The 168413-nt window shown below is 44.4% G+C and carries 163 protein-coding genes, 37 pseudogenes and 2 other annotated features; of the genes and pseudogenes, 34 read left to right on the top strand and 166 right to left on the bottom strand.

Going from position 1 to position 168413, the window contains the following annotated elements:
• The first annotated feature begins 468 nt into the window (after positions 1 to 468).
• The gene (locus JCM10519_RS15175) at positions 469 to 1590 is read left to right on the top strand and encodes an IS30 family transposase (RefSeq protein ID WP_347844351.1); all 1122 of its coding nucleotides are present in this window, start codon (positions 469 to 471) and stop codon (positions 1588 to 1590) included.
• 338 nt (positions 1591 to 1928) lie between these two features.
• On the opposite strand, the gene JCM10519_RS15180 is transcribed toward JCM10519_RS15175, so the two are convergent.
• The 4 genes from JCM10519_RS15180 to JCM10519_RS15195 form a co-directional block, all read right to left on the bottom strand.
• Positions 1929 to 2396 (bottom strand): ParA family protein, encoded by a 468-nt coding sequence (locus tag JCM10519_RS15180; protein WP_347844352.1) that lies wholly within the window; start codon positions 2394 to 2396, stop codon positions 1929 to 1931.
• 28 nt (positions 2397 to 2424) lie between these two features.
• Positions 2425 to 2685, bottom strand: coding sequence for a hypothetical protein (locus JCM10519_RS15185; RefSeq protein ID WP_054740192.1), 261 nt, complete (start codon positions 2683 to 2685; stop codon positions 2425 to 2427).
• A gap of 716 nt (positions 2686 to 3401) precedes the next feature.
• Entirely contained in the window at positions 3402 to 3800 is a 399-nt protein-coding gene (locus tag JCM10519_RS15190; protein WP_347844353.1) for a hypothetical protein, read from the bottom strand.
• 81 nt (positions 3801 to 3881) lie between these two features.
• A complete protein-coding gene (locus JCM10519_RS15195) occupies positions 3882 to 4175 on the bottom strand; it encodes a phage holin family protein (protein WP_054740196.1) in 294 nt (97 codons plus the stop codon).
• A gap of 468 nt (positions 4176 to 4643) precedes the next feature.
• Here JCM10519_RS15195 and JCM10519_RS30445 point away from each other — a divergent pair, with 468 nt between their 5' ends.
• Complete coding sequence (locus JCM10519_RS30445) at positions 4644 to 5159, top strand: hypothetical protein (RefSeq protein ID WP_347844354.1); 516 nt, start codon at positions 4644 to 4646, stop codon at positions 5157 to 5159.
• A 422-nt stretch (positions 5160 to 5581) separates the two neighbouring features.
• Here JCM10519_RS30445 and JCM10519_RS15205 read toward each other — a convergent pair whose 3' ends face one another.
• From JCM10519_RS15205 to JCM10519_RS15230, 7 genes are all read right to left on the bottom strand, one after another.
• On the bottom strand, positions 5582 to 6505 hold the full coding sequence (locus tag JCM10519_RS15205) for a phage tail tip lysozyme (protein ID WP_054740198.1): 924 nt from the start codon (positions 6503 to 6505) through the stop codon (positions 5582 to 5584).
• Between the two features lie 454 nt (positions 6506 to 6959).
• Positions 6960 to 7229: an accessory gene regulator B family protein gene (locus tag JCM10519_RS15210; protein ID WP_054740200.1), complete on the bottom strand. Its 270-nt coding sequence runs from the start codon at positions 7227 to 7229 to the stop codon at positions 6960 to 6962.
• Positions 7220 to 7444, bottom strand: a complete 225-nt coding sequence (locus tag JCM10519_RS15215; protein ID WP_054740202.1) for an accessory gene regulator B family protein — start codon at positions 7442 to 7444, stop codon at positions 7220 to 7222. The genes JCM10519_RS15210 and JCM10519_RS15215 overlap by 10 nt, the downstream gene beginning before the upstream one ends.
• A gap of 11 nt (positions 7445 to 7455) precedes the next feature.
• Complete coding sequence (locus tag JCM10519_RS30450) at positions 7456 to 7596, bottom strand: cyclic lactone autoinducer peptide (protein ID WP_347844355.1); 141 nt, start codon at positions 7594 to 7596, stop codon at positions 7456 to 7458.
• Between the two features lie 118 nt (positions 7597 to 7714).
• A complete protein-coding gene (locus JCM10519_RS15220; protein WP_347844356.1) occupies positions 7715 to 8704 on the bottom strand; it encodes a GHKL domain-containing protein in 990 nt (329 codons plus the stop codon).
• Positions 8705 to 9351: 647 nt separating this feature from the next.
• The gene (locus JCM10519_RS15225) at positions 9352 to 9756 is read right to left on the bottom strand and encodes a response regulator (protein WP_054740215.1); all 405 of its coding nucleotides are present in this window, start codon (positions 9754 to 9756) and stop codon (positions 9352 to 9354) included.
• 442 nt (positions 9757 to 10198) lie between these two features.
• Entirely contained in the window at positions 10199 to 11359 is a 1161-nt protein-coding gene (locus tag JCM10519_RS15230; RefSeq protein ID WP_054740217.1) for an MFS transporter, read from the bottom strand.
• 189 nt (positions 11360 to 11548) lie between these two features.
• Between JCM10519_RS15230 and JCM10519_RS15235 the strand changes: the two genes are divergently transcribed.
• Both JCM10519_RS15235 and JCM10519_RS15240 read left to right on the top strand, forming a co-directional pair.
• Positions 11549 to 12004, top strand: a complete 456-nt coding sequence (locus JCM10519_RS15235) for an AraC family ligand binding domain-containing protein (RefSeq protein WP_054740219.1) — start codon at positions 11549 to 11551, stop codon at positions 12002 to 12004.
• Positions 12005 to 12152: 148 nt separating this feature from the next.
• Positions 12153 to 12368 carry a helix-turn-helix domain-containing protein gene (locus tag JCM10519_RS15240; protein ID WP_054740221.1) on the top strand — a complete coding sequence of 72 codons (216 nt, stop codon included), beginning with the start codon at positions 12153 to 12155 and terminating at the stop codon, positions 12366 to 12368.
• A gap of 89 nt (positions 12369 to 12457) precedes the next feature.
• Here JCM10519_RS15240 and JCM10519_RS15245 read toward each other — a convergent pair.
• Both JCM10519_RS15245 and JCM10519_RS15250 read right to left on the bottom strand, forming a co-directional pair.
• Positions 12458 to 13052: pseudogene (locus JCM10519_RS15245) on the bottom strand (ATP-dependent Clp protease proteolytic subunit).
• Between the two features lie 71 nt (positions 13053 to 13123).
• A complete protein-coding gene (locus JCM10519_RS15250) occupies positions 13124 to 13462 on the bottom strand; it encodes a helix-turn-helix domain-containing protein (RefSeq protein ID WP_054740223.1) in 339 nt (112 codons plus the stop codon).
• A 208-nt stretch (positions 13463 to 13670) separates the two neighbouring features.
• Between JCM10519_RS15250 and JCM10519_RS15255 the strand changes: the two are divergent.
• From JCM10519_RS15255 to JCM10519_RS15265, 3 genes and pseudogenes are all read left to right on the top strand, one after another.
• A pseudogene (locus JCM10519_RS15255) lies at positions 13671 to 13874 on the top strand (GNAT family N-acetyltransferase); the annotation flags it as partial.
• A 51-nt stretch (positions 13875 to 13925) separates the two neighbouring features.
• Positions 13926 to 14838: pseudogene (locus tag JCM10519_RS15260) on the top strand (AraC family transcriptional regulator).
• 134 nt (positions 14839 to 14972) lie between these two features.
• Positions 14973 to 15212, top strand: a complete 240-nt coding sequence (locus JCM10519_RS15265; protein WP_054740225.1) for a hypothetical protein — start codon at positions 14973 to 14975, stop codon at positions 15210 to 15212.
• A gap of 67 nt (positions 15213 to 15279) precedes the next feature.
• On the opposite strand, the gene JCM10519_RS30455 is transcribed toward JCM10519_RS15265, so the two are convergent.
• Together JCM10519_RS30455 and JCM10519_RS15270 are read right to left on the bottom strand one after the other, a co-directional pair.
• A complete protein-coding gene (locus JCM10519_RS30455; protein WP_347844357.1) occupies positions 15280 to 15768 on the bottom strand; it encodes an alanine:cation symporter family protein in 489 nt (162 codons plus the stop codon).
• Positions 15752 to 16666 carry an amino acid carrier protein gene (locus JCM10519_RS15270; protein WP_347844358.1) on the bottom strand — a complete coding sequence of 305 codons (915 nt, stop codon included), beginning with the start codon at positions 16664 to 16666 and terminating at the stop codon, positions 15752 to 15754. Before JCM10519_RS15270 ends, JCM10519_RS30455 begins: the two co-directional genes overlap by 17 nt.
• Before the next feature lie 294 nt (positions 16667 to 16960).
• Here JCM10519_RS15270 and JCM10519_RS15275 point away from each other — a divergent pair, with 294 nt between their 5' ends.
• A complete protein-coding gene (locus tag JCM10519_RS15275; protein ID WP_054740227.1) occupies positions 16961 to 17941 on the top strand; it encodes a zinc dependent phospholipase C family protein in 981 nt (326 codons plus the stop codon).
• 90 nt (positions 17942 to 18031) lie between these two features.
• Here JCM10519_RS15275 and JCM10519_RS15280 read toward each other — a convergent pair whose 3' ends face one another.
• Positions 18032 to 18616 (bottom strand): hypothetical protein, encoded by a 585-nt coding sequence (locus tag JCM10519_RS15280; RefSeq protein ID WP_054740228.1) that lies wholly within the window; start codon positions 18614 to 18616, stop codon positions 18032 to 18034.
• A 412-nt stretch (positions 18617 to 19028) separates the two neighbouring features.
• Here JCM10519_RS15280 and JCM10519_RS30460 point away from each other — a divergent pair.
• The 3 genes and pseudogenes from JCM10519_RS30460 to JCM10519_RS30470 form a co-directional block, all read left to right on the top strand.
• Positions 19029 to 19294 (top strand): annotated as a pseudogene (locus JCM10519_RS30460) (BCCT family transporter); the annotation flags it as partial.
• Between the two features lie 152 nt (positions 19295 to 19446).
• Positions 19447 to 19995 (top strand): BCCT family transporter, encoded by a 549-nt coding sequence (locus tag JCM10519_RS30465; RefSeq protein WP_347844359.1) that lies wholly within the window; start codon positions 19447 to 19449, stop codon positions 19993 to 19995.
• Positions 19934 to 20485: a BCCT family transporter gene (locus JCM10519_RS30470; RefSeq protein WP_347844360.1), complete on the top strand. Its 552-nt coding sequence runs from the start codon at positions 19934 to 19936 to the stop codon at positions 20483 to 20485. The genes JCM10519_RS30465 and JCM10519_RS30470 overlap by 62 nt, the downstream gene beginning before the upstream one ends.
• 103 nt (positions 20486 to 20588) lie before the next feature.
• Here the strand turns inward: JCM10519_RS30470 and JCM10519_RS15290 are convergent, their stop codons facing one another.
• The 6 genes and pseudogenes from JCM10519_RS15290 to JCM10519_RS30480 all read right to left on the bottom strand — a co-directional run bounded on the left by JCM10519_RS15290 (position 20589) and on the right by JCM10519_RS30480 (position 25477).
• Positions 20589 to 21500 (bottom strand): LicD family protein, encoded by a 912-nt coding sequence (locus tag JCM10519_RS15290; protein WP_347844361.1) that lies wholly within the window; start codon positions 21498 to 21500, stop codon positions 20589 to 20591.
• A 29-nt stretch (positions 21501 to 21529) separates the two neighbouring features.
• The gene (gene rfbH, locus JCM10519_RS15295) at positions 21530 to 22870 is read right to left on the bottom strand and encodes a lipopolysaccharide biosynthesis protein RfbH (protein ID WP_054740380.1); all 1341 of its coding nucleotides are present in this window, start codon (positions 22868 to 22870) and stop codon (positions 21530 to 21532) included.
• A gap of 50 nt (positions 22871 to 22920) precedes the next feature.
• Positions 22921 to 23962 (bottom strand): annotated as a pseudogene (rfbG, locus tag JCM10519_RS15300) (CDP-glucose 4,6-dehydratase).
• Between the two features lie 38 nt (positions 23963 to 24000).
• Positions 24001 to 24777, bottom strand: a pseudogene (gene rfbF / locus JCM10519_RS15305) (glucose-1-phosphate cytidylyltransferase).
• A 23-nt stretch (positions 24778 to 24800) separates the two neighbouring features.
• Positions 24801 to 25145, bottom strand: a complete 345-nt coding sequence (locus JCM10519_RS30475) for a hypothetical protein (RefSeq protein WP_347844362.1) — start codon at positions 25143 to 25145, stop codon at positions 24801 to 24803.
• Positions 25142 to 25477, bottom strand: a complete 336-nt coding sequence (locus JCM10519_RS30480) for a hypothetical protein (RefSeq protein WP_347844363.1) — start codon at positions 25475 to 25477, stop codon at positions 25142 to 25144. Before JCM10519_RS30480 ends, JCM10519_RS30475 begins: the two co-directional genes overlap by 4 nt.
• Positions 25478 to 25708: 231 nt before the next feature.
• Here JCM10519_RS30480 and JCM10519_RS15315 point away from each other — a divergent pair, with 231 nt between their 5' ends.
• Genes JCM10519_RS15315 through JCM10519_RS30490 form a run of 3 tightly spaced genes read left to right on the top strand, consistent with a single transcriptional unit; the run spans position 25709 to position 26835 of the window.
• A complete protein-coding gene (locus tag JCM10519_RS15315; RefSeq protein ID WP_054740230.1) occupies positions 25709 to 25909 on the top strand; it encodes a hypothetical protein in 201 nt (66 codons plus the stop codon).
• Positions 25910 to 25960: 51 nt separating this feature from the next.
• Positions 25961 to 26413, top strand: coding sequence for an HAD family hydrolase (locus tag JCM10519_RS30485; RefSeq protein WP_347844364.1), 453 nt, complete (start codon positions 25961 to 25963; stop codon positions 26411 to 26413).
• Complete coding sequence (locus JCM10519_RS30490; RefSeq protein WP_347844433.1) at positions 26386 to 26835, top strand: HAD hydrolase family protein; 450 nt, start codon at positions 26386 to 26388, stop codon at positions 26833 to 26835. The genes JCM10519_RS30485 and JCM10519_RS30490 overlap by 28 nt, the downstream gene beginning before the upstream one ends.
• 68 nt (positions 26836 to 26903) lie before the next feature.
• Here JCM10519_RS30490 and JCM10519_RS30495 read toward each other — a convergent pair whose 3' ends face one another.
• The 16 genes and pseudogenes from JCM10519_RS30495 to JCM10519_RS30535 all read right to left on the bottom strand — a co-directional run bounded on the left by JCM10519_RS30495 (position 26904) and on the right by JCM10519_RS30535 (position 36676).
• Positions 26904 to 27185 (bottom strand): DUF871 domain-containing protein, encoded by a 282-nt coding sequence (locus tag JCM10519_RS30495; RefSeq protein ID WP_347844365.1) that lies wholly within the window; start codon positions 27183 to 27185, stop codon positions 26904 to 26906.
• Positions 27182 to 28000, bottom strand: coding sequence for a MupG family TIM beta-alpha barrel fold protein (locus JCM10519_RS15325; RefSeq protein ID WP_347844366.1), 819 nt, complete (start codon positions 27998 to 28000; stop codon positions 27182 to 27184). Before JCM10519_RS15325 ends, JCM10519_RS30495 begins: the two co-directional genes overlap by 4 nt.
• A 62-nt stretch (positions 28001 to 28062) precedes the next feature.
• On the bottom strand, positions 28063 to 28737 hold the full coding sequence (locus JCM10519_RS15330; RefSeq protein ID WP_054740232.1) for a GntR family transcriptional regulator: 675 nt from the start codon (positions 28735 to 28737) through the stop codon (positions 28063 to 28065).
• A gap of 46 nt (positions 28738 to 28783) precedes the next feature.
• Positions 28784 to 29212 carry a DUF3284 domain-containing protein gene (locus JCM10519_RS15335; protein ID WP_347844367.1) on the bottom strand — a complete coding sequence of 143 codons (429 nt, stop codon included), beginning with the start codon at positions 29210 to 29212 and terminating at the stop codon, positions 28784 to 28786.
• A 37-nt stretch (positions 29213 to 29249) separates the two neighbouring features.
• The gene (locus tag JCM10519_RS15340; RefSeq protein ID WP_347844368.1) at positions 29250 to 30548 is read right to left on the bottom strand and encodes a glycoside hydrolase family 1 protein; all 1299 of its coding nucleotides are present in this window, start codon (positions 30546 to 30548) and stop codon (positions 29250 to 29252) included.
• Entirely contained in the window at positions 30499 to 30615 is a 117-nt protein-coding gene (locus JCM10519_RS30500; protein WP_347844369.1) for a family 1 glycosylhydrolase, read from the bottom strand. Before JCM10519_RS30500 ends, JCM10519_RS15340 begins: the two co-directional genes overlap by 50 nt.
• A gap of 13 nt (positions 30616 to 30628) precedes the next feature.
• Positions 30629 to 30775, bottom strand: coding sequence for an LPXTG cell wall anchor domain-containing protein (locus tag JCM10519_RS30505; RefSeq protein ID WP_347844370.1), 147 nt, complete (start codon positions 30773 to 30775; stop codon positions 30629 to 30631).
• A gap of 106 nt (positions 30776 to 30881) precedes the next feature.
• Positions 30882 to 31667 (bottom strand): PTS transporter subunit EIIC, encoded by a 786-nt coding sequence (locus tag JCM10519_RS30510; protein WP_347844434.1) that lies wholly within the window; start codon positions 31665 to 31667, stop codon positions 30882 to 30884.
• Positions 31668 to 31740: 73 nt separating this feature from the next.
• Positions 31741 to 32295 (bottom strand): annotated as a pseudogene (locus JCM10519_RS30515) (PTS sugar transporter subunit IIC); the annotation flags it as partial.
• A 38-nt stretch (positions 32296 to 32333) separates the two neighbouring features.
• Positions 32334 to 32638: pseudogene (locus JCM10519_RS15350) on the bottom strand (PTS sugar transporter subunit IIB).
• Positions 32639 to 32845: 207 nt separating this feature from the next.
• Positions 32846 to 34181 (bottom strand): annotated as a pseudogene (locus JCM10519_RS15355) (6-phospho-beta-glucosidase).
• Between the two features lie 90 nt (positions 34182 to 34271).
• Positions 34272 to 34604, bottom strand: a complete 333-nt coding sequence (locus tag JCM10519_RS15360) for a PTS lactose/cellobiose transporter subunit IIA (protein ID WP_054740234.1) — start codon at positions 34602 to 34604, stop codon at positions 34272 to 34274.
• Positions 34605 to 34698: 94 nt separating this feature from the next.
• The gene (locus JCM10519_RS30520; protein ID WP_347844371.1) at positions 34699 to 35328 is read right to left on the bottom strand and encodes a M20/M25/M40 family metallo-hydrolase; all 630 of its coding nucleotides are present in this window, start codon (positions 35326 to 35328) and stop codon (positions 34699 to 34701) included.
• Positions 35309 to 35743: a hypothetical protein gene (locus JCM10519_RS30525; RefSeq protein ID WP_347844372.1), complete on the bottom strand. Its 435-nt coding sequence runs from the start codon at positions 35741 to 35743 to the stop codon at positions 35309 to 35311. Before JCM10519_RS30525 ends, JCM10519_RS30520 begins: the two co-directional genes overlap by 20 nt.
• A 43-nt stretch (positions 35744 to 35786) precedes the next feature.
• Positions 35787 to 35966 carry a helix-turn-helix transcriptional regulator gene (locus JCM10519_RS30530; protein ID WP_347844373.1) on the bottom strand — a complete coding sequence of 60 codons (180 nt, stop codon included), beginning with the start codon at positions 35964 to 35966 and terminating at the stop codon, positions 35787 to 35789.
• Between the two features lie 191 nt (positions 35967 to 36157).
• Positions 36158 to 36676 (bottom strand): cupin domain-containing protein, encoded by a 519-nt coding sequence (locus JCM10519_RS30535; protein ID WP_347844374.1) that lies wholly within the window; start codon positions 36674 to 36676, stop codon positions 36158 to 36160.
• 170 nt (positions 36677 to 36846) lie between these two features.
• Here JCM10519_RS30535 and JCM10519_RS15375 point away from each other — a divergent pair, with 170 nt between their 5' ends.
• Positions 36847 to 37632 carry a histidinol-phosphatase HisJ family protein gene (locus JCM10519_RS15375; protein WP_054740382.1) on the top strand — a complete coding sequence of 262 codons (786 nt, stop codon included), beginning with the start codon at positions 36847 to 36849 and terminating at the stop codon, positions 37630 to 37632.
• 55 nt (positions 37633 to 37687) lie between these two features.
• On the opposite strand, the pseudogene JCM10519_RS15380 reads toward JCM10519_RS15375, so the two are convergent.
• Positions 37688 to 39805 (bottom strand): annotated as a pseudogene (locus JCM10519_RS15380) (glutamine synthetase III).
• A gap of 181 nt (positions 39806 to 39986) precedes the next feature.
• Positions 39987 to 40850 (bottom strand): class II fructose-1,6-bisphosphate aldolase, encoded by an 864-nt coding sequence (gene fba, locus JCM10519_RS15385; RefSeq protein ID WP_054740236.1) that lies wholly within the window; start codon positions 40848 to 40850, stop codon positions 39987 to 39989.
• Between the two features lie 179 nt (positions 40851 to 41029).
• Between fba and JCM10519_RS15390 the strand changes: the two genes are divergently transcribed.
• Complete coding sequence (locus JCM10519_RS15390) at positions 41030 to 42439, top strand: MATE family efflux transporter (protein WP_347844375.1); 1410 nt, start codon at positions 41030 to 41032, stop codon at positions 42437 to 42439.
• Here JCM10519_RS15390 and thrC read toward each other — a convergent pair.
• Positions 42436 to 43922, bottom strand: a pseudogene (thrC, locus tag JCM10519_RS15395) (threonine synthase). The gene JCM10519_RS15390 and the pseudogene thrC sit on opposite strands and share 4 nt — an antisense overlap.
• A 303-nt stretch (positions 43923 to 44225) precedes the next feature.
• Here thrC and JCM10519_RS15400 point away from each other — a divergent pair.
• Positions 44226 to 45028, top strand: a pseudogene (locus tag JCM10519_RS15400) (DNA/RNA nuclease SfsA).
• A gap of 143 nt (positions 45029 to 45171) precedes the next feature.
• Here JCM10519_RS15400 and JCM10519_RS15405 read toward each other — a convergent pair.
• The 24 genes and pseudogenes from JCM10519_RS15405 to JCM10519_RS15485 all read right to left on the bottom strand — a co-directional run bounded on the left by JCM10519_RS15405 (position 45172) and on the right by JCM10519_RS15485 (position 65453).
• Positions 45172 to 46083, bottom strand: coding sequence for a TPM domain-containing protein (locus JCM10519_RS15405; RefSeq protein WP_054740237.1), 912 nt, complete (start codon positions 46081 to 46083; stop codon positions 45172 to 45174).
• Positions 46080 to 46322 carry a hypothetical protein gene (locus JCM10519_RS30540; protein ID WP_347844376.1) on the bottom strand — a complete coding sequence of 81 codons (243 nt, stop codon included), beginning with the start codon at positions 46320 to 46322 and terminating at the stop codon, positions 46080 to 46082. Before JCM10519_RS30540 ends, JCM10519_RS15405 begins: the two co-directional genes overlap by 4 nt.
• A 4-nt stretch (positions 46323 to 46326) precedes the next feature.
• Entirely contained in the window at positions 46327 to 46557 is a 231-nt protein-coding gene (locus JCM10519_RS30545) for a hypothetical protein (protein ID WP_347844377.1), read from the bottom strand.
• Positions 46558 to 46613: 56 nt separating this feature from the next.
• On the bottom strand, positions 46614 to 47042 hold the full coding sequence (locus JCM10519_RS30550; RefSeq protein WP_347844378.1) for a hypothetical protein: 429 nt from the start codon (positions 47040 to 47042) through the stop codon (positions 46614 to 46616).
• Between the two features lie 75 nt (positions 47043 to 47117).
• A complete protein-coding gene (locus tag JCM10519_RS15415) occupies positions 47118 to 48023 on the bottom strand; it encodes an SPFH domain-containing protein (protein ID WP_347844435.1) in 906 nt (301 codons plus the stop codon).
• 19 nt (positions 48024 to 48042) lie between these two features.
• Positions 48043 to 48333, bottom strand: coding sequence for a hypothetical protein (locus tag JCM10519_RS30555; protein ID WP_347844379.1), 291 nt, complete (start codon positions 48331 to 48333; stop codon positions 48043 to 48045).
• 190 nt (positions 48334 to 48523) lie between these two features.
• The gene (locus JCM10519_RS15420) at positions 48524 to 49348 is read right to left on the bottom strand and encodes a deoxyribonuclease IV (protein ID WP_054740238.1); all 825 of its coding nucleotides are present in this window, start codon (positions 49346 to 49348) and stop codon (positions 48524 to 48526) included.
• A 12-nt stretch (positions 49349 to 49360) separates the two neighbouring features.
• On the bottom strand, positions 49361 to 50275 hold the full coding sequence (locus tag JCM10519_RS15425) for an ABC transporter permease subunit (RefSeq protein ID WP_054740240.1): 915 nt from the start codon (positions 50273 to 50275) through the stop codon (positions 49361 to 49363).
• Positions 50253 to 51217: pseudogene (locus JCM10519_RS15430) on the bottom strand (ABC transporter ATP-binding protein). Before JCM10519_RS15430 ends, JCM10519_RS15425 begins: the two are co-directional and overlap by 23 nt.
• Positions 51204 to 52313, bottom strand: a complete 1110-nt coding sequence (locus tag JCM10519_RS30560) for a hypothetical protein (protein WP_347844380.1) — start codon at positions 52311 to 52313, stop codon at positions 51204 to 51206. Before JCM10519_RS30560 ends, JCM10519_RS15430 begins: the two are co-directional and overlap by 14 nt.
• On the bottom strand, positions 52273 to 53646 hold the full coding sequence (locus JCM10519_RS30565) for a hypothetical protein (RefSeq protein ID WP_347844381.1): 1374 nt from the start codon (positions 53644 to 53646) through the stop codon (positions 52273 to 52275). Before JCM10519_RS30565 ends, JCM10519_RS30560 begins: the two co-directional genes overlap by 41 nt.
• 66 nt (positions 53647 to 53712) lie before the next feature.
• A complete protein-coding gene (locus JCM10519_RS15440; protein WP_054740242.1) occupies positions 53713 to 54849 on the bottom strand; it encodes an ATP-binding protein in 1137 nt (378 codons plus the stop codon).
• Positions 54839 to 55545 (bottom strand): annotated as a pseudogene (locus JCM10519_RS15445) (response regulator transcription factor). The gene JCM10519_RS15440 and the pseudogene JCM10519_RS15445 overlap by 11 nt, the downstream one beginning before the upstream one ends.
• 269 nt (positions 55546 to 55814) lie before the next feature.
• Positions 55815 to 57956: pseudogene (locus JCM10519_RS15450) on the bottom strand (RNA degradosome polyphosphate kinase).
• Positions 57956 to 58594, bottom strand: a complete 639-nt coding sequence (locus JCM10519_RS30570) for a hypothetical protein (RefSeq protein WP_347844382.1) — start codon at positions 58592 to 58594, stop codon at positions 57956 to 57958. The pseudogene JCM10519_RS15450 and the gene JCM10519_RS30570 overlap by 1 nt, the downstream one beginning before the upstream one ends.
• A 119-nt stretch (positions 58595 to 58713) precedes the next feature.
• Positions 58714 to 59268, bottom strand: coding sequence for a hypothetical protein (locus JCM10519_RS30575; RefSeq protein ID WP_347844436.1), 555 nt, complete (start codon positions 59266 to 59268; stop codon positions 58714 to 58716).
• Positions 59189 to 59521 carry a hypothetical protein gene (locus JCM10519_RS30580; protein WP_347844383.1) on the bottom strand — a complete coding sequence of 111 codons (333 nt, stop codon included), beginning with the start codon at positions 59519 to 59521 and terminating at the stop codon, positions 59189 to 59191. Before JCM10519_RS30580 ends, JCM10519_RS30575 begins: the two co-directional genes overlap by 80 nt.
• Positions 59522 to 59580: 59 nt before the next feature.
• Positions 59581 to 60872: pseudogene (locus JCM10519_RS15460) on the bottom strand (ATP-binding protein).
• A gap of 262 nt (positions 60873 to 61134) precedes the next feature.
• Positions 61135 to 62270, bottom strand: a pseudogene (gene pheA, locus JCM10519_RS15465) (prephenate dehydratase).
• A 37-nt stretch (positions 62271 to 62307) separates the two neighbouring features.
• Positions 62308 to 62760: a lysophospholipid acyltransferase family protein gene (locus JCM10519_RS30585; RefSeq protein ID WP_347844384.1), complete on the bottom strand. Its 453-nt coding sequence runs from the start codon at positions 62758 to 62760 to the stop codon at positions 62308 to 62310.
• Positions 62717 to 63070 carry a 1-acyl-sn-glycerol-3-phosphate acyltransferase gene (locus tag JCM10519_RS30590; RefSeq protein ID WP_347844385.1) on the bottom strand — a complete coding sequence of 118 codons (354 nt, stop codon included), beginning with the start codon at positions 63068 to 63070 and terminating at the stop codon, positions 62717 to 62719. The genes JCM10519_RS30585 and JCM10519_RS30590 overlap by 44 nt, the downstream gene beginning before the upstream one ends.
• A gap of 54 nt (positions 63071 to 63124) precedes the next feature.
• Positions 63125 to 63586 carry a hypothetical protein gene (locus tag JCM10519_RS15475; RefSeq protein ID WP_347844386.1) on the bottom strand — a complete coding sequence of 154 codons (462 nt, stop codon included), beginning with the start codon at positions 63584 to 63586 and terminating at the stop codon, positions 63125 to 63127.
• 53 nt (positions 63587 to 63639) lie between these two features.
• Positions 63640 to 65149: pseudogene (cls, locus tag JCM10519_RS15480) on the bottom strand (cardiolipin synthase).
• A gap of 124 nt (positions 65150 to 65273) precedes the next feature.
• Entirely contained in the window at positions 65274 to 65453 is a 180-nt protein-coding gene (locus JCM10519_RS15485) for a DUF4250 family protein (RefSeq protein ID WP_054740247.1), read from the bottom strand.
• A gap of 524 nt (positions 65454 to 65977) precedes the next feature.
• Between JCM10519_RS15485 and JCM10519_RS15495 the strand changes: the two genes are divergently transcribed.
• The 6 genes and pseudogenes from JCM10519_RS15495 to JCM10519_RS15510 all read left to right on the top strand — a co-directional run bounded on the left by JCM10519_RS15495 (position 65978) and on the right by JCM10519_RS15510 (position 70149).
• Positions 65978 to 66619, top strand: coding sequence for a PhnD/SsuA/transferrin family substrate-binding protein (locus JCM10519_RS15495; protein ID WP_054740251.1), 642 nt, complete (start codon positions 65978 to 65980; stop codon positions 66617 to 66619).
• Positions 66620 to 66686: 67 nt separating this feature from the next.
• Positions 66687 to 66854, top strand: a complete 168-nt coding sequence (locus JCM10519_RS30595; protein ID WP_347844387.1) for a hypothetical protein — start codon at positions 66687 to 66689, stop codon at positions 66852 to 66854.
• A gap of 33 nt (positions 66855 to 66887) precedes the next feature.
• The gene (locus JCM10519_RS15500) at positions 66888 to 67499 is read left to right on the top strand and encodes an ABC transporter permease subunit (protein WP_347844388.1); all 612 of its coding nucleotides are present in this window, start codon (positions 66888 to 66890) and stop codon (positions 67497 to 67499) included.
• Entirely contained in the window at positions 67496 to 67633 is a 138-nt protein-coding gene (locus tag JCM10519_RS30600; RefSeq protein ID WP_347844389.1) for a hypothetical protein, read from the top strand. Before JCM10519_RS15500 ends, JCM10519_RS30600 begins: the two co-directional genes overlap by 4 nt.
• Complete coding sequence (modD, locus tag JCM10519_RS30605; protein WP_347844390.1) at positions 67626 to 69068, top strand: ModD protein; 1443 nt, start codon at positions 67626 to 67628, stop codon at positions 69066 to 69068. The genes JCM10519_RS30600 and modD overlap by 8 nt, the downstream gene beginning before the upstream one ends.
• 76 nt (positions 69069 to 69144) lie before the next feature.
• Positions 69145 to 70149 (top strand): annotated as a pseudogene (locus JCM10519_RS15510) (asparaginase).
• Between the two features lie 76 nt (positions 70150 to 70225).
• Here JCM10519_RS15510 and JCM10519_RS30610 read toward each other — a convergent pair.
• From JCM10519_RS30610 to JCM10519_RS15530, 8 genes and pseudogenes are all read right to left on the bottom strand, one after another.
• Entirely contained in the window at positions 70226 to 71596 is a 1371-nt protein-coding gene (locus JCM10519_RS30610; protein WP_347844437.1) for an AAA family ATPase, read from the bottom strand.
• Positions 71530 to 72093 (bottom strand): annotated as a pseudogene (locus JCM10519_RS30615) (AAA family ATPase). Before JCM10519_RS30615 ends, JCM10519_RS30610 begins: the two are co-directional and overlap by 67 nt.
• Before the next feature lie 26 nt (positions 72094 to 72119).
• A complete protein-coding gene (locus tag JCM10519_RS30620; RefSeq protein ID WP_347844391.1) occupies positions 72120 to 72812 on the bottom strand; it encodes a Clp protease N-terminal domain-containing protein in 693 nt (230 codons plus the stop codon).
• 344 nt (positions 72813 to 73156) lie between these two features.
• Positions 73157 to 74218 (bottom strand): MATE family efflux transporter, encoded by a 1062-nt coding sequence (locus tag JCM10519_RS15520; RefSeq protein WP_347844438.1) that lies wholly within the window; start codon positions 74216 to 74218, stop codon positions 73157 to 73159.
• Complete coding sequence (locus tag JCM10519_RS30625) at positions 74124 to 74477, bottom strand: hypothetical protein (protein WP_347844392.1); 354 nt, start codon at positions 74475 to 74477, stop codon at positions 74124 to 74126. The genes JCM10519_RS15520 and JCM10519_RS30625 overlap by 95 nt, the downstream gene beginning before the upstream one ends.
• A 14-nt stretch (positions 74478 to 74491) precedes the next feature.
• Positions 74492 to 75085, bottom strand: coding sequence for a hypothetical protein (locus JCM10519_RS30630; RefSeq protein WP_347844393.1), 594 nt, complete (start codon positions 75083 to 75085; stop codon positions 74492 to 74494).
• A complete protein-coding gene (locus tag JCM10519_RS30635) occupies positions 74997 to 75473 on the bottom strand; it encodes a Gfo/Idh/MocA family oxidoreductase (protein WP_347844394.1) in 477 nt (158 codons plus the stop codon). The genes JCM10519_RS30630 and JCM10519_RS30635 overlap by 89 nt, the downstream gene beginning before the upstream one ends.
• A 31-nt stretch (positions 75474 to 75504) precedes the next feature.
• Complete coding sequence (locus tag JCM10519_RS15530) at positions 75505 to 76464, bottom strand: LysR family transcriptional regulator (protein ID WP_347844395.1); 960 nt, start codon at positions 76462 to 76464, stop codon at positions 75505 to 75507.
• A gap of 169 nt (positions 76465 to 76633) precedes the next feature.
• Here JCM10519_RS15530 and JCM10519_RS15535 point away from each other — a divergent pair.
• Positions 76634 to 77907 (top strand): annotated as a pseudogene (locus JCM10519_RS15535) (L-serine ammonia-lyase, iron-sulfur-dependent, subunit alpha).
• 177 nt (positions 77908 to 78084) lie between these two features.
• On the opposite strand, the gene JCM10519_RS15540 reads toward JCM10519_RS15535, so the two are convergent.
• The 61 genes and pseudogenes from JCM10519_RS15540 to JCM10519_RS30680 all read right to left on the bottom strand — a co-directional run bounded on the left by JCM10519_RS15540 (position 78085) and on the right by JCM10519_RS30680 (position 133362).
• Positions 78085 to 78333 (bottom strand): hypothetical protein, encoded by a 249-nt coding sequence (locus JCM10519_RS15540; protein WP_054740255.1) that lies wholly within the window; start codon positions 78331 to 78333, stop codon positions 78085 to 78087.
• 775 nt (positions 78334 to 79108) lie between these two features.
• Positions 79109 to 80185 carry a peptide chain release factor 1 gene (prfA, locus tag JCM10519_RS15545; RefSeq protein WP_054740257.1) on the bottom strand — a complete coding sequence of 359 codons (1077 nt, stop codon included), beginning with the start codon at positions 80183 to 80185 and terminating at the stop codon, positions 79109 to 79111.
• Between the two features lie 48 nt (positions 80186 to 80233).
• Complete coding sequence (locus JCM10519_RS30640; protein WP_347844396.1) at positions 80234 to 80455, bottom strand: hypothetical protein; 222 nt, start codon at positions 80453 to 80455, stop codon at positions 80234 to 80236.
• Between the two features lie 38 nt (positions 80456 to 80493).
• On the bottom strand, positions 80494 to 81099 hold the full coding sequence (locus JCM10519_RS15550) for a HemK/PrmC family methyltransferase (protein WP_347844397.1): 606 nt from the start codon (positions 81097 to 81099) through the stop codon (positions 80494 to 80496).
• A pseudogene (locus JCM10519_RS15555) lies at positions 81096 to 82041 on the bottom strand (DUF1385 domain-containing protein). The gene JCM10519_RS15550 and the pseudogene JCM10519_RS15555 overlap by 4 nt, the downstream one beginning before the upstream one ends.
• 253 nt (positions 82042 to 82294) lie before the next feature.
• A complete protein-coding gene (gene rpmE, locus JCM10519_RS15560; RefSeq protein ID WP_013271164.1) occupies positions 82295 to 82504 on the bottom strand; it encodes a 50S ribosomal protein L31 in 210 nt (69 codons plus the stop codon).
• Between the two features lie 135 nt (positions 82505 to 82639).
• A pseudogene (gene rho / locus JCM10519_RS15565) lies at positions 82640 to 84265 on the bottom strand (transcription termination factor Rho).
• Positions 84266 to 84414: 149 nt separating this feature from the next.
• Positions 84415 to 85748: pseudogene (locus JCM10519_RS15570) on the bottom strand (replication-associated recombination protein A).
• Between the two features lie 149 nt (positions 85749 to 85897).
• Positions 85898 to 86870 (bottom strand): annotated as a pseudogene (locus JCM10519_RS15575) (Gfo/Idh/MocA family oxidoreductase).
• A 250-nt stretch (positions 86871 to 87120) separates the two neighbouring features.
• Positions 87121 to 87594 carry a YhcH/YjgK/YiaL family protein gene (locus JCM10519_RS15580; protein ID WP_054740259.1) on the bottom strand — a complete coding sequence of 158 codons (474 nt, stop codon included), beginning with the start codon at positions 87592 to 87594 and terminating at the stop codon, positions 87121 to 87123.
• Positions 87595 to 87867: 273 nt separating this feature from the next.
• On the bottom strand, positions 87868 to 88878 hold the full coding sequence (locus JCM10519_RS15585; protein ID WP_054740261.1) for a substrate-binding domain-containing protein: 1011 nt from the start codon (positions 88876 to 88878) through the stop codon (positions 87868 to 87870).
• Positions 88879 to 88939: 61 nt separating this feature from the next.
• Positions 88940 to 89413, bottom strand: a complete 474-nt coding sequence (locus JCM10519_RS15590) for a hypothetical protein (protein ID WP_347844398.1) — start codon at positions 89411 to 89413, stop codon at positions 88940 to 88942.
• Positions 89392 to 89790 (bottom strand): hypothetical protein, encoded by a 399-nt coding sequence (locus JCM10519_RS15595; protein WP_054740265.1) that lies wholly within the window; start codon positions 89788 to 89790, stop codon positions 89392 to 89394. The genes JCM10519_RS15590 and JCM10519_RS15595 overlap by 22 nt, the downstream gene beginning before the upstream one ends.
• On the bottom strand, positions 89777 to 90121 hold the full coding sequence (locus JCM10519_RS15600) for a hypothetical protein (protein ID WP_054740267.1): 345 nt from the start codon (positions 90119 to 90121) through the stop codon (positions 89777 to 89779). Before JCM10519_RS15600 ends, JCM10519_RS15595 begins: the two co-directional genes overlap by 14 nt.
• Entirely contained in the window at positions 90111 to 91103 is a 993-nt protein-coding gene (locus JCM10519_RS15605; RefSeq protein ID WP_347844399.1) for a SpaA isopeptide-forming pilin-related protein, read from the bottom strand. Before JCM10519_RS15605 ends, JCM10519_RS15600 begins: the two co-directional genes overlap by 11 nt.
• Positions 91066 to 91452: a SpaA isopeptide-forming pilin-related protein gene (locus JCM10519_RS15610; RefSeq protein ID WP_347844400.1), complete on the bottom strand. Its 387-nt coding sequence runs from the start codon at positions 91450 to 91452 to the stop codon at positions 91066 to 91068. Before JCM10519_RS15610 ends, JCM10519_RS15605 begins: the two co-directional genes overlap by 38 nt.
• A 323-nt stretch (positions 91453 to 91775) precedes the next feature.
• Complete coding sequence (locus tag JCM10519_RS15615; RefSeq protein WP_347844401.1) at positions 91776 to 92036, bottom strand: hypothetical protein; 261 nt, start codon at positions 92034 to 92036, stop codon at positions 91776 to 91778.
• 121 nt (positions 92037 to 92157) lie between these two features.
• Complete coding sequence (locus tag JCM10519_RS15620) at positions 92158 to 94602, bottom strand: SpaA isopeptide-forming pilin-related protein (RefSeq protein WP_054740276.1); 2445 nt, start codon at positions 94600 to 94602, stop codon at positions 92158 to 92160.
• 25 nt (positions 94603 to 94627) lie between these two features.
• The gene (locus JCM10519_RS15625; RefSeq protein WP_347844402.1) at positions 94628 to 95071 is read right to left on the bottom strand and encodes a hypothetical protein; all 444 of its coding nucleotides are present in this window, start codon (positions 95069 to 95071) and stop codon (positions 94628 to 94630) included.
• A gap of 137 nt (positions 95072 to 95208) precedes the next feature.
• Positions 95209 to 96306 (bottom strand): hypothetical protein, encoded by a 1098-nt coding sequence (locus JCM10519_RS15630; RefSeq protein WP_054740280.1) that lies wholly within the window; start codon positions 96304 to 96306, stop codon positions 95209 to 95211.
• The gene (locus JCM10519_RS15635) at positions 96263 to 96544 is read right to left on the bottom strand and encodes a hypothetical protein (RefSeq protein WP_054740282.1); all 282 of its coding nucleotides are present in this window, start codon (positions 96542 to 96544) and stop codon (positions 96263 to 96265) included. The genes JCM10519_RS15630 and JCM10519_RS15635 overlap by 44 nt, the downstream gene beginning before the upstream one ends.
• Complete coding sequence (locus tag JCM10519_RS15640) at positions 96516 to 97712, bottom strand: hypothetical protein (RefSeq protein ID WP_054740284.1); 1197 nt, start codon at positions 97710 to 97712, stop codon at positions 96516 to 96518. The genes JCM10519_RS15635 and JCM10519_RS15640 overlap by 29 nt, the downstream gene beginning before the upstream one ends.
• 106 nt (positions 97713 to 97818) lie before the next feature.
• On the bottom strand, positions 97819 to 99147 hold the full coding sequence (locus JCM10519_RS15645; protein ID WP_054740286.1) for a hypothetical protein: 1329 nt from the start codon (positions 99145 to 99147) through the stop codon (positions 97819 to 97821).
• The gene (locus tag JCM10519_RS15650) at positions 99131 to 99487 is read right to left on the bottom strand and encodes a hypothetical protein (protein WP_054740292.1); all 357 of its coding nucleotides are present in this window, start codon (positions 99485 to 99487) and stop codon (positions 99131 to 99133) included. Before JCM10519_RS15650 ends, JCM10519_RS15645 begins: the two co-directional genes overlap by 17 nt.
• Positions 99457 to 101922, bottom strand: a complete 2466-nt coding sequence (locus JCM10519_RS15655; protein WP_054740295.1) for a hypothetical protein — start codon at positions 101920 to 101922, stop codon at positions 99457 to 99459. Before JCM10519_RS15655 ends, JCM10519_RS15650 begins: the two co-directional genes overlap by 31 nt.
• 44 nt (positions 101923 to 101966) lie before the next feature.
• Positions 101967 to 102503 (bottom strand): hypothetical protein, encoded by a 537-nt coding sequence (locus tag JCM10519_RS15660; protein WP_054740297.1) that lies wholly within the window; start codon positions 102501 to 102503, stop codon positions 101967 to 101969.
• A gap of 23 nt (positions 102504 to 102526) precedes the next feature.
• Positions 102527 to 104230 carry a hypothetical protein gene (locus JCM10519_RS15665; protein WP_054740299.1) on the bottom strand — a complete coding sequence of 568 codons (1704 nt, stop codon included), beginning with the start codon at positions 104228 to 104230 and terminating at the stop codon, positions 102527 to 102529.
• A gap of 161 nt (positions 104231 to 104391) precedes the next feature.
• On the bottom strand, positions 104392 to 104676 hold the full coding sequence (locus tag JCM10519_RS15670) for a hypothetical protein (protein ID WP_054740301.1): 285 nt from the start codon (positions 104674 to 104676) through the stop codon (positions 104392 to 104394).
• 38 nt (positions 104677 to 104714) lie between these two features.
• Entirely contained in the window at positions 104715 to 104954 is a 240-nt protein-coding gene (locus JCM10519_RS30645; protein ID WP_347844403.1) for a hypothetical protein, read from the bottom strand.
• An 82-nt stretch (positions 104955 to 105036) separates the two neighbouring features.
• Positions 105037 to 105270, bottom strand: a complete 234-nt coding sequence (locus tag JCM10519_RS15675; RefSeq protein WP_347844404.1) for a hypothetical protein — start codon at positions 105268 to 105270, stop codon at positions 105037 to 105039.
• Between the two features lie 226 nt (positions 105271 to 105496).
• On the bottom strand, positions 105497 to 106111 hold the full coding sequence (locus JCM10519_RS15680; protein ID WP_054740305.1) for a hypothetical protein: 615 nt from the start codon (positions 106109 to 106111) through the stop codon (positions 105497 to 105499).
• Between the two features lie 523 nt (positions 106112 to 106634).
• Entirely contained in the window at positions 106635 to 108914 is a 2280-nt protein-coding gene (locus JCM10519_RS15685; protein ID WP_347844405.1) for a hypothetical protein, read from the bottom strand.
• Positions 108814 to 110397 carry a hypothetical protein gene (locus tag JCM10519_RS15690; RefSeq protein WP_347844406.1) on the bottom strand — a complete coding sequence of 528 codons (1584 nt, stop codon included), beginning with the start codon at positions 110395 to 110397 and terminating at the stop codon, positions 108814 to 108816. The genes JCM10519_RS15685 and JCM10519_RS15690 overlap by 101 nt, the downstream gene beginning before the upstream one ends.
• Positions 110288 to 110848, bottom strand: coding sequence for a hypothetical protein (locus JCM10519_RS15695; RefSeq protein WP_054740312.1), 561 nt, complete (start codon positions 110846 to 110848; stop codon positions 110288 to 110290). Before JCM10519_RS15695 ends, JCM10519_RS15690 begins: the two co-directional genes overlap by 110 nt.
• Positions 110849 to 111283: 435 nt before the next feature.
• The gene (locus tag JCM10519_RS15700; RefSeq protein ID WP_054740314.1) at positions 111284 to 112648 is read right to left on the bottom strand and encodes a DUF6273 domain-containing protein; all 1365 of its coding nucleotides are present in this window, start codon (positions 112646 to 112648) and stop codon (positions 111284 to 111286) included.
• The gene (locus JCM10519_RS15705) at positions 112645 to 112956 is read right to left on the bottom strand and encodes a hypothetical protein (RefSeq protein WP_347844407.1); all 312 of its coding nucleotides are present in this window, start codon (positions 112954 to 112956) and stop codon (positions 112645 to 112647) included. The genes JCM10519_RS15700 and JCM10519_RS15705 overlap by 4 nt, the downstream gene beginning before the upstream one ends.
• A gap of 70 nt (positions 112957 to 113026) precedes the next feature.
• Positions 113027 to 113191, bottom strand: coding sequence for a hypothetical protein (locus tag JCM10519_RS30650; protein ID WP_347844408.1), 165 nt, complete (start codon positions 113189 to 113191; stop codon positions 113027 to 113029).
• Positions 113188 to 113385 carry a hypothetical protein gene (locus JCM10519_RS15710; protein WP_054740317.1) on the bottom strand — a complete coding sequence of 66 codons (198 nt, stop codon included), beginning with the start codon at positions 113383 to 113385 and terminating at the stop codon, positions 113188 to 113190. Before JCM10519_RS15710 ends, JCM10519_RS30650 begins: the two co-directional genes overlap by 4 nt.
• Positions 113351 to 113554, bottom strand: a complete 204-nt coding sequence (locus JCM10519_RS30655; protein ID WP_347844409.1) for a hypothetical protein — start codon at positions 113552 to 113554, stop codon at positions 113351 to 113353. Before JCM10519_RS30655 ends, JCM10519_RS15710 begins: the two co-directional genes overlap by 35 nt.
• A 2043-nt stretch (positions 113555 to 115597) precedes the next feature.
• Positions 115598 to 116311 carry a polysaccharide deacetylase family protein gene (locus JCM10519_RS15720; RefSeq protein WP_347844410.1) on the bottom strand — a complete coding sequence of 238 codons (714 nt, stop codon included), beginning with the start codon at positions 116309 to 116311 and terminating at the stop codon, positions 115598 to 115600.
• Between the two features lie 468 nt (positions 116312 to 116779).
• The gene (locus JCM10519_RS15725; protein WP_013271149.1) at positions 116780 to 116983 is read right to left on the bottom strand and encodes a cold shock domain-containing protein; all 204 of its coding nucleotides are present in this window, start codon (positions 116981 to 116983) and stop codon (positions 116780 to 116782) included.
• Positions 116984 to 117241: 258 nt separating this feature from the next.
• Complete coding sequence (gene rplL / locus JCM10519_RS15730) at positions 117242 to 117613, bottom strand: 50S ribosomal protein L7/L12 (protein WP_054740322.1); 372 nt, start codon at positions 117611 to 117613, stop codon at positions 117242 to 117244.
• A gap of 116 nt (positions 117614 to 117729) precedes the next feature.
• Entirely contained in the window at positions 117730 to 118233 is a 504-nt protein-coding gene (gene rplJ, locus JCM10519_RS15735) for a 50S ribosomal protein L10 (protein ID WP_054740324.1), read from the bottom strand.
• Positions 118234 to 118292: 59 nt separating this feature from the next.
• Positions 118293 to 118436, bottom strand: a sequence feature (ribosomal protein L10 leader region).
• Between the two features lie 40 nt (positions 118437 to 118476).
• A complete protein-coding gene (gene rplA / locus JCM10519_RS15740; protein WP_054740326.1) occupies positions 118477 to 119172 on the bottom strand; it encodes a 50S ribosomal protein L1 in 696 nt (231 codons plus the stop codon).
• A 129-nt stretch (positions 119173 to 119301) separates the two neighbouring features.
• Positions 119302 to 119730 carry a 50S ribosomal protein L11 gene (gene rplK, locus JCM10519_RS15745; RefSeq protein ID WP_054740328.1) on the bottom strand — a complete coding sequence of 143 codons (429 nt, stop codon included), beginning with the start codon at positions 119728 to 119730 and terminating at the stop codon, positions 119302 to 119304.
• A gap of 85 nt (positions 119731 to 119815) precedes the next feature.
• Positions 119816 to 120331, bottom strand: a complete 516-nt coding sequence (gene nusG, locus JCM10519_RS15750) for a transcription termination/antitermination protein NusG (protein ID WP_054740331.1) — start codon at positions 120329 to 120331, stop codon at positions 119816 to 119818.
• Between the two features lie 23 nt (positions 120332 to 120354).
• Positions 120355 to 120534, bottom strand: coding sequence for a preprotein translocase subunit SecE (secE, locus tag JCM10519_RS15755; protein ID WP_054740333.1), 180 nt, complete (start codon positions 120532 to 120534; stop codon positions 120355 to 120357).
• 133 nt (positions 120535 to 120667) lie between these two features.
• Positions 120668 to 120817 (bottom strand): 50S ribosomal protein L33, encoded by a 150-nt coding sequence (gene rpmG / locus JCM10519_RS15760; RefSeq protein WP_013271142.1) that lies wholly within the window; start codon positions 120815 to 120817, stop codon positions 120668 to 120670.
• 470 nt (positions 120818 to 121287) lie between these two features.
• The gene (rfbD, locus tag JCM10519_RS15765; protein WP_054740335.1) at positions 121288 to 122136 is read right to left on the bottom strand and encodes a dTDP-4-dehydrorhamnose reductase; all 849 of its coding nucleotides are present in this window, start codon (positions 122134 to 122136) and stop codon (positions 121288 to 121290) included.
• Between the two features lie 129 nt (positions 122137 to 122265).
• A pseudogene (gene rfbB, locus JCM10519_RS15770) lies at positions 122266 to 123287 on the bottom strand (dTDP-glucose 4,6-dehydratase).
• 210 nt (positions 123288 to 123497) lie between these two features.
• A pseudogene (rfbA, locus tag JCM10519_RS15775) lies at positions 123498 to 124387 on the bottom strand (glucose-1-phosphate thymidylyltransferase RfbA).
• 84 nt (positions 124388 to 124471) lie between these two features.
• Entirely contained in the window at positions 124472 to 124798 is a 327-nt protein-coding gene (locus JCM10519_RS30660) for a hypothetical protein (RefSeq protein ID WP_347844440.1), read from the bottom strand.
• Positions 124713 to 125144, bottom strand: coding sequence for a class I SAM-dependent methyltransferase (locus tag JCM10519_RS30665; RefSeq protein ID WP_347844411.1), 432 nt, complete (start codon positions 125142 to 125144; stop codon positions 124713 to 124715). Before JCM10519_RS30665 ends, JCM10519_RS30660 begins: the two co-directional genes overlap by 86 nt.
• On the bottom strand, positions 125035 to 125628 hold the full coding sequence (locus JCM10519_RS30670; RefSeq protein WP_347844412.1) for a MerR family transcriptional regulator: 594 nt from the start codon (positions 125626 to 125628) through the stop codon (positions 125035 to 125037). The genes JCM10519_RS30665 and JCM10519_RS30670 overlap by 110 nt, the downstream gene beginning before the upstream one ends.
• A 245-nt stretch (positions 125629 to 125873) precedes the next feature.
• Positions 125874 to 126365, bottom strand: coding sequence for a GNAT family N-acetyltransferase (locus tag JCM10519_RS15785; RefSeq protein WP_054740337.1), 492 nt, complete (start codon positions 126363 to 126365; stop codon positions 125874 to 125876).
• A 52-nt stretch (positions 126366 to 126417) separates the two neighbouring features.
• A complete protein-coding gene (locus JCM10519_RS15790; protein WP_054740339.1) occupies positions 126418 to 127128 on the bottom strand; it encodes a double zinc ribbon domain-containing protein in 711 nt (236 codons plus the stop codon).
• Positions 127129 to 127283: 155 nt separating this feature from the next.
• A pseudogene (locus JCM10519_RS15795) lies at positions 127284 to 129506 on the bottom strand (ATP-dependent RecD-like DNA helicase).
• A gap of 136 nt (positions 129507 to 129642) precedes the next feature.
• Positions 129643 to 130643: pseudogene (locus tag JCM10519_RS15800) on the bottom strand (rod shape-determining protein).
• Between the two features lie 682 nt (positions 130644 to 131325).
• Positions 131326 to 131544, bottom strand: coding sequence for a hypothetical protein (locus JCM10519_RS30675; RefSeq protein WP_347844413.1), 219 nt, complete (start codon positions 131542 to 131544; stop codon positions 131326 to 131328).
• 397 nt (positions 131545 to 131941) lie between these two features.
• On the bottom strand, positions 131942 to 133231 hold the full coding sequence (locus JCM10519_RS15805) for a sulfatase-like hydrolase/transferase (RefSeq protein WP_347844414.1): 1290 nt from the start codon (positions 133229 to 133231) through the stop codon (positions 131942 to 131944).
• Positions 133231 to 133362, bottom strand: coding sequence for a hypothetical protein (locus JCM10519_RS30680; RefSeq protein ID WP_347844415.1), 132 nt, complete (start codon positions 133360 to 133362; stop codon positions 133231 to 133233). The genes JCM10519_RS15805 and JCM10519_RS30680 overlap by 1 nt, the downstream gene beginning before the upstream one ends.
• A gap of 597 nt (positions 133363 to 133959) precedes the next feature.
• Here JCM10519_RS30680 and JCM10519_RS15815 point away from each other — a divergent pair.
• From JCM10519_RS15815 to JCM10519_RS15825, 3 genes and pseudogenes are all read left to right on the top strand, one after another.
• Positions 133960 to 134418: an AraC family ligand binding domain-containing protein gene (locus JCM10519_RS15815; protein WP_054740343.1), complete on the top strand. Its 459-nt coding sequence runs from the start codon at positions 133960 to 133962 to the stop codon at positions 134416 to 134418.
• Between the two features lie 28 nt (positions 134419 to 134446).
• The gene (locus JCM10519_RS15820) at positions 134447 to 134809 is read left to right on the top strand and encodes a helix-turn-helix domain-containing protein (protein ID WP_054740345.1); all 363 of its coding nucleotides are present in this window, start codon (positions 134447 to 134449) and stop codon (positions 134807 to 134809) included.
• Between the two features lie 246 nt (positions 134810 to 135055).
• A pseudogene (locus tag JCM10519_RS15825) lies at positions 135056 to 135611 on the top strand (aminotransferase class III-fold pyridoxal phosphate-dependent enzyme); the annotation flags it as partial.
• A gap of 139 nt (positions 135612 to 135750) precedes the next feature.
• Here JCM10519_RS15825 and JCM10519_RS15830 read toward each other — a convergent pair.
• A pseudogene (locus JCM10519_RS15830) lies at positions 135751 to 137306 on the bottom strand (ABC-F family ATP-binding cassette domain-containing protein).
• 256 nt (positions 137307 to 137562) lie between these two features.
• On the opposite strand from JCM10519_RS15830, the pseudogene JCM10519_RS15835 reads away from it, so the two are divergent.
• The 5 genes and pseudogenes from JCM10519_RS15835 to JCM10519_RS30690 all read left to right on the top strand — a co-directional run.
• Positions 137563 to 137739, top strand: a pseudogene (locus tag JCM10519_RS15835) (transposase); the annotation flags it as partial.
• A 47-nt stretch (positions 137740 to 137786) separates the two neighbouring features.
• On the top strand, positions 137787 to 138527 hold the full coding sequence (locus JCM10519_RS15840; protein ID WP_347844416.1) for a linear amide C-N hydrolase: 741 nt from the start codon (positions 137787 to 137789) through the stop codon (positions 138525 to 138527).
• A gap of 26 nt (positions 138528 to 138553) precedes the next feature.
• Positions 138554 to 138748: a linear amide C-N hydrolase gene (locus JCM10519_RS30685; RefSeq protein WP_347844417.1), complete on the top strand. Its 195-nt coding sequence runs from the start codon at positions 138554 to 138556 to the stop codon at positions 138746 to 138748.
• Between the two features lie 288 nt (positions 138749 to 139036).
• Entirely contained in the window at positions 139037 to 139744 is a 708-nt protein-coding gene (locus JCM10519_RS15845; protein ID WP_347844418.1) for a putative ABC transporter permease, read from the top strand.
• A 14-nt stretch (positions 139745 to 139758) separates the two neighbouring features.
• Positions 139759 to 139923: a hypothetical protein gene (locus JCM10519_RS30690; protein ID WP_347844419.1), complete on the top strand. Its 165-nt coding sequence runs from the start codon at positions 139759 to 139761 to the stop codon at positions 139921 to 139923.
• A 62-nt stretch (positions 139924 to 139985) separates the two neighbouring features.
• On the opposite strand, the gene JCM10519_RS15850 is transcribed toward JCM10519_RS30690, so the two are convergent.
• From JCM10519_RS15850 to JCM10519_RS15880, 11 genes are all read right to left on the bottom strand, one after another.
• The gene (locus JCM10519_RS15850) at positions 139986 to 141722 is read right to left on the bottom strand and encodes a phosphoglucomutase (RefSeq protein WP_054740347.1); all 1737 of its coding nucleotides are present in this window, start codon (positions 141720 to 141722) and stop codon (positions 139986 to 139988) included.
• A gap of 129 nt (positions 141723 to 141851) precedes the next feature.
• Entirely contained in the window at positions 141852 to 142325 is a 474-nt protein-coding gene (locus JCM10519_RS30695) for a hypothetical protein (RefSeq protein WP_347844420.1), read from the bottom strand.
• A 16-nt stretch (positions 142326 to 142341) separates the two neighbouring features.
• On the bottom strand, positions 142342 to 142833 hold the full coding sequence (locus JCM10519_RS30700) for a hypothetical protein (protein ID WP_347844421.1): 492 nt from the start codon (positions 142831 to 142833) through the stop codon (positions 142342 to 142344).
• A 94-nt stretch (positions 142834 to 142927) separates the two neighbouring features.
• The gene (locus JCM10519_RS30705) at positions 142928 to 143374 is read right to left on the bottom strand and encodes a hypothetical protein (protein ID WP_347844439.1); all 447 of its coding nucleotides are present in this window, start codon (positions 143372 to 143374) and stop codon (positions 142928 to 142930) included.
• Between the two features lie 48 nt (positions 143375 to 143422).
• Positions 143423 to 144148 carry a CCA tRNA nucleotidyltransferase gene (locus JCM10519_RS30710; RefSeq protein WP_347844422.1) on the bottom strand — a complete coding sequence of 242 codons (726 nt, stop codon included), beginning with the start codon at positions 144146 to 144148 and terminating at the stop codon, positions 143423 to 143425.
• Positions 144149 to 144183: 35 nt separating this feature from the next.
• Positions 144184 to 145617 carry a proline--tRNA ligase gene (gene proS, locus JCM10519_RS15865; protein ID WP_054740390.1) on the bottom strand — a complete coding sequence of 478 codons (1434 nt, stop codon included), beginning with the start codon at positions 145615 to 145617 and terminating at the stop codon, positions 144184 to 144186.
• Between the two features lie 151 nt (positions 145618 to 145768).
• Positions 145769 to 145975 (bottom strand) — a binding site (T-box leader).
• A 73-nt stretch (positions 145976 to 146048) separates the two neighbouring features.
• Positions 146049 to 146324, bottom strand: a complete 276-nt coding sequence (locus JCM10519_RS30715; RefSeq protein WP_347844423.1) for an AI-2E family transporter — start codon at positions 146322 to 146324, stop codon at positions 146049 to 146051.
• Positions 146321 to 147151 (bottom strand): AI-2E family transporter, encoded by an 831-nt coding sequence (locus JCM10519_RS15870; protein ID WP_347844424.1) that lies wholly within the window; start codon positions 147149 to 147151, stop codon positions 146321 to 146323. The genes JCM10519_RS30715 and JCM10519_RS15870 overlap by 4 nt, the downstream gene beginning before the upstream one ends.
• Positions 147152 to 147252: 101 nt before the next feature.
• A complete protein-coding gene (locus JCM10519_RS30720; RefSeq protein WP_347844425.1) occupies positions 147253 to 147693 on the bottom strand; it encodes a pseudouridine synthase in 441 nt (146 codons plus the stop codon).
• Positions 147602 to 147982 (bottom strand): pseudouridine synthase, encoded by a 381-nt coding sequence (locus JCM10519_RS30725; protein ID WP_347844426.1) that lies wholly within the window; start codon positions 147980 to 147982, stop codon positions 147602 to 147604. Before JCM10519_RS30725 ends, JCM10519_RS30720 begins: the two co-directional genes overlap by 92 nt.
• The gene (locus JCM10519_RS15880) at positions 147964 to 148701 is read right to left on the bottom strand and encodes a nitroreductase family protein (RefSeq protein ID WP_054740349.1); all 738 of its coding nucleotides are present in this window, start codon (positions 148699 to 148701) and stop codon (positions 147964 to 147966) included. Before JCM10519_RS15880 ends, JCM10519_RS30725 begins: the two co-directional genes overlap by 19 nt.
• A 203-nt stretch (positions 148702 to 148904) precedes the next feature.
• On the opposite strand from JCM10519_RS15880, the gene JCM10519_RS15885 reads away from it, so the two are divergent.
• Complete coding sequence (locus JCM10519_RS15885) at positions 148905 to 149552, top strand: hemolysin III family protein (protein WP_054740351.1); 648 nt, start codon at positions 148905 to 148907, stop codon at positions 149550 to 149552.
• Between the two features lie 49 nt (positions 149553 to 149601).
• On the opposite strand, the gene JCM10519_RS15890 is transcribed toward JCM10519_RS15885, so the two are convergent.
• From JCM10519_RS15890 to JCM10519_RS15955, 17 genes and pseudogenes are all read right to left on the bottom strand, one after another.
• Entirely contained in the window at positions 149602 to 149847 is a 246-nt protein-coding gene (locus tag JCM10519_RS15890) for a GIY-YIG nuclease family protein (protein ID WP_054740354.1), read from the bottom strand.
• Positions 149848 to 150170: 323 nt separating this feature from the next.
• On the bottom strand, positions 150171 to 151322 hold the full coding sequence (locus JCM10519_RS15895; RefSeq protein ID WP_347844427.1) for an SPOCS domain-containing protein: 1152 nt from the start codon (positions 151320 to 151322) through the stop codon (positions 150171 to 150173).
• 32 nt (positions 151323 to 151354) lie between these two features.
• Entirely contained in the window at positions 151355 to 151717 is a 363-nt protein-coding gene (locus tag JCM10519_RS30730; RefSeq protein WP_347844428.1) for a DUF3794 domain-containing protein, read from the bottom strand.
• Positions 151718 to 151846: 129 nt separating this feature from the next.
• Positions 151847 to 152540, bottom strand: a pseudogene (cysE, locus tag JCM10519_RS15900) (serine O-acetyltransferase).
• Positions 152541 to 152692: 152 nt separating this feature from the next.
• Positions 152693 to 153097, bottom strand: a complete 405-nt coding sequence (locus tag JCM10519_RS15905; RefSeq protein ID WP_054740356.1) for a protease complex subunit PrcB family protein — start codon at positions 153095 to 153097, stop codon at positions 152693 to 152695.
• Between the two features lie 93 nt (positions 153098 to 153190).
• The gene (locus JCM10519_RS30735) at positions 153191 to 153529 is read right to left on the bottom strand and encodes a GyrI-like domain-containing protein (RefSeq protein WP_347844429.1); all 339 of its coding nucleotides are present in this window, start codon (positions 153527 to 153529) and stop codon (positions 153191 to 153193) included.
• Entirely contained in the window at positions 153526 to 154050 is a 525-nt protein-coding gene (locus JCM10519_RS30740; protein WP_347844430.1) for a helix-turn-helix domain-containing protein, read from the bottom strand. The genes JCM10519_RS30735 and JCM10519_RS30740 overlap by 4 nt, the downstream gene beginning before the upstream one ends.
• A gap of 86 nt (positions 154051 to 154136) precedes the next feature.
• Positions 154137 to 155017 (bottom strand): annotated as a pseudogene (gene aguB, locus JCM10519_RS15915) (N-carbamoylputrescine amidase).
• A 94-nt stretch (positions 155018 to 155111) separates the two neighbouring features.
• Entirely contained in the window at positions 155112 to 155909 is a 798-nt protein-coding gene (locus JCM10519_RS15920) for an agmatine deiminase family protein (RefSeq protein ID WP_347844431.1), read from the bottom strand.
• A gap of 86 nt (positions 155910 to 155995) precedes the next feature.
• Positions 155996 to 156205, bottom strand: a pseudogene (locus JCM10519_RS30745) (agmatine deiminase family protein); the annotation flags it as partial.
• A 27-nt stretch (positions 156206 to 156232) separates the two neighbouring features.
• Positions 156233 to 157354: pseudogene (gene nspC, locus JCM10519_RS15925) on the bottom strand (carboxynorspermidine decarboxylase).
• 7 nt (positions 157355 to 157361) lie between these two features.
• Entirely contained in the window at positions 157362 to 158630 is a 1269-nt protein-coding gene (locus JCM10519_RS15930; protein ID WP_054740357.1) for a saccharopine dehydrogenase C-terminal domain-containing protein, read from the bottom strand.
• Positions 158627 to 159484: a polyamine aminopropyltransferase gene (gene speE, locus JCM10519_RS15935; RefSeq protein ID WP_054740359.1), complete on the bottom strand. Its 858-nt coding sequence runs from the start codon at positions 159482 to 159484 to the stop codon at positions 158627 to 158629. The genes JCM10519_RS15930 and speE overlap by 4 nt, the downstream gene beginning before the upstream one ends.
• 6 nt (positions 159485 to 159490) lie before the next feature.
• Positions 159491 to 160963 (bottom strand): aminotransferase class V-fold PLP-dependent enzyme, encoded by a 1473-nt coding sequence (locus JCM10519_RS15940; RefSeq protein ID WP_054740362.1) that lies wholly within the window; start codon positions 160961 to 160963, stop codon positions 159491 to 159493.
• 535 nt (positions 160964 to 161498) lie between these two features.
• Positions 161499 to 161774 carry a sporulation transcriptional regulator SpoIIID gene (gene spoIIID, locus JCM10519_RS15945; protein ID WP_054740364.1) on the bottom strand — a complete coding sequence of 92 codons (276 nt, stop codon included), beginning with the start codon at positions 161772 to 161774 and terminating at the stop codon, positions 161499 to 161501.
• Between the two features lie 275 nt (positions 161775 to 162049).
• A pseudogene (locus JCM10519_RS15950) lies at positions 162050 to 164093 on the bottom strand (glycoside hydrolase family 3 C-terminal domain-containing protein); the annotation flags it as partial.
• Positions 164094 to 164362: 269 nt separating this feature from the next.
• Entirely contained in the window at positions 164363 to 165244 is an 882-nt protein-coding gene (locus JCM10519_RS15955; protein ID WP_054740366.1) for a helix-turn-helix domain-containing protein, read from the bottom strand.
• 322 nt (positions 165245 to 165566) lie between these two features.
• Between JCM10519_RS15955 and JCM10519_RS15960 the strand changes: the two genes are divergently transcribed.
• Positions 165567 to 166151: an HD domain-containing protein gene (locus JCM10519_RS15960; RefSeq protein ID WP_347844432.1), complete on the top strand. Its 585-nt coding sequence runs from the start codon at positions 165567 to 165569 to the stop codon at positions 166149 to 166151.
• A 25-nt stretch (positions 166152 to 166176) separates the two neighbouring features.
• Here JCM10519_RS15960 and JCM10519_RS15965 read toward each other — a convergent pair whose 3' ends face one another.
• From JCM10519_RS15965 to JCM10519_RS15980, 3 genes are all read right to left on the bottom strand, one after another.
• The gene (locus JCM10519_RS15965) at positions 166177 to 166410 is read right to left on the bottom strand and encodes a hypothetical protein (protein WP_054740369.1); all 234 of its coding nucleotides are present in this window, start codon (positions 166408 to 166410) and stop codon (positions 166177 to 166179) included.
• A gap of 258 nt (positions 166411 to 166668) precedes the next feature.
• The gene (locus tag JCM10519_RS15975; RefSeq protein ID WP_054740373.1) at positions 166669 to 167739 is read right to left on the bottom strand and encodes a Gfo/Idh/MocA family oxidoreductase; all 1071 of its coding nucleotides are present in this window, start codon (positions 167737 to 167739) and stop codon (positions 166669 to 166671) included.
• On the bottom strand, positions 167726 to 168223 hold the full coding sequence (locus JCM10519_RS15980; protein ID WP_054740376.1) for a protein-tyrosine-phosphatase: 498 nt from the start codon (positions 168221 to 168223) through the stop codon (positions 167726 to 167728). The genes JCM10519_RS15975 and JCM10519_RS15980 overlap by 14 nt, the downstream gene beginning before the upstream one ends.
• Positions 168224 to 168413: the final 190 nt, after the last annotated feature.

A 168413-nucleotide genomic window follows, 5' to 3' on the forward strand; every position in this document is an offset into this window, starting at 1 on the left:
CTTAGTTATCTTCTCATCAATAATAACATTATCATTGATAAAATCTTGTCTCACCGGCTTATCCGATGCTTCCCACATATTTAATCCTAATGATGTTTTATTTGTACTTGACATATTATTTCTCCTCTTTTAATTTGAATTTTGCTTGAAATTTCTTCTGATCATTTAACTGTTACATACATATTGCCACGAAACAATCTCTAATTCCATACCAGCATTAGAACATATGTTCTTTTTGTCGACATCTAGATTATAATACTCTATAATCCTGTTGTCAATGCCTTTTTCGAACATATGTTCTCTTTTGCAATTAATATAAGGAAAAGTAGTTATTTTACCTTAAATGAAAAAGTAACGTCCAGTATGCAATATTAACTTCCATATTCTTTGCTTTTAACTCCGCAATATGCAATACTAAAGTCAGTTTAGGTGGTTTTCTGCCCGTTTCAAGATTGGAGGTCTTTACGAATGAAAAAGAAAACCAAGCATAAACATCTGACACTTTCACAAAGGATTGAAATTGAAAAGGGATTAGGGTGTGGCAAATCCTTTTCCCAAATCGCCAAAGAGATTCATAAAGATCCTAGTACAGTATCTAAAGAAGTCCGAAAGCATTCTAAGCCCTCACAGAGAAGAAATATCGGATTTGCTCCAATACCTTGCTCATTAAGAAAAGAATGTGACCTAAAATCGTTATGCCTAAAGGACTGTGGTATTAAGTGTAAGGTTTGTCGGGAGCCACACATGCGCTGCATAGACTTCTGTACTAAGTATAAACCTGTAATATGCGACAAGCTCTCAAAGCCGCCATATGTTTGCAATAATTGCTACAAACGTATCAACTGCTTATTCCTGAAACATTTATACTCTGCTAAGTACGCCGACGATTGCTACCGAGAATTGTTAGTCTCCTCCAGAGAGGGCATCAACCAGACGGCCGAGTCTATCCTATACATGGAAGAACTTATTTCACCTTTAATTAAGAAAGGTCAGTCTATTGCACACATATATGCTCACCACGCAGAAGAAATAGGCTGTTCGAGACGTACTCTATATCATTACATTGATCAATCCGTTTTTTCGGCTAGAAACCTTGATTTACGACGCCGAGTCAAATATAAACAGCGGCGAAAATCAACTACTTGTAGCCTAAAAGATCGGAATTTCCGAGTTGGTCGTAACTATGAAGATTTTCAAATGCTACTCAAAGACTCACCTAATATAAATGTAGTTGAAATGGATACTGTAGAAGGAACCAAAGGTGGAAAGGTCTTGCTTACCTTAATGTTTCGGAACTGCTCACTTATGTTAGCCTTTCTCCTTGAATCAAAGACACAGGAAGAAGTTCTAAGGGTTTTTAATGATCTTACCAGCGCTCTTGGCGATGCTCTGTTCCGCCAAATTTTCCCTGTCATCCTTACTGATGGGGGAATTGAGTTCCAGAATCCCAATCTCCGGGAATATACCAGTAATGATATACGTAGGACTAACCTTTATTACTGCGCCCCTTATAGTTCCTGGCAAAAAGGCATGATTGAGAAGAACCATGAATACATAAGACATGTCGTAAAAAAAGTCATATACCTTTGATTTCTTTACACAAGAACAAGTCACCCTCATGATTAACCACATCAACAGTGAGGCCAGGGATATGTTGAATGGATGCACTCCCTTTAAGCTGTCTCGTCTCCTTATAGACAATAAGCTGCATTCTGTACTGTCTCTTATTGAAATAGAGCCGGATGATGTAACATTAAATCCGCAACTTTTGAACTAAGCATTACACGATCTGGGCAGATTCCTCCATCAAATCTTGTATTTTTTTCTTGTGCAAGCAGAATTTAGTCTCGCACACTTATTTTGGTTGCCTTGTTTTGGTGCCAGGAAACCCTGTGTTTATATATGTTTTTGCGTAAATTTAATAATGTTTAACTATTTATCTTCCAGGCACTGGCGATTACTCTTGCACTAAAACCTTTATTATGAGCACTAAAATTTACTTTTTCATTTAACCTTTTTAAGATGGTATTGTTATTACCCGGGTTATTGACCACTAAATCCTGTGTCAGTTCATGTCTACGGCTGGCTAGGTAGAACATATAGGTTCTCAATGTAGGTAGCCTGATTAAAGGCCTTATATCCTCATAATCCCGATACCGGAATCGATATAACTCTGCAATATGATAATCTTCCTTTTCCGGAAGTAAAATTCCTTTTGCCACTTCTGCACTATCTTTCTGATATAAGTGATACTGCATAGAAGCATTCCCTTGCGGATCCTGGTCAATGAGAAGAGTTCTGTTTTCCAAATAAGCTAAAAGCTCTCCTAATGCATTAGTAGAAGTGGTTTTGCCAACGCCACCTTTGTTGTTGTTAACGCTTACGACGGTTGCCACATTTTTATCCTCCTGGTATTTATTAGATTTAAGATCTATTTGCAACTTTTTCTATTAATTCATCTAGTTCTTCCTTTTTATAAATAGGCTCCCTATATCCCCAATGGCCTGGCATCATAACAGATTCTTTAAAAAGATACAGTTGGTCCAGATCAGAACAATGAACTTTTACACGAACCACATTACTATACTTCGTTGGATAAATATCCATCATCTTCACAGTTCCAGACCCTTTATAATCCAAATGCCAGTGGTCGGTATACTCATCTTGAAAGTCTTTTATTGACAAGTTAAAAAAATTCCACAATTTCTTGTACTACTTTTTTTAGTTATAAACTTACTCATGTATACTTTCCTCCTTAATTTCCTCTAATACTGGATCCAGATAATCAGTGCTCTTTTTGGCAGCCAGACAAAACTTGTTTAATAATTGAGCCTGCCTATTAATTTTTTCTTCATACTCATTTAAAGCGGGCCTGATATTCTTCTTCCACCTTAGCAAGCATTTCCTCACGCTTCATACAGAAATGAACCAGGTACTCAAATTTATCAGTAAGATTTTTTCCTTTACATCGCATCAGATATTTTTCTGTTTCCGGAAACAGCCTGATTGATATCGGCCTCCCCTTTTTTCTTTCATTGCCACGCTATTCCTCCAATACAATTTCTCACTATAATTGTGTGAATAAAAAATATCTCAGTTAATCGTATTATCAAATTATCAAATACTTGAATTAAAGCTAATTCTTCATGACTTCATGATTTTTTTCACTTTTTTATTTGAAATTTTAATCTTTATAATTTCTATATACACATCATCCGTGGACGTAATCGGGGTGCTTGTGGTAACATCAAATTTTGGAACTTTAAAATTGTATGTGCTGCTCGCATTGAATTACACGAATTTGCCAGATTCGTTCCCCAAGTGTTGCCAGCACTTGTTTGATGGACTGTGTTTTTATCTATCCGAAATATTAGGTCTAAAAAAAGGGACCTAACACTTTTTTAGGTCTCTTTTACTCTTTTCCATATTTTCCATCTGTATGTAATGTCTCCACCAACCATGATATCAATTATGCTGGCGTGAGAAATAAGATAGTTCTTTACATCATCACCTATGAAAGGAATGATCTTACTTAAAATATCCGCCTTATAATAAGCAACTGCATGAGCAAAAATTTCCTGTCCAATCTCTAATTCCGTCATACCCATAACAATTCCTCTCTGAATCTGAGCCTGCGCTTCACCTAAGCAATTAGCCTTCTTACGGTATTTGGGATCCATTTTTAAGTGTGCATTTCCGCCTTTTATTTTGTACATTTCCTGAATTGATAATTTTTTTTCATTGTATAATTCTCCTTTTGTGTTATTGACTACACTATTTAGAAAGAAAAACGATAACATATTGTAAACCACGCATATAAGTTATAAAAAAAAGAGTAATGTCAAACGGATATTCACAATCCACTTCGCTGCTTGATTCGGTTAAAACCCGGATTTATTATCAATATCATTCTGCAATTCGGTTAAAATCTTTTTAAGAAAATCAGGTAATTTTGCTCCCATGCGTCCAGCGTTTTCCAAAATTGACAATAGCTCATTAATAATTAACCAGGCAGAAACCAGGAGTGTAAATATTGATGTATATTTATAATTGACCCCAATCTCACCAGCAAATTTATGTAACATAAAGTCAGTACTAATTGACACCAGAATTATCAGGATATAACTAACCTTTTTGTAAATCCCAATGATGCTTTTTTTTACTGCTCCACCCATATTTTTTTATTATTAGGGTGTTCTATTGCTTCCTTTTTTTGCTGCAAGCATTCCCGAAATATAATCCAGTATCATTAATATCATTAATAGAATGATTGCCGGAATTAATAAACTGCACTTATCCATAATCCATGTACCGATTATACCAGTTATCCCCATTTCTAATTTTTTTCTTATCCATAAAGCACTCCCCCCATATAATTTATTCCATAGATAAAGCACCCTGATTTAGCATTGACATATTTAAAAAGCTTTTTTACCCAAATAGCAGGATTTTTACTCATATATCTTTTAAAAAGTATTTCATTCCTATATGTAAACCCGGTTTTAAATACATTAGTTCATTTTATTGTTTTCGTGATCTTCAAATAATCCTTCCTGGAAAAATTTGTCTTTTTATAGTATAATTGTCATCTAAAGATGAATAAGATATGGTATTGTATAAAAGTATTATCTTAGGAGGCCGCCATGAAATATTTACATTTTTCTAAGAAAGCAGTTGCTATCCAGTTTTCGTCCGTACTTCTGCTCCTTCTTAGTTCCTGTTCCCAAAACAGCGGCGCTTCCATTGCGCCTTCCAGTTCTGGATCTTCCTCCATCGTACTTGATTCTTCCCAAACACCAAGTGAAAAATCACTGCAGCCCTCCCCGGGTTCAGGCGCTGCAGAAGATCAGACCAGCAGTACAAAATCTTCATCCCAAACGTACAAGATGTCAGTTTATACAGAAGCACCCAATAAAAACAGCTCAATTAAAATTCAATATCCAAGTTTCTCAGGCAATGGTTTAGATGCGTTAAATGCATTGATCTATAATAAAGTTCAGAGCTTTGCCAAAATTGATACATCTCTATTCTCAGGCGATACCGGCTTAACCATTGATTATCAATCCGCAGTTACACTGCAAAACAGCAAAATAGTAAGCATTGTTTTTTTTGGGGTTCAAGCTATATCGAAGGCGGCGCATATCCGGTCAGTAATCTGATCACCCTTAATATAGACTTACAGTCTTTAAAAGAAATCACTTTCAAAGATTTGTATACAACCAATGCTGACTTTGAAAAAGTATTTTTTTAATAAAGCTTTTTTTCCCTGAGAATCCAATAACCTCATATGATAAAACCAGCTTCCCGGAAATGCTCAGGCTTCAATCGCCGGAATACCGGACAGTGGACCCATTTAGCATACCGGATAACGTTTCCTGCTTTCTTAAGCCTGATGGCATTGTGCTAAGTATGCCTGCTGTACACGCAACCGGAAGCGATCATTTCGAGGCTCAGCTTAAATACAGTGATATACAGCAGTTCTATCTGCTCAGTCAGAATTATTGGGAAAATAAATAATCGGCCAAAGTGTTTTACCTTTGACCGATTATTTACGTTTAGAACATTATGTAAACTACTGCTTTTAATTTAATGTATTATACCAATAGGTTGCCTGATTTCCCCGTGTCTGATCTTGTGAAGCATTTGCCGGCCTTTCGTAATTGTGCAGGAATGCACAGGCAAGGTAATACGCACTTTCTGTAGAACGGGTAAACTGTGTGAAAGACATATTATATTTAGAAGTAGCATAAAACTGCAGGCCCGCACTTACCTCATACAGAATACGTTTTAATTCACTGTCCATATCAGCAACCGGCAATTTATTGCTCTGCGCCCAGTTTATATAATTTGTTGCCGGTGTCCATTGGACTAAACCGAAACCTCCGCTCATGTTATTCTCTTTTAAACTCTGCCAGATACCTGGATTAATTGTACTTTCTGTCTGCATATTTCCAAGCATACCGCAGATAGCATTTTTCGTCCAACCCTTACCGCGTAAATAATTCAGGATATATTGGGCGTTCACGGCCATTTGACTCTGTGTCAGATAACTATTACTGCAATATATCGTTCCATTGCCAGAAGACGGATAAGTATTATAACCAAAAAGGAACTGCCAGGTGGTGGGACCAATAATACCATCGGCCGAAATCCCCATCTTCTTCTGGAAATTGTTTGCAGCAGTTACGGAGTTAGCACCAAAAGCACCATCCACAGTAATGGTTTCAAATTTGCTTAACAAATACTGCGCTGCTCTGGCTGCATAGTTGCTGGTTCCATTCTGTACCGTGACAATCAATGCAGATAAGGTGCCCGCCCCTGCGATCCCGTCAGCCGCAAGGCCCTTACTCTTCTGGAAATTAGTCACAGCAGTTTTGGTACCTGAACCAAAACTTCCGTCTATCGTGAGAGAATACCCTTTAAAAGTCAGCAAGCACTGTAAAGCGCTCACATTTTTCCCTGAACTGCCTGTCTGTAAAACAGGCCATGCTGGAGTTGCTGCCATAATTTTTACCTTCTTTCATAAATTAATTGAAGCACTTCTAAAGTGTCGCGCGCCTTTTCAGAAGCGTCTTCTATAAGTTAGAAAGAAAGATTTATCCAAAATAGAAACCCCTCGTACAAATTTTTTTAATAAGGAGCCGTTATAAAATGGTGTGATCAATTTCTATAAGCTAAAAACAGAAACAAAAAAATTATAATGACCTTTTTTTAACATAATATAATTTTCTCCGATTAGTCTTTATATAGTACACCTTAAAATGAGCGAAATACTTAAATCCTACATTAAAAAAAATCATTTAGTTAAACGCCCTGTAGCATAGCCTTTAACTAAATGATTTCTTTGATAAAGTAATTAAAGTGTAAAAAGATATTATTAATGCCATTCCTTATATTTACCAACAAGCATCGTAATAACCATTAAAAGAAATGTAATCATCATTAAAAATAAATATTTTTCATTTTTTAAAAATCAGACATATGATGGCTAATGCAGCATCTATCAGCAAATATCGTTTGAGTTGTTTCTTAAAATATGTTTCTTCATCACTATCTATGGGCCGATTCATATGCTTTACCGGATAAAGCATCCATACTGCCACAATAAAAGCAGATAAAAGCAATATGGAAAATAGCATAGGCACAGCAATAAGTTTAACAAGCAGCAGAATTCCTGTATATGTAAGGTTAGATAATATCAAGCAATATGAATAATGTTCTAAATGCATCCCTCCCGCATAAGCCTTAATGGTATAAATATTGCCAAAAATAATAATCCTTCAAGCAGCATATGGCCTAGGGCCGCTATCAAAATACTAATTAGGAAGCTTAACGAAACTTCTAACCCTGTCTGAAAGCCGTACTCATATACTTTCCTTTCTTCTTCTTTCACTACTCCTTTACATACAACATAATTTGTTAGTCTGATTGCAAGCTTCTGCATGTTAAAATTTTCTAAACTTTTTTTACTTCATCTGGCAACTTTGGCTGGTGAAAAATATATGCACATTGAGTACTCACTCCTAAAGCCACCATATGCACTGCAAATAATGCCATAACATTAGCTACTGTGATTTTAGCACTTAATTTTTTCATATCCTTCATCCTCTCTTCATACATTAATATGGTTAAGTTGTTGATAAACCGATTATATCACTTAATAACTTCCATTTGCCGCACCTGCCATAATTACCGGTTTTGCTGTCAAAATTAATTATATATTTAAAATAACTGTCAGGGAAAATACTCCGTTCTCTGTATCTACATTTACAGATCCTTGATATTTCTCCACTGTCTTTCTAATAAAGCTCACACCATATCCATGTCTGGCATTTTCTGCTTTAGTTGTTTTTAAGTTCCCCCTGTCATCCCATTTTAAGGTATGATTGTAAGGATTTATAATAACAAGTACAAAAGCCCCTTTCTTTACCCCCATGTATATCTGGATGGTTCTCTTATGTTCCTCACATGTTTTTGTTGCCTCTATGGCATTATCTAAAGAATTTCCCAGGATAATACTCAAATCACTTTGCTGAATTGGTATGTCTTCCGGAATAAAACTCTTGATTTTAAAATCAATTCCCATTTTCTTTGCATAAGAATATTTAAAATTGATCAATGTATCTATTACATTGTTTCCGCTATTCAATATCCGTTTTTCATCTTCTGAAGATATCTGAAGCAAATGATTCAGGTCATTGACAGCCTCCTGATTTCTGCCATATTTTACAGTCTCTCTTAGCAGTATTAACTGATTTATCAGATCATGCTTTTCTTTATAAAAATTCTCCATGGCCCTTTTTTGTTCATCCGTATTCATCGCCAATAATTCAATCTGCTGCTCATAAATAATATTTTCTTTTTGTATTACAAAACTCTCGGCAAGTTTTTCATAGATTTCAAAGATTATTAAATTTATAAGCAGAATTATATTGAGTGTGACCATAACGGCTATTTTATGGTTATTTCCTCCTAAAATAAAAATGTTATGTACGATAAAAGCACTGCTAAAGGGGATAAATAACATAAGTAAATAATAAATGGCTGGGATCGTTGTTTTATCCTTTGAATTAAATCTTATGCTCATTATGCTGACTAACATTATTACAATTAATTTAGATATGCCCGAACCCAGGGTAACAAACTCCATATTTCCAACCGGTAATAATTTAAGGAAATGATAGCAAAGTAATTCTATGATCATCCAAACTACATATAAAAGCACTACATATAAAACTTTTTTTATTTCCCGCCTTATGAAAACCAATAACAGCAATAAGTGAAACTAAAACAACATTTATCACAAAAATCCATATGGAAGCGTTTCCGCTGCCGTGTTCTGCTATAACCTGGTATATATAAAATAAACACCATATAAATATATTAGACAGCCTGTTTTTCTTTTTCTCAAAAAAAAGCAGACAAATATTTGTATACAATCCACATTGTAATAAATGCCATTGTTATATCAAATAAAATGTCTATATAGTTATACACTAATTTCATCTTTCAGCAATCTCCCATAAATTTGTCCAAAGCTTTTTTTGTCTTTCTTCACTTATAGGCAGTTCTTGTCCATTTACTATAATTACACTTGTCTTTGTACGTGCTGCAATGTAATGATAATTTACAAGGAACGACTGATGTATCCGCAAAAATGGAATCTTGCCTGAATACATTCGTTCTTCAACTGCATTCAGTTTATCGTTAAAAACTTCTATTCCTCCAGGCTTTATATGAATCTGTACCTGTCTGCCTTTACTTTCAAAATAAACAATATCACTGCAAAGAATCTTATGCTCCTTATTTTTATATTGAAATGGAAAGTAAACCTTTCTGCTGCATATCCTTTCATTTGCTGCTAAAAATGTTTTGCAAAACCTCCTGCTGAATTGGTTTCTTTATAAAGTCAAATACATCTAAGCGAAATAACTCTATTAAATATCTATCGTAGCTTGACACATAAATAATCAACAGGTTTTGGTCCATTTTTCTAATATTTTGAGCTGCTAATATACCACTTTCCCCCTTCATATGAATATCTAAATAGAGTAAGTCGTATTGTGATTCATTTCGCATAGCTTTTTCCAGATCTTCTCCGCAGTAAAATGCATCAATATCTATAGGTATATGATTTGCCTTACTTACATCCAATAGCATTTTCTCAATTAAACTTACAACCTTATCTTCATCATCACAAATTGCAATTTTTATCATAACAGCCACCCCTTTTTGTACAATATCCTTTTCACTCAAGTACTGGTATTCCCCTTATATAACTTTCACACATTGTATTTGTTTCTTCTAAATTTTATTTTTTCTAATATCTGATTAAATTACCCATTTTCCTTATATAACGTGAATTTTTTTCATTTGTGACGGGTTTTGCACATCCAATTTGAATTATTTCATCTTACCACCAAAAGATTATACTATATTTTACCTCATATATTGATGCAGGAGGCATACACAGGTAAAGTAAGAAAGGCAAAGCCGCCGTCCACGCGAATACCTTAATTGTCTAAAAGAGTTTTTATTGAAAGCAAAAAAACGCCACTTGTCAGGCATAATATGCCAACAAGCAGCGCTTTATAAAAATCTGTTATAGGAAAACCGGTAGCAATGACAGGTGCACATATTAGACCGGTGTTAGGTATTACCGCTTCTATTTTGCAATATTTCAAATGATGATGATTTCTTATTTGTTCTTAATACGGTTTACCTGTTCAACCATCATGATCATGACTGCTGCAAATATCATCAGGTAATAGGGGTATAACCGGATCGTCACGTATTCCGCTATGATTCCCATGAGAAGAGGCATAAGGGCTGCACCCACGTATGCACAGGCCATCTGGATGCCCATAATGGCCTGTGATAAATCCTTGCCAAAGTTCTCCGGAGTCTCATGAAGCAGACAGGGATAAACAGGCGCACAGCCCATTCCGATTAAAATAAACCCTGCACACAGGAACAGATTCCCCTGAGCCAGTATGATTACCAGGATACCCAGGAAGATAATTCCCTGTCCGATGCGGATCATTTCTTTATCGGATAATTTCATGGCTGCGAAACCATTTAAAAATCTTCCAAAGGTGATGCCAAAGAAAAATAAAGAAGCCCATTTTGCCGCTGCATCCGGCGGGATTCCTTTTTCCATTACCATATAGCTGCTGCTCCACAGTCCTGCGGTGGATTCAAAAGCACAATAGCAGAAGAAAGCAGTAAGCACAGGCTTTGCTCCTTTAAGTCCAAGCAGTTCCTTTATGGTTACACGTTTATGTTCCCTGGTTTCCTCTTCCGATTCCTGATGGCTCTTCTTCCAAAGAGGCAGAGAGAAAATCAGCAGCCCGGTTAATATGATCTGAATTACAGAAATGGAACGGTATCCCATGAACCATGGCATGCCGCCGGTCAGAAAATACCCCATAATATACGGCCCCATGGTAGCCCCGATTCCCCAGAAACAATGAAGCCAGCTCATATGCTTAGCTTTATAATGAAGTGCCACAAAGTTATTCAAGGCAGCATCCACGGAACCAGCACCTAATCCGTAGGGAATCGCCCACAGGCACAGGGCCTGAAAAGAGGGAGAAACGGAGAAGCCCCATAAGGCTGCGGCGGTCATTCCAACACTGGCAGCCGTTACTTTACCCGTTCCAAATCTCTTAATAAGGCGGTCGCTGTTTAAGCTTGAAATAACAGTGCACCCTATTATAATAGTAGAAATAATACCGGCATAGGATAGGGGAACATTAAGCTGCCGGTACATGGTAGGCCACGCGGACCCCAGCAGCGAATCCGGTAATCCCAGACTGATAAAGGATATGTAAATAATGACGAGCAATAAGGATAGCATATATTTTCCTCCAAAAAAAAGTAATAATCTGTGGGCAAAGCTGTGCAATAATCATTTGCTTTCCATATCACATTTTGATATTATAACATGGTATATCAGTATTTTCTTATATAATACTATTAAAATCTGATACCATTGTATGATTTTGTCATTGAAGTGGCTTAATTGTAAAACCAGGAGGAGTTTGCTTTGGAACCCTATTTGCTGTCGTCACAAAAACAGGATGTGAACCACGGAACCATCCTTTCACCCTATGCGCTTTACCACTGTATCTTACCAACGGTTATGCCTGACGTATTGCTTCACTGGCATGTGGAAGCTGAAATTACCATTATTTTAGAAGGAAGTGCAATTTATAAAATCGGAAAAGAAACCTTTCAATCCAGAAAAGGGGATTTGATCTTCGTACCACCCAACACCCTGCATTCAGTCAAACCTTTGCCGGGTAACACCCATATTTCCGATACTCTGGTTTTTCATCTTGATATGCTGGGATATTCTCTCATGGATCAATACAGCTTAACCTATCTCCAGCCCATACATAATGGTTTTCTCCGGCCTCTTTCCCATATGAATCAGGACCACCCCTTTTATCCGGAGTTTTATGAGTGCATGAACCAGATTTTCCTTTGTGTAAAAAAATAAAGATAATTATTTTGAAATGGTCTTAAAAGAGAAGCTTCACCATCTTTTTTACCTGTTATTTCAACATCAATGCTTTACAAATACAGACGCTGCATCTCCCACCCATGCGCATATGGATAAAGTAAAAAAGCGGTAAAATATATATTTCATGAACTTTTTTAAACAGGCTGTAGGAATTACCTGTGTGGAATATATGATTCAGCACCGCCTTAAGATAGCTGCCAACCTTTTAAGGACAACAGGGCTGTCCATATCAGATATTGCTTTTGAAAGCGGCTTTCGCAATCTGTCTAATTTTAACCGAAAATTCAAGAGCTATTATCATATGACTCCCTTTGAATACCGCAGGCAGCGGATCATCTGATCCGATTATCATCTGAAATGAGAAAAACCCGCTAACGGATGCCCTGTCAGGCCCTCCGCAGGCAGGTTTCTTGTTTCAATATTCCGGTATCATCTGCGGCATAACAGAACTTCATCAATTAAGCCATATTCTTTTGCCTCCTCAGCCGTCAGGTAATGATCCCGTTCCATATCTTCCTCGATTTTTTTAAGGGGCTGGCCTGTAAGCTCACTGTATATCTTATTGAGCTTTTCCTTTGTCTTTTCAAGCCAGTCACTATGGATTTTAATATCCGTGGCCTGTCCCTGCAGCCCCCCGGATATTGACGGCTGGTGGATCAGTATTTCACTGTTTTTAAGGGCAAAACGCTTTCCTTTTTTTCCCAGATGCCAGGATCAGGGAGGCCGCACTTCCTGATTGGCCTATGCTGATGGTGGAAACATCGCATCTGATGTTGTTCATGGTGTCCATAATAGCGAACCCGTCCGTTACAGACCCTCCTGGGCTGTTAATATACAAGTGAATGTCTTTGCTGCTGTCAGCGGATTCCAGAAAAAGCATCTGGGCTATAATCAGGCTTGCCATTTCATTGGTCACAACGCCGTTAAGCATGACAATGCGGTCATTCAGCAGCCTGGAAAAAATATCAAAGGACCGCTCGCCGTGAGATGTCTGTTCAATTACCATTGGAATAAGATTGCTCATGTAAACCTCCTGACTATTATGCAGCCATATCCATGATTTTGTTGAAGCGGCTGCTGAGATTGATCACTTGATCAGAGGAATTGCCGCCATACATTCTCCGGTATTTCCCCGGTGTCAGACCGTAAATCTTTAAAAAAAGCCCTTGAAAAGGATTCCTGGGAAGCATACTGGTATTCCAGGGCGATATCAATAATCGGCCTGTCTGTCCGGGCAAGCTCTCCCGCAGCTTTCTCCATCCGCTTTTTGGTGATATATCTGGTAACGGATTCTCCTGATACTTTATGAAAAATCCTATGATAGTGATATTTTGACAGATAAGCTCTTTTTGCAAGATCATCAAGGTCAATCTTACTATTTAAATTTTCATCAATATATTTAAGTGAATCCTTTACCTTTGAATGATAATCCATATACCTGCTCCTTTCCCAAAATATATTATCATTATATACTCCTTTTGAAATTAATTCTTGATAATCTTTGCTTAAATCCAGCTTTTTCTTTTCATTATAGATCAGAGAGGGTTCCCTCCATACCTATATGGACTGTAGAATTGTGCTGAGGGATATGATATGATAACGGCAAGGGAAATTTCATATAAGCCAATAAGGAGAAATGATTAAAATGCGGGGTCAAAATATTGGCAGTGAGCTTTTAAAACAGGCGGAAGAAACAGCAAAAGAGCGTGGGTGTAAGTACGCATTTCTGGATACTTTCAGTTTTCAGGCGCCTGCCTTCTATGAAAAGCACGGATACAGGAACGTGTTTGTACTGGAAGAATACCCTGTGACAGGAAAACGCTATTATTTTACTAAAACTTTGTAAATGCATTTCTTAATGTCACTTGTTTTATAATCGGGAAAGGATGAAAAACCATTGAAGAACGTTCATAGAATCGAATTTCATACGGGAAGCAAAGAAGAATTATTTCCTGGTTTTACGTCAGATTTTCCATATACTGCCTCCTGCTCCCAATTGGATAAATTTATGGGAGGTTTTGTTCCATGGCACTGGCATAAAAACGTGGAACTGTTTTATATGGAAAGCGGGAGAATGGAATATTGCACACCAAAGGGACGAATGATATTTCCCGCAGGTTCCGGCGGGATGATCAATTCCAATGTGCTTCACATGGCAAGGCCACAGGCGGAATCAGAAAAAAACCTTCAGTTCCTTCATATTTTTGATCCTTCTTTCATAGCCGGCCAACATGGAAGCCGGATTGAGCAAAAATACGTTACGCCGATTACCGCAGCAACCCAGGCAGAAATCTTTGCCTTATATCCGGAGGATCCGGAACAGGCGAAAGTTATAGATGTCATTCGTGAATCTTTTTACCTTTCCGAACATGATTTTGGATATGAAATAAAGCTGCGGGAGGTCTTATCCGACATATGGATCCAGCTTCTCCAGATATCACGTCCTCTGCTGGAAGAAAAGGGGAATTCCAGCAAAGCAAATGATAAAATAAAATCAATGATGGTTTATGTCCATGAGCATTATGGGGAAAAAAATATCAATCCCAGAGATTGCTGCCGCCGCTTTTTCCAGTGAACGGGAGTGCTTCCGGGTATTCCATGACTGCCTGCATACGACACCGGTGGAATATATCAAAACCTACCGTTTACAAATGGCCTGCCATATGCTGGCAAACAGCAGGGAAACGATAACCTCTATCAGCCATGCCTGCGGATTGGGCAGCAGCAGCTACTTTGGAAAGGTCTTTCGGGAGTATATTGGCTGCACGCCCCTGGAATACCGCCGTAAATGGCAGGATAATAACATATAACGGCAGAAATAATATATTTATTTAAAAAAGATTGCACTATAATGATACCTGTAGAGGTGATAGGGCAATCTTTTTAATTTTAAAGTCATTGCAGTCACCATATAATCACTGTTTTTCACAATGGAGGGTTTGTAATGATAAAACTGAACATCTTGGATATGGATAGCTTTTTACAAACAGTAAATGCATGCAGTGATGCGGTTCATTTGCTGTACCCGGACGGAAGAAAAGAAAATATCAACAAACACCATGGACTCCAGATGGAGCTGCTGCATCAGTACAGGGAAAATAAAAACTTCCTGTGTCTTACCCTGGATATTCCGGCTCCAAAGGATTATATGAGCATTATCTCCTATTACGCCGGAGATTGCTGATCATTTGTTTGCAACTAATTCATCATAAAGGGGTCTGACCGCTATGCTGGTCAGGCCCCTTCCCCTTTTACAGTCGGGTGCTTTTCAGCGCCCGCTTTTCTGCTTTTCCAGGAACCGTTACCTCCTTCATCAGGAAGATAATGGCAATGATATTGGGAAGCGCCATCAGCCCATTCCAGATATCGGAAAATTCCCACACAGTTTCCAGCTTTGCCATACACCCAAGAAAAACGGCCCCCAGATAAAGCAAGGTATAGACCTTTCCTCTTAAAATGCGCTGCAGTATGTAAAGGGATCCCCGTCTTTTTAAGCTTTCCGCCAGATATATGGCGGCCTGACGGCCCAGATAATACCATGCAATAATAGTAGCAAATGCAAAAATCAGCATGGCTCCTGATACCACATATTCCCCAAGCGGCCCTAAACGTTTTGAGAAGCAGAAGGCAGTCAAAACCGCTCCGTCATAGCCGGAACCGGCAGCATCCCCATCCGTCATGCACAGGATCACAAAGGCGGTCATGGTACAGATCAAAATGGTATCAAAAAAACACCTCAAACATGGCCCACATTCCCTGCTGCTCCGGTGTCGTATCCTCTGCCGCACCGTGAAGGACTGCCATGCTCCCAAGTCCTGCTTCATTGGAAAATACTCCCCTGGATATGCCGTACTGCAGGCTTTTGCTGATCTGGTAGCCCGCAGCTCCTGAAAATACGGAAACCGGACGAAAGGCATCCTGAAAAATGCATTGAAAGATATACGGAATCTTATCGTAACAGGACATGATCACAACCATGGAAAACAGCATATAAGCGCCGGCCGAAATAGGAATAAGCCGCTCAGAGACAAAAGCAATCCTTGCGATCCCACCCAGAACCACCAATAATACAATTCCAGTCAACAGAATACCAATAGGAACCGGCGGTATGCCAAAGGAATATTCCAGAGTTTCCGCAATGGAATTGGACTGGACCATGCTTCCCATTCCAAGAGAAACCATGATACAAAGAAAGCTGTATACCATGCCAAGTACCGGAAGCTTAAGCCCCCGTTCCAGGTAAACCATGGGCCCGCATATCCAGGCGCCGTTTCTGTCCCGGTAGCGGTACCGGATACCCAGCATGGTCTCCGCATAGCCTGTCATCATACCGATTGCAGCAGAAACCCACATCCAGAATATGGCTCCAGGTCCACCGGCCGTAAGGGCGGTAGCCACACCGGCAATATTTCCGGTCCCAATGGTAGCCGCCAGAGCCGTACAGGCTGTCTGGAATTTTGTCACTTCACCTTTTTCTTCCACCTCATCCTCTTGTATGCTTCCAATGGTATGTTTCCACCAAAAGGGGAATTTTCTGATCTGAAAAAAACCTGTTTTTAACGTAAAAAAGACTCCGGTTCCCAGAAACAGAACCAAAAGCCACGGCCCCCACACCAGCTCATGTATACGATGTATCATAGAATCAGCTCCTGAACGCTCTCTTTAACACTTATTCAACCTGGCCGGTTAGTATGAAAATTTCCAATGATTTTCACACAAAATAAAATTTCCTGTGGTATAATCTCCATATAAGCAATGAGCAGTGCGAATTAGAATACAGAAAAATTTTGTCGTGCTCGCACGTAAGAATTTTTCTGTATTCTAATTCATAGGGCGAATGCCCGTGAGCGAACGAATCCGCAGGATTCGCGAACTCCACTGCGGATTCGCGGGCTGCACCGCAAACTGCTAAAAAAATGCGAGGTGAACAATATGCCTGGTTTTACCACTCACTATCTACTGGGAGTCAGAGTTTTTAATGATATGCCTAACACTCCTTTAAAGCGTATAATCTCCAAATACCGATGGCTTTATCAGCTTGGTCTCCAGGGACCGGATATATTTTTTTACAATATCCCCATTCTCCGCCACCGGGATTACCGCAATGTAGGTTCCTATATGCACGAAAACCATGTACATGATTTTTTTGTTTCCTGCTTAAACCATTTATCCCAGATCGAGTCCCGGCAGCAGAGAGAACAGGCCATTTCTTATATGAGCGGCTACTTCTGCCATTACATCGGAGACTCCATCTGCCACCCTTATGTGTACGGCAGGATTGAATATGATATTAAAAACTCCGGAAACTATCATCACGGGCTTCATGCCATGCTGGAAAATGATATTGATGCATTGCTTCTGATGAAATACAAAAGGAAAAAGCCATCTCAGTTCAATCAGGCGGCTACCATCTGTTTAAACGGCCAGGAGCTGCAGTTCATCTCCGGGTTTTTGTCTGTATGCATCAATGAAGCCTATTATCCCTTAAATTACCGGAATAATTTCCGGGTAACTTCCCGGATGGTATCCCGCTCCATTCTGGCTATGCGCTTAGGATGCCGGACTCTTGCCGATCCTTCCAGCCGTAAGAAAAACAGCATCGAATTTGTGGAATCTCTTTTCCTGCGTACGCACCTTGCCTCCCGGAAGCTGGTTACGGACATTCCACCGGATCCTGTTGTCACCATGAATTTAAACCATGAAACCTGGTGTAATCCCTGGAACCGCCGCCTTGCATCCCAGGCCTCTTTCCCTGATCTTTTCTATCAGTCCATGGCAAAATGCAGTGACGTGTTCTTTTTGCTGAACGAGGAACTGACCTCGCCGGTTCCGCTAAAGAACCTGGATCACAATAAGCTTTTAAAGGAGCTTGGCAATTATTCCTACCACAGCGGACTGGCGGTTGACCAATAGCAGATAGACGACAGCGAAACAATAAAAACATGGATAAGGAGTGATTGGCTAACCATTCCTCATCCATGTTTTTTATCCTGTGTTATAAATCTATTGATCTGACTCTGAGCTTTCAGTATCCGTCTCCTCATCCTCAGCGGTGGTCTCCATAATAACTGCACCTTCCTTTGGAACAATCTTTTCATCAGAACCCTTAGGGATGTCCATATCTACCAGCCAGTACTTCTTCTCATTCATCGCATAATCAGGCATCACGATAAGATGCATATCATATTCCTTGAAAAATCCGCCATAAGAAGTAGCGCTTGACTTTTCAAAGGAAAAATCCTGCATAGCCGCCTCATCGTTTATGTATCGAACCGCTGCATTAGCAAATACAACTGCTTCCTCAGGCGTGGTTCCTTCTTTTACAATCAGTGTCAAATCGATGCGTTTCTTTTCCGGATCTTCCTTATCTACCATATAATTGATGCTTAACGCCATAGGATATTCTTCGTTGTCTACGAATTCATCATCCATATCACTTCCAATCTGATCCCAATCCAGAACAATCCCCTGCTGAGTTTCAAAAACAGGCTCTGCAGGACCTCCGGAAGAAAGAATGTGGCTTTCCGTGCAGCCCGTCAGTAACATTGCCGACATCGCACATATCATAAGAGCTTTGTTCTTCATCATAATATCCTCCTTATTGAACATCTAACATTATATCGGATGTAATCCATTTTTTTTGTAGTGGTTTCTGCAAAATGTCAGAAAATCTTCACAAATACGTCAGTGTTTTTGTTGGAATCAATGCCTTGTTTTTCCTTTTTCATACCATGTGCTTTTGACTTTATGATTTATTTTTAAAAGTGTTTTCTGCATATCCCTTATTATTGCGAAATTACTTCTCCATTAGATCCAAACCATTTTGTTCAAATAATCTTCTCACTTAATTCTTGCATTTTCTGGTTATCCATGGTATTATGTTCAATATCAACAATAATTTTATTTTTTTTGAACATTTTAGGAGGCTATGTACATGGACCACAATGAGAAAAAGGCTTTGTTTAAAAAGCTGGACTGGATAACGACCCTGATTCCTTTTATGAGCATCATTCTTTTATGCCTTGTTTTCACCATATATCCCGGTAAATCTGCAGATACCCTGGCAGCTATCCGGTCCTTTTTAGGCGATGAACTGGGTAGTTACTACCTTATTATCGGACTTTTTACTTTCTTATGCTCCCTGTATATAGCTTTTTCCAAATACGGTACCATCAAGCTTGGAAATCTGGAAAACCCCAATATTCAAATTTTAAATGGGGGACTATGATGTTTACTGCCGGTCTGGCTGCCGATATCCTCTTCTATTCCCTTTGTGAATGGATCCTCTATGCAGGGGAACCCCATATCACAGATTTAGGAGCCATGCAGGACTGGGCTTCCACCTACGCTGTTTCACTGGGGCCCTATTCCCTGGAGCTTTTATATGATATTGGCCGCAGCATTCGGCTTCATGCTCCATGTTAAAAAAACGGACAAAGCAAAAATACTCGGAAGCCTGCCGCCCCCTTTTAGGGAAGCACGTAGACGGCATTTGGGGAAAGCTTATTGACCTGGTTGCCGTATTTGCTTTACTGGCCGGCACTGCAACCACGTTTTCCCTGGCAACTCCCCTTCTTTCCATGGCCATCAGCCGGGTGACCGGCCTGCCGGAATCCAGTTTATTGACCATTGCAATTCTGGTCATTATATGCATTGTTTATACTGTTACGGTTTATTTCGGTATGAAGGGCATTGCAAAGCTGGCTGCTTCCTGTACATACCTGTTCTTTGGCCTGCTTCTCTATGTGCTGATCGGCGGAGGAGAAGCCAGATATACCATTGAAACAGGGATTACCGCAGTGGGGAACCTAACGCAGAATTTTATCAGCCTGTCCACCTGGACCGATGCCCTGCGTACCTCCTCCTTCCCGCAGAATTGGACTATTTTTTTACTGGGCTTATTGGATGGTCTGGTGTGTAGCCACTCCTTTCTTTATCGGAGCCATCAGCAAAGGGCGAACCATTAAGCAGACCATCCTTGGAGGATATATCTTTGGTATCTCCGGAACTTTTACCTCCTTTATTATATTAGGGAATTACAGCCTTGCCCTTCAGACAAAGGGCGTGCTGGATGTGATGGGCATTTATTCCTCCACAGGAGACTTGTACCAGACGATCATGGCAATCCTTGAGACCTTGCCATTTGCAAAGCTGGGTCTGATCCTTTTAGCAGTTACCATGGTAGCTTTTTACGCAACCAGCTTTGATGCCCTGGCCCTGGTGGCTTCCACTTACTCCTATAAGGAGCTTCCTGAGGACGCTGAGCCGGATAAACGTGTAAAGCTGTTCTGGTCCGTGCTTTTAATGCTGTTTCCCATTGCTCTTATATTTTCCAAGAATTCCATGACCAATCTGCAAACCGTTTCCATCATTGCAGCATTTCCTATAGGAATTATCATACTCCTGATCATTTTCAGTTTCTTTAAAGATGCAAAGGAATATTTAAACCAGCAATAAAGGCAGGCAGGTAACTTCAAAGACAAGAAAATCCGCATTGAAATGGCTTATTATAAGCCTGATCAATGCGGATTTTTATATTGCATCTTCTAACAGCTGCAGTTTAGTGATATATTTTAATTTCCATGCTGGAATGGGAGGGCACCCGTTGCCCCTCCGGAGGAAGCTTCTTATAATCACCATAGATCCAGGTAAGAACCTCATGCCAGCCCTTTGGAGCCATCAGCCTGGTATCTTCGAATTCCAGATCAACCGTTTCTTCGCACCATTCCTTTTTCAGCGTCACATAAAGATAATCCGGCTGGTAGTTGCTGTAATACCTGAGGCTGCTTTTTCCCTTCTGATCCTTGACCGCTGTCATATGCTGCAGTTTTCTCAAGGCTTTCATTGGAATCAATTTTCCCAAAGCTGACAGCCCGCCGATAACGATTTTATTAACCAGGCTGTACTTCTTAAAATCCAGCCGGTAACGGTGGCCCATGGCCATACCGTAGATCACGGTGTGAAGAAGGCGGGTAATTGCAGAAGCTGCCTTGCCTTCAGGAAGTTCATCAATGGTGAATAAGTCTACCCACAGATGGTTTAACCTTCCTTCATAAAACCTCATCTCTTCTGAGTCCTCATGGGTCCGGCTGTTTTTATAAATAATTCTTGTTGTAAAATCATAAAAAGCGGTTCCGCCTCTTAAATCCTTTGGCTCAAGAAGTTCCATTTCTTCCGGAAGTTCCCGGCGCACTACCTTTAAAAAGGCATCATAATTGGAACGGGTAAACGCCACATCCGCGTCATCATCCCAGGGAATAAAGCCTTTGTGCCTTACGGCGCCTAAAAGCGTTCCTGCATCCAGAAGATATTTAATCTTGTATTTCCGGCAGATACGGTCAATTTCCTTTAAAATAGCCAGGTTCGCCTGATGTACCTCCGTTAAATCGTATTCCTTCATGTTTCCTCTTTTCCGCCCACGCTTTCTGGGCATAAAGGTATACCCGCAGGGTGTTTCCTCTCTTCCGCCCATGCTTTCTGGGCATAAAGGTATAAAACCTCTTACAGGCTCAGTGCCTCCTTGATGGTCTTTGCCATAAAGTCGATCATTTCATCCGTCATTCCCGGATATACTCCTACCCAGAAGGTATCCTCCATGATCCGGTCAGTATTGGTCAGCTGCTGGGCAATCCGGTATCCTTGCCCGGACTCTCTCATCTGGTCAAAGCAAGGGTGTTTTGTCAAATTACCGGCAAACAGCATCCTTGTCTGAATGCCCCTGGATTCCACATACTGCACCACCTGATTCCGGCTTACTCCTTCCCTGCAGGTTATCAAAAAGCCGAACCAGCTTGGCTTGGAGCCTGGACAGGCCTCAGGAAGGATCAGCTTGTCGGAAACCTCTTCCAGACCTTTGTAAAGACGGTCAAAATTATGGCGTCTTCTCTCTACAAAAGATGGGAACTTTTCAATCTGGGCGCAGCCGATAGCAGCCTGCATGTCAGTGGCTTTTAAATTGTAGCCAAAATGGGAGTAAACATATTTATGGTCATAGCCTACGGGAAGCTCCCCGTACTGGCGGTCAAACCGGTGTCCGCATAAGTTATCACGTCCGGAAGGACATACACAGTCACGGCCCCAATCCCGGAAAGAACGGATAATTTTATTTAACAGGGAGTTGTTCGTATAAACCGCGCCTCCCTCTCCCATTGTCATATGGTGGGGCGGATAAAAGCTGGAGGTTCCTATATCACCGATGGTGCCGGAGAAACGTTCTTCCCCATCTATCGTATAAGTTGTTCCCAGGGCATCGCAGTTATCCTCTACAAGCCATAACTGGTACTTATCACAGAATTCCTTAACCGCGGAAAGGTCAAAGGGATTTCCCAGGGTATGGGCAATCATAACTGCCTTGGTCTTTTCAGAGCGGGCAGCTTCAAGCATATTCACATCAATGTTATACTGAGGGATGGTAACATCCACAAATACAGGAACAGCCCCATACTGGATCATAGGGGTCACTGTAGTAGGAAATCCGGCTGCTACGGTGATCACTTCATCACCGCGTTTTATCTGGCGTTCCTTTAAAAGCGGCGATGTGAGGGCCATAAATGCCATCAGATTCGCCGATGAACCGGAATTCACAAGGGAACAGAACCGGACTTTTAAATATTGTGCCAGCTTTTTTTCAAATTCATCAGTATACCGCCCGGATGTAAGCCAGAACTCCAAAGAGCTGTCCACCAGGTTCACCATTTCCTGATGATCGTATACACGGGAAGCGTAAGAAATGCGGTCTCCTTCCTTAAACGGAGTTTTCTGATTGTGGTAGGTGCTGCAGTATTCCTTTACCAGAGAAAGGATTTCCTCCCGCGCCTCTTTTTCTGTCTTGTTCTCAAACATTCTATTTTTTTCCTCTTTCCTGCCAATGTTTTTTTTGGGCAGAGCCCACATTAATTGAAAAATTCCTTTATCTGCAAGTCCATGAATGGCAGCATATCTGCTTCATCCAAATAGGCCTTGGTCCATTCCACGGTCTTTTCCACCGCTTCCTTTACTCCATATCTGGGACACCAGCCAAAAACACTCCTGATCTTGGAACAGTCTAACTTTAAGAAGTTGGCTTCATGGGGGCCTCCTTCAAATTTGTCTATCCACTTTATCCCCTGGCCCCATGCCTCACAGAACAGATCTGCCAGCTCTCCTGTGGTCACGCAGTCTCTGTCATCAGGGCCTACGTTATAATATCCCTGGAACTTGGAATCCTTATACTGCTTCATTGCAATCGTCATATAAATGGCCAAAGGTTCCAGCACATGCTGATACGGCCTTGTTGAATGGGGATTTCTTACGATGATGTCCTGCCCTGCCGCTGCCGCCCGGATACAGTCCGGAATGATTCTGGCATTGGCAAAATCCCCGCCTCCGATCACATTGCCTGCGCGGGATGTGGAGATGGCCACACGTCCGTCAGAAAAAAAGGACTTGGCATAGCTGTGGGTCACCAGCTCAGAACAGGATTTGCTGTTGGAATAAGGATCATAACCATCTAACGGGTCGGTTTCCCGGTATCCGTACTCCCATTCCTTATTTTCATACACCTTATCCGTTGTAACATTTAAAAAGGATTTGACCGAAGGGGTCAGACGAATGCATTCCAGTACATTGACCGTGCCCATGACGTTTGTCTCATAGGTGTAGACCGGATCCTTGTAGGAGTCCCTGACAATTGGCTGGGCAGCCAGGTGAAACACGATTTCCGGCTCCTCCTGTAAAAACACCTTTTTTTAAATGCTCCAAATCCCGGATGTCTCCGATTACGGAATTTATGGTATCAGAAAGCCCGATTACCTCAAACAGGTTTGGGTCAGTGGAAGGCATGAGGGAATACCCTGTTACCGATGCACCGGCCTTTACAAGGAGCCGGCTGAGCCAGCTTCCCTTAAAGCCTGTATGCCCTGTGATCAGAACTTTTTTTTCCTTTATAAAAATCACAAAATTCGTTCCACTTAATACTTGTCCAGCTTGTCATGTCACTTCTCCCAAATCTTCCATGGCGCCTGTCCGGACTGCCACAAATCTTCCAGCTTCTTCATTTCCCGCTGAGTATCCATGCACTGCCAGAAGCCATTATGATGGAAGCTCATAAGCTGCCCCTCTGCCGCCAGGCTCTGCAACGGTTCCTTTTCAAATACGGTGGTATCATCCTTTAAATAGGAAAAGATCTCCGGATTTAAGACCATGAAGCCTCCGTTGATCAGGCTGTTATCTGCCTCGTCCTTTTCTCTGAAGGAACGGACCACATCGCCTTCGTCAATATCCAGAACTCCCTTTAGCTGGGCGATATTGACAGTAGTCATGGTAGCAGTTTTTCCATGGCCCTGATGGAATTTTAACAAAGCCTTTAAATCCACATCGCAGACTCCGTCTCCATAGGTCATCATAAAGGCTCATCGCCGATGTAAGGCTGGATGCGCTTAATACGCCCTCCGGTCATGGTATTTAATCCCGTATCCACCAGGGTCACCTTCCATGGTTCCGAATAATTGTTATGTACCTCCATCTTATTGTTGGCAAGATCAAAGGTAACATCTGACGTATGAAGAAAATAATCCGCAAAAAAATTCCTTTACAACATACTGTTTATATCCAAGGCAAATAACAAAATCGTGAAAACCATATTGGGAATAATATTTCATAATATGCCACAAAATAGGCTTTTCCCCAATTTCAATCATTGGCTTCGGCTTTAAATGGCTCTGCTCGCTGATCCTGGTACCAAAGCCTCCCGCTAATAATACTACCTTCATCACTTCATCCTCCAAATGTTCTTTTATTCATACTCTTTATATGCTTTCCGGTAAAAATACATCAGCAATTTTACAACCGGTCCCGGCCACATCTTTGAAAACATATGGGCCTCTTCCCTGACACGGCTGTTATCCGCAATACATGCCTTTGTCGTAGCCTCCCCGTGAACCCTGTAATACAGGATCGGTTTTTCTACACTAATAAAACGTCCCGGCAGCCCGGATAACTGATAAAGGGTGTCCCAATCCAGGGCAAACTGATAGGGAGAGGTGAAAAGAGATTCACCTAATCTTTCCTTATTATATGCGCATGCAGGACAACAGATGGAATTGCCAAACATCAAAGCACTTTTTTTAACCCAGGTCAAGTGCTGATACGCCGGAAACGCAAAGGAAGCCTGAGAAAACGTTTGATAAACTCCACCTTTTCAAAGACAGCAGGCTGATCCCCCCTGATTACCGTATACCCTCCTGTAAACAGCGTCATGTCCGGGTATTTTTCATAACATTCCAGAAGCTTCTTCACATAATCCTTGCGGTATAAATCATCCTGATGGGCGATGGTAACAAAACGGGCGGAAGCCTTATTATAGGCAAAGTTCCAGTCTTCCCGTATATTGCTTTTCCCATTCCGCACAAACAGCGGGACTCCGTACTTGTCCGCCATTTTTTCAATATAAGGCTGGGCGTTGATGTACATATTATGACCTCCGATTTAACGCTTTGTCTCAAAAGAGAACGGAGGCAGGCTTCAAGATATGGCGAATCCTTATATGCACAGACCGCAAATGCATGTGGTTTCATATTTTGTCTCCTAATAAATCAAACGGATATGCTTGCATATCCAGTTGACGCCCGATGAAGCGGGGCATAATTATCTGGCTATGATTATACCATAAAAACCGCAAAACATTCCACCATATTCATTATTTTGAAAGAATTTAACTATCAGGCTGTAAACCTGAAATTTTTGCAGTATTTTGCAGAATGGAGAAAGAATTTTGTTTTATCAGAAAGGTTATATGTAAGGATTGTGAAAAGGAGGGGAAGAAACCTGATGAAAGATATGAAATCTGATGAAATTAGTGTTCTCCTGCCCCTCTTCATTGACGAACCGGCTTATTTAGGATAAGCTAGGTATAAGAACAAAAAATACTTGACTAGATAAAGGAGATTACCTGCCATGAGCATCCGACTGATCGCCTCCGATATGGACGGCACCCTTCTAAACCCTCAGACCAATATTTCAAAAGCCAATGTAGATGCAATCCGCAGGCTTGAGCGCGCCGGCATAGAATTTTTAATCTGCAGCGGACGGGATTATCAAGAAGCAAAAGCCGTTATGGATGCCTGTGATATCACATGCAGCTACATCTGCTTAAGCGGGGCTGCCGTATACAGTCAGGATGGCGAAACTCTGAGTGAGATTCCTCTCACCTCTCAGAATCTTGCAGATATTGACCGGATCCTGACCGAGCAGGAGGCGGATATGGATATTCTGGCTTCCAGCGGGCGGTATACCACTTCCACAAAAGAACGGATGCTGAACGGGCTATACTCCTTTTTAAAAAAAAGAAATTCAGTTCTCATGCTTTTGCTTCTCAGGAGCTGGATGCTGCCGTACAGAGCCGGATAGAATCCACGACCTTTATTTCTTCTCTCAAGGAGCTTCCCAAGGAGGATGCTGTATTTAAAATATGCAGCAACGGACTTCCTGTCCATAAAGCTGCGGGATTAAAGGAAATCTTTGCAGACTATCCGGATTTGGCTGCGGCATCCTCTTTTCCTGACAATATTGAGCTGACCAACCATGCCGCCCAGAAAGGGCCGGCCTTAAAAGCCTATGCAGAGCGCAAGGGAATCTCTCTTAAGGATGTGATGGTGCTTGGAGACAGCGACAATGATTTATCCATGTTCACACCGGAATTTGGCTGGACCGTTGCCATGGAAAATGCCATGGCATGCATTCGGGATGCAGCAAAGTATCATACCAGATCCAATGCAGAGGATGGAGTCGCCTGGGCCATTCATAAGCTTGTGTTTCAGGAAAATGTATAAAAACAAACAGAAAAAGCCGGAAGAGACAGATGAATAACTTTCTGTCTCCTCCGGCTTTTAAAAGCAAATCACACTTCCGTAAAACCAAACAATTTCCAGGGCTCAATATAATCAAGCAGTACCAGTTCATAATCCGGTATATGGCCGATCACATTCTTTCGTCCGTCATTGGGCATATCCTTTAAAACAACATGCAGCTCTCCCTTATAACGGGAATAGCCGTCATTTAAGATCACAACATCTCCCCGTTTTAAATCCCTTGTATTGGCCGGGGGCACTGTCTTGTCTGCAAATGCTACTCTCGGCCAGGTGGACCGTATCATATATTCGCTGATATCGCCTCTGATCACATGCTGCCGGTCAAAGTAGAGGATCTCCGCTCTGTTTCCGTCAGCTCCTTTTCCAGGCGAAGGCCAAACATCAGCTTTCCAGGTGTTACCGAGGCACAGGCCTTTAACTCCTCCTCAGATGCATAGGCATTGGCAATGATCACATCATCTACCAGGCGGGTCGCAAGCAAATGCCGTACCTGGGCATCCACAGGCAGGCCCCGGTGCATCTCCAGAGTGCATAATCCCTCATTCACCGGCCATGGGCCAAAGGTATTTTCATTGTTGCTGGATACGAAAGCAGCAACCTTTAGGCCGTGCTTTTTCATTTCCCGGTTGCAGTAATCAAAATGTTTCAGGCTGATCCCCGTATATTTCTGGGGGTAAAAGTTGTGGCAGGTAATGATTCTTTCCGGTACCGGACGATGATTCATAACATTTGCCACATAGCTTGGATCAGTGCTGGCATTCAGCTCGATCTTCAGCCCTTCTTTGTTATAGCTCATGGCAGCTTCCTTCATGCCGTCAAACCCTTCATCCAGCCGGATCCCGTCTGCATGCATTTCCTTAAAAGGGGCAAGGTTATCATAGGAAGCCCCAAGGGCTTCAAAAACAGGAGGCGCCACATCCAGGATTACCTCCATCCCGGATTCATGAGCCGTATCGATCATATCACGAAATTCATTGAATAACTCATCTTTATTTTTATTCCCCACGCTCAATAAGCAGGTAAAAATCCGCTGAAACCCGTATTTACCGGCCAGCCGGATATATTCCTTATCCCGTTCCGGAGTGGAATGCTCCGGATACAGGGAGATACCAAGTCTTCCCATCATGAAACTCCTTTCCATTTTTCTGCCCGTTTTTCCGGGCCTAAAGGTACACCCGCAGGGTGTTTCTATGTGGTTATTTCAATTATCTTTTCAAAAGGGTTGTTAAATTCTCTGATATACACGACCGGGCTGCCGCTTTTGCTCACAATGGTGCTCTCAACCATAATAATCGGAGTATTCAGCTTTACATGAAGCAGGTTAATATATTTTACAGGCACCGTAGTAGGAAGAAACTTCTGTGTAACAGAGCCTTCATCAATGTATCCTTTCAGATCCAAAAGCTTATTTAAGTTGTTGTAATCATTGTCATTGATCAGGCTTTGGATCAAATAAATTTCCTCAACGCTTAAAGGCTTTCCATTCTTCCGGTTTAATCGGACGATCCGGATCATCCGCTCCTCAGACCCGATTTCCAGACAGGAAGCCACCTTTTCATCGGAAAAGCAGGAGCTGAAATAGATCACATTGTAATCATAGGTATCATCCAAAGGCTTATTTAAAGTTTCTGCCGATGTGTTTTTTTTCATCAGCCTCTGGTCTGCAACAAAAGTTCCTTTATTTTTATCTCTATATAATACTCCCTCTTCCACCAGTTCATTTAAAGCATTGCGCACGGTCATACGGCTGGCCTTATACCGGCTGGCCAGCTCCCGTTCTGATGCAATAGGGGTATTGACAGATGCATCCTTAATTTCTTCCATAAGGTCCTGTTTAATTTTCTGATATTTAGGAGCCCCCATTGTATCACCTCTTATCACATTTAGTTCTCTTTTGCACGTTGTCCTTTTATAAAGCTTTCCATGGATGAAAGCATCCTGGTAATCCTCTTTTTTTTGAAGCTTTTTGATAAAACCAGGAGACAATCCTATGGTTCAAAGAGTAGGAAGTACTCTCTCCCTCAAATTCCTCCCTGTAGTGTACCATAATGTTTCCGTCTTTGCTATCTGCAATCTCGTAAAGTATAAAATTTGTCCCATGGGAGGTGCGGAAGCCTGCCTCATAGCAGCTGGGAGAGACAAACTGCTTGATCACCACATCTACATTGTTCTCCTGCCCCATCTTGTTTTTCATCTTCTTTTTATAGCGAAAACCGGAATATATCTGGTCTGGATTTACCTTTTTCCCTGTGGCCTGGCTGATATCATAGGCAACCGAGGTCGCCAGGGCATTAAAGAATTCCTTTGCCTCTACGTTCAGTTTTTGATTTACTTCCATATGTCTCTCCTATTTGCCAGATTCAAAACCGTTGTTTTTAAGCAGCTCCTGATACCAATAGCCCGACTTTTTTTATGGTCCGTTTCTGGTTTTCCAAATCCAGCTCCACAAGCCCGTAACGGTTCTTATAAGCATTGAGCCATGACCAGCAATCCACAAAAGTCCATACATGATATCCAATGCAATTGCTTCCTTCTTCTATCCCCTTATGAAGCCAGGTCAAATGCTCTTTATAGAAATCAATGCGGTAATCATCCTGTATCATGCCGTCTGTCTTGAAACGTTCCTCATTTTCCACGCCCATGCCGTTTTCCGTAACCATCCATTCAATGTTTCCATAGTTGTCACGAATATTGACAGCAATGTCATACAAACCTCTGGGATAGATTTCCCAGCCTCTGTATGGATTCATCCGTTTGCCAGGCATGTCATAGTTATCAAAATAATAGCCCGGTGTAAACGGAGCCGCTGGATTAGGAAGGCTGGCCTTTGCGCAGACACGGAACGGATGGTAGTAGTTTACTCCCAGAAAATCCACCGTATTTTGGCGGATAATCTCCAAATCCTCAGGGGAAGCCTCAGGAAGCAACCCGTGCTTTTCTATGAGTGCAACCAGTTCCGGATCATAGGCCCCCTTTACGGCAGGATCCAGAAAACTCTTATTCTGGAACAGCTCGGCAATCTTTGCCGCCTTCTCATCCTCTGGATGGGAGCTTCTGGGATAAGCCGGGGTTAAGTTTAAGACGATCCCGATTTTTCCTCCCTGCTTCATGCTATGATATTCCTTCACCGCTAAAGCGCTGGCAAGGGCCGTATGATAAGCCACTAAAACCGCTGCTTTGGGATTCACCTTGCAGGGATAGTGATAGCATTGCAGATATCCGCATTCCACATGGACGATGGGCTCATTAAAGGTAAACCAGTGTTTAACCAGATCTCCAAATAAGTTAAAGCAGGTCCAGGCATATTCCTTATAATAACCCACGACCTTTCTGTTTTCCCAGCCTCCCAGCTCCTGCAGCTTTACCGGCATGTCAAAATGATACAGATTCACAAACGGTTCGATCCCATTTTCTCTTAATTCAAGAAACAGGCTGCGGTAAAAATCAGCCGCTTTTTCGTTCACCTCACCATACCCCTCCGGAAACAGGCGGGACCAGCTAATGGATGTCCGAAAAGAATTATGGCCTGTCTGCTTCATTAGCTGAATATCCTCTTTATAATTCTGGTAAAAGGAAGAGGTAATGCCCGGGCCAATGGCTCCATGAAATTTATAGCTTTCCTCCTCATACCACAAATCCCAGATATTTTTTTCCTCTCCCATCATCTTCTGCACCTCCCTCACACTGGGTGGCGCTGGTTGCGCTTCCAAAGTAAAATCCTTCCGGAAACTTAAGTAACATATCTTATACCCCCTTATTTCCTTTTCTTTATCAGCATGACTGCACCCAACAGTATAAATATCAGACCAACAATCATATACATGACAGGGGATGGAAGCTGGGGTGATACAGTAATGAACAGGCAGCCTATGGCGATTAAAAATACGGTCCAGCTTTTCATGGAGCTTTCTCCCCTTCTTTCTTTGCTAAACTTAAGAACTGCCAAATCAGTTCTGTCAGGACATCCCCTGTGAACTGGTCTGGCAGCTCCTTCTTAATCTAAGTTACTATTCGTTCTTCATCTTATTTGCCATCATTACAAATGGTGTCCAGATGGCAAAAGATATAAACAGATTAAACAATGATACAATTGCCGCCATTATGCTTCCGCCTGTTGCAAGGAAGGCGTAGATGCCTGCAGGCATTACCCAGGGTACAGCTACGAATACCGGTGGGATCAGGCCTATGGCAGTTGCGCCGTATGCGATGGCTGCACATACCGGAGGAACGATCAGCCATGGAATCAAGTATACCGGGTTCAATACGATAGGCATACCGAAGATGATCGGCTCATTGATATTAAATACACCCATGGGCCAGGACAGCTTGGCAATGGCTTTCTGGTCATCTCTCTTGGAAAACAGGAAGATTGCAATAATAAGTCCTAAGGTAATTCCGGAGCCGCCCATCTGGCAGTAGGCATCAAAGGAACCACGTGTCCATAAGTATGGAAGGTTCGCAGTGCTCTGGTTGGTGGTAAATGCCTCAATGTTCTGGTTTAATGCCGTTAAGTAGATTCCATCCATAATAGGAGCCAGTACGTTGTGTCCATGGAGACCAAAGAACCATAACAGCTGGATCAGGAATACCATGAAGATTACGCTGAAGAAGCCCTGTGACAAGCTGAGAAGCGGCCTCTGGATATATCTTAAAACCATTTCATTAATGGTGGAGCCTGTTGCGGATACGCAGATCTGGGTTAAGATACCTGCAACATAAATGGCGATCACACCTGGGATAATTGCTGCAAATGCTTTGCTTACTGCCGGCGGTACGGAATCCGGAAGTTTGATAGTTACTTTTTTTCTGCATCAGCTTTATGTAAATCATGGTACAGATAAAGCCCATAATCAGTGCGGTAAACAGACCGCCGGAACCGGTGTATCCGGAACCTAAGTATCCCCAGCCGCTGACTCCGCTTAATGCTACACCGCCGCCTGGTGTGGCAGCTACATCAAGTCCAAGGCCTTTTAACTGGTCAACAGCAGCCGCTGCAATACCTGGAAGCTCATAGTCGAAGGTAGCGCTTTGTCCCATACAGGTAACTAAGCTTGCAAATGCGATGACTCCGCCTGCAATGGCGTTTACATCGTAGGTTTTTGAAAGATTATAGCCCAGGGCAAAGACAAATACCAGAGCCAGAATTACGATAGAACCAAAATATACGTTGCCGTTGACGCTGATGATCGGGTTCATAGCCTGAACAAAACCGGTCATACCTGCCTGATTTGGAAGGTCTCTTAAAAATACATTAAGCAAAACTGCTATGGAACCAACCATGGTAATTGGCATGATGGCAATAAAGGCATCACGAATGGCAACCAGATGTTTCTGGGAACCAATTTTAGCTGCGATTGGCATAAATTTAGCTTCCATGAATGAATTAAATGCACCCATAACTTTCTCTCCCTCTTTTATCATCCCCTAAACCATTGGTAAGGGGAGTTTCTTTTTCATACTTACCCGTTTAATTTTTCCAGCGCCTGATCCAGTACCTTGGCGCCGTTCATTGTGCCGTAAGCCATCATATCGATGACAAGCACAGGTTTCTCATTTTTCACTCTCTCGTTCATTTTCTTCTCCAGATAACGAACCTGAGGCCCCAATAAAACAATATCTGCTTTTTTTACTTCCTCAACGGATTCAGCATCCCCCACCGCCCAAATGGTGGCCTCCACGCCTTTTTCTGATGCTGCATCTTGCATTTTTTTACAAGCATGCTTGTAGACATTCCTGCTGAGCAAACTAATAAAATATGATACATCCTCGCACCCCTTTCTGTGGTCTAGACCACTTCTTCTTACCCATATAATACTATATCATATGCAAAAACACAAGCAAATTCTAAAATAAAAATAAACTTTTTATTTAATAATCGAAAATTCTCCCTTTGTCCATACATTTTCTCCGTTATAACGCCAAAAAAATTGCTGTGAAACAGACCTTTTCAGTCAATTTCACAGCAACTCTTTTATTTCTGACTTTCGTCTCTAAAAAATTGGGGGAGGTATTTTTTATGGGCCTCCAGTAATTCCTGAATGACAACATTGGCGTCATGATCGCTTGCGCAAAGGGGATTCATGTTAAGGGCCGTAACTGCCAGATCCCGGTTTCCGGTGACAGCCGCTTCGCAGACCAGACGTTCAAAGGTCTTGATGGTTTGTATGGTCCCGTTGATCTGAGGCTTTAATTCGCCCACGGCAATGGGCTTTGGACCGCCGCTTGTGATAATGCAGGCGGCTTCTACCGCACTGTCTGCCGGGAGATTTGTAATTGTCCCGTTGTTGCGTACGTCTACATACTGGATATCACCGGTATTATTGTGCAGGGAGCAGATTAAGTTGCAGGCAGCATCGCTGTACCTGGCGCCGCCTCTCATCTCCAGCTGCTTTGGCTTCACAGCCAGATTCTCATCCCTGTACAGTTCAAACAGTTCCTCCTCCACCTTTTTCACCACTTCGCCCCGGACCCGGCCTTCCTTGTATTCCTTAAGCTCTTCTTCCAGCTGCTCCCTGGTAAAGAAATAATAGTTGTGATAGGGGCAGGGGATGCAGTGAAGTCCACGGATAAACTCCGGTGAAAACGGCAGGGTGGAAAAATTCTTCATGGAAATGGCATCCTCCGCGCTGATGTTCTGATATATTTCCAGGATTTCTTCCAGTCTTGACTGCCCAGCCACAAATACATCCGTTGCAAAAATATGGTGGTTCAAACCGGACAGCTCCATAGTCACCCGCTCCGGCTCCACATTCAACAGTCTGGCAAAGCCGTTCACCATATTGACCGGAACATTGCAAAGACCGATCACCTTTTTAAAATCCGTATATCTTAACACAGCCTCCGTGATCATTCCCGCGGGATTGGTGAAGTTGATCATCCACGCCTCCGGGCAAAGCTCTTCCATGTCCTTTACAATATCCAGAATCACCGGAATGGTCCGGAATGCCTTGAACATGCCGGCTGCTCCATTTGTCTCCTGGCCGATCATGCCGTGGCTTAAGGGAATCCGCTCATCCTTGATTCTTGCCTCTAAAAGCCCCACTCTCATCTGTGTTGTCACATAATCTGCATCCTTTAAAGCCTCCCGCCTGTCATAGGACAGAATTACCTTCATGGGAAGCCCTGCCTTTTTTTACCATGCGCTGCGCAAGGGCACCTACGGTCTCCAGCTTTTCCCTTCCCTCTTCAATATCCACCAGCCAAAGCTCTCTTACAGGCAGTTTTTCATAACGTTTGATAAACCCTTCCACCAGCTCCGGCGTATAAGAGGAGCCGCCCCCGATGGTAACGATTTTGATCCCTTCCATAATCTCTCTCCTTTTCCTGGATTGTAATAAGCCTTCTTGCTCCTGAGATTGTGTCAGTGTGCAAGAAGGCTGTTTTTGATAAACGCTTATTTACTTTTCAATGGCATCCTTTAAATCCTTGATCATCCGGTAAAGGTTTAAGACCTCTGCCGCCTGATCCTTTGCCATCATAGCCATGGTCAGATGATCCTGGGCATGTACCAGAATGATGTTTACCTCAACAGGATTGCCCTGGGCCTCCTGCTGGATCAAATCAATCTGAGACTGATGAGCGGATCGCATCTCAGCCTCCGCCTCTTTTAAGTACTTCTCCGCTTCCTCGAAGTTAAATTCCCTGGCAGATTCCATCGCCATCATGGAAAGCGATTTTGAATTTCCTGCGTTCATAATGAGCTGAAATGCTATAGCATAATTCTCATCCATGGTATATTCCTCCCCAATGTCAAATTTGCCTATATACTAGCACAAGGATTTTTCTTTTGCAAGAGAAAGTAAAAAGGAAAAGAAAAAAAAATTCTTAAGGCCTGCCGGAAAATGGAAGGCCAATATACCCTTCAATCAGCTTTAAAGTCTGTTCTAAGCCTTTCTCATGGGTCCGTTCTGTTCCATGGGAGGCATGGACTCCCGGGCCGATCAAAGCGCCCCGGATGTCATGTCCGCCCCGGATGGCACTTCCCACATCAGAACCGTAGTGAGGGAATACATCAACCGCAAAATCTAAGTTTCTTTCCTTTGCAACGGCTATGAGGCGGTTTGTCATTTCATAGTCATAAGGCCCGGTGGAATCCTGGGCACAGATGGATACCTTTTTTTCATCCCCGGTTAAATCATCCCCCAGAGCCCCCATGTCCACGGCAAGAAATTCCTCTATATCCCCGGGAATCCAGCTTGCGCCATATCCCACCTCTTCATAATTGCTGATCACTATTTTAAGGGTCCTTTCCGGCTTATGCCCGGACTCCCATAAATCCTTTAATACTCCCATAAGGACTGCCACAGAAGCCTTGTCATCTAAATGGCGGGATTTGATAAATCCGTTTTCCGTATGGACGAACATGGGATCAAAACTGATGTAATCCCCAGGGGATATTTCAAGCTTCTTTATATCATCGGCGTTGTCTACCAACTCATCCAGGCGTATCTCCATATTTTTTTGCCTTCCTCTCAAGAGTTTTGGCATTGTCATAGGTGTGGACGGATGGCTCTTTTGTAAGAATGGTCCCGGTGTAGGTTTTACCGGTTCTAGTGTGTATTTTGCAGTACATGCCTTCAATGGTCTCCATCATGAAACCTCCCACAGGCACAAGGGTGAGCATCCCCTCCGGAGTGATGGAACGGACCATGGCTCCCAGGGTGTCCACATGGGCGGATAAGCTAAAACCTCCTGTTTCTCTCCGGGAACCTTGATGATAAGGCCGCCTTTTTTTGTTAAAAACGGAAGAATAGCCGAATTTTGCAGCCTCTTCCTGGATCGCTTTTATGACTTCCCTGGTATAGCCGCTGGGACTTGGAATATTTACGATCTTTTCTAAAATTGATGTGACATATGACATTGTCTCCATGGTGATCTACCTTCTTCTTTCTTTTTTTCTTTTTGTGCTCTTTTTACTGTGAATGCAGATTCCTGTATTGGCTTGGAGTACATCCATAGCTTCGTAAAAACAGCTTGGAGTAATAGCTGAGATGATTAAAGCCGCAGGCAAGAGCAACCTGGGTGATGCTGTCGGCAGTGTCTTTTAAAAGGCCGCGGCTGACTTCCAGCCTGTAGGAATTTAAAAAAATCAATGGGGGACTGCTGCAGATATCGTTTAAAGATCATACAGCATTTGCTCCGGCATATGCTGCCGGATGCTGCAATATCAGACAAGGACAGCTTTTCCCCATAATGCTGGTGAATAAAAGATACCATATCCTTCTGGACCGTTAGATCCGAACCTCCCTGGCCCGCGGTTTCCGGCGATATGGCTTCGCAGCGCTCACAGAGCCGTTTCCATAACGCAAGCATGATCCCTATTACTTCGATCTCGTAGGCAACGGCTGCATGCTCCTTTAAAAAAATAAACCTGATCGAGCAGGGCTGCCGTTTCCCCTCCCTCACTGCTTAAACCGTCAAAATAAATAGATTCCATGGCCTGATTTTCCATAATCGGGACTATGTACTTCTGGAAAAGCAGCTTATTACCGGTAAATAACTGAGGGTGGAACAGGATACAGATAAAATCACAGTCCTGGCGATTGCAGGAATAGCCATAGTGCATCTGTCTGGCATTGACCATGAGGCAGTCATCCTTTTTCAGCAAAATCCTTTTTCCATTGATATGGTAATACATCTGACCTTTTAAAATACGGATAAATTCCAGGTCCTCGTGCCAGTGGCAAAGGGCCTTCCAATCTGGATAATCTGACAACCTGTCCCTGTGGATGTAAAGGGGAATCCCCATCTGATCATAACGGACGATTTCAAAGGCATTCTGCATGACATTGGTATCCATCATCAAACTTCCCTCACTTTCTCTAAATACGATTGTTATAATAAATAAAAATAATTGTGTTAGATAAGTGGGTCTTGGTGCATTATCATTATATCATATAAATTCTAAACCGGCAAAGCAGGTTAAAAGAAAAAATTCATTCGTATACAAAAATGAGGCTGGAGGAACAGAGCATGCTGTCAGATTATCATATACACACTTATTTCAGCGATGATTCCCAGTGCCCTATGGAAGAAATCGTACAAAGGGCAGTTCTTGTGGGACTTAATGAAATCGCATTTACAGAGCACGTGGATTATGGGGTAAAAACAGATTTAAATTGTGATTATGAAAATTATTTTAAAGAAATAGAAAAGATGAAAGAAAAATACAAAGGAAAACTGTCCATAAAAGCAGGAATTGAATTCGGGATCCAGACCCACACCATCCCTCTTTTTCAAAGGGATTATGAGAAATATCCCTTTGATTTCATCATTTTAAGCAATCATCAGGTAGGTGACAAGGAATTCTGGAATTACCAGTTTCAGGAGGGAAAAAGTCAGGAAGAATTTCAAAAGGCTTATTATGAGGCGATCTATGAGGTTGTACAAAAGTATAAAGATTATTCTGTCCTTGGCCACCTTGATATGATCAAGAGGTATGACACTTACGGGGAATACCCGGACAACTGTATTATGGATATGGTGGACAAAATACTCCGCCAGGTGATTGCCGATGGAAAGGGGATTGAAGTCAACACCTCCTGTTTTCGATATGGTTTAAAGGACTTAACCCCATCCAGAGAGATCCTGAAACGTTACCTTCAATTAGGAGGCCGTATCCTTACCATTGGTTCTGACACTCATAAATTTGAGCATTTGGGAGCTTACATTCCGGAAGTAAAAGGAATGTTAAAAGACCTTGGATTTAAACAGTTCTGTACCTTTGAAAACATGCAGCCCATTTACTGGGATTTATAATAATACGGTGCTGTCCCGCAAGCAGGGCAGCACCTTTCTTTTTTAATCTGCATCATTACACTTCAAAGATTAAATCTCCGTAGCTTGCATTGGCCAAAATTCTTTATCTACTATCATTTCCAGCTTATCGGCAGGAGCGCGGAGAGCTTCCATAGCAGGTACTACCTCATTCCGGAAAGCGTTAGCCTGTTCTTTGTTCCCTTCCATTGCCGAGCACTTCTCGTCGGCATCTGCCAGGGCGGCCAGGGCTATTTTCATATCAGACAGATAAGCGCTCACCTCTATGAGAAGCTCTTCCTGAACGCTGGTATCGGCTGCCGGACACGCTGCTTTTACCTTTCCTAAGGAATCTGCCAGCAGGGAGGCATATTTTACAGCAGAAGGTATGATCTGTTTTCCGGCCATATCGATCATGGTTCTGGCCTCAATGTTAATGGCTTTGCTGTAAGCCTCATATTCGATCTCAACCCGGGATTCCAGCTCAGCCTTGTGAATACCTTAAACTCCTCAAACATCTTAACCGATGCATCCGTGGTAAGAGCAGGAATCGCCTCAACCATTGACTTAAGGTTCGGAAGCCCTCTTCTTTCCGCTTCTTCCACCATGCCTGGGAATATCCGTTGCCATTAAAAATAATCCTTCTATGGGCTGCCAGCTGCTCTTTAATCATGTCATGGACTGCTGTCTCAAAATCAGCCGCCTTCTCAAGGACATCTGCCGCTTCCTTTAACGCCTCAGCCGCAATGGTATTTAAAACCACGTTGGGAGAAGAAATGGAATCAGAGGAACCGACCATGCGGAACTCAAACTTATTGCCCGTAAATGCAAAGGGGGAGGTTCTGTTTCTGTCCGTGGCATCCTTGGATAAATCCGGCAAGGTTCTGACCCCTGTTTTTAAGGTGCCGCCCGCCTTGGAACGGGTAGCCTCTCCGGTGCTGCAAAGCTGATCTACTACATCCTCCAGCTGTTCGCCGATGAATATGGAGATAATGGCCGGCGGAGCTTCGTTTGCCCCGAGCCTGTGGTCATTTCCAACATCAGCCGCAGACTCCCGGAGCAGATCTGCATGGAGGTCAACCGCCTTTAAGATACAGGACAATACCAAAAGGAACTGAATGTTCTCATGAGGCGTTTCTCCTGGATTTAACAGGTTGATTCCGTCGTCAGTGGTTAAAGACCAGTTGTTGTGCTTACCGGAACCATTGACTCCGGCAAAGGGCTTTTCATGAAGCAGGCAGTTTAATCCATGACGGCCTGCCACCTTTTTTTAAAGTTTCCATTACCAATTGGTTATGATCAACGGCCACGTTTGCCTGTTCATAGATGGGCGCCAGTTCATGCTGGGCGGGAGCGACTTCATTATGCTGGGTTTTTGCCGGTACCCCCAGCTTCCAGAGTTCTTCATTCACTTCCTTCATGTAAGCAGCGATCCTCTCACGGATGGAACCGAAGTAGTGGTCATCAAGCTCCTGTCCCTTTGGAGGCATTGCTCCGAACAAAGTGCGTCCGGCATAGATTAAATCTTTTCTCTGTAAATACTTTTCATGATCAACCAGAAAATATTCCTGCTCGGCGCCAACCGAAGGGATAACCCTTTTTGAGGTGGTATTTCCGAATAATCTTAAGATTCTTAAAGCCTGCTCGTCGACGGCTTCCATGGATCTTAAAAGAGGTGTTTTTTTGTCAAGAGCTTCTCCTGTATAAGAGCAGAAAGCGGTGGGAATGCAGAGGGTAACACCGATGGCATCTTCTCTTAAGAATGCCGGAGAAGTACAATCCCAGGCTGTATAACCTCTTGCTTCAAAGGTCGCCCTTAAGCCTCCGGACGGGAAAGAAGAAGCATCCGGCTCGCCCTTTACCAGCTCCTTACCGGAAAATTCCATGATTACCTTTCCTTCCGATGTAGGGGCGGAAATGAAGGAATCATGTTTTTCAGCGGTAATACCGGTAAGAGGCTGAAACCAGTGGGTGTAGTGAGTTGCGCCTCTTTCAATTGCCCAGTCTTTCATGGCATGGGAAACCACGTCTGCAATCGATGAATCAAGTACTGCACCATCCTCAATGGTTTTCTTTAATTTTTTTTAAAAACTGATTTTGGCAAGCGCTCTCTCATTACGGTTTCGTTAAATACATTCCTGCCAAACATCTCAGCTGCGTTTACAACTTCGCTCATAAATTTTCCATCCTCCCATATTTCTATAAGTCAAACTGCCTTTATAGTCTCCTCACGATCTGAATATGCGCATAAATCAGAAAAGGCGTCCTCCCGGTATAAGGAGAACGCCATCGTTCTTAAATTAAGTTAAACCATTTTTCCCAAAAAAATCAAGTACTTTTTTTGAAAAATATTTTACTTAAGCTTTTCCAACAGAGCCAAATAATTCCATTTTCTCTTTCACGGTTGCTTTGATGGCCTCTGTACCGGGAGCAAGAAGCTTACGGGGATCAAAGCCCTTGCCTTCTAAATCCTTTCCTGCCTCAATGTACTTGCGGGTAGCATCAGCAAAAGAAAGCTGGCACTCCGTATTCACATTGATCTTTGCAACACCAAGGCTGATGGCTTTCTTGATCTGGTCTTCCGGGATGCCTGTCCCACCGTGAAGTACTAAAGGCATGTCGCCTACTTTATCCTTGATGGCTGCCAGGGTATCAAAGCTTAAGCCTGCCCAGTTTTCCGGATATTTTCCGTGAATGTTGCCGATTCCTGCTGCCAGCATGGTTACGCCTAAGTCTGCAACCTGCTTGCACTCATCGGGATCTGCGCATTCGCCCATACCCACAACGCCGTCTTCTTCGCCGCCGATGGAGCCGACCTCTGCTTCAAGGGAAAGTCCTTTTTCTGCACAGACCTTTACAAGCTCCGTGGTCTTTTCCACGTTCTCTTCGATGGGATAATGGGAACCATCAAACATAATGGAAGAAAATCCCGCTTCAATGCACTTATAGCAGCCGTCATAGGAACCATGATCCAGATGAAGTGCTACGGGAACAGTGATTTTTAATTCTTCGATCATGGCTTTTACCATAGCTGATACGGTCTTATAGCCTGTCATGTATTTGCCAGCGCCTTCGGAAACGCCCAGAATAACCGGGGATTTCAGCTCTTCGGCTGTCTGTAAAACAGCTTTTGTCCACTCAAGGTTGTTGATGTTGAACTGTCCAACTGCATATTTTCCGTCTCTTGCCTTTTCAAGCATATCTTTTGCTGAAACTAACATATCACGAACCTCCATTTAAATTTTTTTCTCGTACATCTTTATATTATATACCATCTTACCTTATTTGGAAAGAATAATTTTTCCAGATTGTCATTTTTATAACAAACTTACATTTTGCTTTTATCATAACTATGCTTTATAATGGGGTCAGGTTCCAAATACATAATAGGAGATTTTTTATGAAACGAAAGATGAGGCACGGCATTTTTCGCCGCCCAAGCTCTGAAACTACAGAAAAGCAGGAACACCAGGAAAAACCGGAGATGTTTTCCCGCAAACAGCTGCGCCAGTTGATTTTTCCCCTGGTCATAGAACAGATACTGGCTGTTTTTATGGGAATGGCTGATATCATTATGGTAGCCTCCTGCGGTGAGGAAGCCGTATCGGGTATCTCCATCGTGGATACCATAAACGTCCTTTTGATCGGATTGTTCGGGGCAATGGCTGCAGGAGGTTCCGTTGTGACGGCCCAGTACATTGGCCGAAAGGATGAAAAGAATGTTGCCAGGGCCTCAGGCCAGCTGTTCCTTGCCGTTGGCGGGCTTTCCCTGGCCATTATGGCAGTGACCCTGATCTTTAACGGGCCGCTTTTAAGACTTATCTACGGAGAAATCGGCCAGGAGGTCATGCACAACGGGAGAATTTATTTCTACATATCCTCCCTCTCCTATCCGTTCCTGGCATTTTATAACAGCAGCGCCGCCCTTTTCAGGACAGCCGGAAACTCCAAGGTATCCATGCAGGTCTCCCTGGGTGCCAACCTCTGCAATATCGCAGGAAATTTTCTGTTAATCTACGTGTTTCAAATGGGCGTTGCAGGCGCCGGGCTTTCCACCCTGTTTTCCAGGATTCTGTCCGCTGTGGTCATGCTGGTCCTTCTTAGAAAGCAGAATCATTTCCCCGTGGAATTCTGTCTGCGCGCAGATAAGAACATGCTTCGCCAGATCCTCTATATCGGCATTCCAAACGGCCTGGAAAACAGCATTTTCCAGCTTGGAAAGCTTTTGCTGTCCAGTCTGACCGCCAGCTTCGGTACCATGGCCATTGCTGCAAATGCGGTTGCAAGCACCATCTGCGGCATGGAAACCATCCCTGCCAGCGCCATAGGCATCGCCCTGGTAACGGTAGTGGGACAGTGCGTAGGCGCCGGAGAACTGAAACAGGCCCGCAAATATATGGGAAGGCTTTTAAAAACGGCATATATCTGTCTGTGGATATTAAACCTTTCCATTATACCGTTTTTAAAGCCCATATGCGGACTGTTTCATCTGTCCGGTGAAACTAGCGCCCTGGCCTTTAAGCTGATGCTTTACCACAGCATCTGCTGCATGATAATCCATCCCCTGTCCTTTTGCCTGACCAATGGCTTAAGGGCTGCCAATGACGTCCGTTTTACCATGACAGTTTCCATCTGTTCCATGTGGATCTGCCGGATCGTCATGGCTTACGTATTAAGCCTCTATTTCGGCCTTGGCCTTATGGGAATCTGGATCGCCATGACCATTGACTGGCTGGTGCGCGCCATTTTCTTCTCCACCCGTGTCTTAAGCGGAAAATGGTGCCGGTATGCCAACCGGAATACTCATTAGCTTAAAAAGCCTTCAACCGCTTCCTTCATCTTATCCCCATCGCATTCTGTATCGTGGCGTACAGGTGCGGTGCGGATCTCTTCTACTGCCTGGGGTACGGGAACCTTGGATATCTCTGACAAATGATCAATGATCCGGAATTCATCCGGCTCTTCCTGTTCCCCTTCAATGGCTTTCAGAACGCTTCCCGCAAACTTATAAGGGCTTGCCGTGGAGGCAATGATATTCTTTGTCTGATCCTTTGTCTCCGCCTTGTACCTGTCATAGACGCAGGCTGCAACACCGGTATGGGGATCGATCAGATAGCCGGTATCTTCAAAAATCTTCTTAATGGCTTCCCCGGTTTCCTTTTCTCCTGCAAAGCCTCCCTTAAAATCTTCCATAAAGCGCTTCATGCCGGCAGTTACCGTATAGCTGCCTTTATCGCCAAGCTCCTTCATAAGGGCAGCATTGGCCTCTGCATTGCATCCTGCGCTTAAATAGATCAGACGTTCCAAGTTGCTGGAAATCAGGATATCCATGGACGGAGAACTGGTGAGAATAAAATCCCGGTTCCGGTCATAGGTTCCGGTCTGGAAGAAATCATAAAGAACCTTATTTTCATTGGAGGCACAGATAAGGGTCTTAATGGGAACACCCATCTGCTTTGCCAAGTAAGCAGCCAGAATGTTTCCAAAGTTTCCCGTAGGCACGGTCACATTAATTTCTTCTCCGTCGGAAATCTCTTCACAGGCAAGGAGCTTTGCATAGGCATAAACATAATATACCACCTGGGGAACCAGCCTTCCGATGTTGATGGAATTGGCAGAGGAAAGCTGAAATCCTTTTTCATCAAGCCTGCGGGCGAACTCCTTATCCCCGAATATCTTTTTAACCCCTGTCTGGGCATCGTCAAAGTTTCCATGAATGGCGGCCACATGGGTGTTTTCCCCTTTCTGGGTCACCATCTGAAGCTCCTGGACCCGGCTTACGCCATCCTTTGGATAAAATACGATGATTTCCGTTCCTTCCACATCGGCAAAACCTGCCATAGCAGCCTTTCCCGTATCGCCGGAGGTGGCGGTAAGGATCACGATTTTATTTTTTTACCTGGTTCTTTTTTTGCCGCAACGGTCATCAGATGAGGAAGAATGGAAAGCGCCATATCCTTAAATGCAATGGTGTTTCCATGGTATAATTCCAGATAATAGGCTCCGTCAGCCTTGGCCAGAGGAGCGATTTCCTCTGTATCGAATTTGCTGTCATAGGCCCGTTCAATGCAGGTCTTAAGCTCCTCAGAACTGTAATCCGTAAGATACAGCTTCATGACTTCATAGGCTGTTTCCTGATATGTCATTGCCGACAACTCTTTCGTGGACTTGTCAAGCTTTGGGATAAAACACGGCATAAACAGGCCGCCGTCATCTGCCAGCCCCTTTAAGATTGCCTGGGAAGCTGTCACACCGGTTTCGCCGCCCCTTGTACTTTGATAGGATATTTCCATGGTATTTTATTCCTTTCCTGCTCTCATAAATATAATTTATCGGAACTTGCAATGCAAGCTTTCATAAAAGGGCTGCCTTTTAGCCCATCCCTCCGATTACCAGAAGCATTTTTGCTTCCGATAATATCAATGGATCAAAAACCTTGCCAGAATTGTAGCATACTTTTTTTTAACAGCGCAAGAAAAAAGGGCGAAAAAGTTTTCATATAACGGACAGATGTATTCACTATAGAGACACAAGGTTCCCTTTTTATTCTCTGTGTGGTAAAATACCCTTTGATGCAGAAAGGAGAGACAGCTTCATTGAGATACGAACACATGATGACAGGAACCTTTTTAAGCCGCCCCAACCGTTTTATTGCCCACGTCCTGATCACAAAAGAGGGCCATGGGGAAGAAGAGGTAATCTGTCACGTTAAAAATACAGGACGCTGCCGGGAGTTACTCCTCCCCGGCGTCAGGGTGCTGGTGCAGTTTCATCCGGAGGCCGCAGCCCTGGGAAGAAAAACGGAATACTCCCTGATCGGCGTATGGAAAGAACGGGAAAGAGGCGGGCCGCTCCTCATTAACATGGATTCCCAGGCCCCCAATCAGGCGGCTTATGAATGGCTGCAATCCATCCGGGAAAATCCGCCCCTGCCTTTTCATCAGGCAGCGGAAACACCTTCCATTTTAAGCCCCACAATAAAAAAACATCAGACGGGAAGTCACCTATGACCAGTCACGGTTTGACCTTGCCTTTCAGGCGGTGCTGCAGGGAAGCTGTGAGGGGAAACAGGAGGAAATCCCTGCATTCATGGAAGTTAAGGGAGTCACTCTGGAGGAAAACGGCCTTGCCATGTTTCCCGATGCACCCACGGAGCGGGGAGTAAAACATATACAGGAGCTTATAAACGCTCACAGGGAAGGGTATGAAGCCTACATCCTGTTTGTCATCCAGATGAAAGAGATGGAAGCATTTACCCCAAACAAAAAAAACCATCCGGAATTTGCGGAAGGGTTAAAAAAAAGCCAGGGAGGCCGGTGTCCATATTTTAGCTTATGACTGTACCGTTACGGAGGATTCCATTACCTTTGACTTGCCCATTCCGGTATATCTGGCCTGATAAATGAAGAGATTTTCCATCCCATCAAAAACCTGCTGACAAAAAGTCTTGGCTTTTGTCAGCAGGTTTTTGTGTATGATTTTTCAGTGAGATAATTATTGAGTCAAGCAGATATTCGCAATCCGCGGTCCTGCCTGATTCAGTTAAAATTTCCGTCCCCCGCCCCCCATGGTATGTCCTGAGGAGGTGTGGGTGGTACTCCTGCCGCCGGAGGAAAGACCGCCGCCGCCATGGCCTCCATTCCCCTGGTTCCGTGGAATTATCATATGGGTCACGGTCTTGTTCACCAGATGGTCGTACTGGTCCGTATACCGGAACTGACAGTTTGCACGATAGACCATCAGCGAGTTTCTGGCCCAGCCTCTTTCCTTTTTCATGGAATACCGGCTGGTCACTGACCCGCAGGCAGCCGCCGCTGCAATGAGCCCGATGAGAGCTGCCAGAGCAGCCTCATACCACCGGATGCTGCGGTAAACGCTTATTTTTCCGGTCTCCTTATCGTAATTATACTGTCCTCCGGGAATCCCGGCCTTATAATATTTGTTCACGCCATCCAGAAAGCTTTGGACACAGGCACCGTATTCCTGACTGCTTACCTCTTCATAGGCGGCATCCAGGATGGAATTCCAGCGTTTATCCGTTAAAAAGCGGTTCATTTTTCCTACGGGAAGGATGTAAAGCTCCCGGTTATCCATGTCTATCAGGAACAATACTCCGTTATAATCCTTTCCAACACCAAAGGCTCCTCTTATGTAAAAATCCTCCGCATATTCACCGGCTGTCTTTCCGCCTGCCCGGTCTGTGGTCGTGATCACCACATCCATGTTCATCTCTTTTCTCATCGCCTGGATCTGAGATTCAAACGTATCTATTTCCTCCCTGGAAAAGAGTCCTGCTTCATCATAAACCCGTTTTTCCCCGGAAACACCTTCAGGGCTCCCGCTTTCGGCAAACGCTTTCATACCCCCGGAAAAGAAGATCAGAAGCAGAAGAACCATGGGCAGTAAAACAGCTGTCCTGCATATCCGAAGAAACAATCCCTTTGTTCTAATCATATTAAATACCCCACAATCAGCATGGCAAAAAATACGGGCAGGAATATTTCAAGAAACAAAAGCATCAGCTTATTCCGGTCCACAGGAAGCTTGCCGCATACCTTACCGGTCTGCCCGTTCACTGTAAAATAATACATCTGGTCCTTTGATCCGTCATGATAGGTAAGGGTCCATACAGGCAAAAGGGCATACTCCCACTTTTCTTCCTCCAGATGGACGGATTGATTCTGAACTCTCACAGAATCATAGGATGTGATGCTGTTTTTTTAAGGACTCTCCGGCAAACTGGCGCACCTCAGACTTTACTTCCTCAGAAAATTCCTGCTCTCCCATATCCCGCCGTTCTGCCACAAAACCGGAAAGGAACCCCATGGTAAAGGGTTTCATTTTCTCTGTTTCATAGGGCAGTACGCCCTCCACCAGCTCCCGGTTGGATTTCTTCAAGGCATTGCGGGGCACGAATTTTACAGGCATAGTCCCTTCCCTGCGGACATCATAGGTCTGGGTTTCCGTATAGCGGCGGTCGCCGCTTACCCAGACCCGCAGACGGTCCGCTTTTGCATCCAGCTTCCCTCCGCCCGGCAGCTGTAAAGCATGTAAGGAAAATATACGCCGGAGATTTTCTCGATCTGGTCTTCACTGTAAAAAGCCTTTGGAACAAACCGTTTCTTTTTCATCCATTGTTCAAAAATTTCCACAGCCCGCTTCTTCTCCATTGCAAATGGAATCACATAATCCGGATGGAATTCTCCGGAAAGCCTGCCTGAGAGGATCACCGGATTATGGCAATAATAGCAGAAGGTCGCAGCAGTGGTCTCATCCGTTACGATCTCGGCGCCGCAGCTGGGGCAGGTATAAAGCACAGGCTCTCCGCCCTCTTTTTTTCTTTCCTGCCTCAGGCTCTTTTTGCTCCCCGTCTGCAGTTTCTTTCTGAGTGAATTCTGATAAACAGTATTCACAGGCATACTTCTGCTTTTTCGGATCAAAGATAAGCGGTCCGCCGCAATTAGGACATTTATAACTTATGATCTCACTCATGGTCTTGGTTTCCCACACTCCGAACAAAATCTGCCATTGTTTACAGTTTTACATTCACAGGTCCATGGTCCTGCCTGCTTTGGATTTCCGCATTCCGGACAGAATTTTCCTGTATTCACACTTCCGCAGCTGCAGGTCCATGGGCTCTCTGAAGAACTTTGTGCCTTACTCTCTCCGCCTGCTGCCGTCTGTTCTCCGGGATTTCCCTGCTGGGCCCGGTTCATCTGCATCTGCTGATAGTTGGCGCTTGAAGCTGCTCCCATAAAGCCGCCACCGGCATTCATTCCCATACCCATGCCCATAAATCCTGCCATGGAACCATTGGCATTGCTTCCTGCCGCTTCTAAGCCTCTGGCTACTGCTCCCTGCACATAGCCCTCCCTGACACCCGGATCGCTTAACATGGCTCCCTGGTTGCGAAGATGGATCAGCTCCTTGGATTCCTCGTCATAGGAAATGCTTGCGATTCCTACAGACTGGATCTCCATTCCTCTCTGGTCCTTCCACTGGTAGTCAAGGACATCGGACATATACTGGCCCAGCTCTCTTCCTTTGGAAGCCACATAGGAGATACGTATGCCATCGGCGGACATCTGATTGATGGAAGACTGAAGAGCCTCTAAAAATTCAGATAAATACTGGGCGTTGATGTCATCTACCTCAACACGGGAAGCATTTTTCGGTATGGCCTCCGCATAGAACAGCAGAGGGTCCGTCACCTTGATGGAATACGTTCCGTAAGCCCGTAAAAACAATTCCGCATTATAAAACTGGTCAAAATAATTAATGGGATTGGGAGTACCGAACTTGATCCCTTTAATCTCCTGCAGATTAATGAAATATACCTTCTGGGCAGTGGGCGTCTGGCCACCGAAACGAATCCGGTCAAAGGATTCTTTTATGGCCTCATCAAACTGGCCGTTAAAAAGGGAGGGGAGGGAAGAGTTTTTTTACGGTAAAATAGCCTGGTTCCCCGGTGTAGTCGATCACTTTTCCCCCATCCACCAAAATCATGAACTGGTTGGGGTAAACATGAATGACAGAACCATCGGAAATGGTATAATCCGTGCTCTTTGTATTGGATCCTTTTCGTATCTTCACTCCGCTGGCAAATACGGTCTGATCTCCCATGCTGCCTGCTTCTATCACTTCAAGCCACTGGTCTGCCAGTGAGCCTCCTACTGCGGTAGTAAGCGCCTTAACAATTCCCATGTTGCTACCTCCTCAACAAAAATTATTTTCCCTATTATATCATGAACCTGCGGTTCCTGATCGTCATTCGCCGCCCGCGCCGATGAGCTTGCTCGTCGGCACTTTCTTTCGCTCATTATACTACACAATTTACTGGTTGGCTATACTGTTTCTATCCTTCGCCACCGCTATGCTATACCGCTTTTCATATTTATACAGCACGCATCATGGCAATTTCTTTGGCATACCCGGAAAGATCATTGGGTGTCTCCAGATAAAAGGGAAGGCTCTTTAAAGCCGGGTGAACCGTCATCCGCTTCAGAGCCTCAAATCCGATAAAGCCTTCTCCGATCTTTGCGTGGCGGTCCTTATGGGCCCCAAGAGGATTCTGGCTGTCATTTAAATGGATGGCCTTTAATTTATCCAGTCCGACGATCTGGTCGAACCGGTTTAAAACTCCATCCAGGTCACCGGCAATATCATAGCCTGCATCCCATACGTGGCACGTATCCAGGCAGACTCCCATATGGTCCTTTTGCTCTACCCGGTCCAGGATCTCCCGTAACTCTTCAAATTCCCGTCCTACCTCGCTGCCCTTGCCGGACATGGTTTCCAAAAGGACGGTGGTATGATGTTCCGGAGTCAGAATCTGACCCAGCATATCTGAAATATAACGGATCCCCGCCTCTGTTCCCTGTCCCACATGGCTTCCCGGATGGAAATTGTAGCAGTTTCCGGGAGTGTATTCCATCCGGTCCAAATCATCCTTCATGGTGTCTCTGGCAAGGGCACGGAGCCCTTCATCCGCGGAGCAGGCATTTAAGGTGTAGGGCGCATGGGCCAGAATCCTGTTTATTCCGTGTTCCCCGGCAAAGGCCAGGAAACGGTCCACATCCTCAGGATTCATGGCCTTTGCCCTGGTTCCCCTTGGATTTCTTGTAAAAAACTGAAACGTGTTGGCATCAATCTTCACAGCCTCCTTCCCCATGGCAAAATAGCCTTTTGAGGAAGACAGATGACATCCGATCGTAAGCATATAAGCCTCCTGTCATTTTATTTTTCTTATCTTTTTCCCTTTGGCCGGACTGATGGCATTTACGGCGATGAACATGAACATGGCGGCCAGAGCCAGCTGGATGAAGATGCTTAAGACCACCCAGTGTTCCATGATAAAGTTATCCGGATGGGGACCAAACCAGCTGTTTAAACTCCTTACCACCTGATTATCCCCTGTCTGGCCGTTGATCATGGCATAAAAAGTAGCCACCGGGTTTAACAGGAGCAGGTACAAACATGCGCCGGAATTGGTCTGGTCAGCCATGCCGCCCACGGTCATGGCATAAGTGCTGCTCATATTCATCCTGGCCATGGACAATGCAAAAGCATTGATCGCATAGGTGCCTGCGGCAATGAGAACCAGTACCCCATAGCTTACCACAGTGGCAATGGTGGAACGCTTAAACAGGGTGGAAAAACAGATTCCCATGCTTCCGCAGAGAAGGGCAACTGCCAGATAGCACAAAAGCAAAAGCAATACGTCGTAAATCATCACGCCCCCATACACAAAGGATACGGCCAGAAGGGGAAAGCTGGACATGATCATGAGAAACATCGTACTAAAGGATGAAGTAAACTTTCCCCATATGATCTCCCATGGCTTCAAGGTGGTGGTGAGAAGAAGGTCAAGGGTCTGGCGTTCCCTCTCTCCGCTGATGCTTCCTGCTGTCAGCGCCGGCATGATGAACATCAGCATCACAAATTCCACCGCAGCCACGAATACATACAAATTGGTAAAGGAAGAATACTGGATTTCCGCAGTGAGCTTTACCCTCTCCACCACGGAGTACATATTAAGCAGAATCACCAAAGCCAGAATCGTATTAAAAAGCGCCAGGATCAGCGCCAGACGGAAGCTTCTGGAGCTGACGGTTGTCTCCCTCTTATAAACCGGATTCAATTTCATGTACAAGCACCGCCTTTTCTTTATCATGATCCGTAATCTGCATAAACAGGGATTCCAGACTTCCCTGCTCTCTGCAGAATCCATGTACCAGCACTTCCGCATCCACCAGCTGCTGCAAAAGAATGGCCTCATCCTGCTCATCTCCAATGAAATTCACCCGGATGTCCTCTTCCTTTACCGCTATGGTCTGGACGCAGGGCTGGCTTTTTTAAGATGGTCAGAGCTTTTTCCTTATTTCCGAGAACAGAGATGATCAGAGGATTGGAAGCATTGACCCGGCGCAGGATCTCCTCCATGCTGCCGCTTAATATCATCTTCCCCTGGTCAATGACCCCAATGTCAGTACACAGCTCGGAAAGCTCGGAAAGCACATGGGAGCTGATGAATATGGTCTTTCCCTGCTCTTTTAATTCCTTTAAGATTTCTTTAAATTCAAACCTGGTTCTTGGGTCCAGCCCTGAGGCCGGTTCATCAAGAACCAGCAGCAGGGGATCGTGGATCAATGCCCTTGCCAGGCAGAGCCGCTGCTTCATTCCCCTTGATAAGCTGTCTACGTAAAAATTCACCTTATCCTCTAACCCTACCTGTTCCAAAAGGGTCATGTACCGGGTCCTGCCCTTAAGCCCGTCGATCCCGTAGCAGGAGGCAAAAAAATTCCATATATTCATTGACTTTTAAATTATCATAAACGCCGAAAAAGTCCGGCACATAACCGATCTTCAGCTTTAATTCATGTAAGCCCCCGGACACATCCACTCCGTCGATCATCACCTTGCCGCTGTCGGCAAAAAGAAGCCCTGTCATGATCTTGATGGTAGTGGTCTTTCCTGCTCCGTTAGGCCCTACAAAGCCATAAAGGGATCCTTTGGGAATATGAAGGTCCAGGCCGTTTAACGCATGGAATTTTCCAAACTTTTTCCGCAAATCCTTAATCTCTAACATCATTTATCCCTTCCTGCACAGTCAGCATTGGCAGAGTCACATACCAGTTATTCTCAGCCGCATTGTCACATACATATTTCACGGTCAGCGTGTTGCCGGGAGACAGATAAGGGGTAAGCTCCCAGGCTTTATAAACTGTTTTATCTGGTTCCATGGCATCGTAATTTCCCGTATCGTGATTATAGAAATAAATATTTCCCTTAAAGATGGTGGTATAGTAAAAGTTTTCGCTGTTTAAAAACTCATCAGACGGGTTTTCAAAGATCAGCTTTTCCACCTCCAGATCATTACCGAGAAAATACTCCAGGGATACCGGGTCCACGCCGTAAATGGCGTTGGAATCCGCATAATACTGCCCGCTTACCACTGTAGGTGTCTTCATAAGGGCAGAACGGGAGGTCTCCCCGTCTTTCTTTGTCTTTACATTAATGGTCGACGTAAACATGGACATGCCGTAGGTCTCATAATTTCCCCCGGCAAGGAACTGGCTGTCAGACTGGTCCTTGCTGAAAGCCACGATTCTTGCCTCCGGATTATAGAATGAGGAATATTTATCAAGGTAAAAGCTTAAAATATTGGTTCTTGATAAAGCCAGCATGTAAGCAGGATCCTCAATATCCGCTTTTGGATATTGATAGCTTCCCGTCACCCGGGCAGATACCAGGAAGGAATTATTGATGGGATAGTTGATGACAGGAAGCCCGTTAAGGTTCAAGGTCTCTCCCGGCTTCAGTTCATCAATGACCACCATTTTCCCGTACATCAGGATCCCTACCTTTTCCACCTGGAAAGGATATTCATTGGTCACAGTGCCGTATATGTTTCCTTCAAACAGGGTGATGTCCCCTATAAGGCCCTTATGCTCTTTATTAGGGGTCCTTTTCTTTAAGGAATAATATTTGGAGGTAAAGGCTGCTGCGTTCTGGACCGAAACCCTGGTGTCTTCCTCCCCATAGGATATCTTCACCTTATAGTCTTCATTCCCTATGAATCTGGGAACCGGCTTCATCTCATAGGAACTGCTTCTGGTAATGGGAAGCAGATCGTATGACGGATCAAGGGCAATGGTATATGCCTTGTTGTAGGGCGTCCTCATGTTGATATAGGTATATTCGTCTACATAGTTTTCCGTGGTATCCAGAATGGTTGCATAGGTAAAAAAAGGTATCCTTAAACCTGGTTCCAATTCCCATTAAATATACCACTGCTGAAAAGGACAGGGAAACCGTCACAACCGCGGTCCGGTAAAACCTTCTCCGTTCCTGCTTCTTCAAAAACAGGTACAGTACCGGCCCCACCAAAACAATGTATCCCAGAATCACTACGGAATAAAGGACCTGGTTCGGCAGTTTATCTACATTTCCGGTATTTAACATGTTCTGAACAGACCAGAACTGGCCGGAATTGCCGCTGTAAAGGTAAGAGGACAAATTATTTAACTTGGCTTCTCCTAAAAGCGATGTGAAAAGCTTATCCACATAGGAGCGCTGGACCTGGCAGAAAGAAGCGATGTCCACAAAGTCATAGGCAGCCACGCCTACCTTTCCTTTTCCCTTTGATACGGAGGTAAGGACCGGAAATTCATCATTGGACAGAACTCCAGTTCCCCCTTTTAAGGATACATCTGCACAAACCAGATTCATGAAGGAATCTCCCGGACCGTTGGAAGAATATTCCACTCCCATGTCCACGGCTTTTTCCGATGGAGGAGCATAGTCTTCTTCCAGGATATCGGACCGGAATGCATAAAGGGTGTCATCCACCCTGCTGCCGGTTCCAAGAAGAAGGGTTCCCCCCTCCTTTACCCATTCCCAGATTGCTGATACCTGGTCTGATGACAGTCTTTTGGTATCATAATCCGTAATGACCAGCACATCCAGAAGGTCCAGCCCAATGACATTATCCGGCATCTTTTCTGTATCCATCTCAAAGGTCTTGATCCTGACAGAGCTGTAATTCACTCCCACCCCATCCATATAGGACATGGCCTCCGGCTCATCAGATAAAACTCCCACAAACAGCTCCGCTATATCTGCCGTAACATTCATTTTTAAACGTTTGCGGATCAGTTCTCTTCCCTGGGAGTCCAGAAGCTTTACATAAAGAGCATCTGCCCTTCCCACCGGAATATCCAGGGATTCCTCCGAGGCTTCAAAGGCCTTTAAGGAAACCGGATATTCATACTGGTAAATGTCGTAATCGGATTCCATGGCAATGGCCTGGACCGTCCCCTGAAATTCGGAATCCATTTGGTTCTTTAACGAAAAATTTACCGGTACGTAACGTCCGCTTTTTGCATTTCCCTCATAGCCGTAGGAAACATCCATGGAAACGCCGGAATTAAAAGCTGCATAATTTCCGTCTGTATAGGAATTTCCTGCCTCCAATCCGGCCGTTGTTTCATATGCCATACCGAAAGCAGGCAGCATTACGCTGCCTGCTATGGTGACCGCCATGGCACAAATCAGGGATACTTTTTTTGAATTTCATTTCTGTCACCCTATCTTTCCAAAGTTCTCTTTATTAATATCAAAATCAACCTGCAGCTTAATCGTAAATACTGTTCCGGATAAATCACTGGTCACCTGAATGGTTCCGCCATGCATATCCACAATATTCTTTGCAATGGCAAGGCCCAGCCCCGTTCCTCCTGTATTGGTGGACCGGGACTGTTCCACGCGGTAAAACTTATTGAAGATAAGAGGCAGTTCTTCCTCCGGGATCACATACCCATAATTGATCACCTGGATCGTAACCAGTTCTTCGCTTCCATGGACCTTTACCAGGATGCGCTTTCCATCCGCACCGTATTTGATGGCATTGTTGATCAGATTGTCAAACAGACGGGCAAGAAGGTTGCCGTCTGCCGAGATTATTTGGGCGGGAACATTGCTTTGAAGCTCATAGGAAAGATTCTTATCCACAAAACTGGGATAAAATTCTTCCAGAAGCTGACTTAAAAGCTTCACCACGTCCACCTTGGCTACGTGCATGGAGATCTTTCCATAGTTCAGCTTTGTAAATCCGAATAAATCCTCAATCAGCTTTTCCAGCCGCTTTGTCTTCACATATGCAATCCCTATGTACTTTTTCTGGACTTCCGGATCAAGCTTTGTTTCTCCGGACAACAATTCCAGATACCCGATGATGGAGGTTAATGGAGTCCTTAAGTCATGAGCAATATTGGTGATGAGCTCGTTCTTGGTCCGCTCCGCCTCCCGTTCCTTGTCCATGAGGCCTCTTAAATCTCCCACCATCTTATTTAAACTGGCTGCCATGACGGAGAATTCATCATCTCCCTCAATGTCAACCGTAATATTTAAGTCTCCCTCGGAAATGCTCTGCATGGCATCAGAAATCCGGCTGATATAACGCATGGACTTTTCCTGGAGGAGGAGAAAGGTGACCGTAAATATTCCGATCCCGAAAATCACATAAATCAGGATCACCACCACATCAAAGGAGGTGAGCATCTCCACAAATGCATTATCCCTTTGTGTGTTTCTCATGTAGGAGGCTACCAAAGATACGTTGGTCACCAGAAATATCTCGATCAGGACCGTGACCACTGCACTGTAAAAAATATTGGCAATGACCCGGGTATGAAAACGGCGGTTAAGATCACTTTTCAATTTTGTATCCTACCCCCCAAACAGTGGTGATGATTTTGTTCTGTCTGGTATCTTCCTTCATCTTACCCCGCAGCCGTCTGATATGTACCATTACTGTGTTGTTGGCCTCATAAACCTTTTCATTCCACACTTTTTCAAAAATTTCATCGGTGCTGAACACTCTTCCGGGATTGGAAGCCAGTAAGTAGAGGATGTCAAACTCAATGGGGGTAAGCTTGATCTCTTCCCCATAAACAGTCACCTTATGGTTATCCTTGTTAATGGTCAGTCCTCTTATGGCGATTTCATTCTTAGCAGATTCGTTTGCCGCACTGTTGGGGTTTAACTGGGTGTAACGGCGAAGCTGGGATTTTACCCGTGCCGTCAGCTCCAGAGGATTAAAGGGCTTTGTCACGTAATCATCAGCCCGGTTCCAAGTCCCAGAATTTTGTCCAGATCCGTGGACTTGGCGCTGAGCATAATGATGGGAATGTTATTGGTCTCCCGTATTTTCTTGCACATTTGCAGGCCATCCATTCCTGGCATCATGATGTCTAAAAGAACCAGATGGATCTGGGTCTTTTCCAGAATTTCCAGTCCTTCTTCCGCATTATTTGCTTTATGTACTTTATATCCATCACTGACCAGATAAATCTCCACCAAGTCTGCAATTTCTTTCTCATCATCCACAACCAAGATGTTTATTGTTTCGGACATGAAAAATACCTCCCTTGTCGTATGTATATATAAGCTTCAGCGGTGCATTCATAATTTGGCTGACGCCAGATTATTCATGACGGGCGTTCCGCCCTATAGAAACACTTGCACAGTATGTGCTTAGTGAGCAAGCTCCCATGCACATACTGTGCAAATGTTTCTGCACCGCTAGACTCTTATCCATTTTACCACAAGAAAGGTATCTTTGCCTTACTATTTTCTTACAAATAAGCTATAATTCGGTAACTATGGGGAGCCTTTCCTTTGGCCTACCCCTGACTTTCCGTAGGAATAAATACCCGGCTGCCTACCGGATCTGATTTGCCAAGCTCCGCCTTAACGCTCTGAATGGCCTCTTCACAGAACTGTTCCTGGCTGTTGACCAGAACCTTGCCCCTTTTATCAGGTTTTTCATAAGTTCCGTCGGATTTTAAGATATGGGCCTTCACATTATCCTGAAACTGCACCTTAAGAACATGGAGAATCTGCTCTGTCAATATTTCATCCTCCACAGGGAACATGATCTCCACCCTTCTGTCCAGGTTTCTTGGCATCCAGTCGGCGCTTCCCATATAAAGCTCCGGGCTGTTGTCATTTTCAAAATAAAAGATCCGGGCATGCTCAAGGAAATTTCCAACAATAGAATGAACCGTAATATTTTCACTTAAGCCCGGGACTCCTGCTTTTAAGCTGCATATCCCCCGGACAATTAATTCGATCTTTACTCCTGCGCAGGAGGCCTCGTAAAGGGCCGCTATGATCTCCTTGTCGCAAAGGGAATTCATCTTGGCCATGATATGAGCCGTTTTCCCGTTTTCCGCATTTTTCGCCTCCCTGCGGATCATCCTTAAGAACCTGGCCCGCAGCCAGATGGGCGCCAACACCAGCTTATTCCAGTGAAGAGGCTCAGAGTAGCCTGACAGCATGTTAAACACTGCGGTGGCGTCTTCCCCGATCTGGGGATTGCAGGTCATAAGGCCGAAATCCGTATAAAGCTTTGCCGTGGAATCGTTGTAATTTCCTGTACCTAAGTGTACATAACGGCGGATGCCATCCTCTTCCCTTCTCACCACCAGAGTGATCTTGCTGTGGGTCTTTAAGCCCACCAGCCGTAGATGACGTGGCAGCCGGCTTTTTCCAGCTTTTTTGCCCAGTTAATATTATTTTCCTCATCAAAGCGTGCCTTTAATTCCACCAGCACTGATACCTGTTTGCCATTGTCAGCGGCCTCTGCCAGAGCGGCGATGATGGGGGAATTTCCGCTGACCCTGTAAAGGGTCTGTTTGATGGCCAGGACCGACCGGTCACTGGCAGCGGTTTTTACAAAATTTACCACAGGATCAAAGGTCTCGTAAGGATGGTGAAGTAAAATGTCGCCTTCCCGGATGTTGGTAAATATGTCATCCTCATTCATAAGCCTTGGAACCTGCTGGGGAATATAGGGAACAGCCTTTAAACGATCAAAGCCTTCCATTCCGTACATCTTCATGAGAAAGGTCAGATCCAGAGGGCCCGCGATTTCAAAGATATCGGCGGAGCTGATGCTTAACTCCCGCTTGAGTATTTTTAACAGGCGTTTATCCATCTTTTCTTCCACTTCCAGACGGATAGCCTCGCCCCACTGACGTTTCTTAAGCTGCTTTTTGATTTCCTCCAGAAGGTCCTCTGCTTCCTCCTCGTCAATGGTGAGATCCGCATTTCTCATAATGCGGAAAGGATGGGCGGTAATGACATTGTAATTTAAAAACAGGCTGCCGATATTCCGTTCCATGATCTGTTCCAGCAAAATGACGGCCCGTTCTTCTTTTTTTCCCTGTGGGCAGTTCCACGATTCTTGGAAGAACACTAGGCACCTGGACCATGGCAAATTCCAGTTCTTCTTCCCCGCTCTTTTTCTGAAGGAGAGCCGCGATGTTTAAGGATTTGTTTCGGACCAGAGGGAAGGGCCTGGAGGAATCCACTGCCATGGGAGTGAGCACCGGATACACATTCCTCTCAAAATAACTGTCCGCATAGCGTCCCTCCTCTTCGCTTAGATCCTCATGGCACTGGACCACCCGAAGCCCGTTCTGTTTTAATGCAGGAAGAAGGGAACGGTTATAGGTGGAATATTGCAAAGCCACCAGCTCATGAGTCCGCCCGCTGATCCTTTCAAGCTGCTCCGGTGGCTTCATGCCCGCAATATCAGGCTTTGTATATTTGGCATGAACCATATCCTTAAGGGAGGCAACGCGGACCATATAGAATTCATCAAAGTTGGAGGCAGTGATGCTTAAAAACTTCAGCCGTTCAAAAAGAGGGAGGGTTTTATCTCTCGCTTCGCTGAGCACGCGGTAATTGAATTCGATCCAGCTCAGCTCCCGGTTTACATAGCTTTCAGGATTGTTGTATATCTCATTGGCGCCTGTCATCAGGATAACCTCCTCTTCTGTTTTAATATGGGCCTTATTCCAAATATCTCTTCAAAAAAAATCTGCTTTCTGGCGGAATGCCACCGCTTCCAGGGTGATGTCGCTTCATAGGAGACCGTCACCACCAGCTGCCCGTTCTTCACGCTCATATGGCTGTCTGACAGCTTCTGCTTATGGCTGCGGTCCATGGAATTGGCCAGCCGTAAAATAGCTGTCAGCTTTCCCACAAGTAAGAGGCTGTCTTTATGGGGAAATTCTCCCTTAGCGTTCCGGAACACCTCCTCACTTATACGGATCCGGTTATAATCAAATTCCACTCCATTGTAGCGGACCGCATTGGCAATGATCTCCCGTTCCATATGGGACAGGCCGATGATCTCCGTTGACATGATGATATGGTAAGCGGATTCGCTGGGGTTTCTCATGCTGATAAATTTACCGCAGGCGTGAAGGATGGCGGCAATCTGCAAAAGCAGCCTTTCCCTCTTTCCCATTCCGTGGTATTTCTTCATGCTGTCGAAAATATCAAGCACGTATTTTTCCATACTGACGGTGTGAGGACCATGGCATTTATAACGCTTTGCCATGTTGCGGGAGGCCGCAAGAATGTCCTCGGAAAAATCATGGTTGAATTTCACCGCCTTTGCCTCTTCCGCATATTCGGCGGCAATGCTGTCGCAGAGGCGGATTCCCGGAATCCAGAAAAGCTCTGCCTTGGTCAGTTCCAGAACACGTTTAAAGATGATGGCCGCCGGAATCAGGAGAGACGCGTATTCCGCATTGACTCCAAACCGGTCCTGGATCTGTCTAAGGACATTTCCACAATCCTTTCATAAAAAAATGCAAATTCTTCCGCAGTGACCCGCTCCACAGGCTTTCCACCATGGCTGCCCCTGGACAGATAAAGGATGCTCTCTCCGATCCCGATCAGGTTTTTGATCTCCCTGTCCTTTAGGTAAACCTTGCGGAATGTGTACAGTTCATTATCCACCATTTCTTCGATCAGGGTATTCTGCGTCTGGGTGTCGGTCTGTACGGTCCCCATCATTTCCCGGATCCTTAAGACGCCCAGCATCAGATTATGGGTGGAAACAAGGGCATCCCGATCAAACAGGGAAACCTGCATGCTTCCAAAGCCCACATCCACAATGGCGGTTCCTTTTTGTATGATTTTATGGAATTCCGCATCCTTTGAAGCAATGGCCTTATAGCTGATAAAGCGCTGCTCAGAGTTACTGATGACCCGCACTTCGATTCCGGTCCTTACCCGGATCTGATCCAGAACGATCCGGCTGTTTTTCGCTTCCCGCAGCGCTGGTGCCGTAGGCCCGGTAGCCGATCACTTTATAGGACTCCATAATGCCGGCAAAATCCTTGATGACCTGGCACATTTCCTCCACCAGCTCGTAGCTGATCTTTCCTTCGTTATAGGTGTCCCTTCCAAGGGCAATGACATGGCGGACATGGTCCACCTTCCGGATTCCGGCTTTCGCGGAAATCTCATAGATACCAAGCTCCAGTTCAAACGATCCCACATCAATGGCAGCAAATAATCTTATTGCCATACCTTTCCTCCTTACTGCCCATGAGCCAGGCAGCTTCTTCTATATTCCACTTTGTCATTTTAATCGGTTGTTCCCAAAAGGTGTGTGATAAACTGGCTTGCCGTTCTGCCGGATAAGCTCCGTGGTTTAACTCCCATATATTTGCTTTTGCATACAATTCTTCCAGAGGCATGTTTACATCACTTCGGGCTGCCAGCTCCCTTACGATCTCCTGGAATTCCCTTCTGTCAGGCGACCCAAAGTAAATGGTCACTCCGAAGCGGGCCACCAGGGAAAGCTTTTCCTGGACGGTGTCATTATTATGTAAGTCATCATCCAGCTCTCTTTTGTCACTGAATTTTTCCCGTATGAGATGCCTGCGGTTAGAAGTGGCATAAATAAGCACATTGCCCGGCTTCTTCCCAAGGCCGCCTTCAATGATTGCCTTTAAATACTTATACTCCAGTTCAGAATCCTCAAAGGACAGATCATCCATGTAAATAATAAATTTGTAATTCCGGTCCTTTACCTGCTCCTGGACCTTTGAAAGAGACTTGAACTGATGCTTGTAGACCTCGATGATCCGAAGCCCCCTGTCATAATATTCATTGAGAATTGCCTTGATGCTGGAGGATTTCCCGGTTCCGCTGTCACCGAAGAGCAGGACGTTGTTGGCAGCGCGGCCGTTTAAAAATGCCTCCGTATTTTCAATCAGCTTCTGCTTTTGCAGCTGGTAGCCGATGATGTCGTCCAAATGAACGTGTTCCATGCTGGTGATGGGCAGGATCTGGGGTTCGCCCATTCCATCCTCTATACGAAAGGCTTTATTAAGGCCGAACTTCCCTACTCCGAATTTACGGTAAAACTCTGTTACCTCAGCAGCAAAGACCTTTTCATCCCCGGCCTGTTCCAGGGCAACAGCCAGGGCCACGATCTGATCCCTGATCCTCTTATTATAGATCTTGCTGGTGCCGTCTGTTGTCCGGTAATGGGAAAGTGCGGTCCATATCCCCCTGCCCTCCTCATGGTTTAAACAGTCCAGCTTTCTGATGTCATAATCGAACAACTCCTTAATGACCCGGAAATCGTGGGCAGCCAGTTCATTTAAGGTTCCTTCAACAGGGCCTGTGATCTCACAGGAGGTGCTGTAGGCATTTTCATTGTCAGCCAGGCAGAAAGCTAAAAAACAATGCCAGAGATTCCCCTCAAAGCCATAGGAAGCCGCCAGCTCTATAAGCTGACCGGCGCAGGCATAGGAATCCGGCATTGTTTCTGTTCCAGACCGCTGGTCCAGGCTCAAAAGCCCGGCAGTCTTGTCAAAAAGTTCACGATATTTTAAATTGCAGTACAAAATCAATTCCTGGGATTTCATAAATTCTTTTGTATGCCCTGTCTGCATATTGATATTCCCTCTTCTCTTCCTGACTATTATTGTACGTAGTATGCCTGCTATATTCCACCCATCGCAGATACACAAGTGGTATTGAACAAATGGAAACCATGCAGACAGATATTGACATCATCAAAAAAGTAGTTACTGAACATTCTGCGAAACTTCAAAGAACCTCATAATCCATCATTTCATCGCATTCTTCTAAAGTATCCGGTCTTTTGCCAAAGATAAAACAGACACGTTAATAATTTCCCAAAATCCTCATGTTGCTCCCCTCTTCGGATATTCCCTTTAAGGCATTCTGAATGGAAGCATCGCTTAAATTCCCCTCAATATCTATGAAAAACCGATATTCCCAGTTTCTTCCCAGGATGGGCCTTGACTCAATCATCATCATGTTGACCCCGTTATAGATAAAATTGCCCAGCATATTATAAAGAGAACCGCTCTTATGGGGCAGTTCAAAGCTTATGCTTATCTTGTCCGCATTTTCCCGGTATACCGGCTCCCTTGACAGGATGATGAACCGGGTCGTGTTGTTTTTATTGTGGTTGACAGAAGATTTTAAAACCTTCAGTCCATAAAGCTTCCCAGCGGTCTCGCTGGCAACTGCCGCCTGGGATGGATCTCCATCCTCAAGAACCTTTTTAGCCGCCACTGCAGTATTTTCCACACTGATCTGCTTCCAGCCCCTGTTGGCATTTAAAAATTCAGAGCACTGCATAAGAGCCTGGGGATGGGAAAATACCGTCTGGATGTCCTCCTCCTTTGCCTCCGAAAGCCCAAGCAGCGCATGGTCTACGGGAAGAAAGGTTTCTGCCACAATATAATTGTGATATTTTATGAGCAGGTCATAATTATGAGTGACAGCACCTGCCGAGGAATTCTCAATAGGCAGCACCGCGTAATCCGCAGTTCCTGCCTCCACCTCTTTCATGGCATCCTCCCAGGAGTCTACATGGCGGGCATCGGCATCGGCTCCAAAATATTTTAAGGCCGCCTCGTGGCTGTAAGCGCCTTCCACTCCCTGATACACCACCCGAACCTGCTTTACAGGAAGTCCTTTACCGGACGGAAATCATTTTCCGTTTTCAATCCGTGCTCCGCCATAAGCTTGTACTGTAAATGGCGGCTAATGGTCATCATCTGGGTGAACAGCTCCATTACCGCCTGTTTATGGAATTCATCCTCCACCATACCGGTCATGGCCTGGATCTTCTGCTGTTCCCTTTCCCTGTCATAAACCTGCTTCCCTGTTTCAATCTTATATTCCGCCACCTGGCCGCTAAGCTCCAGCCGCTTTTCAAATAACGATACAATCTCACGGTCAATCCCGTCAAGCTGTTTTCTGATCTCCTGTAAATCCAATGTCTTCATGAGTATTATCATCCCTTTGTCTTATCTGTCTGTGTGCTTAAGCTCTGTCTGTAAGCTTTCCCTGGCTTTTAAGCTCCGCTTCCAGCATGGTCTTTATCTGATTTTCTACATAGGCTCCGGGGAATTTCCGAAACTCCGGTTCCAGCTCCTTTGTATAAAAGGGGCTGCCAAATTCAATGGTCACCTGGGAGGAACGGATGCGGGGAAATTGCCGTTCAAACACTTCTGCAGTTCCGGATATTGCAACCGGCACTACCGGACAGCCGCTTTTTTCCGCAATTTTAAGACTTCCTTCCTTAAATGGAAGCAGGTCCAGTGGATTTTCCTCCCGGTTTCTGGTACCTTCCGGGAAAATCCAGACGGAAACGCCTCTTTTTACCTGATCAATTCCTGTGAGAATGGTTTTTAAGCCTTCCTTTAAATTCTTCCTGTCTAGAAACAGGCAATTAACCAACTTCATCCAGGTGGAAAGGAGGGGGATCTTCTCCATCTCCTTTTTTTGCCACAAATCCCATGAGGTCCGGAACCGTCACATAACCTACAAGAATATCAAAATAGCTTCTGTGATTTCCCACATACAAAACGGCCTGGTCTGCCGGAATATTCTCCTTTCCTTTAACCGTGATTTTCACGCCGGCCATTTTAAGGAGGATCCGGAAGATCCATTGAACCGCCGCCAGGCTCTGTATATCCCGCCGGCGGCGGTCCTCTTTACCGGTCAGACACAAAAAGGCCATAACCGGAATGCTTAAAATCAAAAATAAAATGACTGTTGCTGCTACAAGAATAAAACGTATCATTGGTCTAGCCCTCCATTTCATCTATTATATAAAATGGCGACTTTAATTACAATACTACCTGCCTTTCTTTTTTGTAATTTGTTCAAACAACAGTCCTGTGGCAAACCACAGAGGCGCAAAGTCCAGACGGATCAGCCCGTCAATGTTGGTGTTTCGTCCCGTATAATCCCACGGGCATATCCCTCCGCCACGCAAAAGAGTACCGGCAAAATATTCCGCCACAAAAATTAGAACCATGTAAAGAAATCCATGGCGGATGGCCAGTTCCGCTTTCTTTGCCGCAAATCCTGAACCGGGATTCACCCACCGGTCAATGAGATCTCCAATGGGGCCTAAAAGCGCTCCGCATCCATAGATGGGAAACATTAAAAGAGAAGTCTGCCCCATAAGCCGCCAATCATGGCGCAAAATGGATTCCGTGGAGGTAAAGATAACCTCCAGGCACCAGCCTGTCACCCCGCATTTGCAGAAATCAAGTGGCAGCTGTTTTAAGTTTAATTGTGATAGTGTCTTCATATTCTCCATTATGCGCCGGTTATGGACTTATTATGTTCTTCTGTAAAAGAATTCTATAAAAGAGGGGACAACAACCTGCTTCCCTGTTCCTTGATCCGGATGAAAAGGCTTCTCTCCTCATACACTTCTCTTGTGATCTCTTTGCACACCTTTAGATCCTCCAGGAACAGAGCTTCCAGCCTGCGGGTTGTCTCCTCATCGTAAATTACTGCATTTACTTCAAAATTAAGCTCAAAGCTTCTGATATCCATATTGGCAGTGCCGTAAGAGCTTACCTTTCCGTCAGTCATGACCCCCTTGGAATGGAGAAACCCGTTTTCATAGGTATAGCATCTGGCTCCGGCAGATATTAAATCTCCCACATAGGAATAGGAAGCCCAGTAAACAAAAGGGTGATCCGGCTTACATGGATCATGAGCCTTACATCCACACCGGAACGGGCAGCCATCTGCAAAGTGGAAAGCACGGCATCATCAGGTACAAAATAGGGTGTCTGGATGTAAATATGATCCCTGGCCTTTGAAAATAAGCGGATATAATTATCCCGGATCTGACGGCTCCTTGCATCCGGGCCGCTTGCAATGATCTGGATTCCAAGATATTTTTCCTCATTATTCATGTCAACCACGCCCAGTAATTCCAGGCATTTTCCGTCCTCATCTTCACAAAAATATTTCATATTTCTAAACAGGTTTTCTCCTGTGGCATAATTCCAGTCCAGTGCAAAACGGATCTGAAGGCTTAGCACGGAGCCTCCCTGCAGCTTTAAATGGGTATCTCTCCAATAACCAAACCTGGTATCCTTGGAAATGTATTCCCGGCCAATGTTAAAGCCCCTACATACCCGACCCTGTTGTCAATGACCACGATCTTTCTGTGGTTTCTGTAGTTTACCCGAAGCTGGAGCCTGCCAAGTATGGGAGGAAAAAAGATTCCAACCTTTACCCCGTTTTCCTTTAGCCGGTTCCATTTACTCTTTGGCATGAAACGCCCTCCCATGCCGTCGCAGAGAATGCGCACCTCGACCCCTGCTCTGGCCCGCTCGATGAGGATGGGGACCATGGAATCAAACACTTCATCATCCTTAATGATGTAATACTGCATATGAATGAAATGGGCCGCATTGGAAAGCTCCATTCTTAAATCTTTGAATTTTTCCTCGCCGTCAGTAAATATCTGGGCAGTGTTGTCAACGGTCAGCACTGATCCGGAGGTTTCTAAATTGTACACCACCAGATCCTCATAATCACGGGACAAAGAGGATACCAGGCTGATGTCATGGCTTTTTAAAAATTCCTCCTGGTTTTTTGCGGAGTAACGCACCCGGTCTTCCACTTCCTTAATCCGGAAAAGCTTGCCCTTTCGCATATCCTGGCCCAAAAGCAGATAAACAAGAATGCCGAATACGGGAACAAAATACAAGGCCAGGAGCCAGGTCCAGACCGCTTTGGGATCACGACGCTGGAAAAACACGATGATAATTGAAAGAATCAGGTTGATATAAATCAGATGATCGATCAGCCAGTTCCAGATTTCAACTGTCTGTAAAAAAACTGTTTCCATAATAAATCCCTCCTGTCTAAGCGGTCATTATCCGCTTTATTCCTGCAGGCAATGAAGCAGGTTCAAGCAGCCCTTGCAGGGTATCCGATTGCAGGAAGGGCCACCGCCGATGCGATGACCCTTTTTATACAAACTGATTTCTCTCCCTGTTGTAATGATAATCAATCGCGGCCAGAGAAAGGGTCAGGTCCTCTTCCCGGATCCCAAGACTATGGCAGCATTCCTCCAGAGAAGGATAATAATCTCTTAACTGAGTATTGACATAGCTTAGCAGCATTACTGGATCTTTAGGTATGTTAAACATTTTTTCCTCCTGTTATGCTATTATTATTGCATACTATCATATAAATCCGTGAGTCCGCAGTGTAAGCTGATAAAACCTGCGGTTTTATCAGCTTACGGGCATTCGCCCTATGAAACAGTCCATGACAAGATTTTCTTATGTGCAGGCACAACGAAAATCTTCCCCTGTCCTGTTTCGCACTGCTCATTGCTTACGTGAATATTCTATCATAATTTTTCCCAGTTGTGAATCTTTCAGAACAGGAGTCCCGGAATTTCATGAAAAAAACTTCCGGGGCATTCTTCTGGCCTTAAGACCGGCCCTGCCTGTTTACGCTCCAAAAATCTTGACAAGCCTTGGAAGCAAACGATATAATACCTTCATCGGATATAATTATAAAAATATATCGGGAAGGAAAAAGATTATTATGTTAAAAAAAGTTAACGTCTCTCGCAACTGCATTTCTACTACTGTTCAGCCTTACTGCCTGCAGCGGAAAGACTCCGGTTCAGACCTCTGCCGCTGTAAGTGAAGCTGAGGCAAACATGATTCTGGTAGGCGGATTTCTAAGTATTGGTGCCGTCAACCTGCTGGAAGCTGACGAAGCCGGCACCTCTCTTAACCAGTATAACTGGACCCTTGCCACTGCTCCTGACGAGGCCAGCGCCAAGCTGTTGTCAGGGGAGGCTGATATTGCAGCAGTCCCTACCAATATGGCTGCTACCCTTTACAACAAGTCTGAGGGGAAGGTGGTGATCGTGGCTGTCAACACCCTGGGCGTCACAAAGCTGATGAGCACCGATGACTCCATCAAAATTCTTGATGATTTAAAAGGCAAAACAGTATATGGAAGCGGACAAGGTTCCATTCCGGAATACACCTTTGATTACGTGCTGCGTCAGAACGGAATTGAACCGGGTGTGGATGTGACCGTTGAATACAAACCAGGGCATGAAGAGGTATCTGCCCAGATGTCGGCAGGCAATATTGAAATCGCCACCATCCCCATGCCTTCCGCAGCACAGGTGGCCGCCAACAATCAAAATGCCCATGTGATACTGGATTTGACAGATGAATGGAACAAGCTGGGTACCAAAGCCCTTATCTCCCAGGGCTGTGTTGTAGTCCGGCGTGATCTTATTGAAAAACGGCCTGAGGTTTTAAAAAAACTTTCTGACAGATTATGAGTCTTCCTGTAAGGCCGTTCATTCTGATCTGGAAAAAACATCTGAATTATGCGAAAAATTTGGAGTATTGAAAAAGCCCATAGCCATGAAAGCCATACCAGAATCCCATCAGGTATACATTGTTGGCCAGGAAATGAAGGATGGCCTGGAGCCTTTCTTTGAAGTTTTATTTGAAGCTAATCCAAAATCTGTAGGCGGAGTTCTTCCGGCGGAAGACTTCTACTACCTTCCATAGCCTATGAAAGGCCTGTTTCGGCAAATTGCCGTTTTGTTATTCTGGCTGGGGATGTGGCAGCTTCTCTACATAGCTGTCGGACAAGCCGTGCTTGTGGCCGCACCGGCTCACGTCATATCCAACCTGTTGGATATGATGAAGACCAGAGACTTTTATATTACTGTAATTCATACGCTGCGCAACATAGTTGCAGGCTTTTCCAGTGCGATGCTAATTGGCATCGCACTGGCTGTATTTACCTATGCCATACCTGTGGCACGGATTCTTATTCCTCCTTTCATCTCAGTGATGAAGGCAACACCGGTGGCTTCCTTCATTATTTTAGCCCTGGTATTTATGAAATCGAAAAACCTGCCCATTCTGGTATCATTTTTAATGGTCATGCCGCTTGTATGGGGAAACATGACAGAAGCACTCCTTGCGGTGGACAGTAATTTACTTGAAATGTCCCGGATGTTTCAAGTCCCCTTTTTATCCCAGCTGCGCCGCATTTACCTTCCCAGCTCCATTCCCTATTTCCTGGCTGCGTTTCAAACCGGATTTGGCTATGCCTGGAAATCAGCCATAACCGCTGAGGTCATGTCTTCCCCCATGCTGACCATCGGCCGCAACATGCTGATGCAAAGGTTTATCTTGATACATTGAACTTATTTAGCTGGACCCTGGTGGTGATCCTGCTCAGCATTGTTACTGAAAAACTGGCTGCCGGCGGAATCCGGCTGTGGCTGAACCGGCACTTTCCGCCGTTACATACAGAAGGAATAAGCTCCTATGATTGAATGCAAAAAAATATCCAAAGCTTTTGGAAAAACAATAGTATTGAAAGATTTTGATTATATTGTGGGGGAAACCGGGCTATATACTGTGACGGGCCCATCCGGCCGCGGAAAGACCACACTTGCCCGCCTGATCATGGGATTGGAGAGACCTGATTCAGGAGAGATCCTGTATAAGGAGGGGATCCGCATTTCCCCGGTCTTCCCGGAAAACCGTTTGATTCCCACTCTGACATGCCTTGAAAACGTGGAATATGCGGCAAAGGACAAAGCTAAAAGCCAGGAAATGCTCCATCATCTAAAGCTGGCCGGATGGGAAGATGCCTATCCAGGCCAATTATCCAGCGGAATGAAACGCCGGGTGGCTCTGGCCCGTGCACTGGCTTACGAAGGGAATATTTTAATTCTGGATGAACCCTTTGCAGGCTTGGATGCAGCATTAAAAAGCTATGTACTTGAGCTTTTGCTTGACCATGGAAAAACCATGCCGGTCCTGCTGTTTTCACACGAAGTTGCCCTTGTTAAACCTGTATCCCATCATTTTTGGACTTGCAGATGCTTCCAAAATCCTATTGAAAAGGAGAATCCTATGTTTTTTACCTGTGCGGAAATTGATCATTTCATCGAGGAAGATGTGCCATATATGGACCTGACCAGCCACCTTCTGGGCCTTGCAGAACGGCCGGGCACTATTACCTATTTTACCCGGGAAAGGGGGGTGGTGTGCGGTACGGAGGTGGTGGAGCAAATGTTCCGCCGGCTGGACATCCGGACAGAGGAAATCATTGCCTCAGGAGAAAGGATGGAAGCCGGATGTGTGCTGATATCAGGCTCAGGCTCTGCCAGACAGCTTCATACCGTTTGGAAGGCTGCCCAAAATGTACTGGATCACTGCAGCGGAATCGCTACGAAAACCCGGAACATGGTGGATGCGGTCCAAAGCGTAAATAAAAACATGATGGTCCTGACCACACGCAAGAGCTTTCCAGGCGCTAAAAAGCTGAGCATTCACGCCATCCTTTCTGGCGGCGCCATACCTCACCGTCTGGGACTTTCTGAAACAGTGCTCATCTTTGAACAGCACGTTTCCATGCTCGGCGGATATGAAGAACTGAAAAAAATGCTCCCAGACATGAAAAAACAATGCCCTGAGAAAAAAATCCTCATCGAAACCAATGATCCCGAATCAGCAGGAGAATTCCTTTCCCTTGGAGCTGACGGGATACAGTTTGATAAAATGAGCCCAAAAGACATAAACCATGCCGCCGCATCGATCAAACAGCATTATCCCCAATCCATACTGCTGGCTGCAGGTGGGATTCATCCTGGAAATGCGATTGAATACGCAAATACCGGAGTTGACGGCATCGTCACCACAAGCCTTTATACCACTTCCCCCCTGGATATCGGCGTCAAAATCAGCATAAGGGATTGTTAAACAAAAGTCCCCCTGTACGAATGAGGAAATCAGTGTTACAATCAGATATTGAAATCCTTTAGGAGGTATCCTGTACATGAAAAAAATACTTATGCTTGGAACAGGGGGCACCATAGCCTGCAAGCGGAGCGACAGTGGCCTAAAGCCTCTCCTCACCACTGACGAAATCCTTTCCTATGTTCCGGAAGCGTCAGAATTCTGTCAGGCAGACAGCCTGCAGATACTCAACATAGACAGTACAAATATGCAGCCAGGCCACTGGCTTACCATGGCAAAGGCTATTGAAACCCATTATAAGGAGTACGATGGCTTTGTCATCTGCCACGGTACGGATACCATGGCTTATACGGCCTCTGCCCTTTCCTACCTGGTCCAGAATTCAGAAAAACCTATTGTCATCACCGGCGCACAAAGGCCCATTGACATGGAGAATACCGATGCCCGCACCAATTTATCAGACAGCCTCCGGTTTGCCAGCGAGTCTAAGGCCCATGGTGTTACCATTGCATTTGACGGCAAGGTCATTGCAGGCACCAGAGGAAAAAAAGAGCGTACCAAGAGCTACAATGCCTTCTCCAGCATCAACTTTCCTTATATTGCCGCCATTCAGGATGGACATGTGCTGTTTTACGTAGATGATAAGGCTTCCTGCCCCAGGCAGGTACAGTTTTTTCATAAGCTGAATCCTCATGTGGCATTAATGAAGCTGATTCCTTCCATGGGATCCGATGTTCTGGATTTTATGGCAGGGCATTATGATGCGGTGATCATAGAATCCTTTGGCGTGGGCGGTCTTCCCTCCTATGATACAGGTGATTTTTATAAGGCTGTTAAAAAATGGATCTCCCTTGGAAAAACCGTGGTCATGGCTACACAGGTGACCAATGAAGGCAGCGACATGTCCGTGTACGAAGTAGGACATTCCATAAAAAAAGAGCTGGGGCTTTTAGAGGCCTATGACATGACCTGGAAGCCACTGTGACAAAGCTCATGTGGATCCTGGGACAGAGCAGCGACAAAAAAAGAGATCCGGGATTTGTTTTACCGAACCATTAACAGAGATATTCTCTGGCAGGCATAAAAATACGGCGCCGCAAATCAGATGAGCGATCATCTTTGCAGCGCCTTCTTAATACATGTGTATTATGTCTTACCTTTTATTCCAGATAGGCAATCAGTTTCTGGCCATCTTCCGACACATCGATCACAATCACATTACCTGGCCGGACCTCATCCCCAAGGATGATCCTGGCCGCCAAGGTTTCCACGTGCTTTTGCAGGTAACGTTTCAGCGGACGGGCCCCGTATACCGGATCATAGCCCTGTTCCACCACAAACTCTTTTGCCTGGTCAGTCAGTTCCAGCTTTAATTCCTGATTTCCAATCCGTTTATTTAAGTCCGCAAGAAGCAGATCAATGATTCCTGCAATATTTTCCTTTTCAAGAGGCTTGAACAGGATTATTTCATCAAGACGGTTTAAAAATTCCGGTCGGAAATGGTTTCTTAAATCGTTCATTACCATTGCTTCCGCGTCTTCCCTGATCCTTCCGGCCTCATCAATGCCCGTCAGTAAATACTGGGAGCCGATATTGGAGGTCATAATGATGATGGTGTTTTTAAAGTCAACGGTTTTTCCGGAAGAATCTGTGATCCGTCCATCGTCAAGGACCTGAAGCAGTACATTAAATACATCGGGATGGGCTTTTTCCACCTCATCAAAGAGCACCACGGAATAGGGCTTTCTCCTGACTGCCTCTGTAAGCTGGCCGCCCTCATCATATCCCACATATCCTGGAGGGGCTCCGATCAGCCTGGATACGGAATGCTTTTCCATGTATTCGCTCATATCAATTCTGACAATGTTATTTTCATCGTCAAACAGGCTTTCTGCTAAAGCCTTGGCAAGCTCGGTCTTTCCCACGCCAGTAGGTCCTAAGAACAGAAAGGAGCCAATGGGCTTTGTAGGGTCCTTGATCCCTGCCTTGGAACGGATGATCGCCTCTGTAACCTTTAATACTGCCTCATCCTGGCCGATGACCCTCTTATGAAGCTCCGTATCAAGGTGAAGAGTCTTATTTCTTTCCCCTTCCGTCAGTCTGGCTACGGGAATTCCGGTCCACTTGGATACGATTCTGGAAATTTCCTCTTCTGTCACGCTCTCATGAACCAGGCTCAAATCCTGGTTCCTTACCCGCTCTTCCTCTTCTTCCAGTTCCTTTTGAAGCTGGGGAAGCTTTCCGTATTGCAGCTCAGCCGCACGGTTTAAATCGTATTTTTGCTGTGCTGCCTGGATCTCCCGGTTCATATTTTCAATTTCTTCCCGCAGGGCGGATAACCGTTCTACGGATGCCTTTTCATTTTCCCACTGGGCCTTCTGGGAAGCAAACTCGTCATGAAGCTCTGCCAGTTCCTTCTGAAGCTCTGCAAGACGGTCCTGGCTTAAACGGTCGGTTTCCTTCTTTAAGGCAGCCTCTTCAATCTCCATCTGCATAATACGCCTTGAAAGCTCATCAAGCTCTGCCGGCATGGAATCCAGTTCTGTCTTTATCATTGCACAGGCTTCATCCACTAAATCAATGGCCTTATCCGGCAGAAAACGCTCGCTGATATAGCGGGCAGACAAAGTCGCCGCCGACACCAGGCAGAGTCCGTGATCTTTACTCCATGGTAGACCTCATACCGCTCTTTCAGTCCCCTTAATATGGAAATGGTATCCTCCACCGTAGGTTCGTCGACCATTACCGGCTGGAACCGCCGTTCCAGGGCCTGATCCTTTTCAATATACTGGCGGTATTCATCTAGTGTGGTAGCACCGATGCAGTGAAGCTCGCCTCTTGCAAGCATGGGCTTTAACATATTGCCCGCATCCATGGAACCTTCTGTCTTGCCTGCGCCTACAATGGTATGAAGCTCGTCAATAAACAGAATGATCTGGCCGTCGCTCTTCTTCACTTCATCAAGAACTGCCTTTAAACGTTCCTCAAATTCTCCCCGGTACTTGGCGCCTGCCACCAGCGCTCCCATATCAAGGGCAAACAGTTTTTTATCCTTTAATCCATCGGGCACATCACCCGTACAATCCTTTGGGCCAGGCCTTCTACTACGGCAGTCTTACCAACTCCAGGCTCACCGATCAGGACCGGATTGTTCTTCGTCTTTCTGGAAAGGATCCGCACCACATTCCGGATCTCGCTGTCCCGTCCGATCACCGGGTCCAGCTTCTGGTCCCTGGCCCGCTCCACCATATCATAGCCGTATTTGGTAAGGGTATCATAGGTGGCCTCCGGGTTGTCATTGACAACCCGCTGGTTTCCTCTTACCGTGGAAAGGGCCTGTAAAAAGCTTTCCTTGGTTATGCCATAGCTCCGGAACAGTTCCTTTACTGCCTTAGATGGCTGCTTTAACATGGCTAAAAACAGATGCTCTACGGAAACGTATTCATCGCCCATGACCTTTGCCTCATCCTCGGCGCTTATTAAGACCTTATTTAATTCATTGCTGATATAAAGCTGCCCTCCCCTGACCTTGGGAAGTTTTTCAATTGCCTGAGCTGTTTCATTTAAAAACTGCTCTTTTTGTATATTCATCTTGGTAATGAGTTTCAAAATCAGGCTGTCTTCTATAGTGAGAAGACTGTACAGCATGTGTTCCTGTTCTATTTGCTGGTTTCCATACTCATATGCAAGTTTTTCGCAATTCTGGACGGCTTCCACAGATTTTTGCGTAAATTTATTGATGTTCATAATAGCTCCTCCTTTTTCTCCGAATATGTAAAAATATTGCTTCACTTGTTCTATATGTAATATAACAAATAGTTTTTCGTGTGTCAAGATATTTTTCTCCGAAGTCCAACAAATTTTCAAACAAAAATCTTACAGTTTTCTTCCCTGCATTGTGTTTCCCTGTTTCCTCTGGTATTATTTTAACCCAAATTCCTATGGCCTACTCGGACTTATGGCTGTAAGCCGGGTTGTTGATGGCTCTTATGTGGATACAAACGGGCGCATGAATGAAATCAGGTAGTTCGCTGAATGAATATGCAGGCATATTCATCCGGCTCATTGCCAGCAAAAAAGAGCAGTGCTGCTTAAGAAACAGACACTGCTCTTTTTTCTATTCCCCGAAATCTCCAGCCAAATAAAACAGCACGGAAAATCCAGTCAATAAACATTCCATACCATACGCCCATTACGCCTGTATTCATCACACGGACAAAGAAATAAGCAAAGGCGATCCGGAACAGCCACATGGAGAATATGGACACTACCATGGTAAATTTGGCATCCATGGAGGCTCTCAGGGCATAAGGTACGGTAAAGGCCAGAGGCCATACGATCATGGCATAGCTGTGGACCACCACCATCCGGGCGGATATTTCTGCCGCCTCCCCCGAAAGGTTGTAGACAGAAGCAAGCTGGTCTGAAAATACGGCCATAATCGTACACAGCAAAAGAAGGATTCCATAATTAGCCCCAACCAAAAGCCTGGTATACCGCTTTGCCTCTTCTTTCTTTCCTGCTCCCACACATTGCCCGACAATGGTGATCAGGCCAAGGCCTATGGCGTTGCCGGGCAGATACAGCAGGGTCACCAGATTGGAAGCCACTGCAAAGCTTGCGATGGCCGCCGTGCCCAGGGAAGAAACAAGGCTTTGCAAAGCAAGCTTTCCAAACTGGAACATGCCGTTTTCCAATCCGTTTGGAATGCCGATGGACAGTATATTCTTAATCATCGGAAGGTTGGGCTTAAGCTCTTCCAGACGGTTGATTCTCACAACATTGCCGGGATTTTGAATCATGAAGAGCATCAGCACCGCGGCAGCGATCCGGCTGAACAGGGTGGGCCAGGCAAGGCCGGCCACCCCCATATGAAGACCGTATACGCAGATTGCATTTCCCACAACATTCACGGTATTTATCACCAGGGAAACTGCCATGGAAGCTTTGGAGTTTCCCATGGAGCGGAATAAGGCCGCACAGGAATTATAGACTGCAACAAAGGGATAGGACAGGGCCGTGATCCAGAAATAAACCACAGCAGCGCTCATGACCGCCTCATCCACATTGCCGAAAATAACCTTTAACAGGCTTCCTCTGCCTGCCAGTGCAATAAGGGTAATAAGAACCGAAAGTACGGTGGTGACTCCAATGAGCTGTCCTGCTGCCTTGCAGGCATTCTCTGACTGCTTTTTCCCAAGATACTGCTGATATGACTGCCCCTCCGGTAGCCAATGCCGACAGCATCTGAATAATCAGAATGTTGATGGATTCCACCAGGGAAACTCCGGAAACAGATGCCTCTCCCACTGCCGCCGCCATCACGACATTCACCATTCCTACCAGAACGATCAATATCTGTTCCACGATCAAAGGGGCAAGCAGCTTCATCAAATCTTTTCTAGTAAACATATATGTTCCTCTTATTATGCCTCAAACGGATAACGGATTCCCCACTGTCTTCTTAACTCATCCATGACCTTCATAATGTCCAGGATGGTCTTATGGGGCATTTGGGGACACTCTGTCCAGCCATTTCTGATGGCTTCCCCGCAGGCTTCAATCTGGTACTCATATCCGGATATCTGTTCCGGCCTGATATGGGTTTCAATCAGCTGCCTGTTTGCATCATAAACCTTGATGGACTCAAAATTATTGACATTCTCGACTACAAGGTATCCCCTGGTTCCGTATATGATTCCCAAGCGGTCAGAGAGCACCCGCAGGGAACTGTTTAAGATTGCCATCTTTTCTCCCGGATAGCATAAGGTAATGCTGTTCTGGGCATCTACCCCGCTGTCTGTTTTAATTACGCTGGACTGGATATCTGTGATCTCATCGCCAAAGACAATGGAAGCGAAATTAAGTGTGTACACCCCAACATCAAGAAGGGCTCCCCCTGCAAGCTCCGGTTTCATAAGGCGGGGCTTGTCAGCAATCAGATAACAGAGATTTGCCGTAAGGGTCATAGGCTCTCCGATAATGCCTGAGTTTAAAACCTCTTTCAGGGTCTTTGCCATGGGCATGTAACGCACCCACATGGCTTCCGTTATCATGAGACTTTTTTTCCTTTGCCAGTCCGGTCATCTCCTTCGCCTGGGCATAGTTGGCGGCAAAGGCCTTTTCACAGAGAACATGCTTTCCATTCTCCAGGCACAGCTTAGCATTGCTGTAATGTTCGGAATGAGGTGTGGCAATATAGATCAACTGAATATCCGGGTCCTTTGCAAGTTCCTCATAAGAGCCATAAGCCCTTTCTAGGGAAAAACGCGCCGCAAATTCTTCCGCTTTTTCCAGACTTCTGGAGGCAGCTCCCATCAGAACTGCCTGCGGCATCTGAAGCATTGTATCTGCCAGTATGGAGGCGATTCCGCCAGTTCCCATGATTCCGATTTTTAACGCTTCCATGTCTCAAACCTCCGTACATTTATTTTCCTGTTCAGTATAGCATACCAAAACAGTCTGTACAATTTATTCTTTTGGAATGTCGGAAGGGGCAGTCCCTCTGCATTCCTGCTCCATTTTTTTGAACCAGCTCAATAAATGCCTTCATCTCCCTGCTGATCCATTTATCCCTGTGATAGACCATCTGTCTCCAGGTCTGCAGGTGAAAATCCTTCATTTTGAGAGGCGTTAAAATTCCCTCCTCAATATCCCTGCAAATGGTGAACTCCGGCAGAAAAGAAATTCCCGCATTGCTGCGAAGAAGCTTGATGATGAATTCCGTATTGCCGATTTCCAGAAAGGGATGAACCTTTTTTCCGTAAGCTGCCAAGTACTGTTCCAGCATAAGCCGGTAACTGGCATCCTTTTCCGTAAGGATCATTGGCTGTGAAATGACCTGATCAATGGTAAGACCTGTCTCCATTCCAAAAGGATGGTTCTTTGAAGCGGCAAAAATAATGTCTTCAGGCTCTTCCATCACCTTTACCCATTTTGAATCATACATGCGTTTATCAAGGAAATACACCAGGTCAATGGTATTATGGTTCATCATGGTAAGAAGGGCCCCAGGGGAATCCACCACAATGCTTACGTTGACCTGGGGATAAAGGCGGTGGAACTCCTGTATGAGAGGCGGAAATAAGGTGGAACAGATGGATTCTATGGTCCCGATCACCAGCCTGCCCGTAAGCTCCGAAGATACGGATAAAATGTTTTTTGCATGGTTTAAGTTCTTCACCACATCAGCCGCATATTCATAAAAAGTTTCCCCCTCATGGGTCAGGGTCGTCTGCTTCCCGATCCTGTCAAACAAATGGACATTTAATTCCTTTTCCAGCTGCTTGATCTGTACGGTGACCGCGGCCTGGGAATAACCCAGCTTCTCAGCCGCCCTACAAAAGCTTTTCCTGTTCGCTACTTCTAAAAATGTCTTTATTTCCCGAAGCTCCATCATTAAAACTCCTTTCTTTAACCAATTTAAAAATATTAAACGTTATCTTAAAAACATTAAATTTTACATCCATGTTTTTATATGGTACATTATAAACGAAGAGAAATCAATGCTTATTAACAGGCTGTTTTCGGAAAATTAATAACAATTTCAGAAAGGAATTGATGTTCATATGGAGAAGGCAAGTAATAAATACCGTGCCTATGTGCAGATATTAAAAGAAGAGCTGGTTCCAGCCATGGGATGCACCGAACCGGTGGCCCTGGCTTATGCAGCCGCAGTTGCCAGAAAAACACTGGGGGAAATGCCTGACAAAGTGGTGGTGGGCGCCAGCGGAAGCATTATTAAGAACGTGAAATCCGTGATCGTTCCCAATACAGGCCATTTAAAAGGCATTCCTGCGGCAGTTGCGGCAGGGATTGTGGCGGGGAATCCGGAAAGAGAGCTGGAGGTCATTGCAGAGGTCTCGCCGGAGCAGATGATACAGATGAGAGATTTTATGAAGGAAAAGGAGATCACGGTAGAACACCTGGACCAGGGGATTAATTTTGACATCCTTGTTACCCTTTATAAGGGTGCTTCCTTCAGCAGAGTGCGCATTGCCAATTACCATACCAACATCGTTCTCATTGAAAAGGATGGAACCATACTAAAGTACAAGGAAACTGCTTTAGAAGAGGAACCTCTGACTGACCGGAACTTGCTTAATATGGAGGATATCTGGGATTTTATCAATACCGTGGACATCGACCACATCCGTGATATCCTGGACCGGCAGATCCGGTACAACTGGGCCATTGCCGAAGAAGGGCTTAAGGAAAACTATGGAGCCAATATCGGCAAGGTACTCCTTAATAATTCCGGAAATGACCTGTCCGTTAAGGCAAAAGCAATGGCGGCGGCAGCTTCCGATGCCCGCATGAACGGCTGCGAACTGCCGGTGGTTATCAATTCCGGAAGCGGAAATCAGGGGATCACCGTTTCCGTGCCTGTCATCGTATATGCAAGGGCATTAAAGGTCAGTGATGAAAAATGTACCGTGCCTTGGCCCTATCCAATCTGGCCGCCATTCACCAGAAAACCCCCATCGGCAGATTGTCCGCCTATTGCGGTGCCGTCAATGCAGGAGCAGGGGCCGGAGCTGGAATTGCCTATCTCTGCGGAGGCGGCTATGAGGAAGTCACCCATACCATAGTCAATGCCCTGGCCATTGTTTCCGGGATTGTATGCGATGGGGCAAAATCCTCCTGCGCCGCAAAGATCGCCTCTTCCATTGAAGCCGGCATTTTGGGTTACAATATGTACATGCAGGGCCAGCAGTTCTTTGACGGCGACGGGATCGTCACCAAAGGAGTGGAAGCCACCCTTAGAAACGTTGGGAGACTGGGAAAAGAAGGGATGAGGGAAACCAACGAAGAAATTATCCGGATCATGATAGGGGGATAAAAAAGGACTGGGGTTGTTGCAAAAGTAAATTGAATAATCTGCCAGAGCAACACCCCCTTGTTTGCATTATAATGCAGATTCCGGGCATATCAAGCAGGGCTTCCCGCCGGAATTAGTGAAATGATAAACCAGTTGAGTTTTTAGTTTTAAAAAGCAGAAGTGCCTTTTACCTCACCGTTAGTCCAAATAATTTCCAACATCGTATTGGTTAATCTGTCTTTTGATCTTCACAATAATGGAACCATCATTCTGTGTTTGCTCACTAATGATTTTGTAAGCCGTTTTACTGCGGTCAATTTTTTCCTTATAATCTTCATATTCTGCCTTTACAGCCCTTACCGCTATATCTTGAGACATACCTTCTTTTAACTGGAAATGTACTGTCTGATTCAAACATGCATATTGATGCAGGTTTCTCCTTAGCATATGATTCACCCTCCAAATATCAGGATAAGTTACACAAACGCAAAAGAATAAAAAAGCACAGCCTGCTCCAACTGGACTTACGTTCCGCGAAGCAAATTGCACGTTATATGGTAATATTATAGCACATTTCACAAAACCGGTGTAATAGGTGATTTTGCTGAATTCCAAAATTTAAATATATATTTAGCTCCTCATATCATGCAGCTTTCGTAAGTGGTAGGTCACTTACCCTCAATTTCTTCTTTGATTTCCTGTTCTTGCAGTAGAGCCCTGTTGCATACATGAAATCATGATACTTGATGTCATTGCACGGTACCCCCTTAACCTTTATCAACTATATTTTTTTTATCAATCTTAAAAGGAGCTCCATATATTTCCCACTCAAGAGGTTTGTTTAAGGAGTAATTCTCTTCTTTTAAGAATTTCCTTTAAGCAATTGTTCTGTTTAAATCTTCATGGGCACTTTCAAGTTTCATAGGAAGGGCTGTTGAACAAATATTCCAACAGGTATTGTATCCGTTCCTCCGGCGTATCAGGCGATATTTTTTTGAATGTTGCGTGTATAATTCCTGGATATTTGTGGACAACGTATATCCAGGAAATGGGAAGCTGTTTTTTATAGCAATCATAAGTTTATATCAATGGGAAAATGGAAAAAGGCAGAGATTTGAGTAAAAAAAGGCCCCATTCCAGCATGGAATGGGGCGATAACATGTATCCATATTCTTTTTAGGAATCCTTTGCAGAGCTGAAAAGCACCGCAAATCCGGTATTTTTACGCCTCTTCATTCAGCTTGCTTAAGCGCACAGCCTGGTCTGCTGCAATGAGGGAATCCAGAAGCTCCTGAATGTCCCCATCCATAATGGAATCAATCTTATAAAGAGTAAGCTTGATCCTGTGATCCGTTACACGGCCCTGAGGAAAATTATAGGTCCGGATCTTTTCGGAACGGTCTCCCGTACCGATCTGGCTTCTTCTTTCCTCTGCCTCTGAATTCTGCCTTTTCTCCAGCTCCAGGTCGTAAAGCTTGGAACGCAATAACCGAAAGGCCTTTTCCTTATTCTGAAGCTGTGACTTTTCTGTCTGGCTGTAAATCACGATTCCCGTAGGCATATGGGTCAGACGAACGGCTGAGTCGGTGGTATTTACACACTGTCCGCCGTTTCCGGAAGCACGCATAACGTCGATTCTCACATCCTTATCTTCGATCACTACATCAAACTCTTCTGCCTCAGGCATAACTGCCACGGTAGCTGTGGAGGTGTGGATTCTTCCTCCGCTCTCTGTCTCCGGCACCCGCTGTACCCGGTGAACGCCGCTTTCATATTTCATCTTGGAATAAGCGCCCTTGCCTGTAATCATGGCAACCACTTCTTTAAAACCGCCGATTCCGCTTTCGTTGACGCTGATCAGTTCTACCTTCCAATGATTGCTTTCCGCGTAATTGACATACATGCGGTAAAGCTGGGAAGCAAACAGGGCCGCTTCGTCACCGCCTGCTCCGGCGCGGATTTCCAGAATAATATTCTTATCGTCATTAGGGTCTTTAGGTAAAAGTAAGATCTTAAGCTCCTGCTCCAGCGCCTCGATCTGCTTCTTGGCATCGGATAATTCCTCTTTTGCCATCTCCCGCATCTCCTCGTCGCTTTCTTCCTCCAGAAGAGCCAGGCTGTCTTCCACGGTCTGCTTTGCTTTCTTATACTGGCTATAAGTCTCTACTAGGTCTGCCAGATCCGCCTGCTCCTTCATCAGCTTACGAAACCGGTTCTGATCCTCTATTACGGAAGGATTGTTTAGCTCCTGCATCAATTCTTCATAATGTATTAAAATATCATCTAATCTATCAAACATTGATAACCTCCTGAATTTCCGGGAAATGACTGCCATAAGTCTGCAGTGTCATTGCTTTCGTGCACAAATTACGCGGTCCAGCTCCGCCGCGTCCTTGACTACCCGGATTTCTTCAAAGCCGGAGTCCTTTAATAAATCGTTTACAGCCTCTCCCTGGTCATAGCCGATTTCAAAATAAACCGCTCCTCCATGGGCCAGATGATGGCGGCTTTCCAAAGCAAGCCTTCTGTAAAAATACAATCCGTCTTCCTTCCCGTCAAGGGCCAGCATGGGTTCGAAATCCCGGACTTCCGGCTGCAGTCCTTCTATTATTTTTGTTGGAATATAGGGGGATTTGACACGATCACATCAAATTTCTTCTGATCCTCTAATGAAGCAAATAAATCGCTTTCTATCAGTGTGATCTTTCCCTCTCCCAAAAGCTTTCCTGCATTCTTTTCCGCCACCTTAAGGGCTTCCCTGGAAATATCCACGGCAGTCACACGGTCTAATCCGCCAAGCTTTGCCAGACTGATGGCAATGCAGCCGCTTCCCGTACACATATCCAGCACTTCCGGTTTCTTTCCCTTATAATCCTTTAAGACCAGTTCCACCAGAGTTTCCGTATCCTGCCTTGGAATCAGCACATGTTCATTTACCGAAAACTCAAGCCCCATGAACTCCCGGCTTCCTGTAATCTGCTGGAGAGGGATTCTTTTTGAACGTTTCTCTATCATGGACCGGTATTCTGAAACGGCCTCCAGAGAAAAGTCCTCATCCGGAAGCCTCCTGTTCCTGTCTATAAGAAAATGCACCATATCTGTATGGAACGCCTCAAAAAGTAAGTATCTGGAATCAAGAGAGGCCTCTTCCACCCCTGCCTTTGACAGCTTCAACTCTCCTTCTTCCAACAAAATCTGTAATGTCAGACTCATGCTTTCTTCTCCGGAAAATTCTTGTTAAGAAATGCTCTCCAGTCAAACACAGCCTCAACAGAAGCAATGCCCACCTGGATCATATCATCGTCCGGCTCCTTGGTGGTCAACCCCTGCATCCACATGCCAGGACGGCTTAATAAATCCACCAGCTTTGAATCACTGCGTCCTGCCAGGCGCAAAAATTCATAAGATACTCCGGCGATCACCGGAATCAGTACGATCCTGCTGAGAACCCGAAGGGGCAGAGTTTCCACTCTCACCACCATGAAAAACAGAATACTGATGATCATAACAATCAGCAGAAAGCTGGTTCCGCAGCGTTTATGTTCCTTGGAACTGCTTCTGACATTATCCACAGTAAGCGGGAGGCCGTGCTCCAGGCAGTTGATGCACTTATGTTCTGCTCCATGATACATAAAGGTCCGCCGGATATCCTCCATGCGCGAAACCAGACCAATGTAAGCAATAAAAATTCCGATACGGAGCACACCTTCCAGAATGGCCATAACCGTCTGGGATTTAATATAATTTTTAAATATGTTGGCGAGAAACATGGGAAATACCATGAAAATCAGAATAGCCATTACCACGGAAAATGCCATGACCATGCTCATCAATGCCTTTTCCATCTTTTCTCCAAACAGCCGTTCCAACAGTTTTTCAAATCTGGAAGGCTCCAAATCCTCCTCATCGTCCTCAAAAAAGCTGGCCGAAAAGGTCAAAGCCCTCATACCTAACACCATGGAATCAACAAAGCTGAATATTCCTCTGATAAAAGGCAGGGAAAAAAGCTTCACCTTTTCTCCCATGCTAACATAATTATCTTTTTTTTACTTCAATGGTTCCGTCCGGCTTGCGGACTGCTGTGGCATACTCATCCCCGTTTTTCATCATAACGCCTTCAATCACGGCCTGTCCGCCGATTCCTGAATACTTCATACGCCAAACCACCTCTCTGTTTAAAATGGAAGCTTTACACTTGTTCAAATCCCAAAAAGGCTGAGCTAAAGTGTTTCCACCAAACTCAACCTTTTCTTTGCCCCTGATATAATAAGGAAGTTCCATGCGTCCAATGAGCACATAGAACGGCTGATTTCCTGAATTCATGAAGGAAGTCCGATTTACCTGGCGGCTCATCGAACAAATAATTTACTAAATTCAGGCTGCACAACCCTTGCCTTCAATAAGTAAATTATGCCTCAGCCTTAACGCCATATTTACGATTGAATTTATCAATACGTCCACGAGCGGAAGCAGCCTTCTGCTGACCGGTGTAGAATGAATGGCATTTAGAACAAACCTCTACGTGGATATCTTCCTTTGTAGAACCAGTTACGAATTCATTACCACAGTTGCAAACAACTTTTGCCTGATAGTAATTTGGATGGATTCCCTCTTTCATGATTTTCACCTCACATACTTTGATTTCTATTAAATCGCAGTCCGTAAACCGACTTTGTCTAATAAACAGCTTACATAGTATAACATAGAAATTTTTTTAATGCAAGTATTTATTTCTATAAAAAACCCGTATTCTCTAGAAAAAGCGCATTTTTTTGGAGGTTTCCACGAATTCCCTGTTGTTTCTTGTCCTTGAGAATAAGTCCAGTATTTTCTCCACAGCATCTTCCGGTTTCAGGGTATTGGTAGCCTTCCGGACGATGTCAACCGCTTCTGCTTCTTCCCTGGTAAGCAGCAGGTCATCCCTTCTGGTACCGGATTTAAGAATGTCAATGGCAGGGAAAATTCTCTTCTCAGACAGCTTCCGGTCGAGAACCAGTTCCATGTTGCCGGTACCCTTAAATTCCTCATAAATAACGTCATCCATACGGCTGCCCGTTTCCACAAGAGCGGTGGCAAGAACGGTTAAGCTGCCTCCCTCTCTCATATTTCTGGCTGCACCGAAGAAACGCTTGGGCATATGAAGGGCTGCCGGATCCAAACCGCCGGATAAGGTACGGCCGCTGGGAGCCACCGTTAAGTTATAAGCTCTTGCCAGACGGGTAATGCTGTCTAACAGGATCACCACATCCCGGCCATGCTCAACAAGGCGCTTGGCCCTTTCGATCACCATTTCCGATACTCTCTTATGGCGGTCCGGCAGCTCGTCAAAGGTGGAATAGAGCACTTCCACGTTATTTCCGGTAATGGATTCCTTAATATCTGTAACCTCCTCAGGACGCTCATCAATCAATAGAATCATGAGATGGATCTCCGGGTGGTTTACGGTTATGGCCTTTGCCACCTCCTTAAGCAGGGTGGTTTTACCTGCCTTTGGCGGGGATACGATCATACCTCTCTGCCCCTTTCCAATGGGAGCTAAAAGATCCAGGACACGCATGGCAGTGGTATTTTTCCCTCCATGTGTCTCCATATGAAGTCTTTCATCCGGGAATATCGGGATCATATTTTCAAAGTTAGGACGCGTTCCGCCGCACTGGTGGGGTAGCCGTTGATGTTCTTTACATATAGGAGGGCAGCAAACTTTTCCGCAGCCGTTTTCACTCTGCGGCTTCCGTGAATGATGTCTCCTGTTTTCATGTTAAACCGGCGGATCTGGGAAGGTGCCACATAGACGTCATTTTCACCTGGAAGATAGTTTTCACAGCGGATAAAGCCAAAGCCATCAGGCATGACCTCTAAAATTCCATGAGCCTCGATACCGCTGTCTAATTCCTGCAGTTCAGGACTTGGCTGAAAATCTCCTCTTGGCTCTTCCGTAATTGATTCCGGCCTTGCCTCATTTCTGGAAGAAGGCTCCGGGCTGTTTCCCTGTGAAGGACGGTAGCCTGAGGTCCTTTGCTGTCCTTCCGGACGATAGGAACGGACAACGGTCTTCCTTTGGTTTCCGCCCGTTGACTGCATCTGCTGATCCATATTCATCTGTCCCTGCTGGCTTGCCGTATCCGGCTGAGGCTGGGCCTGAGTCGTCGGCTGGGGCTGAGCGGCCGGCTGGGGCGTAACAGGCTTAGAAACCTCTTTTTTTTACTGCCTCCGCCTTCTCTGCTGAAACATTCCCCGGCGAAGCAGGAGGCTCCTCTCCCTTTTCGCAAAGTAAATCTATAATTTCAGCTTTTCGCATGGAGCTGCATCCCTTGATTCCCTGGGCTTTGGCGAGCTCCTTTAATTCTGCTAACGGCAATGTTTGTAATTTTTCACGCATATTATTCTCCTTCATGATTCCTTATAACAGTTGTTTCGTAATCTTGGGAATGCTTCACGATAGAATATCGCAACAGATGGCCGGAAATGTCATTCCGGCCCAAATCATGTTAAATCAGTCGTACGATACGCCTATTATATACCTTAATATTAAAAAAGAAAAGTTATTTTTTTCAGTTCCCTCAAGTGCTCTTTGATTTTAAGCTCATAGCCATTTTCCGTGGGATGGTAGAATGTCATACCTTCCATCCCATCCGGCAGATACTGCTGTTTCACATAATTTCCCGTATAATCATGGGCATAAAGATAGCCCTGCCCATGGCCCAGCTTCGCCGCTCCCTTATAATGGGAATCCTGTAAATGAACCGGTACAGGCATGGTTTTCTGGTTCCGCACCGTATCCAGTGCCTCAAACACCGCCATACAGGCCGCATTGCTCTTAGGTGCCGAAGCCACATAGGTGACCGCTTCCGCCAGAATGATCTGGGCTTCCGGAAGCCCGATCCTCTCCGCTGCCTGGGCTGCGGCCACTGCCACAACAAGAGCCTGGGGATCCGCATTTCCTACATCCTCTGCAGCGCAGATCATGATCCTTCTGGCAATGAACTTCATATCCTCTCCAGCATATAACATCCTTGCCAGATAGTAAACAGCCGCATCCGGATCCGATCCCCGCATGCTCTTTATAAAGGCGGATATGGTATCGTAATGATTATCCCCTGTCTTATCATAGCGCACCACCCGCTTTTGGATGCATTCCTCGGCCACCTGGAGACTGATATGGATTTTTCCATCTGACGGATCCCGGTCCGTGGTCATGACTCCAAGCTCTACCGCATTTAAAGCGGCCCTGGCATCTCCATTGGAAACATCCGCCAGAAATTCTTCCGCGTCCTCGTCAATCACTGCGTTATAGGAGCCCATTCCCTTCTCCCGGTCATATACTGCCCGGTGGATCAGTTTCCTGATATCCTCCTTTTCCAGGGACTTTAACTCAAATACCCTGGATCTGGAAAGAAGTGCGCCATTTACCTCAAAATAAGGATTTTCTGTGGTGGCTCCAATGAGAGTCAGGTCCCATCCTCCACAAATGGAAGAAGATAATCCTGCTGCCCTTTGTTAAAACGATGAATCTCATCCACGAACAAAATGGTCTTTTTGCCATACATTCCCAGGGAGTCCCTGGCTTCCTTTACGATCTCTTCCATGTCCTTTTTTTCCGGCTACCGTGGCGTTGATCTGCTTAAAATCCCCGCTGGTGGTATTGGCAATCACCCTTGCCAGGGTGGTTTTTCCGGTTCCCGGAGGGCCGTAGAAAATCACAGAACCCAGCTTGTCAGCCTTAATGGCCCGGTAAAGCAGTTTATCCCTGCCAATGATATGCTGCTGCCCCACTACCTCGTCAAGTGTTGACGGCCGAAGCTTGATGCAAGGGGGGACTCATTTTTCATGGTATTTTCCCTCATATAATCAAATAAATCCATTCTTATTCTCCCGTATCCTGAAATCCCTTGGAGAAGGACTTCTTGCGGCTTATCCTGTAAGAAGCCTTCCGGCTGTAACAAGAGTATAGCCCTGCTTTGATAAAGTGTCAATGATATCCCGTATTCTCCCGCCTTCTTAAGGGAACGTTTTATAATTCTTCCGGATACTTCATATTCCAGTCATTCCGTATTCTTGTCATCGTGTTCATGACATCTGCCGTATATTCCAGCCGCATTACGTCAGGTTCTCCGGAAACTGCTTTCTCCATATCCAGGATCTCATACAACAGGGCATCATCGGTGTTTCCTGCTTCAATCACCTCCCGGCGATTATCCTCCGTATAAGTGATCACCGCCTTATCAGCTGGGATATTCATAAATTTCTATATAGCCTTTGTCAAAAGCCACTGTTCCCCGCTTTGGCTGCTTCGCGTGCAGGGACAGGGAAATGGAGGCCATTTCCTGCTGATTGTTCATGAGCAGGATTCCCGCCTGTTCATCCACACCGCTGGGGGCAAGCTTTACCTGTGACAGGATCTGATCCGGTGCCTCTGTCATAAACCATCTTGCAAAGGAAAGGGCGTATACCCCGATATCCAGCAGTGCCCCGCCGGCAAGACTGGGACTAAAAAACCTGTTTTTCATATTATAATCTTTATAGCTTCCAAAATTCATCTGAATAAAGCGCAGAGGCCCCAGTTGACCGCTTTGCACAATTTCCTGCAATTTCTTATATAACGGCATATGATAAATGGTCATTGCTTCGGCAAGCACCAGGTTGTTTTTCTCCGCAAGACTGACTGCCTCAGCAAGCTCATCAGAATTCAGCGTGATCGACTTTTCACACAGCACGTGCTTCCCATTCTTTAATGCCTCTTTTAAATAAGTAATATGGGTATTATGGGGTGTGGAAATATAAATAATATCCACATCATCATCATGAAACATATCAAAGACATTATGGTAAACCTTCTCTACCCCATATGTTTCTGCAAATTTAACCGCATTTTCATAAGTTCTGTTTCCAACCCCATACAAAGCTTTCCCCTGCTTCTTCATGTTTTCTGCCAGCTGCCTGGCAATTTCCCCACAGCCTAATGTTGCCCATCGATACTCTTTCATACTCAAGCCTCCTCAATGGTCATGATATCATCATGAACCCGTTATTGCTGCATTGCAATTTCTTCTATATAATGCTTATTATGGACAGTACCTGTTCCTTTGTCAAGTATTGCCGCCAGAGTCTTATGATCCGGAACGCTGCATTAGTACTTTGTATACAAAAACCCCTATTTGCTTCGGAATAAAAACTGCCTGGCAAATAGGGACTTATAGGAAACTTAACATGGTATTACTTTCATAGCCATACTTTTTATAATGTATCTACCTTTACTTTCAATATAATTTTCTTCACCGCCTCAGGAGCCCCCATTTGGCAGCCTGGCCGGTGGACGTCTTCAGGGAAAAATATAGCATAACAGCCGTCTGTCATGGGAAGCATCAGCTCGTTTACATCTTCCCGCTCTTTGTAAAAAAGCAAATCATTTTCTTTAAGCAGATCCTCAAGCACTTCTCCATTCCTGTCGTCCGGATAAAATCCTATTAATTCATGGCCGTGCACCATATACTGAACATCAATATATTTTCTGTGCACTTCCGGCTTCTTTTCCTCTTTTGGCCCGGTAGTGATTTCATTAATCTGCAGAATTAAATTGTCCCCATCCAAAGGATACTTTCCGTGATGCATATCCGTTACATCCGTTTCCCTTAAGATTGCCATCGCTTTACGGATTTTTTCCGTATAAGCATTTTCAGTCTCCACTGAACCAATATGTCCGTAAATCATAAATGTTCCCCTTCCTTTGCAATCGATTGCGTAACTCCTAATTAGGATATCAGGTTTTTTCCTGGGAATCAATCATATTAATTGCTAAATTCTTTTATATCCTTTTGTGGGTTTTTAACATAAGTATTCTAACGGCTTATGAAATAAGTTTTTCCTTTGTAATGGATTGCTTAAAGGAGGGAATTTATACCGCAGGTAAAAACTGGAGTATACCGTGACTCTTGTAAAGAGATCGCTGTTTTTTTAATCCACTTGAAGATTCCTATTAGCTTTTCAGGTGCTTTCTCTTTGAATAATATCGGTAGATAATTTCATCTCATGCAGCATAGTCTTCCCTTCAAACGCTTCCAGCAAAATCCGGGAGGCATTCTGGCAAACCTCTACCAGTTTGTTGTCTAAGGTCGTCAGTTTTGGTGTGCAGACTTTTCCGTACAGGGAGTTATCCACTCCTATTACTGCGATCTGGTCCGGGACAGCAATACCTGTTTCATAACACATCTGCAGCCCTCCCACAGCCAATAAATCGATGGAATATATAATCCCGTTTACCTCCGGATACTTCATAATGATTTCTTTTGTTACCTGTCTTCCTCTTTCAATGGTATGTTCCGGAGCTGTATCACCGTCTGTTGCATAGTAAATAAACTCTTCATAGTCTCCAAGGCCATGTTTTCCAAGGCCCTTCTTAAATCCCTGCATTTTGCCGTTGTTCGAAGGTGTTATGGAGTCCACGGCAAAAGCCAGATTACGGCACCCTTTATTCACAAGCAGATCCACACATTCCTCTACTCCCCGTTCTTCATCCACCAGGATCCCCCGTACATTTGACAGATTCAGGGAACCATTTACCAGCACAATGGGGACATCTGGCAAATGCTCCTTTATGCTCTTCTCTACCTCAAGTGTTCCAAACATGGATCCGATCAGAATAGCTCCATCTACTCTTCTCTGCTCCAGGATTTTAATATATTCTGCTTTTCTTACCGAAGTCATTCCAGTGCTGAGAGTAATGCAGGTATATCCCCTTTTGGTCATCTCCTGCTCAATGATATAGGCAGATTCCGTGTGATGAGAGATGCGGATGTCCTCAATCAGAATTCCCACAATTTTTGAGGATTGGGTCACAAGGCCACGGGCTGCTTCATTGGGAGAATAATTATACTCTTTTAGAAGTTCTCTTATCCGTTCTTTTGTCGCCTCACCGACTCCCGGTTTATCATTGATTACGCGGGAAACCGTGCTGGCAGAAACTCCTGCTTTTTTTGCAATATCATAAATTGTCATGGACTCACCTCTTTTTAGTGGAATAGGTTTGTATTTATACTAGCATCACAATTGGTAATATTCAATAATAGATTCTTATGAAATGCTGGATCTGTGTTGCCTGAACTTTGGTTGTCATTGTAAGGCAGTAAGACGGTGCTGAAACAGTCTGGCCCTTTTTGGGGGATCTTATTTTCTTTGTCCGTGATTTTCTGTATCCCGTTTCTTTTCTGTTCCTTTTTTTAATGATGATCAGTAATATAAGCATGATAAATAAGATTGTAAGGATTGCTAAAGTAACGGAATTTGTCAGCAGCCATTTTAAGAAATTCCAGAATCCAATTTTGCCCTGCCGTTTGTAGATAGCAGTTGCCTGCTTTCGGTAAATGGGCTGGCCTGTTTGATTTTCTGCTCCTGCTTCAATATAAGTTCCGTGGAAAACATTGGCATCTATGGACGGGAAGGTGACCTCCCCTCCATAAGTTCCCCAGATATCTTTCACCAGCTTCCGGCCGTAAGCAGTTGCTCTCCGGATCACCTCTCCCTCTTTTTCCACAGGCTCCCATTCCACTGGATCCTGGTAATTTTGTAGTATTGGGGCGGCAAATTCAAATAATCCAGAAACTGATCGCCATGGTCTATTAAAGGGGAACGATTAGATATTTCAATCTGGCCCAGCATGTATGAATCCGCATCATATCCGGTAACTGTAATGGGAAATGTAAAATTATAATCCCAGTAAGTACTTTGCTCCCTGTAAGCAACCGCAGGAAGTTTTGCCTTTAATTCCTGTTTTAAATCCTCATTTATTACCTTGACTTCCGCATCTTCCGGAAGAGTATCTATGTATTCCACTCCTTTGTACAGTATGGACGCTTCTGAATATTTCGTAGTTTCTTCCGTGATTACCTTTGTGATCTCACTGGTTTTCAAAGTATATTTTTTTTCCGTTTCTCTCTATTGTTTCTTCTGGCGCATATTCCTCAATACTTCCAACAAAGGGGGCAGAATCATATGTTGCAATATCACATGGGGCGATTTCTTCTACTTTATCGATTTGAACAGATTTCAACCGGTAGATAATTCCGTCTTTTTCATAGACATCTTTAAACTGGGATCTTCCGTCTTCCTCTTTTATGGCTGTCCTATACTCCTTTTTTATTTCAATGAACATTTCTTCCGCATGTACAATCCCAGCGCACCCCAAAACGAGGGGTGCGATAAGGAACATAGCAATAAAACCTTTCTTATGCTTATTTTTCATCCTTCTTATCTCTTTTTCTCCTTACAAAAATGATGCCGGACACAATACCGGACAGCCCTATAACTAAAAGCAATCCTCCGCCCATGCCTATATCGCCTGTTTTAGGCAGTCTGCTCAGCCAGCCCCAGTATCCTTTTCCCCTATGATTGATGATTCCAAAGCTGTTTAGACTTGATTGATATGCTGCTGTGATGAAGCCCTTTTTCTTGACCTGTTCCGGACTGTTATACATCACAAATTCTCCTGTCGCTGCGCCGGCATCCTTTACTTGAATAGTCAGGTAAGCATCAGTCTTTATATATCCTTCCGGAGCTTTTATTTCATGTACGGTATATTTGCCGACGTGCAGCGGCTGGAATGATAATTGGCCGCTTTCATCTGTTATTCCGGTAAATACCGGCATTCCGGCTTCATTTCTGATCTCCAATACTGCTCCGGCTAATCTTTTCCAGGTTACAGCATCTGCCTTTTGGATCAGCACTTCCGGAGAAGGGTGATTTACAACCGATATTATACTGTTTTCTGATACCTCACCGTTTTTAATGGTAAAGGAATAGATATGATCTGTTAAAAGATAGCCGGGAGCTGCTTTTGTTTCCTTGTAGGTATAGGTTCCGTTTGCCGGGATATCAAATTTTGCATATCCATTCTTGTCTGTATCTACGGTCAGATATAAACTTCCGTCAGGATGGTAAATGGAAAATTCCACTCCCTCAATGCCTTGGCCTGTTGCTGCATCCACTTTATTGAGATGCATTTTATCTGAGCCGTGATTTTGCTTCTTTGAATCTGTCATAGTGACTTTTAATAGCTCTGCCGCTTCTGGCATTGTAAATGCTACATCGGCCGAAAGGTAATATCCTGACGGTGCTTTTACTTCATGAAGATAATAAGTTTTTCCTGCTGTCAATCTTCCGGTGATATCTATGGCCTTATCTGTTGTTTCAAAGTCTGGAATGACCACACTTTTCTGCTGATCCAATACCTGTAAAATGGCTCCTTTTAACAGTTGGCCGGATGGATCTATTTTTTTCAAGACGGACTGCAGTAATTTCATTTTTCATCTCAACTATGTCAATTGTTCCGTTTTTGCTGACAGTAAAAGGAACATCCTTCGCATAAGCATACCCATCGGCAGGAAGGATTTCGTGGAGCCAATAGTACTCTCCTGCTATTAATTTTGCAATGAGTTCATGGGGTTGTTCACCAGATACCCACTCTTCCAGGATGTTTCCCTCTTTATCTTTTATGCTCATATGATTTCCTGGAAGCTCCTCATTGCCGGTTATAGCCTTTTTTGACAAAATCATATGGGTCGGATTGTCTATCATAATTACTGTATCCCTGTCACCATTTAAACTCACAGTAAAGGGAATATCTTCTGCATAGGCATATCCATCTACCGGGCTGACTTCGTGAAGCCAGTAATTTTTCCCGGCTTCCAGCTGGCCTTTTAATTCTTCAAACTGCTGGCCGGTAGTAAAGATAAGGTCATCTCCGGCACTTAATCCATTGCCGGCCCTAAGTGCCTTGGTTGGGGTCTTATCCTCATTTAAAACCTGAAGGATACTCCCTGGTAATTGGCTGGCGGCGTTTGATGGGGTTCCAGTTAAAAGGGAGACGTTGAGTTTTTTTAATCAGAATCTCTGTTTTCTTATCTTTCATAATTACTGTGATTGATGCTGGTTCTTTCGGAACGGTGAAGGTTACTTTTTTTGCTGTAGGCATATCCGGCCGGCGGTTCTTCCTCTACCAGCTCATAGGTGGTTCCCGCTGTCAGGAGCCCTTTTATAAGGACTGGTTTTCCTTCTGGCATAAAGGAAGTAATGATAATACCAGTTTCCTTTTCCCGGATTGAGAAACGTCCTCCGGTTAGGATTTCTCCGGTTTCATCATCTATCTTTTTAATTTCCACCTCTGTCTTTTTATCCTGCATGACGATAGTTACCGGTATTCCGCTTTCCTCTGCCGTAAAGAGGATCTCCTTTTCGTAAGTGTAACCATCTGGTGAAAGTTCTTCCTTAATGATGTACTTTTTACCTGAGGTAAGAAGTTCTGCCGGAATGACAATCTTCTCTTCTTTCTTTTTTTGTAAATTCGTAAATTATATTTCCAGTTTCTTTGTCTATGAGAATGAATCGGCCTCCTGCCAGCTCCTCTCCGGTTTCTATATCCACCTTGGAGAAATATAAATGTACTGGTCGGTCCTCCATATCTACGTTATCAACCATTCCGGAAGCATTTAGCTGGAAGCGGTAAATTCCGCTGGTAAGACTGCTTCCGTCACTGTACGTTGTGGTTTCAGTAAGCTGGTAGCTTCCTCCTGCCGTTAGGATCTCCCGGATCGTTTCATTGTTGCGGTTATTTTTAAATATTGCGCTCTGGGTGGACTTTGAGACCTCTCCTGTTATCGTTTCTTCTTCTATTTGCCCAGTAGAGCTTAATATACTGTCATAGCCATCTTTGGGTTGTTGCGTGATCTCATATCTGGTTCCGTAGGGCAGCCCAGCAAAGGTAATGTATCCATCGCCGATTAAGGTGATATTTCCGTCTCCTTTGATCCGTCCTTCCATCGAACCACTGTATGCCTGGTATCCGGTTAAGGTTTTACCTGCTGAATCCATAAGCTTTACATGGAAGATAAATTTGTCTGCCTGATCCTTTCCGGTTCCAGTCAGCTTATTTATGATGGTAATGGAACCTTCCGGGACAATTGCATTTGTGAGGGTAGTACGTTTCGTAACTGTGTCCACCTCGGTCTCAAAGTACACGTTTGCTAGCGTTCCGATCTCACCGCTGACTACGGCCACAACGTCCACCGTACCACTTTCATGGGCAGCGATATCCGTGAGATTCCAGGTAATAATTCCATTTTGCTCTGCGCCATAATCGGTGGATCTTAAATAATCAAGTCCATCTTTAAGGACCGCATTAATACGGATATCTACCGGATGATTGTAAGGATTGGTATAGGTAACCGTGTATTTTATGACACTTCCGGCTTTTACCGCACTATGATCCGCCCCTATGCTGCTTGTTACTTGCGCTATAGGAATTTCCCTGGTTACTGGATTTTTGATTTTATAATCATGGTTTTCCTCATTAACGGTCCAGCTTGCAAGGATGTTTCCTTCCGCATCGGCCAGCTCCTGCCTGGTATCCAGATATGTCCTGGAAGGAATGGTGTAAGATCCGTCTTTGTCAAAATAAATCCTTTTGATTTCTTTCGATGATTTCTCTGTCCTACCATCAGAAAACTTGGTATACTCAGTGATTTCATATGCATGACCGTTTATGATACCATCTTCTGCCGTTACAGTCTGGCCGCTTCCCGTTCCAATAAAGGGAGGAAGCTCAGTTCCTGCATCTAAATCTTTTAATACGGTATATACCTTTACCGGAACCCTTCCAGTAACAGTCAGGTTTTCTATGGCACCGTTATCACTGGCCAGCTTTAATATACTAAAATCATTTGATACATTTTTGATCCCCGTTCCCGCCCTGTTTAAGGTAAAGATCACCGGCTTTGAAAGAGTATATCCGGCTGGAGCTTTTATTTCTTCCATGATGTAGACCCGGTTCGCTGATAACTTCTTTGTCAAAGTAAAGCCGTCTGATTCGGAAACGAAAGTCTCAATGGCATTTCCAGCCTTTTGGTACTCTCCATCAATGACCACCGCCTCATATACGGCAATCTCAGCCCCATCTATCGCCATCCCGTTATCAAAGTTAGTCTTTTTAAAATGGATTTCTGTAGGATCATTCAAAACTTCATAAGTATATAGGACCTCTCTTCCGCTTTCGGTTCCAGCAAACTGGAACTTCCTAATTCCAGCGGTGATCTGGTATAAATCCGGTGGTGAAATTTCTTCTATGATATAGTTATAGGGTTTTATGGTTCCGTCTTTCTGAACCATGCCCACTGGAAGACCGGTTATTTCTGCCTTTCCATCTGTACTGGTTGTCATGTACCAGACATCCCTGGTATCCTTATTCGTCACCTTAAACCTGGCGTTTTCCAGTCCCTCTCCGGTATCGGAAGCTTTCTTTTTGATTTCCAGCTTTCCTACGGTCGGAGTATTGACCACCCGGTAAACAGGGACTTTTTCTGCTCCTACGGTGATTTTTACAGGCTCTCTCTTCTGCATATAGGCTGGAGCCGTTAGTTCTGCAATATAATAAGTTCCATAAGGGATTTTATCAATCCGGTGAGGCTTTAAATCTCCTATGGAAAATCCCTCCAGGATGTCACCATTAAATCTATCGTTTTCCGTATATCTTCCATCTGATCCGGATAGCCAGGTTTGTATTAGGTAGGCTTCATCTTCCACAAATTTCCCGGCTTCATCGGCCCGGTAAAGTGCCAACTCTGCGCCCTCTGCGGCATACTCATTTGTTCCGTCCGTTACTACTTTGAGGACGTTAATGTACTTTTCCTCGTTTTCCAGGCTGAATCTCTGCACAGCCCCGATTTCGGTCAAGGTAATGGCCTTGGGGTCCGCTGTTTCAAAACCAGCCGGCGTTTTTTTCTTCGACCAAGACGTAATTTCCTACCTTTTTCCCTTCTTTTATTGCATTGAAGGATAAATAATCAATCCGGTGCATCCCCTCTAAAATATCGTAGCTCTTTATGTCTCCTGATTCTTCGTAATTAAATTGATACTCAAAGTTCAGGGGAAGCTTTCCGTCCGAATCAAGGGAACCGCTATTCACATTCCGGTAAATGGTGATCCTGATTGTTTTTCCGGCATCAGTAATCCAGGTCTGGACGGTTCCCTCTCCTTTTCCAGTCTGAAGGCTTTCGCTGCGCTCTGCCGTCCGCCCCCCGTCTTTCGTGTACCAGGTGAGGGAAGTGAGGCCTTCCCCATTCTCCCGGTAGGCTGTTTCAAAGTCCGTGATAAAGCTGGACTGATTTTCTGACAGGCCAAGAAGGTCCTTTATGCGGTCCATAAAGCCAGTACTTTTTTTCAAACTTTTCGGTATACTCAGTCAAATCATCGGTCAGCCATTCTGTTATCTTCTTCTCCTTATCAAAGACTGGCTTTCCGTCAGTCATTATAATAGTTCCGTTGCCGTCCGTCTTTGCTTCATAGAGGGCCAGACCAGCTGCATGGCTGTTTGGTAGCTGCAGCTTTTTCCCCGTGCTGTCTGTGTAATATTTGTAAACCTCCAGCTTGGTATGATCGTTCTTTAAGTTTATGGTCTGTACTTCTCCGGTCGCTTTCACCGTAAGCTCTATGGAGCTGCGGATATAACCGCCACTTACTTCTATTTCTTCCAGGAGATAGTCCTGCCGGGATTCCCTCAAAGTATTTCGGGGTTCCATCTGTGATCCAGTCAGCCATGATCCGCACTGGCGCATTATCAGCGGTATTTTCTACCGTCCATTCTGCGGGCTTACTTTCTGCCTTTACAAAATAGTACCCTTTCGGATAGGTTACGTTGTCCGTGGTATAGACCCGCTTTGCTTTATAAAATGTCAAATGCGCCCCGGTAACCTGACCGTAACTGTAGGCTCCCTTCGGCTCCGTGATCGTAAGATCCTCCTGATAATCGCTGCGTACATCAATCCGGTACCGATCCGGTGCATCGGTCTTTACGATCTCCACCTTGATCTTTTCATCTTCCATCCCGGTCTTTTGGACTTCCCTGGTTTCCATAACGGTAACACCTACCGGAAAGCCCTTTGCATAACCTGATGGAGCTTTCAACTCCTCCATGATGTAGGTTCCTGGGACCACCCGCTTTAGCACATCGGCCTGACCCACAGTCATATCAGACTTAAATGGATCATTGGGATACTTTTCTCCGGTAATCCAGGTGTTTTCCATGATCCAGGCTTCTCCCTGGCGGTGGTAGAGTTTCTTATCGTCTGTGATATCCTCCTCTTCACCGATATCTTCCATGCCGGTCTTGTCATTGATCTTGTAAGCAGCATCATTGTAGGCGGAAAGAAGATCATCGTATTTATAGTGGACGTAATCCCCGTCAATGTCATAGACAGGATCGCCCTTTTTATAGGTTTCTGCTGATCTCTGGTAATACTTCGGAAGGCCATGGTCATTCAGAACCGGATTCATGCTTTTAATAAAGTGGCTTCCGTCATAAGTCCCTGTGATGTATTCCTGATCCGTATCCGCATTAATAGAAGCAATTCTCCAGGTTTTGATTTTTTTCCCTGGCAATGACTGCTCCGGTTTTAGTTCTGGATACCTTTACCGGCCATACAAGAAGCCTCTGCCCCTCCTTTGTATAAGCCATTCCGGTGGTGGGATTTACATATGCATCCCGGTTTCCATTGCTGTCAAGGTGATAGAGGATGGTTCCTGGACTCAAGGTGAGGCATTTATCCGCAGCGGAATATTTCACCGCTGTTAGATCCCCTCCGGTCAGTTCAAAGACAGTCTGCCCCGCCTTCAGCACGTAGATGGATTCCTGGTTTTTTTATCTGTACCCGGTTTCCGTTCCGGTCATAGCCGTAAAGCGTCCCATTTGCCCCAGTTTCCGTTACTTTCAGATCTCCAAGAGAATAGAAAAGAATATCTGTATCCCCTCGCTCTACCGTCCGGTAAGTCCAGGTACCTTCCCCTGGCTCTCCGTTTAAGCTTCCTTTCTCATCCTCCTTTCGGATAAATTCAATGGTGGTTCCAGAGTATCCTGTTAATACCTGTATCGATTGGACGTTGTTGTTGCGGTCCCTTTCTACCTTCACACCATCATATCCATAATCACCACTATCGCCGTTTTCCTTGATTTCTATGGCATCATAAAGTGTCATTTGTGCCCCGGCTACGTAGCGGTTATTATCGTCTGCGGTATCTAATGGCCTGGATATTAGGCCATAACCTGCAAACACGCCATCTATATAGATTGGCTCCGCAGCCTCTCCAGCAGCCTTTCTGGATTCTAAGTATTCCAGGGTACCTTTGTACCAGCCATAGCCTGAGTAAGTTCCGTTTTTGTAAGCCAATTCCAAGTTTTCTATTCCATACTTCTGTTTTAATTCCAGCTCTGTCCCTTCTAGCCTGGTGTCGGTTTTGTATGTGACCTTCTGTTCAGAGTCCTTGATTTTGGATACCTCCAAGCGTACCGGGGTATTTCCTACATAGATTCTGGCCATGTCTACGGTTGATACATCCCCTGTCTGATCCTCATATATAGCTGCCGCCACCCGGTTATCCCGGCTTCCATCTAGGTAATAGGTGATTCTGTCGGAATAAATTTCTATGGCTACTGGCTCTGTCCTAACATATCCAGCTGGAGGCCTAATTTCACATAGGACATAGGTCCCGGCTCCAAGAGGCTGTGGAGTAATTAAATATCCGGTATTCTGATCCTGGTAGGTAGTTTTTGTTAGATCCTCTTCCTTGGCCTGAAGGTCGTCCCTGGTGGTTGTGAAGGCTTCAAACTGTCCTGTCCTTCTACCTTCCTGATCGGTAAGTATCACCTGTTCCGATTCCTTGCAGATAGGGGTTCCTGCCTGAACAGTTCCCTTCCATGCATTCCCTTCCATGGCAATATTCCTGGCTCCCATGGCTTCTAAAAATTCCTTTGATCCTTCGATCCGGGTATCCGTTCCATAAAACTTCACCAGCCGTCCGTATTCTCTCCGTCCTCCCTGGACGCTGCATAAAGAGTAAACAAGGCTCCGTCATGGAGAAGGTTTTCCCCTGTCTCCGAATCCAGCTTTTCAATTCTTAGCTTTGTTTTATAAAACTGTTTCGAAACTTCGTATACCCAAAGCCTTTGTATGAACTCTCTCCATTTGTGGAAGGGGCGCTGTCTGCTACTTCTGTAATTGCATTGTCAGATGCCACGACTGTCCATGGCACAAGCATGGGAGCATATTTTCCAGCATAAGCAATCTGTGCACCTTGCATGGTCGTTACATTATCTTTGTACTGGGTTCCAGCACCATTGATCTCTGTAATGGTTCCACCTGCAAATGGAACATCATTTGCGATACCTTTGTTTTCTGCAACAGAGCTGTAACGGTAATATTTTGCTACCGCTTCTCTACCACTCATGCCCTCTGAAAGATAATAAGGAACATTTCCACTCATCCTGTCATCCTGCTCATTGTAGTAGTTTTTATATGGCTTGAATTCGTTCTGGCTCAGTGCAAAATAATCACCTGATCCAGTTCCAGTCATGCCATTTCTGATGTTGTCAATGTCCATGCCGTACTTGTAAACTTCAAAGTCGCCATCCGCATTTCTGCCCTTGATTACGTTCACACTCTCCTCATTGAAACGGATCTTGTACTTCCTCTCCATCTCAGGCTGTGTTATGCCGGCAGAATAATTGTAATAATTATTTGTTACCTCAGGTGTAGCCTGGGAGCCATCATAATCCGCATATACAGACGGGAGAGAGACTTCTCTTGGCTTATCAATCTGGTAATGCTTGTTCTTTAAATCCCCCAGGTTACTAAATTTCGGCTGCTGTTCTGCCACTACATAGGTTCCGTATGGCAGATATTTTGATGTGGCGAAATAATAACCGGCGCTGCTTCCTGAAGCGTCTCCGTACAGGGTATCAGCTGAAAGTGTTGTGAAATCCTTATCTGAACCGCCCTCCTGTGCACAGTCCCATTCAATGGAATAAATCCGGTCAAGGTCATATGCAAAGAAGGGTTTTAAATAGTTTTCTGCCTTTCGGATTGCTTCTGAAAGGGCTTTGTCGTAAACTTCATCGAAATAAGCATTGCCACCTGTGGCGCTTTCCGTTTCTCCGGCCTGATTCTTTTTCACCAGCTTTGCCACTTCGTCATTCAGATACCAGGTAATGGCAAACTGGCGGATGTTGTCAGAACGCAGGGCATTATCCGCAGCTATATCCGATGTGTTGCTGCGATTCTTAATTTCCGGATTATTGTGGGCCGCTGGGAACTGCTCTTCCGCCCCTCCTGTTCCAAACAGGAGCTTCTTTATGAAGGCAAAGGGCTTAAAGGAGGTGCTGCCATTTTCAGTACGATCCCACTTATCATCATTGGCCACATTTATGGCATCAAAAAAACTTTTCATAATTATAGGTTTTTACCGTCCTGTTGTTGCCAGCTTTTACATCAATGGTTTCCAGCACGGAAGTATAGCCGTTATTCTGACCATCATTTATGAAAACATTTGTATAGCTGTACAGGGAATCATTGCTTACAATCGCATCCTCTGAGTCTTTATATAAAGGAGAAGTGACGTGCTGTACCTTTGTGAAAACCTTGTTTACCAGGGCCGGGAATTGCTCATTTCGTTCAATCACATTAATTTCATTTCCCAGGCGATCCTGCCAGATTACATTTCCATCGTTGTCACGGTACAGTCGTTCTAGGTTTGATTTTAAGTAAACCTTAAAGCGGAAGTTGCCCATCTTCTTAGCACCGTGTCCCTTCCAAGACGCCCACCAAAGGTTCTTGTAAACCAGTCATCATGGACTTCGGCATAGGAGTTGGTGTTGTCGTATGTTTTTTCATCAATGGTCTTCGTTACCTTAATCTGCTGTCCGATGATACGTTCCAGCACGGGCGTTGGTGTTTCTCTTGTATTTGCGTCCTCAAGCAGATTGTGATATCCATTGCAAATCAAATGTTGATTCTTAATGAAAGTCTTGTTTGTGTCAAATTCTGAGGAAGTAGAGACTCCCGCACCAGCTCCGGAGATACGAATGACATATTCTGCATTTGATATGCTGCCTCCTGCCGTATATCCCCAAACATTATTTGACCCGATCTTGCTTATGTCATCACCTGTGACAACGGTCTTTCCATTATTAAGTGCGATAGTAAAGTTACCTGATTTTACTCCGGTAAGATCCATGTCTTTTGATCCAACATGAATGATGTATTGCTTTGCCACGTTGTCATAGTAATAATAGGTACTGCCAACACGGTCCACCACTTCTTCCAGAGAGCCAACCTTCATAATTTTAGAGGTGCTTACATTCTCCTCATGTACAATGACCTCCTTGTAATTAGGCTCCCATACTTTTCTGGTTACGGGCGCGTGGCCTACGTTAGTGCCATCATCTAAGTGCCAGTAATCGTAAAGGGTTTCTCCTGTTGTATAACGGAGATATCTCTCGCTATCCGATGGATACATGGTTTTATCTGTAGGAATTCCATCATCGCCCACTTCATAATCTGGTGTTACGTTAATTATGTATTTGCCTGTATTACCTACTTCTGCGGCATTTAATTCATTCCCTGTATACTTTCTAATAACATATCTTCCATAGATTGTATTCAGTTTCGTAAGATATCCCGCAACAATATCGCCACTGGAATTTGTCTGATACAGCAGAGTCCTTTGTGGACTCATGCCAACAACGATAGTTACAATGGCTTTTTCACCACTATATTCTATTTTTTGAAGGCCTCCATAGGTAAATACCTTTTCATTGATGTAATAATTTAAGATTGCTTCGATCACTGACTTATTAGTTGTGACATTATCAATTTCAAGAACCATCTCCGGCTTGCCATAAACGGTTTTACCATTCACGGTCCGCTTCTCATCATAGACTGAGGCATCTACCGTGGAATAATCACCATCTTTCGGTGTTTCCATATGGAGAGAATTACGCATCATGTGCTCCAATTCGGCTTTTACATATTTTATGTTGCTATCTGAATTTGTAAAGGTACTAGTAAACTTTGCAGGATCACTAGCTGTAGCTGTTCCTTCTGTAGGTAGCTTTTCTGCTTCAGTCCCGGCAGCTTCGTATGGGATCTTTATACTTGCAGTAACTCCTGGTTTCTCGATCATGTATCCATTGATATCACGCTTGTAAACAGAGTCAGATTCTGCTGTTAGGTAAAAAGGTGCTTCCTTTGCATCAACATACTTACCTCCATCTACTTGTTGGATCACTACAGGTTTCAATGTAACGTTATTGAGATAAACATCTGCCCCTTCCGGAATCCCATCAAGTACTACATTATAGCCATTTGTTGCATCCTTTGATTTTGTTTCAAGAAGAAGTAAGTTCTCCTTATTTCCATAGGCCCCATTTCCCTCAGGGAAAGTAACTGCATTATATAGCTGTTTTGATATCCAGGCAGATCCTACCGGAGCCGTCTTTGCATCAGCCGTTTCGCCATAGGAACTGCGGGCGCTATCGCTTGCGTTTGTGACCTCCATATCCTTTCCGGTAATCGAAAGCTCATATCCTTCAGAGCGGGTAAGCTCCTTAATATAATAGTTGCCAAGGATTAATGGTATTCCTATCCAGCTGTCCCCATTCATGGTTTTATTATCTTTATAGATACGGCCCTTTTCTTCCTGCGACTGTGCCTTTTCATAACCATTTTTCACATAAAGGTTCTCCGGATAACTCTTTCCGGTATATTCAATCTTTCCTGCCTTGTAATTGTAGATGCTATGAGGTCTTTCCGTTATTGCTAAGAAGGAACCTTCCCCATTTTTATCTACAGCTGCGACTGAAACAAGATCATTAGCATCAAATACCACTCCAATACCGGATGTTACATTTCCGCTGTCATCTCGCCCAGTATCCGGTCCGTAAATGGGATCTGCCGCAAACAAACCGTATAACGCGCCTTCTAATGTTGCATCTCCCTGGGACTCTCCATAGGAATCGTAATTTGCAGACTCCCCAGCCTTTAGTTCCATGTCTCTTTTATTAAAATGAAGCTGCCCAGGTACACGATGATCATATACCTTAAAGGTATGGGCAGTATTATTACTCGGTCCTTTGCTTACCTCCGGCTGACTATCCTCTTCTCCATCATCGTATCCTTTACTGGAAGCTCTGCTAAGAGCACTGCGACCAAGCATTGTTGTCATAACTGGTTCTTCTTCAGTATCTTCAGCCAGAAGACTAATTTGTCTTAGCCGTACTCTTTCTTCCTTAGGATAGATGCCTCTGAGGCTGTAGCCAGGCTATCACTCATACTTGATCTACTCTTTAAAGAAGAAGCTAAGGAAAGACTCATAAAACTCTTCCTGGCCTGTGATGGGGTTGCATCGTCATCATTGGAAAATTCATCAAATTCATCTTCTTCCTCTTCCACATCGAATTCATCATCAATAAATAACTCATCATCATCCTTTGCGGTAAGCTTCACGGTGATTTCTTTTTCCTCTGCAAAGGCAGCAGGAAGTCCAATAAACTTAAGTAACTTGTTGATGATTCTTTCTCCCAATGGGAGGTCGTAGGTTTCTTTAAGGATTAAGTCTCCACTCTCTTCTGAGGAATCAGAATATGTAGAAGGACTTGCGATATTAGTATCATTGTCATCAAAGGTGAATTCTCTTTCATCTAACTGGTTGGATTCCTCTAATCCAGGAATTTCCACATTTGCAGCAAAGCTCCGCATTGCTAATACTGAAAAGCCCTCGATGTCACTTGAGCCGCCCTTTGTCATGTTACGGACATATCCTGAGACTTTTATGTCTGCATTACTGGCGCTTCTCCATTTTTTTTAGCCTTTCCGGATTCAGATGCCGCCGTCGTGATGATTTCAATTGGAACATCATCAGGATGCCCTGGATCATGTATGATATAGCCATCTCTTGGCTTGGTTTCCCGGAAGGTATAGTCATATTCAAGATTGATAAATGTCTGATATGCATCGTCTCTGGCATCTTTACAGCCTGATTCTTCAAATGCTTCTTCTTCCGATGACTCATCTTCTCTTTCACATGACCAATGATGGAACGTTCCTCCGCTGGATGCTGCACGGGCTTCACATTCGTCTACCGCCGCCCGCCATTCCTCCATTAATCTTTTATATGCTTCTGCCGCTTCGTCTGCTTCGCTGCTTCCTTCCTCTCCTTCTTCACCGTTACCACCTTCCGATTCTTCTATTTCTGGCTCCGGGGGAATTGGGTGCCCATTACAATAGGAATGACTAAAATCATAATAACGGGTATCCTTATGAGAAATACGGCCACTGGCATTTGTTACCAGGTCATCATCAAACACTAACCAATCCTGCCAGGTTGTTGGGTCTTCTCTCATGTTATCTTCGATGATTCCGCCACGAGATTCATTATTGCTTAACTGGGTATCATCAAACTGCTCCAATACCTGCCATGTAGAACCCTGCAAAGGATTACCTGTTTCGTAATCTCTTTTTTCCAGTTCAACTTTATAATTAGATTCAAAGGTTTCATTATGCTGATAAACCTTTAAAGATATCTCTTCAACATCCCCAGGTGTAGGAGTAGGCGTATTTGCACTATATTTTGTAGTAAGGAAAAACTCACAACCTTTCTCTATTACATTTCCTTTTGCCCTGTATAGTTGCTGGGAGCCTGGGACATTACACTGGAAATATTCTAAGCTGCCAGTGACTTCCAAAATTCTAAAAACATTTGGGTCGTAAGTAATCTTCATAACAGCTTCCGCAGGTTTCTGTCCAGTCGGAGTATTAGGGAAGCTCCAGGTAAGGTTCTGTCCTTCAGTGTTAATGACCAGTCCTGTCGTTACAGGTTCTATGACACAATATTTCTTAAAGGTTTCCCAATCTTTAAGTCCAGTTAATTGATACAACTTTGTTGTATCAATTTGTCCGGGTCCGCTTCTTAAATCATTTATATACATCGCCTTGCTCTCAGAATTAAACTTGCTAATCAAGTCAAGAATGTCTTCAGGGCTTTTACACCCTTCTGGAATGTTCTCTAGAGACATAAAACCGTCATTAGCATAGTTTTCTACCTTATCCGACCCACCATTGCTTTTTCCTTTCGACCAAGCGACATCTCTTGCTTCATCTTTAGTGATCCAGCCAAATCTATCATTGAGATCAGGCTTTTTATCGGAACTACCAAACGCAAAAATATATGCCCAGAACATTCTTTTCTGTTCAATGGTACCTTTGTTATAATCGATATCTGCATTGACCTTTGAATAATCATAATTGCTATGTGCAGAAGCTCCTGTATTCATGCATAAAAACCATTTATCTTCTTCGTCACCGGGCGCTCTTCCCATCAGATATGGATGCCCTGGCTGGCCGGAACTGACAAACTTCAAATTGAAGCCCCAAGAATTAAAATTACCTCGCGGTAAATAAGTAAATATCGGGGTGAAAAAGAGAACAGTTGCAAGAAGCCCAGCAATTTTCCTATTTAGTTTCTTTCCTTTCATAATTTTCCTCCGTTTTCTATCTTTGATTTCTCCAAGATAACTTTTAACAATTCGACTATATTGATTTTAGGTATTCCGTCGTTGAAATGAAACACAAGTAAATCATCTATAAAGAGCCTCTTTCAAAACTTATTGCACATATTTAATGATTCCCTTATATTCTAACTAACAAGAAGAGGCCCATCCTTTTTGGCATAGGTGCAATAAATCATTACCTGATAACCTTCTTTATTAATTATGCAATGAATCAGATTGTTTCCTAGCAATGAAAAATTAAAGTCTTCTATGTTGATTTCCTTCACCCATGAATTTGAGCTATCAAACGGAAAAGCATTTAGCAGTTCATTTCCATGCATCTGATTATCAGCAAATTCAAAGGCAGCAGGTATATCTTTAACAAAATACTTTTCTGTAAAGCGAACCATTTCCTTAACTGTTAGGTTCATTAAAATATCATAGTTTTCACTTATTAAAACTTTTTTTCTTAAAATATCTCCAGTAAAAAAAGTGCGATGATTGAAATTCCGAATCGAACTGTTCTAGTTCTCATACATGGACGTTTTGTTTCTAATACATAATTGTCTGTTAAATCATTCCAACCCAATTCTTGTGGAATACGATATAAATACATCAAAGCCACAATAACAGGGAAACTATTCCTCCACTTATATCTCATTTTTACTGATGAGAAAGCAGAAAGTAATAGTAATCTATTTCTTTTCATAATTTTATCCTCCGTGATTTATGGAAAAAAAGAAAAGCTACCGATTAATTTAACCGATAGCTTTTCTTTATGATATTCAATATTAATTAAACTTGATAAACGGTGCCCGCTCTCCATGAATGTATCCATATGCGATATTGGGGAACTTTCCATCCACACTTGCTGGAATTTTGTAGCCAGTCGCTTCACAGTATTTCCCTAATTTTGTTAATTCTGACTCACCGTTTAAATAAGCAGATGATGAATAGACATCTGCTATGGTAAAATAATTATTTTTCGTGGTTGGTTCATAAGCAAGCCACACACCATCTACCAAAAATGCAGGATAAATATGATTGCCAAAGCCAAGTCCACTTACAGGTAAGCCTACACAAGCCGAAAGCAGGTATGCAGCACCATTATATCCACTACAGTTTGCTTTTCCATCAATCAGACAGCTGTAAGAATATTGGGTTCCTTCATTGTCTAGATAATCCGCCTGTGTGATTCTCTTTGCAATCCGTACTGCTTTTTCATAATCGGAAGCATTTCTCCAGTCAAAGCTATTTAAAAAAATTACGGACTTCAGTTGTCAGACGTCCCAACTTTTCCTGATCCACCCCTTCCAATCCAACGGTTGGATAATCCGTTAAGCTCGCAATGGTAGCCAACTCCCGTCCACCAAAATAGGTAAGAGAAAGAGGGTCTCTATTTTTGACTGCAAGATCAAAAACATATTGCATATGACTATTGGACTCATAGAAAAAGTTATCCGGATCACTCTTCCATGCAGTTGCACCAGTAATCGGGCTGGTCACAAACCATGATTCCATATATCCTTTTAAGGGATGCTGTGGATCATAATTACCTGTGTTAGCCTTAGCTGGTGTGCTAGTATTCTGTGTCTGAACTACACAATTAACAACCCATGCCCCGTCTGTATTAACAGAATAACCGTCAGGAGTAGTTGTGTTTGCAAGCATCTTAGCATTTGTGTCAAAGAAGTAGGATTTTCCATCAACCCAGTTCCAGCCTGTTGCATAAGTACCGTTATCATTCTGGTATTTCCATGCAGCACCTTCCTGCTTCCACTGACCTGCAAAAGAAGTGGAAGTTGCCAGGATTCCCATTACCATAGCTACAGATAATATTTTAATAGCAGCGTTATTCTTTTTCATATCCAATGACCTCCCTTATAATCTATTTACAAAATCTCTCATTTGACATTCACACTATTTCATGTTATTCTAAAGATACAAAAGGTAGCCAACTCCACAGAGTGGCTTCCAAATTTAATGGATTATTAAAAAATAATCACCCACAGCTTTGGTCGGCAGGGTGGTTATTTTTTGTATCTTTATCTTTGTTATTCGCGTATGTTAGGATCGCAACGATCAAAGCCGTAACGTTTACAATAATCATAAATTCCTCATATGTGCTGATAACAACCACCTCCCTTCGGAGATGGAAATCACCCAGCAGATTGATTACCTACTTCATATTATACTATATTACGGTCACTTTTACAAACCTTATTAGTGTTTCAAACAGGCCTTTGAGCATTTTCTATTAATAACCTTTTCGTCAAAAGCTTTCTCTTCATGTTACCCTTTCATAAACACAAAATGATACAAAGATCTTTTTCTATCGGTTTAACATATTCGATTGCCAAGGTTCACCGGCCTTTTGGCCGGGCGAAGGCTACTGCATAGCAGTAACCACTTTTCCGCCCTGTACCCACTGGCCTTTCTCATTTACTTGATATTGCCCTTCAATAACGGTTCCCGTAATTAACTTCCCTCTTGTTCCATCAGAAACCGGATTAAGATAATACCAAGCGCCTTCCATGTACTGCCACCCTGTAAGCATTTGGCCCTGTGTCCCATCAGATATAGGTTTCAAATAATACAGGTTTCCGTCAGCAGCCATATACCAGCCTGTCACCATAAATCCGTCCTTGTCAAAGCGATACCAAGAAGCTGAATCCTCTTTTTTTGTTGCGTATGGGTTACTGATATATGCCCATTCATCTGTATAAGTCCGGTTAGACGCAAAGATCCATTTCCCATTTGCTACCTGTGTCCAGGTTCCCGTTATTGCTCCGGCTGGAGCTGCCGGTCCCTGGGTATTCCCTGCGGTCGTTACTCCCACGGAATAGAAACCGCCTCCACCTCCTGAAGAACCTTTTCCACCCCCGCCTCCGGAAGAACTCCCAGAAGTCGTCTGATCTAATACTTTGAAATTAAGGGTTACAGTGACCGGATCAGACATCTTTCCATCACTGGTGACTGCACAAACTATTGTCGTTATAGTTCCGGTGTATGGGGATCTTCCCATAGCCTCCTTGATCCAGCTGGCCGTAACCTCTTGTTTCTCATTGAAAACTACAGGAGTCACGTTTCCTTCCTGATCCACTATAAGGATACCGGCATCAGAGGAACGCCATAAAACATTCTTTTTATCCTGGCTTCCAGAAGAGTCCGCCCCGCTCCACCGGGTGTATACGGAAGCATTGAATTTCTTACTTTCAAGTCCTTTCCATGAAAGAACGGGATTGTTTGATTTTCCTGTCTTTGTAAATACCAGGTCAAATTTCTCGCTCTCCCGGTCTGCCTCTATGCATTCCGTCTGGAAGGTTAATGTGACCTTACAGGAAGCGGCCATCTGGCCGTCTTTTGTTACGGCTGTGATCTCCACGTTCTTTTCTGCCCGGTACGGTGCCTTTGAAAGTGCCTCTTTGATCCACGGTGCTCCATCAACCGGAGTCACATTTCCTTCCTGATCCACCTTTACTGCTTCTGGATCAGAAGAGATCCATAAAACGTTGCGGTCATAAGGCTTATGCACTGCGGTATCCTCCACCTCCGGAAGAACGGCTGCTAACAATTTTTTTGATTCAAAGCCGGTCTTTTGGACCGTTTCAGAATGGATATCTCCTACCTTCTGATACCCAAGACTGTAAGTAAGAGCCGTCTGATCCAGGGGGATTCCTTCTGGAACAATCCGTGTCTGATCGTTAGTCATAAATTTTACTGTCACCTGGCATGTAGCTGAAGCCTGATTTCCAAGCTTGTCCTTTCCGTTTACGGTAACAGTCACGTCCCGGCTTCCAGCCCCGGATATCTTTGCATACTTATCATTCTCCCGGATTCCGTTATCCGTTGCCATGATATTTCTGATCCAGGCGGAATCCTTAAGGGCTGAAACTGATGCTTCCCGGTAAGCTTGGTTGTCTTGGGATACTAAGACCACCGCTGGATCCGAACTTGTCCAGGTTACTTCATTTCTGGAGAAAAAGTCCGGTGTAAAGGTTGCCGTTAATGATTGGGGAGCCGTTACTGTCACCGTTTCCTGCGGATTGGTCCGGTCCCCGGTTAAGGTCCTTGTTACCGTATAGGCAAGAGCCTGTTTATCAAGTGCCGCCCCTTCCGTTGCCACTAAGGTATTATCCAGGATCTGAAATGTAACGTTGATCCGGCTATTTGCTATACAGGGCTTTCCTTCAAAGGAAGCAGAGGGCCGGGTCTGTGCTGTCAGAACTGCAACACCGCCGTTCTGATGACCAGCTCCATAAATCGTGTTCGGTATCTTATATTGATAATTTCCATCCTCCTGGGTTCTCTCCGCAGCTTCAATGATGCTTGTAAAAAAGGAGGAGGAAAGGTTTACGGAAAGGCTGGCCGATTTGGCGGTATAGCCATCGGTTTCCTCATCATTGTTTTTCGCCAGGTTTATAAGCTGGGGATCATCAATGCTCCACTTCACCCGGTTATCTTCCACATCATTATTAGTATCAATAATGGCTTTGATATTCACCGGCTGAACCTCAGTTCCCTGCTCTAACACTCCGTTGATATAGCGGGCAATAAGCTTACCTTCCTTATTCCGGATTTCTGTAGTCTTTACTGGACTTTTCCGATTTCCTGTCCTGGTCTGTACTACTGCAAAAGTATAATCCTCCGGTTCCACCTTGATGGACACGGCCACTTTTTTTATAGACCGCTGATACGGATATATCTTCCTGCGGCATGAAAAAGGTATAGGCATGACTGCCGTCTGAATAGGTAGTACTCTTCTTTATTCCTTTACTGTTGGTGTAAGTTGGAGTCCCTTCCATCTGGTATTTTTCTGAATCCGTATTCCTGGGGGTCGTTGTCACACAGACCGTTGTCGCGGCTGCAATGGCTCCCCGATGTTCCTTATCAAGGGGCCTGGAATATTGGGAGCTGCCTCTTACTTCAAGGGTAGCAACATCATAAAAGTTCTGGCCATTTGCCACCGTGTCGATCTGGTTTACGTTTAACAGATATCCTCTCACCGGACGGCCCAGGGAATTGGGGGCAAAATGATCCAGGATATAATCTCCGCTTTCCTCATCTATGACTGTCAGGATGCCGTTCTCCAATTCTTCATAGAAATACTGATCTGTGATAGTCTTTTTCGCTCCGCCTTGCACTAGAGTGTAGTACAGATCCCCAGAATGCCAGTATCCTACATGGGCAGCATAGCTATAATCATTATCATCGCTGATCTCTGATCCGCATACATTGGCACTAATCTTGCTCTCGGAATCCGCAAACAGATAGGCCACATCCTCTATGTAATTAAAGTTTGTTGCGGCTCCCTGCCTCGTCCCGATGAAGGTCCCCTCTCTTGCCAGGGACCCAAGCTGGGAGTTTCCGATAGTCCCTTCAAACCGTGCCACTTTTATCTTCCCGGCTGCATATCTTCCGGTGATGCCGCCGATGGCCGTTGAATGATAGCCGCCGATGGTTCCGCTGACATGGGTATTGTAAATATAAGCTGCGTTCTGGTATCCAACGATCCCGCCAATGTAGCCAGTCCCCTGGACTCTGGCCGTGGTTCCATCTCCGGTAGAAACATCTGAGTCTGCAATATAGGAATCCGATGCAATCCCAGCAATCCCACCAACATAAATTACATCCGTTCCGCCGGTGGCATCAATCATCACCTTTTCACAGGTTGCATTTTCAATAACGGTACCGCTGATCTCTCCCGCGATTCCCCCGGCAATGCCAGTGGAACGGATATAGGCGTTTTTCACGGTCACGTTCCTGATCTGGGAATCCTCTGCATATCCGGCCACAACTCCGATCCTGTCTTTTCCTTTAATCTCGCTGCTATCCGGAATGATAGTCACGTCATGGATTCTTGCATCCGTGACTGCCCCGAAAAGTCCGACATTGTTATAGCCAGCAAATGAGGTAATCTTTAAGTTCTTGATGGCATAGCCTTTTCCATCAAATTCCCCGCTGAAAGGATAGGGGACCGCACTGGAATTTTCTGCGGAGTCCCGATAAAAACCGATGGGTATCCAGTCCACTCCCTGTAAATCAATGTTTCCTCCAAGGGCGAAATAACATCCGGAATAGACACCGGCATATTTCGCTCCCTCGGCATCCGGAACAGTCATTCCCATGGCGGCCAATTCTGAAAATCCCATGAGTTGTTCCCTGTTCTTGATCAGGTAAGGTTTTTTCTTTTGTACCCTCCCCCTGGGTTCCGCTTAAAAACTCAAAGCTTGTCTTTCCTGCCCATGTATCCCAGATATCTCCCAGGGAACTGGAAGCAGCGGCCTTTACCGCCATTTTAGCGGGAAGAATTGTAGGAAGTTCCTTCGGTGCCTCTATCGCTTCGGAAGGAGTGGCTTCTCTGAAATTCTCTTCTTCCCTTTCTTCTGTTTCTAAACCGAATTCCAGCTCCCCGCCGGTTTCGTTCTCCTCCACCTCCTCATTGTCTCCTGTATCACGGTCTGCCTCAGAGGGGGTAGCTGTATGTATTGCATTTTCAATGGTTTGTCCATTTTCTGCATACACCGCCCAAGGCGGTACTGCTGTTATTGCCATGGCTGCACACATAACGTATGCCAGCCCTCTTACAAGTCCTTTTCTCATTATTCCTCCTTACTGAATTAATCCAAATACCATCTTCAACTACTAGATGTCCATCTGGAATCCTTTCATCCTGATACATGAAACCAAACGGCCTACCCGGCTTTATAAATAACTCCATCACATTTACCTCCATAATAGGTTTGTGATTCATTCTGCCCAATAAAGCCGTACCATCTCCTATCCACTTTTTGTCAGCCCATAAGTACCTTTGCAGTGACTGGATCAAAGAAGTACCTCTTACCTCTATTAGCACATAATTCCAGCCATTTATGACGCCAAAACTTATCTCCTGCTATTTTCTTATCCACTCCATCTACCCTTTATCCCCCAACTCCTTTCGTTTGGAATGTACTGCAGGAACATGGTTAAAAAAACAAACCGGATAATATCAATATGGCAGCTTCAAGAAATAATAACGACTCCTAAAAATCTTTCCTATCCCTGCAGGACTGCCATGGCCGGCCTGATACCAAAGTCCGTCTCCTTTACACTTACTGGCTGAATATTTCCATCTACCAGACTGACCCCATAGATCCCATCTCCATAAAGGAAGTCTTCCAATCCATCATCCTGCGGGGTACGAAGATAATATCCTTTAGAATAAGCGGAAACCTGCGATTCCGGATTGTTTGTTTCACTTCCATAAAACTTCCAGAGAACATTCCGGTACTTAAGCGCCTCATCCACTGACAAAATAAATACTTTATCCTGTATAAGCTGAAACACCTCCTTACCAGCCTTAAGGCTGCTGTCATCTAACTGCTCATAGTATCCCTTCCATGTAGCCCCTATGTATGACCTGGTAATTCCGATATATGTTTCATGGACAAAATCATCTGAAGCATGACTCAGAAGCCATTCTCGGATATTGGAGTGCTTATAATTGTTATTAAACCCAAAACTCAGTTTCTTCGCCGCTCCATCCAGATCAAACCGGATCACACTGTCACAAAGAAACAGCGCTGTCCGCTGATTGTTGCCCATGGTATCCTCATAATCTTCATCGATGCAGCGGAATAGGTAAATCTTGTTTCCAATGGTCCGGACCTGTACATCACCGATATGGTAATGTACGGTTTCTAGCGTTTTGCCAGTGGATTCATAACAGATATCACAAATTCCATCATGATCTGCATCCACATGTCCAATCGCAGGCAGTATCACAATTTCTTCCTTTCCACATTTCCGGCACCGGACCGTTTCATGGCCGTTTGCCGTACATGTGGCATTGATTCTATCCTCAACCTGGTAATCATGGCTACATGTGCTTTCATCATATTTTTTTTCAAAGCCTACTCTTACAACTGTGTATTCCTCATAAGCTATCGTAAATTCATCCATGACCAGCTCAGATAAGTTCTTAATATTTTGGAATGTCTGACTTACGATTACGGTACTTGGCACATGCCGCTTTGCAATAAGATAGATTTCCTTCCGCTCCGTACCATCTGCCATTGACACTAAATTAAGAAGCCTTTCATTACTTTCCTCTTTACTCTTTGTAATGAGCTGCTGGTATGATGACTTCTGGCCGCTAAGTCTAAAATCTGCCATCTTTGAAACCTCCAGCCATTTTTCCAGCTTGTCTTTGGCTTCCTGATCCGGTTCCTCGTCTTCAGGAAGGCAATCTCCTTTTTCAAATTCAATGTAGTATTTTTGAATCCCATTACCGTTTACAATGACATTCCACGGACTTGATACAAGAGAATGATAATAATACTGATCCGTCCCTAATATAGTTTCCGGAAAGTCAACGGTAAGCGGCCAGCCCTCTTCTGTACATCCCTGCTGGGCTTTCAATATCTCGTTGTTGTGATTCCCCCTTTCAACAAAATAGAGATTCCATTCAACTTTTTTTTGGCCTCCGAAGGGGAAGCCACGTTTTCTCTCTCATAATAGATGTTCAGGACCATTTGATTACTGATCAGCCTAAAGCTTTCCTTCTGCCCTCCGCACAACTTATAACCGTCAATTATCGGCGGTATAATATCAATCATTTCTCCTTCTGTCCCCACACCAGCCACCGCCTGCAATACGGTTTTATTTTTGATATCTAGATACCGCACCGAGTATCTGTACTGCATTTCTGGCTCCTCGGTTCCCTCCAAGATTTCCTCCGACACCGGAATCTCCGGCTCAGTTTCCGATTCTCCCTTTCCTGGTACCAGATCCTTTGAACTACTGTCTGGCTTTGTGCCATATCTGGTCTCGGATCACCCCCCTGGCTCCCTGATCCACCGCCACCAGAGCTCCCATTGGAAATTTCACCTGCCAATGTTGACTTTTTAGTATTGGTTGTCTGTATTCCTTTTCCAGATACATACTGTATCGTGCCGTTTTCATCGATCCAAGCCCCGGAAGAATCTATGGAATACCCATCCGGAGTTTTTTTCACTTATGTACATAGCCCCTTCGGGATGATTAATTCCAGATTGTTCGGTAAGGTAATAACAGCATCCATCTATCCATTGCCAGCCGGTGAGCATCTTCCCCTTTGTCCCATCAGAGACAGGGTTTAAAAAAATACCATTTGCCATCGATCAGCCGCCAGCCAGTAACCATATAACTGTTATCGCCAAAGTAATACCAAGCCCCCTCAATCAGCCTCCAGGCATTCTTTTCGTAAATTTGATTTTCCCCATAGATCCAATGGCTATCCTTTTGTATCCATGCACCATAACTTGGAATTGAAATACTCGTTACCATTAATACTGTGCTCAATAAAGCAAAACATTTTTTTTCTGTCCAGTATAATCTTTCATCACTCCTTACTATTTGTTATTTCTCCTGCCTAACCTGCTTTCTTGAGTAAATCCCTCAGTTACTCACTTAACAACTTACAACCACTGCAATCTTTTCGTACTAAATAGAACAGGCCGGTATATAACAGCAGTGCTTACAATTTGTTGCATAAGAAGGGATAAATGGCTTCTGTATTGTTTAATCCTTTAAATTCTTCCTGCCAAAAGCAGTTTTATGGAGAAAAGTATAATGGTATTCTTGTTATAAATTTATTGACAAAATTATGGAAATAAAATGGAGAAGTAAATAAAAATCCAAAGAAGGAACATCTAATTGCCGGAATGGCTGATAAACTTGATATGCTAAAAGTTACATTTTTTTTAGAAAGAACTCCGATATCTATTAAATCCGCACAATGATTTGTTACAAAAAATTTTTAAATATCTGGTCGCTTAATCGCCATACCATATCCATCCGCCTATCAGTGAATTAAGTTCAAAGAAAAAGTGGATTTTCTCAAAGCATTATTTAAAAAATGTAACCCATTTTACCGAATATAGCCTTGCAGTCCAGTTAAATGCAAACCACAAAATACACTTATGAAAGGATAAGACGAAAAAAAAGAATGTAAGTTATGAGATAGAGGTCAGAAATGTAAATCAGAAGATAACATATGCTTTGAAGTCATGATATTTACCTCAATCAATACGCTCCATAAGACTTGTTGAAAATTCTCCGATAGAAAAAAAATACATCACTCCTTTCAGACGGATATTTCACATGAAATAAAAGTCAAAAAAAACTCACTCCCAAAGATTTCCCAGCCACGAAACAGTGCACCATTTATCGATACCTATACATATAAACATAATCATAAATAAAAATATTAAGTTCACGGGACAGTATTAAAGTACTGCATAAAATGGTCCTAAAATATTGGACTCATAATAAAAGGAACAATGAAATACACAGAATAAGCCTCCTATCACCTTTGTGACAGCAAACATGAAAAAAAATCACTAAATACAATTATTAAAAATAGGGATTTGCAAAAAGGACCCAGAAATGGGAAAGTTATTTCCTGATTCAACAGGCAATTACATGAGACCAGAAACAGATTTGATTAATATGAATTTTAAAGGAATTATGTTCAAAGATAACTAATGGAAATGCGGACATTTAATATACTACCAATAAAATAAATCAAGCAAAATTATAAAAACAAAAAAAACTTATTTATTAGAATGAATCATAAAATCATTGCACACCTCCAATAAAGCCTAATACTATACACGGCATATCAATGTTATAAACGGGAATATTTGTCGATACTGACTTGAAAAATCAAATGATTGCTGTAATACTATTTTTAATAAATCCATCAAAAACTTACATAAATTAAGAATAGAAATAAAAATCAACCAGACCTTTTCTCCTACAGTAAATAAAGGTTTTAATGGACCAGGTAAATGGACCAAACCTCCTGGTTCTCCAATCAATCCAAACCTCTTCTGCTTTGCAAATCCGCATTTACCAATCGGACACCCCATTTAAAGAAAAAAACTCCCTGCAATGCAAGGAGCCTTCTAACCGTACATTTATCACATCAAACGGTAAAAGGTATCACCCAAACTGCTTTTTTGTCACCAGGTAACAAAATACCAAACAAGCTGCTTCCTGACTTCTATTACAGTATACAACAAACTTAGCAGAAAATCAACCTGCTCATACGTGATATATGCAAGCTATATTTTAAAACAATATGTACTCCTTCCATAACTTCACACTAATATCCCAGATAATTTATAACAAAAAAAAGCTTTATCCCCTCATCACATCCCCTCACAGTTCCCTATGTTAATTCTTTGCTGAATAAAAACATATACCCCCTATAATAATTACCGTCCAACCACAACTCCCAACATTAAAAACCTCAATTATTCCTTTTTCAGGACATATCATACCCCTCTTAATATTCCCCAAACTCACTATAATATCTGATTCCTGTCAATCCACTAACAGCTCATCAACCGTGACAAAGGTATATCCCTGCTTTGTCAAAGTATCAATTACCTCCAGGGCTGCTTCCACCGAAGTCGGATACACATCATGAAGAAGGATGATATCCCCAGGTTCCACGCGCTTTACAATATAACGCACTACCTTTTTGGTATTCTTTGTCTTCCAATCAAGAGGATCTAAATTCCAAAGAACCACCGTCATGTCAGTTGTACACTCCAGTTCCTCATTCCAGGAACCATAAGGCGGACGCAAATACTCAGGCCTTGTACCGGTAATCTCCTCAATCTGCCGATTATTCTGTTCAATCTGCTGACAGGCAGTTCTCACCGCCTCCTTGCTCATTTGTACATGAGTATATCCATGATTCCCGATTAAATGTCCATCCTCTTTCATCTGTTTCAAAATGGCCTCTTTCCCCTCCACATTTTCTCCAAGAATAAAAAAGGTAGCATGGACTCCTCTTTTGCGAAGTCCATCAAGAAGCTTTGGCGTATAAACAGAATGAGGGCCATCATCAAAAGTCAACGCAATCTCCTTATCCCCGGAGAATTGTCTCCTGACCTCATCCTTTGCCTCAGCGTCCGCACTTGCGGGAAGAAACAGGGTATCCTTTGCCTCTGTATATGATTGGTGCATGCCCTTTATAAAAATAATATCCAATATAAAAACAACCACTAAACAGGCCGCTTTCCATTTCATTTTCATAATCTCATAAGCCCAGCTTTCTGCCATTATTAATTAATCTATGGAGTATTTCAGAAAAATAAAACCAAAACATTTCTGTCTTTTTCTATCTTTTCCCTTAAATGATCCTATCACCAAGATATATCTGCTAAACAAAAGGGGACTTTATACACAAACATACTACTTTAAATCAACAGTTATCAACAGATCTACCCCCATATAAACCCCCTGCCTTCAATGCAGTCTCATTTCAGATCAAATGACAGGCACTTTACCCCTCCGGCTGGCCTTTGATTCCTTCACTCATACTTCCTGGATTCTTCTCCCCAGCACCGGCTTATTCCCGTATATCCGACAAATTCAGCATCCTATGCAAGCGCCTCCTTACTTCCCATAAAATCCAATACCCCAGCCGATAAAAAAGGCTGTTCCCATCTTAAATGAGAACAGCCTTTAAAGCTTACATATAAATCGAAGCTTTTCTTAAGCCATGCAAACGTTAACTGCCTGCAGACCACGGTTTCCTTCTGTTGTTTCATAAGTTACTTTCTGGCCTTCTTCCAGAGTCTTGTAACCATCAGCAACGATGCCGGAGAAATGTACGAAAACTTCCTCGCCTGTTGCGTCATTTACGATGAAACCATATCCCTTAGCACCATTAAACCATTTTACTGTACCGTTGTTCATAACGTGTACCTCCTATAAAATAAAAAAATATTTGATATATCGCCTGAAACAAAAAATCACATATTTTGTAAATCATCATCCGAAAATAATGACTTACAAAAATATGTGAAATCATAACTCCATTCGATAATACACGTACATTCTAACCTGAATTTACAAAATTGTCAAGACTATTCTGTTATTTTAGACTAGAAAAGACAGGGTCCTGTCCCTTCCTAAAAAGGTACAAACCCTGTCCAAAATAGCCACAAAATAAAATTACTTTAAAGTAACTTTTGCGCCTTCAGCCTCTAAGGAAGTCTTGATCTGCTCAGCCTCTTCCTTGGATGCGCCAGCCTTTAATACCTTAGGAGCGCCATCAACTACGTCTTTAGCTTCCTTTAAGCCTAAGCCAGTAGCTTCACGAACAACCTTGATAACCTTAACCTTGTTAGGGCCAACTTCGGTTAATTCAACGTCGAATTCAGTCTTCTCTTCTTCTGCTGCTGCAGGGCCTGCTGCTGCAACTACTACGCCTGCTGCTGCAGATACACCAAATTCTTCCTCACATGCCTTTACTAATTCGTTTAATTCTAATACAGATAATTCTTTGATCGCTTCGATAAATTCAGCTGTTGTTAACTTTGCCATTATAATATACCTCCGTATTTAATATGTTTTTTTAAGGAAGTTCGATTCGCCTGATAGCTTACCGAACGGCTAATTTTCTAAATTCAGGTGCGCTGTGCTTACCTTCATTAAGAATCTTATGCTTCTGCTGCTTCTCCGCCCTGAGCATCTGCAATCTGCTTGAGAACGCGAGCAATGTTTGTGATAGGAGACTGGATGCTTCCAAGCAACTTTCCAAGAAGGATTTCTCTGGAAGGAATGCTGGAGATCTTAGCCATACCCTTTGCATCATAATAAGTGCCTTCTACAACGCCGCCTTTGACTTCTAAAGCCGGAGCTGTCTTAGCAAACTCAGCCAGGATTCTAGCCGGAGCTGTTGCATCTGTCTTGGATACAGCAATTGCTGTAGGTCCTTCCAGATTTGGCTCCAGAGCTTCAAATGCTGTGCCCTGAGCAGCGAAACGAATCATAGTATTCTTATATACTTTATAGGAAACACCAGCCTCTCTTAATTTCTTACGAAGCTCTGTATCCTGAGCAACTGAGATACCACGATAATCTACAACTACCGCTGCCTCAGCGCCATCAAGTAATTCCTTGATCTCGCTTACAACTGGCTGCTTTAATTCAACTTTTGCCATTATGGTTTACCTCCTGTTTAGTCTGAGCCTCCCGGTTGCCCGTAAGGCCCGCTCGTATAAACCGCAAAGAAAAACCTCTCCGCCGGATGGACAGAGAGGTCTACAATTCATTTATACAAAATGATTCTTGTACATTCCTCGGCAGGCGTTAGCACCTTATGCCTTGCGGCACCTGCTGTCTTCGGCAGTCAATACTTGCATAGTATAACATTATTTATAATTAATGTCAACCACAAAACAAAATTAGTTCATTAACTTAGCTACGTTCAGTTTTACGCCAGGTCCCATGGTGGAAGCCAGTGTAACACTCTTTAAGTAGGCACCCTTAACTGTACTTGGTCTTGCTTTGACGATTGCATCAACAAGCGTCTGGAAGTTGTCCGCTAACTGATCTTCTGTAAAAGAAGCTTTTCCAACTGGCACGTGGATAATATTTGTCTTATCAAGTCTGTACTCAACCTTACCAGCTTTGATATCGTTGATTGCCTTTGTTACGTCCATGGTAACAGTACCAGCTTTTGGGTTTGGCATTAAGCCCTTTGGTCCCAGGACACGTCCCAGACGACCAACAACACCCATCATATCTGGAGTAGCAACAACTACATCAAAATCCAACCAGCCTTCGTTCTGGATCTTCGGAATCAGTTCCTCAGCTCCAACGTAGTCTGCGCCTGCGGCCTGTGCTTCATCAGCCTTCGGACCCTTAGCGAAAACTAAAATACGAACAGTTTTACCTGTACCGTGTGGAAGTACAACTGCACCACGGATCTGCTGGTCTGCGTGACGTCCGTCACAACCGGTTCTGATATGAGCTTCTATGGTTTCATCAAATTTAGCACTTGCATTCTGCTTAACTAAAGAGATTGCTGCCGGTGCATCGTAGAGAACAGAACGATCTACTGTTTTAGCTGCCTCTGCGTATCTTTTTCCTCTTTTCATTCTAAATAACCTCCTAGTGGTATTGTCGGGGATTTTCCCTCCCACGTTCTTAAAACTTCGTTAACTGCAATATTATAAGGAAGTTCGATTCGCCTGCCGGCTCCTCGAACGGCTATTTTCCTAAGGAAATTAAGCCTCTTCTACCGTGATACCCATACTTCTTGCGGTACCGGCGATCATACTCATAGCTGATTCAACAGATGCAGCATTTAAGTCTGGCATCTTCAGTTCAGCGATCTTCTGTAATTCAGCCTTGGTAATTGTAGCTACCTTTGTCTTATTAGGAACTGCAGATCCGGATTTGATCTTGCAGGCCTTCTTTAATAATACAGCAGCCGGTGGAGTCTTGGTTATGAAGCTGAAGCTTCTGTCAGCATAAACAGTGATAACAACCGGGATGATCAAATCTCCCTGATCAGCTGTTCTTGCGTTGAATTCCTTTGTAAACTGTACGATGTTTACACCATGCTGTCCAAGTGCTGGACCTACAGGAGGAGCTGGTGTAGCCTTTCCCGCTGGAATCTGCAATTTGATATATCCTGTTACTTTCTTTGCCATAATAAGGCACCTCCTAAATAAATGTGGTATTGTCGGGGATTTCCCTCCCACGAGCCTATACACCGGTATAAGCCGCTTTTACTTGTTACATCTTCTTCACTTCGCTGAAGTTTAATTCTACCGGAGTCTCCCGGCCGAACATTTCAACGCTCATGGTGATGGTTTTCTTACTTTCGTTGATGGACTTGATAGCACCAACCGTATCCTTCCATGCACCGGAAGTTACCACAACGGTATCTCCCTCTTCAAAGCCAATGATGACCTCTTCGTTCTTGAATCCAAGTTTCTCCATCTCTTCTTCTGTCAGAGGAACCGGTTTTGATCCAGGACCTACAAAGCCTGTCACTCCACGGGTATTACGCACTACATACCATGTGTCATCATTCATGACCATGTGAATTAGTACGTAGCCGGGAAACATCTTTTTATCGGCCTTTTTCTCAACGCCATTCTTAAGTTCAATGACGGATTCTAACGGAACCGATACTTCCAGAATCTGATCCTGTAAGTTTCTGTTTTCGATTGTTTTCTCGATGTCAACCTTTACTTTATTCTCATATCCTGAATAGGTATGAACTACATACCAATGTGCTTCTGACATAAACTCACCTTAACCCTTACGAATTATAAGATAAAACTGAGACCAAACTTGATGATCAGATCAAGAATTCCGATAATCAGTCCTAAAGCAATCGCTGAAGACATGACAGCGATCGTCTGTTTCGTTACGGTTTCTTTGTCAGGCCAAACGATTTTTGCAAACTCAGATTTCAGACCCTTAAAAAAAGCTCTTCTTCTGAGCACTCTCGTTGTTCACTGTATCTCCCATGATTTGCCTCCTAATGAAGTAAGCGGATATGCAAGCATATCCAGTTGCTTCACAAACTCAAGGTTGGAAGACGTCTTTCTTTCAACCTTCACGTCCTTTACAAACTGATTACTTTGTTTCCTTGTGCATTGTATGGCTCTTACAGAATCTGCAATACTTTTTGGTTTCCATTCTGTCCGGATGAGTCTTCTTATCCTTGGTCATGTTGTAATTACGCTGTTTGCATTCTGTACATGCCAGTGTGATTTTTGTGCGCACGACTTCCACCTCCACTTAAATTTTCATTGTTGTGTATTAAGTCCCTTTTTCTGCCGCAAGCAATTTTGAGCATAAAAAAAGACCTAAGCTCTTCCATTCGCCCAATTACTATAACACACAGGCCAGGATTCGTCAATCTTTTTTTTATGAAAAGCAATGATATTTACGGTATTTCGTCATTATATCATGTAAGCAAATAAATCGCAAGTCCGGTTAGAAGATTTAAAGATTTTTAAATCTGTTCCGGCCGGACCTGCTGCTATAATAATATGTTTTCTATATTTTTTTGCTATGGCCTTACAGGGGGGCCGTCAGGATGCCTTTAAAAGAGCCGGCCATGGTCCATATCCACTGCAGAATATTTTTCTGACGCATTTTCATCAAAACCGACTCCAATTCCCGGCTTGTCATTTAAACAGGAATATCCTTCTCTGATCACGGGACAGCCTGGGAATACCTTCTGCTGATGCTTAACCGGGAAAAACGACCTCCAGATACCGTTTTAAAGCATCCTGCCAGGAAGGCAGGCGAAGAAAACCATTTTCCTCAAGCTTATCCTTGTTCATACGGCTGTTGGCAGGCCGTTTTGCTTTTGCCGGATACTGGTCTGAACCGACAGGTTCCACTTTTACATCCATGCCCGCCTGTTTAAAGATTTCACAGGCAAACTCATACCAGGTGCACAGACCTTCGTTGGTGGCATGGTAACGCCCGTATTTCTCCGTTTCTATCATGTCCACCAAAAGGCGGGCCAGATCATAAGTATAGGTAGGAGAACCGGTCTGGTCAGCGACTACCGTTAATTTATCATGAGTCTTTCCCAGGTTCAGCATGGTCTTTATAAAGTTCTTTCCATTTACGCCAAATACCCAGGCAATCCTTACGATAAAATATTTGGAGAGATTTTCTTCTACTGCAAGTTCTCCCTCATATTTGGTCTGGCCGTAAACATTTAACGGCTCCCTCTCATCATCAGGCTCCCAGGGACGGGTTCCCTGGCCGTTAAACACATAATCCGTGCTGATGTACATCATCTTGATATCCAGCTCCCGGCATACCCTGGCAATGTACTCCGTTCCCCTTGCATTAACATTCCGGCACACTTCCTCATTATCTTCCGCCGCATCCACAGCCGTATAGGCGGCACAGTGGATGACTGCATCAGGAGCGGCTGCCTTAATGACCCGGTTTACGCTGTCTTTATCTGTGATGTCCATCTCATCGATGTCCACTCCGACTGCCTCATGTCCCCGCTTTTTTAATTCATTTACTACATCAAATCCAAGCTGGCCTTTTACGCCAGTAACAAACACTTTCATATATACCTCTTTTCTACAGGGAAGTCCGATTCGCCTGACAGCTCATCAAACGGCTGATCTTCCAGGCCCAGCCGGCACTGCACCTGTCTTAGCCTGGAAAATTATGCCCACGAAATCCTGCCGGGGAATTTATAAACGCTCACCGTACATGTTATCAAAATAATTCTGGTATTCCCCATTGATGATATGCTTCCACCAGTCCTCATTGTCCAGATACCACTGGATAGTCTGACGGATTCCGGTATCAAAGTTGTATTTCGGCTTCCAGCCAAGTTCGGTTTCCAGTTTCTTCGGGTCAATGGCATAACGTCTGTCATGGCCGGGACGGTCGGTAACGAACTTGATCAGACTCTCCGGTTTATCAAGGGCTTTAAGAATGGTCTTAACCACTTCTAAGTTAGTGCGCTCGTTGTGTCCGCCTACATTGTAGACCTCGCCCACTTTTCCCTTGTGAATGATCAGATCAATCGCCTCGCAGTGATCGGAAACATGGAGCCAGTCTCTCACATTTTCCCCTGTTCCGTATACCGGAAGCTCTTCATCTGCCAGGGCACGGCTGATAATAAGCGGAATCAGCTTTTCCGGGAAATGATAGGTCCATAGTTATTGGAACATCTGGAAATGGTCACAGGAAGCCCAAACGTTCTCTGGTATGCCAGAACAAAAAGGTCTGCGCTGGCCTTTGAGGAGGAATAAGGGCTTGAAGTATGAAGCGGAGTCTCCTCTGTGAAGAATAAGTCAGGGCGGTCCAAAGGCAGGTCGCCGTATACTTCATCGGTGGAAACCTGATGATAGCGCTTGATCCCGTAAGTGCGGCAGGCATCAAGAAGGGTCGTGGTTCCCATTACATTGGTTCTTACAAATGCCTCCGGGTCTGTAATGGAACGGTCCACATGGCTCTCTGCCGCAAAGTTTACCACCACATCGGGTTTTTCCTTCTCAAAAAGGTCAAAGACAAAGCTTCTGTCCGCAATATCCCCTTTTACAAATTTATAATTAGGCTTATCCTCAACAGGCTTTAATGTCTCCAAATTTCCTGCATAAGTCAAAAGGTCCAGATTGATGATCTGGTAATCCGGATACTTATTTACCATATGATGTACAAAATTTCCGCCGATAAAACCGGCTCCTCCGGTAACGATAATCTTCATTTATATACTCTCCTTTTTATTGGCATAAAAGGGACGTCTTTTGCCCCGTCCATCCGATTATGAAAACATTTTTTTTGTTTTCATAATATAGGTTATCTGAAATCGCCTTTCATATTTCTAATAAAAGCCGCGTTCTTTGCTGTCATCCAGCCGATTATCGGAAGTGCTTTTCCTTCCGATAATATTCTTGACAAAGGCAGGTTAAGCTTCTTAACCATGTAATCTGTCAATGTATTTTCCGGCAAGGACATCCATCAGATATTGCCCGTACTGGTTCTTCTTCAAAGGCTCAATGTTTTCCATCAACTGATCCTTTGTGATCCAGTGGTTCAAATAAGCGATTTCCTCCAGACAAGCGATCTTCCTGTGCTGGTGTGTCTCCATGGTACGGACAAAATCAGTGGCATCTGCCAGGGATTCATGGGTTCCCGTATCAACCAGGTAAAGCCCTGGCCCAAAAGCTCCACATCAAGCTTTCCTTCTTCTAAGTAAATGCGGTTTAAATCCGTGATTTCCAGCTCGCCCCGGGCTGATGGTTTTAAATTCTTCGCATATTCCACAACCTTATTATCATAGAAATAAAGTCCGGTCACACAATAATTGCTCTTTGGCTTTTCCGGTTTTTCTTCAATGGATACTGCCTTTCCGTCAGAATCAAATTCCACGATGCCAAAGCGTTCCGGATCATCCACATAATAGCCGAATACAGTAGCCCCGTCCTTTTTGTTAGCGGCATTTAACAGGCGTTTGTTAAGTCCGTGGCCTGCAAAAATATTATCTCCAAGAATCATTGCCACGCTGTCATCACCGATAAATTCCTCTCCAATGATAAATGCCTGTGCAAGGCCATCAGGGGAGGGCTGTACTGCATAGGATAAACGGATTCCAAACTGATTACCGTCTCCTAAAAGCGCCTCAAACCGGGGCGTGTCATCTGGGGTTGAGATGATCAGGATATCCCGGATTCCTGCGTTCATTAAAACGGACAGCGGATAATAAATCATAGGCTTGTCATAAATAGGCAGTAACTGTTTGGAAGTTACCATGGTCAGCGGGTAAAGTCTGGTGCCGGAGCCTCCGGCAAGTATAATTCCCTTCATTTGTTTCTCCTCCGTATCAATTCGTGATACCATCATACAGGGTGACGTTAGGTCACTGTCAAGTCCTTTTCCATTAATTTTTCTTTACTTTCTGCAGATAAACGCCCCTGCCTGCTTTGTAATATGGATAAAACCCTTCTTTTCCATTTTCTTTTCAAGGAATTCCCGAAATTCCTCGTAACGGTCGCTTAAATATTCCTGCTGGTTGCCATGGCAGGAAAGAATGTATTCCATAAGCGCACCTGCATCTCTGACCTCCAGGCTATCCCTATAGTCTTTCCTTTCCAGGCCATGAAAATGGCTTTTTAAAATTTCCTCTCCATTCTCAAGTCCGAACACATCGTATAAATTTACTTCTGAAAGAGCGATCCTGGAATCGAATTCCTTTACTAATTGGCTGATCTCCTTCATATGGTCCGAACCGTAGGTGCTGCAGTAAAAAAACGCCTTCCGGTTTTAGAATCCTTTGCACCTGATCCAGTACCCCATCCAGATTCGATAAATAAAAAAGAAGATGATTAGCTGCTACAATATGAAAGCTTTCCTCAGGCTTTGGTATCTGACGGCAGTCAAACACTTCAAAAGTAAAGGAGCCGGGAACGCTTTTTAGGTTTTCTTCCACATCCCGGATCATCCCTTCCGAAATATCAGACAGGCAGATACTTGCATCCGCCGGTATCCTGTCCCGGTTTGCATTCCAAAGTTCTCCGTTTCCGCAGCCCAGTTCCAGAATGCATTTTCCATCCAAAGGCTCCATAAGGCCGTACAGCCACTGGAACCAGCCGGTAGGATTCTTTGTGTATTTTTTTATGAAGCCCGATTCGGATACTTAAATTGGCTGCATCCTTATACTGTTCCACAAGGGACCGTTCCATATTGGTAATATGGATTAAGTGAAGAATTTTATTCCAGTCCACAGACTGGTTTTCTGTTACCATCTTTGACGTTTCCGTAAGGGTCTGCTCCACCAGTTTTAAATGTTCGATTCTCTTCCGGATAAGATTTAATTGAAGCCGAAGAGACCCCTCAACGTAATCGTTGTCGTTGTCATTGATGGTGATGGAACGGATCTCATCTAAAGAAAAGCCCAGGTATTTTAAGGAAAGAATTTTCTGAAGCTTTGCAAAATCAGAATCCGTATATAGCCGGTATCCTCCCTCGCTCATACCGGATGGCTTTAACAGCCCCTGCTTATCGTAATACCGGACGGTGCGTATGGAAACATTGGCCTTTTTTTGCAAACTGGCCTGAAGTGTAGTATTGGTTCACCGGCCTTGCCACCTCCTTTTTTCCTGAATTATCATATAGGTATTATATAGGGTGACGTATGGTCATGGTCAAGTGAATTTTTAAAGATGATACAAAATCCCCTGTTGGATCCAGAAATTCCTTGAAACCAGACAGGGGATATTCTTTTATTTGTCATAAATACAAATACTGGGTTATCACTTTTTATACCGGCAGTACTTTAACTGCGGAACAGAGTCTAGACCATCAACTGAAAATTCTCAATATTCAGCAGCTTCCCAAACTTTAAGCCCACTTCTCTTATGGTTCCGCAGTGAATAAAGCCCAGTCGTTCATGAAGGCGGATGCTGGCCTCATTTTCCCCGGTTATGACAGAAATAACCGTATGGATGTCATCCCTTTCCCTTGCAATCTCAAGAATGGCAGAAGCCAGCTTCCCGGCGATTCCTCTGCGGCGGTAATCCTTATCAATATATATAGAAAGTTCTACTGTGGCTGCATAAGCCTCTTTGGGACGGTAAGAGGAAAGGCTTGCATAACCGACTGTTTTTCCATCATCTTCTGCCACGATCAAAGGATGGTTCCCTACATTATGTTCCCGAAACCAGGCCAATCGCTCCTCCATGTTCTTAGGATTTAAATCAAATGTAGCCAGTCCATGTTCTACTTCATAATTATAAATGTCTAAAAGCTCAGGCATATCCTTTTCTTCTGCGGTTCTGATTATCATATACTTTCCTCCTGGGACTGATTGATTTTATCACATGTTATCATACATCAATCTATTGCCCTCGTCCAATACAAATTGCAAGAAAATAAACCCTTTTTATTCCCGCTTTTTTCAGTGCCCGCGTACAGGCTTCTATGGTGCTTCCGGTGGTATAAATGTCATCCACTAAAATCACTCCTTCCACCCCTTTTACCATCTTTCCCGCCGAAAATGCCTCCTCTAAATTCTTAAGCCTTCCCGCCGGGTCAAGCCCCTTTTGGGGCATGGTTTTTTTATTTCTAACCAGCATTGATGGGCAAACGGCGATTCCAAGGCGTTCTCCGATCCTGCGGGCCAAAAGCTCTGCCTGATTAAATCCCCTCTCCTTTCTCCGGGAATGATGAACCGGAACAGGGACAAGGACGTCAGCCTCCATGCGCCGGATCAGCTTCCCATACCGGGCGCAGATTGCTTCCCCATAAAAATCCAGGTATTCCCGCTTATTCTTATACTTGATTTTCGCCATGGACCTTCCGGCGTTTTCATCATAATTCACAAGAGCCCTGCCATGCTCAAAGGTGCGCTTATGTCTGACACAGTCAAAACAATATTCTGCATCAGTACTTATGACCTCCTTTCCGCATTTTTTACAGACAGGGTCCTTGACAAATGATAATTTTTTCACACATGACAGGCAGATCAGCCTGCCCTTTGGCATAACGATATCGTCACAGACCGGGCACCGTCTGGGAAATAACAGATCAATAAAAAAAGATGGGTACATATAAAAAGATTCTCCTTAAAAAGAATAGATTGAAAGATTGAATGAAAAAAGAATTAAAAGAATTTACGCATGTGACGGGCCGAACAAACATGCATCCATGTTCACTCGGCGGCCACTGCGGCAATAAGAAAACACACAGCGCATGCTTCTCTCATTTAAGATAATTTGCCGATTTCGCAAATCCGGTCCTTTAAGCCCGAATATCTCCGTTGCTCCATTTCATTGTCCACCATTCCGCCGAAAATTTCCGGCATTCCTACCAGGCAGACACAGGATTTTGCGCGGGTCACAGCGGTATAAATCAGGTTCCTGGTCATCAGCATCCTGGGACCGGAAAAAACAGGGATGACCACTGCCGGGTATTCGCTTCCCTGGGATTTATGAATGGTAATGGCGTAAGCAAGCTCCAGCTCCTCCAGCTGCTTAAAGCTGTAGTCCACCATGCGCCCTTCATCAAATTCCACGGTCACCAGCTCGGCAAAGGTGTTGATCTCCCGGATAATTCCCATATCCCCATTGTAAACACCTGTGCCCTTGTCCATAGGGATCCCGTACTTGTTGCGGACCTCCCACTCAATGTTATAATTATTCTTGATCTGCATGACCTTATCACCCACCGGTAAGTGACTCCGGCTGTTTCCTTCTCAGCCTTTCCTTCTCCGGGAGGATTTAAATATTCCTGTAAAATGCCATTCAGCCGTTCTACGCCGATTGCCCCTTTTCTCATTGGGGTCATGATCTGAATATCATAGGTCTTTGCATGGACATAGCCGGGCAGTTTATCCTGAACCAGTGTGATCATGGCATTGATAATTGCATTGGGGTCATCTCTTTTTATAAAGAGAAAATCATTGCTCTTTTTCCCTAAGGGAACCTGTTCTCCCCTGTTGATCTTATGGGCATTGACCACAATATCGCTTTGGGTTGCCTGACGGAAAATCTTGGTCAGCATAACCACGTTAAAGCTTCCGGAATCAATCATGTCCCGAAGCACGTTACCAGGGCCAACGCTGGGGAGCTGATTTACATCTCCCACAAGGATAAGTCTTGTCCCCGGATTAATTGCCTTTAATAGGGACTGGATCAAATAGATATCCACCATAGAGGTTTCATCAATGATTACTGCATCAGCATCCAGGGGATTTTCTTCATTTCTCTCAAAATGCATTCCAAGAGAACGGTCATCTCCCGGAACTCCGGTCAGCTCAAGCAGACGGTGAATGGTCCTCGCCTCATACCCAGTGGCTTCTGTCATCCGCTTTGCCGCCCTGCCGGTGGGAGCTGCAAGAAGAATCTCCATCTCCTGGCTTTCAAAGAACCGTATGATGGTGTTGATGGTGGTCGTCTTACCGGTACCCGGACCTCCGGTGATGATGAGAAGCCCGCTGTTGACCGCTTCCACCACCGCCTGGACCTGCTTTTCATCCAGCTCAATCTGCTCTTCCGTTTGAAGCTTAAGAAGCTGAGTCCTGATCTCCTCCTCTGGCATCTGCCCCCTGATATTTAAGTCGTGAAGCATCTTTGCCACATTCAGCTCCATGTAATAGTACTGGGAAGCGTAAACAATCCGTTTTCCTTCCGACTCCCGGATAACAAGGCGTTTATCCAGCTGCATATCCATCAAATGCTTTTCTATAAAGGATGATTCTATTTTAAGAAGTTCCGAAGCCTGGGACAAAAGCTCTACCTCCGGCAGATAGGTGTGGCCGTTTGATGTAGCCTGCAGCAGGGTGTACAGCACCCCGCATTTAATGCGGAAATCTGAATCCGTGAAAATTCCTGCTTTTCTGGCAATTTCATCCGCCATTTTAAATCCTACCCCAGGAATATCATCTGCCAGCTGGTAAGGGTTCTCCTTTAACACGCTGTAAAGCCTGGGGCCGTACTCCTGATAGATCTTCACCGCCAGATTCATGGAAATTCCATACTCCTGAAGGAACATCATGGCCTGGCGCATCTCCTTTTTCTCCTCGACCTGCTGGGAAATGGACATGGCCATCTTTTCGCTGACTCCCTTTACCTCGGAAAGCCGTTCCGGCTCCTCCTCCATGATGCGGAAGGTATCGGCTTTAAAACGCCGGACAATCCTGGCTGCCAGAGCTGCCCCGATTCCCTTGATGGCTCCTGATCCCAGATACCGCTCCATGGCCGCAGTATCCTCCGGGGCTTTGATCTCATAGCTCTCTACGGTCATCTGCTCCCCATAAACCGGATGCTCGGTCATGGAACCCACAGCTTCGATCATTTCTCCCTCGTTTATGTAGTGGAAGCTCCCCACAAGTATATTCCTCTCCTGCCTCCACGAGACTTAAGACCGTATAGCCGTTGTCCTCGTTCCTGTATTTAATTTTCTCTACAAATCCGCAGACTGTTGCCATGGTTCCTCCTGTACAAATACAAGCGGACTGCTGTAAAACCAGCCCCGCCGGAATCTTGCGATGCCGTCAGGGCCGTTCCAAAGCAGTCCTGTCAACCAAAGGAAGGACTGATATCTCTATCAGCCCTGACTTTTGGTTAAAATTCTGTTTTATTATCTCCGCCATGCATGAATTCAATAAATTTCCCTGTACCAATTGCAACTGCAGTCAGCGGGTCCTCTGCGATCATCGTGGTGATTCCTGTCTTCTCTTCAATTAAAGCATCCAGACCGCTTAAGAGAGAGCCGCCTCCGGTAAGCACGATCCCCCGGTCAAAAATATCGGCTGCAAGTTCCGGTGGAGTACGCTCCAGCACGTTGTGAACCGCATCTACGATCTGCATGGCCGGTTCCTTTAAAGCATCCAGAGTCTCGTCCGAAGTGACCACAATGGTTTTTGGCAGACCGGTAACAAGGTTACGGCCCCGGACCTCCATGGTCAAGACCTCCGGTCTTCTGTATGCCGCACCAATGTTGATCTTGATTTCCTCAGCCGTTCTCTCACCGATCAAAAGATTGTGTTTCTTGCGCATATAGCGGACAAGGGCTTCATCAAAATCATCTCCGGCAACCTTTATGGAGGTACTTACCACCGTACCTCCAAGGGAAATAACTGCAATATCGGAGGTTCCTCCGCCTATATCAACGATCATGTTACCGCAGGCCTTTGCAATGTCGATTCCGGCGCCGATGGCTGCTGCAACCGGTTCTTCAATGATTGCAACTTCTCTGGCTCCTGCCTGATAGGTGGCATCCTCTACTGCCTTTTTCTCCACCTCAGTGGCTCCGCTTGGGATGCACACACTGATCCTTGGCTTTCTCAGGGTCCTTTTTCCAACCGCCTTGTTAATAAAGTATTTAAGCATTTTTTCCGTTACGGTATAATCAGATATAACTCCCTGGCGAAGAGCCTTACTGCAACAATGTTGCCCGGCGTTCTTCCGATCATCAGTCTGGCTTCCTCTCCAATGGCTTTGATTTTATTCGTGTCACGGTCAATGGCTACAACGGAAGGTTCCTTTAATACAACTCCCTTTCCCTTAATATAGACCAGTATGCTTGCTGTACCTAAATCGATTCCAATATCATTGGACATCATCATCTTGCTTCCTCCTGTTCGCTGTATCCTGTTCCCAGGGTCTCTTTATCTTCAAAATTATGTCTAATTCGTAAATGAAGTCACAGTATCTATTTTATTATATACAATAACCCCAGGATTTTAAAGGTTTTTTTTAATTTTTATTATGTTTATTTTTTTTAATATATGGTACACATTTTAGTCACATTTTTTTACGTATACTATTAATACGTTATCTGAAAGGATAACGGGCCTTTTGTTTCAAGTAACTTACTTGAAATCACAAAGCTTTTTCATACTCATACCGGACGGCGCGAGCCGTCCGGCCCCCCTAAGATTGATCTACCCGTTCTCTGCAGATGAGAAGCGGGTTTTTTATTTGGAAATACGTGGTTTCCTGCAATTTAAGTTTATTATGGTTTACGGTCTTTCCATGTAGTTTAATGACCCAATACTATTGTTACGAGTAGAAATGTGTGTCAGGATTTGTGTCAGCAATTCTTATATAACACTAATTGATAGCAGGATTTAAATCCTATACTACATCCTGTTCAAATTCCTGCTCAATTTTTCCATCTCTTTTTTCTGGACATCACTTGTATTGTGATAATATAAATCCATTGTCATATTGTAGCTAGAATGTCCGAGTATTTCTTCCAGCGTCTGCAGGCTCATTCCTGCATCAATATATATGAGAGTTGCTTTAAACTTCTATATCAACTTCGTATTTCATTGCATGATATCTATGGCCCCAGAATTCTTCTTGAAACAAATCATCCTCATCCATATCCGTATTGATAACAAGGGTGTCTATGTATTCATCGAACGAATCTGTGACAAGCACATCCCATACTCCATACACTTTTAATTTTTCTGCAATTTTACTTACTGGTATTCTAGTTGAAAAGGTATCATTGAACATACTGGTGAGATTTTTTATTGTAAGCTAACAAAGCATATTTCTCATAACACTCTGACTTGTCGAAGCAAACGTCCGTTTGATGATCTGTAAAGTGATTCCATGCGTCTTCATCAGCAATACAATAAACTGGATTTTGTAAAAATCTCCTTTATACCTGATAAGACTCCTGCATTGCTACAGGAGTCTTTGATTTTTGTTTTTCGTATTATCCCAATTCTTTTTTTTCTAACCAGATCTTTTGCTGTCAATCCTGTGCTGTAATCCAACTGCAGCGGCTCATAGTCCGGTTCCTGCCGCTGACGGGTATACCCTGTATACTCCCACGTAGCTGGGGAAGCTTTCGTATTCCAGGGTCGCCTTTCCCAACAATAACCGCGAAATGGATCTCGAATCTGATTCATATGATCCAGAAGCTGCCAAGCATATTGTCTCGAACTTCCCAAAACTCCGGATCATCAATCCGGTTTTCCATCTCATAAGGATCCTTCTCCAAATCATAAAACTCGTCCTGTGAAAGCAGATTAATGACCAATTTATATCGTCCATCAAAAATACATCGCATAGGCTGGTATCCGCCAAATCCGTCATGGTCTGTCTCGTATCGTCCAAACTCAATAAACACATCCCTGCGCTTTGCTTCCTTTTCATAAACAAAAGCCATCAGACTTTCTCCCTGAAACATCACCGGCTTTTCAAATCCAAAATAATCCCAGACTGTAGCCGTTACATCGATATGAGATACTGGTGTGTTTACCTCACCAACTCCAAAGCCGCAAAGAATCATTGGAATATGACAAATTTCCTCGTAAGCTGCCGGCCCTTTTCCCTTGAGACAGTGAGAATCCAGCATAGTTCCGTGATCTGTGGTATAAAGCAGTGCCGGCATATTCAAAAATCTCTTTGCAGATTCTGCTACCCATCCAATCTGACTATCCACAAAGCTATTGCATCCAAACAGCTCCGGTGCTTTAATCCGCAGTCTCTCCCTGTCTTCCAGGCGTTTTTCCCCTGCCCATACCTTTTGATGATCCGGCTTCCCTTCCAGAGTATCATATACATTGGGCCTCTTGGGCAATTCAAAATCCTGATACATGGAAGCATAGGGCTGAGGAGCTAAAGATGGTTCATGAGGTTCATCAAAACTTACCACCAAAAAGAAATCCTCATCCTGATGACTCCGGATAAACTTCACGGCACGGTCCGCACAGCGGAATGCAAATGTAAATTCCGGCGGAATATCCTCTTGCTTCATGGTTTCACTTTTACGGGATTTGAACCGCTCTTCCTCGGTAAGTTCCTCCAGATAATTTCTCATATCATACCAGGTATCTGCATCCCAGCCTTCCGGCGCGCGACCCAAGCCAAAATAATCTCCACCATCCAGATGCCACTTACCTATATAACCTGTCAAAATTCCTTTGTCTTGTAGACGCTGTCCAATACTTTTCACATTTAATCCTGGAGCATTACAATTGGAAAACGCCCCATTTACGCAAGGAAATTGACCTGTAAAAAGAGCAGACCGGGCTGGTCCGCAAACCGGCTGGGTGGTATAAGCCTGATTAAATTTTATTCCTTCTGCTGCCAGAGCATCAATACCAGGCGTATGTATATCCTTATTCCCATAGCAGCTGACCATATCCAGCCGCTGTGTATCCGTCATTAACACGATAAACTGTTTTGGCATTAATCTATCACACCTCCTCCAGTACCGCCTGTCTCTGTTGCTGCTGCCTCTTTTTGCTCCTTATTTCTACTACACGCTACCAGAGTAAAAGACATCCCCAGTGCTAATATCCACATAAATGTTTTTTTCATATAATACCTCCTGCCTCCTGTTTAACGTCTTTTTATGTTCTGGAACATATACCTGTATTTTACAGTCATTATAATGGCTTGTATATATAGTTTTCTGCTCAATATATGGACAACTTGATACTAATACTCTTTTTACGCAAACATCATTTTCCTTTGACACAGAATCTCCATGTTTCTCCAGAAAGGAAACAAGTATGTCGTGACACCGTTCCCCAGGTCTGGCTTCAGACTGTATACTGAACTGGTGCTGACTGCATTTTGAAATACCAGGCTCTCTTTCGCAAACGCATCCAATGTCGGAGTCAGAACATGGTCTCCGATCTTGAATCTCATAGCATGTGCTCGGAATTTATCTGGAAAAACAAACATTAAATTTAGTTTTGTTACCTTAAATTGTTTCCTTTTTTTATTATATCGTAACAATTTGACTGTATTTATATTTTATTCAACCTAATATCTGTTAATAATTGTATCTTTTTCTATTTGAACATTCAATTCCTCATTGACTTTATGGACAAATCGGAATCACTATGCTATATTAATAAAATAACGCATAGAAAACTAATATTTATACAGAAAACAAGGAGCAGTTGTATCATGTACGAAGTAGCCAGTCGCACCTATCCCTTAGATGAAATTGATAAGCCTTCTTCTGACCGTCCTTTAATGGTCATCTCCTGCGGTCATTCCGTTTTTATCAATCCGGAATTCAGAGCTGTGAAACGACCAAACGGACGACGTGATTACCAGTTGCTCTATTTGCGCTCCGGCAAAGCAACCTACACGATTCACGGAAAAGACCATCTCCTTACTCCAGGTCACATTGTATTTTATCATCCTTCTGAACCCCAGTTTTACAGCTATGACGGCCGTGATACACCTGATGTATACTGGATTCATTTTACTGGCGGAAATGTTCCAAAGGAGCTGGAAAATCTCGGTCTTTTCTCCGCACGAATCTTTTATCCAAAATGCAATATTATCTTTGATCAACTTTTTGATCAGATCATTCTGGAATTGCAATTAAAAAAAACAATATTATTACAGCATAGCTGATTCTCGTTTCCGGGAACTACTTTGTCTGATGGCACGGGAAATTTCCACTTTGAACGAAGTGACAGCGCCTCATACCAGGGAAATCGAACAAGCCGTCAATATATTTCACACTCGTTTTAACCAGCCCTTCAATATCACTGACTATGCCGCTTCCTGCCATATGAACGTCTGCTGGTTTACTCGCCTTTTCAAGCGGCAGCTTGGTGCCAGTCCCCAGCAATATCTGACAAACATCCGAATATCCAGAGCCTGTGAACTGCTGGCACAGGGCTTCCGTGTGGCAGAAACAAGCGAGATTGTGGGATATCAGGACCCACTTTACTTCAGCCGGATTTTTAAAAAACATACCGGCCAGTCCCCATCACAGTATCGCAAGTCTTCTATTTCATGATCAAACTTAATATCGTCGGCTGACACAATCAAGACGGCAACAAACAGCATAATCCTTATCAATTTCCTATTGACTTTTTATTTGCACGCTAATCTTATTCCCAATTCGTTTTAATTGTTAATCATATTGTAATTGATGGTTTACAGTTAATTTCTTCCCAAGTATAATGTTTTTGTCAGGAAATGTAGCCATGTTAAAAAAAACAATATATATACATGTTTGAACCGTAAATGGAGCATAGGAAGATGCAACCTCTTGGGGCATTCCAATCCAAAAATCAATGCCGCAATCAAGGATCAGCTCGACAAGCTGGAGCACGTGATCTTTGCTAATTTCTCCCATGAGCCTGCTATTGCCCTGTGCGAGCAATTATGTAAAATCATTCCCAAGGGGCTGACAAAATTCAACTTTTCCGATAACGGCTCGGCTCCGTGGAATGCGCCTTAAAAATGGCTTTCCAATACCAATATCAAACAGGGCATTCCAAAAAGACCCGTTTCATGTGTCGTTCCGAGGGCTACCATGGAGAAGCAATCGGTGCTCTTATGGGAAAAACCGCGGTCACTGTAACTGCGAGTGCTTTGAACATGCCGAACATGCATTTACTAAGTATGCCCATGAGACCTGTGCTATGATCGTTGAACCGATTCTGCAGGGCAGCGCCGGTATGCGAATCTATCCAGCTCTTTATCTTAAAAAATCACGAAAATTATGCGATCAACATAACGTTCTGTTGATCGCAGACGAAATTGCCACAGGTTTCGGACGCACGGGTAAAATGTTTGCTTGCAACCATGCGGGCGCCCCTTTAGCGGCATTTGGCAAATGCAGTACGATAATAGTCGCTTGCGTCTATTATACCTACTATTCCTAATTACAATACTTTGAATTGAGGTCCAGTTCCCAAAGGAAACCAGACCCCAATTTTTTTTATTTCTTTATCATGATAATCTAAGCGCCCATTCCCTGCAGTCTATCACTCTGGTTGCAATTCCTTCATAGAACTCCGGTTCATGGCAGATTAAAAGAATACTTCCCTTATACTCCTTTAAGGCTCTCTTTAACTCTTCTTTTGCCTCTACATCCAGATGGTTCGTAGGCTCGTCCAAAAGAAGAACATTGGTTTCCCGGTTGATCAGCTTGCATAGTCTGACCTTTGCCTGCTCCCCGCCGCTGAGCACCCGGACCTGGCTCTCAATGTGATCGGTGGTCAGGCCGCATTTGGCAAGGGCCGACCGGACCTGGTACTGGGTATAGGAGGGGAATTCCTTCCAGATCTCTTCGATGCAGGTGGTAGTATTTCCCGGAGCCATCTCCTGTTCAAAATATCCGATGGAAAGATAATCTCCAAGCTCCACATTCCCCTGTAAGGACGGTACAAGCCCCAGGATGCTCTTTAACAAAGTGGTTTTTCCGATGCCGTTTGCACCTGATAAAACCACCTTCTCCCCCCGTTCCATGGAAAGATTCAATGGTCTTGACAAAGGCTCCTCATAGCCGATGACCATATCTGTGGTTTCAAAAATATATTTTCCGGCTGTGCGGGCTTCCATAAAATGAAACTCCGGCTTTGGCTTATCCTTTGAAAGCTCAATGACCTCCATTTTATCCAGCTTTTTTTGTCTGGACATGGCCATGTTCCTGGTGGACACCCGCGCCTTGTTGCGGGCCACAAAATCCTCCAGCTCGGCGATCTCCTGCTGCTGGCGCTTATAAGCCGCCTCCAGCTGCGCCCGTTTCACCGCATATACTTCCTGGAATTTTTCATAGTCACCTACATAGCGGTCCAGGTTCTGATTTTCCATATGGTAAATGATATTGACCACGCTGTTTAAAAACGGAATATCATGGGAAATCAGGATAAATGCATTTTCATATTCCTGAAGGTAACGCTTCAGCCATTCAATATGCTGTACATCCAGATAGTTTGTCGGCTCATCAAGAAGCAGGATATCCGGCTTCTCCAATAAAAGCTTTCCTAACAGGATTTTGGTTCTCTGGCCTCCGCTTAATTCCGTTACGTCTTTATCAAGCCCATGTCGCTTAAACCTAAGGCCCTGGCCACTTCCTCCACCTTTGAATCGATAATATAAAAATCATGGGCCATGAGAAGGTCCTGAATGGTCCCAAGCTCCTCCATCATAGAAGCCATGGTTTCCTCATCAGCCTCCCCCATTTTATCGCAGATCTCATTCATCTGCTCTTCCATCTGAAACAGGAATGCAAAGGCGCTTTTTAAAACGTCCCGGATGGTCATTCCTTTTTCCAGCACCGTATGCTGGTCCAGATAACCGACCCGGACCCGTTTAGCCCACTCCACCTTTCCTTCGTCCGGCTGTAATTTTCCGGTTATTATATTCATAAATGTGGATTTTCCTTCCCCATTGGCTCCGATCATGCCGATGTGCTCTCCCTTCAACAGACGGAAGGATACATCCTGGAAAATGGCACGGTCTCCAAAACCATGTGTCAGATGTTCTACGTTTAATATGCTCATCGAAAAACTCCTTTATCTACGCGGTTAAATATCGCTTTTATTTGCGGCACCATATTGTTTGACACCAATTTTACACCATCTTTTTTGTGAAACATCATAATTCTACATGAATGAAGCTATTAAGGCAAGCAAAAAAAATCACATTATTTATGGGCCTTTTCATTATGCCTGTTTTTCTGGTTTTTCATTTTTTCTATCTTCGTAACTTCTATAGCATGAGTAGTTAAATTCATCGCCATATTGAAAAGGGAAAAGTACATTGATCGCTTATGATAAACTTCCGGAATTACAAAGTAAATGGGATAAAGTATTTTGGGCACGGGGATACTATGTTGAGACAATTGGTAATATCACAGATGAAACCGTTCAAAAATATATAAAAGAGCAAGCAGAAGAATCAAGAAAAGAAGCTTCTAATAGTGCCGCTTTATAGCGGACCAGAGACTGAATCGGATTTTATGCAAGGAGGCGTAAAACAAGATGTGTACAGCGATTACATTACAATTCGGCGAGACGGAAAATTTTTTTGGCAGAACAATGGACTTCTCTTACGACATTGAGCCGAAACTATATGTGGTACCGAAAAATTATGCTTGGCAGAATGCCTTGACCGGGTGTAAATTCCATAACACCTACAGTTTTATCGGCATTGGACAGGAAAAGGAGGATATGCTTGCTTTTTTTGACGGCGTCAACGAACAGGGATTTGCCGCCGCCGCATTGTACTTTGCCGGCTTTGCCAAATACAGTGAACAAGCAGATTTAAAACGGGATGCTGTTTCTTCTTTGGATTTTCTTCATTATATCTTAGGCAAATGCGGCTCGTTAAAGGATCTGAAACGAGCATTGGACAATGTATCCATCATCGGCGTTCCCGACCCTGTGACCCAAACCGTTGCACCCCTCCATTGGATTGCCACGGACCGAACGGGAGAAAGCGTCGTTATAGAACAAACAGAAGACGGGCTTCGGCTATTTAAAAAACCCTGTAGCGTTCTGGCGAACAGCCCTGATTTTCAGTGGCATATGACCAATTTAAGGAACTATATGAATGCATCCCCTGTACAAACAAAAGAAACATCCTGGGGAAATGTCAAATTAAAACCTTTCGGTCAGGCAGGGGGAACTTTGCCGCTGCCTGGCGGCTATACCTCCCCGGAACGTTTTGTGAAAACGGCTTATCAAAAAAACCCATATTCAACCGCCAAAAAAACCAAATAGAAGGAGTCAATGCCTGTTTTCATATTATGGAAGGTGTCTCTGTTCCCAAGGGAGTAATCATAACCGACCGCAATACTAGCGATTATACAAAATATACAGCCTTTGTCAACACGAATACCTGCCAATATTTCTTCAAAACATATGACAATCCCCAGATTGGAACGGCAACCCTAAGGATAATGACCGGTTGCTCAAACAGCCTCATTGTATCGGGGAATTAAAACGGCCTGTTGTCTTCCAGGAAATAAAATAAAACAAATAAAGCCCCTGCTGCCAAAGGATACAGATCAAAAAAAAGATATAACAGAGAAAGAAGAGGCCAAGTAAATACTGTATTCCAGTAAATGGTAACCCATGATAAAAACTCCTTTATTAATGCGTACAGGTGTCCAAATACGAAACATCATAATTCTAGATGCAGATGCAATTAAGACAAGCAATGGTTGCAAAAAGCGACAAAAACGTTTATGATAAATCCAACAAGAAATTTCCAGGGAAGGATTATGTTTATGTACTTGTATACATGGTATCAATGGCTGCTGTTTTTCTTTATATATTGCTTTATCGGCTGGATCATCGAATCCACCTATGTTTCCGTAAGAAGCCTTCATTTTGTGAACCGCGGTTTTCTCAGACTTCCCCTTCTTCCTCTCTATGGAAGCGGGGCCATTATTATGCTGTGGCTGTCCCTGCCTGTCCAGGGCAACTTATTCCTGGTGTTTCTCTTTGGTATGGCAGGCGCTTCCGCTTTGGAATACGCCACCGGTTATTTTATGGAACGTCTGTTTAAGATGAAATACTGGGATTACAGCAACAATCCTTTTAATTTAAACGGATATGTCTGTCTTCCCAACTCCATCGCCTGGGGATTTCTTACCCTGCTGCTGACAGAAGTTATTCACCTCCCCTTAGAATGGCTGGTCCTTCGCTTAAACGGAACGGTATGCATTCTCCTTGTGACTGTGATCGGAATTCTTTTTGTCACCGATGCCATACACTCCACCAAGGAAGCCTTAGACCTTGGCCGAATCCTGGAATCCATGACAAAACTAAAGTCAGAGCTGGAGGAGGTTCAGGTGCAGATGGCCCTGTTAAAGGCCGAAACCGCCCAAAAGGTGTCCGACATAAGAACCGAGACCATTCAGAAGGCTGCCAGCTTAAAAGACGGAACCATGGTAAAGATCTCTTCTCTGAAGCCGAAACTGCCAGTGCCTTAAAAGAATCTGCTTTAGTGGAACGTCTTCAGTCTCTGACGGAAACCAAAGAGAAGATGACCGGGCGTTTGACCTCTTACCGAAAGGGTATCCTCCGCCGGAACCCTACCGCTTCATCCCGGCTGTTCGGCGAAGCCTTAAGGGAATTAAAGGAATATTCCAAAAAATACAAAAAATCATAGCACCAAAGACAAAGACGGAGCCTGGTAAAAACCAAGCCCCGTCTTTATTCTATCTAAAATCCCTACATCATCTTATCTACCATAGCCATAACAGCCTCTCCCAGCCTTGCAGACCGCTCATCCGCATCAGCCATGGAATCGCCCTTAATGCCATAATAAAATTTAATTTTCGGTTCCGTTCCGGAAGGCCTTACACACAGCCATGCGTCCTCAGTTAAGTCATAATAAAGCACATCAGACTGGGGAAGCCCGGTAGGTCTGGTTTCTCCGGTGCTCATATCCTTCACGGTGTCAAGCTTATAATCCCTTGCAGAAAGGACCTTATACCCGCCAACTGCCGCTGGAGTTTCCTTTCGCATGGTCTCCATAATGGCCCGGATCTTTTCCTGGCCCTCAATGCCCTTTAAGCCGATGGCCTTTACTGCATCTTTATAATAGCCGTATTTCTCATACATGGCAATCATGGCATCCCACAAGGTCATGCCCTTTGTCTTATAATAGGCTGCGGCCTCACACAAAGCGACCGTTGCGGAAATGGCATCCTTATCACGGGCATAGGTTCCGATCAGACAGCCATAGCTTTCTTCCAGGCCAAACATATAGGTTCCGTATCCGGTGGCCTCTTCCTTTAAAATCTGCTGGCCGATATATTTAAAACCGGTCAAAACCTCAATAAGCTCACAGCCGTAAGCCTTGGCCACCGCATCCACCAGATTGGTGGTAACTATGGATTTGACTACCTGTCCATCTGCGGGAATCTCCCCTCTTTCCTTCTTCTGGCTCAATACATATTCGCACAGAAGGGAACCTGACATATTGCCTGTCAGGGGGATGTATCCGCCGGATTTCTCATCCTTTACATACACCCCAAGACGGTCAGCATCCGGGTCTGTTGCCAGAACCAGATCCGCATCCTTTTCCTTTGCAAGGGCAAGGCCCAGTTCAAAGGCTTCCTCGGCTTCTGGATTGGGATAGCTGACCGTGGGGAATTCCCCATCCGGCAGCTCCTGTTCAGGAACCACGTACACATGGGTAAATCCGATTTCCTTTAATGCTCTTCTTGCAGGAAGATTGCCTGTACCATGGAGAGGGGAATAGACAATTTTAATATCATCCTGCATCTGGTCAATGGCATCCTGGTTTACTACCTGGGCCTTTACGTGAGTTATATATTTATCATCCAGCGCAGCTCCGATAATTTCATATTTGCCTGATTCCTTTGCGGCTTCCACAGTAATCGTCTTAACCGTTGAAATATCCGTAATATTTAAAACCTCTGCGGTCACCCCTTTGTCATGAGGAGGAGTAAACTGGGCACCATCCTCCCAGTACACCTTGTATCCGTTATATTCCGGAGGGTTATGGCTGGCCGTAATGTTGATGCCGGCAATACAGCCTAATTCCCTTACGGCAAAAGAAAGCTCCGGTGTCGGACGCAAAGATTCAAATTTATATGCTTTTATCCCATTGGCAGCTAAAGTAAGCGCCGCTTCCTCGGCAAATTCCGGAGACATATGCCTGGAGTCATAGGCAATGGCCACGCCCTTGTCGGCACCGCCCTGGCTTATGATATAATTGGCAAGCCCCTGGGTCGCTTTTCTTACTACATAGATATTCATCCGGTTTATTCCAGCGCCGATGATGCCTCTTAAGCCAGCGGTGCCAAATTCCAGATCCTGATAGAAACGCTCCTTAATCTCATTCTCATCATCAGCGATCCTCCGGAGTTCTTCCTTTGTCGCCTCATCAAAATATGGATTTAAAAGCCATTCCTCATAAATACTCCTGTAATCTTTCATAAGCAAAATACTCCTTCCCTCCTTTTATGTTATGGTTATTATAAATCATAACATGGCAAAAGAAAAGTGTATTTCCATTATTTTGTATCCTAATTGAATCAAGCGGATATGCCTGCATATCCAGTCCTTTCAATTTTGAATCCGTGACAGGAAAAGATTCCGCATGGGCTGCTGAATCTCTAAATCCTTTAGCTTTTCAATATTCCGTGCGGGAATCCAGGCCTTATTGGCATTATAATAAAAGTTGATCTGCTTCCAGTACTTTTCAGGATATAAAAACAAATAGTAAAGGCATATCCTGTCTGCATCCGAAAGAGGGAGAACCTTTGTATAGGTTTCCAGCATGGCCATACCAAGCTTTAAATTCCAGTCATGCTTTTCCATGGCCTTGCGCATGAAATGATACAGGTCCTCCATCTGCAGTCCCAAGTGCATACGGTTGAATTCCACGATAGCCACATCATGAAAACACATCAGAACGTGGTGCTGATTCAAGTCACCATGACACAAATACTCCTCTTCGTTCTCCCGGTTTTCATAAAAGCCTGCCATCCCTTTACAGGCTTCCATGGCCTGTTCGAAAAATATATCATAATTCCCCATGACACATAGCTCAAACTCAGACTTTTTTTCTTTTATTCCGGATAAACGTGCGGGCACGCACCAGCTCCCTGTTGTGGCGTTCCATTTCCTCAGCCGGCTGCTGTACCAAAATGGATCCCAGATTCCATTCCTCTTTAAAATCGATCCGCCGCAGCACTTTATGTAAAGAAGCAATTTGTTCGATGGCACATAATACCTCTTTGCTATCCTTCAAATTACATTCCCGATCCGCATACCAGTCTTTAACGATCCACCGGGTTCCATCCTCGGCACTGGAGAGGAGCTCACCATCTTTATTCCTGACGTAACGATCCACTTTTAAGCGGCAGGATTCTTTCATCTGTGAAAATACCTGATCTTCAAATTCCAGGCGCTTTAAGGTTCCTTTATATTCCCGAAGCAGTTTAAGCCCCTGATTTGTCTCACACAGCCAGGCGCCCCGGCCGCGTTTCACATCAAGAATTTCAAGCTCATACTGCGAAAGCACCTCTGTGTATTTCTCGTTCACAACCACCCCTCCAACTCTTAGCTAATCAGCTACTTCTAGGGTATGAAGAGGTGGAAAAAAAATATGCAAAATACGGCAGAAAGTTATACGTGCCTTAGCCTTGTTCCTTAAAAAAAAGTTGGGCTGATCTCATCAAATATTCCCTGTTATTGCATTCCGGCTGTTTCAGAACCAATTGGAAGAGACTGTTTAGAATTGCCCCCATTTCAGGCCCCGGCTTCATGCCTGCACCGATCAATTCCCTGCCGGTAACAGCCATGTCCTTTAAGCGGATACAATCCCCATCCCTTAAGATTTCCTCCGAATACTGCTCCACCATTTTTAACCGGGTCTTATAGGATGATTGGCAAAATACCTTCTGGAAGCACAACAGGTCCTCAAACAGCTCCGGGGAAAGTCCGCTCATGACTTCTCTGATGGCCGGCTTATGAACTGGGATTTCTGTTTTCCACAGGCTGACCAGGGTCTTTGTCTGGTGGATTGTCTCATTATCCAGCTTTAAATCCCTAAGGATTTTTACCGCATCCTCAGGTTCCTCCAGCCTTAAAAAAACCGGACCAGCGCATGTGCTTTTTAATAGGCAGCCCGGCTATTCTCTCCGCTTCAAAAAGCCGCTTGCCGGCAGCCTCAAAATGCTCTGAAATATAGGACCGATCCCATTTTCATATACCTCCTTAAGCCTTCCCGGATGATCGGAAAGGAGGAGCTTTGTAAGCTCCACCTGGATCCGTTCCTTACTGACCTTAGCCATGTTGGGGGCTATGACTGAAATTGCAGCCCTTGTGTCCTCTTCTATGTCAAAGCCCAGCTGGGCGGAAAAACGGATGGCCCTGAGGATCCTTAAAGCATCCTCTGTAAACCGGTCCAAAGCGTTTCCCACACAGCGGATGACCCGGCCCTCCAAATCCCTGACCCCGTCAAATGCATCCACTAACCCCTCCCGGTCGCTGTATGCCATGGCATTTATGGTAAAATCCCGGCGTTTCAAATCCTCCAGCAGGCTTCCCGTAAATTCTACGGATTTCGGATGGCGTCCATCTTCATACTCTCCGTCTATGCGGTATGTGGTCACTTCATATCCCTCATGATCAATAAGCACCGTAACCGTGCCGTGCTGGATTCCTGTATCAACCGTTTTATTAAAAATTTCCTTTACCTGTTCCGGCTTTGCTGAGGTCGTGATATCCCAGTCTTCCGGCTGCCGGCCTAACAGGCTGTCTCTCACGCAGCCTCCCACCACATAAGCTTCAAAGCCGCTGGTATTCAGTTGTTCGATGATCCTCCTTGCCGCCTCCGGAACCTGAATCTTTATCACTTCTTTTACCTCCTGGTTTTCTTATCCCGCCGTTTTTAATACGCTCTGCCCCAGTAAACCATTTTTACAGCAGGCTTTCCGCAGCATACGCAGGTATGGGCAAGAGTTTCCTGCTTAAAGGGCATACAGCGGGATGTTGCTCCTGTAAGCTCCTTGATCTTATCCTCGCATTCCTGGGAGCCGCACCACATGGCCTTTACAAAGCCCGGCTTTTCCTCCACAGTCTTTACAAAGGTATCCATATCCGTTGCCTCGTAGGTATGGCTGTCCCGATGCGCTTTGGCCCGTTCCAGCATATCCTTTTGAATGGTTTCCAGAAGCCCGCCTATCGTTGCATTTAATTCATCTAAGGATACGGTGATCTTCTCATGGGTATCACGGCGCACCAAAACAGCCTGGTTTTCTGAAATATCTCTCGGACCGATTTCCACACGAACCGGAATGCCCCGCATCTCTGATTCGCTGAACTTCCAGCCCGGGCTCTTATCGGAATCATCAACCTTTACTTTATAATTAGAAAGAATCTCTTTTAACTCATAGGCCTTATCAAGAACCCCTTCCTTCTGCTGCTGGACCGGAACGATGATCACCTGGGTCGGAGCGATTCTTGGAGGCAGTACAAGACCGTTGTCGTCACCATGAACCATGATGATGGCGCCTATGAGCCTGGTAGTCATGCCCCATGAGGTCTGATGTACATACTGAAGCTTATTTTCCTTATCAGAATACTGGATCTCAAAGGCCTGTGCAAATCCGCTTCCAAAGTTATGGCTGGTTCCTGACTGAAGTGCCTTACCGTCATGCATCAAAGCCTCAATGGTATAGGTTGCCTCTGCTCCCGCAAATTTTTCCTTATCGGTCTTCTGGCCCCGGATCACAGGCATTGCAAGGACTTCCTCACAGAAATCCGCATATAAATGAAGCATCTGCTCTGTTCTCTCTTCCGCCTCTTGGGCCGTTGCATGAGCAGTGTGGCCTTCCTGCCATAAAAACTCCCTGGAACGTAAAAATGGCCTGGTGGTCTTTTCCCAGCGTACCACGGAGCACCACTGGTTATAAAGCTTCGGTAAGTCCCTGTAGGACTGAATATCCCTGGAATAAAAATCACAGAACAGGGTTTCAGAGGTAGGTCTGACGCAAAGCCTTTCCTGCAGCGGCTCCAGGCCTCCGTGGGTTACCCAGGCGACCTCAGGGGCAAATCCCTCTACATGGTCCTTTTCCTTTTGAAGAAGGCTCTCCGGAATAAACATAGGCATATAGACATTTTCAACCCCTACTTCTTTAAACCGTCTGTCAAGCTCGCTCTGAATATTTTCCCAGATGGCATACCCAGCCGGCTTAATTGCCATGCAGCCCTTTACGCTGGAATAATCAATTAACTCCGCCTTCTTTACAACGTCTGTGTACCACTGGGCGAAATCCACCTCCATGGATGTGATCGCTTCTACTAATTTCTTGTCCTTTGCCATAACAAATCTCCTTTCATCTCCCTGTCCACGCTCTTTGGACATCAAGGGATACCCGTAGGGTGTGTCTTCTTCCCCTTCCATGTTTATGGGTAATGGGGATACTTAAAGAACGGGTGTTTTCATAAAATCAAAAAGAGCCATTCGTTCCCTTAAAAGGGACCGAACAGCTCGGCGGTGCCACCCAATTTAGCCATGGAAATTCCATGACTCACTTTTTATCCGTTAACGCAGGAACTGCGCCGCAGTTTACTGCGGGACTCCGAGGTAGGTTGGGTCATGAGAGGTATAAAGGCCTTCCAGCAAACGGCCTTCTCTCTGGGATACGTCATCACCTACTGGTCCTCTTCAACGTCATATTACTTCATTATATAAAAGATTGTATGGTTGATTTTACGTTATTTGCAAAAGTTTGTCAAGAGGGTCCGGCTGGCTCATTCCTCCGGCTCTGCCGTTTCCTTTCCATCATGATAGCACAAAAATTCATACACCTCTACAATATCTTCCACAATAAGTAAGCCGATAGGACCAAGAATAAATCCCAAAAGCCCAAAGAGCTGTAGTCCAACGTACATGGAAGCAAGGGTTTCCAAAGGCGTTAGGCCAACCTTTCCTCCCATGATCTTGGCTTCTAAAATCTCTCTTAAAAAATAACAGATCACGTAAATGATGAGCAGCCCGATTCCATATTTCCAGTTTTTATTGATCATGGAAAAAGGGCCCAGGGAATGAACACCGTTCCGGTACCGAAAATCGGAAGCGCATCCAAAAGCCCGATTCCGATTCCGAATAAAATAAAATAGGGGTTTCCAAGGAAAAACAGCCCTGCCGAACAAACCACCATGGTAAACATCATGATAGCCCCCTGGGTCTTTAACCAGGCACTTCCCACTGTCGTAAGCCGCCTTCCAAGCATGGCATATTCAAAGCAGAACATGGAATTGTCCCGCCTTTCCCGGATGTCATCCATTTCCTGAAGGGACAGGACCGTGGCAATAAGCAATATGATGATGATTACTGTTGCCTGGACGATCCATTTCATAACAGTCATGGAATTCACCATAAGAAAGGGCATGATCCTGCTTTTTATTGCAGTCTGTCCTCCCGCAATAATATCCCTTACTACTTCTACCGCATATCCGTCAGGCAGCTTTAAAAACCGCTCCGCAAAGGAACAGTTATCCATAAGCCAGCGATCCACGCCTTCCAGAATAACTGGAAGATTTTGAAGTAAAAGCCTGGCTTCCAAAAACAGCTTTCTTCCCCCCACATAAAGAAGGATTCCAAAAACTATCATAAAAAGTATGACCTCGACTCCGCCGATAACAGCCAGGGGGATGGATATCACCTTTCCCTTTACAATAAAACGGGTCTTTTTTTCAATCCAAACAGCCGAAGGCCGAAGGGAAAGGGCAAATACATATGCAATCAAAAAGGGAATCACAAGGGGCAGCAGATAGCGAAAACATAAATACACTGCCCCTGTAACTCCCAATATTAATAATGTTTTCTTCAGTTTCCTGCTCGGTTTCACCATGGACTCACCTGTTTCTGATTTGTACTTCTTTTGTACAATCACTATTATGAGCCGTATAGGAAGAAAATATTCGAAATCTGATTAGTAAAAAAATTCCTTCTTTATGCCATTTCAGGCAATGAAAACTTCTCAAAGATTTCTCCTTTTGGTTTCACCGAAAAAGTCATCCATTTCTTTGTGACAGGATGGGAAAAAGATAAGCTGTAAGCAAACAATGCTACATTTCCGCCGGCAGCCCCTCTTTGAACACCGGGATTATATTTCCGGTCTCCCCACAGGGGAGTGCCGTGGCCCGCCATCTGCACCCGGATCTGATGGTGGCGGCCGGTTTTTAACGTGATCTTAGCCAGGCTGCATTCCTCATTTTCTATGTTTCTGTTTTCCACAACCTGATAATGGAGCTCTGCGAGTTTTGCACCTTTTATCCCCTTATCCACAATTTTAGAACAATTATTTTTTCCATCTTTCAACAAATAATCCACGTAGGCGCCAAAGTTTTCCACAGGTTTTCCACAAACCACTGCATAATAGATTTTCTCCATTTGATGCTGGGATACCTGCCTGCTTAAAGACTCTGCGGCTTTTTTTGGTCTTTGCATACACCATGACACCTCCAACCGGCTTATCCAGCCTGTGGATAACTCCCACATAAGGCTCTCCCTGCTTTGGGGATAAAGTGTTGATATGTTTCTTCACTTCACTGACCATATCCGGTTCAAAGGATCTTGCAGATTGGGATTCTATTCCAACCGGCTTTTCCGCCACTAGTATCTCTTCATCTTCGTATAATATATTAAGATCCATATCTCCTTTTACTCCTCTTTCTTCCATGCAGCCATCATAGCTTCCACGGACCGGCTCATCTCGGTGCTGAAATCAGAATTCCATTTGCGTTTGCAAAATGCCTTTACCCAGCGCTCAAAATCCTCTTCCCTGCCCTGGGTCTTTTTAAGCTCAGCGGAAAATTCTTCAGGGCTTAAACGGCGGTAAGAATTCGTGGACACCACGGCCTCAGGTCTGAGCCGTTCCGGCTTTTTCCTCTCCTGCTGCTGTCTGGTGGGATATCCAAAGACCACCATTGCCGCCGGGACCGCATACTTTGGGAGGCCAAACAAGTCCCTGTGGGCTTCATACTGCTCCATAATATCCCCAATGTAGCAGGAACCAATGCCCAGGGATTCAGCCGCCACAACCGCATTCTGGGCGGCTATAAGGGCATCATCGCAGGCCAGCAAAAGATCTCCCATTCCGGGATGACGGACCTCTTCTTCATAATGGCAGAACAGCTCATACCATTTCTCATAATCTGCCACAAAAACCAGAACTAACGGTGCTTTTGCAATAAATGGCTGGTTGTCGCAGGTCACTGACAAAGTTTCCTTCCGCTTCTGGTCCGTCACATCAATGATGGAATACAGGGTCATGTTTCCAGCCGTAGGCGCCTGAAGGGCCGCTTCTATAATAGCCGCCTTTTTCTCCGGTTCAATGGCACGGTCCTCATATACCCGGACAGATTTTCGTTCCATAAGCTCTTTTATTGTCTGATTCATGGGGCGGTTATACCTTCCTTTTTATAAATTTCAATTTATCTATTCATTATATTTTATAGTTCAAATTATGGCAAACCCCTTTTGTATTATATTTAAAAAAATCAGTTGCATTTTTTTCGTTCAGGGTGTATAGTATATAAAAATACAATACATAGTATTAAATACTACATCATGAGCTTTTATTTTCTATAAGGAGGGTCCCCATGAAAATTAAAATTAAAGATCCGGTCAGCGCCATCACTCATTTTATCGCCATGATACTGGCGCTTATTGCCGCAACACCACTGCTTATTAAGGCATCATCCGACGGAAGGCTCCATCTGGCCGCCTTAACGGTCTTTATCATCAGCATGGTCTTTCTTTACGCAGCCAGCACCATCTACCATACTCTTGATATCTCACCGAAAATCAACCGTCTGCTGAAAAAAATAGATCATATGATGATTTTCATCCTGATTGCAGGAACGTACACGCCAATCTGCCTGATCGTTCTGGGAGATAAGACCGGCTGGAGCCTATTGGCTCTGGTTTGGGGCATCGCTATTTCAGGAATTGTTATAAAAGCCTGCTTTATCATGTGCCCCAAATGGTTTTCATCAAGCCTCTACATTGCCATGGGCTGGGTCTGCGTTCTGGCATTCTCAAAGATTACGGAAACCCTTTCATCTGCCGGATTTCTCTGGCTGCTTGCCGGAGGCATCATCTACACCATAGGCGGCATCATCTATGCCCTGAAACTTCCTCTTTTCAATGCCAGGCATAAAAACTTCGGTTCCCATGAGATCTTTCACCTTTTCGTCATGGGCGGAAGCTTATGCCATTATATTTTGATGTATCATTTTGTTGCATAACGCCGGAAAAACCGTCAGTCCCGCATACTCGCGGCATTGACGGTTTTTCTCATACAAACTCTCCCATCAGTTTTAACTTGTCCTTCCTGGAAAGCTTTTTAATGGCAGCTTCTCTGCGCATGGCTTCTTCCTTTGTGGAAAACTCCTCCCAGTAGGCCAGAACCACAGGTCTGCGGGCTTTTGTGTATTTGGCCCCCTTTCCCTGGTTGTGGGCTATTAAACGTTTCTCTAAATGGTTTGTCCAGCCGCAGTACAGGGTATCATCTGCACATCTTAAAATATAGGTATAGTTCATGTTCTTTATTCTCCGGTATAAGGAAATTCAGGGTATGTAAACGGTAATAACGCCTTGCAATCACGTCACTACCGTCCAGGGTAACCTGTCATCTATCTAAAGCACCAGCTGGATGCGTTTTGGCGCCATCGATGGTTGAAGCTATAGCTTAGCTATAGTATATTATATAACAGGGCAAGCTGATATGTGAATAGCAATCTTTATCATACCCTTTTTTTTAAAAATCATTCAAAGCATAACCAATTATGCCAGGCAAAAGTGATACCTTCTGCCTGGCACTTCAATGAGGGAAATTTTCGTTTATGCCAATTCCTTTACAAGAATCAGCGGTCGCCCGGTCTTACTGATTTGTCCGTCAATCCATTGGTCGCTATGATGGTATCAATAGTCGTATGGAACTTTTTGGCAATATTCCAGAGGGAATCCCCAGGCTGCACGATATATCCCACGATTCCGGGAAGCTTCTGTAAGTTGTTTAAATCCATGGGCGCTTCCGAAGCGTTTGTGATGATCTGCTCACGGACCGGCTGCAAGGCCAGTAAGTCAAGGGAAATGGTTGACTTTACTTCAATGGTTCCTCCGCCCATCATAACAGCGCTAAGCTGCTCCAGGCCCGAATTCAGCTGGCAAACCGTCTGCTCATTGATCCCTGGAGCCTCAATCAGGAAATGAAAGGGGATATCCTCCACAGCAGACTGGATAGGCTGAGCATCGTCAGAGGTCATATAAAGGATCTGTACCTCTAAAACGCCCTCCACATGAAGTCCATCCTCCTTGATTTCCGTATCATCGATTTTAACGGTCCCTTCACTGTGGCATATCTGAAGGATCCGGTCCGCCTGATCCAGGCTGACCTTTTCTACAATCTTACACCTGCTCATATTCTTTGTCAGGATCTTATCAAAATAGACTTCCTCTGTCTGCAGCGTCAGTTCCCGATTGGTGGAATATAAGTCGCTGAGCAGTTCCATATTCTCTTCCCTGTAAAGCTTCATATCCAGTTCAAGAACCGAATCCACATCCATTTCCCGCATCTCGCCGTCAGAATCCGGTTTTGCCTCTATATCCTTATGTATTATGTGGACCGTAATCAAAGGAACCATATCCTCAGTCATATCCGGAACATCCAATTCTCCTGAGAACGGAATGCTTTCCTCCACCCACTGGATGGGCGCGCCTTCCCCTTCTCCCTGGTAAATAACAAAGACCATAAGTTCCCCGTCAAGGGACATCTTTCCATCCATGGGCCTGATGGTAACGCCTCTTAACTTCATTTCGGTCCATAAGATATGATCAATGTTTGGCTTGTTTCCCGACAGGGTAATGGTATCCTTGATCCGGAATGTATCCTTGTGGCGGAGGGCAATGGATGCCACATCCAGATTGCGGCGGAGAGTTTCCACCATGGGTACATCTGTTGCAGGGCCTCCCGTGTCCACTTCCACGGCAGCGTTTATATCGCAGGCAGTTTCCACCTTTACCTTAAGCGATACGATTGCCTTAACGCTCAGTTCCTGGAATTAATGATTCCAGCGTTTAAATCCTCAAGTTCCCATCCCAGCTGGACAAAATCCTTTTCCTCCAGTCCGGGCACATTGATGGGCTCCTCAAAGTTAATGCTTCCTGAAAGGGTCTGAATCCCTCCTTCCGCTCCCCGGTAGAGAATCATGAAATCCAGCTTGCCCCGGACTACGACTCGTTCTGTCTGAACCTTTACAGAATCAATGGTAATGTCGCCGGAACTTAAAATAATCTGATCCACATCATCCATGCTGTCCGGGACGATGAAGTCATCGTCAAGAGTTATCTGAGATGCGGCATATCCTTTCCAACGATTCATATGTATGTTTTTCTTCACCAGCTCCAACATAAAAAAAGCACCTGCCTTACCTTCTTTATTCCTTTAAGAAAGTTTATGCAGGTGCATGTTTCATTATACTTTTTTTTGTTATCATTCCCGGACTTCCCGAAATATAAAAGGCTTTCAGCCTTCTATTCCTCAGTTTTTTTCCTCCAAAGAAGCCTCCGCCTGACGGGAATCTTCCTTTTCCCGGAAGGAAGACAGCTCTGTCTGCAGCTTAGACAGCATTTCTTCCAGCTCCCTGACCCGCTCCTCCATCTTGCAGTAGTGATCCATGGTCACCAGATTGCTTTCCCTCTTTGGAAGGGGCACGCCATCTATTTTAACCGGGCGGGCAGGAATTCCCACCGCTGTCACATTGCTCTCCAAAGGCTTTAAAAGTACGGCATTTGCCGCTATGGTACAATTATCCCCTACCTCAAAGGACCCCAGAATCTTAGCCCCTGATCCCACGGTCACATTATTTCCAAGAGTTGGATGGCGCTTTCCCTTATTAAGTCCCACGCCGCCTAAAGTCACTCCCTGGTAAATAGTACAATTATCTCCCACCACCGTGGTTTCTCCGATCACCACTCCGCAGCCATGGTCAATTAAAATCCCATGGCCCAGCTGTGCGCCGGGATGAATCTCGATCAGTGTAAAAAAATCTTGCCAGCTGGGAAATAAGCCTGGCAATAAAAAACATCCTGTGCTGGTAAAACCAGTGGGCAAAACGATGCCAGATCAGTGCGTGAACTCCCTGATAGAGCAAAAGCACTTCAAGCTTGCTTCTGGCCGCCGGATCCCGCTCTTTTACTGCCGTAACATCAAGCCATATATCCTTTAATATCATATTACCCTTCCTCTTCTCCTTACAGCCTACTCCTATTTGAAGTAGTATATCATATGACAGCCTAAGAAAAAAGGGGAATTTTATGTTTTATCGCCACAAAAACAGCCGTCCCGCTTTTACTGTCTGCGAAACGGCTGTTTCATTTCTCTCTCCTACTGAAACACCACCGGAAGCTCCGACATCTCCGTTCTGATAACGATGAAGGGATAAGAGGCTTCCGTCCCTGTGACCTCTCCCTTTTCCGGTCCGATCAGTTCCGTGTTCAGGACAATGGAATTATCTGTCAGATAAAGATCATTTACTGCGATGCTATATCCCCCGCTTGCCTGCTTTCCGTGACCCACCACTATGTAAAGGTTCTTATCATCGCTGTAGGTCAGCTTAAAGGGCGACTGCTGCTTCTCAGCAATGATCTGTTTAAGTTCCTGCGGAATATCCGCGTCAGCTACCACGGTAAATTCCAGATCCCGCACTTTATCACCATTATCCTTGTTTAAGTTACACCCGCTTAAGGTACGTACAACCAGTACCCACATGGCCAGGCCGAAAAAAATCATCCATTTTCTGCTAAACAGTCTCTTCATAGCACACTCCCCAACTTATTTATTATTACTATATATATGGGGAACTAACGGATTTTATGAAGGGATTTACACCTTTTTACGGACCGGGATCCAAATTTCGCTCCTATATTCCTCAGAAGTGATATCTCCCTCAGGATACCATTCCAGCTGTGGTCCGTCCGTCATCTCATAGCCGGAGGATGGAAACCACTCTGTAAAGATCCGTTTCCATATATTCTGCTGTCCCTCCGGCAGCCTGCCTATGCATTCAAAGATCACGTATTGGCCTGCCGGTACCACCAGTTCAGACATATCCTCCGGTATCTCCTGATTTGATCCGGTCGCAATGTAATAATCGAATCCCTTATCATCCGAATTGGCGCACACTCCCATGAGAAACAGATCCTTATTGTCATTAAACTTCAATGTTTCTTCGCACCTGCCTGGCTGCAGAACTCATTCCAGAACTTTGGAATCCTTTTTAAATTCTCTCCATTATCCACGGACATTCTTTCCTTAAAACCTACCAGCCGGAATTCTCCCAACTCTTTTACGCAATAATTCATAGCCTCCACTCCTTTTATGGTTATTTCAAAAGAAATGCGGGGATAAGCTTTGATCTTCCTTCCAGACTTTCTCACCTGGCTGGGATTCATACCGTGGACGGCATAAAATGCCCTGGCAAAAGAAACCGGAGACTCATATCCATACTTTAAAGCAACGTCAATGATCTTCTCCCCTGTGGTCAGAAGCTCCATTGCTGCCATGGAAAGCCGCCTTCTTCTGATATAGTCTGCAAGAGACACATCTGCCATAAAAGAAAACATCCGCTGGAAATTAAAACTGGAACAGCATGCCCGTCTGGCCACTTCCTCCAGATGGATCTCTCCGCTTAAATTGTTCTCAATGTAATCCAGTGCCCCGTTCATTTTATCCAGCCAATCCACGCTCTTACCTCCCGCTCTCTTTGATAGCCTCAGTATAATATAGCTTCCGTATATTATCGCAACTTTCCCTGCACAAAAAAGTGGGGTTAAGACTTTCCGGTGATCTTTCCGTACATCTCCGGCCTGCGGTCACGGAAAAGCCCCCAGTTTCTCCTGTCAGCCATCATCCGGTCAAGGTCAAAGGAGGCGCATATCACGCCTTCTTCCTCTCTGCCCATAGAAGCTGTGACAGCCCCGGTATTGTCCGTAATAAAGGAGGAGCCATAAAATTTAAGGGAAGAGCTTTGATTCCCGTTTGATATGCAGGGAATAACAGATTCCACTCCAATCCGGTTTGCCGCAACGACCGGAATGATATTGGAAGCAGCATGCCCCTGCATGCAGCGTCTCCAGTGCTCCATGCTGTCACAGTCCAGAATCGGCTCGCTTCCAATGGCAGTGGGGTATAAGATCAGCTCCGCCCCCTGTAAAGCCAGACACCTTGCTGTCTCAGGAAACCACTGGTCCCAGCAGATTCCTACACCTATTTTCCCGTACATGGTATCAAATACCCGAAAACCGGTATCCCCGGGAGTGAAATAAAATTTTTCCTGATAATAATGGTCATCAGGGATATGGGTCTTCCGGTATATCCCAAGATTTGTTCCATCTCCGTCAAGGACTGCTACCGAGTTAAACATGGTATTTCCTGATCTCTCATAAAAGCTGACAGGAAGAACTACCTGAAGTTCGGCTGCAATCCCGGCAAAATGCTTTACAGCCTGGTTTTCTTCTGCCGGTTCTGCGTATTCATAGAAATCATACTGCCTCTCCTGACAGAAGTATTGCCGTTCAAACAGCTCCGGAAGGAGAATGACCTTTGCCCCCTCCCTGCTGCCTGTCTTACCAGTCTTTCCGCATTTGCAATATTCTTTTGAACATCATCGCAGCACCTCATCTGAACTGCTGCCACTGTTACCTCTCTCATGAAATTCTCCTTCCGGTATGGTTTCTATAGAGCAGACGCCCGGCATGAATAATCCGGCGGTGTTCTTCCGCCGATATAGGAATGGATGGCTTAACTACAACGGAATTTGTTGTGTGATGCAGTGAATATTTCCGCCTCCCACAATAATATCCCTGGCATACACCGGATAGATTCTTCTCTCAGGAAAGCACTTCCCTAATATCCGTACTGCCTCTTGATCATGAACATCTCCAAACTGGGGAACAATCACCCCTTCATTGGATATGTAAAAATTCACATAGCTGGCAGCCAGGCGCTCTCCTGCCTCCCTTTCATCCTCTCCCGGCTCAAAGGAAAAGCCTGAAAGCTCCTCTTTTGTAATGCAGACCGGTTCTTTGGGTATGGGAAGCTTGTGAATCTTAAAATGCCTTCCCGCTGCATCCGTCTCCTGTTCCAGTATCCGTAAATCAGCCAGGGACATTTCATACTGGGGATCCTCCATATCATCTGTCCAGGCTAACACAACTTCCCCCGGCTGGACAAATGCACAGACATTATCCACGTGCTCATTGGTCTCGTCCTGATAGATGCCTGCTTTCAACCAAATGACCTTAACAGCTCCCAGATAGTCTTTCAGCTGTTCTTCAATCTGGATTTTAGAAAGAGACGGATTCCGCCCGGGACTTAAAAGGCAGGCTTCCGTCACTAATATCGTGCCTTCCCCATCGGAATGAATGGAACCTCCCTCTAGGACAAAATGCCCGGCATCATAAACTGGATAGCCGAACCGCTCACAGAAACGCCTGGCAAGAAGGTCATCCTTTTGCCACTCAGGATACAGCCCGTCAAAGGTTCCTCCCCAGGCATTGAACCGCCAGTCGATCCCCCTGACTTTCCGTTCCTTATTGACCACAAAGGTTGGCCCCACATCTCTTGCCCAGCATCGTCAGATTCCATGACAACCACCTGGATCCGGTCCGAAAGCATTTCTCTGGCGTTTTCCTTCACATCCGCCTCTGCCAGCATGATCACCTGCTCGCTGTCCGCAATGGCCTCCGCGATCCTGGCAAAAGCCTCCCTGGCCTTTCCTGCCCCAAAGGGCCAGGAGCCGGGCCGTTTGGGCCAGATCATAATACAGCCCCAATGAGGCTCAAATTCTCCCGGCATGTAAAATCCGTCTGCCGCCGGAAGGCTTTTTAATTTTTCCATAGTTTGTCTCCTAATGAATCAAGTGTCCTAGGCCAGCCTGTTCTTAAAGTCCTCATAGCCGAACCTTTTTATGACACGGCAGTCTCCCCCTTTATCCATGATGGCAATGGCAGGAAGGGGCATTCCGTTAAAGGTATTGTTCTTCACCATGGAATAAATGGCCATATCCATAAAATACAATTTATCCCCGGGCTTTATTTCCCTGTCAAAGGAATAATCTCCGATCACATCCCCTGCCAGACAGGTACAGGAAGACAGCCGGTAGGTAAAAGCCTTTTCTCCTAGGTTCCCGCTGTCCTTTAAGGGCGGACGGTAGGGCATTTCCAGCACATCAGGCATATGGCAGGCTGCAGATGCATCAAGGATCAAAGTCTTTATCCCGTTTTCCACCACATCCATAACCTCTGTCACCAGGTACCCTGCATTTAGTGCCACCGCCTCCCCAGGTTCCAGATAAACCTGAAGGCCATATTTCTCCTGCATTCTCTTAATGCAGGCTTCCAGCAGCCCGATGTCGTAATCTTCCCTGGTGATATGATGTCCTCCGCCCATGTTCAGCCAGGACAGTCCGGATAAATACTTCCCGAATTTTTCCTCCACCGCATCCAGGGTCTTTTTTTAAATCATCGGAATTCTGCTCACACAAGGTGTGGAAATGGAGCCTGATATCCAGGGCAGCCACTCCTCCTTAAAATTATCAATGGAAATGCCAAGTCTGGAGCCGGGAGCGCAGGGGTCATAGATTTCATGGCCCTCCTGGGTGGAGCACTGAGGATTGATCCTGATACCGGCACTTACCCTATTTAACCCATCCTTATACTTCTCAAGCTGTGAAAAAGAATTAAATACAATGTGATCACAGATCTCTACCAGTTCTTTAAAGTCCTCTTCCTTATAGGCAGGGGCAAAGACGTGGTTTTCAAGCCCCATCTCCTCCCTCCCCAGCCTGGCTTCATAAAGCCCGCTGGCCGTAGTTCCGTCCAGATACCTGCCTATAAGAGGGTACTCTGTAAAGCAGGAAAAGGCCTTCTGGGCCAGCAGGATCCTGCACCCGGTATTTTCCTTTACCTGCTTTAAGATTTTTAAGTTCTTCTCCAGTCTGGCCTCATCGATCACATAACATGGGGTCTTAAGCTCTTCAATCCTCATTCTTTTCCTATCTCCATACCGTAACAGTTTCCGGGTCCTCACATACCACCCATGGAAGCCCCCATTTGTTTAAGGCCTCCATATAGGGATCCGGATCAAACTCTTCCACATTAAATACTCCCGGCTTCTTCCACTGGCCGGTCAGCACCATCAGGCTTCCGATCATGGCAGGGACTCCGGTGGTATAGGAAATCGCCTGGGATTCCACCTCTTTGTAGCATTCCTCATGGTCGCACACGTTGTAGATGTAAATGGTCTTTTCCTTCCCATCCTTTACTCCTGTAAAGATACAGCCAATGTTGGTCTTTCCTTTGGTTCTGGGACCAAGGGAAGCAGGGTCCGGAAGAAGGGCCTTTAAAAACTGGATTGGCACGATCTCCTGTCCGTTAAACTCTATGGGAGAGGTAGAAAGCATGCCTACGTTTTCCAGGCACTTCATATGAGTTAAATAGCTCTGACCAAAGGTCATAAAGAAACGGATCCTCTTTACCCCGGGAATGTTCTTAGCCAGGGATTCGATCTCCTCATGGTGAAGCAGGTACATGTCCTTTTCCCCTACTTCAGGGAAATTGTATCTGGATTTGATCTCCATGGGCTCTGTCTCGATCCAGCGGCCATCCTCCCAGTAAGAACCGTTAGAGGATACTTCCCTTAAGTTGATCTCAGGATTAAAGTTGGTTGCAAAAGGATACCCATGATCCCCTCCGTTGCAGTCTAAAATATCAATGGTATGAATCTCGTCAAAATAATGCTTTAAGGCATAAGCAGAAAATACGCTGGTAACCCCAGGGTCGAATCCGGTTCCAAGCAGTGCAGTGATACCTGCCTTCTCAAAACGCTCCTTATATTCCCACTGCCAGGAATAATCAAAAAGGGCGGTAAATCCAAGACTCTCACAACGCTTCTCATAGATCGCTCTCCAATTCGGATCATCGGTATTCTCAGGCTCAAAGTTAGCGGTATCAATATAATCCACCCCTGCTGCCAGACATGCATCCATAATGGTTAAATCCTGATAGGGAAGAGCCACATTTAACACTGCATCCGGCTTATAATCCTTTATAAGGGCAATCACCTCTTCTGCCTGATCCGCATCAACCTTGGCAGTCTCAATCCTTGTTTTTGTTGTTCCCTCAAGCTTATTCTTTAAGGCATCACATTTCTCCTTTGTTCTGCTTGCAATACAGATGTCTGTAAACACCTCGCTGTTCTGACAGCATTTGTGGATTGCCACAGAGGCAACCCCTCCACAACCGATAATTAATAATCTGCTCATTCTTTTTCCTCCTCTTTCAGTAAATCTTCCACGTATTTAGGCAGCATGAAAGCACCCGTATGAAGATTTGTTGTATAATACCAGGTTTCAATTTTTAACTGATTCCATATTTCAGGCTTAAAATCATTGATGGGATGATACTTTTTTGAAGCGAACCCAAACAGCCAGTACCCTGACGGGCAGGTGGGAATATGGGCCTGATAAACACGGCTTATTGGGAAAGAGCGGAATACCTTCCGGTGCATGCTCCTGCACGCCGCCTCATCCTCATCGTAAAAAGGGCTTCCATGCTGATAGACCATGATGCCGTCGCTTCGCAGCGCCTTATAGCAGCTGCCGTAGAATTCCTTGGTAAAAAGCCCCTCCGTATGTCCGAAAGGATCCGTGGAATCATTGATGATAAGGTCATACTGTTCTTTTTTGCTTCTTAAGAAACGGAGCCCGTCATCGTAATAAACCCTGACCCTGGGATCATTAAGGCCGCAGGATACCTCAGGAAAAATATCCCGGCACACATCTACAAACAGCTTATCCGTCTCAACCACATCTATGGACTGAATAAACGGGTACTGCAAAAGTTCCTTGGCCACCCCTCCGTCGCCTCCGCCGATGATCAGCACATCCTTTACATTGGGATGGACTGCCATAGGAACATGGGTTACCATTTCATCGTATATAAACTCATCCTTTTCTGAAAAAACAATATCTCCATCCAAAGACACAAACTTTCCAAATTCCTGGGAGTCGAATACGTCAATTCTCTGGTACTCACTTTCACCGGAAAAAAGCTGTTTATCGATCCGCATAGAAAGCTTTACATTGGAAGTGTGAAATTTTGAAAACCATATCTCCATCTTTTCCTACCTCTCCCTTTCCTGGACCTGCTCCTTTAATACCATCAGCCGTTCCACTGCCGGATCCTCGGTTCCCTGCATGGAGCAGCCTATTTCCCTGGCATAAATGATGTACTCCACGACCTCTTCCGTAATCATCTCCCCCGGCGCCAAAATGGGAATTCCCGGCGGATAGCACATGACAAACTCGCCGCTTATCCTTCCTGCAGATTCTCCCACCGGTACGGATACCTTTTGGGAATAAAATGCTTTCTGAGGCGTTACCGCCACTTTAGGAGCTATATATTCTCCTGACAGCATTCCTGTCCGGTCCTTTTTATAAAGGCGTTCAATATCTGCCAATGCTCCCACCAGACGTTCAATATCCTGGATCCGGTCGCCGATGGAAATATAGGCAAGAAGATTACAGATATCCCCGAATTCAATCTGGATATCATATTCATCCCGGAGAAGGTCATAAACTTCAATTCCCGCCAGCCCATTTTCCAGCGTGTAAACGGAAAGCTTTGTCACATCGTAATCAAAAATACTGGTTCCATTGATCAGGTCCCTTCCATAGGCATAGTAACCGCCGATGGAATTGATCTCTCCCCTGGCGTACTCCGCCATTTCCACCACCTTTGCAAAGGACTCTTCCCCCCGCAGAGCCAGGTTCCTTCTGGATATATCAAGGCTTGACAAAAGCAGGTAAGAAGCGCTGGTTGTCTGGGTCAGATTTATGATCTGGCGCACATAATCTCCGTTCACTCCCTTGTTTAAAAGGAGAAGGGAGCTTTGTGTCAGGCTTCCTCCTGACTTGTGCATGGAGACTGCTGCCATATCCGCGCCCGCTTCCATGGCAGAGACCGGAAGACCCTTTCCAAAATAGAGATGGGTTCCATGGGCTTCGTCAGCCAGGACCTTCATCCCATGGGCATGGGCCAGCCGGACAATGGAGCAGATATCAGAACAGATTCCGTAATAGGTAGGATTATTAACAAATACTGCAACTGCATCAGGATTTTCCTGAATCGCCTTTTCCACCTGGCTGATTTCCATTCCAAGGGAAATGCCCAGCATGCTGTTTACTTCAGGATTTACATAAATCGGAACTGCCCCGCATAATACCAGCGCATTTAAGGCACTCCTATGGACATTTCTTGGAAGAATGATCTTATCCCCTGCCTTGCAGACAGACAGGATCATGCTCTGTACAGCCGACGTGGTTCCTCCCACCATCAAAAAGGCATCTGCCGCCCCAAAGGCTTCTGCTGCAAGCCGTTCTGCATCCCGGATCACAGACACCGGATGGCATAAATTATCAAGAGGCTTCATGGAATTTACATCAAGCCCGACGCACCGTTCTCCCAAAAGCCGGGCAAGCTCCGGATTTCCTCTTCCCCTTTTATGGCCCGGCACATCAAAGGGAACTACCCTCTTTTTTTGAAATGTTTCAAGAGCTTCATAAATAGGCGCCCTCATCTGATCTTCTTTATTCATATGGCTCTTACCTCTCCTTGTCACGGGAATATTACACCCTCTTTTGTTGCTGAAACGTAAGTGGCACCTTATTGGCGCAGATTTTTTCATAGCAAAAAGGCAGGTGATTATTCATCACCTGCCTGCAATTTCATGAATGGTATTTCCAGTAAAGGCATTTTGCCCGTCATTTATTCATGATAATTATCGTCTTCGAGTCTACATAGCAAATATGTTGTCCCTGCTATTATTGATCGTTTCACAAGTGATGTGCAATCGCACGGATTATAAAGTAATCAACTTATAAAATTTGAGCTTTTAACTCAATCAATAATGTGGTTTCCCACGCTCGGCAGCTGACCCGCCTGTCCGTCTGGCTTAACTTCTTGCGAAGTGGTCAATATTTGCATGAAAACGATAATGTCTCTTCATACCGGGGTAAAGAATAACATATTTTACAGCTTCATGTCAATAATATTTTTACTTTTTCTTGAAAAACGGCCGCTGATGGAAACCAGTATCATCCCCATCAGCGGCCGTTTTTCACTTTTTAGTCCTATCCATTCTTTTTGCTGCACATCTGAAGGCGGTGCTGATATTTCTCCTTGGTGGCAAGACCGCCTCGTATATGACGCTCGGATTTGTTAATATCAAGAATCACTCTGGCCCGGGCTGCCAGAGACGGATTGATGTGTTCCAAACGGTCCGTAACATCTTTATGTACCGTAGATTTGGATATCCCAAATTTCTTCGCTGTCTGCCTCACGGTCGCATGATAGTCTATGATGTAGTTGGCGATCGCAACCGCGCGTTCTTCAATATATTCCTTCAAGAAAATCCCCCTGCTAGGACGTTTTTACATACTTATGCAGGAGGAGTGGCAAGTATGAATGGTTATCCCCACTGTTTTCAGATGAATTTTTTTTCTAAAAAAACGCTGTCTCAGACTTCTCAGCCTGCAGACAGCGCCACACACTAATTTATGCAAATCGTTTGTATTTTTCTATCTTGTGACTGCCATATATACCTCAGATTTGCATATCTACTTTCTTTAAATGCAGCATTTTCCAGAACAACAGGCTGGTCTACGGATACTGTCATGCATTCCGGCGTTTTCCCGGTAAGATGCTGACTCCGTTTATCAGGCTGCTGTGTTCCCACATACACCTTGTACGTACCGGCTTCCATTACCAGGTCTCCCTGTTCATTCCTTAAGGCAAAGGCTTTGCTGGAAGGGCCACCTGTAATTCTTTTTCCTCCCCTGGTTCCAGTTCTGCCTTTAAAAGCGCCTTAAGCTGAGCATTGGGTGTCCCCGGTGCGCAGGACTTTACATATACCTGCAGGGTTTCCGCCCCCTTCATAAGGCCTTCGTTCTTTAACACCGCTTTTATGGTTATTGTATCGCCTGCCCCTATCCGGTCCGGCTTAAGACTTACATCACTTACGGAAAAATCTGTATAAGAAAGCCCGTAGCCAAAGGGATAAAGAGCCTCCTGTTCCATATAGCGGTAGGTCCTGCCCTTCATGGAATAATCCGTAAAGTCCGGAAGCTCCTCTGTGCTGCGATAAAAGGTGACAGGAAGCTTTCCTTCCGGCGCATAGTCACCGAACAGCACAGCAGCCAGTGCACGGCCTCCTTGGGCTCCCGGATACCAGCCTTCAATGATGGCAGGAATATGGGCATCCGCCCAGGACACATCCAGGGCGCTTCCTGATAAAAGCACTAAGACCACAGGCTTCCCGCTCTTACAGATCTCCTCCAGCACCTGTTTTTGCAGCCCTGGAAGAGACAGATCGGGTTTATCACCGCTGGCATACTCATTGCCCTCATCCCCCTCTTCTCCCTCCAGGCTGGAATCTAAGCCCATGCAGGCAATGATCACATCGCTGGCTTCACATACTCCCCGTACCTCTGACAGCCGATCATTTTCCAATCCCAGACCGCTTACCCTTGGTTTACATAAGTGGCATCCCTCTGAAACCATAACACGGACATCCTCTCCAACGTAATCCTGTATCCCTTCTGAAACCGTATAATATCTGGAAGCAGTGCCCTCATAATTTCCTATAAGCGCCTTTCGGTTATTGCTGTTTGGTCCGATGATGCCGATGGTTTTCAGCCTGCTCTTGTCAAGAGGAAGCGTATTCCCCTCATTCTTCAGCAGCACAAAGGATTTTCTGGAAGCTTTAAAATTCAGCTCCCTGTGCTCTCTGGTATCATTGTCCTCATAGGTAACTTTACTATACCCAACAGCTTCCGGCTCCTCAAACATCCCAAGCTTAAGCCTGGTCATGATCAGATGCTCAACTGCCTCATTTAACCGTTCCTCAGACACCAATCCCCGGTTCACTGCCTCCGTCAGATATAAAACAGGCTTCCGCAGTTTAGATCACAGCCATTTTCCATGGCCATGGCTACAGATTCCAGAGCCGAACCTGTGACTCCGTGATGTTCATGAAAATCCTTTACTGCCCAGCAATCTGAGGTCACGTGCCCGTCAAATCCCCAGTCCGTCCTCAAAATATCTTTAAGCAGGGTCTTGCTTCCGCAGCAGGGTTCCCCGTTGGTCCGGTTATAGGCTCCCATAACCGCCTCTACCTTTCCTTCTTTTACGCAGGCCTCAAAAGCAGGCAGATAGGTTTCAAATAAATCCTGCTTTGTCACCACAGCATTAAAGGAATGACGTTCATCCTCCGGACCTGAATGGACTGCAAAATGTTTGGCACAGGCTGCGGTCTTCAAATAATTTTCGTCATCCCCCTGCAGCCCTTTAATGAAACGAACCCCCATCCGCGAAGTCAAATAAGGATCCTCTCCATAAGTCTCATGTCCTCTTCCCCAGCGGGGATCCCTGAAAATATTCACATTAGGTGCCCAGAACGTAAGTCCCTTGTAAATATCCGTGTCTCCGTATTTCTGCTGCATATGAAACTTTGCCCTGGCTTCTGTGGAGACTGTATCACCAACTTCAAAAAGCAGATCTTCATCAAAACTTGCTGCCAGGCCAATGGCCTGGGGAAACACAGTAGCCACTCCGGCCCTGGCCACACCGTGAAGTCCCTCATTCCACCAGTTATAGCCCTTGATTCCAAGTCTTGGAATCGCTGCCGCGCTGTGTACGGTCTGTGAGACCTTTTCCTCCAGTGTCATTTCTGCCACCAATTCTTTTGCTTTTTTTCCAATATTCCTGCAATTTATCCTGATTCATGGTATTCACCCTTTCCCTTCCCTTTAATCTAATATCCTTATGTCTCCTTGTCTTTTTTTCATGATCCCATCATAGCATTTCATAACAGATCAGGCATCCCACTTCTTGCTTCCAATGGCGCATATATTGCTTTAAAATATAAAATCCTCTTACAGGAATGCACCGTAAATCCGGTTTTCCCATAAGAGGAATTATTATCATAATTTATTTCTTAACCTTCCGATTCATATGCCTGCTGTCTGATCTTTCTGTAATCACTTGGTGAACAGCGTTTTATCATTTTAAAGGTACGGTTAAAGGCGCTCATGGATGAAAAGCCGGAACCCATGGCAACATCTGTGATGCTCATTTCCCTTGTATTATACAAAAGCTCCTCCGCCCTTTTCACCCGCCTGGAGTTTAAATATTCGTAAAAGGTCATATTCATATACTGTTTAAAGATCCGGGTAAAATGGTATTTGGAAAATCCGCTTATCCGGGCCGCTTCCCCCAACGTTATATTCTCCATGAAGTGCTGATTAATATAGGTGCAGGCATTCATGACAGCTTCAAAATACTCCTGCTGCTTCATAGTATGGATCTTTCTGCCGGCCCCATCCCGGCATACTTTATTTCTCCCTAATTCCACATAAATCTCAATAAGTGCCGCATAAATGGAGGCTTCCCGAAAACCGCTGTTTCCTCCATATTCCTCAATTATTTTATCAAGCTTTTTCTTAATAGACCCATAAAGGGACCCCTTGTCCTTTTTCCTTAAGAATATGACCGGAGGAATCATGTGCAGCAGGGTCTCCATCTCCTTTAAATGGTAAAGAAGGCCTGCATCAAACTGCAGGATATAACGCTCCCCCATAGAAGGTGCCTTTAACGAATGAATCACGCCGGAATGGATCAAAATGATATCTTCTGTTTCAAGGGTAAAACGTTCCTCCCCTATTATGGCCTCATATCCTCCCTTTGTCGGCATGATTATTTCAATTCCTCCATGCCAGTGTTCCGGATAATCCTCAAAATTCGTATTATGATGCAGACGAAGTCCTAATGAGCATTCATAATGAATGGTCTCATGCATTCCGTTTAATATTTCAATCATAAAATTCCCCTTTTTTAACCCTCTTTTTTAAAGACTACTCCATGCCCATTCCTCAGTCAATCCTATTTTTTTTGTAATTTGTAGAGATTAAAGAATTATTGCATAAAAAAAATGTCTGACTTTTCTCTGATATACTAGTGTTTAAAATTCAAATTCCCATTGACTCATTGGATAATTCCCACTATAATTTAATGTGTCATTGTGCATATATTTCCAACTTTAACATAAAAAGGAATTTAAGGAACAGAAAGAAGAGACTGCGTTTTAGTCTGTTGAGGTGAAAGAATTGATTTATCTTCCTATTGAGAAATTGACTGAAGGTATGGAATTAGCCCGAAATATCCCGGGAATAAACCCAATGCTTCCTTTTGCGGTAACCGGCTGCAAACTGAGTGAACGTATAATCAGCCGCATGAAAACCATCGGAGTACAAGGGGCTTATATCTGCACAGCACTTACGGAAGGCATTGAACCAGAAGATTTCGTGGAGCCGGAGCTAAAGGCCAAAATGCTGACAAGCATCCGCGATGTCTTTGACCTGAGTTTACAAAAATTTACCTTTCAGTCCAGCAGACAGGCTTACGAGGAGATCGCCAAAGTGGCAGAATCCGTTGTTATGAATGTTCTGAATAAGGACAAGTATCTTTTTCAGATGATCGATATCAGGGATTACGACGGGTATACTTATTCACATAGTCTTTATGTAGGCATTTTAAGCGTTTTATTAGGAAAATACATCGGACTTTCCATTTCCAATTTAAATGATCTGGCCCTTTGCGGCCTTCTTCATGACATTGGAAAAACGGATATTCCAATTGATATTACCAACAAACCTGGTCCCTTAACCAGCGAAGAATTTGAAATCATGAAGCAGCACCCCAGCCTTTCCTACAAAAAAACTGGGTGAGAACATCATAATTTCCCAAACAGTATTACAGGGGGTCCAGACCCATCACGAAAAATATGACGGAAGCGGATATCCCTTCGGCCTTGCAGGCAAGGATATTCCCCTTTATGCCCGTATCCTGGCCATTGCGGATGTATATGACGCTCTCAATTCCACCAGGCCATACCGGAAAGCATGGTCTCCCAGAAGGATTTTTGATTATCTTACCAGCTGCTCCAACACTCATTTTGACCCGGAACTGCTGACAGCTTTCCTTCATTGTGTTTCCGCATATCCCATCGGTACCATTGTCCACCTTAGTGACGGGAGTTCTGCAGTTGTTAAGGATAACACGCCCGGATTTGCTCTGCGCCCCATTATCCGTTTCATCAGTCCTGCTATGAAAGCAGGGAGGGATGTGGACTTGTCCTGCGAAGCTCTTAATCTCACTATCATCGACGATGATTGATGAAGATCCTCTTCCTCCATCAGCATGGGACGGGCTTTTACTTTATGGAAAAAGCCCGTTTTCTTTTAATCAGCTCCAAACCTGTGCTTTAGATTCTACCACCTGACCGCTTTTAAGAGCCTGCTCCATAAGTATTCTTACATAGGCATCCTGCAGCCCCTCTGAAAGGGGATAAACCTCCACACCTTCCTCTATAAACCGTCTCATTCCAAGCATAAGGGTTCCTATGGCCGTCTCATCCTGAGGAAGCCCTTCTGTCTTTCCCAGTTCATAAAAAGGATTCCGGTAAAGCAGTTCCTGTCCCATATAGATTTCATTCATTCCACTTCCTGTATCAAAGGGTTCTTTCATGATCTGATACTCTCTGGACCGATTGTCTTCCCCTACATAACGAAGCGTCCAGTCATCCAGTTCCCCTTTCGCTCCCTGAACATTTAAATGGCGGCTCCTGATCCTGGAATGGTATTGTATGCCGTTAAAATCATAAAAGGCCGTTTTTCCGCCTTCAAATTCAAAGGTCAGCCTGACCCGTTCTCTCTCACTCACCCTGCCATCCTCAATAACCCCGTACCTGGAATCCGTTTCCACCACCGGATACAGAAATTTCTTACCGTACAGTTTCATATTCTCAAAACCAATCCCTAAAAAACGCCGGATTAAGCTGGCTCCATGGTAATCGTGGACTGCGGAGATATTAACCATATACGGATCTCCAAGATATCCCCGTTTCACGATCTCAATAGCCGCATGAAAGGCCGGGTATTCAAAATACTGCTCCGCCACCTGAATCCTGGCCCCTTCCTGGGTGCGAAGACGCCAAAGCTCCTGCAAATCCCCTAATTCCATTGCAGCAGGAGTCTCGCAGAACACCGGATATCCTTTCCGCGCCCATTCCCTTGTTACCTGAAAAATAGAAGCTTTGTTTACAGCCACTACAACAAAATCCGGGTTTTCCAACCAACATTCTTCCGGGCTTGTCACAGCCTTGATCCCGGTTTCCTCCTGCATTCTCTCCGCCTTTTCTTTTGTCCGGCAAAGAAATGCTGACAGATTAAAGCAATCCGGATAAGCTTTGGCTATCCTGGCATAAAACAGGGATCTCCAGCCGGAACCTACTACAATATAATTAAGTGGTTTCATAAACTTTGGTTTCCTGTTCCAGCATATATGATAAAAGTGCTTTGCAGCCTTCATAAACATCTTCATAGGTACGGTCAAAATCCCCGGTATACCACGGGTCTGCAATGTCCCTGGGATCAAAAGAAAAGTCCAGAAGCCGCTTTACCTTTCCCTCCGGATCTCCTCCCAGAATCCGAAGCATATTTGCTACATTCCGCTGCTCCATGCCAATGAGATAGTCGTATTTGCCATAATCCTTCCGGGATAACTGCACCGCATATTTTCCATCTGGAAAAATTCCATGTTCCTTAAGCTTTTTTCTTGTTCCAGGATGTACCGGATTCCCGATTTCTTCTGTACTTGTAGCTGCTGACGCAACATAGAAACGATTGCCTAAATGCTCCTTTTCTATCATATCCTTCATAACAAACTCTGCCATGGGCGATCTGCATATATTTCCATGGCAGACCATTAATATACGGATGACATCCTGTTCTCTCTTCATTGCATACATCTCCTTAATTCTTTAAATGGTTATAAAGCCGGACCACCCTCTTAATTTACCCCGGAACGCCTTTTGATGCAATATAATTTTTGTATTTTATTTTTTTTAATTTTATTTAAAAATAAAAAAAGCGCAAATCCAAACCTGGATTTACGCATTAAAATTCTGTGCTATGCACCATTACCTGCTG

The organism is Clostridium sp. NkU-1 (assembly GCA_001312405.1).

What these genes read in the sequence shown, in the direction of transcription:
- JCM10519_RS30625 (WP_347844392.1), bottom strand. Translation starts at nt 74,477, where the DNA reads ATGTTTACTAGAAAAGATTTGATGAAGCTGCTTGCCCCTTTGATCGTG.
- JCM10519_RS15275 (WP_054740227.1), top strand. Translation starts at nt 16,961, where the DNA reads ATGCCTGGTTTTACCACTCACTATCTACTGGGAGTCAGAGTTTTTAAT.
- rplJ (WP_054740324.1), bottom strand. Translation starts at nt 118,233, where the DNA reads ATGGCAAAAGTTGAATTAAAGCAGCCAGTTGTAAGCGAGATCAAGGAA.
- JCM10519_RS15650 (WP_054740292.1), bottom strand. Translation starts at nt 99,487, where the DNA reads ATGGGCAACTTCCGCTTTAAGGTTTACTTAAAATCAAACCTAGAACGA.
- JCM10519_RS30505 (WP_347844370.1), bottom strand. Translation starts at nt 30,775, where the DNA reads ATGAAAAGCTGGACCGTATTTTTAATCGCCATAGGCTGCCTGTTCATT.
- nusG (WP_054740331.1), bottom strand. Translation starts at nt 120,331, where the DNA reads ATGTCAGAAGCACATTGGTATGTAGTTCATACCTATTCAGGATATGAG.
- rplK (WP_054740328.1), bottom strand. Translation starts at nt 119,730, where the DNA reads ATGGCAAAGAAAGTAACAGGATATATCAAATTGCAGATTCCAGCGGGA.
- JCM10519_RS15360 (WP_054740234.1), bottom strand. Translation starts at nt 34,604, where the DNA reads ATGGATGAGAATTATGCTATAGCATTTCAGCTCATTATGAACGCAGGA.
- JCM10519_RS15175 (WP_347844351.1), top strand. Translation starts at nt 469, where the DNA reads ATGAAAAAGAAAACCAAGCATAAACATCTGACACTTTCACAAAGGATT.
- rfbD (WP_054740335.1), bottom strand. Translation starts at nt 122,136, where the DNA reads ATGAAAGTGTTTGTTACTGGCGTAAAAGGCCAGCTTGGATTTGATGTA.
- JCM10519_RS15975 (WP_054740373.1), bottom strand. Translation starts at nt 167,739, where the DNA reads ATGAAACCACTTAATTATATTGTAGTAGGTTCCGGCTGGAGATCCCTG.
- JCM10519_RS30560 (WP_347844380.1), bottom strand. Translation starts at nt 52,313, where the DNA reads ATGAGGACGCCCTACAACAAGGCATATACCATTGCCCTTGATCCGTCA.
- rplA (WP_054740326.1), bottom strand. Translation starts at nt 119,172, where the DNA reads ATGAAAAGAGGAAAAAGATACGCAGAGGCAGCTAAAACAGTAGATCGT.
- JCM10519_RS15720 (WP_347844410.1), bottom strand. Translation starts at nt 116,311, where the DNA reads ATGAAATGGAAAGCGGCCTGTTTAGTGGTTGTTTTTATATTGGATATT.
- JCM10519_RS15550 (WP_347844397.1), bottom strand. Translation starts at nt 81,099, where the DNA reads ATGAGTCTGACATTACAGATTTTGTTGGAAGAAGGAGAGTTGAAGCTG.
- JCM10519_RS15290 (WP_347844361.1), bottom strand. Translation starts at nt 21,500, where the DNA reads ATGGGCGGAAGAGAGGAAACACCCTGCGGGTATACCTTTATGCCCAGA.
- JCM10519_RS15690 (WP_347844406.1), bottom strand. Translation starts at nt 110,397, where the DNA reads ATGGGATTTTCAGAATTGGCCGCCATGGGAATGACTGTTCCGGATGCC.
- JCM10519_RS15475 (WP_347844386.1), bottom strand. Translation starts at nt 63,586, where the DNA reads ATGAAGACACTATCACAATTAAACTTAAAACAGCTGCCACTTGATTTC.
- JCM10519_RS15695 (WP_054740312.1), bottom strand. Translation starts at nt 110,848, where the DNA reads ATGAGAAAAGGACTTGTAAGAGGGCTGGCATACGTTATGTGTGCAGCC.
- JCM10519_RS30675 (WP_347844413.1), bottom strand. Translation starts at nt 131,544, where the DNA reads ATGTTCAATGATACCTTTTCAACTAGAATACCAGTAAGTAAAATTGCA.
- JCM10519_RS15205 (WP_054740198.1), bottom strand. Translation starts at nt 6,505, where the DNA reads ATGGCAGCAACTCCAGCATGGCCTGTTTTACAGACAGGCAGTTCAGGG.
- JCM10519_RS15885 (WP_054740351.1), top strand. Translation starts at nt 148,905, where the DNA reads ATGAAAATTAAAATTAAAGATCCGGTCAGCGCCATCACTCATTTTATC.
- JCM10519_RS15530 (WP_347844395.1), bottom strand. Translation starts at nt 76,464, where the DNA reads ATGATGGAGCTTCGGGAAATAAAGACATTTTTAGAAGTAGCGAACAGG.
- JCM10519_RS15610 (WP_347844400.1), bottom strand. Translation starts at nt 91,452, where the DNA reads ATGATAGACAATCCGACCCATATGATTTTGTCAAAAAAGGCTATAACC.
- JCM10519_RS15190 (WP_347844353.1), bottom strand. Translation starts at nt 3,800, where the DNA reads ATGTTATCGTTTTTCTTTCTAAATAGTGTAGTCAATAACACAAAAGGA.
- JCM10519_RS30665 (WP_347844411.1), bottom strand. Translation starts at nt 125,144, where the DNA reads ATGGAGCCTTTGGATGGAAAATGCATTCTGGAACTGGGCTGCGGAAAC.
- JCM10519_RS30730 (WP_347844428.1), bottom strand. Translation starts at nt 151,717, where the DNA reads ATGTTGGAGCTGGTGAAGAAAAACATACATATGAATCGTTGGAAAGGA.
- JCM10519_RS15230 (WP_054740217.1), bottom strand. Translation starts at nt 11,359, where the DNA reads ATGCTATCCTTATTGCTCGTCATTATTTACATATCCTTTATCAGTCTG.
- JCM10519_RS15960 (WP_347844432.1), top strand. Translation starts at nt 165,567, where the DNA reads ATGGAATTAGCCCGAAATATCCCGGGAATAAACCCAATGCTTCCTTTT.
- JCM10519_RS15645 (WP_054740286.1), bottom strand. Translation starts at nt 99,147, where the DNA reads ATGAAAAGTTTTTTTGATGCCATAAATGTGGCCAATGATGATAAGTGG.
- JCM10519_RS30445 (WP_347844354.1), top strand. Translation starts at nt 4,644, where the DNA reads ATGAAATATTTACATTTTTCTAAGAAAGCAGTTGCTATCCAGTTTTCG.
- JCM10519_RS30590 (WP_347844385.1), bottom strand. Translation starts at nt 63,070, where the DNA reads ATGATACGTTTTATTCTTGTAGCAGCAACAGTCATTTTATTTTTGATT.
- JCM10519_RS30680 (WP_347844415.1), bottom strand. Translation starts at nt 133,362, where the DNA reads ATGAAAAAAACATTTATGTGGATATTAGCACTGGGGATGTCTTTTACT.
- JCM10519_RS30635 (WP_347844394.1), bottom strand. Translation starts at nt 75,473, where the DNA reads ATGGAAGCGTTAAAAATCGGAATCATGGGAACTGGCGGAATCGCCTCC.
- JCM10519_RS30450 (WP_347844355.1), bottom strand. Translation starts at nt 7,596, where the DNA reads ATGAAAAAATTAAGTGCTAAAATCACAGTAGCTAATGTTATGGCATTA.
- JCM10519_RS30580 (WP_347844383.1), bottom strand. Translation starts at nt 59,521, where the DNA reads ATGGCAATAAGATTATTTGCTGCCATTGATGTGGGATCGTTTGAACTG.
- JCM10519_RS15270 (WP_347844358.1), bottom strand. Translation starts at nt 16,666, where the DNA reads ATGATACATCGTATACATGAGCTGGTGTGGGGGCCGTGGCTTTTGGTT.
- JCM10519_RS15425 (WP_054740240.1), bottom strand. Translation starts at nt 50,275, where the DNA reads ATGAAATTGAATCCGGTTTATAAGAGGGAGACAACCGTCAGCTCCAGA.
- JCM10519_RS30715 (WP_347844423.1), bottom strand. Translation starts at nt 146,324, where the DNA reads ATGATCAATAAAAACTGGAAATATGGAATCGGGCTGCTCATCATTTAC.
- JCM10519_RS15405 (WP_054740237.1), bottom strand. Translation starts at nt 46,083, where the DNA reads ATGATTAGAACAAAGGGATTGTTTCTTCGGATATGCAGGACAGCTGTT.
- JCM10519_RS15965 (WP_054740369.1), bottom strand. Translation starts at nt 166,410, where the DNA reads ATGAAGGAAAGCTGTCAGCAGTTCCGGGTCAAAATGAGTGTTGGAGCA.
- JCM10519_RS15375 (WP_054740382.1), top strand. Translation starts at nt 36,847, where the DNA reads ATGCTGTCAGATTATCATATACACACTTATTTCAGCGATGATTCCCAG.
- rfbH (WP_054740380.1), bottom strand. Translation starts at nt 22,870, where the DNA reads ATGTTTGAGAACAAGACAGAAAAAGAGGCGCGGGAGGAAATCCTTTCT.
- JCM10519_RS30525 (WP_347844372.1), bottom strand. Translation starts at nt 35,743, where the DNA reads ATGGAGACAATGTCATATGTCACATCAATTTTAGAAAAGATCGTAAAT.
- JCM10519_RS30645 (WP_347844403.1), bottom strand. Translation starts at nt 104,954, where the DNA reads ATGAAAAGAAATAGATTACTATTACTTTCTGCTTTCTCATCAGTAAAA.
- proS (WP_054740390.1), bottom strand. Translation starts at nt 145,617, where the DNA reads ATGGCAAAGGACAAGAAATTAGTAGAAGCGATCACATCCATGGAGGTG.
- JCM10519_RS15890 (WP_054740354.1), bottom strand. Translation starts at nt 149,847, where the DNA reads ATGAACTATACCTATATTTTAAGATGTGCAGATGATACCCTGTACTGC.
- JCM10519_RS15840 (WP_347844416.1), top strand. Translation starts at nt 137,787, where the DNA reads ATGTGTACAGCGATTACATTACAATTCGGCGAGACGGAAAATTTTTTT.
- JCM10519_RS15905 (WP_054740356.1), bottom strand. Translation starts at nt 153,097, where the DNA reads ATGATTTTTTTCGGCCTGGCCATGTGGGTACTGGTTGTACGTACCTTA.
- JCM10519_RS30545 (WP_347844377.1), bottom strand. Translation starts at nt 46,557, where the DNA reads ATGCCTGTAAAATTCGTGCCCCGCAATGCCTTGAAGAAATCCAACCGG.
- JCM10519_RS15850 (WP_054740347.1), bottom strand. Translation starts at nt 141,722, where the DNA reads ATGAAAGATTACAGGAGTATTTATGAGGAATGGCTTTTAAATCCATAT.
- JCM10519_RS15815 (WP_054740343.1), top strand. Translation starts at nt 133,960, where the DNA reads ATGTACGAAGTAGCCAGTCGCACCTATCCCTTAGATGAAATTGATAAG.
- JCM10519_RS15725 (WP_013271149.1), bottom strand. Translation starts at nt 116,983, where the DNA reads ATGAACAACGGTACAGTAAAATGGTTTAATGGTGCTAAGGGATATGGT.
- JCM10519_RS15265 (WP_054740225.1), top strand. Translation starts at nt 14,973, where the DNA reads ATGATAAAACTGAACATCTTGGATATGGATAGCTTTTTACAAACAGTA.
- JCM10519_RS15390 (WP_347844375.1), top strand. Translation starts at nt 41,030, where the DNA reads ATGAAACGAAAGATGAGGCACGGCATTTTTCGCCGCCCAAGCTCTGAA.
- JCM10519_RS15600 (WP_054740267.1), bottom strand. Translation starts at nt 90,121, where the DNA reads ATGAAAAATAAGCATAAGAAAGGTTTTATTGCTATGTTCCTTATCGCA.
- JCM10519_RS15785 (WP_054740337.1), bottom strand. Translation starts at nt 126,365, where the DNA reads ATGATAATCAGAACCGCAGAAGAAAAGGATATGCCTGAGCTTTTAGAC.
- JCM10519_RS15655 (WP_054740295.1), bottom strand. Translation starts at nt 101,922, where the DNA reads ATGACAACAATGCTTGGTCGCAGTGCTCTTAGCAGAGCTTCCAGTAAA.
- JCM10519_RS30535 (WP_347844374.1), bottom strand. Translation starts at nt 36,676, where the DNA reads ATGATGGATACCAATGTCATGCAGAATGCCTTTGAAATCGTCCGTTAT.
- JCM10519_RS30565 (WP_347844381.1), bottom strand. Translation starts at nt 53,646, where the DNA reads ATGCTGCCTGCTTTCGGTATGGCATATGAAACAACGGCCGGATTGGAG.
- JCM10519_RS30660 (WP_347844440.1), bottom strand. Translation starts at nt 124,798, where the DNA reads ATGAAGGAGATCAGCCAATTAGTAAAGGAATTCGATTCCAGGATCGCT.
- JCM10519_RS15805 (WP_347844414.1), bottom strand. Translation starts at nt 133,231, where the DNA reads ATGCCAAAACAGTTTATCGTGTTAATGACGGATACACAGCGGCTGGAT.
- JCM10519_RS15665 (WP_054740299.1), bottom strand. Translation starts at nt 104,230, where the DNA reads ATGAAAGGAAAGAAACTAAATAGGAAAATTGCTGGGCTTCTTGCAACT.
- JCM10519_RS30640 (WP_347844396.1), bottom strand. Translation starts at nt 80,455, where the DNA reads ATGCTGGCCCTTGACGGGAAGGAAGACGGATTGTATTTTTACAGAAGG.
- JCM10519_RS15485 (WP_054740247.1), bottom strand. Translation starts at nt 65,453, where the DNA reads ATGTTTAACATACCTAAAGATCCAGTAATGCTGCTAAGCTATGTCAAT.
- JCM10519_RS15980 (WP_054740376.1), bottom strand. Translation starts at nt 168,223, where the DNA reads ATGAAGAGAGAACAGGATGTCATCCGTATATTAATGGTCTGCCATGGA.
- JCM10519_RS30695 (WP_347844420.1), bottom strand. Translation starts at nt 142,325, where the DNA reads ATGGGGAATTATGATATATTTTTCGAACAGGCCATGGAAGCCTGTAAA.
- JCM10519_RS15845 (WP_347844418.1), top strand. Translation starts at nt 139,037, where the DNA reads ATGTACTTGTATACATGGTATCAATGGCTGCTGTTTTTCTTTATATAT.
- JCM10519_RS30465 (WP_347844359.1), top strand. Translation starts at nt 19,447, where the DNA reads ATGTTAAAAAAACGGACAAAGCAAAAATACTCGGAAGCCTGCCGCCCC.
- JCM10519_RS15680 (WP_054740305.1), bottom strand. Translation starts at nt 106,111, where the DNA reads ATGAAAAAGAATAACGCTGCTATTAAAATATTATCTGTAGCTATGGTA.
- JCM10519_RS15240 (WP_054740221.1), top strand. Translation starts at nt 12,153, where the DNA reads ATGAACTTTTTTAAACAGGCTGTAGGAATTACCTGTGTGGAATATATG.
- JCM10519_RS30620 (WP_347844391.1), bottom strand. Translation starts at nt 72,812, where the DNA reads ATGAACATCAATAAATTTACGCAAAAATCTGTGGAAGCCGTCCAGAAT.
- JCM10519_RS30520 (WP_347844371.1), bottom strand. Translation starts at nt 35,328, where the DNA reads ATGGAGATACGCCTGGATGAGTTGGTAGACAACGCCGATGATATAAAG.
- JCM10519_RS15820 (WP_054740345.1), top strand. Translation starts at nt 134,447, where the DNA reads ATGGCACGGGAAATTTCCACTTTGAACGAAGTGACAGCGCCTCATACC.
- JCM10519_RS15955 (WP_054740366.1), bottom strand. Translation starts at nt 165,244, where the DNA reads ATGATTGAAATATTAAACGGAATGCATGAGACCATTCATTATGAATGC.
- JCM10519_RS15195 (WP_054740196.1), bottom strand. Translation starts at nt 4,175, where the DNA reads ATGGGTGGAGCAGTAAAAAAAAGCATCATTGGGATTTACAAAAAGGTT.
- JCM10519_RS15495 (WP_054740251.1), top strand. Translation starts at nt 65,978, where the DNA reads ATGATTCTGGTAGGCGGATTTCTAAGTATTGGTGCCGTCAACCTGCTG.
- JCM10519_RS15930 (WP_054740357.1), bottom strand. Translation starts at nt 158,630, where the DNA reads ATGAGCAGATTATTAATTATCGGTTGTGGAGGGGTTGCCTCTGTGGCA.
- JCM10519_RS30655 (WP_347844409.1), bottom strand. Translation starts at nt 113,554, where the DNA reads ATGGTAACGAGTATTTCAATTCCAAGTTATGGTGCATGGATACAAAAG.
- JCM10519_RS15710 (WP_054740317.1), bottom strand. Translation starts at nt 113,385, where the DNA reads ATGGCAAATGGTATTTTTTTAAACCCTGTCTCTGATGGGACAAAGGGG.
- JCM10519_RS15220 (WP_347844356.1), bottom strand. Translation starts at nt 8,704, where the DNA reads ATGATCATAGAATTACTTTGCTATCATTTCCTTAAATTATTACCGGTT.
- JCM10519_RS15880 (WP_054740349.1), bottom strand. Translation starts at nt 148,701, where the DNA reads ATGAATCAGACAATAAAAGAGCTTATGGAACGAAAATCTGTCCGGGTA.
- fba (WP_054740236.1), bottom strand. Translation starts at nt 40,850, where the DNA reads ATGTTAGTTTCAGCAAAAGATATGCTTGAAAAGGCAAGAGACGGAAAA.
- JCM10519_RS30480 (WP_347844363.1), bottom strand. Translation starts at nt 25,477, where the DNA reads ATGTACATCAACGCCCAGCCTTATATTGAAAAAATGGCGGACAAGTAC.
- JCM10519_RS30500 (WP_347844369.1), bottom strand. Translation starts at nt 30,615, where the DNA reads ATGTTACTTAAGTTTCCGGAAGGATTTTACTTTGGAAGCGCAACCAGC.
- JCM10519_RS15325 (WP_347844366.1), bottom strand. Translation starts at nt 28,000, where the DNA reads ATGATGGGAAGACTTGGTATCTCCCTGTATCCGGAGCATTCCACTCCG.
- prfA (WP_054740257.1), bottom strand. Translation starts at nt 80,185, where the DNA reads ATGTTTGATAGATTAGATGATATTTTAATACATTATGAAGAATTGATG.
- JCM10519_RS15210 (WP_054740200.1), bottom strand. Translation starts at nt 7,229, where the DNA reads ATGCATTTAGAACATTATTCATATTGCTTGATATTATCTAACCTTACA.
- JCM10519_RS15540 (WP_054740255.1), bottom strand. Translation starts at nt 78,333, where the DNA reads ATGCTAAGGAGAAACCTGCATCAATATGCATGTTTGAATCAGACAGTA.
- JCM10519_RS30630 (WP_347844393.1), bottom strand. Translation starts at nt 75,085, where the DNA reads ATGGCAAAGACCCTGAAAGAGGTTTTAAACTCAGGCATTATCGGAGAG.
- JCM10519_RS15585 (WP_054740261.1), bottom strand. Translation starts at nt 88,878, where the DNA reads ATGACAATTTATGATATTGCAAAAAAAGCAGGAGTTTCTGCCAGCACG.
- JCM10519_RS30585 (WP_347844384.1), bottom strand. Translation starts at nt 62,760, where the DNA reads ATGGAGAAGATCCCCCTCCTTTCCACCTGGATGAAGTTGGTTAATTGC.
- JCM10519_RS30470 (WP_347844360.1), top strand. Translation starts at nt 19,934, where the DNA reads ATGGTCTGGTGTGTAGCCACTCCTTTCTTTATCGGAGCCATCAGCAAA.
- JCM10519_RS30650 (WP_347844408.1), bottom strand. Translation starts at nt 113,191, where the DNA reads ATGAAAACGGCACGATACAGTATGTATCTGGAAAAGGAATACAGACAA.
- JCM10519_RS15670 (WP_054740301.1), bottom strand. Translation starts at nt 104,676, where the DNA reads ATGAACCTAACAGTTAAGGAAATGGTTCGCTTTACAGAAAAGTATTTT.
- JCM10519_RS15250 (WP_054740223.1), bottom strand. Translation starts at nt 13,462, where the DNA reads ATGGATTATCATTCAAAGGTAAAGGATTCACTTAAATATATTGATGAA.
- JCM10519_RS15420 (WP_054740238.1), bottom strand. Translation starts at nt 49,348, where the DNA reads ATGCTTACGATCGGATGTCATCTGTCTTCCTCAAAAGGCTATTTTGCC.
- JCM10519_RS15625 (WP_347844402.1), bottom strand. Translation starts at nt 95,071, where the DNA reads ATGGACCGCATAAAGGACCTTCTTGGCCTGTCAGAAAATCAGTCCAGC.
- JCM10519_RS30685 (WP_347844417.1), top strand. Translation starts at nt 138,554, where the DNA reads ATGGAAGGTGTCTCTGTTCCCAAGGGAGTAATCATAACCGACCGCAAT.
- JCM10519_RS30555 (WP_347844379.1), bottom strand. Translation starts at nt 48,333, where the DNA reads ATGGGAATTGTTAAGGCGCTTACTACCGCAGTAGGAGGCTCACTGGCA.
- JCM10519_RS15280 (WP_054740228.1), bottom strand. Translation starts at nt 18,616, where the DNA reads ATGATGAAGAACAAAGCTCTTATGATATGTGCGATGTCGGCAATGTTA.
- JCM10519_RS30725 (WP_347844426.1), bottom strand. Translation starts at nt 147,982, where the DNA reads ATGGAAGAAAGAGGAGTAAAAGGAGATATGGATCTTAATATATTATAC.
- JCM10519_RS15335 (WP_347844367.1), bottom strand. Translation starts at nt 29,212, where the DNA reads ATGGAAGTAAATCAAAAACTGAACGTAGAGGCAAAGGAATTCTTTAAT.
- rplL (WP_054740322.1), bottom strand. Translation starts at nt 117,613, where the DNA reads ATGGCAAAGTTAACAACAGCTGAATTTATCGAAGCGATCAAAGAATTA.
- JCM10519_RS30720 (WP_347844425.1), bottom strand. Translation starts at nt 147,693, where the DNA reads ATGGAGAAAATCTATTATGCAGTGGTTTGTGGAAAACCTGTGGAAAAC.
- rpmE (WP_013271164.1), bottom strand. Translation starts at nt 82,504, where the DNA reads ATGAAAGAGGGAATCCATCCAAATTACTATCAGGCAAAAGTTGTTTGC.
- JCM10519_RS30610 (WP_347844437.1), bottom strand. Translation starts at nt 71,596, where the DNA reads ATGCCGGCAGAGCTTGATGAGCTTTCAAGGCGTATTATGCAGATGGAG.
- JCM10519_RS30485 (WP_347844364.1), top strand. Translation starts at nt 25,961, where the DNA reads ATGAGCATCCGACTGATCGCCTCCGATATGGACGGCACCCTTCTAAAC.
- JCM10519_RS15215 (WP_054740202.1), bottom strand. Translation starts at nt 7,444, where the DNA reads ATGCAGAAGCTTGCAATCAGACTAACAAATTATGTTGTATGTAAAGGA.
- speE (WP_054740359.1), bottom strand. Translation starts at nt 159,484, where the DNA reads ATGGAGATATGGTTTTCAAAATTTCACACTTCCAATGTAAAGCTTTCT.
- JCM10519_RS15870 (WP_347844424.1), bottom strand. Translation starts at nt 147,151, where the DNA reads ATGGTGAAACCGAGCAGGAAACTGAAGAAAACATTATTAATATTGGGA.
- JCM10519_RS15660 (WP_054740297.1), bottom strand. Translation starts at nt 102,503, where the DNA reads ATGACAAAGGGCGGCTCAAGTGACATCGAGGGCTTTTCAGTATTAGCA.
- JCM10519_RS15580 (WP_054740259.1), bottom strand. Translation starts at nt 87,594, where the DNA reads ATGATTTACGGACATATTGGTTCAGTGGAGACTGAAAATGCTTATACG.
- JCM10519_RS15940 (WP_054740362.1), bottom strand. Translation starts at nt 160,963, where the DNA reads ATGAATAAAGAAGATCAGATGAGGGCGCCTATTTATGAAGCTCTTGAA.
- JCM10519_RS15330 (WP_054740232.1), bottom strand. Translation starts at nt 28,737, where the DNA reads ATGGGGGCTCCTAAATATCAGAAAATTAAACAGGACCTTATGGAAGAA.
- JCM10519_RS15790 (WP_054740339.1), bottom strand. Translation starts at nt 127,128, where the DNA reads ATGTACCCATCTTTTTTTATTGATCTGTTATTTCCCAGACGGTGCCCG.
- modD (WP_347844390.1), top strand. Translation starts at nt 67,626, where the DNA reads ATGATTGAATGCAAAAAAATATCCAAAGCTTTTGGAAAAACAATAGTA.